This window comes from Nocardia sp. NPDC005745, from assembly GCF_040630775.1.
Classification (GTDB): Bacteria; Actinomycetota; Actinomycetes; order Mycobacteriales; family Mycobacteriaceae; genus Nocardia.
The window spans coordinates 1-228287 of record NZ_JBEXYF010000004.1 but is presented as its reverse complement, the minus strand read 5'-3'; the positions used below and the strand labels follow the sequence as shown (position 1 = coordinate 228287).

At 68.6% G+C, this 228287-nt stretch carries 213 protein-coding genes, 1 tRNA gene and 2 pseudogenes (1 of these 216 running past the window's edge); 120 read left to right on the top strand and 96 right to left on the bottom strand.

Going from position 1 to position 228287, the window contains the following annotated elements; translation table 11 throughout:
• The 9 genes from ABZ420_RS06820 to ABZ420_RS06780 all read left to right on the top strand — a co-directional run.
• Window positions 1-1051, top strand: partial view of an acyl-CoA dehydrogenase gene (locus ABZ420_RS06820; protein WP_357117939.1) — the 3' portion only. 743 nt of this gene lie to the left of the window's left edge; 1051 of the gene's 1794 nt are visible here — the last part of the coding sequence; the start codon falls outside the window, past its left edge; it ends in the stop codon at window positions 1049-1051.
• Between the two features lie 46 nt (window positions 1052-1097).
• Window positions 1098-1709: a QsdR family transcriptional regulator gene (locus ABZ420_RS06815; protein WP_357117936.1), complete on the top strand. Its 612-nt coding sequence runs from the start codon at window positions 1098-1100 to the stop codon at window positions 1707-1709.
• A 229-nt stretch (window positions 1710-1938) separates the two neighbouring features.
• Window positions 1939-2724 carry a GntR family transcriptional regulator gene (locus ABZ420_RS06810; RefSeq protein WP_357117933.1) on the top strand — a complete coding sequence of 262 codons (786 nt, stop codon included), beginning with the start codon at window positions 1939-1941 and terminating at the stop codon, window positions 2722-2724.
• Window positions 2725-2952: a ferredoxin family protein gene (locus ABZ420_RS06805; protein WP_043690033.1), complete on the top strand. Its 228-nt coding sequence runs from the start codon at window positions 2725-2727 to the stop codon at window positions 2950-2952.
• 12 nt (window positions 2953-2964) lie between these two features.
• Window positions 2965-4389 carry an ABC transporter substrate-binding protein gene (locus ABZ420_RS06800; protein WP_357117930.1) on the top strand — a complete coding sequence of 475 codons (1425 nt, stop codon included), beginning with the start codon at window positions 2965-2967 and terminating at the stop codon, window positions 4387-4389.
• Window positions 4386-5243 carry an ABC transporter permease gene (locus ABZ420_RS06795; protein WP_357117927.1) on the top strand — a complete coding sequence of 286 codons (858 nt, stop codon included), beginning with the start codon at window positions 4386-4388 and terminating at the stop codon, window positions 5241-5243. The genes ABZ420_RS06800 and ABZ420_RS06795 overlap by 4 nt, the downstream gene beginning before the upstream one ends.
• Window positions 5240-5980: an ABC transporter ATP-binding protein gene (locus ABZ420_RS06790; protein WP_357117924.1), complete on the top strand. Its 741-nt coding sequence runs from the start codon at window positions 5240-5242 to the stop codon at window positions 5978-5980. The genes ABZ420_RS06795 and ABZ420_RS06790 overlap by 4 nt, the downstream gene beginning before the upstream one ends.
• Window positions 5977-8685: a fumarate reductase/succinate dehydrogenase flavoprotein subunit gene (locus tag ABZ420_RS06785; protein ID WP_357117921.1), complete on the top strand. Its 2709-nt coding sequence runs from the start codon at window positions 5977-5979 to the stop codon at window positions 8683-8685. The genes ABZ420_RS06790 and ABZ420_RS06785 overlap by 4 nt, the downstream gene beginning before the upstream one ends.
• Before the next feature lie 117 nt (window positions 8686-8802).
• Window positions 8803-9972, top strand: a complete 1170-nt coding sequence (locus ABZ420_RS06780; RefSeq protein WP_357117918.1) for a MarP family serine protease — start codon at window positions 8803-8805, stop codon at window positions 9970-9972.
• A 6-nt stretch (window positions 9973-9978) separates the two neighbouring features.
• On the opposite strand, the gene ABZ420_RS06775 is transcribed toward ABZ420_RS06780, so the two are convergent.
• The 3 genes from ABZ420_RS06775 to ABZ420_RS06765 form a co-directional block, all read right to left on the bottom strand.
• On the bottom strand, window positions 9979-10560 hold the full coding sequence (locus tag ABZ420_RS06775) for an NAD-dependent epimerase/dehydratase family protein (protein WP_357117915.1): 582 nt from the start codon (window positions 10558-10560) through the stop codon (window positions 9979-9981).
• A gap of 88 nt (window positions 10561-10648) precedes the next feature.
• Window positions 10649-11137: a GNAT family N-acetyltransferase gene (locus tag ABZ420_RS06770; protein ID WP_357117912.1), complete on the bottom strand. Its 489-nt coding sequence runs from the start codon at window positions 11135-11137 to the stop codon at window positions 10649-10651.
• A 13-nt stretch (window positions 11138-11150) separates the two neighbouring features.
• Window positions 11151-12887, bottom strand: coding sequence for a GMC family oxidoreductase (locus tag ABZ420_RS06765; protein ID WP_357117910.1), 1737 nt, complete (start codon window positions 12885-12887; stop codon window positions 11151-11153).
• Window positions 12888-13027: 140 nt separating this feature from the next.
• On the opposite strand from ABZ420_RS06765, the gene ABZ420_RS06760 reads away from it, so the two are divergent.
• On the top strand, window positions 13028-13552 hold the full coding sequence (locus ABZ420_RS06760; RefSeq protein WP_357118100.1) for a phosphoribosyltransferase: 525 nt from the start codon (window positions 13028-13030) through the stop codon (window positions 13550-13552).
• A gap of 116 nt (window positions 13553-13668) precedes the next feature.
• On the opposite strand, the gene ABZ420_RS06755 is transcribed toward ABZ420_RS06760, so the two are convergent.
• Window positions 13669-14037, bottom strand: coding sequence for a VOC family protein (locus tag ABZ420_RS06755; RefSeq protein WP_357117907.1), 369 nt, complete (start codon window positions 14035-14037; stop codon window positions 13669-13671).
• 62 nt (window positions 14038-14099) lie between these two features.
• On the opposite strand from ABZ420_RS06755, the gene ABZ420_RS06750 reads away from it, so the two are divergent.
• Window positions 14100-14558: a MarR family transcriptional regulator gene (locus ABZ420_RS06750; RefSeq protein WP_357117904.1), complete on the top strand. Its 459-nt coding sequence runs from the start codon at window positions 14100-14102 to the stop codon at window positions 14556-14558.
• A 30-nt stretch (window positions 14559-14588) separates the two neighbouring features.
• Here ABZ420_RS06750 and ABZ420_RS06745 read toward each other — a convergent pair whose 3' ends face one another.
• Complete coding sequence (locus ABZ420_RS06745) at window positions 14589-15491, bottom strand: universal stress protein (protein ID WP_357117901.1); 903 nt, start codon at window positions 15489-15491, stop codon at window positions 14589-14591.
• Between the two features lie 299 nt (window positions 15492-15790).
• On the opposite strand from ABZ420_RS06745, the gene ABZ420_RS06740 reads away from it, so the two are divergent.
• Window positions 15791-16657 carry a universal stress protein gene (locus tag ABZ420_RS06740; protein ID WP_357117898.1) on the top strand — a complete coding sequence of 289 codons (867 nt, stop codon included), beginning with the start codon at window positions 15791-15793 and terminating at the stop codon, window positions 16655-16657.
• A gap of 122 nt (window positions 16658-16779) precedes the next feature.
• Here the strand turns inward: ABZ420_RS06740 and ABZ420_RS06735 are convergent, their stop codons facing one another.
• From ABZ420_RS06735 to ABZ420_RS06720, 4 genes are all read right to left on the bottom strand, one after another.
• Window positions 16780-17175 (bottom strand): DUF302 domain-containing protein, encoded by a 396-nt coding sequence (locus ABZ420_RS06735; RefSeq protein WP_357117896.1) that lies wholly within the window; start codon window positions 17173-17175, stop codon window positions 16780-16782.
• A gap of 103 nt (window positions 17176-17278) precedes the next feature.
• Entirely contained in the window at window positions 17279-17578 is a 300-nt protein-coding gene (locus ABZ420_RS06730) for a DUF3553 domain-containing protein (protein ID WP_357117893.1), read from the bottom strand.
• Between the two features lie 17 nt (window positions 17579-17595).
• Entirely contained in the window at window positions 17596-18918 is a 1323-nt protein-coding gene (locus tag ABZ420_RS06725) for a RecQ family ATP-dependent DNA helicase (protein WP_357117890.1), read from the bottom strand.
• A 49-nt stretch (window positions 18919-18967) separates the two neighbouring features.
• Window positions 18968-20032, bottom strand: a complete 1065-nt coding sequence (locus ABZ420_RS06720) for an acyl-CoA desaturase (protein ID WP_357118098.1) — start codon at window positions 20030-20032, stop codon at window positions 18968-18970.
• A gap of 228 nt (window positions 20033-20260) precedes the next feature.
• On the opposite strand from ABZ420_RS06720, the gene ABZ420_RS06715 reads away from it, so the two are divergent.
• Window positions 20261-21016, top strand: a complete 756-nt coding sequence (locus ABZ420_RS06715; protein ID WP_357117887.1) for a ZIP family zinc transporter — start codon at window positions 20261-20263, stop codon at window positions 21014-21016.
• 63 nt (window positions 21017-21079) lie between these two features.
• Entirely contained in the window at window positions 21080-21790 is a 711-nt protein-coding gene (locus ABZ420_RS06710) for an SDR family NAD(P)-dependent oxidoreductase (protein WP_357117884.1), read from the top strand.
• A gap of 36 nt (window positions 21791-21826) precedes the next feature.
• On the opposite strand, the gene ABZ420_RS06705 is transcribed toward ABZ420_RS06710, so the two are convergent.
• Window positions 21827-22765 carry an AMP-binding protein gene (locus tag ABZ420_RS06705; protein WP_357117881.1) on the bottom strand — a complete coding sequence of 313 codons (939 nt, stop codon included), beginning with the start codon at window positions 22763-22765 and terminating at the stop codon, window positions 21827-21829.
• 158 nt (window positions 22766-22923) lie between these two features.
• Here ABZ420_RS06705 and ABZ420_RS06700 point away from each other — a divergent pair, with 158 nt between their 5' ends.
• The 7 genes from ABZ420_RS06700 to ABZ420_RS06670 all read left to right on the top strand — a co-directional run bounded on the left by ABZ420_RS06700 (window position 22924) and on the right by ABZ420_RS06670 (window position 30470).
• Window positions 22924-24210 (top strand): helix-turn-helix domain-containing protein, encoded by a 1287-nt coding sequence (locus ABZ420_RS06700; RefSeq protein WP_357117878.1) that lies wholly within the window; start codon window positions 22924-22926, stop codon window positions 24208-24210.
• 253 nt (window positions 24211-24463) lie between these two features.
• Entirely contained in the window at window positions 24464-24922 is a 459-nt protein-coding gene (locus ABZ420_RS06695) for a hypothetical protein (protein ID WP_357117875.1), read from the top strand.
• 101 nt (window positions 24923-25023) lie between these two features.
• Window positions 25024-26430, top strand: coding sequence for an MFS transporter (locus ABZ420_RS06690; protein ID WP_357117872.1), 1407 nt, complete (start codon window positions 25024-25026; stop codon window positions 26428-26430).
• A gap of 9 nt (window positions 26431-26439) precedes the next feature.
• Window positions 26440-27405 (top strand): sigma-70 family RNA polymerase sigma factor, encoded by a 966-nt coding sequence (locus ABZ420_RS06685; RefSeq protein WP_357117869.1) that lies wholly within the window; start codon window positions 26440-26442, stop codon window positions 27403-27405.
• Window positions 27406-27488: 83 nt separating this feature from the next.
• Window positions 27489-28124 carry a lipoyl(octanoyl) transferase LipB gene (lipB, locus tag ABZ420_RS06680; protein WP_357117866.1) on the top strand — a complete coding sequence of 212 codons (636 nt, stop codon included), beginning with the start codon at window positions 27489-27491 and terminating at the stop codon, window positions 28122-28124.
• Between the two features lie 771 nt (window positions 28125-28895).
• Window positions 28896-29825, top strand: a complete 930-nt coding sequence (locus tag ABZ420_RS06675; RefSeq protein ID WP_357118095.1) for a DUF5996 family protein — start codon at window positions 28896-28898, stop codon at window positions 29823-29825.
• Window positions 29826-30227: 402 nt separating this feature from the next.
• Window positions 30228-30470, top strand: a complete 243-nt coding sequence (locus ABZ420_RS06670) for a hypothetical protein (RefSeq protein ID WP_157114064.1) — start codon at window positions 30228-30230, stop codon at window positions 30468-30470.
• An 80-nt stretch (window positions 30471-30550) separates the two neighbouring features.
• Here the strand turns inward: ABZ420_RS06670 and ABZ420_RS06665 are convergent, their stop codons facing one another.
• Entirely contained in the window at window positions 30551-31102 is a 552-nt protein-coding gene (locus ABZ420_RS06665; protein WP_357117863.1) for a dihydrofolate reductase family protein, read from the bottom strand.
• A 353-nt stretch (window positions 31103-31455) separates the two neighbouring features.
• Window positions 31456-31737 (bottom strand): hypothetical protein, encoded by a 282-nt coding sequence (locus ABZ420_RS06660; RefSeq protein ID WP_040866379.1) that lies wholly within the window; start codon window positions 31735-31737, stop codon window positions 31456-31458.
• A 378-nt stretch (window positions 31738-32115) separates the two neighbouring features.
• Between ABZ420_RS06660 and ABZ420_RS06655 the strand changes: the two genes are divergently transcribed.
• The 3 genes from ABZ420_RS06655 to ABZ420_RS06645 all read left to right on the top strand — a co-directional run bounded on the left by ABZ420_RS06655 (window position 32116) and on the right by ABZ420_RS06645 (window position 33926).
• Window positions 32116-32271 carry a hypothetical protein gene (locus ABZ420_RS06655; protein ID WP_357117859.1) on the top strand — a complete coding sequence of 52 codons (156 nt, stop codon included), beginning with the start codon at window positions 32116-32118 and terminating at the stop codon, window positions 32269-32271.
• Between the two features lie 401 nt (window positions 32272-32672).
• On the top strand, window positions 32673-33500 hold the full coding sequence (locus ABZ420_RS06650) for an SAM-dependent methyltransferase (protein WP_357117856.1): 828 nt from the start codon (window positions 32673-32675) through the stop codon (window positions 33498-33500).
• A 75-nt stretch (window positions 33501-33575) separates the two neighbouring features.
• Window positions 33576-33926 (top strand): hypothetical protein, encoded by a 351-nt coding sequence (locus ABZ420_RS06645; RefSeq protein ID WP_357117853.1) that lies wholly within the window; start codon window positions 33576-33578, stop codon window positions 33924-33926.
• Here the strand turns inward: ABZ420_RS06645 and ABZ420_RS06640 are convergent, their stop codons facing one another.
• Together ABZ420_RS06640 and ABZ420_RS06635 are read right to left on the bottom strand one after the other, a co-directional pair.
• Window positions 33927-34943, bottom strand: a complete 1017-nt coding sequence (locus ABZ420_RS06640; RefSeq protein WP_357117850.1) for an NADP-dependent oxidoreductase — start codon at window positions 34941-34943, stop codon at window positions 33927-33929.
• Window positions 34944-35002: 59 nt separating this feature from the next.
• Complete coding sequence (locus ABZ420_RS06635; protein ID WP_357117847.1) at window positions 35003-35776, bottom strand: SDR family oxidoreductase; 774 nt, start codon at window positions 35774-35776, stop codon at window positions 35003-35005.
• Between the two features lie 66 nt (window positions 35777-35842).
• On the opposite strand from ABZ420_RS06635, the gene ABZ420_RS06630 reads away from it, so the two are divergent.
• The 4 genes from ABZ420_RS06630 to ABZ420_RS06615 all read left to right on the top strand — a co-directional run bounded on the left by ABZ420_RS06630 (window position 35843) and on the right by ABZ420_RS06615 (window position 38597).
• Window positions 35843-36433 carry a TetR/AcrR family transcriptional regulator gene (locus ABZ420_RS06630; RefSeq protein WP_357117845.1) on the top strand — a complete coding sequence of 197 codons (591 nt, stop codon included), beginning with the start codon at window positions 35843-35845 and terminating at the stop codon, window positions 36431-36433.
• A 69-nt stretch (window positions 36434-36502) separates the two neighbouring features.
• Window positions 36503-37111 (top strand): LLM class flavin-dependent oxidoreductase, encoded by a 609-nt coding sequence (locus tag ABZ420_RS06625; protein WP_357117842.1) that lies wholly within the window; start codon window positions 36503-36505, stop codon window positions 37109-37111.
• Entirely contained in the window at window positions 37108-37311 is a 204-nt protein-coding gene (locus ABZ420_RS06620) for a hypothetical protein (protein WP_357117839.1), read from the top strand. Before ABZ420_RS06625 ends, ABZ420_RS06620 begins: the two co-directional genes overlap by 4 nt.
• A gap of 536 nt (window positions 37312-37847) precedes the next feature.
• Window positions 37848-38597 (top strand): hypothetical protein, encoded by a 750-nt coding sequence (locus tag ABZ420_RS06615; protein ID WP_357117836.1) that lies wholly within the window; start codon window positions 37848-37850, stop codon window positions 38595-38597.
• Between the two features lie 789 nt (window positions 38598-39386).
• Here ABZ420_RS06615 and ABZ420_RS06610 read toward each other — a convergent pair.
• Entirely contained in the window at window positions 39387-40283 is an 897-nt protein-coding gene (locus ABZ420_RS06610) for a helix-turn-helix transcriptional regulator (RefSeq protein ID WP_357117833.1), read from the bottom strand.
• A 254-nt stretch (window positions 40284-40537) separates the two neighbouring features.
• Between ABZ420_RS06610 and ABZ420_RS06605 the strand changes: the two genes are divergently transcribed.
• The 3 genes from ABZ420_RS06605 to ABZ420_RS06595 all read left to right on the top strand — a co-directional run bounded on the left by ABZ420_RS06605 (window position 40538) and on the right by ABZ420_RS06595 (window position 43141).
• Window positions 40538-41401, top strand: a complete 864-nt coding sequence (locus tag ABZ420_RS06605) for an SAM-dependent methyltransferase (RefSeq protein WP_357117830.1) — start codon at window positions 40538-40540, stop codon at window positions 41399-41401.
• Window positions 41402-41500: 99 nt separating this feature from the next.
• Window positions 41501-42421, top strand: a complete 921-nt coding sequence (locus ABZ420_RS06600) for an SAM-dependent methyltransferase (RefSeq protein WP_357117827.1) — start codon at window positions 41501-41503, stop codon at window positions 42419-42421.
• Window positions 42422-42436: 15 nt separating this feature from the next.
• Window positions 42437-43141, top strand: a complete 705-nt coding sequence (locus ABZ420_RS06595) for a DUF6081 family protein (RefSeq protein ID WP_357117824.1) — start codon at window positions 42437-42439, stop codon at window positions 43139-43141.
• 106 nt (window positions 43142-43247) lie between these two features.
• On the opposite strand, the gene ABZ420_RS06590 is transcribed toward ABZ420_RS06595, so the two are convergent.
• On the bottom strand, window positions 43248-43442 hold the full coding sequence (locus ABZ420_RS06590) for a hypothetical protein (RefSeq protein ID WP_357117821.1): 195 nt from the start codon (window positions 43440-43442) through the stop codon (window positions 43248-43250).
• A 410-nt stretch (window positions 43443-43852) separates the two neighbouring features.
• On the opposite strand from ABZ420_RS06590, the gene ABZ420_RS06585 reads away from it, so the two are divergent.
• Together ABZ420_RS06585 and ABZ420_RS06580 are read left to right on the top strand one after the other, a co-directional pair.
• Window positions 43853-44149 (top strand): hypothetical protein, encoded by a 297-nt coding sequence (locus ABZ420_RS06585; protein WP_357117818.1) that lies wholly within the window; start codon window positions 43853-43855, stop codon window positions 44147-44149.
• Between the two features lie 355 nt (window positions 44150-44504).
• On the top strand, window positions 44505-45974 hold the full coding sequence (locus tag ABZ420_RS06580; protein ID WP_357117815.1) for an AIM24 family protein: 1470 nt from the start codon (window positions 44505-44507) through the stop codon (window positions 45972-45974).
• A 15-nt stretch (window positions 45975-45989) separates the two neighbouring features.
• Here ABZ420_RS06580 and ABZ420_RS06575 read toward each other — a convergent pair whose 3' ends face one another.
• Both ABZ420_RS06575 and ABZ420_RS06570 read right to left on the bottom strand, forming a co-directional pair.
• A complete protein-coding gene (locus ABZ420_RS06575) occupies window positions 45990-47249 on the bottom strand; it encodes a metallophosphoesterase (protein ID WP_357117812.1) in 1260 nt (419 codons plus the stop codon).
• Window positions 47250-47339: 90 nt separating this feature from the next.
• Window positions 47340-47852, bottom strand: coding sequence for a DUF664 domain-containing protein (locus ABZ420_RS06570; RefSeq protein ID WP_357117809.1), 513 nt, complete (start codon window positions 47850-47852; stop codon window positions 47340-47342).
• Window positions 47853-48070: 218 nt separating this feature from the next.
• Between ABZ420_RS06570 and ABZ420_RS06565 the strand changes: the two genes are divergently transcribed.
• From ABZ420_RS06565 to ABZ420_RS06535, 7 genes are all read left to right on the top strand, one after another.
• Window positions 48071-48412 carry a hypothetical protein gene (locus tag ABZ420_RS06565; RefSeq protein WP_157114067.1) on the top strand — a complete coding sequence of 114 codons (342 nt, stop codon included), beginning with the start codon at window positions 48071-48073 and terminating at the stop codon, window positions 48410-48412.
• Between the two features lie 599 nt (window positions 48413-49011).
• Window positions 49012-49566 carry a hypothetical protein gene (locus ABZ420_RS06560; RefSeq protein ID WP_062971500.1) on the top strand — a complete coding sequence of 185 codons (555 nt, stop codon included), beginning with the start codon at window positions 49012-49014 and terminating at the stop codon, window positions 49564-49566.
• Between the two features lie 235 nt (window positions 49567-49801).
• Entirely contained in the window at window positions 49802-51004 is a 1203-nt protein-coding gene (locus tag ABZ420_RS06555; RefSeq protein ID WP_357117805.1) for a transcriptional regulator, read from the top strand.
• 106 nt (window positions 51005-51110) lie between these two features.
• On the top strand, window positions 51111-52628 hold the full coding sequence (locus ABZ420_RS06550) for an aldehyde dehydrogenase family protein (protein WP_357117802.1): 1518 nt from the start codon (window positions 51111-51113) through the stop codon (window positions 52626-52628).
• The gene (locus ABZ420_RS06545) at window positions 52628-53029 is read left to right on the top strand and encodes a DUF779 domain-containing protein (RefSeq protein ID WP_357117799.1); all 402 of its coding nucleotides are present in this window, start codon (window positions 52628-52630) and stop codon (window positions 53027-53029) included. The genes ABZ420_RS06550 and ABZ420_RS06545 overlap by 1 nt, the downstream gene beginning before the upstream one ends.
• A 161-nt stretch (window positions 53030-53190) precedes the next feature.
• Entirely contained in the window at window positions 53191-54600 is a 1410-nt protein-coding gene (locus tag ABZ420_RS06540; RefSeq protein ID WP_357117796.1) for an MDR family MFS transporter, read from the top strand.
• Window positions 54601-54721: 121 nt separating this feature from the next.
• Window positions 54722-55087, top strand: a complete 366-nt coding sequence (locus ABZ420_RS06535; RefSeq protein ID WP_357117793.1) for a DUF4345 family protein — start codon at window positions 54722-54724, stop codon at window positions 55085-55087.
• A 13-nt stretch (window positions 55088-55100) separates the two neighbouring features.
• Here ABZ420_RS06535 and ABZ420_RS06530 read toward each other — a convergent pair whose 3' ends face one another.
• Window positions 55101-56537, bottom strand: coding sequence for an amino acid permease (locus tag ABZ420_RS06530; protein ID WP_357117790.1), 1437 nt, complete (start codon window positions 56535-56537; stop codon window positions 55101-55103).
• A 209-nt stretch (window positions 56538-56746) separates the two neighbouring features.
• On the opposite strand from ABZ420_RS06530, the gene ABZ420_RS06525 reads away from it, so the two are divergent.
• Both ABZ420_RS06525 and ABZ420_RS06520 read left to right on the top strand, forming a co-directional pair.
• A complete protein-coding gene (locus tag ABZ420_RS06525; protein ID WP_357117788.1) occupies window positions 56747-57934 on the top strand; it encodes a serine hydrolase in 1188 nt (395 codons plus the stop codon).
• Between the two features lie 69 nt (window positions 57935-58003).
• Window positions 58004-58996: an LLM class flavin-dependent oxidoreductase gene (locus tag ABZ420_RS06520; RefSeq protein WP_357117785.1), complete on the top strand. Its 993-nt coding sequence runs from the start codon at window positions 58004-58006 to the stop codon at window positions 58994-58996.
• 6 nt (window positions 58997-59002) lie between these two features.
• On the opposite strand, the gene ABZ420_RS06515 is transcribed toward ABZ420_RS06520, so the two are convergent.
• Entirely contained in the window at window positions 59003-59830 is an 828-nt protein-coding gene (locus ABZ420_RS06515; RefSeq protein ID WP_357117782.1) for an NADPH-dependent oxidoreductase, read from the bottom strand.
• 110 nt (window positions 59831-59940) lie between these two features.
• Here ABZ420_RS06515 and ABZ420_RS06510 point away from each other — a divergent pair, with 110 nt between their 5' ends.
• Window positions 59941-60696, top strand: coding sequence for a siderophore-interacting protein (locus ABZ420_RS06510; RefSeq protein ID WP_357117779.1), 756 nt, complete (start codon window positions 59941-59943; stop codon window positions 60694-60696).
• 274 nt (window positions 60697-60970) lie between these two features.
• Here ABZ420_RS06510 and ABZ420_RS06505 read toward each other — a convergent pair whose 3' ends face one another.
• The 3 genes from ABZ420_RS06505 to ABZ420_RS06495 form a co-directional block, all read right to left on the bottom strand.
• Window positions 60971-62182: a nucleoside transporter C-terminal domain-containing protein gene (locus ABZ420_RS06505; RefSeq protein WP_357118092.1), complete on the bottom strand. Its 1212-nt coding sequence runs from the start codon at window positions 62180-62182 to the stop codon at window positions 60971-60973.
• A gap of 234 nt (window positions 62183-62416) precedes the next feature.
• Window positions 62417-62725, bottom strand: a complete 309-nt coding sequence (locus tag ABZ420_RS06500) for a hypothetical protein (RefSeq protein ID WP_357117777.1) — start codon at window positions 62723-62725, stop codon at window positions 62417-62419.
• Between the two features lie 88 nt (window positions 62726-62813).
• A complete protein-coding gene (locus ABZ420_RS06495) occupies window positions 62814-63677 on the bottom strand; it encodes an NAD(P)H-binding protein (RefSeq protein ID WP_357117774.1) in 864 nt (287 codons plus the stop codon).
• A 124-nt stretch (window positions 63678-63801) separates the two neighbouring features.
• Between ABZ420_RS06495 and ABZ420_RS06490 the strand changes: the two genes are divergently transcribed.
• Both ABZ420_RS06490 and ABZ420_RS06485 read left to right on the top strand, forming a co-directional pair.
• Window positions 63802-64257 (top strand): MarR family winged helix-turn-helix transcriptional regulator, encoded by a 456-nt coding sequence (locus ABZ420_RS06490; RefSeq protein ID WP_357117771.1) that lies wholly within the window; start codon window positions 63802-63804, stop codon window positions 64255-64257.
• A gap of 325 nt (window positions 64258-64582) precedes the next feature.
• The gene (locus ABZ420_RS06485) at window positions 64583-66049 is read left to right on the top strand and encodes an amino acid permease (RefSeq protein WP_357117769.1); all 1467 of its coding nucleotides are present in this window, start codon (window positions 64583-64585) and stop codon (window positions 66047-66049) included.
• A 57-nt stretch (window positions 66050-66106) separates the two neighbouring features.
• On the opposite strand, the gene ABZ420_RS06480 is transcribed toward ABZ420_RS06485, so the two are convergent.
• The 3 genes from ABZ420_RS06480 to ABZ420_RS06470 are packed head-to-tail and all read right to left on the bottom strand — an operon-like array spanning window position 66107 to window position 68839.
• A complete protein-coding gene (locus tag ABZ420_RS06480) occupies window positions 66107-67156 on the bottom strand; it encodes an ABC transporter substrate-binding protein (RefSeq protein WP_357117766.1) in 1050 nt (349 codons plus the stop codon).
• A 2-nt stretch (window positions 67157-67158) separates the two neighbouring features.
• On the bottom strand, window positions 67159-68043 hold the full coding sequence (locus tag ABZ420_RS06475) for an ABC transporter permease (RefSeq protein ID WP_357117763.1): 885 nt from the start codon (window positions 68041-68043) through the stop codon (window positions 67159-67161).
• The gene (locus ABZ420_RS06470; protein WP_357117761.1) at window positions 68033-68839 is read right to left on the bottom strand and encodes an ABC transporter ATP-binding protein; all 807 of its coding nucleotides are present in this window, start codon (window positions 68837-68839) and stop codon (window positions 68033-68035) included. The genes ABZ420_RS06475 and ABZ420_RS06470 overlap by 11 nt, the downstream gene beginning before the upstream one ends.
• 157 nt (window positions 68840-68996) lie before the next feature.
• Here ABZ420_RS06470 and ABZ420_RS06465 point away from each other — a divergent pair, with 157 nt between their 5' ends.
• From ABZ420_RS06465 to ABZ420_RS06435, 7 genes are all read left to right on the top strand, one after another.
• Window positions 68997-70685, top strand: coding sequence for a sensor histidine kinase (locus tag ABZ420_RS06465; RefSeq protein ID WP_357117758.1), 1689 nt, complete (start codon window positions 68997-68999; stop codon window positions 70683-70685).
• Window positions 70667-71338, top strand: a complete 672-nt coding sequence (locus ABZ420_RS06460; RefSeq protein WP_357117755.1) for a response regulator — start codon at window positions 70667-70669, stop codon at window positions 71336-71338. Before ABZ420_RS06465 ends, ABZ420_RS06460 begins: the two co-directional genes overlap by 19 nt.
• A gap of 35 nt (window positions 71339-71373) precedes the next feature.
• Complete coding sequence (locus ABZ420_RS06455) at window positions 71374-72426, top strand: Gfo/Idh/MocA family oxidoreductase (RefSeq protein WP_357117752.1); 1053 nt, start codon at window positions 71374-71376, stop codon at window positions 72424-72426.
• Window positions 72427-72511: 85 nt separating this feature from the next.
• Entirely contained in the window at window positions 72512-73402 is an 891-nt protein-coding gene (locus ABZ420_RS06450; RefSeq protein WP_357117749.1) for a bile acid:sodium symporter family protein, read from the top strand.
• Between the two features lie 87 nt (window positions 73403-73489).
• Window positions 73490-75160 carry a protein kinase gene (locus ABZ420_RS06445; protein WP_357117747.1) on the top strand — a complete coding sequence of 557 codons (1671 nt, stop codon included), beginning with the start codon at window positions 73490-73492 and terminating at the stop codon, window positions 75158-75160.
• 85 nt (window positions 75161-75245) lie between these two features.
• Window positions 75246-76040: a M50 family metallopeptidase gene (locus ABZ420_RS06440; RefSeq protein WP_357117744.1), complete on the top strand. Its 795-nt coding sequence runs from the start codon at window positions 75246-75248 to the stop codon at window positions 76038-76040.
• Between the two features lie 212 nt (window positions 76041-76252).
• A complete protein-coding gene (locus ABZ420_RS06435; RefSeq protein WP_357118089.1) occupies window positions 76253-77098 on the top strand; it encodes a DUF5995 family protein in 846 nt (281 codons plus the stop codon).
• 21 nt (window positions 77099-77119) lie between these two features.
• On the opposite strand, the gene ABZ420_RS06430 is transcribed toward ABZ420_RS06435, so the two are convergent.
• Window positions 77120-77593 carry a gluconokinase gene (locus tag ABZ420_RS06430; RefSeq protein WP_357118086.1) on the bottom strand — a complete coding sequence of 158 codons (474 nt, stop codon included), beginning with the start codon at window positions 77591-77593 and terminating at the stop codon, window positions 77120-77122.
• Window positions 77594-77834: 241 nt separating this feature from the next.
• Between ABZ420_RS06430 and ABZ420_RS06425 the strand changes: the two genes are divergently transcribed.
• Both ABZ420_RS06425 and ABZ420_RS06420 read left to right on the top strand, forming a co-directional pair.
• A complete protein-coding gene (locus ABZ420_RS06425; RefSeq protein WP_357117741.1) occupies window positions 77835-78470 on the top strand; it encodes a helix-turn-helix domain-containing protein in 636 nt (211 codons plus the stop codon).
• 69 nt (window positions 78471-78539) lie between these two features.
• The gene (locus ABZ420_RS06420) at window positions 78540-79460 is read left to right on the top strand and encodes an LLM class F420-dependent oxidoreductase (RefSeq protein WP_357117738.1); all 921 of its coding nucleotides are present in this window, start codon (window positions 78540-78542) and stop codon (window positions 79458-79460) included.
• A gap of 45 nt (window positions 79461-79505) precedes the next feature.
• On the opposite strand, the gene ABZ420_RS06415 is transcribed toward ABZ420_RS06420, so the two are convergent.
• Window positions 79506-81527, bottom strand: coding sequence for a CocE/NonD family hydrolase (locus tag ABZ420_RS06415; RefSeq protein ID WP_357117735.1), 2022 nt, complete (start codon window positions 81525-81527; stop codon window positions 79506-79508).
• 196 nt (window positions 81528-81723) lie between these two features.
• Between ABZ420_RS06415 and ABZ420_RS06410 the strand changes: the two genes are divergently transcribed.
• From ABZ420_RS06410 to ABZ420_RS06390, 5 genes are all read left to right on the top strand, one after another.
• Window positions 81724-82623 carry a dienelactone hydrolase family protein gene (locus tag ABZ420_RS06410; RefSeq protein ID WP_357117732.1) on the top strand — a complete coding sequence of 300 codons (900 nt, stop codon included), beginning with the start codon at window positions 81724-81726 and terminating at the stop codon, window positions 82621-82623.
• Window positions 82623-83816 (top strand): PQQ-dependent sugar dehydrogenase, encoded by a 1194-nt coding sequence (locus ABZ420_RS06405; RefSeq protein WP_357117729.1) that lies wholly within the window; start codon window positions 82623-82625, stop codon window positions 83814-83816. The genes ABZ420_RS06410 and ABZ420_RS06405 overlap by 1 nt, the downstream gene beginning before the upstream one ends.
• Window positions 83817-83901: 85 nt before the next feature.
• Complete coding sequence (locus tag ABZ420_RS06400; protein WP_357117726.1) at window positions 83902-84348, top strand: MarR family transcriptional regulator; 447 nt, start codon at window positions 83902-83904, stop codon at window positions 84346-84348.
• Between the two features lie 2 nt (window positions 84349-84350).
• A complete protein-coding gene (locus ABZ420_RS06395) occupies window positions 84351-84773 on the top strand; it encodes an organic hydroperoxide resistance protein (protein WP_357117723.1) in 423 nt (140 codons plus the stop codon).
• A gap of 16 nt (window positions 84774-84789) precedes the next feature.
• The gene (locus ABZ420_RS06390; protein ID WP_357117720.1) at window positions 84790-85776 is read left to right on the top strand and encodes a zinc-binding dehydrogenase; all 987 of its coding nucleotides are present in this window, start codon (window positions 84790-84792) and stop codon (window positions 85774-85776) included.
• Here the strand turns inward: ABZ420_RS06390 and ABZ420_RS06385 are convergent.
• Both ABZ420_RS06385 and ABZ420_RS06380 read right to left on the bottom strand, forming a co-directional pair.
• Window positions 85764-87323 (bottom strand): NAD(P)/FAD-dependent oxidoreductase, encoded by a 1560-nt coding sequence (locus ABZ420_RS06385; protein WP_357117717.1) that lies wholly within the window; start codon window positions 87321-87323, stop codon window positions 85764-85766. The two genes, ABZ420_RS06390 and ABZ420_RS06385, sit on opposite strands and share 13 nt — an antisense overlap.
• A gap of 91 nt (window positions 87324-87414) precedes the next feature.
• The gene (locus tag ABZ420_RS06380; protein ID WP_357117714.1) at window positions 87415-87996 is read right to left on the bottom strand and encodes a TetR/AcrR family transcriptional regulator; all 582 of its coding nucleotides are present in this window, start codon (window positions 87994-87996) and stop codon (window positions 87415-87417) included.
• Window positions 87997-88076: 80 nt separating this feature from the next.
• Between ABZ420_RS06380 and ABZ420_RS06375 the strand changes: the two genes are divergently transcribed.
• A complete protein-coding gene (locus ABZ420_RS06375; protein ID WP_357117711.1) occupies window positions 88077-88748 on the top strand; it encodes an alpha/beta hydrolase in 672 nt (223 codons plus the stop codon).
• 34 nt (window positions 88749-88782) lie between these two features.
• Here ABZ420_RS06375 and ABZ420_RS06370 read toward each other — a convergent pair whose 3' ends face one another.
• Window positions 88783-90033, bottom strand: coding sequence for a helix-turn-helix transcriptional regulator (locus ABZ420_RS06370; RefSeq protein WP_357117708.1), 1251 nt, complete (start codon window positions 90031-90033; stop codon window positions 88783-88785).
• A gap of 208 nt (window positions 90034-90241) precedes the next feature.
• Between ABZ420_RS06370 and ABZ420_RS06365 the strand changes: the two genes are divergently transcribed.
• The 4 genes from ABZ420_RS06365 to ABZ420_RS06350 all read left to right on the top strand — a co-directional run bounded on the left by ABZ420_RS06365 (window position 90242) and on the right by ABZ420_RS06350 (window position 92596).
• A complete protein-coding gene (locus ABZ420_RS06365; RefSeq protein ID WP_357117705.1) occupies window positions 90242-90730 on the top strand; it encodes a DNA-directed RNA polymerase subunit beta in 489 nt (162 codons plus the stop codon).
• Between the two features lie 104 nt (window positions 90731-90834).
• A complete protein-coding gene (locus ABZ420_RS06360) occupies window positions 90835-91149 on the top strand; it encodes a hypothetical protein (RefSeq protein ID WP_357117703.1) in 315 nt (104 codons plus the stop codon).
• A gap of 238 nt (window positions 91150-91387) precedes the next feature.
• Entirely contained in the window at window positions 91388-91918 is a 531-nt protein-coding gene (locus ABZ420_RS06355; protein ID WP_357117700.1) for a CYTH domain-containing protein, read from the top strand.
• Between the two features lie 297 nt (window positions 91919-92215).
• On the top strand, window positions 92216-92596 hold the full coding sequence (locus tag ABZ420_RS06350; protein ID WP_357117697.1) for a hypothetical protein: 381 nt from the start codon (window positions 92216-92218) through the stop codon (window positions 92594-92596).
• 148 nt (window positions 92597-92744) lie between these two features.
• On the opposite strand, the gene ABZ420_RS06345 is transcribed toward ABZ420_RS06350, so the two are convergent.
• Window positions 92745-93440, bottom strand: coding sequence for a hypothetical protein (locus ABZ420_RS06345; protein WP_357117694.1), 696 nt, complete (start codon window positions 93438-93440; stop codon window positions 92745-92747).
• 82 nt (window positions 93441-93522) lie between these two features.
• Window positions 93523-94455: a PDR/VanB family oxidoreductase gene (locus tag ABZ420_RS06340; protein ID WP_357117691.1), complete on the bottom strand. Its 933-nt coding sequence runs from the start codon at window positions 94453-94455 to the stop codon at window positions 93523-93525.
• A 146-nt stretch (window positions 94456-94601) separates the two neighbouring features.
• Here ABZ420_RS06340 and ABZ420_RS06335 point away from each other — a divergent pair, with 146 nt between their 5' ends.
• Genes ABZ420_RS06335 through ABZ420_RS06300 form a run of 8 tightly spaced genes read left to right on the top strand, consistent with a single transcriptional unit; the run spans window position 94602 to window position 102343 of the window.
• Window positions 94602-95762, top strand: coding sequence for an acyl-CoA dehydrogenase family protein (locus ABZ420_RS06335; RefSeq protein ID WP_357117688.1), 1161 nt, complete (start codon window positions 94602-94604; stop codon window positions 95760-95762).
• Window positions 95763-95772: 10 nt separating this feature from the next.
• Window positions 95773-96297, top strand: coding sequence for a YiiD C-terminal domain-containing protein (locus tag ABZ420_RS06330; protein ID WP_357117685.1), 525 nt, complete (start codon window positions 95773-95775; stop codon window positions 96295-96297).
• Window positions 96294-97187 (top strand): alpha/beta fold hydrolase, encoded by an 894-nt coding sequence (locus tag ABZ420_RS06325; protein ID WP_357117683.1) that lies wholly within the window; start codon window positions 96294-96296, stop codon window positions 97185-97187. The genes ABZ420_RS06330 and ABZ420_RS06325 overlap by 4 nt, the downstream gene beginning before the upstream one ends.
• 10 nt (window positions 97188-97197) lie before the next feature.
• The gene (locus tag ABZ420_RS06320) at window positions 97198-98331 is read left to right on the top strand and encodes an ABC transporter ATP-binding protein (RefSeq protein WP_357117681.1); all 1134 of its coding nucleotides are present in this window, start codon (window positions 97198-97200) and stop codon (window positions 98329-98331) included.
• Window positions 98332-98364: 33 nt separating this feature from the next.
• Window positions 98365-99738 (top strand): ABC transporter substrate-binding protein, encoded by a 1374-nt coding sequence (locus ABZ420_RS06315; RefSeq protein WP_357117680.1) that lies wholly within the window; start codon window positions 98365-98367, stop codon window positions 99736-99738.
• Window positions 99735-100592, top strand: coding sequence for a metallophosphoesterase (locus ABZ420_RS06310; RefSeq protein WP_357117678.1), 858 nt, complete (start codon window positions 99735-99737; stop codon window positions 100590-100592). Before ABZ420_RS06315 ends, ABZ420_RS06310 begins: the two co-directional genes overlap by 4 nt.
• Before the next feature lie 4 nt (window positions 100593-100596).
• Entirely contained in the window at window positions 100597-101541 is a 945-nt protein-coding gene (locus tag ABZ420_RS06305) for a sugar ABC transporter permease (RefSeq protein WP_357117675.1), read from the top strand.
• Window positions 101531-102343 carry a carbohydrate ABC transporter permease gene (locus ABZ420_RS06300; protein WP_357117673.1) on the top strand — a complete coding sequence of 271 codons (813 nt, stop codon included), beginning with the start codon at window positions 101531-101533 and terminating at the stop codon, window positions 102341-102343. The genes ABZ420_RS06305 and ABZ420_RS06300 overlap by 11 nt, the downstream gene beginning before the upstream one ends.
• 16 nt (window positions 102344-102359) lie before the next feature.
• Here ABZ420_RS06300 and ABZ420_RS06295 read toward each other — a convergent pair whose 3' ends face one another.
• The 14 genes from ABZ420_RS06295 to ABZ420_RS06230 all read right to left on the bottom strand — a co-directional run bounded on the left by ABZ420_RS06295 (window position 102360) and on the right by ABZ420_RS06230 (window position 125569).
• The gene (locus ABZ420_RS06295; protein WP_357117670.1) at window positions 102360-102836 is read right to left on the bottom strand and encodes a DUF3237 domain-containing protein; all 477 of its coding nucleotides are present in this window, start codon (window positions 102834-102836) and stop codon (window positions 102360-102362) included.
• A 2-nt stretch (window positions 102837-102838) separates the two neighbouring features.
• Window positions 102839-103285, bottom strand: a complete 447-nt coding sequence (locus tag ABZ420_RS06290; RefSeq protein ID WP_357117667.1) for a nuclear transport factor 2 family protein — start codon at window positions 103283-103285, stop codon at window positions 102839-102841.
• Window positions 103286-103447: 162 nt separating this feature from the next.
• The gene (locus ABZ420_RS06285) at window positions 103448-104824 is read right to left on the bottom strand and encodes an acetyl-CoA carboxylase biotin carboxylase subunit (RefSeq protein WP_357117663.1); all 1377 of its coding nucleotides are present in this window, start codon (window positions 104822-104824) and stop codon (window positions 103448-103450) included.
• Window positions 104821-105342 (bottom strand): biotin/lipoyl-containing protein, encoded by a 522-nt coding sequence (locus tag ABZ420_RS06280; RefSeq protein WP_357117660.1) that lies wholly within the window; start codon window positions 105340-105342, stop codon window positions 104821-104823. Before ABZ420_RS06280 ends, ABZ420_RS06285 begins: the two co-directional genes overlap by 4 nt.
• Window positions 105342-107024: an acetyl-CoA carboxylase, carboxyltransferase subunit beta gene (gene accD / locus ABZ420_RS06275; protein ID WP_357117657.1), complete on the bottom strand. Its 1683-nt coding sequence runs from the start codon at window positions 107022-107024 to the stop codon at window positions 105342-105344. The genes ABZ420_RS06280 and accD overlap by 1 nt, the downstream gene beginning before the upstream one ends.
• Window positions 107021-108589, bottom strand: coding sequence for a PfaD family polyunsaturated fatty acid/polyketide biosynthesis protein (locus ABZ420_RS06270; protein WP_357117654.1), 1569 nt, complete (start codon window positions 108587-108589; stop codon window positions 107021-107023). The genes accD and ABZ420_RS06270 overlap by 4 nt, the downstream gene beginning before the upstream one ends.
• Window positions 108589-110691: a beta-hydroxydecanoyl-ACP dehydratase gene (locus tag ABZ420_RS06265; protein WP_357117651.1), complete on the bottom strand. Its 2103-nt coding sequence runs from the start codon at window positions 110689-110691 to the stop codon at window positions 108589-108591. Before ABZ420_RS06265 ends, ABZ420_RS06270 begins: the two co-directional genes overlap by 1 nt.
• Window positions 110688-117005: an SDR family NAD(P)-dependent oxidoreductase gene (locus ABZ420_RS06260; RefSeq protein ID WP_357117648.1), complete on the bottom strand. Its 6318-nt coding sequence runs from the start codon at window positions 117003-117005 to the stop codon at window positions 110688-110690. The genes ABZ420_RS06265 and ABZ420_RS06260 overlap by 4 nt, the downstream gene beginning before the upstream one ends.
• A 28-nt stretch (window positions 117006-117033) precedes the next feature.
• The gene (locus ABZ420_RS06255; protein ID WP_357117645.1) at window positions 117034-117639 is read right to left on the bottom strand and encodes an SGNH/GDSL hydrolase family protein; all 606 of its coding nucleotides are present in this window, start codon (window positions 117637-117639) and stop codon (window positions 117034-117036) included.
• Window positions 117636-118886 carry an NAD(P)/FAD-dependent oxidoreductase gene (locus ABZ420_RS06250; protein WP_357117642.1) on the bottom strand — a complete coding sequence of 417 codons (1251 nt, stop codon included), beginning with the start codon at window positions 118884-118886 and terminating at the stop codon, window positions 117636-117638. Before ABZ420_RS06250 ends, ABZ420_RS06255 begins: the two co-directional genes overlap by 4 nt.
• Window positions 118887-118990: 104 nt before the next feature.
• Complete coding sequence (locus tag ABZ420_RS06245; RefSeq protein WP_357117640.1) at window positions 118991-120682, bottom strand: AMP-dependent synthetase/ligase; 1692 nt, start codon at window positions 120680-120682, stop codon at window positions 118991-118993.
• 88 nt (window positions 120683-120770) lie between these two features.
• Window positions 120771-121703: a LysR substrate-binding domain-containing protein gene (locus ABZ420_RS06240; protein WP_357117637.1), complete on the bottom strand. Its 933-nt coding sequence runs from the start codon at window positions 121701-121703 to the stop codon at window positions 120771-120773.
• Between the two features lie 278 nt (window positions 121704-121981).
• Window positions 121982-123985 carry a serine/threonine-protein kinase gene (locus tag ABZ420_RS06235; protein WP_357117634.1) on the bottom strand — a complete coding sequence of 668 codons (2004 nt, stop codon included), beginning with the start codon at window positions 123983-123985 and terminating at the stop codon, window positions 121982-121984.
• A gap of 330 nt (window positions 123986-124315) precedes the next feature.
• Entirely contained in the window at window positions 124316-125569 is a 1254-nt protein-coding gene (locus tag ABZ420_RS06230) for a helix-turn-helix domain-containing protein (RefSeq protein ID WP_357117630.1), read from the bottom strand.
• Between the two features lie 125 nt (window positions 125570-125694).
• Here ABZ420_RS06230 and pruA point away from each other — a divergent pair, with 125 nt between their 5' ends.
• From pruA to ABZ420_RS06200, 6 genes are all read left to right on the top strand, one after another.
• Window positions 125695-127332: an L-glutamate gamma-semialdehyde dehydrogenase gene (gene pruA, locus ABZ420_RS06225; RefSeq protein WP_357117627.1), complete on the top strand. Its 1638-nt coding sequence runs from the start codon at window positions 125695-125697 to the stop codon at window positions 127330-127332.
• Window positions 127332-128291, top strand: a complete 960-nt coding sequence (locus ABZ420_RS06220) for a proline dehydrogenase family protein (protein WP_357117624.1) — start codon at window positions 127332-127334, stop codon at window positions 128289-128291. Before pruA ends, ABZ420_RS06220 begins: the two co-directional genes overlap by 1 nt.
• 91 nt (window positions 128292-128382) lie before the next feature.
• A complete protein-coding gene (locus ABZ420_RS06215; RefSeq protein ID WP_357118083.1) occupies window positions 128383-129828 on the top strand; it encodes an amino acid permease in 1446 nt (481 codons plus the stop codon).
• A 128-nt stretch (window positions 129829-129956) separates the two neighbouring features.
• Complete coding sequence (locus tag ABZ420_RS06210) at window positions 129957-131366, top strand: amidase (RefSeq protein ID WP_357117622.1); 1410 nt, start codon at window positions 129957-129959, stop codon at window positions 131364-131366.
• Window positions 131367-131484: 118 nt separating this feature from the next.
• Window positions 131485-132126, top strand: a complete 642-nt coding sequence (locus ABZ420_RS06205) for a GntR family transcriptional regulator (RefSeq protein WP_357117619.1) — start codon at window positions 131485-131487, stop codon at window positions 132124-132126.
• Entirely contained in the window at window positions 132126-133406 is a 1281-nt protein-coding gene (locus ABZ420_RS06200) for an MFS transporter (RefSeq protein WP_357117616.1), read from the top strand. The genes ABZ420_RS06205 and ABZ420_RS06200 overlap by 1 nt, the downstream gene beginning before the upstream one ends.
• Here the strand turns inward: ABZ420_RS06200 and ABZ420_RS06195 are convergent.
• Window positions 133363-133794, bottom strand: a complete 432-nt coding sequence (locus tag ABZ420_RS06195; protein WP_040866404.1) for a nitroreductase family deazaflavin-dependent oxidoreductase — start codon at window positions 133792-133794, stop codon at window positions 133363-133365. The two genes, ABZ420_RS06200 and ABZ420_RS06195, sit on opposite strands and share 44 nt — an antisense overlap.
• A gap of 93 nt (window positions 133795-133887) precedes the next feature.
• On the bottom strand, window positions 133888-134295 hold the full coding sequence (locus tag ABZ420_RS06190; RefSeq protein ID WP_357118081.1) for a TIGR03668 family PPOX class F420-dependent oxidoreductase: 408 nt from the start codon (window positions 134293-134295) through the stop codon (window positions 133888-133890).
• A 175-nt stretch (window positions 134296-134470) separates the two neighbouring features.
• Between ABZ420_RS06190 and ABZ420_RS06185 the strand changes: the two genes are divergently transcribed.
• The 9 genes from ABZ420_RS06185 to ABZ420_RS06145 all read left to right on the top strand — a co-directional run bounded on the left by ABZ420_RS06185 (window position 134471) and on the right by ABZ420_RS06145 (window position 142394).
• Window positions 134471-134887, top strand: coding sequence for a hypothetical protein (locus ABZ420_RS06185; protein WP_357117613.1), 417 nt, complete (start codon window positions 134471-134473; stop codon window positions 134885-134887).
• A 598-nt stretch (window positions 134888-135485) separates the two neighbouring features.
• Complete coding sequence (locus ABZ420_RS06180; protein WP_357117610.1) at window positions 135486-136778, top strand: ATP-binding protein; 1293 nt, start codon at window positions 135486-135488, stop codon at window positions 136776-136778.
• Window positions 136775-137191, top strand: coding sequence for a roadblock/LC7 domain-containing protein (locus ABZ420_RS06175; RefSeq protein WP_040866307.1), 417 nt, complete (start codon window positions 136775-136777; stop codon window positions 137189-137191). Before ABZ420_RS06180 ends, ABZ420_RS06175 begins: the two co-directional genes overlap by 4 nt.
• Window positions 137188-137553, top strand: coding sequence for a DUF742 domain-containing protein (locus ABZ420_RS06170; RefSeq protein ID WP_357117607.1), 366 nt, complete (start codon window positions 137188-137190; stop codon window positions 137551-137553). Before ABZ420_RS06175 ends, ABZ420_RS06170 begins: the two co-directional genes overlap by 4 nt.
• 52 nt (window positions 137554-137605) lie before the next feature.
• Window positions 137606-138178 carry an ATP/GTP-binding protein gene (locus tag ABZ420_RS06165; RefSeq protein ID WP_357118078.1) on the top strand — a complete coding sequence of 191 codons (573 nt, stop codon included), beginning with the start codon at window positions 137606-137608 and terminating at the stop codon, window positions 138176-138178.
• A complete protein-coding gene (locus ABZ420_RS06160) occupies window positions 138175-139446 on the top strand; it encodes a cytochrome P450 (RefSeq protein ID WP_357117604.1) in 1272 nt (423 codons plus the stop codon). The genes ABZ420_RS06165 and ABZ420_RS06160 overlap by 4 nt, the downstream gene beginning before the upstream one ends.
• A complete protein-coding gene (locus ABZ420_RS06155) occupies window positions 139443-140678 on the top strand; it encodes a cytochrome P450 (protein ID WP_357117601.1) in 1236 nt (411 codons plus the stop codon). The genes ABZ420_RS06160 and ABZ420_RS06155 overlap by 4 nt, the downstream gene beginning before the upstream one ends.
• A 27-nt stretch (window positions 140679-140705) precedes the next feature.
• Window positions 140706-141548, top strand: a complete 843-nt coding sequence (locus tag ABZ420_RS06150) for a helix-turn-helix transcriptional regulator (protein WP_357117598.1) — start codon at window positions 140706-140708, stop codon at window positions 141546-141548.
• Between the two features lie 75 nt (window positions 141549-141623).
• Window positions 141624-142394 (top strand): glucose 1-dehydrogenase, encoded by a 771-nt coding sequence (locus tag ABZ420_RS06145; RefSeq protein ID WP_357117595.1) that lies wholly within the window; start codon window positions 141624-141626, stop codon window positions 142392-142394.
• A 15-nt stretch (window positions 142395-142409) separates the two neighbouring features.
• Here ABZ420_RS06145 and ABZ420_RS06140 read toward each other — a convergent pair whose 3' ends face one another.
• Window positions 142410-143402: an NAD-dependent epimerase/dehydratase family protein gene (locus ABZ420_RS06140; protein WP_357117592.1), complete on the bottom strand. Its 993-nt coding sequence runs from the start codon at window positions 143400-143402 to the stop codon at window positions 142410-142412.
• Window positions 143403-143622: 220 nt separating this feature from the next.
• Here ABZ420_RS06140 and ABZ420_RS06135 point away from each other — a divergent pair, with 220 nt between their 5' ends.
• Together ABZ420_RS06135 and ABZ420_RS06130 are read left to right on the top strand one after the other, a co-directional pair.
• Window positions 143623-144258 (top strand): helix-turn-helix domain-containing protein, encoded by a 636-nt coding sequence (locus ABZ420_RS06135; protein WP_357117589.1) that lies wholly within the window; start codon window positions 143623-143625, stop codon window positions 144256-144258.
• A gap of 62 nt (window positions 144259-144320) precedes the next feature.
• Window positions 144321-144719 carry an NUDIX domain-containing protein gene (locus ABZ420_RS06130; protein ID WP_040866298.1) on the top strand — a complete coding sequence of 133 codons (399 nt, stop codon included), beginning with the start codon at window positions 144321-144323 and terminating at the stop codon, window positions 144717-144719.
• A gap of 162 nt (window positions 144720-144881) precedes the next feature.
• Here ABZ420_RS06130 and ABZ420_RS06125 read toward each other — a convergent pair whose 3' ends face one another.
• Window positions 144882-145298: a hypothetical protein gene (locus ABZ420_RS06125; RefSeq protein ID WP_357117585.1), complete on the bottom strand. Its 417-nt coding sequence runs from the start codon at window positions 145296-145298 to the stop codon at window positions 144882-144884.
• A 402-nt stretch (window positions 145299-145700) separates the two neighbouring features.
• Between ABZ420_RS06125 and ABZ420_RS06120 the strand changes: the two genes are divergently transcribed.
• The 4 genes from ABZ420_RS06120 (at window position 145701) to ABZ420_RS06105 (ending at window position 148846) form a co-directional block, all read left to right on the top strand.
• On the top strand, window positions 145701-146897 hold the full coding sequence (locus ABZ420_RS06120; RefSeq protein ID WP_357117582.1) for a lipase family protein: 1197 nt from the start codon (window positions 145701-145703) through the stop codon (window positions 146895-146897).
• Window positions 146898-147021: 124 nt separating this feature from the next.
• On the top strand, window positions 147022-147348 hold the full coding sequence (locus tag ABZ420_RS06115; protein ID WP_357117579.1) for a plasmid stabilization protein: 327 nt from the start codon (window positions 147022-147024) through the stop codon (window positions 147346-147348).
• A gap of 42 nt (window positions 147349-147390) precedes the next feature.
• Complete coding sequence (locus ABZ420_RS06110; RefSeq protein ID WP_062973520.1) at window positions 147391-147633, top strand: hypothetical protein; 243 nt, start codon at window positions 147391-147393, stop codon at window positions 147631-147633.
• Between the two features lie 151 nt (window positions 147634-147784).
• Window positions 147785-148846: an NAD-dependent epimerase/dehydratase family protein gene (locus tag ABZ420_RS06105; protein ID WP_357117576.1), complete on the top strand. Its 1062-nt coding sequence runs from the start codon at window positions 147785-147787 to the stop codon at window positions 148844-148846.
• A 207-nt stretch (window positions 148847-149053) separates the two neighbouring features.
• On the opposite strand, the gene ABZ420_RS06100 is transcribed toward ABZ420_RS06105, so the two are convergent.
• Window positions 149054-149791 carry an IPT/TIG domain-containing protein gene (locus ABZ420_RS06100; RefSeq protein ID WP_084499084.1) on the bottom strand — a complete coding sequence of 246 codons (738 nt, stop codon included), beginning with the start codon at window positions 149789-149791 and terminating at the stop codon, window positions 149054-149056.
• 551 nt (window positions 149792-150342) lie between these two features.
• Here ABZ420_RS06100 and ABZ420_RS06095 point away from each other — a divergent pair.
• From ABZ420_RS06095 to ABZ420_RS06080, 4 genes are all read left to right on the top strand, one after another.
• Window positions 150343-152133: a choline/carnitine O-acyltransferase gene (locus ABZ420_RS06095; RefSeq protein WP_357117572.1), complete on the top strand. Its 1791-nt coding sequence runs from the start codon at window positions 150343-150345 to the stop codon at window positions 152131-152133.
• Between the two features lie 219 nt (window positions 152134-152352).
• On the top strand, window positions 152353-153768 hold the full coding sequence (locus ABZ420_RS06090; RefSeq protein WP_357117569.1) for an MFS transporter: 1416 nt from the start codon (window positions 152353-152355) through the stop codon (window positions 153766-153768).
• Window positions 153769-153979: 211 nt separating this feature from the next.
• Window positions 153980-155068 carry a pyridoxal phosphate-dependent aminotransferase gene (locus ABZ420_RS06085; protein WP_357117566.1) on the top strand — a complete coding sequence of 363 codons (1089 nt, stop codon included), beginning with the start codon at window positions 153980-153982 and terminating at the stop codon, window positions 155066-155068.
• Window positions 155069-155070: 2 nt separating this feature from the next.
• Window positions 155071-156111 (top strand): D-isomer specific 2-hydroxyacid dehydrogenase family protein, encoded by a 1041-nt coding sequence (locus ABZ420_RS06080; RefSeq protein ID WP_357117563.1) that lies wholly within the window; start codon window positions 155071-155073, stop codon window positions 156109-156111.
• Window positions 156112-156169: 58 nt separating this feature from the next.
• On the opposite strand, the gene ABZ420_RS06075 is transcribed toward ABZ420_RS06080, so the two are convergent.
• Window positions 156170-156766, bottom strand: a complete 597-nt coding sequence (locus ABZ420_RS06075) for a TetR/AcrR family transcriptional regulator (RefSeq protein WP_357117560.1) — start codon at window positions 156764-156766, stop codon at window positions 156170-156172.
• A gap of 52 nt (window positions 156767-156818) precedes the next feature.
• Here ABZ420_RS06075 and ABZ420_RS06070 point away from each other — a divergent pair, with 52 nt between their 5' ends.
• From ABZ420_RS06070 to ABZ420_RS06060, 3 genes are all read left to right on the top strand, one after another.
• Window positions 156819-157688, top strand: coding sequence for an alpha/beta hydrolase (locus ABZ420_RS06070; protein ID WP_357117557.1), 870 nt, complete (start codon window positions 156819-156821; stop codon window positions 157686-157688).
• A 95-nt stretch (window positions 157689-157783) separates the two neighbouring features.
• Window positions 157784-158158, top strand: a complete 375-nt coding sequence (locus ABZ420_RS06065; RefSeq protein WP_357117554.1) for a MerR family transcriptional regulator — start codon at window positions 157784-157786, stop codon at window positions 158156-158158.
• Window positions 158155-159021, top strand: coding sequence for a TIGR03619 family F420-dependent LLM class oxidoreductase (locus tag ABZ420_RS06060; protein WP_357117551.1), 867 nt, complete (start codon window positions 158155-158157; stop codon window positions 159019-159021). Before ABZ420_RS06065 ends, ABZ420_RS06060 begins: the two co-directional genes overlap by 4 nt.
• Window positions 159022-159053: 32 nt before the next feature.
• Here the strand turns inward: ABZ420_RS06060 and ABZ420_RS06055 are convergent, their stop codons facing one another.
• The 11 genes from ABZ420_RS06055 to ABZ420_RS06005 form a co-directional block, all read right to left on the bottom strand.
• Window positions 159054-159554: a flavin reductase family protein gene (locus ABZ420_RS06055; protein ID WP_040866291.1), complete on the bottom strand. Its 501-nt coding sequence runs from the start codon at window positions 159552-159554 to the stop codon at window positions 159054-159056.
• Between the two features lie 341 nt (window positions 159555-159895).
• Complete coding sequence (locus ABZ420_RS06050) at window positions 159896-161224, bottom strand: MFS transporter (protein WP_357117548.1); 1329 nt, start codon at window positions 161222-161224, stop codon at window positions 159896-159898.
• 123 nt (window positions 161225-161347) lie between these two features.
• The gene (locus ABZ420_RS06045; RefSeq protein WP_357117545.1) at window positions 161348-162577 is read right to left on the bottom strand and encodes a cytochrome P450; all 1230 of its coding nucleotides are present in this window, start codon (window positions 162575-162577) and stop codon (window positions 161348-161350) included.
• Window positions 162578-162587: 10 nt separating this feature from the next.
• Window positions 162588-163823 carry a cytochrome P450 gene (locus ABZ420_RS06040; protein WP_357118075.1) on the bottom strand — a complete coding sequence of 412 codons (1236 nt, stop codon included), beginning with the start codon at window positions 163821-163823 and terminating at the stop codon, window positions 162588-162590.
• Between the two features lie 229 nt (window positions 163824-164052).
• Window positions 164053-165324, bottom strand: a complete 1272-nt coding sequence (locus ABZ420_RS06035; protein ID WP_357118072.1) for a cytochrome P450 — start codon at window positions 165322-165324, stop codon at window positions 164053-164055.
• A 279-nt stretch (window positions 165325-165603) separates the two neighbouring features.
• On the bottom strand, window positions 165604-166833 hold the full coding sequence (locus tag ABZ420_RS06030) for a cytochrome P450 (RefSeq protein WP_357117542.1): 1230 nt from the start codon (window positions 166831-166833) through the stop codon (window positions 165604-165606).
• Window positions 166834-166847: 14 nt separating this feature from the next.
• The gene (locus ABZ420_RS06025) at window positions 166848-168119 is read right to left on the bottom strand and encodes a cytochrome P450 (protein WP_357117539.1); all 1272 of its coding nucleotides are present in this window, start codon (window positions 168117-168119) and stop codon (window positions 166848-166850) included.
• The gene (locus ABZ420_RS06020) at window positions 168116-168721 is read right to left on the bottom strand and encodes an ATP/GTP-binding protein (RefSeq protein WP_040866287.1); all 606 of its coding nucleotides are present in this window, start codon (window positions 168719-168721) and stop codon (window positions 168116-168118) included. The genes ABZ420_RS06025 and ABZ420_RS06020 overlap by 4 nt, the downstream gene beginning before the upstream one ends.
• Complete coding sequence (locus ABZ420_RS06015; RefSeq protein WP_039805398.1) at window positions 168696-169046, bottom strand: DUF742 domain-containing protein; 351 nt, start codon at window positions 169044-169046, stop codon at window positions 168696-168698. Before ABZ420_RS06015 ends, ABZ420_RS06020 begins: the two co-directional genes overlap by 26 nt.
• Window positions 169047-169119: 73 nt before the next feature.
• Window positions 169120-169545: a roadblock/LC7 domain-containing protein gene (locus ABZ420_RS06010; RefSeq protein ID WP_357039496.1), complete on the bottom strand. Its 426-nt coding sequence runs from the start codon at window positions 169543-169545 to the stop codon at window positions 169120-169122.
• On the bottom strand, window positions 169545-170915 hold the full coding sequence (locus tag ABZ420_RS06005) for a sensor histidine kinase (RefSeq protein ID WP_357039499.1): 1371 nt from the start codon (window positions 170913-170915) through the stop codon (window positions 169545-169547). The genes ABZ420_RS06010 and ABZ420_RS06005 overlap by 1 nt, the downstream gene beginning before the upstream one ends.
• Window positions 170916-171478: 563 nt before the next feature.
• Here ABZ420_RS06005 and ABZ420_RS06000 point away from each other — a divergent pair.
• Complete coding sequence (locus tag ABZ420_RS06000) at window positions 171479-171910, top strand: SRPBCC family protein (RefSeq protein ID WP_174184301.1); 432 nt, start codon at window positions 171479-171481, stop codon at window positions 171908-171910.
• 9 nt (window positions 171911-171919) lie between these two features.
• Here ABZ420_RS06000 and ABZ420_RS05995 read toward each other — a convergent pair whose 3' ends face one another.
• Window positions 171920-172636: an SDR family NAD(P)-dependent oxidoreductase gene (locus ABZ420_RS05995; RefSeq protein WP_357117536.1), complete on the bottom strand. Its 717-nt coding sequence runs from the start codon at window positions 172634-172636 to the stop codon at window positions 171920-171922.
• Window positions 172637-172720: 84 nt separating this feature from the next.
• Between ABZ420_RS05995 and ABZ420_RS05990 the strand changes: the two genes are divergently transcribed.
• Window positions 172721-173275 (top strand): helix-turn-helix domain-containing protein, encoded by a 555-nt coding sequence (locus tag ABZ420_RS05990; protein WP_357117533.1) that lies wholly within the window; start codon window positions 172721-172723, stop codon window positions 173273-173275.
• Window positions 173276-173363: 88 nt separating this feature from the next.
• On the opposite strand, the gene ABZ420_RS05985 is transcribed toward ABZ420_RS05990, so the two are convergent.
• Together ABZ420_RS05985 and dapA are read right to left on the bottom strand one after the other, a co-directional pair.
• The gene (locus ABZ420_RS05985) at window positions 173364-174902 is read right to left on the bottom strand and encodes a DHA2 family efflux MFS transporter permease subunit (protein WP_357117530.1); all 1539 of its coding nucleotides are present in this window, start codon (window positions 174900-174902) and stop codon (window positions 173364-173366) included.
• A complete protein-coding gene (gene dapA, locus ABZ420_RS05980) occupies window positions 174899-175834 on the bottom strand; it encodes a 4-hydroxy-tetrahydrodipicolinate synthase (RefSeq protein ID WP_357117527.1) in 936 nt (311 codons plus the stop codon). Before dapA ends, ABZ420_RS05985 begins: the two co-directional genes overlap by 4 nt.
• A gap of 71 nt (window positions 175835-175905) precedes the next feature.
• On the opposite strand from dapA, the gene ABZ420_RS05975 reads away from it, so the two are divergent.
• Window positions 175906-176784, top strand: coding sequence for a LysR substrate-binding domain-containing protein (locus ABZ420_RS05975; RefSeq protein WP_357117524.1), 879 nt, complete (start codon window positions 175906-175908; stop codon window positions 176782-176784).
• Window positions 176785-176789: 5 nt separating this feature from the next.
• On the opposite strand, the gene ABZ420_RS05970 is transcribed toward ABZ420_RS05975, so the two are convergent.
• Entirely contained in the window at window positions 176790-177446 is a 657-nt protein-coding gene (locus tag ABZ420_RS05970) for a hypothetical protein (RefSeq protein WP_357117521.1), read from the bottom strand.
• 111 nt (window positions 177447-177557) lie between these two features.
• Between ABZ420_RS05970 and ABZ420_RS05965 the strand changes: the two genes are divergently transcribed.
• The gene (locus tag ABZ420_RS05965; protein ID WP_357117518.1) at window positions 177558-179033 is read left to right on the top strand and encodes an MFS transporter; all 1476 of its coding nucleotides are present in this window, start codon (window positions 177558-177560) and stop codon (window positions 179031-179033) included.
• Here the strand turns inward: ABZ420_RS05965 and ABZ420_RS05960 are convergent.
• The gene (locus ABZ420_RS05960; protein ID WP_357117516.1) at window positions 179012-181732 is read right to left on the bottom strand and encodes a hypothetical protein; all 2721 of its coding nucleotides are present in this window, start codon (window positions 181730-181732) and stop codon (window positions 179012-179014) included. The genes ABZ420_RS05965 and ABZ420_RS05960 overlap by 22 nt on opposite strands.
• 513 nt (window positions 181733-182245) lie before the next feature.
• Entirely contained in the window at window positions 182246-182404 is a 159-nt protein-coding gene (locus ABZ420_RS05955) for a hypothetical protein (RefSeq protein ID WP_157106603.1), read from the bottom strand.
• Between the two features lie 832 nt (window positions 182405-183236).
• Here ABZ420_RS05955 and ABZ420_RS05950 point away from each other — a divergent pair.
• Window positions 183237-184313: a hypothetical protein gene (locus ABZ420_RS05950; RefSeq protein ID WP_357117513.1), complete on the top strand. Its 1077-nt coding sequence runs from the start codon at window positions 183237-183239 to the stop codon at window positions 184311-184313.
• A gap of 13 nt (window positions 184314-184326) precedes the next feature.
• Here ABZ420_RS05950 and ABZ420_RS05945 read toward each other — a convergent pair whose 3' ends face one another.
• From ABZ420_RS05945 to ABZ420_RS05925, 5 genes are all read right to left on the bottom strand, one after another.
• Window positions 184327-185013 carry a PAS and ANTAR domain-containing protein gene (locus ABZ420_RS05945; RefSeq protein WP_357117510.1) on the bottom strand — a complete coding sequence of 229 codons (687 nt, stop codon included), beginning with the start codon at window positions 185011-185013 and terminating at the stop codon, window positions 184327-184329.
• A 331-nt stretch (window positions 185014-185344) separates the two neighbouring features.
• Window positions 185345-186952 (bottom strand): carboxylesterase family protein, encoded by a 1608-nt coding sequence (locus tag ABZ420_RS05940; RefSeq protein ID WP_357117507.1) that lies wholly within the window; start codon window positions 186950-186952, stop codon window positions 185345-185347.
• A gap of 372 nt (window positions 186953-187324) precedes the next feature.
• Entirely contained in the window at window positions 187325-191623 is a 4299-nt protein-coding gene (locus ABZ420_RS05935) for an aminotransferase class I/II-fold pyridoxal phosphate-dependent enzyme (protein ID WP_357117504.1), read from the bottom strand.
• A complete protein-coding gene (locus tag ABZ420_RS05930; RefSeq protein WP_062973413.1) occupies window positions 191620-191886 on the bottom strand; it encodes an acyl carrier protein in 267 nt (88 codons plus the stop codon). The genes ABZ420_RS05935 and ABZ420_RS05930 overlap by 4 nt, the downstream gene beginning before the upstream one ends.
• Window positions 191887-191915: 29 nt before the next feature.
• Entirely contained in the window at window positions 191916-193583 is a 1668-nt protein-coding gene (locus ABZ420_RS05925) for a fatty acyl-AMP ligase (protein ID WP_357117502.1), read from the bottom strand.
• Window positions 193584-193843: 260 nt separating this feature from the next.
• Between ABZ420_RS05925 and ABZ420_RS05920 the strand changes: the two genes are divergently transcribed.
• Both ABZ420_RS05920 and ABZ420_RS05915 read left to right on the top strand, forming a co-directional pair.
• Complete coding sequence (locus ABZ420_RS05920) at window positions 193844-194341, top strand: MarR family transcriptional regulator (RefSeq protein ID WP_357117500.1); 498 nt, start codon at window positions 193844-193846, stop codon at window positions 194339-194341.
• Window positions 194334-195980, top strand: a complete 1647-nt coding sequence (locus tag ABZ420_RS05915) for an MDR family MFS transporter (RefSeq protein WP_357117498.1) — start codon at window positions 194334-194336, stop codon at window positions 195978-195980. Before ABZ420_RS05920 ends, ABZ420_RS05915 begins: the two co-directional genes overlap by 8 nt.
• A 70-nt stretch (window positions 195981-196050) precedes the next feature.
• Here ABZ420_RS05915 and ABZ420_RS05910 read toward each other — a convergent pair whose 3' ends face one another.
• From ABZ420_RS05910 to ABZ420_RS05865, 10 genes are all read right to left on the bottom strand, one after another.
• Window positions 196051-196401, bottom strand: a complete 351-nt coding sequence (locus ABZ420_RS05910) for a hypothetical protein (protein ID WP_040866199.1) — start codon at window positions 196399-196401, stop codon at window positions 196051-196053.
• 90 nt (window positions 196402-196491) lie between these two features.
• Window positions 196492-196902 (bottom strand): NYN domain-containing protein, encoded by a 411-nt coding sequence (locus ABZ420_RS05905; protein WP_357117496.1) that lies wholly within the window; start codon window positions 196900-196902, stop codon window positions 196492-196494.
• A gap of 4 nt (window positions 196903-196906) precedes the next feature.
• Complete coding sequence (locus tag ABZ420_RS05900) at window positions 196907-198586, bottom strand: S8 family serine peptidase (protein ID WP_357117494.1); 1680 nt, start codon at window positions 198584-198586, stop codon at window positions 196907-196909.
• Between the two features lie 190 nt (window positions 198587-198776).
• Window positions 198777-199718 carry a helix-turn-helix domain-containing protein gene (locus ABZ420_RS05895; RefSeq protein ID WP_357117492.1) on the bottom strand — a complete coding sequence of 314 codons (942 nt, stop codon included), beginning with the start codon at window positions 199716-199718 and terminating at the stop codon, window positions 198777-198779.
• Window positions 199719-199727: 9 nt separating this feature from the next.
• Window positions 199728-201524 (bottom strand): NAD(P)/FAD-dependent oxidoreductase, encoded by a 1797-nt coding sequence (locus ABZ420_RS05890; protein ID WP_357117490.1) that lies wholly within the window; start codon window positions 201522-201524, stop codon window positions 199728-199730.
• 27 nt (window positions 201525-201551) lie between these two features.
• Window positions 201552-202355 (bottom strand): TauD/TfdA family dioxygenase, encoded by an 804-nt coding sequence (locus ABZ420_RS05885; RefSeq protein WP_357117488.1) that lies wholly within the window; start codon window positions 202353-202355, stop codon window positions 201552-201554.
• Window positions 202352-203287 carry an isocyanide synthase family protein gene (locus tag ABZ420_RS05880; RefSeq protein ID WP_357117486.1) on the bottom strand — a complete coding sequence of 312 codons (936 nt, stop codon included), beginning with the start codon at window positions 203285-203287 and terminating at the stop codon, window positions 202352-202354. The genes ABZ420_RS05885 and ABZ420_RS05880 overlap by 4 nt, the downstream gene beginning before the upstream one ends.
• Before the next feature lie 500 nt (window positions 203288-203787).
• Window positions 203788-204933: an acyltransferase gene (locus ABZ420_RS05875; protein WP_357117484.1), complete on the bottom strand. Its 1146-nt coding sequence runs from the start codon at window positions 204931-204933 to the stop codon at window positions 203788-203790.
• A gap of 5 nt (window positions 204934-204938) precedes the next feature.
• Window positions 204939-206117 carry an acyl-CoA dehydrogenase family protein gene (locus tag ABZ420_RS05870; protein ID WP_357117482.1) on the bottom strand — a complete coding sequence of 393 codons (1179 nt, stop codon included), beginning with the start codon at window positions 206115-206117 and terminating at the stop codon, window positions 204939-204941.
• Window positions 206118-206127: 10 nt separating this feature from the next.
• Window positions 206128-206934: an SDR family oxidoreductase gene (locus tag ABZ420_RS05865; protein ID WP_357117480.1), complete on the bottom strand. Its 807-nt coding sequence runs from the start codon at window positions 206932-206934 to the stop codon at window positions 206128-206130.
• Window positions 206935-207213: 279 nt separating this feature from the next.
• On the opposite strand from ABZ420_RS05865, the gene ABZ420_RS05860 reads away from it, so the two are divergent.
• A complete protein-coding gene (locus tag ABZ420_RS05860) occupies window positions 207214-208509 on the top strand; it encodes a cation:proton antiporter (RefSeq protein WP_357117478.1) in 1296 nt (431 codons plus the stop codon).
• A gap of 89 nt (window positions 208510-208598) precedes the next feature.
• Window positions 208599-209222, top strand: coding sequence for an HAD-IB family hydrolase (locus tag ABZ420_RS05855; protein ID WP_357117476.1), 624 nt, complete (start codon window positions 208599-208601; stop codon window positions 209220-209222).
• Here ABZ420_RS05855 and ABZ420_RS05850 read toward each other — a convergent pair.
• Window positions 209219-210187 carry a helix-turn-helix domain-containing protein gene (locus ABZ420_RS05850; RefSeq protein WP_357117474.1) on the bottom strand — a complete coding sequence of 323 codons (969 nt, stop codon included), beginning with the start codon at window positions 210185-210187 and terminating at the stop codon, window positions 209219-209221. The two genes, ABZ420_RS05855 and ABZ420_RS05850, sit on opposite strands and share 4 nt — an antisense overlap.
• A gap of 106 nt (window positions 210188-210293) precedes the next feature.
• Here ABZ420_RS05850 and ABZ420_RS05845 point away from each other — a divergent pair, with 106 nt between their 5' ends.
• Window positions 210294-211553, top strand: a complete 1260-nt coding sequence (locus ABZ420_RS05845; protein ID WP_062973381.1) for a KasA/KasB family beta-ketoacyl-ACP synthase — start codon at window positions 210294-210296, stop codon at window positions 211551-211553.
• A gap of 33 nt (window positions 211554-211586) precedes the next feature.
• On the opposite strand, the gene ABZ420_RS05840 is transcribed toward ABZ420_RS05845, so the two are convergent.
• The 3 genes from ABZ420_RS05840 to ABZ420_RS05830 all read right to left on the bottom strand — a co-directional run bounded on the left by ABZ420_RS05840 (window position 211587) and on the right by ABZ420_RS05830 (window position 213305).
• Window positions 211587-211994, bottom strand: coding sequence for a metalloregulator ArsR/SmtB family transcription factor (locus ABZ420_RS05840; RefSeq protein WP_357117472.1), 408 nt, complete (start codon window positions 211992-211994; stop codon window positions 211587-211589).
• Window positions 211994-212650, bottom strand: coding sequence for an SRPBCC family protein (locus tag ABZ420_RS05835; protein ID WP_357117470.1), 657 nt, complete (start codon window positions 212648-212650; stop codon window positions 211994-211996). The genes ABZ420_RS05840 and ABZ420_RS05835 overlap by 1 nt, the downstream gene beginning before the upstream one ends.
• Window positions 212651-212765: 115 nt before the next feature.
• Window positions 212766-213305: a helix-turn-helix domain-containing protein gene (locus ABZ420_RS05830; RefSeq protein ID WP_357117468.1), complete on the bottom strand. Its 540-nt coding sequence runs from the start codon at window positions 213303-213305 to the stop codon at window positions 212766-212768.
• Between the two features lie 191 nt (window positions 213306-213496).
• Between ABZ420_RS05830 and ABZ420_RS05825 the strand changes: the two genes are divergently transcribed.
• Window positions 213497-214798 carry a lipase family protein gene (locus ABZ420_RS05825; RefSeq protein WP_357117466.1) on the top strand — a complete coding sequence of 434 codons (1302 nt, stop codon included), beginning with the start codon at window positions 213497-213499 and terminating at the stop codon, window positions 214796-214798.
• Between the two features lie 603 nt (window positions 214799-215401).
• Entirely contained in the window at window positions 215402-216640 is a 1239-nt protein-coding gene (locus ABZ420_RS05820) for an alkane 1-monooxygenase (protein WP_357117464.1), read from the top strand.
• A 123-nt stretch (window positions 216641-216763) separates the two neighbouring features.
• Here ABZ420_RS05820 and ABZ420_RS05815 read toward each other — a convergent pair whose 3' ends face one another.
• From ABZ420_RS05815 to ABZ420_RS05800, 4 genes are all read right to left on the bottom strand, one after another.
• Window positions 216764-217678, bottom strand: coding sequence for a class I SAM-dependent methyltransferase (locus ABZ420_RS05815; protein ID WP_357117462.1), 915 nt, complete (start codon window positions 217676-217678; stop codon window positions 216764-216766).
• A gap of 667 nt (window positions 217679-218345) precedes the next feature.
• The gene (locus tag ABZ420_RS05810) at window positions 218346-219170 is read right to left on the bottom strand and encodes an MBL fold metallo-hydrolase (RefSeq protein ID WP_357117460.1); all 825 of its coding nucleotides are present in this window, start codon (window positions 219168-219170) and stop codon (window positions 218346-218348) included.
• Between the two features lie 153 nt (window positions 219171-219323).
• The gene (locus ABZ420_RS05805; protein WP_357117458.1) at window positions 219324-220112 is read right to left on the bottom strand and encodes an oxidoreductase; all 789 of its coding nucleotides are present in this window, start codon (window positions 220110-220112) and stop codon (window positions 219324-219326) included.
• 72 nt (window positions 220113-220184) lie between these two features.
• The gene (locus ABZ420_RS05800; protein WP_357117456.1) at window positions 220185-220760 is read right to left on the bottom strand and encodes a TetR/AcrR family transcriptional regulator; all 576 of its coding nucleotides are present in this window, start codon (window positions 220758-220760) and stop codon (window positions 220185-220187) included.
• Window positions 220761-220935: 175 nt separating this feature from the next.
• On the opposite strand from ABZ420_RS05800, the gene ABZ420_RS05795 reads away from it, so the two are divergent.
• The 5 genes from ABZ420_RS05795 (at window position 220936) to ABZ420_RS05775 (ending at window position 225017) form a co-directional block, all read left to right on the top strand.
• The gene (locus tag ABZ420_RS05795; protein ID WP_357117454.1) at window positions 220936-221319 is read left to right on the top strand and encodes a hypothetical protein; all 384 of its coding nucleotides are present in this window, start codon (window positions 220936-220938) and stop codon (window positions 221317-221319) included.
• A gap of 770 nt (window positions 221320-222089) precedes the next feature.
• Entirely contained in the window at window positions 222090-223274 is a 1185-nt protein-coding gene (locus ABZ420_RS05790) for a cytochrome P450 (RefSeq protein WP_357117452.1), read from the top strand.
• Between the two features lie 145 nt (window positions 223275-223419).
• A complete protein-coding gene (locus ABZ420_RS05785; protein WP_357117450.1) occupies window positions 223420-224040 on the top strand; it encodes a TetR family transcriptional regulator in 621 nt (206 codons plus the stop codon).
• A complete protein-coding gene (locus tag ABZ420_RS05780) occupies window positions 224037-224840 on the top strand; it encodes an NAD(P)H-binding protein (RefSeq protein WP_357117448.1) in 804 nt (267 codons plus the stop codon). The genes ABZ420_RS05785 and ABZ420_RS05780 overlap by 4 nt, the downstream gene beginning before the upstream one ends.
• A gap of 103 nt (window positions 224841-224943) precedes the next feature.
• Window positions 224944-225017 (top strand) — tRNA-Pro (locus tag ABZ420_RS05775).
• Between the two features lie 48 nt (window positions 225018-225065).
• Here ABZ420_RS05775 and ABZ420_RS05770 read toward each other — a convergent pair.
• Both ABZ420_RS05770 and ABZ420_RS05765 read right to left on the bottom strand, forming a co-directional pair.
• Window positions 225066-225485: a tyrosine-type recombinase/integrase gene (locus ABZ420_RS05770; RefSeq protein WP_357117446.1), complete on the bottom strand. Its 420-nt coding sequence runs from the start codon at window positions 225483-225485 to the stop codon at window positions 225066-225068.
• Between the two features lie 27 nt (window positions 225486-225512).
• Window positions 225513-226163: a hypothetical protein gene (locus ABZ420_RS05765; protein ID WP_357118109.1), complete on the bottom strand. Its 651-nt coding sequence runs from the start codon at window positions 226161-226163 to the stop codon at window positions 225513-225515.
• Between ABZ420_RS05765 and ABZ420_RS05760 the strand changes: the two are divergent.
• The 3 genes and pseudogenes from ABZ420_RS05760 to ABZ420_RS05750 all read left to right on the top strand — a co-directional run.
• Window positions 226144-226531: pseudogene (locus tag ABZ420_RS05760) on the top strand (DDE-type integrase/transposase/recombinase); the annotation flags it as partial. The gene ABZ420_RS05765 and the pseudogene ABZ420_RS05760 sit on opposite strands and share 20 nt — an antisense overlap.
• A gap of 722 nt (window positions 226532-227253) precedes the next feature.
• Window positions 227254-227544, top strand: a complete 291-nt coding sequence (locus ABZ420_RS05755; RefSeq protein WP_357117444.1) for a hypothetical protein — start codon at window positions 227254-227256, stop codon at window positions 227542-227544.
• Between the two features lie 121 nt (window positions 227545-227665).
• Entirely contained in the window at window positions 227666-228082 is a 417-nt protein-coding gene (locus ABZ420_RS05750; RefSeq protein WP_357117442.1) for a GNAT family N-acetyltransferase, read from the top strand.
• Here ABZ420_RS05750 and ABZ420_RS05745 read toward each other — a convergent pair.
• Window positions 228024-228287, bottom strand: a pseudogene (locus ABZ420_RS05745) (TIGR03086 family protein); the annotation flags it as partial. The gene ABZ420_RS05750 and the pseudogene ABZ420_RS05745 overlap by 59 nt on opposite strands.

Sequence of the window (228287 nt, the reverse complement as noted above, 5' to 3'; positions counted from 1 at the left end):
CCTGGCCGGGCTCAACCACAAGATGGGCTTCCGCGGCACGGTGAACACCGTCCTGAATTTCGGCGAGGGCCGCTGGACGCCGGGTGGCGCGCCGGGCGCGGTCGGCTACCTGGTCGGGGAACCGCATCGCGGCTTGACCTACATGTTCCACATGATGAACGAGGCGCGCATCGGCGTCGGCCTGGTCGCCACCGCGCTCGGCTACACGGGATACCTCGAGTCGCTGGACTACGCCCGCACCCGCACGCAGGGCCGGGCCAAGCTTCCCGCCGACCCGTCCGCGCCGCAGCGGCCGATCATCGAGCACGCCGACGTGAAGCGAATGCTGCTGGCACAGAAGGCATATGCCGAAGGCGCGCTGGCGCTGGTGCTCTACTGCGCGCAGCTGGTCGACGAGCAGCGCACCGCCGAGTCCGACGACGACCGCCGCGCGGTCACCCAACTGCTGGACATTCTGACCCCGATCGCCAAGAGCTGGCCCTCGCAGTGGTGCCTGGAGGCCAACAGCCTCGCCATCCAGGTGCTCGGCGGCTACGGCTACACCCGCGAATACAACGTCGAGCAGCACTATCGGGACAACCGGCTCAACCCGATCCACGAGGGAACGCACGGCATCCAGGGCCTGGACCTGCTCGGGCGCAAGGTGACCCAGCAGGGCGGCGCGAGCCTGCTCGCACTCGGGTCCCGGATCGATGGGACCATCACCGCCGCTCGCGCGACGGGCGGCGAGGCGGCCGAGCTGGCCGCACAACTGGATTCGGCGTGGCGGCGGCTGGTCGAGGTCACCGCGGGGCTGTTCGCCTCCGGCGATTTCGAGGCCGCGCTGGCCAACAGCTCGGTGTACCTGGAAGCCTTCGGGCACACCGTGCTGGCCTGGATCTGGCTCGAGCAGTTTCTCGCCACCGCCGACCGTGCGGGCGATTTCTACGATGGCAAGCGGCACGCGGCCCGGTTCTTCTATCGTTTCGAATTGCCCAAGACCGCACCGGCACTGGATCTGCTCGCCAGCCTGGACACGACTACTCTGCGGATGCGCGACGCCTGGTTCTGAACACCACCCGTTTCGATACACTTCGCAGAAGATGTATCATTCCGCGGTGATCGATTCCAGTCAGCGGACCACCCGCCCTCCCGGCCGACCGGCCTCCGCGACCAGGGAACAGGTCATCGAGCACGCTCGCCGGGCGTTCCTGTCCGGTGAGCGCGTGGACATCCAGGCGATCGCCGGACAGCTCGGGCTCAGCCGCGCGTCGGTCTACCGCTGGTTCGGCTCTCGCGACGGCGTGCTCGGTGCGGTCCTGGCCGGGGAGTTCGAGGCGCTGCTCAGCCGGGCGGACGCCCGCCGTCGCTCCACCGGCGCGCGGCGCATCCTGGACGTGCTGTATCGGGTCAACCGGTGGATGACCGACAACGAACCGTTCCGGCGCTACTTCGAGAACGAGCCGCTGTCCGGGCTGCGCATCCTCACCGCGAGCGACGGGCCGGTACAGCCGCTGGTCGTCGGCACCGTCCAGGAACTGATCCTCCGCGCCACCGAAGAGGACGGATACCAACCGCCGCTGGAACCGGCGCTGCTGGCCTACACGCTGGTCCGCCTCGGCGAGGCGTTCCTCTACAACGACAACGTCGCCGGTATCCGCGGCGACGTGGACCGGTTGCACGAGGTGCAGGCGGCGCTGCTCGGCATCCCCGAGGCGATCGAGCCGTAGATATCTACGGCCCCCGATCGTAGATTCGCCCGGCGGGGGCCACGCGCCCCCGCTTTCGAATCGCTGTGATCGGAATTCGGCAGTCGGCGTCCTATGTGGCGTATTGGCCGGGCCGCCGCGTATATCGCCAGGTCGGGCCGCAGTGCGCCCGGCGCAATAACATCCCCTGATTTCCGTCGGCGTCGACGCGGGCGAATACGCCGCCGCCACCCCGTTATCGTCGCTATTCGTGCAGGTCAGCGATGGAAAGGCGGAAACGGTGGCAGCGGAACCCACGCCGGTGCGGCAGTTGCGCGCCGATCAGGCGCGGCGGGTGGCCGACATCCTGCGCCACCAACTGCACGCGGGCGCGTTCGACGGCGCGCTGCCGAGCGAACAAGAGCTGGCCGCCGAGTACGGCGCCTCGCGCAACACCGTCCGCGACGCCTTGGCGCTGTTGAAGGACGAGGGCTTGATCGACCGGGCGCCCAAGGTGGGCACCCGCGTGGCCACCCGCAAGTACGACCACGGGCTCGACGCCCTGCTCGGATTGCAGGAGACCTTCAAAGGCCACGGCACCGTGCGCAACGAGGTGCGCGCGGCGATGCACGTCGCCGCGCCGCCCGCCGTCGCGCGCAGGCTCGGTCTGGCGCCGGGCGAGCGGGTGGTCTATCTCGAGCGGCTGCGCTACCTCGCGGATCTGCCGTTGAGCCTGGACCTGACCTACCTCGTGCCCGACATCGGCACCGAGGTGCTCGGCCACGATCTCGAGCACACCGACATCTTCGTGCTGCTGGAACGCATCAGCGGCCGCTCGCTCGGCTCGGCCGATCTCGCCCTGGAAGCGGTGCCCGCCGACCCGCACACCGCCTCCACCCTCGACGTCCCCGGCGGCGCGCCGCTGCTGATGCTGGAACGGCTGACCCGGCTGGACGACGGCCGCCCGGTCGATCTGGAGTACATCCGCATGCGCGGCGACCGCATCACCATGCGCGGCAGCCTGACCCGCAGCACCCCCGAATGGAAGGTCCTCTAGATGGCACTCGTGAACCAGCGCGCCGACATCCCCGTCACCATCGACGAGTCGTTGTGTATCCAGGGCTGCACGCTGTGCGTGGAGATCTGCCCGCTCGACTCCCTGGCCATCAACCCCGACAACGGCAAGGCCTTCATGCACGTGGACGAGTGCTGGTACTGCGGTCCCTGCGCGGCCCGCTGCCCCACCGGCGCCGTCACCGTCAACATGCCCTACCTGCTCCGCTGATCTGGAAGACCGATGAAAGCAAAACTCGCCCCCGTCCTGCTCGCCGCCGCGCTCGCGCTGACCGGGTGCTCGCTGGAGCAGACCGACGACACCCCCGCCGGCACCGTGAAAGTGGTCGTCGGCTACCAATCGAAGACCATCAACACCGTCACCGCGGGCACCTTGCTGCGCGCGCAGGGCTACCTCGAGCGGCGGCTACAGAAGATCACCGACAACGGCGGGGCCAAGTATCAGGTCGAGTGGCAGGACTACGACACCGGCGCGCCGATCACCGCGCAGATGGTGGCCGAGAAGATCGACATCGGGTCGATGGGTGATTACCCGTTGCTGATCAACGGCTCCCGCACCCAGGCGGGCGAGCGCTCGCGCACCGAACTGGTGTCGGTCACCGGGTACAACCCCAAGGGCGCGCTGAACATGGTGGTGGTGCCGAACGACTCGGCGGCCACCGGCATCGGCGATCTGGCGGGGCGAAAGATCTCGGCCAGCGTGGGTTCGGCCGGGCACGGCACGCTGGTGCAGGCGCTGACGCGGGCCGGTATCGACCCGGCCAAGGGCGTGGAGGTGCTCAACCAGCAGCCGCAGGTCGGCGCGACCGCCCTGGAATCCCGTCAGGTGGGCGCGCTGTCCCAGTTCGTCGCGTGGCCCGGTCTGGTCGTCTTCCAGAACAAGGCCAAGCTGCTCTACGACGGCGCCGAACTCGGCGTGCCGACCTTCCACGGCGTGGTGGCCCGGCGCGCCTACGCCGCCGATCACCCGGAGGTGCTCCAGGCGTTCCTGGCCGCGCAACTGGACGCCACCCAGTTCCTGCGGGACGAGCCGTTCGAGGCCGCGAAGATCGTCGCCGACGGGTCCGGGCTGCCCCAGGAGGTGGTGTACCTCTACAACGGCCCCGGCGGAACCAGTTTCGACACCACGCTCGAGCCCAGCCTGATCGCGGCGCTCAAAGGCGATGTGGCGTACCTGAAGTCGATCGGCGATTTCGCCGACCTGGACATCGACCGGTTCGTCGACGACGCGCCGCTGCGCAAGGCGTTCGCGGAGACCGGCCGCGACTACGACCGCGAACTCACCGACACCGCCAACCCGACCCGCGTCACCGGCGCCGATCCCGTCTGCGGCAAGGCGGCGGAGAATCCCGCGCTGGCCGGCGAGTTGTGGCTGGACGGCGCGACGAAGCCGCAACCGGCCGCGGATCCGACCTGCCTGCTGCGCGCGGTTCAGGTCGCGAAAGCGCAGGGCAAGACGATCCGCGCCGCCTACATCCCGGATACCGAACTCGGCACCCGCTGGTTCGCAGACAAGTCGATCTGGCTGCGCGACGGGGACGGCTATCTGCCCTTCACCACCGCCGCGGCCGCGCAGCGCTACCGGCAGGCACATCCGTCCGCCACTCCGGTCACCTACGACCGAGCCGTCACGGAAGTACGCGGATGACCAGCGAACTCGCCGCCCCCGCGGTGCGGGCCACCGCGGAAACCACCGCGGTCGGCTCGGAGGCCGCCCCGGCGTGGCGATCGGCTTGGCGCTCGCGGCTGCTGCGCGTGGGCTCCGTCGCCGTCGCGGTCGGCCTGTGGCAGCTGCTCACGGTCAACAACGTGCGGGCGGGCCTGCGTTTCGACACGTTGCCGACCGTCACCGAGATCGTCGCCGAATTCGGCACCCAGTTGCGCGCCGACCAGTACTACCTGGACATCGCGCAGTCGCTGATCCGGATCGTCACCGGCTTCGGGCTGGCCGCGGTGGTCGGCGTGATCGCGGGCATCGGCCTCGGCCGCTCGCGGCTGCTCGCCGACACCTTCGGGCCGCTGGCCGAACTGGTCCGGCCGATCCCGGCCATCGCCCTGGTCCCGGTCGCGATCCTGCTGTTCCCCAGCGACGAATCCGGCATCGTGTTCATCACGTTCACCGCGTCGCTGTTCCCGGTGCTGGTGAGCACCAGGCACGCGGTGCGCGCACTGCCCACGATCTGGGAGGACGCGGTGCGCACCCTCGGCGCGTCCCGCCTGGACGTGCTCGCGCGCGTGGTGTTCCCCGGCATCCTGCCCGGCGTCTTCAGCGGACTGTCGGTCGGCGTCGGCGTGGCATGGATCTGCCTCATCTCCGCGGAGATGATCTCCGGACGTCTCGGCGTCGGCTACCGCACCTGGCAGGCCTACACCATCGTGGACTATCCGGCGGTGTTCGTCGGCATGATCACCATCGGCGTCCTCGGTTTCGCGACATCGGGGCTGGTCGAGCTGGCCGGCCGCCGTATCACCCGCTGGCTGCCCAGAGAGGTCGAAGCATGACCACAGTGATCGACGCACCGGCATCGACCGGAATGCGTCTGAGCCTCACCGGCGTCCGGATCGCCTACGGCGGCGAACCGGTGCTCGACGGACTCGATTTGGCGATCGCGCCCGGCGAGATCCTGGTCGTGGTCGGCAAATCCGGCTGCGGCAAGTCGACCTTGCTGCGCGCGATCGCCGGACTGCGCGCCCCGGAGGGCGGAGCCATCCTGGCCGACGGCGACCGCGTGCGCGGCCCCGCGGCCGACCGCGCCCTGGTGTTCCAGGACGACGCGCTGCTGCCCTGGCGCACCGTGCGGCAGAACATCGAACTCGCCCTGCGCCTGCGCGGCACGCCCCGGGCCGAGCGCAGAGCCACCGCGCTGCACTGGGTGGACGAAGTCGGGCTCACCGGGTACGCCGACTATCTGCCGCGCGACCTGTCCGGCGGCATGCGCCAGCGCGTCCAGCTGGCGCGCAGCCTGGCCGCCGCGCCGCGCGCCGTGCTGATGGACGAGCCGTTCGGCGCGCTGGACACCCAGACCAGGGAAACCATGCAGCGCTTGCTCATCCAGACCTGGCGCGCCCATCCCACCACCATCGTCTTCGTCACCCACGACCTCGACGAGGCCCTCCTGCTCGGCGACCGCATCGCCGTGCTCGGCGGCGCCACGCTGCGGGCGCTGGTACCGGTGCCCGGGCCGCGCGAGGCGATCGACCGGGCCGCGACGAAGGCCGAGATCCTGGAGAAACTGTGAACATTCCGCCGCTGTCGGAACGAATCCGGCTGGACTGCGACGTGCTCGTCATCGGGGGCGGCACGGCGGGCACGATGGCCGCGCTCACCGCCGCCGAGCAGGGTGCGAACGTGCTGCTGCTGGAGAAGGCGCACGTGCGGCACTCCGGTGCGCTGGCCATGGGCATGGACGGCGTGAACAACGCCGTGATCCCAGGCAAGGCCGAACCGGAGGACTACGTCGCCGAGATCACCCGGGCCAACGACGGGATCGTCGACCAGCGCACCATCTATCAGACGGCGACGCGCGGCTTCGCCATGGTGCAGCGGCTGGAGCGCTACGGCGTGAAGTTCGAGAAGGACGAGTACGGCGAGTACGCGGTGCGCCGGGTGCACCGTTCCGGCTCGTACGTCCTGCCGATGCCCGAGGGCAAGGACGTCAAGAAAGCGCTGTATCGCGTTCTGCGTCAACGCAAGATGCGCGAGCGGATCCGCATCGAGAACCGGCTCATGCCGGTGCGTGTGCTCACCGAGGGCGGGCGCGCCGTCGGCGCCGCCGCCCTGCACACCCGCACCGGTGAATTCGTCGCCGTCGCCGCGAAAGCGGTGATCCTGGCCACCGGGCCGTGCGGCAGGCTCGGGCTGCCCTCCAGCGGATACCTGTACGGCACCTACGAGAATCCGACGAACGCGGGCGACGGCTACTCGATGGCCTACCACGCGGGCGCCGAACTCAGCGGCATCGAATGCTTCCAGATCAACCCGCTGATCAAGGACTACAACGGCCCGGCCTGCGCCTACGTCGCCAATCCGTTCGGCGGCTATCAGGTCAACGCCGACGGTGAACGCTTCGTCGACTCCGACTACTGGTCGGGACAGATGATGGCCGAGGTCAAGCGGGAGATCGAATCCGCGCGCGGACCCATCTATCTCAAGGTGTCGCACCTGCCCGACGAGACGCTGAGCACGCTGGAAGGCATCCTGCACACCACCGAGCGCCCCACCCGCGGCACCTTCCACGCCAACCGCGGCCACGACTACCGCACCCACGACATCGAGATGCACATCTCCGAGATCGGCCTGTGCAGCGGGCATTCCGCTTCCGGCGTGTGGGTCGACGAGCACGCGCGCACCACGGTGCCCGGCTTGTACGCGGCGGGCGATCTGGCGTGCGTGCCGCACAATTACATGATCGGCGCGTTCGTCTTCGGCGATCTCGCCGGCGCGCACGCCGCGTCCACCCTGGACGAGGTCGCCGCGCCCACCGAGCTGCCCGAGGACCAGCTGGCCGCGGCCCACGAGTTGATCTACCGGCCGCTGCGTCAACCGGACGGGCCGCCGCAACCGCAGGTCGAATACAAGCTGCGGCGTTTCGTGAACGACTATGTCGCGCCGCCCAAGACCGCGGCCAAGCTGAGCATCGCGGTGGAGACCTTCGACCGGATGCGCGCGGAGGTCGAGGGCATCGGCGCGCGCACCCCGCACGAGCTGATGCGCGCGGTGGAGGTGTCGTTCATCCGCGATTGCGCCGATATGGCCGCCCGCAGCTCGCTGACCAGGACCGAATCCCGTTGGGGCCTCTATCACGAGCGCGCCGACCTACCCGAACGCGACGATGTCGAATGGCGATACCACCTCAACCTGCGCAAGAACCCCGACGGAACCATGGCGTTCCTGAAGCGCCCGGTGGCGCCGTACCTGGTGCCCGTGCCCGGGCTCGACGACCTGCCCTCGGCCGATGCCGAGGCGGTGCCGGTGCACCAGCCGCACCGGATCGCAGGCCGTGCGCCGCATACCGGCGCAGGCGCTGAGCAGGAGCGGACCGGAGCCGCTGCTACGCAGTCCGCCACTCCCCCATCACCCCGGATCGTCGCGTTGCTCGCGCTCGACGAGCCCACCGTGGAGCAATTGTCGGCTTATCTGACCGATCCCGACGCGGGCGTCCGGGCCGCGGCGATCTCGGTGCTGAGCGAGCACACCCCGGAGGGCTTCTCGATCGCCCTCGGCGAGGCCTTGGACGACGAAGCGGCCTCGGTCCGGCGTGCGGCCGCGGCCGGTCTGCGCGAGCTCGTCGAAGTGCTGCCCTCCGCGGAAGGGCTTGCCGACCGGCTCGGTTCGGCCGATCCCGTCGTGCGGTCCACCGTGATCGATCTACTGCGCGCGCTGCGGGCGGGTGAGGCCGCGCAGTATCGCGCCGCCTTGGCGGACGGGGATCATCGCGTCCGCATCGAAGCGGTCCGCGCGCTGGTGTCGCTGAACGATCGTGACGGCGTCGCCACCCTGGCCGCCGACGACAACCGGGAAGTGCGGATCGCCGTCGCCCACGGCCTCGCCGCCATCGGCGACGGCGGACTCGAGGTGATCCGTCGCCTCGGCGACGACCACGACCCGCTGGTGTGTGCCGCGGCGCTCACCGCGTTCGCACAGGTGGGTGGCGAACCCGCGGACGTCACCGCACTGGACGCCGCTCTGCGCCATTCGGCCTGGCAGATCCGTCAAGGTGCGGCGCGCGGGCTCGCGGGCGCCGACCCGGACCTCGCGGTGCCGATTCTGGCCGCCGCCCTGCACGATCCGCATCTCGACGTCCGCAAGGCGGCGGTGCTGTCGCTCTCGGCGTGGCCGCACCTGCCCGCCGCGCACGACGCGCTGCGCGCCGCGATCGACGACACCGATGCCGACGTGCGCGCGTATGCCCGGCGGGCGCTGGCCGCCCAGCCCACGGCCTAGGGCAACATGGTTGCCGCAGCTCGAATCGCTGATTAAATTAGCGGCTCGACCGTTGCCGACGCGCTAACCAGGGTATAGCCGGGTGGTGACGGGGCGGCCGACGACGAGTCCGCGCCGTTGTCCATCAGCAGCGACGGGAGTGTGGCGTTGACCGTGCCGAACTGGCTGGATCTGGCCGTGCTCGGCATCCTCGCGGTCGCGGCGGTGCTCGGCTGGCGCCGTGGCGCCATCGTGGGGCTGCCCGGCTTCGCGGGTGGATTGGCGGGGGCGATCCTCGGCGCGGCGCTGTCGGCGGCGGTGCTCGGTCAGCTCGCTCCGGGCGCCGTGCGGCTCCTCCTGGTGCTGATGCTGATCGTCGGGTTGGTCGCGTTCGGCGCGGTCGCCGGGCACCGGGCCGGACAAGCCGCGCTCGCGGCGGTTTCCGATCCCCGCACGCGGCGCGTCGACGCCCTCTGCGGCTGCCTCGTTCATGTGCTCGCGGTCCCGCTGGTGGTGTGGCTGTTCGCCGCGCCGGTGGAATCCGCAGCCCTGGTGCGTGATTCGACCACCGTGCGGACCGTGGACGACGTCGCGCCGTTCTGGCTGTCCGGGCTGTCGGAGGTGCTCACCGGGCCGATCATGGAGGCCGGGCTCGGCCTCCCGCTAGCGCCGCCCGATCCCGGCATCCTCGACGGGCCGATGCCCGCCGAACTGCGGGCGAGCGTGCTGCGGATCCAGGACCTCGCACCGATCTGCGGTGTGCGCCAATCCGGCTCCGGATTCGTCATCGCGCCGGAGCGGGTGCTGACCAACGCGCACGTCGTCGCAGGCTCCAGCAAGGTCTCCGTCGACGCCCCGACCGGATCGCTCACCGCCGATGTCGTGCAGTTCGATCCGACCATGGACATCGCGGTGCTCGCCGTCCCCGGTCTCGCCGCGCCCGCCCTCACCGTCGCGCCCGAGCCCGCCGGTCCCGGCGCCGACGCCATCGCGCTCGGCTATCCGCGGGGCGGGTCCTACACCGCGTCCGCCACCCGGGTGCGCAGCCGGGCCGCGCGTCAGGTACGCGACATCTACCGCACCGGTCTCGGCGAACGCGAGATCTACACCGTGGACGGGTCGATCCAGCACGGCAATTCGGGCGGACCGCTGGTCGACCGCGCCGGCCGCGTGCTGGGCATCGTGTTCGGTGTCGACGAGAACAACAGCAACGTCGGGTTCGCCACGAGCCTGCCGGAGGTCCTCGATCGGCTCGACCAAGCATGGCGATCCGACCGGCCGGTCGACACCGGCCCCTGCGCCTCCTGACCGGTGTCAGGACGCGTCGGCGACGATCACCACTCCGCTCGAGGCGTCCAGCAGCGGAATCGTGCGCTCCGCGGCGTCGTCGACGTGCACGCGCGGGTGCGTGGGCAGTTCGGTCTCGTAATAGGTGCCCGGACCGTAGAACTGGCCGTACTTCACCACCACACCGTCGAAGTCCAGCACGGCGGCTTCGTGCTCCTGGATCGCCGCACCCCGTCCGGGCGGCAGCTCCCACGCGATACTCTGCGCGAGAAAGCGTTTCGCACCGGCCGCCCGCGCGGCGGCGATCAAGTTGCGGGTGCCCTCGGTGCGGATGCGCGAGTTGGCCTCGGCCCGCTCCGGCAGCAGCGCCACGTCGTCCGGCAGGTCGGTGAGCTGATGCATCACCATGTCGGAGCCGAACCCGACCACGGCGGCGGTCAAAGCATCCACGTCGTAGACGTCGCATACCACCGGCTCGGCGCCGGCCGCCCGCAACCGGTCGGCTTTCGCCGCCGACCGGGTCATCCCCGCCACCTCGTGTCCCGCCGCGAGCAGCGGAAGCAGGCGGACGCCGATCACGCCGGTCGCCCCGGCCAGGAAGATGCGCACGGTGTTCATTTTGCAGCGCCCGCGGTGCTGCGTGTTCGCCGGGATGGGTTTGTTCCGCCACCAGGTCACGCGCGGGCAGAACAGCGGGTCAACCGCAGCTCACCCAAGCGGTGACCGCGTTGTGGTCCACCGCGTAGTCGATTCCGCGGGCGGCCAGCATGCGCAACACGGCCGTGTTGTCCGCCGTCGTGCTCACGAAGACCTTCGCGTACCCCTCTGCTCTCGCCCGCTCGAGCAGTCCGCCGAGCACCGCGGTCCCGATGCCCGCTCCCCTGCGGGAACGGCCGATCCATACGCCGGCTTCGGCGGCTCCCGGCGCGTCGGGCAGCGGACACAGGCGTGCCGCCCCGACCACATCGCCGTCCACTCGGATGCCGTAGGTCGACTCGATCGGCGGACTCGCCAGCGCCCGGCCTCGGTGGAACGCCAGGAAGCCCGCTGTCCGGTCGGCATCCCAGCCGCCACCCGGCTGCTCGACCGGCATCACCTCGCCCGGCTCCGCGTCCGCCACGGCCGCGCGCAGCAGATCGGTGAGGCATCGCTCGTCGAGCGGTTCCAGGGTGACATGGACGGGCACAGCGCCGATCCTGTCACCGGATCCGACCACGCGCGACCGTATTTCCACCCGCTCGGACCGGAGTGATCGGCAGCCGCAGCGCGCCCGGCGCGGCGACGGGGACCACCGGATTCTTCGGTTCGATCGCAGCGAGCCTGCGGTAGGCGGTCCCGAGGGGCGGGCGCGGGTCGTCCTCGCCCTTGTTCGGCCACAGCGCCATGGCGCGTTCGGCTTGGGCGGTGATGGTCAGCGAGGGATTCACGCCCAGGTTCGCCGAAATGGTCGACCCGTCGGTGATGTGCAGGCCGGGATAGCCGTAGACCCGGTGATACGCGTCGACGACGCCGGTCTCGCGCGAGTCGCCGATGGCGCAGCCACCGATGAAGTGGCCGGTGATCGGAATGTTCATCAGCTCGGTCCACGCGCCCTGCGGCAGGCCGCCGATCTTCTCGGCGATCCGCCTGGTCACTTCGTGGCCCTCCGGAATCCAGGTCGGCGGCGCGGTGCCGTCGCCCGGCTTGGTCGTCATCCGCCTGCCGAACAAGCCGCGCTTGGTGTAGGTCACGATCGAGTTGTCCACGTTCTGCATGACGAGCACGCCGATGATGCGCTCCGACCAGCGCCGGGGATTGTGCAGCCGATGCAGGTGACGGCGCTGCGCGATGAGTTCCCGCACCCCAAGCCACCAGCGGGCCCTGCCTTCCTGGCCGTCCACGAGCACGGTGGTCAGCAAACTCATCGCATTGCTGTCCTTGCCGTAGCGGACCGGCTCGATATGGGTGTACTCGTTGGGGTGGATGGACGAGGTGATCGCGACGCCCTTGGTGAAGTCGGAGTCCTTGCGCAGGGAGCGCGCCCCGAGCACCGCTTCGGAGTTGGTGCGGGCCAGATGGCCCAGCCGGGGCGAGACATGCGGCAAACTGCCGTTCTCGCGCAATCGGTGCAGCAGCTTCTGGGTGCCGAGCGCGGCGGCCGCGAAGATCACCTGATCGGCGGTGAAGGTCTGCCTCTCCTTGCGCACCCACCGTCCGGTGCGCACCGTCCGCACTTCGTAACCGCCCTCCGGTCGTGGCCGCACGTCGGTCACGGTGGTGAGCGGATGCACTGTCGCCCCCGCCTTTTCGGCCAGGTAGAGGTAGTTCTTCACCAGGGTGTTCTTCGCGCCGTGCCGGCAGCCGGTCATGCACTCGCCGCAGTGCGTGCAGGTCGAGCGCGCCGGTCCGGCGCCGCCGAAGAACGGGTCGGCGACCTGCTGACCCGGACGGGAATCGTTGTCCGCGAACAACACTCCGACCGGTGTGCGGCGATAGGTGTCGCCGATGCCCATCTCCTCCGCGACTTCGCGCAGAATCCGGTCGGTGGGTGTGGTCGCCGGATTCTGGGTGACGCCGAGCATGCGTTTGGCCTGGTCGTAATACGGCGTCAGCTCGTCGCGCCAATCGGTGATGTGCGCCCACTGTTTGTCGCGGTAGAACTTCTCCGGCGGCTCGTACAGCGTGTTGGCGTACACCAGCGACCCGCCTCCGACTCCCGTTCCGCTCATGATGAAGGTGTCGTTGAGCAAGGTCATCCGCTGGATGCCGTAGCAGCCGAGTTTCGGCGCCCACAGGTACTCGCGCAGATGCCAGGAGTTCTTCGCGTACTCGTCGTCGGCGAACCGCCTGCCCGCCTCGAGCACACCGACCCGGTATCCCTTCTCGGTCGCTCGCAGTGCGGCCACGCTGCCGCCGAAGCCGGAACCGATGACGAGCACGTCGTAGTGGCTGTCCATGCGCTCGAGCGTATGGCGGCAAACACGCAGGCCGGACGAGAGATACGGACGGGATATCGAGATTTCCGGCCATCTTCCCGTTCCGCTTCCCACCGCGGCGAGCAACCCGCCGGGAAACCACGGCGGCCCTCGTATGCTCACTGCGTCGCGTCCAGCGAGAGGGAGAGCCTGCGACGGATCGCGAAGTACTGACCTGGGAATCGTTCGGTTCCGCGAGCCGGGAACTCGCCGCGGCCATCGCGGCGGACGGCTTCGAGCCCGATCTGATCCTGTCGATCGCCCGGGGCGGGCTGTTCGTGGCGGGCGCCCTCGGCTACGCCTTGGACGTGAAGAACCTGCACGTGATGAACGTGGAGTTCTACACCGGTATCGACCAGCGCCTGGAACTGCCGGTGATGCTGCCGCCGGTGCCGCAGACCGTGGATCTGGCCGGCGCCACGGTGCTGGTCGCCGACGACGTCGCCGACACCGGCGCCACCCTGAAACTGGTTCGCGACTTCTGCTCCGGCAAAGTCGCCGAGGTGCGCTGCGCGGTGATCTACCAGAAGCCGTGGTCGAAGGTCGACAGCGAGTACGTGTGGCGGCGCACCGACCGGTGGATCAATTTCCCCTGGTCCACCGAGCCGCCGGTAGTGCAACGCCGGCCACGCGTGCTCGACGCGTAACCCGGTTGTGCGGCGCTGTCGCCGGGACATCGCGGCAGCCGAGCCGGTGCGAAATGTCGCCGGATGGGGCGACTCTCGCGGACATGACATGGATCCGTCCGGTGGCGTCGGGCCGATCAGACGCGGTCGTGGAGCGTGACCTGGTAGCCGTCGGGGTCGGCGAAGGTGAATGTCCGACCGAAGGGGCCGTCGATCGGCGCGGAGACGATGGTGTGACCGTCGGCGACGAGGGCATCGTGAATGGCCTGGACGTTTGTTGCGTGCAGCCAGATCGCGGCACCGATGCCGGGCTGAGCAACAGAGGCGAGATCGGTGCCGGGGACGACGTCGCGGAGTGCGAACGCGATCGGTTTCGTCTCGAAGACGACGGCGTGCGGAGGTCCGGTCTGCGAGCGGACGAGGCCGAGGTACTGCTCGTAGAACGCCTGTGAAGCGGCAAGGTCGCGCGCTTGGAGCGAGATGAAGTCGGGGCCGGTGACGGGCATGATGATGCTCCTCATTCTGTGTCAGTTTTCTGACACCGATGAATCTATGTCAGAATGCTGACATGAGTCAAGACGGTGCGGGCGTCGACCTGGAGACGTCACTGGGCTACCTGCTGAAAGAGGCCTCGAGCACCCTCCGCGTGGCCATGGAGGAGGTGCTGCGGCCACTCGGGATGAGCGTGACGCACTACTCCTGCCTGGAGCTGCTGGCTCAACGACCAGGCCTGTCGAACTCCGAGCTCGCGCGGGGCGCGTTCGTGACACGGCAGTCGATGAACGTGCTACTCCAAGCTCTGGAACGAGACGGCTACGTGACAAGGCCCGCGGAGGCACCCGTCGGAAAGGTACTTCCCACGCGGCTCACGCCTCGCGGACGGCGGAGCCTCGAGAAGGCGACCGTAGCGGTCCGGTCCGTCGAGGTCAGAATGCTGGCCGGCCTGAGCGAAACCGAGCAGTCGAGCGCGTTCCGGATCCTGCGGAGCATGATCCATTCCCTGCGCGATGGCAACGACGCTGCATAGCTCGTTGCCGTCCGAACGTCGGCCGTCACCTCACCGTGAACGAACGACGATCATCGGCACCTCCACCGAGTGCAGCAGCGCGTTGCTGGTCGACCCCAGCACGGTGCTCGCGAATCCACCTCGACCGCGCGTACCCACGATCACCAGTTGCGTATCCGCCGACTGCTCCAGCAGGGACCGCACCGGCCGATCCGCCGTGACGACGCGCCGCACAGTGACGTCCGGATAACGCTCCCCCCACCCCACCAGGCTCTCGGCCAAGACCGCCTCCGCCGATTCGCGGGCCGCGTCCCACCCTCGGGCAGGCATGTCCAGACCGCTGGTATCGCTCCATGCGTGCAGCGCGACGAGGTCGACCTTCCGCCGAGATGCCTCCTCGAAGGCGAGTTCGACCGCGGGCACGCTGTTGCCGGTGCCGTCGACGCCGACGAGCACCGGTTGGCGGGCCGACACCGCGTCGATCGCGGACATTCCATGGATCACCGCGACCGGGCAATGCGCGTGGTGGGTGGTCGCGGTACTCACCGAACCCAGCAGGCCACGCTGGAACGCACCGAGCCCGCGGCTGCCGACCACCAGCATCCGCGCGTGCGCGGACCGTTCGATGAGCAGCGGGATGGCCAGCTCGAAACTCACCTCGGTGGTGATCGCGGGTTCGTCGCCGGGTGCGGCTGTCCGCGCCACCCGCGCGGCCTCGGCGAGGATTCGGTCGCCGTCGCGGCGCAGCCACTCCAGGTCGGCTTCGCCCAGCGAGATACCCGGCCCGAAACCGGTGGGTATGGCCATGGACGTGATGATGTGCAGCGCGCAACGGTGCAGCGCCGCTTCGGCCGCCGCCCAGGCCACCGCTTGATACGAACTGGCCGACCCGTCCACCGCCGCCAGGATCGCAGAGTTCGATTGTGTTGCGCGCGAGACCTTGTCGATGTCCATGCCGTCTTCCTTTCCACTCCGCGTGCACTGCGGCCACTTCGAGCATCGAGCCTCGGGTGGGTCATCGGCAGAGACGAAGGTCCTTCCCCGGAGGGGACCTCGGACACTGGATCACGGTTCTTGCGGTAGGTCGGCAGCGCCGGATACCGCTGCTTCTGCGGCCCGGGCCTGCTGCCGAAAGCCCTTCGCATCCGGGACCAACGCCAGGCGTGGGCGGCCTCGCCGATCCCTACTCTTCGAGTACACGCCATGCCCACTGCCCGGTCATGGCCGCCCATCAGGTTCAGAAAGCGAAAGTCATGTCTGCCGACCCCGAGAATCCCCCCGTCCTCGTCGGCGTCGACGGGTCGGAGTCCGCGCTCGCCGCCGTGCGCTTCGCAGCGGCCGCCGCGGCCCACCGCCACGCACCGCTGCACATCATCGACTCGATTCCCGCGCCGGCCGATTTCGGACCGGGCGTCGCACTCGAGCAGATCGACTTCGACAGTTACCGCGCGCAGGCGACCGCGGCACTCGAGGCCGCGCGGGCAGCCGCCGCGACAGCCGCCGCCCCGCTCGGCGAACTCGACATCACCACCGAATTGGCCGAAGCACCGCCGATCCCGCTCTTACGCGATCGATCCGAGAACGCGCGACTGCTCGTGGTCGGCACCCATGGGCTGGGCGTCTTCAGCCGCAGCATTCTCGGTTCGGTGAGCACCGCGCTGGCCAGGCACGCCGCATGCCCGGTCGCCGTGGTTCCCGTCGATGTCGAGCATGCGGACGGCCCGGTGGTGGTGGGCGTTGACGGCTCGCCGTGCAGTGCGCGCGCCGTCGAGATCGCCTTCGAGGAAGCCGCCCACCGTAGCGCCGAACTGGTCGCGGTCCACACCTGGTCGGAGTTCTTCCGCTACGACTCGCGCGCCGAGATTCGGCAGGAGGGGGAGGTATTGCTCTCCGAGAGCCTGGCCGGGTACGGCGAGCGCTATCCGCAGGTGCCGGTGCGGCGAGTGGTGGTCGAAGACCGCCCCGCCAGACGACTGCTCGAGGTGGGCGCGAACGCGCGGCTGATCGTCGTGGGCAGCCACGGGCGCGGCGGTTTCGCCGGAATGACCCTCGGTTCGGTGAGTCAGGCGGTGCTGCACGGGGCCTCGGTGCCCGTGCTCATCGCCAGATCGCAGAGCTGACCACCTCGTCCAAACGAACGGGTCATCCCGCGCGGGCAGGAATCGAGTTCACCAGCCGAACCGTGTCGCCGCGCGCCGGCCGTGCGGTCCGCTCCGGGCACATCTCGATCGAGGGAATGCGGTCAATCCAGGGAGTCGATGGCAGCCTGTAGCTTGCCGGCCGCTTGCGTGGCTACCGATTGCAGGGCCGGTTCGTTCGTGACCTCGACCAACAGTTGCGGATTCATCGCTTCCACGAGGATCTCGGCGTCCGAGTCGGGGTTCCGGCGCACGACGACATTGCAGGGCAGCAGGAGCCCGATCTGCCGGTCGATACCGACCGCCTCGTGGGCCAGGGATGGATTGCAGGCCCCGAGGATCAGGTAGTCCTCGATGTTCTCGTCGAGTTTGGCTTTCAGAGTGGCTCGGATGTCGATCTCGGTGAGGACGCCGAATCCCTGCTCGCTCAGGGCGGTCCGGGTCCGGGCGACGGCGTCGTCGAAGCTGGTGTGCAACGTGGTGGACAGTCCCAGGTTCATGGTGCGGTCCTTCCGTGAAAGGGATGATTCGGGTTCCCGCCGTCGGCGGCTCGGCCGTTGAGCTATCCGCGCACCCCGCGACCGCCGTCGCCCACCACCTCGCTCAGCCTCGGGTGAGAAGGTCGTGCTTACGCACTTCGGGCAGGGACAGGGTCTTGTATCCGAGTTCCTCGAACAGCACCGTGATGCGATCGGCTTCGGCGGACATGATGCTCCCGGCGCCCCAATCACGGTGCCGCACAGCACTGTGCACCGGGAACTCGTCGGCGTCCGGTGAGCGCCGCGCGGCGGTTCCGGCATCGCAGGTGTCGCAGTTGCCGCACGGGTCGAGCAGTTGCTCACCGAAGTAACCGAGCAAATGCTGTCGCCTGCACCCTGTCGTCTCGGCGTAGCCGCGCATCATCTCGATGCGCGAGCGGGTCAGTTCTTCGTAGGCCCGCGCGGCCTCCGCCGCCTGCTCGACCGCCTGGCCGGGTGTACGCCCGGAATCCGCTGCGAGCAGGCCGGCTTCGGTGGTGGTGATCGCGCCGACCTGTTCGAGCAGGTTGATCGCCCTCGTGCACCGAGCGGGGGCGGCGGCGACCTGGAGCTGGGACGGCCGGACGGGATGGCCGTGCCGTACAGAGCGTGTGCCACTTCGGCGATGGTGTCCTCGGGGGCCGTCGTCGCGGTGAGGAACTTCTGCAGGCTCAGATCCTCGGGACGGTAGAACAACTGGATCTCGGCGGCCTCGCCGTCACGTCCGGCGCGGCCGATCTGCTGATAGTAGGAGTCCAGCGCATCCGGAACCGACGCGTGGAGGACGAAACGGACATCGGGCTTGTCGATGCCCATGCCGAAGGCCGAGGTGGCCACGATCACGTCGATCGCGTCGGCGAGGAAGTCCTGATGCACCTGCTCGCGGGCAGCGGCCCTCATTCCCGCGTGGTAGGCCGCTACCCGGATGCCGGCCGCCGCTGCTTCCGCGGCATAGAACTCGCTGTCTCTGCGGCTGGCCACGTACACGAGGCCGCGGCACGTCGCCGGGTCGGAGGTCAGTGTTCGGATGCGGGCGATCACGGCGTCGCGCTTGTCGGCGCCGTCGATGAATCGGTCGACAGCCAGGCGCAGGTTCGGCCGATCGAAACCGGCTGCCACTTCGCCAGGGTCGCGCATGCCCAGCCGCGCCACGATATCGCGGCGGACCGGCGGTGCGGCGGTCGCCGTCAAGGCGATCACCCTGGGATGCCCGAGGCGATCGATCACCGGAGCGAGCCGCAGGTAGTCCGGCCGGAAGTCGTGTCCCCACGCCGAAACGCAATGCGCCTCGTCCACCACGAACAGGGCAACCCGCAGGGCGGCCAGGTCGTCGACCAGATCTTCGTTGGCCAGTTGCTCCGGCGAGAGGAAGATGTATCCGGCATCGCCACGGCGCAGAGCGTCCCAGGCCGCTCGGCGCTGGCTCTTGCTCTGGGTGGAGTTCAACGCGACGGCATCCGGAGCACGGCTGTCCTCGATGCTGTCGATCTGATCGTTCTGCAACGCGATGAGCGGAGACACCACCACGGTCGGACCGTCCAGCAGCAATGCGGGCACCTGATAGATCGCCGACTTACCGGCGCCGGTCGGCAGCACGACCAGCACGTCCTTACCGGCCATGACCTGCTCCATGGCCCGCAACTGCTCGTCGTGCAGGTGCGCCCAGCCGAACTTCTCGGCGGCCAGACTTCGCAGGCGGCTGTCGTATTCGGACGAGGTCGTCACCGGCTGGGCATACCACCACCGCCACGGCGGAAACGTCGGTGCGGGGGGGTCAACCGACCCGATCTGCCGCCGTGCCTGCCGAGGGCTCGATCGGACCGACAGGGGTGAGCGGCCGAGCGAGTCGACCGACACTGTGCAGGTGGCGCAGCGCGTGGACATAGGAGTCCAGGAGGCCGGTCTGGCAATAGGGCAGCCCGCGCTCGGCGCAGAACTCCGCGACCAGCGGCTGGGCTCGGCGCAGGTTGGGCCGGGGCATGGACGGGAACAGGTGATGCTCGATCTGATAATTCAGGCCACCCAGGGCCGTATCGATGAGCAGGCTGCCGCGGACGTTGCGGGAGGTGAGCACTTGACGTCGCAGAAAGTCCTTCGAGTCGTCGGCCGCCAGCACCTCCATCCCCTTGTGGTTGGGCGCGAAGGTGCAGCCCATGTAGAGCCCGAACAGGCCCTGGTGCACGAGGATGAAAATCACGGCCTCGGCCGGGGACAGGACCAGGAACACCGCGCAGAGGTACCCGGTGGCGTGCGCGGCGAGCAACAGGCCCTCCCAGGCGCGGTGCGGGATGTCCCATCGCAGCACCGCACGGGCGCTCGCGTAGTGCAGGCTCCAGCCCTCCAGTAGCAGCATCGGAAAGAACAGCCAGGCCTGGTTCCGGAAAATCAGCCGCCGCAGGCCCCGGGCCGCGTGTGCTCGATCGCCGGAATGCGCCAGCACACCCATGACGTCGGGGTCGGCGCCCTCGGTGTTCGGGTGTGCGTGGTGCCGGTTGTGATTGCTGGTCCACCAGCCGATGCTCACCCCGATACCGAGGTTGCCGAAGAGCACGCCGTACCAGTAGTCGGCGCGCCGGGTGCCGAAGATCTGCCGGTGTCCGGCATCGTGGCCGAGGAAGGCGATCTGGGCGAACACCGCGGCCAGGAACGCGGCGACGCCCAGCTGCCACCACGAGTCGCCGACCACCACGAACGCCGTCCACCCGGCCGCGAACGCCACGGCGGTGAGCGCGCTCTTCCAGAGGTAATACCGCCGCCGCCGTCCCAGCAGTCCCGCGCCCCGCACTCGGCGCAGCAACACCGCGTACTCGCTGCCACGCGCGGGCGCAGCACTTTCCATCACCACGGGCCGCCTACCGTCCTGCTCTCGTCGTTGTCCGCCGGACCTCATCCGACCATTGGTGTCCGATCGCAAGTCAAGCACAGAACAGCTCAACCCCTCGGGAGAACAGAATGCCGCGCAGCGGCAGCGCCTCGTTTCCGAACCCGACAGTAAGGGTAGCTCGGACAGGGAGTCAGCGATGATCCGCGCTGGTTCCCGCGGTTCGAGCAGTGAGGAGACGGTCGGGTGTCAGGGTTGTGGGCTGCGGGCGGGTGGGGGTTGCTGGCCGGATCCGCCCTGCTGATAGGGGCTTTGGTGGGATTCTTGGCGCACGTCCCGACGAAGATCGTGGCGAGCGTGATGGGGTTCGGCAGCGGCGTCCTGCTGTCGGCGGTGTCGTTCGAGTTGATCACCGACGCGCACGAACGCGCCGGATTGCCGCCCACCGCGCTCGGCGCCGTGTCCGGTGCGGTGATCTATACCCTCGCCAACCTCGCTCTTGCCCGCCGCGGCGCTCGCCACCGCAAGCGTTCGGGAGACCAGCAACCCAGCGAAGCCGAACAGTCCGGCTCCGGCACGGCCATCGCGTTGGGCGCGCTACTGGACGGTGTGCCCGAGTCCATCGTCATCGGGACCAGCTTGCTCGGCGGCAAGGCCGTCAGCGCCGTCACCGTGGCCGCGGTGTTCATCAGCAATATCCCCGAGGGCCTGTCCAGCGCGGCCGGTATGCGCCGCGCCCACCGCCACCCGCGTTACGTTTTCGGCTTGTGGGGCGGGATAGCGGTGATCAGCGGCGTGTCCGCCATGGCGGGTTACGGATTTCTCGGCGACGCCGCGCCCGCCGTGCTCGCGGCGATCACCGCCCTGGCCGCGGGCGCGATCCTGGCCATGATCACCGACACCATGATTCCGGAGGCGTTCGAGGACGCCCACCTGTGGGTCGGGTTGATCACGGTGGCGGGTTTCCTCACCGCCTTCGCGCTGTCCCAGCTCGACCACTAGGGCTGGGTCATGTTCGGGGAGGGCTTGACTTCGAGCGCGCTCCAGCTCTTAGCGTCGGTGATCATGACGACAACACTGATCACCGGAGCGAACAAGGGGCTCGGTTTCGAGGCCGCCCGCAGACTCCTCGCCGCGGGCCACACCGTCTACCTCGGCAGCCGCGACGCCCAGCGGGGGCGCCGGGCCGCCGAACAGTTGGGCGCGCGGCCGGTGCGTCTGGATGTCACCGACGACGCGTCCGTGGCGGCCGCCGTCGCGACCATCGAGGCAGATGGAGGCCTGGACGTATTGGTCAACAACGCCGGCATCGCACCGGAATGGAGCGCCACCGACACCGTGACCGGCGCGGCGGGCCTCACCGCCGAATTGATGCGGCAGACATTCGAGACGAACGTCTTCGGCGCGGTGCGCGTCCTGCACGCGTTCCTGCCGCTGTTGCGGCGTTCCACCGCCCCGGTCGTGGTCAATGTCAGCAGCGGCCTGGCCTCGCTGAGCAGGCTCACCACCCCGGGCACCCCCGCGTATGCCTACCCGGGCATCGCCTATCCGGCATCGAAAACCGCGGTCAACGTCCTCACCGTGCAGTACGCGAAGGCGTTTCCGGAAATGCGGATCAACGCGGTGGAGCCCGGGTTCACCAAGACCGACCTGAACGGCGGAACCGGCCACCAGACCGTGGAGCGCGGCGCGGAGATCATCGTGCGGATGGCGCAGGTGGGTCCCGACGGGCCCACCGGGGGCTATTTCGATGCCGAAGGCACCCTTCCGTGGTGAGTGTCGAATCGGGCGGCGTTCAGGCGTGCGGCCATCTCACGGCGGCGCGGCGTAGGTGCGGCGCGGGCGTCGTCTCGTCGCCACCGGTGACCGGATCGAATCCGCTCGCGCGATGACCTCGCTCAACCCGTATCCGTTGACGATGGGAATGGCATAGCGGTGTTGGAACCTGGTGCGTAGTTCGATGTCGGCCGGTGCCGTGCAGCAGAGGGCGAAGCGCACCGACGAGGTATCGGTCCGCGTCCGGCCGGGCAACTCGGACAGCGCCGCGTACAGGCCCGGGACCGCGGAGGCGTAGGTAGGACGGATTCGCTCGATCCGGTCCAGGAAAGACCTCGGATCGAGGGGTCCCGCCATGGTCGCGCGCCCTCCGGCGGCCAATGGCGACAACGCGCCCAGCACGATGCCGCAGATCTGCCGCATCGGCAGGGTCGACAAGCTGTGGTCGGCATCGGCGAGGGCGAAGACCTTGATCACCAACTGGCACATCGCCCCGAGGTTGCGGTGGTCGAGCACCGCTCGGCTGCTGCCGCCGCCGTAAGTGATCAGCGCCGGTGCCTCCAAGCCCGGCCACGCCGCTTCTGTGACGTCGTGTTCCGCCCCGCCGATCGCCGGGACGGGCGGGACGACCCGGACCGGACCGGAAGTCACCGGAGAGCGGCGGGTGACCAGCACCTTGGGACCCGCGTCCGCAATCCGGGAGCCCGCTTCCGCGTCGGTAGTCGTCGGGTCGATCACGGCGGCCGTGGCGCCCAGGCGCCAGGTCGCGAACAGCGCGACCACGAGGTCGACGGCGCCGGGCAGCATGATCGCGACGACGTCGCCCCTGGTGATGTCCGCGGCGCGCAGGCGGGAGGCCGCGCGCTGCACGGCGGCCAGAAATTCGCTGTTGTCCAGTTCGATGCTGTCATCGGCAAGGGCCGGCGCCTGTGGAGCGGCGATGGCCCGGCGGTCCGGAAGGGTCGAAAGCGTCATGCGATGTCCTCAACCACGGTGTAGGGGATTCGAATAACCACGGTAGAAAGCACGGCCCGGTTCGACACCGTCGTGCAACGATCAAATACCCGGCTTGTTTCGTCCCCGGAAGACAACATCGGCTTCGCGATTCACCACGAAGTAACTACGATCACCTGGTGACGAGTTTTCGGCGGAACGGTGAGGCCGAAGTCGACCGTTGTGTCACGACGATCGCCGCTCGCATGCAGGCGCGGGTGGCGGACATCAGCGCGAGTATTCATCAAGCCCTCGAAGAGGGGATACCCGAACTGCGCGCGGACGCCCATACCGTCGAACTACTGGGGGCCAGTGTGCGGGGCAATGTCGACACGATGCTGCACGCGCTGAACCACGACATTCCCGCCACGCGAATCGACCTGCCCGCGGCAGCCGACGAGTACACCAGGCGTCTGGCCCGGCGCGGCGTCCCGCTCACCGCCCTGGTTCGCGCGTATCACCTCGGCCAGCGGCGAGCAACCGAATTGGTCTTCGCCGAATTACAGGTCGCCGCCATCGCGCCGGTCGATCGGTTTCTGGTCGGACGGGCCATCGCCACCCGGCTGTTCGTATATCTCGATCGAGTCATCCAGCAAGTCGTGGCCGTCTATGAAGGCGAGCGCGAGCAGTGGTTGGAAACCCGCAACAGTGTTCGCGCGCTGCGTGTGCGCGAATTGCTGGCGGGTGAGAAAGCCATCGATATCGACGGCACGAGCGAGCAGATCCGCTATCCACTGCGTTGGCACCACCTGGCGCTCATCGTGTGGTATCCCGAGACCGGCGCCCATGGGAACGAGCTTTCCCAACTGCAACGGTTCGTCCGCGCCTCGGCCGAGAAGGCGGGAACCGCCGCTGGTCCGCTGTTCGTCGCCGACGATCAGCTCAGCGGCTGGGCCTGGCTGCCGTACCGTTCGGCACGGCCCGACGCCGTCGCCGACGTCCGTGGTTTCGCGACCGCCCAACGCGACGCCCCGTGGGTCGCGATCGGCACGATGGCCCCGGGAGTACCGGGGTTTCGCCGGTCTCATCGCCTGGCGCGAGGCGCACGTTCCGTCGCCTTGGCGCGGGGAGAGGCCGAACCTGCCGTCATCGCGGCCGAGGACCCAGGATTGTCGGTGGCGGCCCTACTGGGCAGCGGCATCGCGGAACTCCGGGAATGGGTCGGCGATGTGCTCGGCGGCCTCGCCTCCGACACCGGCAACGACGCGCGGCTTCGCGAGACACTCCAGGTCTTCCTGCGCACCGGATCGAGTTACAAGACCGCCGCCGCAGAGCTCGACCTGCACGCCAACTCGGTGAAATACCGCGTCGGACGGGCGATCTCGCGACGTGGCAGGCCGATCACCGAGGACCGGCTCGACATCGAACTCGCCCTGCTCATCTGCCACTGGTACGGACCGTCGGTACTGCTGGCGGACGGGGCGTGAGCAGCCGCGGTCACTCAACCGGCACAACAGATCCGCACTGCCGATCTCCCCGTACCTCCGGGCGAGCAGCTTCACCAGCAACTCCGTCAACGCTTCTCGCTCGGGGGCGGCTGGCTTCGGAGACCGACAGAAGTTCTGCGAACGATCAGGATTCGAGAAGCGCTGGTCACCGAGCCGGAACTACCGTCATCGGCACGGAGGTCCGCCCGGTGCATCGCCGGGCCGCGGATGGATCGCAGGCAGAGGAGGACGCATGACTTGGAACGAGCGGGTTCGACGGACACACCGGTGGCTTGCCATCGTCTTCACGGCGACGATCGTGGTCACCGTCGTCACCTTGGCGCTGAAGGGTCCGGTCTGGGTGTCCTACGTGCCGCTGGCACCACTCGCCTTGCTGCTCTTGTCCGGTCTCGGCATCTTCGTGTTGTCGTATGCCGCTACGCGACGAAGCCGAGCCGCGACCATCCCGCAGGCCGGGGCTGCCCGCGCCTCCGCACCACGGGTCCGGCAACTGCACCGTGGGTCGGGCATACTCTTCGTCGCGACGGTCCTCGCCACCTTCGTCGCCTTGGCCCAGGAGCAGCCGATCATCTGGGTGTCCTACCTGCCGCTGCTCCCGCTCGCCCTGCTCCTGTTCTCCGGTCTGTACATGCTGGTAAATCCGTATTCCGTCCGGCGGCGCAGCGCCCGCCGGGCCCCGCAGCCGGGCTGAGGATCACGGGACGAGTTCGTGGCGAATTTCCGCACCCGCGATGAATCGCGGCCGTGGCGCCGGTAGGTACTGGCGAACCCATCGGAAAAGGACTTTCGCCCATGAATATGACCACGGGACAGCGCTGGGTACTCGCGCTGACATCGGTGGCCGCGCTGCTGATCTCGCTGGACGCGCTGGTCGTCACCACCGCGCTGCACGCGATCCAGCTCGACCTGCACGCCTCGATCGCCGAACTGGAGTGGACCGTCAACGCCTACACCCTGAGCTTCGCGGTGTTGTTGATGGCGGGTGCGGCGCTGGGCGAGCGATACGGACGGCGCCGCGTGCTGGTCGCCGGGGTGCTGCTGTTCTCGGCGGCCTCGGCCGCGTGCGCGCTGGCGCCGAGCCTGGACTGGCTGATCGCCGCCCGCGCGGTGCAGGGCGCGGGATCGGCGGCCGTCATGCCGGTGGGCATGGCACTGTTGTCGGCTGCCTTCCCGCCCGAACAGCGCACCCGCGCGCTCGGGCTGTTCGCGGCGGTGACCGGACTGGCTACGCTCGGCGGTCCCCTGGTCGGCGGCGCGGTGGTGGAGGGTGCGACATGGCAGTGGATCTTCTGGCTGAATCTGCCGATCGCCGCACTGCTCGTGCCGCTGATGCTGACCCGGTTGCCGGAGAGCCGAGGCGAGGCACGCGGACTGGACTACCCGGGCATCGGGTTGGCCGGCGCCGCCGCGCTGGGATCGGTGTGGGGTCTGCTGCGCGGCAACGAATCGGGCTGGGGCAGTGCGGAAGTCCTCGCGGCGTTCGCGCTCGGGGCGGTCGCGCTGGTCGCGTTGGTGCGCTGGGAGCGGCGGGCCAACGCGCCACTGATCCCGATGCGGCTGTTCGCCGCGCGCGGCTTCTCGATCGGCAACGCGGTGGGGTTCCTGCTGTTCGGTTCCATTTTCAGCGGGGCGTTCTTCTTCGCGCAGTTCCTGCAGACGGTCCAGCACCACGGTCCGCTCGGCGCGGGGGTGCGGCTGGCGCCGTGGACGATCACCTTGTTCCTCGTCGCGCCGATAGCGGGCAGGCAGGTCAACCGCTTCGGTGAACGACCGCTCGTGGTCGCGGGACTGCTGATGCAGGCCGCGGGCTACGGCTGCCTCGCGATCATGTCCGGGCCGCAGCTGTCCTACCCGTCCATGATCGCGCCCTTCGTACTCAGCGGCGTCGGCGTCTCGATGGCCATTCCCGCGGCACAGAGCGCCGTGCTGCGTTCGGTGCCGCTGTCGGCGGTGGGCGCGGCGTCGGGCACGTTCAACACCTTGCGTCAACTCGGGGGCGCGTTCGGAATCGCGCTACCCGCGGCGGTTTTTGCCTCGGTCGGCGGTCTCGGATCCGCGGGTGCCTTCAGCACCGGATTCGCCGCCGCCATCGGCACGGCGGCGCTGCTGGCACTGACCGGCGCCGCGCTCGGCCTGCTGCTACCGGCCGGCGCGCCCGTCGCCGCGCCTACCGACGCGCAGCCGGTCGCGGCTCGGTAGGTTGCGACGATGACCATCGGCGCCGATTTCGCGGCCGAGACCATGACCTACCGGCCGGAGCTGCTCGCACACTGCTACCGCATGCTCGGGTCCGTCCACGACGCCGAGGACCTGGTGCAGGAAACCCTGTTGCGGGCCTGGCGGGCCGCCGACCGGTTCGACGAGCGGCGCGCTTCGCTGCGCACGTGGCTGTACCGCATCGCCACCAACGCCTGCCTGACCGCGCTCGAACAGCGCGGCAGGCGGGCCTTGCCCACCGACCTGAACGGACCGGCCGAGACCGTCTCGCCCCGGCCGGTCCGGCATCCCGAAATCTCCTGGCTGGAACCGATTCCCGACGCCCTGCTCGGCAACTCGGCCGATGACCCGGCGACCGTGGTGGCCGCGCGCAGCGGCATCCGCTTGGCCTTCATCGCCGCGCTGCAACACCTGCCGGCCCGCCAGCGCGCGGTGCTCCTCCTGCGCGACGTGCTCGCCTGGTCCGCCGCGGAGGTCGCCGATCTGCTCGACACCTCCCCCGCCGCGGTCAACAGCGCGCTGCAACGCGCCCGCGCCCAGCTCGACAAGGCCGCCCCCATGATCGATCGGATGTCCGAATCCCTGAGCCCCGGTGAGCGCGCGATGATCGATCGCTACGTCACCGCCTTCGGCAACGGCGACATGGACGAACTCAGCAAGCTCCTGCGCGACGACGTGGTGCTCGAGATGCCGCCCGCCCTGGTCTGGTTCGCCGGCCGCGCCCACGTGGTCGCCTTCTTCGCACACAAGGCGAACCAGGACGGCGACACTTGGCGGGCCGTGCCGACCGCCGCCAACACCCAGCCCGCCGTCGCCTACTACCTGCGCGACGCGGCCGGGACCCACCGCGCGCACTCCATCCACGTTCTCACCACGACCGAGACCGCCATCGAACGCATCACCGTCTTCCTCGGCGAGGAGTTGTTCCGGCCCTTCGGTCTGCCGCCGGCACTGTGACGGAGGTTTCGGTGCGGGGCCACCGAGATGGACATCCGAAGGCGGCGAACTCCCCCTGCGCGGGAGAGCGTTATCGTCGGAGCATGCGATCCCGGCCGCTGACGTTGATCCAGGACGACCTCGTCGACTACGACAAGGCCATGGAGCGTATGGGTGAACTGGTCGACCAACGCCACAGCGGCGCGCGGCCGGATACCTTGTGGCTGCTGAGCCACCCGCCGGTCTACACCATCGGACGCAGAACGCCGCAGGACCACCTGCCCGACCCGGCCCATGACATCCCGGTCGTGCAGACCACACGCGGGGGTCAGCTCACCTATCACGGCCCCGGCCAGCTGGTCGGCTATCTCATCGTCCGGCTCGATACCGGCGAAGGAGTGGTCGATTACATCCGCGAGGTCGAGTTCCGCCTGATCGAGGCACTCGGCCGGCTGGGCATCGCCGCGGAACGCCGCGATACCCCGCCCGGCTCCGAGCTGCTCACGGGTGTGTGGACCAGGCACACCGGCCGCAAGATCGTCTCCATCGGCATGCGCCAGAGCCGCGGGATCACCAGTCACGGCTTCGCGCTCAACGTGAACGGTGACCTCGAACCCTGGCACTGGGCGGTTGCCTGTGGGCTCCCCCACGTCGACATGACCTCCGTGGCACGCGAATCCGGGACGGCCACCATGGAACAGGTGCGCCCGATCGTCGCCACCGCGTTCGAGGCGAAGTGAACCTCGGCGTCGACGAACGACCCCACGGCCCGCATGGCGACGGCGCTCGCTCTGCGCCGCACCAACGCTGAACAGTGCTCCGCGACCGACGCCCGTGACAACACTTGCCTGCTCCGCGCGACCGACCGAGTAGTGCGCCGCTCGCGCTAGCTGTCCGCGACATTATGCGTTACCAGACGTATCCCAAACCTCGGTGATAGTGGTGCTGTCACACCACAGAATCCGCGCGCCGATTCGCGCCGTTCACCCTGGGCGGGAAGAATGCTCCCATTGCGAAATCAATTGTCCGCCTTCGCATAACGTGCCCTATGGAGCGGACGGGGATGACTGGAGAAATAGCGTTGGTACTGCTGTGGGTGGCGATCGTCGCCATCGTCGTGATTCTTCTCGGCGGTGCGGCCGCGGCTATGGTGTGGGATCCGAATTCCCGCCGGCGAGCCCGGGCCACCGGAAAGGGTGCCGCGCTGCCGGTAGCGAGCATGCCAGCACCGCACGACAGTTGGCCCCGCCGACCTTGAGGCGCAGCCGTCGGCCGCGGAGCCGCTCCTCGCTCCGAGTCGTCGAGCTCGGAGTCACACCTCGAACGTTGCCAGACAGTTGCCAATCGCAGCGCATGTCGGCCTTCCCGGTGCGTTACCAGCAGGTACGGTGACGATCAAAACGCTGCGCCGCGCCTGCACGGGCGTCCGCGCACGGCACTGGCACCGAGAATCCCGAAAAGACGGAGGTGTGGCAGTGACAGGCTCCGAGACCACCCCTGGGCCGTGGCCGATGTTGCGCGTCGATGATTGGACGCCCACGCGTGAGACGCTGCACATGTGGACGCAGATCGTCGGCAAGATCAGGCTCTCGCACGCGCCGCTGGTCAACCACTGGTGGCAGGTCACCTTCTACCTCAGCCCGAGGGGGCTGACCACCTCCGCCGTGCCGCACCCGACAGGGTGCTTCGATATCGAATTCGACTTCCTCGATCATCGGCTGCACATCCGGTCCAGTGACGGCCGAACCCGGCAGATCGCGCTCGAACCGAAACCGGTAGCGGCTTTCTACGGCGAAATCGTCACCGCACTCGGCGAACTCGGTATTCCGGTACGAATCCAAGCCAAGCCGAACGAGGTCGAGCCGGCCATCCCGTTCGCCGAGGACTACGAGCATCGCTCCTACGACGCCACGGCCGCCACCTTGTTCTGGCGGCAATTGCTCGCCGCCGATCGCGTCATGCACCAGTTCCGCTCGCGCTTCCTCGGCAAGGTGAGCCCGGTGCACTTCTTCTGGGGCGCGATGGATCTGGCGTGCACCAGATTCTCCGGCCGAGCCGCTCCGCGGCATCCGGGTGGCGCTCCCAACTGCGGCGACTGGGTCATGGTCGAGGGCTACTCGCACGAGCTGAGCAGTTGCGGCTTCTGGCCGGGCGGCGGCGCGGAAGGCGCCTTCTACGCCTACGCGTACCCGGAGCCCGAGGGGTTCGCCGACTACCGGGTCGGTCCACGAGAGGCCTTCTACAGCCAGGATTATCGCCAATTCCTCCTGCCGTACGAGGCAGTGCGCACGGCCGAAGCGCCGGAGCGAGCGCTGCTCGAGTTTCTCGATACGACATATGCGGCCGCCGCCGACCTGGGCCATTGGGACCGCGCCGCCCTCGAGGCCGACCCGGAGCGCTGGCAGCACAAGCGCCAGGCGCACGGCATGGACGGTTCATGACCGTGACCAGCCTGCCGCGCGAGTTGCGCGATCGGACCGTCGCACCCCGCCGATCCGTCGGCAGTGGCGCGCGTTCTGCGCGTCGGTAAGCCTCGCGAGTCGGGCACGGGACTTCGCGCCGTCGGTAGAGCGCGGCAGAAACCTCCGTCGTATGCGCATAGCTTCGGCCGCCTTCCGGCAGGCGCAGTAGTACCCGAAGACCTGATGAACGGCACGATGCTCAGGTCAAGTCGCCTAACCAACTGCCATCACCCCTGGTCACCCCCCGAAACCGCACCTTGCCCGAGGGCAAGACTTCCCAGTCATGGGAAATAATCCACTGGTGGTCCACTGATCAATGTATCGTTATATGACGGCACGTTAATCGACGGGATGTATCTTATGCACAACACGAGCAAGCGCGTGACAGTGCGTCGAGTGGTGGCCTCGGCGCTGATCGGCGGGGCGGTCATCACGGCGGCGGCAGTCGCTTCGCCCGAGTCCTCGGTGACCACCACAGCGGATCGGTATTCGCACAACCCGGCCGACAAGCGCGGTTCCGGGGTGGGTGAGCGCGCCCGCAGCAGCAACCACGGTGGATACCAGGGACGCAACGAGCGCCCGTGCCAGTACACCCCCGAGGGTTACTGCACCGGAGGGCGCTGACATATCCGGCCCCGCTCGCCACACCCGGCGGCGAGCGGGATCGCCCGGGCGGCCCGCAAGGGTCGCCCTTCCGCGTTTCATCAGGCCTCGGCGGGACCGTATCCGAGGTGGACGACGCCGTTGGCGTAGACCTCGTGCTCTCGGAGTGCCAGTTCGGTCGCGTCGACACCGTCGCCCCACAGGCGCTTGCCCTTGCCGAGCGCGACCGGATAGACGAACAGGTGCAGGTCGTCGACCAGGCCGTCCGCGAGCAGGGCCCGCACCAGCGTGCCGCTGCCGCTGACGTAGATGCTGCCGTCGACCTCGTTCTTGAGGTTGCGGATGACCTCGGGGTCGTAGGCGCCGAGGCGAATGCTGTTGGCCCATTCCGCCTGCGGCTCCCGCGCCCCGACGACGTACTTCGTCGTGTCGTTGAAGAACGGGGCGCCCGGATCGTCCTCGACGGTGCGGGTCGACCACGCCGGGGCGAACATCTCGAACGTGGTGCGGCCCAGCAGGATCGCTTCGGATGCCGAGGTGATCGCGCCGAGGGTCTCCCCCATCTTCGGGTCGAACCCGTATTCGAAGGTCCAAGACGGATCCTCGTACACCCCGTCGAGTGCGATGAACTCGTGAACTGCGATGGTGCCCATGGTGTTTCCTTCTCTCCAGTGCGGCCGTCGTCGCCGGGCGCGGCCGGTGCAACTGTCGAGAACGTCACGGCCGGGCTCCGCCTTACGGGTTTGCCTACGGCCGGGCCGTCACCTTCGAGACGGACCCGGTTCGCGGTTGCTTTCTACCGCATCAACGGCGTCTCGGCTCGCGCCGCGCGCACCGCGCATGGTTCCACCACCCCAGCCGGGCCGAGTCGGCATCGACGGCCTCGTCCGCCGAGCGGGCCGCGGTGGTCGCCTTGTAGGACACGTCCGACAATCCTCGCCACCGAAATGCGAGCGCCAGCCCGACTGTCGATGCCGGGCCGGCGCGTCACGAGTCCGGGCCCGCGTCAGCCGATGATCGAGTTCATGATCGTGCCCGCGCTGGTGGCCACCGCGCCCCCGGCCATCGCGCTGGCGACCATCTTCGGCGACTGGAGGCTGCCGCCGTTCCATTTCTCCCACGCGAACCGGCCGCCGCCGTAGGTGATCGCCGTGATCCCGGACAGCTGGACCAGCCAGGTGAAATAGCGGCCCATCTGCATCAGTTTGTCCGCGAGCGGCGGCTCTTCCGCGGTCGGATTTTCGAACTGCTGCGCGATCACGGTGTCGTGCAGCGCGGCCAGAATCATGCTCACGTTCGTGCTCCTTTTCGCATGCCGAGGTGATGCCGGAGACAGATTCGAGAGAAAGAGCTGCGCTACCGAGGAATTCGGCGCGCCACGGGCACTGCGACGCTCACGGCCGCCGGTCCGGCGGTCCCGTGTCGTGGTCGTGTCCTGTTTTCCGGTGGTTCGCCGGGAAACTCGTGACAAGATCGATTAGATCGTATGGCGAAGGTGTATTCCCCGCGACACACCGTCATCCGCATGATTCAACTCACAGCCTCCGGCCGTGCCGGACGACGCTGCGACCTCTACGATTTCAGTGAGTGCAGGGGCTGACATGATGTCGGTGCAGTGCGGCGCCGAACCTTCCGCTGAGATCACCGTGACCGCGGGGAGGGCACAATGCACACCGCTTTCTTGATTCCACTGTTCATCACGCTGTTGATCGTCACCGCGACGGCCGTCGTCGCCGGTTACGCCACCGTTGTCGCAGCCTATTGGTTCGAGCTGCGCTCCACCGAAAGACACGGCGGGCGGCCGAATATCTCGCCGCGCTGACCTTTCCTCGGACACCATGAACGGGCCGGGGGTTTCGACATCCGGCCCGCCGTTGCTCGGTCGCCACCCGAGGAACGCGATACCGGGCCCCGCGCCATCGGCCTGCCCATCCTCGATCCGGCGGGCCACTGCGCGGTTCGCGCTCGGCCTGCACGGGCCGACGTCGCCGAACCCGTACCGCTCTTCGTCGAGTGCGCGAAGGTCACCGCACAGGAGATCTCTGCCCGGTTCGCCACCGCCGACCAGGTTCCCGGAAAATCGGACGATCCGGTCGAAAATCCGCCTGCCGCAGGTGCGCCACCCTATTGTTGACGCGTAATCGATAGCGCGAGGTCGTCGTTCGGGAGGCGACAGCGGTGCCGCGCCGGGCCCGGCCCTGCGTCGCCCGGGAAAGGAGTCGCATGACGAACGGTCATGCGCGGGTGCGCGCCGGGTCGTCGCCCAAGCTCGATACCAGCCTCGCCCACGAGGCGCGGGTCTACGACTACTGGCTCGGCGGCAAGGACAACTACCCCGCCGATCGCGCCCTCGGCGACACGATCGCCATGCACATCCCGGCCATCCGCGACATGGCCCGCGCCAATCGCGCGTTCCTCGGCCGCGCGGTGCGCCATCTGGCCGGCGAGGCGGGCATCGATCAATTCCTCGACATCGGCACCGGCCTGCCCACCGCGGGCAACACGCACGAGGTGGCCCAGCGGATCGATCCGGCCGCACGCGTGGTCTACGTCGACAACGACCCGCTCGTGCTCGCCCACGCCCGAGCCCTGATGGCGAGCACACCGCAGGGCAGGATCGAGTTCCTCGACGCCGATCTGCGCGATCCGAGTGCCGTCCTGGACGCGCCCGTCCTGGCCGACACCTTCGACCCGGACCGGCCCATCGCGATCTTGCTGGTCGCGATCATGATGTTCTTCCGCGACAACGACGATCCGTACGGTGTCGTCGGCCGGCTGCTGGAGGCGGCGCCGTCCGGCAGCTATCTGGTGCTCACCCATTCCACCGGTGATTTCGACCCGCGGGCCATGGCCCGCGCGGCGGCCGCCGCCGAGCAGGCCGGCATCGCCTTCCGCCCGCGCAGCCGCGACGAGGTCGAATCCTTCTTCGCCGGAACCGCGCTCGTCGAGCCGGGCATCGTTGCGGTCGACGCCTGGCGGCCGGACACGGATACCGCTCCGGCCGGGGCACGGTCCGCCTGGTACTGGGCGGGCGTCGGGCGCAAACCCTGAGCGGCGTTTGAGCCGCCGCCGCGCGGCAATCACCTCGGAGGTATCCGGCGGCCGCGGACGGGTGAGGTGGTGGACATGGTCGACGACGTCGAGAAGCGCTGGCACGATCCGCGCGGGTTCCGCCGCGCGGCGACCTACGTCGCCTCGGTGCTCGCCACCGCCGCGCTGGTCTTCCTGCTGAGCCTGCTGTGGGCCGCCCAGCGCGAGTGCGCGGACGCGGACCGGCTGTTGTGTGACAGCACCGCCCAGGTGGCCGTGGTACTCGGGCCCGCGGTGGTCCTGCTGATCGGCGGCATCGGCGCGTTCGTCGAAACCTACGTGCAGTGGCGGCGCGGTCGGACCTGGCCCATCTGGCAGGGCGCGGGCTGGTTCCTGTTCATCCTGATGCTGGTCTATCTCAGCATCGGCGGCGCGGCAGCACGCTGATCAGTCGGCGACCCGCACGACCACCTTGCCGAAGTTGCGGCCCTCCAGCATCCCGATGAACGCCTCGGGAGCGGCGGCCAAGCCGGTCACGACATCCTCGAGGTAGCGCACGCGCCCCTCGGCGACCCACTCACCCATCTCACGCAGGAAATCCGGGTACAGCTCGCGGACGAATTCGGTCTGGATGAATCCCCGCACCGTGAGGCTCTTGGTCAGGATGCGGCCGTAGTAGGCGGGCAGCCGGTCCGGGCCGTCCGGCGCGCCTGCCGCGTTGTAGTTGGCGATCAGCCCGCAGACGGGCACGCGCGCGTAGGTGTTCAGCAGCGGATAGACCGCGTCGGCCACCGCGCCGCCGACGTTCTCGAAGTACACATCGATGCCGTCGGGGACCGCCGCGGCCAGCTGCTCGGCGAAATCGGGCGCGCGGTGGTCGAGCGCGACGTCGAAGCCGAGTTCGTTCAGGTAAGCGACCTTGCGCGGGCCACCCGCGATGCCCACCGTGCGGGCGCCACCGATCTCGGCGATCTGGCCGACGGCCGAGCCCACCGGCCCCGTGGCCGCGGCGACCACGAGCGTCTCACCCGGCTGCGGTTTGCCGATCTTGCGCAGTCCCGCGTAGGCCGTGAATCCCGGCATGCCGAGCACACCGAGGGCGGTCGAGACCGGGGCCTTCGCCGGGTCGAGCCTGCGGACCTCGCGCGCGGGGGCGACATCGTAGGTTTGCCAGCCCGAATAGGCCAGCACCACATCGCCTTTCGCCACCGACGGGTCGCGCGATTCGAGTACTTCGGCCACGGTCGCGCCGACCATCACCGCGCCGATCTCCACCGGCGCGGCATACGACTCGGCCGAACTCATCCGGCCGCGCATGTACGGGTCCAGCGACAGGTACCGGGTGCGCAGCAGGACTTCACCCTCGGCCGGAGCGGGGAGCTGCGCGGTCTCGGTCCGAAAATTCTCCGGGGTGGGCGCACCCACCGGCCGGGAGGCAAGCACGATTCGCGTCGACTCGACCATCCGCCCACCCTAACCGCAAGGGCGGGCGCCCGGCGCCCGCGCGCAACCGTGTCCGGCGATCACCAGGACGGCGCTTTCGGTCCCAGGAACAAGCCGCCGTTGACCTCCAGCGTCTGGCCGGTGACCCAGCGCCCGTCATCGGAGGCGAAGAAGGCCACCGCGTCGGCGATGTCCGCGCCGCTGCCGACGCGCTCCAACGCGGTCATGCCCGCGACGCCCGCGATCGCGCCGTCGTTGGTGTGCAGCCAGGAGTTCATGTCGGTGTCGGTGATGCCGGGCGAGACCGTGTTCACGGTGATCCCGCGCGGTCCGAGGGTGTTGGCCAGCGAGCGGCCGAACACGTTGAGCGCGCCCTTGGTCATCCCGTAGACGACTTCCGGCGTGGCGAACCAGGTGACGCCGGAGGAGATGTTGACGATGCGCCCGCCGTCGCGCAGCAACGGCAACGCCCGCTGCACGATGAACAGCGGCGCCCGCACGTTGACCGCGAACAGCCGGTCGAAGTCCTCGGGCGTCGCCTGCTCGACGGTGGCGTCGTAGGCGATGATCGCGGCGTTGTTCACCAGGATGTCCAACGGCCGGTCGCCGAGCCCCGCGGTGAGTTCGCCGAACAGCTGGTCGATGTCGCCGTCGACACCCAGTTCGGCGCGCACCGGGAACGCCCGGCCGCCCGCGCGCCGGATCGCCGACACCGTCTGCTCCGCCGCCTCCTCGTTGGTGCCGTAATGCACGGCCACCTCGATACCGTCGGCGGCCAGCCGTTCGGCGATGGCCCGGCCTATCCCCCGCGAGGCGCCGGTCACCAGGGCGGTCTTTCCGTTCGGATCAGTCATGATGCACTCCCGCATTGCAGTTAGGTAACGTTCCCTAACATCGCTGACAGCGGCTACTCTATTCCCGTGGAACCGAAACGTCGAGCCGCCGCGGAGACCAGGGAGCACATCCTGGTCGTCGCGCGGGAGTTGTTCTACGGACAAGGGATTCGGGCGACCGGCGTGGATCGCGTCGCGGCCGAGGCGAACGTCGCGCCGCCCACCCTGTACCGGCTGTTCGGTTCCAAGGACGATCTGGTCGCCGCATACCTGGAGCGCGAGGATCGCCACTATCGAGAGTGGTTCAGCACGGCGGCGAGTGGGGACGGCCCGCGCGAGCGCATCCTGGCCCTGTTCGAGGCGCTGGCCGAGCAGGTGCGCCCCGAATCCTGTCGCGGTTGTCCGTTTCTCATCGCGCTCGGTGAATTCCCGGACCGCCACGTGCTCGGCCACAAACACGCCGTCGCGATGAAGAGCTGGGTGCGGGCACAGTTCGGCACGCTGGCCGGCGAACTCGCGGCGACCGCGCCGGTCGCCGACCCGCAGGCGCTGGCCGATCAGCTGATGCTGGTGATGGAAGGCGTCTACGCCACGACACAGGCGTTCGGCGCGACGGGTCCGGCCGCCCGGTCCCGCGCCCTGGTCGAGGCACTGCTTCCGGCCGCGGCATCGAGATGAGCGTCCGGGATATCGACTCGAGCGAGCGGAACATTGGCGCGAGCGCCGCGGCTTCGTAGCGTCGTGACCATGACCTTGGAAATCGGCACGATCCTGCCCACCTCGACGCCCGATCCCGCGCGACCCATCCTGGGCGACGTGCGCGCCGCCGCCCGTCTGGCCGAGCAGATCGGCCTGGACTCGGTGTGGTCCACCGATCATCTCGTGGCAAGCGCGCCGATCCTGGACAGCACCGTGGTGCTGGCCACCGCCGCCGCCGTGACCGATCGGGTCCGCATCGGTTACGGCGTGCTGCTGCTCGCGTTGCGGCCGGTCGCGTGGGCCGCGAAGCAGATCGCCGCGCTCCAGTACGTCTCCGGCGACCGGTTGATCCTCGGCGTCGGCACCGGCAACCCGGCGCACGGGGATACCGGATGGCGGGCGGCAGGCGCGTCTTTCGCCGGGCGCGGCCGCCGCACGGACGAGGCGTTGCGTGTCCTGCCCGATCTGGTCGCCGGGCGGCCCGCGGTACTCCCGGATGGCACCGAGGTCACCTTGGCACCGGGTGCAACCATGCCGCCGGTGCTGATCGCGGGCGACGGAGAACGGGCGCGACGGCGCGCCGCGGCCTACGCCGAAGGCTGGATCGCCATCGGGCTCGAGCCGCGCCTCAGGTCGCCGCGGCCGCGGCCGAATTGACGACGCTGGCGGAGGAATACGGCCGCCCACCGCTCGAAGTGACGATCGTGGCGCCCCCCTTGGCGACCGATCCCGGCCGAGCCGCCGAGCAACTGGCCGCCTACGCCGAGGCGGGCGCCGCGCGCGTCATCCTCGCCCCGTCCGGAAACGAATGGCAGGTCGGCTACGAGTTCGCCGCGAAGATCAAGGCACAGCTCTGATCGCTCTCACCCGGCGCGCGGCGATCCCAGCGTGAGGCCGAAAAGCACCGCATCCACTACCCGCCGGGCGAAACGGGCCGAGCAGCCGTGCGCCGAAGCCCAGCGCGGTGAACCGACGACGCCAGGCGGCATCACCCCCCGGTGATTCGGGCTCAGGCAGGTACTGGCGAGGGAGCAGAGTAGCGCCACGGTGTTCAGCGGAAGCGGCGCGCGCGTTGCGCTGACGGCAACGTATCCCCTTGCCCGGAAACCCGTTCGGGCTGGACACGCCGCCGGGCCAGAGGTGCAGGCCCCCTGCCCCGGCGGCGCCGTATCCGAGAAGGTGCGACCGTGGGCACGGTAGCACCGCCAGTTTGTTCGGAGCCCCGGACGACTTGGATGGGCCGCACGGCAACTATCGGGGCGGCACGACACCAGACCAGTCGACTACCTCGTATTCCTCCGTATCGGGACGCGGCGAGGTAATTTGATCTTCGCTACGCCGACCACAGCTTCAGCTCCATCCCGCACCCACCCGAGATGCACAGGAGTTCACTTTGGCACGGCACCGTCGCCCGAACCGCTCGACCACCCGCGGCGCTCTCGCCATCGCCGCCGCGCTCGGCACTCTGCTCACCGGCATCGGAACCGACGCGGCGGCACGCCCGATCGGCCCCTACGACGTCGGCGGGGCGATCGAGGTCGAATACGACGAGGCCGGTGGGCCCGCGTTCTTCGGCGACCCGGTCACGCCCGACTCGCCCGCCGCAGGCGGTGGCCGCTACCAGGCGTTCGAGCGCGGCTCCTCCATCTACTGGCACCCGGACACCGGAGCCCATCAAGTCGGCGGGGCGATCCGCGACAAATGGGGCAATCTCGGTTACGAAAGCGGAGCGCTCGGCTATCCCGTGGCGCGGGAAGCGGCGACACCGTCGAAACCGGGCAGCTACAGCGTCTTCCAGAACGGATCCATCTACTGGTCCCTCGGCACCGCCGCGCATCAGATCGGCGGCGCGATCCGCGACAAGTGGGGCGCCTACGGGTGGGAGAGCAGCCCGTTGGGGTTTCCCATCACCGACGAATCCCCCGCCCGCTCGGGCAACGGCCGCTACAACCTCTTCGGCGGCGGAGCCATCTATTCGGCCCCGCGCACCGGCACCCACGTCGTCTGGGGGTCCATCCGTGAGTCCTGGGAGGCCGCGGCGGCCGAAGCCGGGCGCTACGGTTATCCCACCAGCGACGAATACGACTTCGAGAACGGCAAAGCCCAGGACTTCGAGGGCGGCCGCATCACCTGGACGCCCTGACCGCGCCGGCGAGTGCCGACGGCACCATCTTCAGCTTCCGCCGACAGCAGCTGTGTGGACACTACGGCTCCGAACCCGATCATGTGTCGAACCGGTGCGCCTGCGCCGCGCCCATCGCCTCGATTTCGCCGAGTGGGTGAGTTCCGTGCTCCCGCTGGCCGAAGCGGACAAAGCGGTACAGGCGTTGGAGAACAAGGAAGGCGATCCGATCCGAATCGTGCTGACACCGTGAACTTCCGGCAATCCGGACGTCGGAGCGATTCGTAACGGCTCCGCCGGCGACCCCAACTCGCGTTGGGGTCGCCGTGGCCGAACCAGCCGCTGCCCGAGCCTATCCTCAGACCCCGACCTCGCCAGGAATCCTGCCACATCACCGCGACCGCGTCGCATCGGTGATCTTCCATCGGTACGTACATGCGCTCGTGCATGTGCATTGGCGCCACCGGTCTCGAAATACTCGAAGATCGAGGTGGACAGGCGCCGATTTATTACGGATGAGCATCGGCAGGGATTCGGCGACGCCGAACTGTTACCTTTCGTGGGCCTCATTTCGACGAGTTATGGCCGACGACAACAGAATTCACACCCCGGTGCGAGGATTCGATTCGGGTGCTGCACGATTGACCGCGCCGCCCCCGAATCGATCCGACCGCCCGGTTTTCAAACGGGCGAGATGGCCCCGCCCCGAATGTGCGCAGTACCACGTGTGCGGAGAAGGTCGATGCGTTGAGCAAACTCCCCGCGCAAGCCGCACGGCGAGTACGGCCCGCTCGGCGGGTCGATCGCGTCCTATTCGCCCGAGCGCATGCCGCCGAGCAACTCGCGTAGGAAACCGATGCTCTCGGCGGGAGACAGCGCTTCCACGCTGATCCGGTTCATGACCGACATGTACAGCTCGACATCACGCTGCTTGTCGAAATACAACGAGCTGGTGAGCTGCTCGGTGTAGACGATGTCGGCCAGCTCGGGTTCCGGGAATCGAAGGATGCTGAACGGGCCGCCCGCAGCGGAGTGCCCGCCCGCCGAGTACGGCAGTACTTGTATTCGGATGCTGGGACGGTCGGCCATCCCGACCAGATGTTCGATCTGCTCGAGCAGAACCTCCACCCCGCCGACCGGCCTGTGCAGCGCGGCCTCGTCGATGACCGCCCAGAGCGTCGGGGCGGCCGCCCGATAGAGGATCTGCTGGCGGCGCATGCGAATGGCGACGCGGCGTTCGGTCTCGTCGGTATTGCCCAGCTGGATCACCGCGCGCGCGTAATCGGCGGTTTGCAGCAGCCCCGGCACGAATTGCGCCTCGTAGGTGCGGATCGTGGTGGCGGCCTGTTCGAGGCCGATGTAGGTCTCGAACCACGCGGGAAGCAGATCGCTGTAGTGCTGCCACCAGCCCGGATCGTTGGCCCGGCGAGCCAGTTCGAGATACGTTTCGCGTTCAGCGGGGTCGACAACGCCGTAGAGGCTCAGCAGGTCGCGCAGGTCGCGTTCTTTGAAACCGGTCCGGCCCAGTTCCAGGCGGCTGATCTTGGCGTGCGATCCGCGGATGGCGTCGCCCGCGGCCTCCCTGCTGATTCCGCAGCCCTCGCGCAGCTGCCGCAACCGGCTGCCCAGCGCGATCCGAAGGACGGTCGGACCACGTTCTGCGGCAGGAAAATCCGCGTTGTCACCGGCATCCTCGTCGTTGCTCATGCATGCCTCCGGCCGATCGGGGGTTAGACCGCGGGGCGTTGTGCCTCCACCATCACAGCTGTCTGAACGTCGGCGCAAATCCTACTAGTCCGTTCCCGGACGGCGGTCCAGGCGCGAGTGCGTGCCCGGAACGCCGGGTCGCAAACATGTATTCGCAAGAGTGCCAACGCAATATCTTGCGCACAAATCCGAGCGAGCCCGCGGCGGTATGCGTAGAGTCGCCCCCGACGGTGGCCACGCGGAGGAGGAGCGCCATGACGTCGGCAGAGGGATCGACCCGCCTAGCGGGTGTGGACCCGGCGGTGCCCAGCATCGCGCGCGTGTACGACTACGCCCTCGGCGGGACGGACTGGTACGAATCCGACCGGCAGGTATACCAGCACCTGAAGCGGGCGGTGCCGCACCAGGACGACGTCGGCGCCGCGAATCGGCGCTGGCTCGAGCGGGTGGTCCGGTATGTCACCCGATCGGCGGGCATCGATCAGATCCTCGACCTGGGCAGCGGACTGCCCACGCAGAAGAACACCCACGAGATCGCCCAGGAACTCGACGCCGCGGTCGCGGTGGTCTACGTGGACAACGACCCGGCCTGCGTCGTCCGGTGGCGGGAGGTACTCGAAGCCGACGAACGCACCCACTTCCTCGACTCGGACCTCACCCGCCCTGCGGATCTGTTCGACAGCCTCGCGGTCGACCGTTACCTCGACCTGTCGCGCCCGATGTTGCTGATGCAATGCGGCACTTTGCACCACGTCGGCGACGACCAGGACCCCGCGGGCATCATGCGGCGGTATATCGATCGTCTCGCACCGGGCTCCTATGTGATGATCAGCCACTTCTTCGATCCGGCCGACGAGAACGAGCATCTGCACGTTCTGGCCAGGCGGGCCGAGCGGGCATTGCACGACGGGGGTCTCGGCACCGGCCGGTGGCGCACCCGCGCGGAGATCCAGGCGTTCTTCGACGGACTGGAAATGGTTCCACCGGGATTGGTGGAGCTGCACGAATGGTGGCCCGGCGGCCCCGCGCTGCGCACGCCGTGGCCCGACGAACGGCTCATCCTCGGCGGCGTCGGCCGCAAGACTCGAACCCCTCCCCCACCACGGAGCCCGATATGACGAAATCAGCGCCCGCCGAACGTATCCGCACGGATTGCCCGCCGATTCGGCGGACCCTAGGCTGGTGAACCAGGCGACGCAAACTACAGAGAGGTCTCCATGTCCGAGCACGCTCCCCAGACCGGTGTTCGCGCGCCGGTAGGCGTGGACACGACACGCGCGAGCATCGCCCGCGTCTACGACGCCACCCTCGGTGGCAAGGACAATTACGAAGTCGACCGCTACGTGCGCGACAAAGTCGCCGAAGTCGCGCCGCGGCAGAGCGATGTGGCCCGCATGAATCGCCGCTGGCTGCACCGCGTGGTGCGCTATCTGGCCGGGACCGTCGGCATCGACCAGTTCCTCGACATCGGCGCGGGGCTGCCGACCGTCGGCAACACCCATGAGATCGCCCAACAGCAGAATCCCCAGGCGCGCGTGGTGTACGTCGACAACGACCCGGTGTGCAACATCCACGGCCGCGTCCTGCTCGAGCGCAACGAGTTCACGCATTTCGTGCCCGCGGATCTCACCGTGCCGAAGACCTTGCTGTCGCACTCGGACGTCACCCGGCACCTCGATCTCACCCGGCCGCTGGCGCTGATCCTGTGCGGCATCCTGCATCACGTCGACGACGACCTCGATCCGGCCGGGATCATGCGTCAGTACATCGAGGCGCTGCCCACGGGCTCCTACGTCGCGATCACGCATTTCTACGATCCGGCCGACGGCGGCGAGGCGCACGAGATGGCCATCGAACTGCAACGGCGTTTCACCGAAATGGGCTTGGGCTCCGGCTGGTACCGCACCCGCGAGCAGATCGCCTCGTACTTCGGTGATCTGGAACTGATCGAGCCCGGCCTGGTCGAACTCGACGACTGGTGGCCGATGGGCCCCGCGATCCGCCCGCGACTGACCGAGGAACGTCTGCTGCTGGGCGGCGTCGGCTACAAGTCCGGATCGTCGAACGGCGTCGTGACCGCACTGCGCCGCCGCGCGACCGAGGACGACCTATCGGATGCCGCCGGACCACACGGCTGAAAGGTAATTGCCGCAATGACTTACGACGACCTGAACGGACCGGACCTCCGCGAGGACCGGTGGCGTCACCTGGAAGTCCCGCTCGGGCCCAGCCAGAGCTGGCGCTACGCCGACCCGGCCGCCCGCACCGAGGTCGGCGAGGGCGTCGTGTCGGTCCGGATCGACGCCTTCACCCGATCCCACGCCGACGTCCAGATCCTGGACAACCCGAAGCATCTGCTGGTGTCGACCGAAACGTTCGATCTCACCGGCGGTCCACGGACTTTCACCGTGGAGATGGCAGCGGAGAACATCGGCGCCACCGGCGAGGACTACCGGGACGGCTTCGCCGCGTTCAACGTCCTCGATATGAGCAGCGCCCAGGTCTTCGACCTGATCGCGACCAGCAAGCACGCCTACGCCATCCACGAGCGGTTGTTCGTGCCGGGCGTCGTCCCCGCGGAAGAAGCGTTCACCCACGTGGTGCACGCACCGCTGGCGGGGATCGACATCAAACCCGGAGAGTTCCACCGCTACAGCGTCACGATCGACCGGGCCGCGGGCACCGCGGGCTGGTACGTCGACGAGGCCCCGGTGTACACCACCCGCGCGCCGCAGCTGCCCGAGACGGTGCAGATCGGTTTCGGCATCATCACCTTGCATCCGATCGAGGACGGACACAGCACGTCGCTGCGCGGACAGGGACTGCACGCCTCGTGGCGCGACTTCACGGTGGAGTGATCGGCGTCGCCGACCGACGCGGACTTGGCTGAAAACAGCTGATGCCCAGCCGCACTCGGCTGGGCATCAGCTACGTCACCGCCTGGCGGGCGGCCCTGACCGCCGGTCAGACACTCTCTTTGCGCGGCCATTCGACGCTGCCCGACCGGGCGTATCCGCCCGGCGCGATACCGTCCTCGTCCATGCCGTACTCGTAGTCGTACTCGTCCGACTCCGTACGACGGCGCGGATCCCACACCATCGCCACGGCCGACACGGCCAGCAACGCGACGACAATGGCCGCGATGACTACGTAGAGCACGTCTTCCAACCTCCTGAAGGAAAAATCGAATAGCACACCGCCGTGCCGGATACTCAACGCGCACAGCTTCTTTGACGCCGCAGGCATAGTAAGCCGCAGCACCGGGAATCGGACATTCCGACGCCGGTTACCGACCGGTCGCCACCGGATCCGGGCCGGGCGGCAACGTCCGCCGATTCCCCGGAAACGCCCCGCGAACGTTCAGCGTCGCTTAGGCTCGGCACAGTCCCGGTGGCTCCGGGACAGCCGGCGCGGCATCGGTATGCCCAAGCCTGCCGCGATCGCTGGTGGTAGCGGTGGGGTTCACCCCATTAGATGAACCTCGCCGTCCCGCCGCTTCCCGTGAAATCGCAGGGACATTCGCGTGGAATCACCCGCATCGGGCATCCTTCGAGCTACCGTCTTCGGTCATGGACGACATCGAACTGCAGCCACCGACCGTCGCCTCCGCCAAGCACACCGGCCTGGTCCTGGACATCGCCACCCTCGACATCCACAACCCGCTCGCCCGGCCCGGCGAGACCACCTATCCGTATGTTCGCTGCACCGACCACCGGGTTCTGCGTCTACCCGAGCCGTTGCACCGGTGGGCCACCGAGACCATCGCGCTCAACCACGCCCAGCACGCCACCGGCGCCCTGCCCCTGTTCCCGGGGCAGGTCGAATTCGGCATCCTCGACGGCACCATGTACGCCGAAGTCCTCTGACCCGAATCCTTGACACAGAGCCCGGTCGACACGGCCGGGCTCTCACGCGTTCCGGGGATTCGCCGCCGCGGGCCGGATGCGCGTGAGCGCACATCGGCGGAGGCGGGCCCGACCATCGGTGTTCCGCCGCCGAAGTAGCCCGGTGCCGGCTCGCGTCCTCCGGCCGACATCGGTCCTCCGATCGGCGAACGCCCCGTGCTCGATGAGGGCGATGGACCGACCCGCGCACCGACTCGAAGCGCCGGGTCGACGCACGACCCGGTGTGCCTGTGGCGCGCTTTCCGCCCGCACGACACACTGGACCCGTGAATCGCATGTCAACCCGACGGCGCCGCCGCGGATCGGACGGCCTGCCGTGACCGACCTCGCCCGCGGTGAGAACCGCCCCGCGCCCGGCGACCGGCTGACGGTGACCGTGACCTGCTCGGCCCCCGTCGACGTCTCGGCGCTGTTGCTGAACTCGGCGGGGCGGGTGCGCTCCGACGCCGATTTCGTGTTCTTCAATCAACCGGTCGCCCCCGGCGTCACCTACCGGCACGGCCGGGGTGCGGGCGATGTGGTGGACATCCAGACCAGCGCGCTGCCCGGCGACGTGGATCGCGTCGTCGTCACCGCGAGCCTGGACGGCAGCGGCCCGCCCACCTTCGCGTCCGCCGGGTCGCTGCGCGCGACCATCGCGTCCCCCTCGGGCACGCTCGCCTTCCCGATGACGGGGCTGAGCACCGAGACCGCCGTGGTGTGTGTGGAGATCTACCGTCGCGGCGGCGCGTGGAAGGTGCGCGCGGTCGGGCAGGGTTACGACAACGGACTGGCCGGAATCGCGACGGCCTTCGGCGTGAGTATCGACGACGAACCGGCCCCGGCGCCCGCCGCGGCTCCCCCACCGGCGAATCGACCGGCCCCGCAGACCCCGGCGCCCGCTCCCCCACCCGCCTATCGACCTCCCCCGCCACCGGCGAATCAACCACCGCCACCGGCATACCAGCCCGCGCCGCCGCCTTCCTACCCACCGCCACCGGCCTATTCCGCGCCGGCCGCCGCGGTGCCGCCACCACCGATGCACTCACCTCAGCAAGGAGCGCTGCCGATGCAGAGCGAACTGTTCGCCCCCAGCCACGCCGAAGTCACCGGCGCGGGCATCCAGAAGCAGGGCGGCAAGATGATCAAGGTGGCCGTCAACGGCGAGGTCATGGCTCGCGCCGGATCGATGGTCGCCTACCAGGGCGATCTGCAATTCCAGGCGCTCGGTGCGGGCGGGATCGGCCGGGCGATCCAGCAGCGGCTGACCGGCGAGGGCGTTCCGCTGATGAAGGTATCCGGGCGCGGCGACCTGTTCGTCGCCAACGGCGCCGCCGACGTGCACACCATCGACCTGGACGGCACCGACGGGCTCACCATCAACGGCGCCAACGTGCTGGCCTTCGATTCCACCCTGCGCTACGACATCCGGATGGTGCAGGGCGCCGCCGGATTCGCCAGCAACGCCGGGTTGTTCAACTGCGTCTTCACCGGCCGTGGCCGCATCGCCATCACCACCCACGGCACGCCGGTGGTACTCAACGTCGACCAGCCGACCTACGCCGACCCGCAGGCGGCGGTGGCCTGGTCGTCGAGTCTGCAGACGGGCATCAAACGCAACGATTCGTTCGGATTGGGCAGGCTGATGGGCCGCAGCACCGGCGAGGGGATGACGCTGTCGTTCTCCGGACACGGTTTCGTCATCGTGCAGCCGTCGGAGCTGCCGCCGGGCGGCTTCGTCGGAGGCACCGGCGGCGGACAGGAGGCCGGCCAGAGCGGCGGTGTGCTGGGCGGCCTGTTCGGCTGACGGCGAGAGTCGCGGTCAAGCCTGGAGCGATACGAGTTCCACGACGGTGATGTCCGACGGCGCGCCCACCCGCACCGGCGGGCCCCACGCCCCGGCTCCCCGGGAGACGTACAGCTGCGTGTCGCCGTATCGCTCCAGCCCGGCGACGGTCGGATTCGCCAGCCCGGCAAGGTAATTGCCGGGCCAGAGCTGGCCGCCGTGGGTATGGCCGGACAGTTGCAGATCGACGCCGTGCGCTACCGCGTCCTCGATCAGCACGGGCTGATGCGCCAGCAGCACCGCGGTGCGCGCCCGGTCGCGGTCGCCGAGCGCCCTGCCGAAATCCGGTCCCTGCCCGATGCGTTCGCCCTGTACGTCGTTCACCCCGGCCAGGTCGAACCCGGGCAGCTCGGTGCGGGCGTTCGCGAGCAGGTGCATGCCGAGTTCCTGAACGTGCTCCACCCATTGCTCGGCGCCGGAGAAGTACTCGTGGTTTCCGGTCACGAAGAACGCGCCGTGGCGGGCACGCAGTCCGGCCAGCGGCTCGACGGCCGATCGCAGGTGCTCGACACTGCCGTCCACCAGGTCGCCGACGACCGCGATGAGGTCGGGTTGGGTGTCGTTGACAGTCCGCACCACTCGCTGGGCGAAGCCGCGCCCCAGGATCGGACCGAGATGCACGTCGCTGACCACCGCGATGCGGAACCCGTCGGCTCGGCGCGGCAACTTCGCCAGCGGCACGGCGACGCGCTTGACGCTCGGTCCGTCCAGGACGCCGTAGGCGCCGATGCCGACGGTGGCCGCCGCGGCGGCGACCGCGGCGCCGCTCACCACCCGCGAGACGAAGACGCGGCGCGGTAGGCGCTGCGGGGACTCGGTGGCAACGGCGGGAGCGGCCGTGTCCGGCAAAGACTCCGGCGCGAGTACATGCGATTCCCCGTTCGGTACCGCCCGGCCCCGATCGAACCGGCGCAGCGCGAGGATCCGGATCGGCTCGCCGACCGCCAGCGCCAGCAGCAGGTACACGAACAACGCGCCCCACAGATAGCCGGGCCAGGCGATGATCCGGACCACCGCGAAGGGGGCGGACGCCAGCTCCGCCACCGTCGCGCCCAACAGCAGCAATGGCGCGGCCAGCACGATGGCGGTGCCGACGCGCCGCGCGCGGGATCCCGCCGCGGTCGTGTCCCGCACGAGCCGCCGCCAGACATACCAGTGGGCGCCGACGACCGTGAGCACGACAACGCCCACGAGAACGAGCACGGCGACACCGACCAGAACACTCTTCACGACCACGACGGCACTCTCTGTGAACATTCGGCTTGCGCGGCATCAACCTACGTCACGACGAGGGCCGCGCACGGGTCGACGACTTCCCGGTGCCGGTTACTCCGTCCGTTCCAGCACGCCGCGCAGAAACGCCGCCTGGCCCGCATGCTGTAGGTCGTCGGAGATCACGCTGACCAGCCGCACACCCAGCGTCACCGGCGGATCCCACCGGACGTCGACGACGCGGTCGAGATCGCTGTCGGTCAATTTCCGGACGAAACGCAGCGTCTGTTCGTGCACCGCGTCGTAGTAGCCCGTGAGCGATTCGGCCGACGCCCGGATGACCGCCACGTCGGCGGGGCGGTCACCGTAGCCGGTCGCTCCCGCGTCGATGGGCAGGTCGAAGCGGTCGTACCAGCCCTGCGCGGTCCAGACCTGCTCGGTGCCTGCCACTTCCGCGAGGTGGTCGTCTTGCACGCGGGTGAGATGCCAGATCAGCCACGCGATCGAGTTGGCGCCCGGATCGACCCGGTGAACGAGGTGGTCGTCCGCCAGCCCGTCCACCGCTTCGTGCACCACCTCCTTGATCCGCTCGTAGGCGTCGGTGAGCACATCGGCACTGGTAGCCATCTATCGACTCCTTCTCGGGTGGTCCGCTGCCACCGACGGTACCCAGCGCGACCACCCGCCACGACCGGCGACGCTCCGCGGGGCGGAAATTCTCGCACGATCGCACCACATTGAATGTGCCGTTATTCAACGGTACGATATGCATTGGTTAGATTGGGTCGATGACCTCCGAATCGGTCACCGACCGGACGAAGACGTACCGAAGTGAGGGAGTACCGATGATTCACGACGTCGAGACCGGACGCGCCCGGCGAGCGGTTGTCCGCGTGGCGATGGTCGCCGCGCTCGCACTGACCCCCGTCGCCGCGGTCGCCGCGCCCGCGATGGCGCAGCAGCCGACCGTCGCGCAGGCGAGCCAGGCTCAGGAGATCCACGGTGGCTGGCACCGCCACGGCGGCTGGGGCCACCACGGCGGGTGGGGCGGTTACGGCGGCTGGGGCGGCTATGGCGGCTGGGGCGGTTACGGCTACGGGGGCAACCCGTTCGGCTTCTACGGCAGCCCGTTCGGCATCTGGCCCGGCATCGCCTGGATGCTGCCCGGCACCGGTAGCGCGTTCTGAGCGGAGCGCTCCCGCAGCAGGCCAGATGATTCCGGCTCCGCGCCGCCGACCCGGCGCCTTGTTCGCGGCCGGGCTCCGCATGGGCACGGCCCCGGAATCATTTGGCACCTGGCGAAATCGACCCCCGAGCCCGGTGGTCACACGTACCGACGCGACCTCCGGATCGAGTGCCGCAACCCCGCAGCGGCCTCGAATCACGGCGGCGCGCCGAGCGACCACCCGAGCGGCGAAGTTCGGCCTCCGATCCCGAACCGGGACGCGGTAAACCCAGCACCCCGGCAGCGCTCGGCCGCGAACTCGTACCGATCCGGTTGCCACGTCCGAATTTTCCGGAGATATCAGCGTCCGTCGCACGAATTTCGCACCGCGCCACACGAATCAGCACACATTCTGCAATTCGGCCGAATCGGACAGCGAAACAGGCGCTGCCCGTGCGTAATTCAGTAGCGCCCCGAGTGCGGCCATGTCCCCGATTTTTCGTGAAATTCGCAGAACGATTGCTTCGCGAAAGCCCTACGGCCAGAATGGGTGGGGCCGAGAACCGGCATCTTGGGGATTCGTCGGCACTCGTGGCCGACACGACTATGTGGGGAAAAACGATGAGAGTCAACAGATTCGCCGCAACCGCCCTGCTGGCGGTCGGAGCCACCGGAATAGCGACGGGTGTCGCGCACGCACAGCCCGCGGCACCGGCACAGGTCAGCGTGCACGGCGTCGAGCAGGGAATCGGTTTCACCTCGGCTCCCGCCGCCGACGGCACGGGGGTGGTCACCACCCTCGACGCGGGCACCTTCGCGTTGACGGCCGACGCGGGCGCCGTCGAACTGCGCAACGGGACGGGACAGGTCGTCGCGACCATGCCCTTGGCGTTCCAGGCCTCCGGCGCGGCGCACGGGCTGGCGCCCACGATCACCGATGCCGGCCGCACCCTCACGGTGACGCCGGTCGACGCGCCCGCGACCACCGAGCGCCTCACCCAGTTCGTCGGTGAGGACGACACACTCGCGCGCAAGCAGTACAACGCCGGTATCGGCGCCCTCATCGGCGCGGGCATCGGCGCCGTGATCGGCTTCTTCCTGGGCGGAGTCGGCGCGCTCGTCACCGTTCCGATCGGGGCGGGCATCGGTGCGCTGATCGGTTTCTCCACGCCATAATCGGCCGAGTCGGTGTGCGGCGGGAAGCCGGCCGCACACCGATCGCCGGTCGCGCCGCCGGGATCGCCTGGGTGTCCGCGCACTTTCGCGCTGGTCGGCCCAGGGGAACGCGGCGGTCCGATCGTCGTTGGTCCAGACCCGTGGACGTCGCGCCGAAACGGAATGCCCGGCCGTGCGCTGGGGCATGATGGGAGGGCACGGAGACGATCGGAGCGAAGACACAGGATCCGCGGAGATGGCACAGCGCAGTTCCCTCTCGCAGCGACGCGCTGCACTGGAACAAGAGTGGTCCCGATGGATACCCGCCGGGACACCGCAGGGTGATTCCGCGCTGCGCAGCGAGGTCGCGCAATCGTGGCTGCGATCGTTGCGCACCGTCGATCCGGCGTGCGAGCACGCACCCCACGCCGACGCCGATGTGGCCGCCCGCTGGGCCGAGTCCCCTCTGCGCACACCGGTATCCGAGCTGACCGACCAATTGCGCGACATCACCGAAGGCGCGGGCTATGTCGCGGCGATCACCGACGAGACCGGCACCATCCTGTGGTCGCACGGCGGTCCGGTGATGCGCCGCCGCGCCGAACAGGTCAACTTCGCGCCGGGCGGTCGATGGGACGAGGCGCACATGGGCACGAACGCGTTGTCGCTGGCGTTGCGCACCGCACGGCCGCACACCGTGTTCTCCGCCGAACACCTGGTGGCCGCCCTGCACGGCTGGGTCTGCTACTGCGCGCCGATCCGCGCCGCGGACGGTCGCCAACTCGGCGTGCTGGACCTGTCCACCACCTGGGATCGCGCGCACCCGCTGGCCTTGTCCACCGCCCGTACCCTGGTCACCGCCATCGAGACCAAGCTGCACCATCGCATGGCCACGCCCGGAGTCCGGCTGACCTGCCTCGGCGGCGCCCGCCTGATCCGTGACGGCGCCCCCGTGCGGCTACGCCCGAGGCACCTGGAGATCCTGACCCTGCTGGCACTCGAACCCGACGGGTTCACCCACGAACGCCTGCACTTCGCGGTGTACGGCGACCGGCCGGTCGGGGCAAGCACGCTCAAATCCGAGATGTCCTACCTGCGGCGCGCCACCGGCGGCGACATCACCAGCCGGGTCTACCGCCTGGTGAGCCCGCTGTCCTGTGACGCCGTGGACGTGCTCGCCGCGCTCGAAGCGGGCGATACCGCCACGGCGGTCGAGCTGTATCGCGGGCCGCTGCTGCCGGACTCGGACACCCCCGGCATCGTGCAGTGGCGCGAGTACCTGGCGGTCGGCGTGCGCACGGCGGTGCTGTCCAGCGGAAACGTCGAGCACGCGTTGCGTTACGGCGAGCGCGCACCGCACGACATCGAGATTCACGAACACGCGCTCCGCCTGCTTCCCGCGGGCGACGGGCGTCGTGCGCTGGCGGCCGCACGGCTGCACGGCGCGTTGCGCGACTGAGCTCGCGCGCCTCAACGTTTCGTCAACCCTCGCGAGGCATAGTGACCCGCATCACGGCCGCCGCGCCGTGTGCATCACGTCCGCAACCAGCGAGGAGTCACCCGCCATGAGCTACGCGAAGCCGGGAACCGAGGGCAGCGTCGTCGAATTCGCCACGCGCTACGACAATTTCATCGGCGGTGCGTGGACCGCCCCGGTGGAAGGCCGTTACTTCGAGAATCCCTCGCCGGTGGACGGCCAGACCTTCTGCGAGGTGGCGCGGTCCTCGGCCGCCGATATCGAACTGGCCTTGGATGCCGCGCACCAGGCGGCCGACGGGTGGGGCACCACGTCGACCACCGAGCGAGCCAACCTGCTCAACAAGATCGCCGACCGGATCGAGGACAACCTCGAGGCGCTGGCAGTGGCCGAGACCTGGGAGAACGGCAAGCCGGTCCGGGAAACGCTGGCCGCCGACCTGCCCTTGGCGGTCGATCACTTCCGCTACTTCGCCGGGGCGGTCCGCGCCCAGGAAGGCGGCATCAGCGAGATCGACGCCGACACCATCGCCTACCACTTCCACGAACCCCTCGGCGTCGTCGGGCAGATCATCCCTTGGAACTTCCCGATCCTCATGGCCACCTGGAAGCTCGCGCCGGCCCTCGCCGCGGGGAACGCCGTGGTGCTCAAGCCCGCCGAGCAGACCCCGGCCTCGATCCTGAAGGTCGTGGAGCTGATCGCCGATCTGCTGCCGCCGGGAGTCCTCAACGTGGTCAACGGTTTCGGCGTCGAGGCGGGCAAGCCGCTGGCGGCCAGCCCGCGCGTGGCCAAGGTGGCCTTCACCGGCGAGACCACCACCGGCAGGCTGATCATGCAGTACGCCAGCGAGAACATCATCCCGGTCACGCTCGAGCTGGGCGGCAAGAGTCCCAACATCTTCCTGCCCGACATCATGGCCGCCGACGACGCCTTCCTCGACAAAGCGGTGGAGGGCTTCGTGATGTTCGCGCTCAACCAGGGCGAGGTGTGCACCTGCCCGTCCCGCGCGCTGATCCACTCCTCGATCTACGACGAGTTCATGGCCCGGTGCATCGAACGCACCAAGGCCATCCGCAGCGGCAACCCGCTCGACGAGGCCACCATGATCGGCGCGCAGGCCAGCAACGACCAGTTCGAGAAGATCCTGTCCTACATCGACATCGGCCGACAGGAGGGCGCCGAGGTGCTCACCGGCGGCGGCCCGCGCAAGGTCGACGAGTTCCCCGGCGGTTTCTACGTCGAGCCGACGATCTTCTCCGGCCGCAACGACATGCGGATCTTCCAGGAGGAGATCTTTGGACCGGTCGTGTCGGTGACCACATTCGACTCCGTCGACGAGGCGCTGAAGATCGCCAACGACACCCTCTACGGACTCGGCGCGGGAGTATGGACCCGCGACATCAACGCCGCCTACCGCCTCGGCCGCCAGATCAAGGCGGGCCGGGTGTGGACCAACTGCTATCACGCCTACCCCGCGCACGCCGCCTTCGGCGGCTACAAGAAGTCCGGAATCGGGCGCGAGAACCACCGCATGATGCTCGACCACTACCAGCAGACCAAGAACCTGCTGGTCAGCTACTCGCCGGACAAGCTCGGATTCTTCTGATGCCGGACCCGGCCGGTCGCGTGGAGTTCACCGGACCGGCGCGAGCGCTGCTGCGCCGACTGATCGGGCAGCACGGCCCGGTGATGTTCCATCAGTCCGGCGGCTGCTGTGACGGCAGCGCACCGATGTGCTATCCGCGCGGCGAGTTCCGGGTCGGCGCGTCGGATGTGCTGCTGGGGTATCCGGCGGCGGACACCCCGTTCTGGATGAGTGCCGACCAGTTCGAGTATTGGCGGCACACCCATCTAACCGTCGACGTGGTGCCGGGCCGGGGCAGCGGGTTCTCCTTGGAAGCGCCCGAAGGAGTGCGCTTCCTGATCCGCTCGCGACTGCTCACCGACGAGGAACTCGCCGTCCTCGAGGAACAGCCGCCCCCGACCGGGGCGGACCTGCCCCAGTGACCCGAGGCGCCGGCCACCGACTATTACGGTCGCGCCGGTGCCTCGCCGGACCGCCGCCGCGGTGGCCAGGCCGCCGAGCACGAAAAATCCGCATGCGGGAATAGCCGGACGGCGGATACGGTCGTTCGAGGTGGTTAGGCAGGCGAACGAGAGGGGCCGCGGTGGCGACCGAGACTGTGACGGCGTCCGTAGGGCTCCGATCCGAGCGCGGGGCCATCCTCGGCTCGCTGATGCTGGCGACCGCGCTGGTCGCGCTCGACTCGACGGTCATCGCCACGGCGGTGCTCACCATCACCGACAGCCTCGGCGGCTTCGCGCAGTTCCCCTGGTTGTTCTCCATCTATCTGCTTGCGCAGGCGGTGACGGTGCCGATCTACGGCAAGCTCGCCGACACCGTGGGGCGTAAACCCGTGATCCTGTTCGGGATCGCGATGTTCGCACTGGGTTCGCTGCTGTGCGGCGTGGCGACCAGCATGCTCGGGCTGATCGTCTTCCGCGCCGTCCAGGGCATCGGCGCCGGAGCGATCCAGCCGATGACGATGACGATCGCGGGCGACTTGTACACGTTGTCGGAGCGCGCCAAGGTCCAGGGATATCTGGCCAGCGTGTGGGCCATGTCGAGCGTGGCGGGCCCGTTGCTGGGCGGCCTGTTCGCCGAGTACGTCAGCTGGCGCTGGATCTTCCTGATCAACCTTCCGCTCTGCGCGCTGGCCGGATGGATGCTGGTGCGCAATTTCGCCGAGGCCGCGCCGCGCCGCAGGCAGAGCGTCGACTATCCGGGTGCGGCGCTGCTTGCGGTGGGGGCGGGCGCGTTGATCCTCGGACTGCTCGAGGGTGGCCAGGCCTGGGCGTGGTCCTCGCCGGTGAGCCTCGCGATCTTCGCGGGCGGCGTGCTCCTGCTCGTGCTGTTCGGGCTGGTGGAACGCAGGGCGCGCAATCCGATCCTGCCGCTGTGGGTGTTCACCCGGCGGGTGGTGATCGCCAGCAGCCTGGTGTCGGTGCTGATCGGCGCCGTCCTGCTCGGAGCGACCTCCTATGTACCGACCTTCACCCAGGGTGTGCTCGGCACGGGAGCGCTGGTCGCGGGCCTGACGGTCGGCGCGCTCACGCTGGGCTGGCCGCTGGCCGCGTCCCAAGCCGGAAAGGTGTACCTGCGCATCGGCTTCCGCGCGACCGCCCTGATCGGCAGCGGCTTGGCGGCGCTCGGCGCCGCGAGCACGCTGCTGATCACCCAGCACTCGGCGCTGTGGCAGGTCGCCGCGTCGTGCTTCGTCATCGGCACCGGCATGGGCCTGGTCGCGACCCCGACCCTGATCGCGGCGCAGACCAGTGCCGAATGGACCGAACGGGGCGTGGTGACCTCCGCCAACATGTTCGCGCGCTCGATCGGCAGCGCGGTGGGCGTCGCGGTGTTCGGCGCGATCGTGAATTCGCGGGTCGGCCACACCGATCACCCGCTGCCCGCCGCGCTGGCCTCGGCGGTGCATCTGGTCTTCGTCACGATCGCGGTGATGGCCGTGGTCATGGTCGTGGCCGCGGCCATGATGCCCCGGCGGGCTGCGACCGACTGACTCGCGAAGCGGGCCCGGCGAGCGCCGACACGACTCGAGGCAGCGGGTTTTCGGAAGCGTCCGGCCCCGACCCTGGCGCAAGCTGGGCTTCCCGAACCGAACCGGAGAGTTGGAGGTCGCAGTGGCACAGGCAGTGTGCGGAGTAGTCGGTGTTTTCTTCCTCGGCATGGGCGTGTACGCACTCGCCGCGCCTGCCGCGCTGATCCGGCCGTTCGGCGTCCGGCTCACCGAGGCCAGCGCCCGATACGAAGTGCGCGCCGTCTACGGCGGCTTCGGCCTCGCGATGGCGGCCGTGCTCGCGGTGGCCGCGGCGGGCCTCGGAACGCTGCGCGGCGGGATCATGGTCGCCGTCGGCGCGGCGCTGGCGGGCATGGCCGTCGGCCGGGTGGCGTCCGCCGTGCTCGATGAGCGGACGGCCTTCTACCCCACCTGGTTCTACGGCGTGGTGGAGACGGCCGGCGCTGTCGCGCTCTTCGCGGCCGCCTAGGGATGACCGCCCGTCAGCTGGTGTGCACGGGGTCGGTCGCGGTGCTGAAGTTACCGATCTTGCGCAGCGCGAGGTACCCGGCCGACACCAGCGCCGCCCACACCACGCCGACGACGATCGCGGTGCGCCCGCTGTCGGTGAACAGCAGCAGCACGACCACCAGCCCGAGGAACGCCAGCGCCAGCACGGTGGTGTAGGGCGCGGCGGGCAGCCGGTAGTCGCTCGCGGGCAACTCGCCGCGGGCGACCTTGGCCCGGTAGAGCAGGTGACAGACCAGGATGACGCCCCAGACGAAGATGATGCCGATGGTCGACACCGAGGTGATGTAGGCGAACGCCTTGTCCGGGGAGATGATGTTGACCACCACGCCGATCACCATCGCCGCCGCGGACGCGATGATCCCGGTGTAGGGCACCGCGTTCGCGCTCAGCTTGCTCAGACCGGCGGGCGCCTCGCCGCGCAGCGACAGGGTGCGCAGCATCCGGCCGGTCGAATAGATCCCCGAATTGCACGACGACAACGCCGCGGTGAGCAGCACGAAGTTGACGATGCCCGCCGCGCCGGGGATGCCGATCTGCTCGAAGACCTCCACGAACGGGCTCTTGCCCGCGTGGAAGGTGCGCCAGCTGGACACCGCCATGATCACCACGAGCGCGCCGACGTAGAACAGGCCGATCCGGAAGGGAAGCGTGTTGATCGCCTTGCGCAGCGTCTTGCGGGGCTCGCGCGCCTCCCCCGCGGTGACGCCGACCAACTCCACACCGACGTAGGCGAACAGCACGATCTGCAACACCAGCAGCGACTGGCCGAGGCCGTTGGGGAACACGCCCCCGTCGGCCCACAAATTGGTGACGGTGGGGTCGGGCGCGTGACCGAAACCGAACAGCAGCACGCCGATGCCGAGCAGGATCATGCCGACGATGGCGGTCACCTTGATGGTGGAGAACCAGAACTCGCCCTCGCCGAACAGCCGCACCGAGATCAAGTTGGCGCAGAACATCACCGCGAGCACGACCAGTGCGGTGACCCACGGCGCGATGTCGAACCAGTACTCCACGTACTTGCCCGCCACGGTGATCTCGGCCATGCAGGTGGCCACCCACACCGCCCAGTACGACCAGCCGGTCACGAAACCGGCGAAGCGGCCGAGGAATTCGTGCGCGTACTCGGCGAAACTACCCGAGATCGGCCGGTAGGTCAGCAATTCCCCGAGCGCCCGCATGATCACGAAGATGGCCAGGCCGGCCGCCAGATAGGCGAGAATGAGACCGGGACCGGCCTGCTCGATCGCGCCGCCCGCGCCGTAGAACAGGCCCGTGCCGATCGCGCCGCCGATGGCGATCATCTGAATGGTGCGCGGGCTCAGGCCCCGCGCGTAGCCCTCCGAGTCCCCGCCGTCCGCCGGATCCAAGGGTCCCGCGTCCTGAAGGTGACGGTCGGAGGCTGTCATACTGCGGTCCTTCCCTCGGTGGGCAGCGGCGCCGGTCGCCTGCCGGTACGCCGGAACACGATGTCGGATCATCGCACGGTCCGGCCCAGGGGGTCACGCTACCGCCCGGCCGGCGCGCGCGTCGTCTCCGGGCCGACCGCCGGCGTGCGGATCTACCGGAGCGGCGTCGGGCGTGCCATCATCGGTTTCCCTACCGATGGGCTTTCGTCATGACCGAAGCATCGCCCCGGCGCGGGCGACCCGGCCGTTTCGCGCTGCGCGCCGTCGTCGTCCTCTCCGTGATCGTCGCCGTCCTGGTCGGCGCGGCGTTCGCGACGACGACCATCCTGCACATCCCGTCGCCGCCGACACTGCTGCGCCTGCTGACCGACCCGCCATCGGCGCAGGGTGCGCTGTTCGAGAGCCGGACGGTGGCCGCCTCCCCCACCCAGCGTCCCCTCCCGAAAGCACCGCGGCCGCTGCCCGAGCAGGTGCCCTGGAGGGGCTCGCAGCTCTCGATGGCCGATTTCCTCGGCACCACGCACACCAATTCGTTCCTCGTCCTGCGCGACGGCGCTGTGACACACGAGTGGTATCGCGACGGCTTCACCGCGACCACCCGCCAGTCCTCGTGGTCGGTGGTGAAGTCCATCGTGTCACTGCTGACCGGCCGGGCCGTCGCGGCGGGGAAACTCACCGAGGACGACCGCTTGGTGCGGATTCTGCCCGAGCTGACCACCGGCGGCGAGTACGACAGCGTCACCATCCGCGACCTGCTGGACATGGCCTCCGGGGTAGACGTATCGGAGAACTACAACAAGTATCTGCCGCTGACGGGCACCGCCCGGATGTACCTCACCGAGGATCTGGCCGGATTCGTCCGCGACCACCAGGGCCTGCGGTTTCCTCCCGGCAGCGCGGGCGAGTACCGCAGCGTGGACACCCAATTGCTGGGCATGGCGCTGGCGCGGGTCGAAGGCCTGCCCTTGGCCGAATTGCTGGAGCGCGACATCTGGGGGCCGATCGGCGCCGAGGACGACGCGCTGTGGAACCTCGATCGCTCCGGGGGCCAGGAGAAAGCGTTCTGCTGCCTGAACGCGACCGCCCGCGACTTCGCCAAAATCGGCCGGCTGGTGCTGGACGGCGGACGGGCAGGCGACGCGCAGATCGTGCCGCCCGCCTGGATCGACCGCATCCGCACGCCGGCGCCGCACCAGGTGGGCGGCTGGCCCTACAGCGCGCAATGGTGGCACCCGACCGGCGGGGACGGCGCCGACCTCACCGCCGTCGGCGTGTACGGCCAGTACGTCTACGTGGACCCGCCCAGCGGCACCGTCATCGTCAAGCTCAGCGACCACGGCACCACCCAGGACGAGCAGGAGACCATCGAGGTCTTCCGTACGATCGCACGCGGCTGAGGCGGCCGGGCGAAATACACCGGGGACGGGCGGCGTTGGCAGTGGAGATCGCCACTGTGGAGGAGACCCATGATCGACGTCCCGCTGTCCGTACTGGATCTGGCGCCGGTGCAGTCCGGCCGCACCGTCCGTGAGGGGCTGGACGCGACCACCGAATTGGCCAGGCGCACCGAGGCTTTGGGCTACCACCGCTTCTGGGTCGCCGAACATCACAACATGCCCGGCATCGCCAGTTCGGCGCCGAGCGTGCTGCTGGCCCACCTGGCCGCCGCCACCTCGACCATCCGGGTCGGCTCCGGCGGGGTGATGCTGCCCAATCACGCGCCGCTCGTGGTCGCCGAGCAGTTCGGCACCTTGCACGCGCTGCATCCCGGCCGGATCGATCTCGGCATCGGACGCGCGCCCGGCACCGACCAGGCGACCGCCCGCGCGCTGCGACGGACCGCGGACGGACTGTCGGCGGAATCGTTCCCTCAGGAACTGGCCGCATTGCTGGGCTACTTCCGCGGCGCCGATCCCGGCGGCATCGCCGCGACGCCGGGTCGCGGCGAGGAACCGGAGATCTGGTTGCTGGGTTCCAGCGGCTACAGCGCCCAGGTCGCCGCGGTGCTCGGGCTCCCGTTCGCCTTCGCGCACCACATCAGCCCCGACAACACCGAGCCCGCGCTCGCGCTCTATCGCGAGCATTTCCGGCCGTCGGAGCAGCTGGAGCGCCCGTACGCGATGGTGGCGGTCGCGGCGATCTGCGCGGATACCGACGAGCGCGCCGATGCCCTCGCCGGGCCGCGCGACCTGGCTTTCCTGAACCTGGTGCGCGGCACGCCGCAGGCGCTGGCCACGCCGGAGGAAGCGGCCGCGTTCCGCCCGTCGGAGCACGAGCGCGCGTTCATCCGGCAGCGCCGGGCCGGGCAGGTGCTCGGCTCGCCGGAGACGGTGCGCGGCCAGCTCGCGGACCTGCTCGAGCGCACGCGGGCCGACGAGCTGATGATCAACACGCTGGTCTACGACATCGACGACCGTGCCCGATCGTTCGAACTGCTCACCGAGAAGGTCGCGGCGTGAGGCGGATCAGTGCAACCGGAAGCCGTGGTTGGTCAGCGATTCGCGCAGCCGGTGCCTGCCGTTGAGCGCCGCCGCCGAGGCCAGCCGGGCCAGCACACGCTCGGTCCAGGAATGCGCGAGCTGTTGCTCGGCATAGAATTCCGCGATCCGGGTCTCGTACTCGGCCACGTGCGCCCGCTGCGCGGACAGATCGTAGGTTTCCCGGTGCAGAACGGCTTCCTGCGGAAGACGCGGTTTCACCCGCGCGTCCTCGGCGGGGTCTGGGTGGCCGACCACCAAGCCGAAGACGGCGAAGACCTGCGGCGGCAGGCCCAGCTCGGCGGCGACTTCTTCCGGCTTGTTGCGCAGCGCGCCGATGTAGACGGTGCCGAGTCCGAGCGATTCCGCCGCCACGACCGCGTTCTGCGCCGCCAGCGCGGCGTCGATGAAGCCGACATAGCTCGACTCGAGGTAGTCCGCGCCCTCCAGCGGCGCGCTCCGGTCTTCGGCGAGCTGGCGCAGGCGGGCGAAGTCGGCCGTCCAGACCAGCAGCACCGGCGCCTGCAGGATGTGGGCCTGGTCGCCCGCGAGCGCGGCCAAGCGTGCCTTGCGCTGCGGGTCGCGCACCGCGATGACGCTCCAGACCTGGAGATTCGACGAGGTCGGCGCGGACTGCGCCGCGGAGATCAGCAGTCGCAGCGTGGCATCGGGCACCGGATCGGACAGGTAGCGGCGCACCGAGCGGTGTTCGTGCAGCACTTGCAGGACCTGATTCCACTGCGCGGGTTCGACCGGTCGAGGATCGCGGTAGCGCTGTTGCACGGCGTGGGTCGGTGTCGGCACGGACTGCGTCATGGGCATCATCCTTTCGCCCGCGCGGCGCGCCGTCAGCGGTTGGCCGCACCGTGAGCCGAACACGAGTAGGGTAAGTAAGGCAATCCTAATAACATTTATCGGAGGTTCCCTTGGCACGTCCCCGCACCACCCTCACGGTGCAACGCACGGAATGGCTGACCCCGCACCTGATCCGGGTGCACCTCGGCGGCCCCGGCTTCGCCGCGTTCCGGCCCAGCGAGTTCACCGACTCGTATGTGAAGTTCATCTTCCCGCAGGACGGGGACGAGGTGGTCCGCACTTACACCGTCCGGTCGGTGGACATCGTCGCCGGGGAGATCGCGGCGGATTTCGTCTACCACGGCGCGGAGGGCATCGCGGGACCGTGGGCAGCCGCGGTCGAGCCCGGCGAAACCATCGACCTCTACGGCCCCGGCGGCGCGTACTCCCCGCGCCCGGACGCCGACTGGCATCTACTGGCCGGTGACGAGGCCGCGCTGCCCGCCATCGCCGCCGCGCTCGAGGCGATGCCCGGCGAAGCGACCGGGCTGGCGTTCGTCGAGGTCGCCGGTCCGGACGACGAACTGCCGTTGAAGAAGCCGGACGGCATCGAGCTGACCTGGCTGCACCGCGGCGTCCGGCCCCCCGGCGAGGTGCTCGCCGAAACCGTCCGCGCGGCGCCGTGGGCGCCGGGACAGGTCCAGGTGTTCATCCACGGTGAAGCGCAGGCGGTCATGCAGGATCTGCGCCGCTATGTCCGCAAGGACCGCGGTGTTCCGGCCGAGTGGGCGTCGTCGATCTCCGGCTACTGGCGCCGCGGCCGCACCGAGGAGGGCTTCCGGCAGTGGAAGGCCGAACTGCGGGCGGCCGAGGAAGCCACCGGCTGAACCGGCCCCACCCGCTCGGCGCACCGTCGACACCGAGCGGCACGGCGATGTCGCACCCGGAACCCGCCGGGCGAGGTGAATCGAATACGGCGCTCGGCCCGGTGCGGCACCTGCACCGGGCCGGGTGAGGTCGAGCATCGGCGCCCGGTCCGATACCCGCGACCGCGACGTCACCGCTCGCGTCCAGGAGCCCGGTCTCGAGCCGGCGCGGACATGTCCTCGAAGACACGGAACCCGCAGATCCGGACGACCGGATCGAAAGGGCGCCGTCGGCTCAACTCAAGAGCCCGACGATGGTGGCGGACAGGCAGCTGACCAAGGTGGCGCCGTAGAGCAGGCGGAGCCCGTTGCGGGCGATGACGCTGCCCTGTTTCTCGCTGAGGCTGCGGACCGCGCCGGTGACGATGGCGATGGTGGAGAAGTTCGCGAACGACACCAGGTAGGTGGACACGATCGCGACGGTGCGGTCGGACAGTCCCCCGTGTTGCCGGTTCAACTCCTGCATGGCGACCACCTCGTTGGACACCAGCTTGGTGCCCATGAATCGGCCCGCGGCCGCCGCCTCGTCCCACGGGATGCCGGTCAGCCAGGCGGCAGGGGCGAAGATGTGCCCCATCAGATCCTGGAACGTGGTGCCGTGGAACAGGGCGGCGAAGATTCCGTTGATCATCGCCAGCAGAGCGATGAATCCGATCAGCATGGCCGCGACGGTGAAGGCCACCTTGAAACCCACCAGGATGTATTCGGTGAGCATCTCGAAGAACGATTGCGCCTTACGGCTGTCGGAGATCTCCTCGCCGAGCAGCCGCGCGTCGTCGGCGGCGGTGACCGTGTAGGGGTTGATCAGCGAGCACACGACGAAAGCGCCCAGCATGTTCAGCACGATGGCCGCGATCACGTACTTCGGGTCGATCAGCTGCATGTAGGCGCCGAGGATTCCCGCCGAGACCGTCGACATCGCCGAGGCCGCCAAGGTGTACATCCGCTGCGACGGGATGTCGTCGAGCATGGCGCGCAGCGAGATGAACACCTCGGACTGACCGAGGATGGCGGAGGCGACCGCGTTGAACGATTCGATCTTGCCGAAGCCGCTCACCCACGCCAGCAGCAGGCCGAGGTACTTGATGACGAACGGCAGCACCCGCAAGTGCTGCAAGATGCCGATCAGCGCGGAGACGAGCACGATCGGCATCAGGACCGCGAAGAGGAAGGCGGGCCCGCTGCCGCCGACGCCGGGCAGGTCGCCGAACACGAACGCCGTACCCTGTGCGGCGTAGCCGAGGATATGGGCGAAAGTGTCGCTGACCGCCCGGATCACGGTCCCCCCGATCCCCGTTCTCAGCAACAGGAAACCGAGCGCGATCTGCAGGAGCAACAGGACCGCGATCCGCGGCAGCCTTCCGGCGGCGGCGCGGCGGTCGGTACTGGGCAACCATGCCAGCAGCAGGAAGCACGCCAGCCCGACGAATCCGATCAGATAATGCACGCGCACCTCGGCCGCCGTGGCGTACACCGGCTTGTGGGACCAACTCTCATGTCGGTCTATGGTGCGGTGTCTCCACGGTTGAGAAGATCAGCAGCTGCTCCGGAACTTAGTGGTCCGTTCCGGAAATCCTTCGGGGGTTGATCACGCGGCGAGACAGGCGAGGATTCTTCCTGCCGATCGGGTGTGTGCCGGTCGAGTCTGGCCAGCAGATCGTCCAGGTCGGAGGTGGTGAACCTAACCTCCACTGGAACGGCTGTGCTGTGGCGTTGTAGCGGTCTTGGAATGCTCGGAGCCGGTCGGAAACGCTGCGGTCAGCCGGTCGATGGCCTTCTTCCCTCGGTGGGAGGAGCCGTTGTCAACGATCCAGAAGACGCGTCCGGCGCTGGCGTAGGGCTCGGTGGTCATGACCTGCTCTACCGGATTCATGAACGGCACGATGCCGGTGCTTGGCTCGCAGCGGCCGAAGACGAGGGAGCGGTGGACGTCGTAGGCCGCCAGGTAGGCCAGGGCGCCGCCGCGCTCGTACTCGTGGTTGACGCGCATGGCCCGGGCCTGCCCGGGTGCCAGGGTCGGGTGGCAGCGGGGGCAGACCGACCAGCAGAATCGGAAGAGGGCGTGGTCGTCTCTCGGCTCAGGCGGTTTCAGGCCGTCGGAACGCGTCGGCGTTACGCGCGCACCAGTCCGCGAAAGTCCGCGGCTTGCGTCCGAGCAGTCGCTCGACGGTGTCCGTCCGGAACCCGACGGTGTCGGCGCGCATAAGGTTGAAGCCCTCGGTGACGGCGTCGGCGAGGGCCTGGGGCGCCCCGTTGGGGAAGCGGAACCGTACGGCCTCGTCCGGTGTGGTCACTTCTCGGACCTCGATGTCGTGGCCGATCGTCTCTGAAATGACCCGGACCTGCTCGGTGACGGTGAACGTCTCGTCGCCGGTGAGGACGTACTCCTTGTCTTGGTGGCCGGCCTCGGTGAGGACGAGGGCGGCGACCGCGGCGATGTCCGCCGGGTCGATCGGCGCGTAGCGGCCCGGGCCGACGGGGTCGAGGACGTGGTTTGCCTCCCGGATGGTGGGCAGCCAGTCGAAGGCGTTGGTCATGAAACCGCCGGGCCGAAGGAATGTAGTGGGTATTCCGGACGCGCGGATGATCGCCTCGCGTTCGTGATGCCAGCGGGCCATGGCGGGCAGCGGGTCGAGGGTGACGTGGAGGGAAGACAGGTGCACGATGTGGCTCACCCCGGCGGCAGCGGCGGCGGCGATGGCAGCGGCGGTGTAGTCGGTGCCGATGCCCTGGGTGAGCAGGAAGAGTTTGTCGACGCCGGCGAATGCCGGCGTCAGTGTCGAGGGTTCCCCCAGGTCGCCGACGGCGCGCTCGGCGCGGTCGGGCAGTCCGGCAGCGCGGGCGCGGTCGCGGACGAGGAGACGTAACTTCGCGCCCTTCGCGTCGAGTTCGCGGGTGAGTTCACGGCCGATGTTCCCGGTGGCTCCGGTAACCAGTATCATCGTGGCTCCCTAAGTCGTTTGCCGTCTAATGAATCGCCATGGACGTTAGCCGGTGAATGATTAGCCGTCAATCGACTTATTTGCGGCTCGGGCACCCGCTTCCGCACATCACCGAAAGGCCCCGATGTCTGAGTTCCTGGACCTGCACGGCAGAACGTCGAAGGTGCTCCGGGCACTGGCCGACGCGGCCATGCGACGCCATGGGCTGCACGTCGGGCAGAACTACCTGCTCGCGGTGCTGTGGGAGCGGGACGGCAGCACGCCCGGCGAAGTCGCCGCCGCGCTGAACGTCACGACGCCCACCGTCGTCAAGATGGCTGACCGGATGACTACGGCCGGGCTGCTCACCCGTCGCCGTGACAACCGGGACAACCGCCTCGTCCGGCTCTGGCTCACTGACGCGGGGCGCGCGCTGCAGAAACCGGTCGAAGCGGAACGGCGGTTGATCGAGGAGAAGGTCACCGCGGATCTCACCGAAACCGAACGCGAATCTCTCTTGAACGCCCTGGCGAAGGTCCACCGGGCGGCGAGCGAGCTACTGAGCGAGCCCATCGATTACGGCGACTCGGCCATCACCTGACACTCCCACGCCCCCTATCTGAACAGATCCGACAAGCACGAAGACGGCCTCCTGCCCACCGACGACTTCCTCGATCCACGAGGATGCCTTGGACTGCGCGACCTGCCACTACCTCGCCACCCCGAGAACCCACACAATCTGGCTCACGTCAACCCTCGAAGGACTTCCGGAGCCGACCACTTAGTTCCGCGAAGGAGCAGTGACATCGCCCAGGTGGGAAGGGATGATCGGTGGCAGACCGGTCGCCACAATCTCTGAACCTGATGACCTTCCCGATCGACCTCCGGGTCGGTACACCACTTCTATCGAAGGTGAGGTGGCGAAGGTGGCGCGAGCTTCGGCGCACTCGCAGGCCGACGAGAATTCCGTCGAGGCCGGCGGCTACCGGCAGGAGCTGGAACGGACCCTCGGCTCCTTCCAGGTGTTCGCGATCTCGTTCGCGTTCATCTCGGTGGCGGTCGGCATCTTCGCGACCTACGACGACGTATTGCGCAACGCCGGTCCGGTGGGTATCTGGCTCTGGATCGTCGCGGCGGTGGGTCAGGCTCTGGTGGCGTTGGTGGTCGCGCAGTTCGCGGCGCGCATCCCGCTCAGCGGCTCCTCCTACCAGTGGGCATCACGACTGGCCAACCCCAAGATCGGCTGGTGGTTCGGGTGGGTGACCTTCTGCTACCTGGCGATCGCCGTGGTGGCCGTCGACAACGCGCTGGCGAGCCAGGCCTTCATGCCGCTCGCGGGCATCGAGCCGGACGAGGACACCGCCCGGCTGATCACGCTCATCGTGCTGTTCATCCAGGCGGTGCTGGCCATCGCCTCGACGCGTCTCGTCAGCATGATCAACACCAGCGCGGTGGGGATCGAACTCGGGCTCGTGGTGGTGCTGGCGATCGCGCTCGTCGTCGCGGTGGCGATCACCGGTAGAGGCGCCCCCGGCAACCTCGCCTCCCGCGGTGTCACCGAGAACGCTCCCGACTACTTCGCCGTCGGCGGCGGGTTGATGCTCGCCATGCTCATGGGCCTCGGCACGCTGGTCGGTTTCGACGCGGCGGCCAACCTCGCCGAAGAGGCCGAGGACCCGCATCGCAGCGTCCCGCGCGCGATCGTGGGATCGGTGGTGGCCGCCGGGGTGCTGGGGCTGCTGTTCCTGATCGCGCTCACCGTCGCGATCGACGACATCCCCCGCATCAGTGCCAGCGGCTCGCCGGTCGCGGCGATCATGCGCGATCAGCTCGGTCCGGTGATGGAGCGGACGCTGCTGGCGGCGATCACGTTCGCGTTCTTCGGCGCCGGGATGGTGGTGCTGGCCGCGTGCTCGCGGCTGGTTTTCGCGATGTCCCGCGACGCGCGCTTCCCCGCCCACCGGCTGATGCGCCGGGTCGACCCTCGCACGCACACGCCGGTCCCGGCGACGATCCTGATCTTTCTCCTGGGTGTGGTCCTGATGATCGCCCTGCCGGGCGACGCGCTATTGGAGCTGATCACGGCGTCGACGATCCTGCCCGCCCTCATCTACGCCTCGACGGTCGTTCTCTACCTGGCGGTGCGCCGCAGGTTGGACCGCAGGAAAGGCGCGTTCGACCTCGGGCGCTTCGAGTTGCCGGTCGCCATCGGCGCGCTGGCGTGGTCGGCCGTCGCATTGTTCGTCCTGGTGACGCCCTCGGACGCCTTCGTCCCGGTCGTGATCGTGGCCGGATTGGTCGTTACGGGCGGGGTGTTCTTCCTCGCCCTGCTGGCGTTCGATCGGCAGGCGCTCGAAACCGAACCCGGTGACGTGAGCGTCTTCGAGCACTGACCGGCCGAGCCGCCCGAGCGCAGCTGGGCTTCGGGCGGCTCGGCGGTGGTCACCGGTCTATTGGCGCGGCGCGCGCAACGCCTCCTCCACGAATTGTGTGGTGTAGGTCTCCGACAGGTCGATGCGATCGCGCACGGGACGCACGTTCTTCGAGTACTCGCCGAGAATGTCCAGCACGTTCTGCGCGCCCTCGGGTTTCATCAGGCCGTCGCCGTTGAACATGCCGATGGAGTCGCGAATCGACTGGACGTAGAGGTCCTTGCCCGCGCTCGCGTACTGCGGCGGCATCTTCGCGGCGATCTCCTCGGGCGTGTGCGTCCGGATCCATTGCAGCGTCTGCACGAACGCGGTGGCGAGCTTGCGCACGATGTCCGGGTGGGCGTCGATCGTGGCGCAGTTCATGTACAGCGACGTCGCCGGGTACAGCCCGCCGAGCGCGGCCCGGGTGCCGGCCTCGGTGCGCATGTCGACCAGAATCCGCGCCTCCCCGGAGTTCACCATCTGCGCCACGGTGGGATCGGTGGTCATGCCCGCGTCGATGCCGTCGTGGTTCATGCCCGCGATGAAGGTCTGTCCGGCGCCGACTTTCACCCGGGTGTACTCGGCGGTCGTCATGCCCTCCTGGCCGGTGAGCGCCTGGGTGAGGAAGTCGGTCGAGGAACCGAGCGAGGTCACGCCCAGCTTCTTGCCGCGCAGGTCGGCGACCGAGGTGATGTCCGCGTCCGCCTTCGACACCAGCTCCACCTCGCCCGGCACATCGGACATCTGCACCACCGAGCGGATGCACTGGTCCTTGGCCTGCAGGTCGATGGTGTGGTCGTAGAACCCGACCACCCCCTGCACATCGCCGGTGAGCAGCGCGGTCTCGGCCGTGGCGCCGGACTGCTCGCCGAGCAATCTCACGTCGATGTCGTTGCGCTCGAAGAAGCCGAGTCGCTGGGTGAGCATGGCGGGCAGATAGATCACCTTCTCCAGGCCACCCACCATGATGGTGATCTGTGGCCGCCCGTCGGCCATCGGAATGGTGCGGGAGTCCCGGCATCCGGTGACGGTGAGCAGTGCCGCGATCGCGACGGCCACGAGCGCCAGCTGCTTGCGATACCTCATGATCAGATCCCGTGGTTCGAGGTCGCTTGCGAGGGCCGCCACTTCAGTAACCGGTTCTCCGCCATGCCGATCCCCCACTCGGCGATCAACGCGATCACGGTGATGACGATCATGCCCGCGTAGATGCCCGCCGAGTCGAACGTGCCTTGCGCGTTGCTGATCAACAGGCCCAAACCCTTACTGGCGCCGGCGTATTCGCCTACCACCGCGCCGATCAGCGCGAAGCCGAAGGCGGTGTGCAGGCTGGACAGGATCCAGGTGGTCGCGCTGGGCAGGACGATCGACACCAGCACTTGCCTGCGGCTCGCGCCGAGAATACGGGCATTGTTGATCACGTTGCCGTCGACCTCGCGCGCACCGGTGAACGCGTTGAAGAACACCGCGAAGAACACCAGCACCACCACCGTGGCGACCTTGGAGCTCAGCCCGAGCCCGAACCAGATGATGAACAGCGAGGCCAGCACGATGCGCGGAACGGCGTTGAGCGCCTTGATGAACGGCGCGAGCACTTCGGCCCAGTACCGGCTGCGGCCGAGCAGCACGCCCAGCACGACGCCGGCCACCGTACCGATCACGAAACCGAGCACGGCTTCCTGCACCGTGGTGTAGATCTGCAGCCAGATCGAGCCGAATTGAGTTCCCTCGGTGAACCATTCCACCAACCGCGCCCAGATCAGCGACGGCTTGGAGTAGAAGAAGGGATCGATCCACACCGTGGCGGTGAGTTCCCACGCGCCCAGCCACAGCGCCACCAGCGCGGCGCGCAGGCCCCAGGTGCGGATCCGTGCGCGCCGCGCGGTGGTGCGGACCCTCGCCAGGATCTGCTCTTCGGTCTCGTTCTCCACCACCGGCGTGGCGGCGTCGGGTGCCAGCACGTCATGCGACACGGGAGGCTCCCTTCGCGCGGGCGGCCTCGACCTGATCGCGCAACGTCTGCCAGATCTCCTGGTAGATGTCGCGGAACTCGGTCGTCAGGCGCACCTCCTCGACACTGCGCGGGCGCGCCAAGCCGACGGGGAAGTCACCGCAGACGGTGGCCGGGCTCGCGGTCATCACGACCACCCGGTCGGCCAGCACGATCGCCTCCTCCAGATCGTGCGTGACGAAGATGACCGCCGCGTTGGTGCCCGCCCAGACCCGCAGCAGTTCGTCCTGCATGAGCTGGCGGGTCTGCACGTCCAGCGCGCTGAACGGCTCGTCCATCAGCAGGATCTCCGGCTCGTTGACCAGCGTCTGCGCCAGCGCCACGCGCTTGCGCATGCCGCCGGACAACTGGTGGGGGTAGTAGTTCTCGAATCCCGCCAGGCCCACCGTGCGCACCCATTCCGACGCCTTCGCGCGCGCCTCGGCTTTCGACGCGCCGCGCAGGCGCGGGCCGAGCGCGACGTTGTCCAGCACACTCTTCCACGGCAGCACCGCGTCCTGCTGGAACATGTAGCCGATGCCGTCCGGGATGCCGTCGACGTCCTCGCCGCGCACCAGCGTCCGGCCGGCCGAGGCCGGTTCCAGCCCGGACACCAGCGACAAAGTGGTTGACTTGCCGCATCCGGTCGGGCCGACGACGGCGACGAATTCGCCGGGCCGCACCGTGAGGTTCAGATTGCGCACGGCGGTGTGGATGCCACCGCCGGTGCCGGGGAAGCGCTTGGTCGCGCTCCGCAGCTCGATGAGTGATTGCGTCATTGCTTCCTACTCCTGCGAGATCGGGTAGGGCGAACGTACGTGGCCCCGGTCACACCTCGGAGCTTGTGCGCACAACCGCCACAAACGCGGGATTCGCAGGTTTTGCGCATTCTGCTCACGCTCCCCGCGCGCGGTAATTCGCGCCTATGCTGCGCCCATGGCCACTGAGGGCGCGCGGGCCGTGCGATTGCGGACCCAGGTTCTGCTGTCGCAGATCCTGGTCGTCGCGCTGACCCTCGGTGTCGCGTTCGCGGTGTTCGGCTACCTGAGCGACCAGCGGCTGCGCGACGCCTACGGCCAGCGCGCGCTGGCCGTCGCGCGCACCGTCGCCGCCGATCCGGTGGTGCGCGCCGAGGTGGGGAGGTACGCGCCGGGGGCGGTCGCCGACGACCCCGCCGTGCGCCGGGAGCTGGCCGCCGGTCCGCTCGAGCGGCTCGCGGTGGACGCGACGCAGCGCAACGGTGCGCTGTTCGTCGTGATCACCGATGACGCGGGCATCCGCCTCGCGCATCCGGACGCCGGACGGCTCGCCGAGCACGTCAGCACCGATCCGTCCGAGGCGCTCGCGGGCCGCGAGTCGATCACCGAGGAACGCGGCACGCTCGGCGACTCGGTGCGCGCGAAGGTCCCGGTGCTCGCACCCGGTTCCGACCGTGTGGTCGGCGCGGTCAGCGTCGGCATCGCCACCGACGCGGTGCACGATCAACTGCTCGGCGACCTGCGCACCGCGGGCGCGCTGGTCGCGGTGGCGCTCGCGGTCGGCATCGCCGGATCGATCCTGCTCGCCCGCCGGTGGCGCGGGCTCACGCTGGGGCTGGAACCGGACGAGCTGGCCGAACTGGTCCGCGGCCAAGCCGCGGTGCTGCACGGTATCGGCGGCGGCGTGCTCGCGGTCGACGCGTCGTGGCGCACCACCTTCGTCAACGACGAGGCCCGCAGGCTGCTCGGCGTCGCGCCGGACATCGGGCGTCCGGTGGACGAACTCGGCCTGACGCCCCGCGTGCTGGAAGTCTTTCGCGACCTCGACGAGCAGCCCGCCTCGGCGACGGTCGGCGCGAACATCGTCATCGTCTCCGCGCGCCGGGTGGTCCGGGACGGGCGCGATCTCGGCGCGGTGCTCACCGTGCGCGACCGCACCGACGTGGAATCGCTGACCCGGCAACTGGACGCGGTGCAGTCGATGAGCACGGTGCTGCGCGCGCAGCGCCACGAGTTCTCCAACAAGATGCACCTGATCAGCGGACTGCTGCACGGCGGGCGGGTCGGGGAGGCGGCGCGGTCGGTCGACGAACTGATCGGTGCGGGCCCGCTGGGCCCGGCGACACCGGGCATCGACGCCATCCACGACGCGTACCTGCAGGCATTCCTGGCCGCCAAGGCCGCGCACGCCAGGGAGAACGGCGTCGAACTCGTACTCGGCCCCAACACCTGGGTCGAGGGCAGTCTCACCGATCCGGTGGATGTGACGACCGTGCTCGGCAACCTGCTGGACAACGCCATGGAGGCCGTCCGCGCCGGGAACCGGGCGGTGCGGCAGGTGGAAGTCGAACTGGTGCAGGAAGATTCGACTTTGCACATCACCGTCGCCGACACCGGCGACGGCGTCGCGCCCGGCTTGGTGGACACGCTGTTCACCGAAGGGGTCTCCACCCGCGACGACCGCGGCGTACCCGGCGGGCGCGGTGTCGGCCTCGCCCTGATCCGCCAGATCGCCCGCGCCCACGGCGGCGACGTGCGCCTGTCGAGCCCCGGCGGCGGCCCGCCGCCGCTCACCGGCGCGGAGTTCATCGCCCGCATCCCTGGTGTGCTCGTGGAAAGCGAGGTGGCATGGCCGCGCCGACCTTGACCGTCCTGGTCGTCGACGACGACTTCCGGGTGGCGAACCTGCATGCCGGAATCGTGCGGTCCATACCGGGTTTCACGGTGTCGGGCACCGCCAACACCCTCGCGTCCGCGCGGGAACTGGTCGCGGCGGAGCCGGTCGACCTGGCGCTGGTGGACGTGTATCTGCCGGACGGATCCGGCATCGATTTCGTCCGCGAGATCCGCTGCGACGCGATGATGCTCACCGCGTCGACGGAGAGCGAGGCCGTGCGAGCCGCCATCGCGGCGGGCGCGCTGGCCTACCTCGTCAAACCGTTTCCGCATACCGACCTGGCCGCCCGGCTGGCCGCCTATGCCCGGTACCGGCGCATTCTCGCGGCGCCCCAGGTCGACAACGCCCGGGTGTCCGCCGCGCTGCACGCACTGCGTCCAGCAGTCGGCGCCGGACCATCCGCGCCGGTGTCATCACCGACCAAAGACGCTGTTCTGCAAGCGATTGCGGACGCGGCATCGCCTCTGTCCGCGGGCGAGGTGGCGAGCGCCATCGGCGTCTCCCGTGCCACCGCCCAGCGCTACCTGGCCGGCCTCGTGGCCGGCGGCACGGTGCGCATGAGCCTGCGCTACGGCACCACGGGACGGCCCGAACAGGAGTACTCCGCCGCACCTCAGCGCTGAGCGGGCGGTACCCCGATCGGCGGTAGCGTCGGGGCATGAGCATCCTCGACGTCGCCGTGCTCGGCTACGGCTTGGCCGGGTCGGTCTTCCACGCTCCGCTGATCGCGGCGGAGCCTCGGATGCGTGTCGCGGCCGTGGTCACCTCCTCGGAAGAGCGCGCCGAACGCGCCCGCGCGGAACACCCGGGCGTGCGCGTGGTGCCGCATGCCGAAGAGCTGTTCACCGCGCCGCGCGGCATAGATCTGGTGGTGATCGCGACGCCCAACCGCACCCACGCGCCGCTGACCCGGCAAGCCATCGAGGCCGGGTTGCCGGTGGTGGTCGACAAGCCGTTCGCGGTCTCGGCAGACGACGCCGAGGACCTCGTCGCGCGCGCGGAACGCTCCGGCCTGGTGCTGTCGGTCTTCCAGAACCGGCGCTGGGACGGCGACTTCCGGACGGTGCGCGAGCTGGTCGAGACCGGGAGGCTGGGCCGGGTGCGGCGGTTCGAGTCGCGGTTCGAGCGGTGGCGTCCGGTGCCGAAGGGCGGCTGGCGGGAGGTCGGCACGGACGAGGAGGGCGCGGGCATCCTGCTCGACCTCGGCAGCCACCTGGTGGACCAAGCCGTGACCTTGTTCGGCCCGGTGGCTTCGGTGTACTGCGAGCTGGACCGGCGGCGGGAGGGGATCACCACCGACGACGACGCGTTCGTCGCGCTGACCCACAACGGCGGTGTCCGCTCCCACCTGTGGATGAGCGCCGTCGCCCCGCACCTCGGACCGCGCTTCCGAGTGCTCGGGTCGGAAGCCGGGTATGTCACCTACGGGCTGGACCCGCAGGAAGACGCGCTGCGGTCCGGACGCCGTCCGGACGACGATTCACCGTGGGGCACAGTCGATGCCGACCATTGGGGCGTACTCGGCGCGGAACCCGATTTCGTCCCGGTGCCGACCGCGCCCGGCGCATACCCGGCGTTCTACTCCGCCATGGCCGCCACGCTCCTCGACGGCGCGCCGGTACCCGTCGACCCGCGCGACGCCGTCACGACGCTGCGCCTGCTGACGAAGGCACGAGAGTCGGCGGCCCGTGGTGTGACGGTCACCGCCTGACCAGGGCTGGCCACCTTCGCCGCGAGTCGATAACGTCGGTCCCCGGGATCGGCCGGCTCGGCCGCTCGGCGGAGAGGAGACCCCCATGGGTGCAACGATTTTCGCGGTGTTGCTGCCGCTGGCACTGGCCCTGGTGATGTTCGGGCTCGGATTGACGCTGACGACCGACGATTTCGCGCGCGTGCTGCGCTATCCGAAAGCGGCGGTGATCGCGCTGGTGTGCCAGATGGTCCTGTTGCCCGCGGTGTGCCTTGGCCTGATCCGCCTGTTCGGACTCGACGGCGCGCTGGCCGCGGGCATGCTGCTGCTGGCCGCGTCGCCGGGCGGTGCGTCGGCGAACCTGTTCAGTCACATCGCCGGGGGCAACGTGGCGCTGAACATCACGCTCACCGCGATCAATTCGGTGCTCGCGGTGTTCACCATGCCGGTGGTGGTGGCGCTGTCCTACGCCTTGTTCCTGGACGGCGAGGGCTCGGTCGGGCTGCGGCCGGACAAATTCGCTCAGGTCTTCGCCATCGTGCTCGTGCCCGTCGCGATCGGCATGGCGGTGCACCGGCGGTTCCCGGAATGGTCGCGCCGGATGCGCGGTGCGGTCAAGATCCTTTCGGTCGTGGTGCTCGCGCTGGTGATCGCGGCCGGGGTGGGCTCGAATCTGGACACATTGTCGGAGCACATCGGAAAGCTGTCCGCGATCTGCCTGTCCTTCGCCGTGATCAGCCTGGCCGTCGGCTACTTCGTGCCCCGGCTCGCGCGAGTGGAAACCGATCAGGCCATCGCCTCGGCCATGGAGATCGGCGTGCACAACGCGGCGCTAGCGATCGCCGTCGCCGCGTCGGTGCTGGACAACGAGACCATGGCCGTGCCCGGCGCGGTCTACGGCGTTCTGATGAACATTCCCGCGGCGCTCGCGGCATATCTGCTGGCCAGGCGGGCGCGGCGGGACCAACCCGCGCCCGCGCCCAGCATGGCCGGTTAGCGGGGGCAGGCGCTGCGCGAACACGAGAGTGCCCGGTGAGTAGCCTCTCGGAGGGTCGTACGCCATGAGAAGGGAACCAGCTGCGCGATGCAACCGCTCGGCATGAACGATCCGGCCAGGATCGGGGACTACCGTCTGCTCGGCGTGCTGGGCGTCGGTGGCATGGGCCGCGTCTACCTCGGCCGGAACGCGGGCGGGCGCACCGTCGCGGTCAAGGTCATCCGCCCCGACATGATCGACGCGGAGTTCCGCATGCGCTTCCGGCGGGAGGTCGCCGCGGCGCGCCGGGTCGGCGGACGGTTCACCGCGCCGGTGCTCGACGCCGACGTGGACGCCGATCCGCCGTGGCTGGCCACCGGTTACGTGGCCGGGTTCTCGCTGGCCGACGCGGTCGACCGGTACGGGCCGTTCACCGAGCACGCGCTGCTCGTACTGGCACACGGGCTGATCGAGGCGTTGATGGCGGTCCACGGCGCCGGGGTGGTGCACCGCGACCTCAAGCCGTCCAATGTCCTCCTGGCTCTCGACGGTCCCAAGGTGATCGATTTCGGCATCGCCCGCGCCGTCGACGACAGTCGGCTGACCACCACCGGAAAGGTCATCGGCTCTCCGGGTTTCATGTGCCCGGAGCAGGTGACCGGCGACCCGGTCGGCCCGCCCGCGGACGTCTTCGCCCTCGGCGGGATCCTGGTGTTCGCGGCGACCGGCCACGGACCGTTCGGCGTCGGCGACACCGTGCAGATGCTGTGGCGGGTGGTGTACGAGGAGCCGCAGCTCGACGACGTCCCGCAGCGACTGCGCCCGCTGGTGTCGGCCTGCCTGATCAAGGACGCCGCGGCCCGCCCGACGCCGGACCAGTTGCTCACCCAGCTCACCGCTCTCGGCATCCCCGAGCGCGGCGGCTGGCTGCCCGCTCCGGTGCTCGAGGAGGTCAGCCACCGCGCCGTGGAGCTGCTGAACCTGGACTCCGGGCCGTTCGATCGCCCGGACCTTCCCGCACCCCCGCATCCCGCGCGCACCGCCGACACCATGATCCATTCGGCCGCACCTGCGCACCCGCACAGCGACCCCGGGCGATCGGCGCCCACGCACCTGCGGCATCCGGGCCCGCCGCAGGCGTCTCCCACGTACACCGGACACCACACGTACCCGCCCGCACACCCGAGTTCGCCCCGGTTCGGCGCGGCCGCCGCCGAACCTCATCCGCGCCGCCCCGGCCGCGCCCTGCTCGTCACGGGCGCGCTCGTCGTCTGCATCGCCGTCGCCGTAGCGGCGTTCGTGGTCGGCGCACAGCTACGGAACGACGATTCGAACGATTCGATCGCGCAGACCACCCAAGCCACCGCCAAACCCGCCACAACTACCGCCACGCAGGCCGGTGACACGAGCCCGACGACCACCAGCAGTCCCTCCGGCACAAGCATTCCCAAGGCCTTTCTCGGCGAGTGGAAAGGGGTCGCCCGTGATGTCATCGCGTCGTTCGACATCGTGCTGACCATCGGAGACGGCGCGGTCGGCGAGGAGGTCGCGCAGTCGTCGAACACCGGCAAGCTGAAGGGTGAGCGGTGCGAGCGCGCGGAGACCCTCACCGGCGCCACCGAGACCGAGCTGTCGTTTGTCGCGCGACTGTCCGGCGGCTCTCCCACCTGCTTCGACAACGGCTCCACCTCGACGGTCAGATTGCAACCGGACGGCTCGGTGGCCTACAGCCTCTCCGGGATTTTCGGCAACATCGAAGGGACCCTACGCAAGAGCTGAGGATAGGACGCCGCCGTCGCCCTGATGTCGCGAAGGGGAACGCATGCCACGAGCGCGGTCGTCCGCGGGCGGTTAAGGTGCGGCGGTGGACAGAGCGGAATTCTTCGAGCGCGGCGCCTCCATCGCCGATCGTCTGACGACGACGCAAGCGCAACCGCCGTGGTGGCTGGTGGTGGCGGCCGCGGTGGCGGCGCTCGTGCTGGTGGGTTACACCCCGATCTGGCGGCTCACCCGCAATATCGTCACCATCGCGCACGAAGGCGGGCACGCCCTGGTCGCGCTGCTCACCGGCCGCAAGCTCAACAGCATCCGATTGCATTCGGACACCTCGGGACTCACGGTGTCGAGCGGAAAACCCTACGGCCTCGGGATGATCCTCACCACGATGGCGGGTTACCCCGCGCCGCCGCTGCTCGGCCTCGGGTTCGCCGCCCTGCTGGGCGCCAGCCGGATCACGCTGATGCTGTGGACCGCCATCGTCCTGCTCGCCGCGCTCCTGATCAAGATCAGGAACATCTACGGCGGTATCACCGTGCTCGGACTCGGTGCGGCGGTCTTCGTCGTCTCCTGGTTCGGCACCGACACGCTGCAAGCGGGTTTCGCGTATCTGGGCGCCTGGTTCCTGCTGTTCGCCGGGGCGCGGCCGGTGCTCGAGCTACAGCGGGGACGTTCCAGGCAGCAGCGCGCCCGCTATCACGAAGTCGACTCCGACGCCGATCAACTCGCCAGGCTCACCCGGCTGCCCGGCCTGCTGTGGGTGTTCGTGTTCGGCACGATAGCCGTGGGTTCGCTGCTGATCGGCGCGTGGCTGCTCGTCTCCGCCATCGCCGAGATCTGCCTGCCGGGCGCGCCTTCCGGCTCCTGCTTCGCGTCGCACTGACGCCGCGCTGCGCGACGCGATCGGCTCGGATAGGCTTCGATCCCGCCCTGCGCCACCCACCGCGTGCCGCATCGCCGAATCATCCACTTCGGCCGTCCCGGCGCGGAATCGCGATCCACGACCCTGGAGCCAGCATGCCGAACATCCTCGCGCGTACGCCGAGTACTGCTGCGCGGCAGTTTTTTTCAGCACTGACCTCGGCCGTGACAGCGCTGCTCCTCACGATCTCGCTCGGTGCGGCGAACGCCTCCGCCGCACCGGCGGCCACGGCCTGCGGCACACCGCTGGCGCCTGCCGAGACGGCCGCTATCGCGGAACTGTCCGACACCGGCACGCTGACCGGTTCCGCGCTGTGGCAATTGGAGGAAGCCGTCGACCGGCACCGGCGGATCACGGAGATCCTGGTCGCCCACCGCGATCTGCGCGGGGTGTTCGCCCTCGGGCTCGACGCGGTCGAACGGGCCGCCGTCCTGCCGCTACAGCGCGACCCCGCGTCGTTCGACGACCCGGAGTGGGCGCATCGGATCAGTCTCGAACTGCTGTCGCGCTTCCTGCGCACAGTGCACGCCGAATTCACCGGCGCACCCGTCGACCCGCACTGGGCGCACTATTTCGCCCTGACCCGCCACTGCGAGCTGTCCCCCGCGCGCGTGGCGATGGCCGGGTACAACGCGCATCTGAGCGTCGACCTGTCCTATTCCGTCGCCGCGGTCGGCAGCACCGCCGCAAACGCGGGCGACTACTTCCGCATCGTCGACGCGATCGCCCAGCACGGTGCGCTGATCGTGGACGCGACCAAAGCGGTCTACGGCGGCGACCTCGGCCCGCTGTGGCGCTTCTACTTCGTCGGCGAGGGCCTGGACCTGGTGCTCGGTCGCGGGGTGGCGACCGGCCCCATGCTCCGTCTGGCCGACGCGGGCGCCAACGTCGTCATTCTCTCGAACGGATTGGCCATGCGGGATCCGGCCGCGGCACCCGTCGTGACCGCAGAGATCGACACGTTGTGGCGCGGCCTCGATCTCGCTTTCGATGTCTTGTCGGATCTCGGCGGCCTCTAGCGGGCGAACCCGGCGCGCGGCTCACCTGTCCAGCGCTGCCACGGCTCGCCGGACCACCTCCTCGGGCGGGCCCCCCGCATCGATGGTGCTGCCGTCCTCGTCGGGACCGAGCGGCTCCAGGGTGGCCAGCTGGGAATCGAGCAGGCTCGGCGGCATGAAATGCCCGCGACGTCCGGTCACACGCCGCTCGAGTTCGGCGCGCGGCACGCTCAGATGCAGGAAGAACGCCTCGGGGGCGGAGGCACGCAGCCGGTCGCGGTAGGTCCGTTTGAGAGCCGAGCACGTGACGACGCCGCCCCGTCCGGATCGCTCGGCCATCCACGCGGCCAGGCCGTCGAGCCATGGTGCGCGATCAGCATCGTCCAACGACGCCCCCGCCGCCATCTTCGCGACGTTCGCGCGGGGGTGGAAGTCGTCGCCCTCGGCGTACTCGACCCCGAGCGCGTCGGCCAGGCGGGTGCCGACCGTCGTCTTTCCCGAACCCGACACCCCCATCACGACGATCACCGGTACATCGTGCACTCGAACTTCCTTCCCCCGTGGCGGCGGATCTGTCGTGCGCGCGGACTTGTCATCGGCAACAACCTAGCGGGCGAGCACTTCGTCGGCCCGTGCAGTGACGATCCGCCCCGCCTGCGGCTAGATTTCGAGGACCGAGACTGCGGCCCGCCGATTTCGTTCTGCGTCAAGAGATTTGAAATCCGCGCGGACCGGATGGGAAGTACGAATGTTCGCGATGACGCAATGCACGGACCTGGTCCGACATCCGGACCGCGACCGCACGCTCGAGCTACGGGCGGACCCCGCCGTGCTCAGCGCGATCGGCGGGACGATCCTGGTACCGGAGTCGCTGATCGCCGCGAACGAACTCGACGCCTTGGTCGCCGCCCTGGCCACGGCGGTACCCGCCCCGCTCACCGCCGCCGCCATGGCCGCCGAGCCCGACCGGATCCCCGGCGCCGCCGACCAGGCACACGAACTGCTCGACATGGTCCGGCGCCTGCGGAACCCGCCGGGTCTGTACCGTTTCGAGGATCTGGCCCTCGAATACCAGCTCACCCGGCCGGGGCCGGGACGCGATCGGCTGGCGGCGCTGCTCGACCCGCTTGAGGGCCATCCCGAGCTGTTCGACACCCTGCGCGAGCACATCCGCAACGACTTCAACCGCAGGCGGACCTCCCGGACGATGTATCTGCACCCGAACACCGTGGACCATCGTCTGAAGCGCATCGGCCGCCTCACCGGCCTGGACACCGCCGTTCCGCACGTGCTGTACCGATTACGCGCCGCGCTCATCGCACGGACTTACACGCGGCCGGAATCGCCGACGCCAGGCGAGCACCGAACCCCCGCCGCCGGTGAATCTCGGTAATCCGGCGGTGCCTCCGCATGGCGCGAGCGGAGCGATTCGCCCATGCTCCGACCGACTAGGGTCATTGACATGGAACTACGCATCTTCACCGAGCCGCAGCAGGGTGCGAGCTACGACACGCTGCTCACCGTTGCCAAGGCCACCGAGGACTTGGGATTCGACGCGTTCTTCCGCTCCGACCACTACCTGAGCATGGGCGGCGCCGACGGCCTGCCCGGCCCCACCGATGCCTGGATCACCCTCGCCGGACTGGCCAGGGAGACCGAACGGATCCGCCTGGGCACCCTGGTCACCGCCGCCACCTTCCGGCTGCCCGGCCCGCTCGCCATCCAGGTGGCCCAGGTGGACCAGATGTCCGGCGGCCGCGTCGAATTCGGTCTGGGCAGCGGCTGGTTCGCCGAGGAGCACGCCGCGTACGGCATCCCGTTCCCCGCCGACAAGTTCGCCAGGTTGGAAGAACAGCTGGCCGTCATCACCGGGCTCTGGGCGACCAAACCCGGCGACACGTTCAGCTACAACGGCAAGCACTACCAGCTCACCGATTCCCCCGCCCTGCCCAAGCCGGTGCAGGACCCGATTCCGGTGCTGATCGGCGGCCAGGGCGCCACCCGCACCCCCCGGCTGGCCGCGCAGTACGCCGCCGAGTTCAATATGCCGTTCTCCTCGCTCGAGGACAGCGCGCGGCAGTTCGAGCGGGTGCGCGCCGCCGCCGAGACCTACGGACGCGCGGCCGACGACCTGGTCTACTCCAACGCGCTGGTGGTCTGCGTCGGCGCGAACGACGCCGAGGTGGCGCGCCGGGCCGCCGCGATCGGACGCGAAGTGGACGAGCTGAAGACCAACGGCCTGGCCGGCTCACCGGCCGAGGTGGTGGACAAGATCGGCCGGTACACCGAGATCGGCACCAGCCGCATCTACCTGCAGGTGCTCGATCTGACCGATCTCGAGCATCTCGAGCTGATCTCCGCGCAGGTGCAGTCGCAATTGTGAGCCCTGGCGCGTGGGGTCGCCCGGCAAGACGACCCCACGCGGCGTTCAGCCCAGCGGACGGTTGGTCGGCACGATGACGAAGCTCGGCGCCGACGGATCCAACTCGAGGTGCTGGGGCTTCAGTTCGGTGTTGTTGAGCATGGGGCGGAAGGCCAGCGCCTTCGGCGAGTTGCCCGCGAAGACGTCGATCCGCAGCCGGTGACCTGGTTGCAGCACCGCTTGGGTGGGGATGACCGCGATGTCCAGCACCACGGGCTCACCGGGAACGACCGGCCGCATACTGTCCAGGGTGAGCGGGTTGAACGGTTCGGTCAGATCGCCGGACGATGTGCGGCTGCTCTTCTGCTCGTCTACGGCGCGCAGGGAGGCGGTCAACTGGCCGGTGGTCAGCACCTTCGAGGATCCGTCGGGCGCTACATCGTTCATCGTGACGCTCCAGTAGCCGTCGGTGGCGTCGTGCACGGTGTTGAGGTGCACGTTCACCGGACCCGAGATGACCGTGCGCTCGGTCATCGGCGCACTGGTGAAGGTCAGCGCGTTGCGCTCGGCGATGCGCGAGTCCTTCGCGCACACGTCCACCACCGCCGCCATGCCTGCCGAGCCCTGCGCGGTGTCGCGGGAACACGCCGCGGCGAGGCCGGGCGCCACCGTCAATGTCCGTTGCTCGTCGGGGACGGTCATCGTCAGCGATCCGTCGTATACCGCTTTTCCGGTGGTGCCGCTCGGCGTGGCCGAGAGATACACGCGGCGATGGTTGAGGTCCTTCTGCGGGAACTGCCCGAGGGTGATCCAGCCGCCTCCCTGTTCCCACACGGTGACCGGCCCGAAATCGCCCAAGCCGTGGTCGACGTCCTTCAACCACTTGTCGAACCACACCCGCTGCAACACGTCCAGCCGCGGCGGCGCTCCGGGAATGCCGGTCCCCGCACCGGGATTCGCGTGATAGGTATCGCCGACGATCAATTGCTTCCTGCCCGCGGGCAGCGGAATGGCGTTGTACAGCTTGGTCGCGCTGTTGGCGAATATGTCGTGCCAGCCGCCGTAGACGAAGGTGGGCACCGTGATGCGCTCCGGGTGGCCCTCGATGCCGCGCCGGAAGTAGCTGTCCTCGTCCAGCGCGTCGGCCAGGGCGGGCGGCACGTGGTCGAGCGAAGGCGTGAGCAGCGCCTGGGCCAGTAGATCGACGTTGCTGGCCGGATCGGACATCCGTTCGTGCAGCCACCCCCAGTCGAAGGTGCCGTTCAACATCGACTGCACGTCGGGAATCAGCTTCAGCTGGTTGACCGTGTTGAGCCACATCGGCAGGAACGTCGTCCCCACCCCACCGCCCGGCGCGACGACGTCACGCATCAGGTCGCTCCCGGGTTCCACGGGGAAGATCGCCTGCAACGGCGCCGGGGCGTCCTCGGCGGCGCGCAGCTGGTTGATCCCCGAATACGAACCGCCGCTCATCCCGATCCGGCCGTTCGACCACGGCTGCGCGGCCGCCCAGTCGATCACCTCGCGGGTGTCGAGTTGTTCCCGCTCGCCGAGGGTGTCCCACGCGCCCTGGGAGAAACCGGTCCCGCGCACGTCGGCGATGACCTGGGTGTATCCGGCGCGGATCAGGTTGCGATCGAGTCCCAGGACCGTCTGCACGGTGCCGCCGTCGACCGCGTGCAGCAGATCGCCGAAACCGCTGACCGGCGTACGGGCCAGATTCACGCGGTTGACCAGCCGGACGGTCAGCGGCTGCAAGCCGGGCACCGCGAGCGCCGTGTCGATCAGATTGGTCATGAGCTTGGTGTAGGGGGTCAGATTCACGATGGTCGGCAGCGGCTGCTGCTCCACCTCGCCGCCCTGCTTCACCGGCCGGTACACGTTGGCCTTCAGCACGACGCCGTCGCTCATCCGGATCGGGACGTCCCAGTCGATGTGCACGTCGGCATACGGCTGGGGACCGTCGTGCAACGCGGTCCATCCCACGGTGTGGGACTCGACGGACGGCTCCGCGACCGCGGGCCCCGACCCGAATCCCACGGCCGCCAGCACCGCGACCGTCGCCACCATCCGAATCGCCCTACTCATCGTTCGTCCCATGTCACGCCCCGCTGCCATCTCGCTCCCTCGACCGGTGTGCGGACCGACCATCGATCGCCCGATAGAGCGACAACGTAGCAATCGCCTGGCGAATGCCGTGGGATGCGCGGTCGGGCCGGTTTGTCGTGGGCGAACAGACGGCGAACGCCGCGCACCCGCCAACGATCCGGCTTATCGTGGGCGCATGACGCCGTTGCAGCGCTACATCGCCGAGGAGATCGCGGCCGATCACGCCGACGGCCTGCTCCCCCGGCGGGAGGCGTTGCGCAGGCTCGGGCTGCTCGGGCTCGGCGTCACCGCCGCAAGCGCCCTGCTGGCCGCCTGCGCGAGCAACGACACCGCGATCACCGATTCCGCGCCCAGCCCCACGGCGCCGTCGACGCCACCCGGTTCCGCCGCCGCCCTCCCGACCGCCGCGGTCACCTTCGCCGGACCCGGCGCGACGCCACTGCGAGCCGCGTGGGCTACGGCGCCGCAGCCGCGGGGCGGGGTGCTGGTCGTCCATGAGAACAAGGGCCTCACCGACCACATCCGTTCGGTGGCAGGACGTTTCGCGGGCGCCGGATACTCCGCGCTCGCGGTCGACCTGCTGTCCGCGCGAGGCGGCACCGCCGCGTTCACCGATCCGGCCGCCGCGACCGCCGAACTGAGCCGCATCCCGCAGGAACAGCTCGTCGCCGATCTGCGCGCCGGGCTCGACGAACTCCAGCGCCGGGTCGAGGGAAAGAAGCTCGGCGTTACTGGTTTCTGCTTCGGCGGTGGCCTGACCTGGCTGTTGCTGACCTCCGGCCCGTCCCCGCTCGCCGCGGCGACACCCTTCTACGGACCGTTCCCAAACAACGGCGATCTCTCCGCGTCGAAAGCCGCGGTGCTCGGTGTCTACGCGGCGGCCGACGCCCGCGTGAACGCCTCCCGGCCCGCTGCGGAGGCCGCACTGGCCCGCTCGGGCGCCCCGCATCAGATCTTCACCGCACCCGACGCCGACCACGCCTTCTTCAACGACACCGGTCAGCGGTACAACGCCACGGCGGCCACCGAAGCATGGCGCCGCGTCCTGGATTGGTACGGCACGTATCTCGGCTGATGGCACTCGAATCGGGCCGCTTCCTCGTCAACCCGGCGCCTTCGGGCGGCGGGGGCGCCGACCGAGCGTGCGCCCCCGGTAGCGACGTCCCGATCCACGCGCCGCGCTTGCTCGCGGTGATCGCCTTGCTCTTTTCCGTAGCGGCGGTAGGCGCCTGCGGCGGCGAGAGCCCGACCACGCCGAGCGGTGCGCCTGCGACAGGCACCATCGCACCGAGCGACCCGGCGGGAAGACCCGACCTCGATGCCGCCGAGGAAGTCGCGAGGGACATCGAGGTCCCGTGGGGCCTGGCCTTCCTGCCCGACGGCGCCGCGCTGGTCGCGGAGCGTGACTCCGGACGGATCGTGCGAGTCGCCGCAGGCCGTGCGCCGGAACAGGTCTACCGGCTGCCCGACGTCGCCGCACGTGGCGAAGGCGGTCTGCTCGGGCTCGCCGTCGCGCCGGACTACGCCGAAAGCCGGTATGTCTACGCCTATTTCACCTCCGAGACGGACAATCGGATCGTCCGGTTCCGGCTCGACGGCCCGCCCGAGGCGATCGTCACCGGCATCGCCGAGGCCGGTAACCACAACGGCGGACGGATCGCGTTCGGGCCCGACGGCATGCTGTACGCCGGGACCGGCGACGCCGGGGAATCCGGACGCTCGCAGGATCCGGCGAGCCCGAACGGAAAGATCCTTCGGACGACTCCTGAAGGCGCTCCCGCGCCGGGCAATCCGTATCCCGGCTCGCCGGTCTACAGTCTCGGCCACCGCAACGTGCAGGGACTGGCGTGGGATCGGGCCGGTCGCCTGTTCGCGGCGGAGTTCGGGCAGAACCGGTTCGACGAGATCAATCTGATCGAGCCCGGCCGCAACTACGGCTGGCCCGACGTCGAGGGCGGGGGCGGCGCCGACCGCGGCTTCACCGATCCGCTGCTGACCTGGACCACCGCGGAAGCCTCGCCCTCGGGCATCGCCATCACCGGCGACACCCTCTATGTCGCGGCGCTACGCGGGCAGCGGCTGTGGACCGTGCCGCTCGAGGACGGCCGCGTGGGCGGGCCCCGGGCCGAACTGCGCGACCGGTACGGCCGGTTGCGCACCGTGGAAACCGCCCCGGATGGAGCGCTGTGGCTCACCACCTCCAACACCGACGGCCGGGGCGACCCCGCGAGCGGCGACGATCGCGTCCTTCGCTTCCCGTCACGCTGAACCGCTGCCCTTCCGCGAGCCGTGTGACGGGCGCCACCGCTCATTTATGTTGCACACAATCTAATTGACCCCTACATTATTGCTCATGACCGATCACCTCACCCTCGACGAGCAGCTCTGCTTCCCGCTCTACGCGGCGTCCCGGGCGATGACGGCGGTCTATCGCCCGAAGCTGGAACGGCTCGGGCTCACCTACCCGCAGTACCTGGTGATGCTGGCGCTGTGGGAACGCGACGAACGCAGCGTCGGAGACGTCTGCCAGGCACTCGACCTCGATTCCGGCACGCTCTCGCCGCTGCTCAAGCGACTCGAGGCGGCCGGCTTGGTCGAGCGGCGGCGGTCGCCGGCCGATGAACGCCGCGTCGACATCCGGCTCACCGAGCGCGGGCGCGCGCTGCGTGCCGAGGCGGGTGACATCCCCGCCCAGATGGCCGAGGCCAGTGGCTTGTCCATGGACGAAGTCATGGCATTGCGCGGCATTTTGCACCGACTGACCGAGGCGCTGAAGTCTCAGTTGAACGAAGGAGAGTAGACATGCGAATCCTCTACACCGCAGAGGCCCTGGCCAGCGGCGACGGTCGCGACGGCCATGCGCGCACCACCGACGGCAAGATCGACGTGAACCTGTCGATTCCCAAGGAGATGGGCGGCAACGGCGAGGGCACCAACCCCGAACAACTGTTCGCGGCGGGCTACGCGGCGTGTTTCCATTCGGCGTTGCGCCTGGTCGGCAAGCAGACCTCGACCAATGTGGACGACTCCGCCGTCGGCGCGAAGGTCGGTATCGGCCCGAACGACGCCGGTGGCTTCGGCCTGGCCGTTACGCTGGAGGTCTCGCTTCCCCATCTGTCCCGCGAGGACGCGCAGGCGCTCGCCGACAAGGCCCATCAGGTGTGCCCGTATTCCAACGCGACCCGCGGCAATATCGACGTCCAGGTCCTCGTTGCCGACGACTGATCCAGAAGGAGCGGTTATGCGTGCCGTAGTCATCGAACGATTCGGCGAACCGAAGGACGTGCTGGCCACCGCCGAACGCCCGGTACCCGAGCCGGGGCCGGGCGAGGTGCGGCTCGCGCTGATCCTGTCGCCGATCCACAATCACGATCTGGCCATCGTGCGCGGCGTTTACGGCTACCGTCCCGAGTTGCCCGCGATTCCCGGCAGCGAGGCGGTCGCGCGGGTCGACGCGGTGGGTCCCGAGGTCGGCGACCTGTCGGTCGGGCAGCGAGTGACGGTGTCCGGCGCGCAGAACGTGTGGGCCGAGTATTTCGTCGTCCCGGCCCGGCAGGTGATTCCGCTGCCCGACACGGTCTCCGACGAGACCGCGGCTCAGCTGCTGGCCATGCCGTTGAGCGCGCTGATGCTGATCGAGGACCTCGAACTGTCCTCCGGCGACTGGCTGACGATCAATGCCGCCAACGGCGCGGTCGGCAGGCTCGTGAACGTCTTCGCCAGGCAGCGCGGTCTGAACGTGCTGAATCTCGTGCGCGGCCCGGCCTCGGTCGCGGCGCTGCGTGAACTCGGCTACGAGCCGGTGCTCGACACCGAGAGCGAGGGCTGGCGCGACCAGGTGGAAGCAGCCACCTCGGGCGCGCCGATCCTGCGGGCCGTCGATCAGGTGGGCGGCCGGGCCGGGGCCGCCGAGTTGGCATTGCTCGCGCCGGGCGGGCAGCTGATCTCCTTCGGTGCGCTCTCGGGGCAGCCGTTGTCGCTCGACCCGGGCCCGCTGATCTTCAAACAGGTGGTGATCAAGGGCTTCTGGGGCGCCAAGCGGATCGAGGAGATCGGCGCCGAGCATCGAGGGCGGCTCATCCGCGAGCTGATCGCCCTCGCGGCCGACGGCGTCCTGCGACTGGATATCGAAGCCGCCTATCCGCTGGAGGAGGCGGCGGACGCGGCGGTCGCCACCGAGACGCCGGGGCGCGCCGCCAAGGTCGCGCTGCGGGGTCAGCCTGCCTGACCGGCGTCGAGCACGGCCATCGCGGCATTGTGCCCAGGGATGCCGCTGACCCCGCCGCCCCGGATGGCGCCCGCACCGCAGAGGAATACATTGAGGTAGCCGGTCGCCACGCCCCACCGGGCCGCGGGGTCGGCGGGATCGGCGTCCTCCGGGAGGTAGGGGAAGGCCAGATCCCGGTGGAAGATGTGTCCACCGGGGAGACCGACCTCGCGCTCCAGTTCGATCGGAGTTTTCGCCTCGAGGCAGGGTGCGCCGTTCTCATCCGTCGCCAAACAGTCCGCGATCGGCTCGGCGAGCACCGAATCCAGTTGCGCGAGAGTCGATCGCACGATCTCGTCTTTGGCTGCGGCGTGGTCGGCGGCGAAGAGTTTTCCGCGAGCGTGCAGTCCGAACAGCGTGAGTGTGTGCGCCCCCTGCGCGGCCAGTTCCGGTCCCAGGATCGTCGGATCCGTCAGCGTGTGGCAATAGATTTCGGCGGGTGGCGCTGAGGGGATCCGGCCGATCGCGGCCTCACCGTAGGCTCGGTCGAGTTGGGCGTACGACTCCCCGATGTGGAAAGTCCCCGCGAACGCCTCCCTGGGATCGGCTTCCGCGTCGCGCAAGCGCGGGAGGCGCCGCAGCAACATGTTCATCTTCAGCTGCGCGCCTTCGGGTTTCGGCGGTAAGGGCGCACCGAGCAACCCCGCGAGCGTATACGGCGCGACGTTCGCCAGAACGTGGCGCGCTCCGATTCTCCCGTCCGGATGCACGACTTCCGCTGTGCTGCCGTCGGTTTCGATGCTCGTCACCACACAGCCGGTGACGATTTCCGCTCCCGACGATCGCGCGGCCTCGGCCAGTGCGTCGGTGAGCGCGCCCATACCCCCGATCGGCACATCCCAGTCGCCGGTTCCCCCGCCGATCACGTGATAGAGCAAGCAGCGATTCTGCCGCAGTGACGGATCGTGCGCGTGGGTGAAGGTGCCGATCAGCGCGTCGGTGAGCACCACACCGCGCACGGTGTCGTCGTCGAACGTGGACTCGATCGTCTCGCCGAGCGGCCGCTCGAACAGAGCCTCCCAGGTGGGCGCGTCGTCGACGATGTGCCGCAGCGCCTCCTTGGACGGAAGCGGCCGGGTCAGCGTCGGGAAAACCCGCCGGGCCAGCTGGTCGGTCGACGCGTAGAACCGCTGCCACGCGCCGAACTCCCGATCGGAGCCGGTCAGCCGCGCGAAACTCGCCGCCGTCCGCGCCCGCTGAGACGAGACGAGCAGACCTCCCTCTCCGACCGGCGTGTACGACGAGACCGCGCGCCGCCGCGTCTCGAACCGCAAGCCCAGGTCCAGGACGATCGATCGTGGCAGCAGGCTCACCAGATAGGAGTACCGCGAAAGCCGCGCGTCGACGCCCGCGAACACCCTCTCGGACACCGCCGCGCCGCCGGTGCGCGGCTGCCGCTCGAGCACCAGCACCGACCGCCCGGCCCGCGCCAGGTACGCGGCGGCCACCAAACCGTTGTGACCGCCGCCGACGATCACGACATCGTAGGAAGAGCGCGTCGGCGTCATGGGTTCTCGATAGCACGAATCGGCACCGGACGACAGCACCCCGGCGGCCCGGTCGCACGACGTCGCGCTGGAAGGCGGGGGTCAAGCCCGTTCAGGTGGCCGCGGCAAGCAGAGCCGCGGCGGCGGCGCGAGCCTGCCCGCCGACACCCGCCGGGCCGTGCATCGTCGCGACGACGGTCGCCCCCTCCACCAGCATGAGCAATTGCCGACCCAGGACAGCTGGATCCTTTGCCCCGGCGCGGGCGGCGATTGCGGTGAAGAGGTCGAGATAGCGATGCAGGTGCCGCGCGGTGACGGCCCGCACCTGCTCGTCGTAGTGCTGGGCTGCCGCGTTCACCATCGCGCAACCGCGAAAGCCCGGTTGCGCGTACCACTCCCCCAAAGCGTCGAAGACCGCGGCCAACTGTTCGGCAGGATCGTCACCGGCCGACTCGACCGCGCAGGCCAGCCAGGCACCCACCTTTTCACTGCGCAGCTCGAGCACCGCTTGAACGAGCCCGTCCTTGGTACCGAAGTGCCGGTACAAGGTCTCCTTGGACACCCCGAGCCGCGCGCACAGTTCGGCCACACCGACCCCGTCGAGCCCACGCTCGTACAGCAGCGGTTCCGCCGCTTCGAGAATGGTGGCGCGGGTGCGCGCCGGGTCGATCGTCGAGCCTTTGGCCACGGGCATACCTAGATGGTAACGACTGGTTCGATCATGCTGCTAGCATTCCAGATCGTAATGATCGGTTCGATCCAAGAGGTGGCCGCGTGGCGACTTTCGTCCTGATTCCCGGCATGTGCCACGGCGGCTGGTGCTTCGAGCAGCTCACCGAGCAGTTGCGGGCGCACGGTCATCGCGTGTATCCGCTGACCCTGAGCGGCGTCGGTGAGCGCGTCCACCTGCGCCACGGAGTAAATCTGGATACCCACATCCAAGACGTCACCGCCCTGCTGTCGGCCGAGAACATCACCGACGCGGTCCTGGTCGGCCACAGTTACGGCGGCATGGTGATCACCGGCGCCGCCGACCGCGCGGCGAGCCGGGTCGCCGCACTGGTCTACATCGATGCCGTGGTTCCGCGATCAGGTGACTCCTGCTTCACACTGGTCTCGGATCAAGAGCGGCGGTGGTACCTGGACGTGGTCGACACCGGCGACGCCGTACGCCCGCTACCCTTCTTCGATCCACGGGCCACACCACACCCGCTCGCGTCGGTCCTCCAACCACTCACGCTCACCGGGGATCTCACCCACATCCGGCGCAGGGACTATGTCTACGCCACCGGGTGGGAAGCCCCCTCGCCGTTCACCGACACCTACCAGCGATTGCGCGACGACGCCGAGTGGACGACCCACGCGGTCGACGGCGGGCACAACCTGATGCGAGACGCTCCGGAAGACTTGCTGCGGATACTGCTGGACGTTCCGGGACCGCGCTGACGCCCCACACAGCGACATCACGCCATGGACCTGCTCACGAACGACTCGAGTCGACTCGGGCCACACCAGCTGTGCCATCGTTGGATCCGGCGATCTCATCCATCAGCATCCGCAGCGTGAGTGAATGCTTCTCCGGCGGTAGCGCATCCATCGCGTTTCGCGCCGCCCTGATCCCTTCAGCTCGATCGCCCGCTCGGACCAGCATCAGGCCGCGGTGCATCTCCAAATGCGTTGTGAAGCGAGGCAACTCGGCGGGAAGTTCCCTTCGTGCCTGCTCTTGCGAGGCGACCGCCGACCTCTCGTCTCCGAGACGTGCCGCCAGTAGGGAGAGGAACACGTTCATGCGCCACCACGGGACCGCGTAGTCGGAGGTCTGCTCGTAGGAGCCGGACTTGTCGAACACTCTGCGGCCCTCTTCCACGAGCGCACGGCCTGTCTCGTGGTCGCCGCGCAGCACGGCCGCGTGCGCCTTGCCCATGATCGCGTTGAGACGCCCCAAGCTCGGTTTGTCCGACAGCGCCAACGCCTGGTCGGCGAAGAGGTCCGCGACTCGCAGCGCCGCACCTTCGTAGCCCAGCGCGATGGCCGCCCTTCCTCGCACCCAGATGCGGGTCTGTTCATCCTCGGAACGATCCGCAGCCTCGGCCGCCATGCGATACCAGGTGACCGCCTTGGTGCCGTCGGAACCCGGAAATGTCTTCGCATACAGCGTCATGAGCCGAGCCGCCGCTGCCCACATCTGCGGACTGTCCAATTGCTGTTGCAGAATCGCCAAGTCGATCGCCAGGCGCCGCTGGATATCCACCGCACCCAGTGACATGTAGTCGGTGCCGTACGCGCCGAGCTTCGCCTGCCACTCCTCGACGCTCGGCCCGGCATGATTCAGCCGCGCCGAGAACCCCGCCGCCAACAGATCGGATGCCACTACCGGCGCGATGCTGGTCGCGGCTATCTGAGCCAAAAACTTCCGTCTGTGCATGCCATCGTCCTCGAAAACAGCCAGAGGCACATCCAGTACCGCCGATAGATGGCGTAGCCAAAACCGGCTGGGCACCGTGTCTCCGTTCTCCCAACGCCTCGAGATGTATTCCCGAGAGATACTCGCCCCCGAATGAGCCGCCAGCTCGTCCGCCAATCGCCCCTGCGACCATCCGCGCGCTTTTCGAAGCTCACGGATCAACTCGCCCACACCCATACGGCGATCATCTCCCGGTTCGACAACGCGCGGAAGGTCGACAACACCCGCGCCTTCATCTGCCGCTACTGATGCCACCCCTGCCCGCATTCTCCAGATAACCAGCGAGTGATCCAGTGCACAATGCCACTCCCTTGTGCCACTGCCAAGGCACATCGCCGTGCGTGACGCTTGATTCAGCCCCGACGCCGGGAGTCGCCGGTTCTCAACCCCGGCCTTGCCGACTGCCCGATGCGCAGCCGACGGTTCGGCCTCGGCGTCGGGTGCACACCAATCGTTCGAGCGAGGGGAGACGCTTGTGGATTCACCGAAACAGTTCGGAGACACCCCGTTGGCGGTGTGCCACTTCTACCGCCAGGTGTGTGATCTGCCCGCCGAAGTAGAGCCGCCACACCTGGGACGCATCACACTGCGAGCAGGCCCTGTCTGCGGGTTGATGATGCCCGCATTCATCGGTTCGGAAGTCAAGGCATGGATGCAGCAGGCAGGTTACCCGGCCGGGCCGGTACTGACGCATCCTCGGTCGCAGCGCTGGACGTTCCTGACCGGACCCGATCTGCCGGAGGACATCAGATTGTTCGCGGAGATGTCGCGGTTGAACGTGTCCATCCTGCGCGCCGGCGTTATCGCCTTGCCTGGCCCAGGTCAGCGTCCCGGCTTGTTCCGGGCATGGGTGCGACCACCCCATGACGACTACCGCCCACCTGGGCGAATCGTCATCGAAGCGGTACGGGGTTGCGCTGCACAGCACGTGCGGCAGCGTCGGCGGGTGATGACGTATGCCTGAACTCAGCACAGCCTCTGTCCTCCCGCTCGGCTGCGAGGGCACCGCTCTTCCACCCTCGCCTCGAGCGTTGTCCCCACATCGGATCGAACGCCGCAGGCCTCGCGATGACCGGTGACCAGGACGCCGAGCGCGCCGCCGCCGAACTCGACGTCCTCACCGAGGTGATCGACACACTGGTGACCACCACTGCGGAGGCCGTACCCGACGGGATGACCGGAGCGGCCCGGGCGCAGGTGATAGCGAAGGTGATCTACGTTCTGATCACCAGCGCCCGCACCGCCGCCGCACCACACACCGGGCGACTGTACGCAGCCGCGGTACTCGATCCGATCATCGAGAATATCCCCACCGCCGACGAGATCACCCTCCTCGACCTGCTGATACCCGCGATCATCGGCCAGCACATGGGCGGCGCGTAGACAACCCGACGGCCCCCGCACGTCGCGTTCCTACCGTTGCTCCGCCGGTGAGGTCATCGGCTCCCACACCGAACAACCCTCAAATATCGGCGTTCATGTCCTCGACAGCAGACGATGTGACCATCGACTTGTACGACACGTGCGCATACCCGCACCTGCCGAACGAGCGCCTTTATGTGCAACCGTGACCGGGCACGCTCAAACGAATTCGCCCGTCCAACCCGAACAGGAGCCAGCAGTGCCCATCGAGCACGAAGCCAAGATTCTCGATATCGACCCCGGTGCTGTCGAACGACTGATCGTGGACAAGGGTGGCCGCAAGCTCGGCGAGCGATTCATGCGCCGCTACGTCTACGACATCACTCCGGGCGATCGGTCGAAGTGGATCAGGCTGCGTGACAACGGGAATGGGGTTACTCTCGCCGTCAAGCAGATCACCAGCGACGCTATCGACGGCACCCACGAAGTCGAGGTGGGCGTCGACGACTTCGGCGGCGCCAACGCACTGCTCGAGCTGTTGGGCTTCACCGCGAAGTCCTACCAGGAAACGAAGCGGATCAGTTTCGTACTCGACGGCGCGCAACTCGACATCGACACCTGGCCGGGGATTCCTCCGTATCTGGAGATCGAAGCCGCGACGGAGGAAGACGTGATCCGGATCGCCGAGCTGCTCGGTTATGCCGAAGCCGATCTCACCGGCGAGAACACGATCAAAATCTACGCTCGGCACGGTATCGACCTCGACACCGTCCGCGAACTACGGTTCTGATCCGCACCTGACAGAGCCGGATTTCCCCTGATGCCCGCACACAGCAAGACACGAGATTCGCTCTCTGTGCTCGAACGACCCCGGTCATCCGAGGACACAACGCAGGTGGCGTCCTAGGCCGAAGACGCTGTCCAGCAACTGGAAAGCAATGCGGCTGGGTACTGCGCCCGGGATGTCATCGCAGGGTTTTAGGCCACTTGTGGCGGCCGAAGGGATCGCCATCCGTTAACTGACGCCGTCGCCTGGTCGATCCACTACTGTGACCGACATCGGATTCTCTACTTTTGGGGGTTTCACATGCTCATCTGGGGCTGGCAGAAGCGTATCCACACGCTCGCCATGATCACCTTGGTCTGCGGCCGCTGCGGCAATCCCGCCGCACACGCGCTGCGCAAACTCGTCACCAAGTTCACGCTCTTCTTCATCCCACTCTTCCCGCTCAGCACCAAGCACTCCCTGGAATGCACTTGGTGCGGCGCATCCTCACCGGTCGCGGGCCCGCAGGTCCCCGATCTTCTCGCCCGCGCCAACGCCGAGACCATGGGCCCTGCCCAGTACCAGCAGCCTGCCGCGCAGTGGCCCCAACAGCCCGCTCCCAACCCTCAGCAGCCCGCGATCGGCGCGCCCGACGCCCACTGGCAGCAACAGCCCGGCCCTGACACCAACTGGCAGCGCTGACCCCGGCGACGTACGCCCGCCGCCACGACAACCGGCTCGGCCCGCGCGCCGACCGTCCGTCCTCGAACAGAGAAGACCCCGCCCGGCGTGCAGCCGGACGGGGTCGGGTGTCCCCCAACGAACGAGACGTCGGGTTCTTCGCCGCTATCTACTTCGCCTGGACAGGAGGCTGGTTGATAGTGGTGAAGTACTGGATGGCGGCGCCGATGGCGACCGGAGCGGTGACCAGGATCTGGCCCGCGACGGTACCCAGGGCGCCGATCGCGATGATGCCGCCCAGGCAGCCGATGGCCGCCGCCGGGATGAACGCCCCGAACAGGCCGACGATCGCGGCCGAGGCGACGGTGGCGCCCGCGATGCCGCCGAGCACGCAACCGACAGCGCCGCCGCCGATGCCGCCGACCAGGGTTCCGATGGTGGCACCCATGGTGATGGTGCTGGTCATGCGGGACCAAGCGGCCTGCTCACGGTCGTACTCGGTCTTCCACGGCGCCTTGTCCTCGAACGGCAGAGCGACCGGTTTGTAGACCGCGTGCGCCATGTCGAACTGCGGAGTCAGCGTCGCGGTGCGACCGGCGATGTCGGCCGCGATCGGGAACTCGAAGTCATCGACGCGGAACCTCAGCGGCATGCCGGTGAGCACGGTGCCGTTGGCGGCCTCGACCTTGAAGACGCCGTCTTCGACGACCATCGAGCCGGCATCGGTCGTGACGATGGACTGGGTATCGGTGGCATAGGCGGTGAAGTCGACGGCGTCGTCGCTGTCGGGCTGCGCGCCGGCCGAGCCGGAAGCGATCCCGACTGCGGCGACCAGCCCCGCGGCCACCGCAACGATTTTCCTCATCCTTGGTTCTTTCCTCTCGGTTTTCTCAGGGAAGCGGCCGCGCCGGGCGCGCCGCACGCCTGCCGCGAGCGCGGCGGGCAGGTCAGAGGTCGAGGACGAGCGGGCCGGACCTGGCCCGCGAGACGCACAGCATCATCGTCTCGCCCCGCGCCCGCTCCTCGTCGGTGAGCAGTTCGTCCCGGTGCTCGATGTCGCCGGACAGGACCGCGGTCTCGCAGCTGCCGCAGGTGCCTTCGCGGCACGAGGTGACGATGCCGATTCCGGCGGATTCCAGGACGTCGGCGATCGATTGGTTCGCCCCGATCCGGAAGGTTTTGCCACTTGCCGCCAAGCGCACCTCGAACGGCTGGTTCGGGGCGAACCGCAGCTGCCGCGGCACGAAACGCTCCACGTGCACCGGTACTCCGCTTCGCGCGCCCTCATCCTCCGCGGCGGCCAGCAGCGGCTCCGGTCCGCAGCAGTACACGGGGGTGCCGTCGAGGTCGGCGAAGATCTCGCGCAACGGCAGCAAACCGTGCTCGTCCTGCGGAAGCAGATTCGCCTGCGGGTAACGCTCGGCGATGGCGTCGGCGAACGCCATGTGCCCCTTCGTGCGGCCGCCGTAATACAGTGACCAGCGCGCACCCGCGGCTTCCGCGGCGGCCACCATGGGCAGAATCGGCGTGATTCCGATCCCACCAGCCAGGAAGACGTACCTGTCGCTGCGGACGAGTTCGAAGTTGTTGCGCGGCAAGGACACTCGAAGCACCGAGCCGGGTTGCGCGGCGCGGTGCAGATAGGACGAGCCACCGCGCCCGTCCGGTTCGTGCAGCACCGCCACCCGCCAGCGCCCCCGGTCGGCCGGGTCGCCGCACAGCGAGTACTGCCGCACGCCCGCCGCGCCCACCGCCACATCGATGTGGGCTCCCGGTGTCCACGACGGCAATTCGCCGCCGTCGACCGCAGCCAGCTCCAGCGAGAACACGCCGGCGGCCTCGTCGCGGCGGCGCCGGACTCGCACCGCTCTGTCAGTCATATCCGTCCCCTCGCCCGGCAACGTTTCCGCGATCACCGTCGCCGAGATACGCCGCCCCCGCAGCGAACGAATGGGCAGTCGATTCGCACAATCGACGTTGACTATCGCCCCCTCCTGCGGACACGCACCGCCCCGAGACTGACGCCATGACCACGGTGGCGCAATTGGTGGACAAGACCACCCAGTTCATTCGAGACCATGTCGTTCCGGTGGAACGCGAGGTCGTCGTGGACGGGCGGGTGATGGACGACGCGCTGCGGCTCGAGCTGCAGAAGAAGGCCAAGGAGGCCGGCGTCTTCGGCCCGCTGTCGGATCCGCGATACGGCGGCCTCGGCCTGGACACCCGAGCCCAGGCGCGGGTGCTCGAAGCCGCGGGCGCCAGCCTGCTCGGCCCGATCGCGGTGAACGCGTGGGCGCCGGACGACGGCAACATCCATCTGCTCGCACACGTCGCGAACGAGGAGCAGAAGCAGCGCTACCTCGCGCCACTGGCCGCGGGCGACGTCCGTTCCGCGATCGCGATGACCGAACCGGCCCCCGGCGCCGGCTCCGATCCGGGGATGCTGCGGACCCTCGCCGAGGAGACCGATTCCGGCTGGATCATCAACGGCGCCAAGCATTTCACCACGGGGGCGCAGGGCGCGGCGTTCACCATCTGCGTGGCGCGCACCGGCGACGGCCCGACGATGTTCCTGGTCGACCAGGACAACCCCGGCATGCGAGTGGGCCGCCGCATGCCGACGCTCGACCACACCAGCGCGCCGGGCGGCCACTGCGAGGTCACGTTCGATCACTGCGAGGTGCCCGATGCCGCGGTGCTGGGCCAGGTCGGCCAGGGTCTGGCGCTCGCGCAGGTGCGGCTGGCGCCCTCGCGGTTGGTGTTCTGCATGAACTGGCTCGGACTGGCGGTGCGGGCGCATCAGCTGACCATCGAGCACATCGGTACGCGCATGTCGTTCGGCGTCCCGATCGCCGAGCACGGCATGGCCCAGGGGCTCGTCGCCGACAACGAGATCGACATCGCCGCCGCGCGCGGGGTGATCCGCACGGCCGCCGAGACCATCGACGAGCACGGCCCGACCTCCTCCCAGGCGCGGCACGACGCGTCGATCGCCAAGACGTTCGTGTCCGAGGCGGTCTGGCGGGTGCTCGACCGCGCGGTCCAGTTGCACGGCGGGCTAGGGGTCTGCGAGGACCACCTGGTCGCTCGATTCCTGGTCGAAGCCAGGGCTTTCCGGATCTACGAGGGCCCTTCGGAAGTCCTGCGCTGGTCCATCGCCCGCCGCGCTCTGCGCACGAAACGCTGAAGGAGACATCATGACCACGCGTGAGATCGCCGGCTTCGCGGCGGCCTACCCCGAACTCGACTGCGATGCCGTCGATTACGAGTACCTGCGGGGCGTATCCCAGGAGATGGTCCCGTTCGGCCGCCACGTCGGCACGCTGATCACCGAGATCAAGCCGGAACGCGCCGTCGTCGAGATTCCCGCCGTCGGCGCGGTCGGCAACCACATGGGCACCGTGCACGCAGGCGCGCTGTTCACCGCCGCCGACATCGGCGGAGCCGCCGCGTTCGTCGGTGCGGCGGCCACCCGCCTGCGCACTGTCGAGCGACTGGTGCTGCGTGGCGGCAGCGCGTCCTATCGCAAACCCGCCATCGGCCGGATCCGCGCCGTCGCGACCGTCGACCAGCGCGAACTCGCCGACGTGCTCGCCGCGACGGCTTCGCAACGCTTCGAGCTGTCCGGCAAGGCCACGTTGCTCGACGACGGCGATGTCGTCGTCGCGAAGTTCACCTTCGACTACGTCTGCGACATCACCATCGCGGAGGACGACCGATGACCACCACCGCACCCCAGAACCGTTCGGCGTTCACCGCCCTGGAATCGACCACGGTCGAGACCGACGACGGTGTCGGCTTCACCGTCCGATTCCTGGCGTCGAGGAAGCCGGGCGCACCCGTCGTGCTCATCCTTCCCGCGATGGCGATGAAGGCCAAGAACTATTTGCCGCTCGTGAAAGAACTTCATTCGCAGGGACTTTCGGTCGCGACCACCGATCTTCGGGCGCACGGTGAAGCCAAGCCCGAGCTGGGTTCACACCGCGACTTCGGCTACCGCGAGATGATCGAGACGGACCTGCCGGCCCTCGTCGCGGCGGTGCGCGCCCGATTCCCCGAGGCGCCGATCCATCTGTTCGGGCACAGCCTGGGTGGGCAGCTCGCACTGCTGTTCGCCGCGGCCGAACCGGAGCGGATCGCGGGTGTCACCGTCATCGGCACCGGCACCGTGTTCTGGTGGGCCTTCGGCGCCCGCCGCTGGTGGGAGGCGCTGAGCCAGATCCAGTGGATCGGTCTGGTCTCCCGCTGGAAGGGCCACTGGCCCGGCGGTGTGCTCATCCCCGCCCCGATGCCGGGCGGTGTCATGCGTGACTGGTCGATGCACTCGCTGACCAGCTACTACCGGCCGAAGGGCAGCAAGCGCCGGTACAACACCCTGCTGCGGAAGCTGACCGCTCCGGTGCTGGCGATCTCGCTGTCCGACGACGTGCTCGGCCCGAAGTCCAACGTCGACTTCCTGGTCTCCCGGATGCCGAACGCCCGGGTGACCCGGTGGCACATCGACGAGGACGCGCCGGTAGCGCATCGCGACCACTTCCTGTGGCTGAAGGACTCACCCGCGATCGCGGCCAGGGTGGCGACCTGGATCGTCGCGGGCGAGCTGCCGGGCTGAGGGGCAAACGGTGGCACGACTGCGAATCGAAGCGGTGTCGAAGCGATTCGGCGCCGCCCACGCGGTGCGCGAGGTGAGCCTCGACATCGCCGACGGCGAATTCATGGTGCTGCTCGGCCCGAGCGGCTGCGGCAAATCCACGCTCCTGCGCATGATCGCCGGCCTGGAGGACCCCTCCGACGGACGAATCATGCTGGACGACGACGACATCACCCACGACGCGCCGCAGCGACGCGACTTGGCCATGGTTTTCCAGAGCTATGCGCTCTACCCGCACCTGACGGTCGCCGCGAACATCGGGTTCCCGCTGCGCGCCCGGCGCACGCCGCGGGCGAAGATCACCGAGCGGGTCTCGGAAGTCGCCGGGGTACTCGGCCTGACCGAACTGCTGCGCCGCAGGCCGTCCGCGCTGTCGGGCGGACAGCGGCAGCGCGTCGCCTTGGCGCGCGCCATGGTGCGTGACCCCGGGGCGTTCCTGATGGACGAACCGCTGTCGAACCTGGACGCGAAGCTGCGCAGCGCGACACGCGCCGAACTGATCGGGCTGCATCAGCGGCTGGGCGCGACGTTCCTGTACGTGACCCACGATCAGGTCGAGGCGATGACCATGGCCGACCGGATCGCGCTGCTCAACGAGGGCCGGGTGGAGCAGGTGGGCACGCCGACCGAGCTCTACGACCATCCCCGGTCGACTTTCGTCGCCGGATTCCTCGGCGCACCGCCGATGAACCTGTTTCCCGGCGTCGTCACCGCGCGGGACGGGTCGCTGCGCGTGGTGGCCGACGGCATCGATACCGAATTGGCCATCGACTCCGCCGATATCGGCGACGACGTGGAGGTGGTCGCCGGCATCCGACCGGAGCAGCTGCGCCTGGATCCGACCGGCGCCGACATTCGCGGCCGGGTCACGATGGTGGAGAACCTCGGCAGCGAGGAACTGATCCACTTCTCCACCGGCGATCGCATCCTGTGCGCCCGAGCGCCGCGGCCCGCGGGCGTCGCGGTCGACGACAACATCGCGCTGCGGGCCGACCCGGCGCACATCCACCTCTTCCATGCCACCTCCGGGTTGCGCTTGGCCTGGCGGGAGACCCCGCAGGACGCCCCCATCGACAGCGCGGGCGAACCCGTGGCCGTCGCCTGAACCCGAACACCCCTACTCGATGAGGAGAACACCGTGAAACGCACCGCGCCCATTCTGGGCCTGGTGTTCGCAACCACCGTCGCGCTCAGCGCCTGCGGCGGACTCGGGAGCACCACCACCGACTCGAACGCCGATAGCGCCCAGATCCCCGAACTGAAGCCGGATCAGCAGGTTTCCATCGTGTTCGAGTCCTACAACTATGGACTGGCCGGCGCCTGGACCGACACCTTCAATTCCTTGATCGCCGACTTCCGCGCGAAGTTCCCGAACATCACGGTGACCGCGCAGAAGCCGCAGGGCAACAGCCCGAACCCGGCCACGGACACCATTTCCAGCATCCAGAACCAGATGGTCGCCGGTTCGCCGCCGGACGTCGCCCAGCTCGGTTTCAGCGACCTGGATTACACGATCCACCAGCTCGGCGCCAAGCCGCTGGACACGCTGGTCGGCAAGCAGGACGTGCAGCGCAACTTCGACGGCGCGAAGCATCCTTTCGCACCGAAGGCACGGACGCTGGCCGACTGGGACGGCCACACCTACGGAGTGCCGTTCGTGTTCTCCACACCGGTGCTGTATTACAACGCCTCGCTGTTCGCCGAGGCGGGTCTGGATCCCGCGCACCCGCCGGCCACCTGGCAGCAGGTCGCCGAGGCCGCGACGGCGATCACCGGGAAGACCGGTAAGGGCGGGGTCTACATCGACTGCCTGACCAAGACCGCCAAGGACTGGTGCTTCCAGTCGATGGTGCGCTCCAACGGCGGCCGGGTGATCTCCGAGGACCGCGCGAAGCTCACCTTCGCCGACGCTCCCGCCGTCGAGGTCGCGTCGATGAGCCAGCAGCTGGTCAACTCCGGCGGCATGCCGAAACTCAACCAGAAACAGGGCTACGAGGCCTTCGCCCGCGGTGAGATCGGCATGATCCTGGAGACCAGCGCGATCCAGGGCACCTTCGTCACCGGCGCCAAGGACAAGTGGGATCTGCGCTCGGCGCCGATGCCGAGCTTCGCGGGCAAGCCGACCGTGCCGACGAATTCCGGCGCTTCGCTGCACATCCTGTCCAACGACCCGGCCAAGCAGCGCGCCGCGTGGGAGCTGATCAAGTTCCTCACCAGCGAATCCGCCTACACGAAGATCTCGCAGGGCATCGGCTACCTGCCGCTGCGCACCGGCCTGATGGACGATCCGGAAGGGTTGCAGGCCTGGTCGAAGCAGAATCCGCTGCTGGCGCCGAACGTCGCCCAGCTGGCGAGCATGGAACCGTGGATCTCCATGCCCGGCACGAATTATCTGCAGATCCGCGACGGCATGATGGACGCGGTCGAGGCGATCGTGTTCCAGGGCAAGGAGCCGCAGTCCACCCTCACCGCCGCCCGCGACCAGGGCGCCGAACTCCTGCCCGCGTCATGAGCGAGGTGACGATCGTCCAGCTCACCGACACCCACATCCGGCCCGCCGGGGAATGGGTGCACGGGATGGTGGACACCTACGCCAACCTCACCCACGCACTGCAGCAGCTGCGGGCTTCGCGGCAGCGCATCGACGCGCTGGTGCTCTCGGGCGACCTGACCGACACCGGGTCGCCCGAGGCCTACCGGCGGCTGCGCGGCGCGGTCGAACCGGTGGCCGAAGAACTCGGCGCGAAGACGGTGTACGTCATGGGCAACCATGATGAGCGCAGCGCCTTCGCCACCGAACTACTCGGCGCCGATCCCGCCGCGGTCGATGGCGACACTACGCACGACCAAGTGGTCGACGTGGCGGGCCTGCGGGTGATCGCGCTGGACAGCACGACGCCGCGACGGCACGACGGACGGCTCGAGGAGCGCCAGCTGGACTGGCTGGCCGAGCAACTGCGCGAACCGGCGCCGCGCGGCACGCTGCTGGTGCTGCACCACCCGCCGATCCCGTCGCCGGTCGCGGCCACCGAATATCTGCGGCTGGAACGGCCGGAGCTGCTGGCCGAGGTGCTGGCCGATTCGGATGTGCGGCTGATCATCTGCGGGCACAACCATCTGACCGGCGCGGCGGCGCTGGCGGGCATCCCGGTCTGGATCGGTCCGGCGCTGGCCTACCGGATCGATACGATCGCACCGGCCGGACGTCATCGGGGGCTGATCGGATTCGGCTACAGCCGCATCGATCTGCTCGGCACGACGATGGTCGCCACCGCGATCGAGGCGACACCCGCCGAGACCCTCTACGACCGGCCCGAGCAGGACGTGCTCGATCAACTCGCCGCGCTGGCCGCGGAGGCCGGGTAACTCGATGTTCGTCGTCGAAACCCCGCTCGCGGAACAGACCGAGACGGTCACCTCGACGCATCGCCCCGCCCGGTTCCGCCGGGCGGGGCGGTTCGCCGTGCCGTACTTGTATCTGGCGCCCGCGCTGGTGCTGCTCGTCGTGTGGATCTACCGCCCGCTGGTCCAGGCGGTGGAGCTGTCCACGTATTCGTGGAACCTGCTGCCGACCTCCCCGATGCGGCCGGTGGGCACCGGCAACTACGAACGGCTGCTGGATCTCCCGGCGTTCTGGGACTCGTTGGGCCGCACCGGGGTGTTGATCGCGGGCATGCTGCCGTTCACCGTGGTGCTTCCGCTGCTGATCGCGCTGGCCAGTCGGCGGGTGCACGGCCGGGCGCGAACCGTCTACCACGCTTTCGTCTTCGTGCCTTTCCTCGTCGCGCCCGTCGCGGCGGCGGCGGTGTGGCGCTGGCTGCTGCACCCGGGTAGCGGCTTCGTCGATCAGGTCCTCGGCTCGGACCGCAACTGGGTCTACGACGTGGACACCGCGCACGGGGTGATCATCGTGATCACCGGATGGCAGTTGCTCGGCTTCGCCGTGCTGGTGATCTGGGCCGGACTGGCGGGCATCAGCGGTGACTACGACGAAGCCGCCCGGGTGGACGGCGCGAGCCCCCGGCAGATCCGCCGGTGGATCACCCTGCCGCTGCTGTCACCTACGCTGTTGTTCCTGGTGCTGACCACGGTGTTGCTCAGTCCCACACTGACTTTCCCGCTCATCGACTCGATGACGCAGGGCGGTCCGGCACAGGCGACCACCAATATCTACTACCTGCTGTGGGACTACGCGTTCCACAGCTTCGACGCGGGGCTCAGCGCCGCCGCCGGTGTGCTGCTGTTCGCCGGCTTCGGCGTGATCGCGGGCATTCTGGTGTGGATTTCGGAAAAGGTTTCCTTCCATGATGATTGATCGATTGCGCGGTGCGGGCAGTCATCTGCTGCTGGCCGTGACCGCCGTGCTGTGCGCTTTCCCGATCTACTGGCTGTTCGCCACGTCGCTGCGGCGGCCCGAGGACGTCACCTCGCTGTCGCCGATTCCTTGGCCGATCTCGTTCGCCAACTATGCCGACGCGGCCGGCAAGGTCGACGTGGTGAGCCTGATCGGCAACACGTTCTTCGTCGCCGCGCTCTCGGCGGCCGGGCAGCTGCTGATCGCGCTGCTGGCCTCGTACGCGTTCGCGATGTACACCTTCCCGTTCCAGAAGCTGCTGTACCTGGCGTTCGTCGGCACCTGGCTGGTGCCGTTCCAGGTGACGATGCTGCCCAACTACGTGCTGCTGACCGAGCTCGGGCTGATCAATTCCCTGATCGGCGTGGTGCTGCCGACGCTGTGCTCGGCGCTGGCGGTGCTACTACTGCGCCAGCACATGGCGAGCTTCCCGAAGGAGCTGGTGGCGGCGGCGAAGATCGACGGCCGGTCCTCCTGGTCCATCCTGTGGACCGTGGTGGTGCCGAATCTGCGCCCCGCCTTGGCGGCGTTGGGGATTCTGCTGTTCATCAACGCGTGGAACGAGTACTTCTGGCCCGCGGTGGTGCTGCGCCGGTCCAACAGCGTGCTGCAGTTGGGCCTGCGCAGTTTCATGGGCACCGAGGGCGACCAGTGGGGCCCGATGATGGCGGTGGCCAGCCTCGCCTGCCTCCCGGTGCTGCTGATGTACCTACTGCTGCAACGGCACATCGTCAACGCGTTCGTGCGGTCGGGGTTGAAGTAGACGGCGGGTCTCGCGGTCAGAGGACCTCGAAGACGCGGTAGGCGATGCCGCCCTCGACCGGATATCCCGATCCGACGCAGACGATGTCGTTGAGCCACAGGTAGTTCCGCGCACCGGTTTCGAACACCGGCGTCGTGCGGAAGTAGTAGGTCTCGGGATCGACGAGATGGCGCGCGGCCGGATCGCCCATCCGATCGCGCACTTCCTCCGGTATGGTCCACCGCCCGCCGTAGGTCAACTGCACCAGGGCGTCGTCGTCGGTCCGCAAGGTGAGCCGCACATCGAGCATCATGCTCCCGTCCTGCCGGAACACCGCCCAGTCTCCGCCGCCCGGCACCACCACGCCGCGCAGCTTCGGCCCTTCGAACGACCCACCGGTCGCGCCGAACAGCACCCGGCCCTTTCCGATCTTCAGCGGCGGCGCCAAATCCACCACGATGTCGAACAACCGCGCGGTCTCGATCCCGGCGATATCCTTGAACCGTGCGTCCATGATCAATTCCCTCCGAACAGCTTCCGCCGGACCGTGTCGGTGGACACGCCCGATTGGGCGCACAGCTCCGACAGATCGAGGTGGAAGTACTCCCCCGCGATCAGCCCGTCCGCGAACGCGAAGCGGAGGAAGACCGGCAGCTCGGCCCGCCTGCCGTTCGGCTCGACCCCGAACCGGTTGCCGGTCAGGGTCATCCGCGCCGTACCCCAGCAGATCAGCGTCTCCGCCTCGGCCGCGTGCCCGTCCAGCTCGACGTCATAGTCCGGAAACGACGCGAAGAAGGCCCGCAGCGCGAGTTCGTTCGCCTCCGATCCGCGGGCCACCGTCCCGAACGCCGGTGCTTCCAAGACCATCCCAGCGTGCATGAGCCGCAACGCCGCAGGCACGTCCTGCCTGCTCTTGACCACGGCGAGTTCCGTCGCCAGGTCCATCATCCAACCACTGTCCACAGGATGACTATACGGTCGGACGTATTTATTGTCGAGCACCCGGCCGAGAATGGTCCCCTCGCCGGAAGCGGTCCTGCGCGCCTCGTGCACTACCGATCCCGAGTGGGACGAGGGTGCGCCGCCATCGGACGCGGGCCGTCACCGCGTCCGATGGCGGCGGCTTCATGAGGCGACGCGCGACACCGTGGTGAGGGTCCCGATGAGGGCGGTGTCGTGATCCGCGGCGCGGAAGCGGGGGTGGTCGAGGATGTCGTGCAGGAACTCGGTCGTGGTGGCGACGCCCCTGCCGCGGATCCTGGTCTCGGCCAGTGCCCGTCGCATCCTCGCGATGGCCGCGGGGCGATCCGGCGCCCAGACGATGATCTTGGCGAGTAACGAGTCGTAGTGCGGCGGGATGGCATAGCCGGGGCCGACATGGGTGTCGATCCGGACGAAGGCCCCGCCCGGTAGCACGCATTCGGTGAGCGTGCCCGGCGCGGGGGCGAATTCGCGTTGCGGGTCCTCTGCGTTGATCCGGCACTCGATGGCCACCCCACGCGGGGTGGCGACGTCCTCCGGCAGCGCCAGCGGCAGCCCGGAGCCGATGCGCAGTTGCTCGGCGACGAGATCGATGCCGGTGACCATCTCGGTGACCGGGTGCTCCACTTGCAGGCGGCAGTTGACCTCCATGAAGTAGAAGCGTCCCTGGTGGTCCAGCAGGAATTCGAAGGTTCCGGCCCCGACGTAGCCGACGGCCTCGGCGCCACGGATGGCCGCCGCGCCGATCCGGGCGACGAGTTCCTCCGGCAACCCCGGGGCGGGCGACTCCTCGACGAGCTTCTGGTGCCGGCGCTGCAACGAGCAGTCCCGAGCGCCGAGATGCCGCACATTGCCGTGCCGATCGGCCAGGATCTGGACTTCGATGTGCCGCGCGGAGTCGAGGTAGCGCTCCAGATAGAGGCGGCCGTCGCCGAACACGGCGGTGGCATTGGCGCGGGTCTCCCGCCAGGCCGCGGCGAAGTCGGCCGTGTCCCGCACGACCCGCATCCCACGGCCGCCGCCGCCCGCCACCGCTTTGATGATCACCGGGTAACCGATGTGGTCCGCGAGGGCGTGTGCCTCCTCCACCGTGTCGAGGGGCTCGCGGCTGCCCGGTAGCAACGGCAGCCCGGCTTCGGCCATCAAGGATCTCGCCGTCGACTTGTCGCCGAGATCGGACATGATCGCGGCGGGTGTGCCGACGAACACGAAGCCCTCCGCCTCGCACACCTCGGCGAAGTCCGGGTCCTCGGACAGGAAGCCGTATCCGGGATGGATGGCGTCGGCGCCGGTGGCCCTGGCGGCCTCGATGATCGCGGGAATGTAGGAGTAGCTGCGCTTCGCGGGCCCGGGACCGATCCGGAACGCCTGATCGGCCAGCCGGACGGCGGCGGAATCCGCGTCGGCCGCGGAATACACCGCGACAGTGGCTATCCCGAGTTCGGCGCAGGTGCGGATGACCCGCACGGCGATCTCGCCGCGATTGGCGACGAGTACCTTGCGGATCGGCCGCACGGTCATCGGACCACCTCGAGCACGAGCAGCGGTGCGCCGTGCTCGACCGCCTCCCCGTCCTCCACGAGGAATTCCACCACCCTTCCCTCGCGGGTCGCGGTCACCGGGATCATCAGCTTCATCGCCTCGACGATGCCGATCTGCTGACCGGCCCGCACCGGGTCGCCTTCGGCGACGAACGGCGCGGCACCGGGCTCGGGGGCGCGATAGAACACGCCGACGGTCTCCGCGGTGAGCGTGAAAGTGTCGGCATCCGAGCGGGTTTCGTCATGCGTGCGCTCGATGACCCGCACGACCGGCGCGGCGGCGGCGGTGGTCGGCGCGACCGCGATCGGCCCGCTCGTCCCGTCGGGCCCGTCCCAGCTGATCCGCAGCACCAGCGGGCCGTTGGCGACGGTCACCGAGGTCGGCGCCGTCTCGGCTCGCACGGAAAGCGCGTGCCGGGACAGCACGGCCAGCGCCTGGTCGGCGTCGACCGGATTCAACGGCCGGCCGGCCGGCTCGGTGGTCACGGACTCGGTCATCACTTCTCCTGATCGTTCGTGGGCAGTCCGAAAACACGGAAGCGGTGGTGGCGGCGGTCGAGCAGTTGCGCGACCTGGAGTCGTGCCAAGTCGGCGACGGCGTGGCGCAGCGCCTGGCGCAAGGCGGCGGCGGCCGCGGCGGGATCGCGGTGCGCGCCGCCCGGCGGCTCGGGCAGGACGGCGTCCGCGACGCCGAGTTCGAGCAAGGAGGTCGAGTCCACCCGCAGTGCGGCCGCCGCGCGGGGCGCGGCGGCGGCGTCCTTCCACAGGATCGAGGCGCACCCTTCCGGGCTGATCACCGAGTAGACCGCGTTCTCGAACACGATCACCCGGTCGGCCACCGCCAGCGCGAGCGCTCCCCCGCTGCCGCCTTCGCCGGTGACCACGGTGACCACCGGAACGGGCAGCCCGGCCAGCAGTTTGAGCGATTCCGCGATGGCGACGGCCTGCCCCTGCTCCTCGGCGGTCACGCCGGGGTAAGCGCCCGCGGTGTCGACGAGGGTGATCACCGGAAGACCCAGCTTGGCGGCCAGCCGCAGCGCACGGGCCGACTTCCGGTAACCGGATGGGGTCGGCATACCGTAGTTGCGCTGCGCCAATTCGCCCGCTGTATGGCCTTTCTGCGTGCCGATCACCATGACGGGCGCGCCGTCGAGACGGGCCAGCGCGGTGATCATGGCCGGGCAGTCGGCCGACAGCCGGTCGCCGTGCAGTTCGACGAATTCGTCGAAGGACGCGGCCAGATAATCCAGCGTGGTCGGCCTGCCGAGCTCGCGTGCCGCCCGCACACTCTGCCAGGCGTCGCGCGGCGCGAGCTGGGTCGCGTCGGCGCGGACCGGGTTCACGTCGTCCGCGAGCTCGATGCGGCGCGAACTGTCGGCGGCCGACGCGAGCAGGCGAGCCAGCCGGTCGCGCAATGCCGAGCGGTGGCAGATCATGTCCACCACGCCGTGGTCCAGCAGGAACTCCGCGGTCTGGAAGCCGGCGGGCAGTGTCTCGCCGATGGTCTGCTGGATCACTCGCGGTCCGGCGAAGCCGAGGCGGGCGCCGGGTTCGGCGATGATGATGTCGGTGGACGTGGCATAGGAGGCCGCCACGCCGCCGTATGTGGGATCGGTGATCACCGAGATGGTCAGCACGCCCGCGTCGTCGAGTTCCCGCAGCGCTTGGCTGGTCTTGGCCATCTGCATCAGCGCGAGGATGCCCTCCTGCATGCGGGCGCCGCCGGACGCGGTGACCAGCACGAGCGGCACGCGCGCCGCCAGCGCCGTTTCGGCCGCGCCGGTGACCGCTTCGCCGACCGCACCGCCGAGACTGCCGCCGAGGAAGCGGAAGTCCATGACCGCCAGCACCACCGGCGCGCCACCGATCGTGCCGCGCACGCACCGGATGGCGTCGGGTAGCCCGGTGCGACGGCTCGCCTCGGCATGGCGCTCGGGATAGGGCCGGGAATCGCTGAAGCCGAGCGGATCGACCGCGGTGGCGGACGGCTCGATGGGCCGGGCCGAGCCCGGGTCGAGCAGCGCCTCGATGCGCTGGTCGGCGGTCAGCATGCCGTGCCCGTCGCAGTCCGGGCACACCCGGCCCGCGCGCTCGTAGCGCTTGGCGTAGAGCATGGCGGCGCAGGACGGGCAGACCGTCCAGGAGGTCCGGGTGTCCGGACCACTCTCCAGTGTGGTCATCGTTCCTCCCTCGGTCGGGGCACGAATCGGGCGCAATCGGCGGGTAGCCGCACGCCCGCGGTACGCAACTGGGCGACGCGCGTGAGGTAGGCGGCGCCCACCATCATCTGGTCGGCGATGTCGGCGACGTGCCGGTTGCGCAGCGCCGCCAGATAGCCTCCGGCCACCCAGTTGTTGAACCCGCCCATCGCGGGCCCGCACCAGATCTGGTAATCGGCGACGCGGTCGGCCTCGCCGCGAATGCTCCACCCCGACGACAGCCCCAGATACCACCGGAACACCAGCGCCATCTTGCGTTTCGGGTCCGCGTCGGCGCCCGCCAGCTGGGCTGGATCGCGCTCGGTGAAGTACGTGACGCAGTCCGCCCACACGGCGTCGAGTGGCCGCCGGAACAACGTGGCCTCGAGGTCGCGGCGCAGGTCGGCCGGGATCGCGTCGATGCCGTCGTACGCGCGGTAGGTGTCGTAGAGCCGCTGCGCGCGGGCGGCGAACATGGTGCCCCTGCGCAGCACCTGCACCTGGACGCCGAGTTCGAACATGTCCGAGGACGGCGCCATGGTGCAGTCGGCGAAATCCGCCTGGGTGAGCAGCTGTTTGGTGGTGTCGCACTGGGCCGCTTCCCGGGTGGCCTGATTCACCGACCCGGTCACCACGTAAGCGGCTCCGAGCGCGAAGGCCGCGGCCGCGGCGGCGGGGGTGCCGATGCCGCCCGCCGCGCCGACCCGGACCGCCGCGGCGGCGGGCACCGTTCGGGCCAGCCGATCCCGCGCCGCGATGAGTTCGGGCAGCAGCACCAGCAGCGGCCTGCGGTCGGTGTGGCCGCCGGAGTCGGCTTCGGCCGTGATGTCGTCGGCCATGGGCACCTGTTCGGCGAGCCGGGCCTGCTCCGGCGTCAGGTCACCGGATTCCACCAGCCCGCGCAGCAACCGCGCGGGCGCCGGGCGCAGGAACGGCTCGGCCACCTCCACCCGGGAGACCTTCGCGATCAGGCGATGGCGCACCTCGACGCGTCCCTGTCGGTCGACGGCCAGCCCCGCCGCCCGGTAGCGCACGACCTCGCCGGTGAGGTCCATGAACGCCGACGCCTCCACGCAGCGCACCTGGTGACGCAGGCAGGCGTCGACGATCGCGCGCTCCAGAGCGGGTTCGGAAGGGCTGTGGATCAAGTTGCACGCGAACGGCTTTCCGTCCAGCGTGCGGCTCAGCTCGGCCAGTGCCGCGTCCACCGCGGCGGGCGGCACGCCCGCCGCGCCGTAGGAGGCGAGATATCCCGCCCGAGCCATCGCGGAAACCAGTGCGGGCGAGGAGATCCCGTTCGCCATGGCGCCCGCCGCGTACGCCGCCCGCACACCATGGGCGGCGGCGAACCGCCGATCACCCAATTGCTCGGGCGGTAGCGCAGCCACCGCCGCGAGGACATGGGCGTGCGCTGCCATCCGCTCGTCGGACGTCGCGCCGACTCGCCCGTCGTGTCGCACGATCCAGCACGGGCGCGTCAGATTAGACAAGACGGCGGTGATGCCGTCGGCGGTGTCCGCGAGGACGCCGGCCCGGGACGTCGTCATCAGCGTTCCTTCCGCTCGACGAGTTCCACCGCGAGGTCGATCAGTTCGTAGATGCGCAGCCCCGGCTTCCACAGCGAGCCGTCGGCGACGACGGTGACGCCGCGCGGGCCGCGATGGATCTCCTTGATGTGGACTTCGAGCTCGACGGTGCCGTCGGTGGGCAGGAACTGCCCGCGGTAGCGCCAGGTGAACGTTCGGTCGGCGGGGATGCGGAAGACCGGATCGCCGATCGTGCCCGCGAATCCGGCGTCGAGCATCCACTCCTGGATCGCGTGGATCACCGATTCCACACCGAGTGATCCCGGGATCACCGGGTCGAGGTGGAAATGCCGGGCGAAGTACCAGTCCGCCGGGTCGATCTCGCGCAGCGAATGCAGATACCCCGCCTCGTACCTGCCGCCGCCGTCGACCACCTCGACCTGATCGATCAGCGCCAAGGTGCGCCTGGCGCAGAGCGGGGCCAGTGGGTCGGCGCGGCGGGCGGCGACGTCGATGGTGCGGACCGGCGCGTCCGGATGCTGTGCCAGCCAGGTCGGCGCCGGGCGGCCCGCGTCGAGGCCGGTCTGGTTGGCCAGAGCCTCGTCGCTGAAGTAACCGAACATGGTCTCGCCGGTGTAGAACGGTTCGCCGTCCACGCTGAGCGTGTAGTCGAAGGTCTGCAGCGACGAGCCGGGCAGAACGGTGGTGGACAGCAGCCGTGAGGACTGGCGAATCGTCTTGTCGCGCAGGTCCATTTGCCGCAGCACGGTGGCGGTGCCGCCGAGGTTGCGCAGGCTCAGGGTGGCGCCGGGCTGGGTGAGCGTGGGGCCGGCGTAGTACCCCATCAGTAGCGCCGCCTGCAGCGAGGTCTCCATGTAGACGAAGTGCGGCATGGACTCGTTCGCGGTGTCGCCGTAGTACCAGGAGTCGGCGGGCGAGTCGTATTCGGTGGTGTAGGACGCACTGTCCAGGTTCCCGCGCCTGCCGTCGAAGCCGAGCACCCGGTCGACCAGGAGCAGACCGCCGGTCGGCAGGCGGGTCGCCCGCACGCCGGTGTATTCGGCGAATTCCGGCCCCATGGCGATCGCCTGGTCACCGCGAGCGAGATGGGCCATATGGAACTCGTTGAGCAGTGAGCCTTCCGAGACCTCACCGGGGCCGACACCGCCGCCCGGACGCTCCACCACCGTGACCGTGACGTCGAGCGCCCCTTCCGCTCCCGCGACGCGCGCGGCGCCGGTCACATGCGGCCGGGGCACCAGGTCGAGAGCGGTCACCGTCAGAGTGATCGTGCCGGAGGTGACACCCGCGACGGTGCCCGCGCATTCGGTGACCAGGGAGCTGCCCGACAGCACCAGCGGCATGCCGAGGTACAGAGCGAACACCTCCGCGGTCTGCATGGCCGCCGCACGCGGGTCGCCGTCGAACCGGGCCGTGACACTGCCGTTGCCCGAGCCGCCGTACAGCTCGATGGCGGTCACCTCGGTGAGCGCGAGCGAGGTCGACCCGGCCGCCCGAGCCGCCGCTTCGATGCCGGAACGCCGGTGCGCGGGCCCGAACACGCCGCTCAGGTCGCCTTCGGTGAGACGCAGCAGGGCCGCTCGATCCAGATGGGTGCGATCGGTGCGGGCCAACGGCTTGAACGCGGACTCCGCCGCGGTGCGTCCGGCCGGGATTCCGGCGGGTTCGTTCGTCGTCTCGGGATCGACGCCGTGCCGGGCGAGACCACCGAACCGAGGATCGGCCGCGGCATCAGCCTCTGGCATTCCGCCCGACCGGCGCAGCGCTCGCTGCCACACCGCCCGCTGCATGACCAGTTGCGCGCTCAACGCCGCCCGGTGCGCCGCGACGACACCCGAGCGGATTTCGGCGAGCGGTCCGGCCGCGCGTGCGGCGGCACCGTCCGTGCGCGGCTCTCCGGATCGTGTTCCGGACAGTGCCGGATCCTCCACCGCACCGCCGGCCGGCGCACCGTCCGAGTACGGGGAGAGCGAACTCGTCTGCGTGCCCGCACTGCCGGGATCCGTCCGGCGTGCCGGCACCCCGTCGACACGCTCCCGGGATTCCCCCGCGAGCGCGGTCACCGGATCGAACGGAATACCGTCGAACTCCAGCGTTGTCATGCCATCCACCGCCTCACCGAGGTCTGGAACTTTTCTGTCAGATCGGGGGTCGTCACCACGGTGACGTCCGAGAACCGTTGCAGCACCGAGCCGTCCGCCGTCGTGGCCGTGGCGTCGATCCGCGCGTCGAATCGACCGGCGCGCGGGTTGTCCACGGTGAGCACGAACGACTCGCCCGCGGGCAGGGGCCGGAAGAAGTCGGCCCGCCCAAGGCCGAGGGGCAGGCAGGCGCTGCCGAGCAGCCGGTGGCCGAGCACCGGTGGGCCTTGCAGGATCAAATCGGCGAGCACCGGATCGTGCAGTCGCCCCGCGTAGGCCCCGCCCGCCACGGTGGCGGGAGGAAGTGCGCAGTCGAAGACGATCGCGTCGTCCGAAGCCGCGCGGACCCGGCGCAATCCTTGCAACGCGGGCGCGTGGAATTGAACGGCGTCACGGTAGATGGTCGCCTCGCCGACCGAACCGTCCGGCACCGGCAGGCGCGAGGGCCGATCGGCCGTTCCGGCGAGTTCGAGGGTCGCACGGAAATGCACCGCCTTCTCCCCGCGCACCGTCGCGTACACCGTGGACGCGTCCTCGTCGCTCGGCGTCACCTCGAGTTCCAGTTCGTCGAGCGGGTGATCGAAGACGATCCCTTTGAGGACCTGGAAGTCCCGGACGCCGACCACCGTGCTGCCCGGCAAGCCGCGTTCGGCGATGTTGATCATCGCGCCGAGGCCGAAGGTGGCGGGCAAGACGACGTGCTCACCGATCCGGTGCGCCGCGATGATCGGGTCCTCGGTGATCCCGGTGATCGTCCGCCGGGCCCGCACCGTCCCGGTCGCGGCCCTTTCGTCCGACAGCGACTTCGCCGGTCCGATGAGCACGACCGTGTCCCCGGAGCGGGCATCGGTGAACTGCTCGGTGAACGCCGCCGCGCCCACCTGCGGATCGAGCAGTTCGACACCGCGGGTCCGGAAGTGCTCCCGCAAGGCGGGGGTCACCATGCCGCCGTCCCATGCACCCCAGTCGATCGCGGTGACATGGCAATTCGGCTGATGGGTTCGCCAACTCACCGCGAATCGCGAGAGCGCTTCGTTCGCCGCCGCGTAGTCGGCCTGACCGGCATTGCCGAACAACCCGGCCACGGAGGTGAACAGCACCAGATGCCGCAGCTCACCGAGCGCGCGGAGCACCGAAGCCAGTCCGGCGATCTTGGGGTCGAGCACCCGGGCGACGGAGCCGGCGGTCTTGTCCGTGATCGTGGAATCGGCCAGCACCCCCGCTCCGTGCACGACGCCGGTGATCGAGTCACGCCACGGTGCGAGCGCGGCGGCGACCGCCTGCTCATCCGTGGCGTCTACCGCGAGGTAGTCGGCGCGGGAGCCGAGGACGGCCAGCGTCTCCCGGATCTCGCGCGTTGCGCGGACGCCGGATACGGCACGCTCGATGTCGCGCGGTTTGGCGCCGGACGCGGCCAGCGCACGCACCGCGGCGGCCTTCAGATCCGCGGCGGGCACCCCGGCCGCCCAATCGGGCTCGTCGGCCGGCTCGGAGCGTCCGAGCAGGACGAAACGCGCCTCGCTGCGCGCGGCCAGGGCCAGCACGCAGGTGGCCGTGACGCCGCGCGCGCCGCCGGTGACCAGCAGGACGTCCTCGGCGCTGAGCGTCGTGGGGTCCTGCTCCGCACCCGTCCGGACCGGGAGGACGGTGCGCGCGGGGGCGTGCCCGCTCGGCACCGGGGTCCATCGCCGCCCTGTCGCGTCGATGCCGACCTCGAGGGTGTCGCGGGCCGGATCGAACAGTTCGGCCGTCACGAACTCCGCCAGTTGCCGCGCGGAGCAAGCGGGATCGATGTCCAGCGCCCGGCAGAACAGTTCGGGCCGTTCGGCGGCGAGGGTTTTCACCACACCGCCGATGCCGCCGAGCAGCGCGTGTTCCGGCTGCGCGCTGCCGAGGAAGCCGAGCCCGCCGTCGAGCCGCGTCACCGTCACGAAGGCCGCTCGCTCCTGACCGCCGTGTAGCAGCGGCACGGTGCGGCCGGCCACGAGGATGCCGTCGGTCAGATACCGTTGCGCCGACGCCCAGTCGGCGGTGCCGCCGAGCAGGACCAGGCAGAGGTCGAGGGGCTCGCCGTCGAGTTCGTGCACCGAATTCGCCCGGTGCACCGTCCAATCGAGGCCGGTCAGTGCGGCGGCGAGCGCGTCTGCGCCTGCGTCCGGGTCACCGGACAGGTCGACGAGCACAGCCCGCGCCCCGTCCCGGTACGGCGCTACCGCCCGATCCAGCGCAGGCAGCGAGACCAGTTCGACGGCGTGCCGCGACGTTCCCGTCGCGGCCTCAGCTTTTGGGTGGACATCACCCCCCGCCGCCCCGGCGAGTTCGGCCACGATCTGATCCAATGTTCGAAGCGTGCCCAGCTGTTCCGGGCCGAGACTCGGTAGCTCCGGAAATCGTTCCTGCAACGCGCCGATCACCTGGACCCGCTTGATCGAGTCCACGCCCAGATCGGCTTCCAGATCCATCGACGGATCCACCATCTCGACCGGATAGCCCGTCTTCTCCGCGACCACCTCACGCAGCGCACGCCGCAACTGGTCATCCGGCACCGGGGCGGCGCTTTCGCTCCCCACCGCGGACGGCCCGGCCGTGGTCTGCGCGCCATCGGTGCCGCCGAGCAGCTCGGCGATCTGATCCAGCGTCCGCAACGTGCCCAACTGCTCCGGGCCCAAGCTCGGCAGCTGCGGAAAGCGCTCCTGCAACGCGCCGATCACTTGCACCCGCTTGATCGAGTCCACCCCGAGATCGGCCTCCAGATCCATCGACGGATCCACCATCTCGACCGGGTAACCCGTCTTCTCCGCGACCACCTCACGCAGCGCACGCCGCAACGTCTCGCCGGTCACCTGGCCGCCGGTCGCCGGAGCCACGGACGGTGCGTGACCGTTCGGGGTCGGAGCCTCGGCGGGTGCGTGCCCGTTGGGTGCCGGAGGTGTTTGTGCGGCAATCGTTTCCGTCGCGGAAGCGGCCCGATGATCGTCCACGACCATCGCGGTGGCCAGCGGGCGGCGTACCGGCGCGGGCTCGATCGCCGCACGCTGCGCGGGCGCCGGACGGGTGACCTGGGTCGAGGGCCGCGCGACCGGCGCGAAGCCGCTTTCCAGTTCGACCAGCTGCGCGAGCACCTCGCTGGCTCGCGCATGGCTGTGGCTGATCGCGACGCCGTGCTCCTTGACCGCCTCGATGGCGCGCAGCGTGGCGGCGTCGAGCCTGCCGTCGCCGAGTGCGCCGGCCAGGCCGCGGGCCATGTCCAGTTGACCGTCCAGGAACTGACGGTGGGTGTCCAGGTGCTGTACGAGCGCGCTCTCCAGCGCGTCCGAGCCGGCGTCGCCCGGCTGCGGTGTGGGGTACACGGTGGTCTCCGTTGCTGCGGTGGAAGCGGTGGGCACGGCCCGCTGCTCGGCGGGCTGGTGATCGACCACGCTGTCGACCGGAGCGGGGGCATCCGCGAGAACGCTGAGCCGGTAGTCGGCGGCGAGCGCGGCGGCATAACTGCTGCGCCGGGTTTCGGGCACGTACTCCGGCGCCGACATCGTCACCGTCATCGCGCGAGCGGAGACCGCTGCCTCCGGCGCGGGCGCGGCGTGCCGATTGATGCCGTGCAGACCGAATCCGAGCACGGCCAAGCGCACGGCCGCACGGGTCAGCGCGAGATCGCTGTTGCCGATCGGGCCCGCATCGGTCGCGATGACGACCTCGTCGTCGCCGAGCGTGCGCCGCACCAGCGAGGTCAGCACCTGCTTCGGCCCGAACTCCACGAACACGGTGCAGCCCGCGTCGCGCATCGCGGTGAGCGCGGCTACGAATTCGACTGGCTTGCCGAGCTGTTCGGTCAGCACGGCCCGGTTGGCCGCCACGTCGCCGCCGTAGTGGGCATCGGGCGTATCGGCGAAGACCGGTGCGTCCGGCGCGCCGATGTGCACCTGGGCGACGGCGGTCGCGAACGCCGCGGTGGCGTGGGCGACGTAGGGCGTGTGGAACGCCCCGGACACCGGCAGCGCCCGGGTGGCCACGTCACGCTCGCCACAGCGCGCGACGACGGCCGCGATGCCCTCGGCGCCACCGCCGACGACAACCTGGTCGGGCGCGTTGTGATTGCAGATCCAGACGTCCTCGACACCGTCGAGCAGTTCCTCGGCGGTCTGCCGGGACGCGCCGAGCGCCACCATGGCGCCCGCCTCGACACCCGGCTCGGGCGTCATGGCCACGCCGCGCGCGCGAGCAAGCGCGTAGAAATCCGCGGTGGCCAGCGCCCCCGATGCCCACAGCGCGGTCAGCTCACCGAAGCTGTGGCCGAGGTAGGCGTCGGCGCGGAAGCCGTAGTCCGACAGGGCGGTGAACTGTCCTGCCGACAGCGCACCGATCGCCGGCTGCGCGAATTCGGTTCGGCGCAAGGCGGTTTCCTGATCAGCCGCCACGTCGTCGTCGAAAGCGGGCGGCGGGAAGACCACCGAAGACAACCGGACCGGCGCACCCGCGAACGCCTCGTTGGCCGCGTCGAACGCCGCGCCGACGGCCGGGTTGTTCAGCGCCGCGTCCAGTCCCATGTCGACGTACTGGCTGCCCTGCCCGGCGAACAGCGCGCCCACCTTGCGTTCCGGCAGGGCGGTGGCGCGGAAGTACACGCCCTCGGGATGTTCCCAGGCCGTGGCGTCGGGGTGGCGGACCAGTTCGTCCACCGCGAGTGACCGCAGGTGCGCGGCGTTGTCCTCGTCGACCGACACGAACCCGATGCGCGCGTGATCCTCTGGGATCTCGCCACCGTCCGCCGGTGCGACGCTGCGCACCGCGTCGATCAGCCCGGCCACGTCCGGCGCGTGCCACAGATGCGCGCGAGCGGTGCGATGCAGCATCGGATACTCGGTGCGGTCGGCGTCAGCCTCCTCCAGCACGACATGGAAGTTGGTGCCGCCGAAACCGAATGCCGAGGCCGCCGCCCGGCGCACCGGGCGTTGCGGGTCACGGATCCACGGGCGCGTGCGCGTGTTCACGTAGTACGGCGCGTCGGCGGCGGCGATCTCGGCGTTGGGCGACGACACGTTGATGGTGCCGGGCAGTACCTTCTGGTGCAGCGCCAGCGCCAATTTCATCACGCTCGCGGTGCCTGCGGCGCCTTTGGTGTGCCCGATCTGGGACTTCACGCTGCCGAGGGCGGCGAAGGCCCGCTCCGAAGTCGCGTCGGTCAGCAGCTCTTTCAGCGCGGTGAGTTCGGTCTTGTCACCGACGGGCGTGCCGGTGGCATGCGCTTCGATGAGCGCCACGTCGGCGGGTGAGACCTCCGCGTCGGCGTAGGCCCGATCCAGCGCGAACCGCTGGCCGCTCGCGCGCGGAGCGTAGATGCTCTTGGCGCGACCGTCGCTGGAGGAACCCAGGCCGCGGATGACGGCGTAGATCCGGTTGCCGTCGCGCCGGGCGTCCTGCAGCCTGCGCAGCGCGAGCATGGTGATGCCCTCGCCGAGCAGCGTGCCGTCGGCGTCGGCGGAGAAGGGGCTGATCCGCCCACCGGCCGACAGCGCGCCGACCTTGCTGAAGCACATGTAGATGAAGATGGTGTTCTCGGTGTCCACACCACCGGTGATCATCATGTCCGCGCGGCCGTCCTGGAGTTCGGCGATGGCGGTGCGCAAGGCGGCCAGCGAGGCCGCGCAGGCCGCGTCGACGGTGCAGTTGATGCCGCCGAGGCCGAGCCGGTTGGCCACCCGGCCCGCGGTGATGTTGGCCAGCAGGCCCGGGAAGGAATTGGCCTCCCACGGCGCGAACGCCGCGACGAACCGGTCGGCGATGGCGTCGGCATCGGCGTCGGACAGGCCGACCGAACGCGCCGCCTTCTTCAGCACCGGCGTGGACAGCCGCGCGGCCAACGGATGCATGAGCGGCACCGGGCCGGTGGTGCCGAGGACGACGCCGGTGCGGCTCGCGTCGTACCAGTCGGAGTCCACCGCGCCCGCGTCGCGCAGCAGGTCCCGGGCGACGCCCAGGCTGAGCGTCTGCATGGTGCTGGTCACTTCCAGCTGATTGGGCGGCAGCCCGAATTCCAGTGGATCGAACTCGACGTCGGGCAGGAACGCGCCCCGGCGCGAGTAGGTCTTGTCCGGCGCCGCCGGGTCCGCGTCGAAGTAGTCGTCCAGGCTCCACCGCGACGCGGGGACCTCGGTGGTGCAGTCCACGCCGTCGACGATGTTCTGCCAGTACTCTCGGTGGTTGCGGGCGTCGGGCAGCAGCCCGGACATCCCGACGATGGCGATCGGGTTGCGCGCCAGGCGTCTGTCGTCGGTCACGGATCTTCCTCTCGAACCGGGTGGATGGTCAGGCGGCCACGATGGTCGCGGTGCGCGACGCGACGAGGTCGGCGACGCCCGCCGCGAACAGGTGGTGGCCCAGCGAACTGGGGTGCAGACCGTCGGCGGTCCACATCTCCGGCCGCTCCCATTCGGGCTGGGCGGCGATGTCCAGCAGCAACGTGCCGGTCTCGGCGACGACGTCGCCGAGGACCGCGTTGGCGAAGGCGAACCGCTCGCGCAGCAGCGCGCGGAATTTGTCCGGCACCGGCAGCCGGGCCGGGATGTCGGGGTAGCTGGCCGTGAACACCGTCGCGCCGCCCGCCCGCAGTGCGCCGAAGAGTTCCGCGAGGTTGCGGTCGAACCGGTTCTCGTCGAAGTCGCTCACCAGATCGTTCACCCCGACCACAACACCGAAGAGGCTGGAGCGTCCCGAGAGAGCCACTCGCAGTTGACGTTCCACTACGACGCCGGTCGTGGCGCCGTGCTCGCCGAGGTTGCGCACCGCCGCGGGCCGCAGGCCGAGCTGGCCGCCGAGGCGGGGCACCCAGCCGCGGTACCCGCCACCGGTCGCCGCGTCGCCGCGACCCTCGACGAAGCTGTCTCCCAGCGCGGTCAGCACGGGCGCGCTCATGCGATCACTCCGTCCTTGCTGACGTGCCGGGCCGCCGCGGGGAAGTTCACCTTTTCGTACAGCGCGGCCAACTCCTCCTCGCCGAAGTACTTGTCCGGCGGGTAGATCCCGGCGATCAGCCCGAAGAAGTGCTTGGTGTAATCGGCGTCCAGCGAGGTCGCGCGGAACACCGAGTCGTAGTACGGGGTCAGCGACAGCTCGGAAATGCTCAGAGTGAGTTCGTAGGTGCTGGCGCTCTGGACGTCGCGCTCGCGCTGGTATTCGGCCAGCGCCTCGTCCATCGGGCGGGCGCCGGACAGGCCCTCATCCACCCGGTCGGCGAGCAACTGCGCGTACTTGAACGCGTCGGTGATGCCCCAGCCGGTGAACGGGTCCTTGTGGTAGGCGGCGTCGCCGACGAGCGCCCATCCGGGACCGTAGGACCGGCGGCGGTAGTTGTCGGGGTACAGCATCGGGCGGAACTGCTCCACCCGCTTGCCCGTGTCGCGCAGGCGCGCGCCGATCTCCGGGTCGATCTGATCGACGATCTCCTGCACGCCGGCGTCCGGGTCGGCGCGGAACTCGCGGAACCGATCGCGCTTGCGCATGACCGCGACCAAGGCGAGATCGTCGTTGGTCGGCCAGGACGCGAACTGCTGCTCGCCGAATCCGGTGCGGTGCTGCATGCCCCAGTCGACGCCCTCGTAGTAGGAGTAGTAGACGAAGCACGCCGCGGGCGAGCCCTCGTACTCCTGCGCGCCGACCGCCCTGGCCACCATGGAGTTCGAGCCGTCGGCGCCGATCACCAGCTTCGCGCGGAACTCCTGTTCGGCGCCGTCGCCGATCGCCCCGCGGATGCCTGCCACGCGGTCACCGTCGAAGACCAGCTCGGAGACGGTGAAGCCCTGGATCACCTCGACGCCGGAGTTCCCCGCCGCCTCCACCAGGATCTTGTCCAGCACCGTGCGGCGCGGGCAGTAGACGACATCGAGGCCGTCGGCGGCGGGATCGGCGAAGCCCTTGATGACGATGTCGGTGTAGGAGAAGTCGAGGTGCCGGATCGGCGGCACACCGGAGGCGACGACCTCGTCCAGCAGGCCCCAGGACTTCAGGAAGCCCAGCCCGGCCTGGTGGATGTAGTGGGTCGAGGGGGTGTCGCTGGGGAAGCTCGCGCGGTCGACGGCGAGCACCCGATAGCCCTTCCTGGCGAGCAGCATGGCCAGCGGTGAGCCCGCCACCCGGGTTCCGACAACGATGACGTCGTACATATTCGCATCACTTTCCGGTAGTCGAATTCCGATTTCGAGTCTGTGGCCGCGACGGGCGCTCGACCACCGCGACGGGCCCTGATTCATCGGGCGATCGGCCGCGGCTATCGTGCGGGCCGAGGAGCGGAATACAGCAGTTCGATATCGGCGGCGTATACGTCGGCGATCGCGGCGCGGCGCAATTTCCGTGACGACGTCGACAATCCGTCTTCGACGGTGAAATCTCCGTCCACGATCCGGAATGTCCGGATCGATTCCGCACGGGAGACGAGAGAATTCGCGTCGTCGATCGCCGACTGAACGGCCGCGGTGAGGTCGCCGCCCGGCTCGGCGGCGCGCCAGCGCCGCACCTGCGCCTGATCCAGTGTCACCAGGGCGGCGACGAAATCGCGGCCGTCGCCGAGCACCATGCAGTTGGACACCAAGGGGTGCAACCGGATCCGATCCTCCAGCGGCGTGGGCGCCACGTTCTTGCCACCGGAGGTCACCAGGATCTCCTTCTTGCGTCCGGTGATCCGCAGAAATCCGTCCTCGTCGATCTCTCCGAGGTCACCGGTGTGCAGCCAGCCCTGCGCGTCCACCGGCGACTGGTCCGCGGCCGCGCCCCAGTACCCCGGCGACACGTGCGGGCCGCCCACCAGCACCTCGCCGTCCTCCTCGGCGATGGCCACCGAGGTTCCCGGGATCGGCCTGCCGACCGTGCCGAGCCGGTTGGTCTCCGGGGCGCTCACGGTCACGGCGGTCGCGGCCTCGGTGAGGCCGTAGCAGTTCAACAGCAGCACACCGAAGCTCGCGTAGAACCCGGCCGTCGAATCGTCCAGCGAGGCACCGCCGGAGATGACATAGCGCAGTTCACCGCCGAGCGCGGCCGCCACCGGGTGCGCCGACGGCTCCGGCGCGGCCTGCGCCCGCATCAGGTCCAGACCGCGCTCCACCGCCTCCCGCTCCTCGGCCTCGGTGAGCAGGGTGCGGCAATACTTGCGGATCTTCTCCAAGCCGTAGGGGATCATCGCGAGGAAGCTCGGCCGCACGGTCGGCAACACCGGCACCAGGTCGGGAATGCCGGGCAGCAAGTAGGTGCGACTGCCGCCGAACAGGCAGGCGAACAGGATGGTCTGGCCGAAGACGTGCGACAGCGGCAGGGCCAGCACGGTGGTCCCGCCGAACATGTCACCGGTGCGGCGCACCGTGTTGGACGAGGACACGAACATGTTGCGATGGGTGATCACGCATCCCTTGGCCACGCCGGTGGTGCCGCTGGTGTACACGATCATCGCCGGGTCGTCGGGCCGCACGGCGGCCACGCGCGCGGCCAGCGCCGGATCGATCGCGCCGGTGGCCCAGTCCGCGATTCGCTCGAAGGTCCAGACCTCGCCCGCGCCTGCCGCGCGCAGGCGCTCGGCGTCCTCGGCGCTCTCGGCAGCGAAATGCGCACTGCCACTGTCGCCGAGGATGTGCTCGATCTGGCTCGGCGACGAGGTGGGGTAGACCGGTACCACCACCGCGCCGAGGGCCAGCAGCGCGCAATCCAGCAGCACCCACGCCAGGCTCGTGCGGCCGAGCACCGCAACGCGGTCACCCGCCGCCACGCCGCGCGCGGCCAGCGCCGAAGCCAGGGCGCGGGCCCTGCGGTCCACTTCGGCGCTGGTGAGCCGCGTTCCGTCGGCGTCGCACAGCGAGAGCCGGTCCGGATGCTCGGCGGCCGCACCGGAAATCACCGAGTACAAACTCGCCGTGTCCGGAAGATCGAAACCATTCTCACCGACCGACACCGCGATGACAGAAATCGTGTTCACAATGTCGAATTCTGATCGGCGCCACCGAATTACCGCGCCGCTGTCATCGCGGTTCCTACCGCGCGAATGTCATCACCTATCGACGTGGTCAGGCAGATACCGCGCGGGCAATATCGATTCGGGCCGGTTCCGGTGAATCAATGCAATCCAGGAAAAAGCGGACCGCCGGATTCGACTCGTCCGCACGCCACACCGCGTACAAATCGAGCGTCGGCACCGGATCGAACAGTTTTACCGCGACCGAAGCACTGCCCGGCCCACCCATGCCCATCGACACAGCCCGCGGCAGCGAGGCGAACCCCACCAGCGGGCGCACCGAGACCATGTGCGCCGTCGCACCGGGGTCGTCGGCGGTGTGCGCCACCGCGAGCGAGATCCTGGAATCCGCGGCCGCACGGAAGATCGAGTCGTACATGGCCGGACACTGTTCGCGGGCGAACAGCACGCAATCCTGGCCCTCCAGTTCGGCGAAGGGCACGCCGGGCCGATCGGCCCACCGGTGCCTGCGCCCGACCACGGCGACCAGCGGCACCCGGTGCAGCAGCCGCCGGTACCGGAAATCGGTCGTGCTCGGATGCCCGTACACGAGGGCGAGGTCCAGCGACCCGTCGCCGAGCGCCGCCAACTGCGGGCCGGTGCGCTTCTCCCACAGTGACACCACGATGTCCGGATGCTGCTCGGTCATCCTGGCGAGCGCCTCCGGCAGCACATGTCTGCTGGCCGGAAGGTTGTAGCCGATGTTGAGGGTGCCCGCCCGCCCTTCGGCGGTCGCCTTCGCGGCCTGCGCCGCGCGGTCCATCTGCGCCACGATGAGCCGGGCCTGACTCTCGAACTCCCGGCCCGCCGGGGTCAGTTTGACCTCGTGCGAGTTGCGTGCAACCAGTTGCACGCCGAGCGATTTCTCCAGCTTCTGCAGCTGGGCACTGAGACTGGGCTGCGTGAGATGCAAGCGCTGCGCTGCGCGGCCGAAATGCAGCTCTTCGGCGATTGTGATGAATGAAACCAGATGTCGGAACTCCATGCCGCCGGCTCCTTCCGCGTACCGGAAACGTTAGCGGCATCAGGTAACCGAGGATGAACCACAGCCGGACGAACAGCGCCGAGACCGTAGCGGATGGGTGAACTGGCCCCGCAGCGGGGACAGGGTGTGCTACCCGCGCCCGTGACCATCCAGCATTCCCGAAACCCCGCGCGGCGGCAACTCGAAGCGGGCCGAAATCCTTGCCCGCCAACGACTCGGTGCTCGCGCCCACATCACACGGCGATCATCCGGCGCTACCGGCGCAGGTGGCCGAGGCGCTAGCCGAAGTACCGGTGGAACCACGCCGTCAGCTCGGCTTCGTTCTTCGGTCCCTGGTCCGGGTGATCGGCGCGCAGCGCGCAGAAATGCCCGGCGATGCCGAACTTCTGGTGGATCAGGAACAGGCAGCTCGGGCCGAGCGCGGGATCGGTGTTCGGATAGCAGAAATAGCGGCCCAGGACATTGCCGTTCTGTCGCCAGACGTCGTCTCCCGGGTCGCCGCGACCGCACACATGTCCCGAGAACTGCCCGCGGTTCGCCTCGTACAGGTACATCGCGGACTCCTGGTCGGGGAACCCGTAGAACTCCGCGGACGGGAATCCGATCTTGGTGCCGCAGGCCAGCACCGCGTCCACCGGACCGGGCGGCGGGTCGGAGTGGCGGCAGTTGGCCGGGCCGAAATCACCGGCCAGATGGTTGAGCACCGCGCGATCGGCCTGCGTGAAGTAGTCCGGATCGCGGGCGAGATCGGCGGTGCGGAACGAGAAACCGTTGCGCGCGGCCACATAGTCGCGGTACTGCTGCTCGGCAGGCTCCCAGATGTACACCGCGGCCGCCAGCGCCCGCTCGTCCGTGACCAGCAGCGCGGGCCGTGGCGCGGTGGGATCGTCCACCTTGCTCAGGAAACACGACTTGCGGCCGACTTCCGCGCCGTCGCGCAGCATCGGTCCGTCCGTCCCCGGCGGGTCGCCGGGGCAGTTACGTCCTTGCAGGCCCGCCAGCAACGCCGAGGTGTAGCCGCGCAGTTGGTCGACGTTGCGGAATCGCAGGAATCGCGCCGCGGGATCGCTGGCGGCCGGATTCGCGGTGCAGAAGACGACGGCGGCGGTGGGCGGGTCGGGGTCTTCGTGCACGCAGTTGGCGCGTTTGTAGCCCGACGGGCCAACCAGCGACAGCAATTCGACGTCCGGGCCGTTCGGAGCGCTCGCGTCGGGAACGGCGGTGCCGGTGTTCGGCCGGGTCGCCTCCCAGCCGAAGAAGCCGAGGGTGGCGGCGAGCAGGACGACGCACAGCAGGGCGAGCACGCGGAGTACGCCGCGGCGGCGCGGTCGCTCGCCGTTGTCGCCGCCCGGCCCCGTTGGCACGGCCGTCGCACCCGACCGGTCCGGTGGTGGGCCTGCATCGGTCACCGCGTCACCCGCCGCGGAAGTCGCCTGCGTAGGGGCTTCGGCCACCGCCGCCTGCGCGGCCGCCCCGAGTTCACCCGCCGTGGTGTACCTCGCCTGCGGGTCCTTGGCCATCCCGCGCGCGACCACCTCGTCCAGCCGGTCGGGCAGTCCCGGACGGCACGAGTGCGGCCGCGGCGGCGGTTCGAACAGGTGCGCCGAGATGATCTGCGCGTCGGTGTCCTTCGGGTACGGCCGTGAACCGGTCAGGCACTCGTAGAGCACGCAGGTCAGGGCATAGATGTCGGCGGCGGGAGTGACCACGCGGGAGTGGAACCGTTCCGGCGCCATGTAGTGGAACGATCCGATCGCCGAGCCGTCGCTGGTGAGGCTCTCCCCGGTGGCCGACTGGGCGATCCCGAAATCCACCAGGTAGGCGAAGCCATCCGGGGTGAGCAGGATGTTGTCCGGCTTGATGTCCCGGTGCACCAAGCCGTCGGCGTGCGCGGCGTCCAGCGCCGCGGCGACCTGCCGGACGATCGCCACCGCCCGCTCCGGATCCAGCGGCGCCCGCTCGGTCAGCAGCGCGCGCAGGCTGTCGCCGCCGACCAGGCGCATGTCGATGTAGAGCCTGCCGTCGATCTCGCCGTAGTCGTGGATCGGGATGATGTGCGGTTCCTGCAACCGCGCCGCGACGTGCGATTCGCGCCGGAACCGTTCCCGGAACACCGGGTCGTCGTGCAGCCGCTCGGGCAGTACCTTCAGGGCGATGGTGCGGTCCTTGACGGTGTCGTAGGCCTCGAATACCTCCCCCATGCCGCCACGACCGATCAGGCGATCCAGGCGATACGGCCCGAACCGCGTACCCACCTCGAGCGTCTGACGTCGCGTCGTCATCTCGTCCTCCGTGACGGGGACCCGGAGGGTGTCCGGCGCGATCCGAGCCGGACGCCTCCCCGGGGCCGTGACCCGGGTTCCCGCGCTCAACTGTAGGCCGCGCGGACCCCTTCGGCAGGCGTATCGCGCAGCGGGCCGGTCAGCCGCCGGTTCGCCTTCCCGGGCACGTCTACGCAGGTCCGAAGCCCGGGCGAGCAGTCGAACTCGTGGACGAGGCAGTCCTCTGCCGCTCCCACCCACGCCGCAGCGCGAAAACAGCCCGCCGAGATCACTCGGCAGCCTGCAACGCGTCCTGTACCTGTCCGGCAGTGGTGACGCGGGCCGCCGTCGTCAATCCCGCCCCTCGGGCGGGCGAGGGCGGCGATGCAGGGCGAGCTGGATCTGCAACAGCAGGCGGTCGGCCGGGTCGTCGAGGTTCATCCCGAGAATGTCCTCGACCCGGCGGAGCCGGTAGCGCAGCGTGTTCGGATGCACGCGCAGCGCCGCGGCGGCGTCGCGCACGTCGCCGTGTTCGCGCAGATAGGTCTCGACACTGTCGCGCAGGCTCGCGGAATGCTTGCGGTCGTAGTCCAACAGCGCGCGCAGCCGCGGATCGTGCAGCTCCGTCCGTGCACCGACGAGATCGAGGGTCTCGCCGAGCAGCACCGCCGTCCGCGCCTCGGCGAGGGTGGTCACCCGCCTTCCCGGCGATGCCGCGAAGGTGCGGTCCAGGACCCGGTCGACCTCCGCGCGCGCGTCGGCCACCCGGCCGAGATCAGGGACCGGACAGGCGATCGCGGCCCGCAGCGAGAGCGCGCGCTTGGCTTCGAGCTGCTCGATCAACTGCCGTGTCCAAGCCGTCACCGCCTGCGCGGAACGGTAGGCGGGCAGCAGTACGTAGACGCGGTCACCGATCGTGGTGGTCACCGAGTCACCGCGGAAAGAGGAGGCGCGCAGGCGCAGAACGCCGCCCACCGCAGCCGGCTCGGCGCCCGTCGCCCGCTCCCTCGCCATGAGCGCGAACCCGATCACCGCCGCAGGGCCGGTGGTCGGCAGGTGCAGCGCGTTCACCACGGCCGCGGCGTCGGTCACGGGCCCGCTCGCACCGAACAGCCGCCGGATCAGCAGCGCCTCGGTGGTGGGTGCGTCGAGACTGCGGGAGATCAGTCGTCCCGCGATGGCCGCCGCGCCGCGCAGGATCTCGGCCGCGTCCGGCTTGAACGGCCGGCCGCCCTCTTGCAGCCAGATCGCGCCGAGCACCCGAGCACCGCGCGTGTGCGCGTCCGTGGGACGGCGGATGCCGATCACCAATCGGCGCTTGATGTTCAGCTCGTCGTGCGCGGGCACGTCGACGACCTCGTCGGTGTCGCGCAGACGATCGAACACCCCCCAGCGCCGCAGCAGGGTCAGATACTCCCGCGGCCCCTCGCGGCCGAGGATCGATCGCACCCGCAATTCGTCGGCGTTCTCGTCGGAGGCCGAGTACGCGAGCACATGCGATCGCGGGTCCTCGATCGACACCATTCCGCCCGCGTTGTCCGCGATCATCTGCGCCAGCGCGAAGAGGTCGATATCCGCGGCGACCTGATCACCTTCCCCGGCCACGTTCCCGTCCTTCGGCCAACTCGACAACGCACTTGCCCCATCTTTGTCTGATTGGCTCATTCTCCGGGCAGTTTTCCGGTGTTGACTTCTGATTGCCGGAAATCCACCTGATAGTAGGAGGTCTCATGGATGCCGTCGTGTCCCCGCCCCCGCCGGTCAACGAGCCGGTGGGCAGCTTCGCGCCGGGCACGGCAGAACGCGAGCGCCTACGAGTGAAGCTGGCCGAACTCGCCGCGACCCCGACCGACGTCGCCCACGTCATCGGCGGTGCGCACCGCCGGGGTTCGGGTGAGCGCGTCACGGTGGTGCAGCCGCACCGGCACGCCGCCGTCCTGGGCACACTCACCACGGCCGGACCGGGCGAGGTCCGCGACGCCATCGCCGCGGCCGGCGCGGCGGCGCCGGGATGGCGCGCGCTGCCCTTCGCCGAGCGCGCCGCGATCTTCCTGCGCGCGGCCGACCTACTGGCCGGACCGTGGCGCGAAACCATCTCCGCCGCAACGATGTTGGGTCAGTCCAAGACGGCCTACCAGGCCGAGATCGACACCCCCTGCGAATTGGTCGACTTCTGGCGGTTCAACGTGCACTTCGCGAGCCGGATCCTGGCGGACCAGCCGATCTCGGCGCCGGGGGTGTGGAATCGGGTGGACTACCGGCCGCTCGAGGGCTTCGTCTACGCGATCACGCCGTTCAACTTCTCCGCCATCGCGGGCAACCTGCCCACCGCGCCCGCGCTGATGGGCAACACCGTGGTGTGGAAGCCTGCCGTCACCCAATCGGTGGCCGCGTACTGGACGATGCGGCTGCTGGAGGCGGCGGGACTGCCGCCCGGCGTGATCAATATGGTGCACGGCGCGGGACCCGAGGTCTCGGAGGTGGCGCTGGCCGATCACCGGCTCGCGGGCATCCACTTCACCGGGTCCACCGCTACCTTCCGGCACCTCTGGCGCACCGTCGCGGCGAATCTCGATCGCTACGATTCCTATCCGCGCCTGGTCGGTGAGACCGGCGGCAAGGACTTCGTGGTGGCGCACAGCTCCGCCGATCCCGAGGTGCTGAGCACCGCCCTGATCCGCGGCGCGTTCGACTACCAAGGCCAGAAGTGCTCGGCCGCCTCACGCGCTTTTCTCCCGCGATCGCTGTGGGACCGGATGGGCCACGAGTTCATCGACCGAGTTGCCGCGCTCAGCTACGGCGACGTCACCGACTTCGGCCACTTCGGCGGAGCGCTCATCGATCGGCGCGCCTTCGACCGGAACACCGACGCCCTGGCGCGCGCCAAGGCCACCCCCGGCCTGACCATCGCCACGGGCGGCCACGCCGACGACAGCGTCGGCTACTTCGTCGAGCCGACCGTCCTGCTCGGCGACGACCCGGCCGACGAGGCGTTCCGCACCGAGTACTTCGGCCCGATCCTGGCCGTGCATGTCTACGACGATTCGGTCCGCGGATCGTTCGAGTCCACGCTCGACCGGATCGATCGCGGCTCGCCCTACGGCTTGACCGGCGCGATCATCGCCCAGGATCGCGCGGCGATCGGCACCGCGCTCGACCGGTTGCGCTTCGCGGCGGGCAACTTCTACATCAACGACAAACCCACCGGCGCGGTCGTCGGCCAGCAGCCGTTCGGCGGGTCGCGCGCGTCCGGCACCAACGACAAGGCAGGCTCGGCACAGAACCTGCTGCGCTGGACTTCCGCTCGCACGATCAAGGAAACCTTCGTCCCCGCGACCGACCACCGCTACCCGCACCAGGAGTTGTGATGGCCTTCTCCGGACTGCTGCGGCCCGCCGTGCTGGCGGCCTCCCGTTCCCCGCGCGTCGAGCGCGCGATCACCCGCATGCCTGCCACCAAGAAGATGGTCGACCGTTTCGTCGCGGGCGAGACCGAGCGCGACGCGGTCGCCGTGTCCTCGGCGCTGCTCGGCTCCGGCCGGTTCGTGAGCGTCGATTACCTCGGCGAGGACACCACCGATCTCGACAGCGCCCGCGGAACCGTCGCGCACTACCTGCGGCTGCTGTCGACGCTGGCCGACCTGAGGGCCGTGGACGAGGCGCCGGTGCCCCGGCTGGAGGTGTCGCTCAAACTCTCTGCGCTCGGCCAGCGGCTTCCGCAGAACGGATACGCCATCGCGCGCGAGCACGCCTACGAGATCTGCACGGCGGCGAAGGCCGCCGGGGTCTGGGTGACCGTGGACGCCGAAGACCACACCACCACCGAATCGACGCTGGCGATCGTGCGCGAGCTGCGGCTGGACTTTCCCTGGCTCGGCACGGTCTTGCAGGCCTATCTCAAACGCACCGAGGAGGACTGCCGGACCTTCGCTGGTCCGGGCGCACGGATCCGGCTGTGCAAGGGCGCCTATCGCGAACCCGCGGCGGTGGCCTACCAGAGCCGCTCCGCGGTGGACGAGTCCTACCTGCGTTGCCTGCGGATCCTGATGGAGGGCAAGGGCTATCCGATGGTGGCCACGCACGACCCGGCGCTGATCGGCGCGGCGCTGGGCCACGTGCGCGAAAGCGGCCGGAAATCCGGCGATTTCGAGTTCCAGATGCTGCACGGCATCCGCGACGCCGAACAGCGACGCTTGGTGGGAGCGGGCTACTCGCTGCGCGTCTACGTGCCCTACGGTGACCAGTGGTACGGCTACTTCATGCGCAGGCTGGCCGAGCGCCCGGCCAACATCGCCTTCTTCTTGCGTTCCTTCGGCCGCGACCGCTGAGCGGGAGAGCGAACTTTATTTTCTTCCGCTGACCGATCCCACCTCCCTGTGGTCGTATTGAGGTGAGCACGCAGTGGACGAAAGGACCGATATGTCCCTCGCGCGGTTACGCACCCAGATGACGCGCCGGAAGCCGCTCGGTGCGGTCGAGGACGAAGGCGCTCCCGCGGACGAGCAGCTGTCCCGATCGCTGGGCCTGTGGCAGCTCACCGCGATCGGCGTCGGCGGCATCATCGGCGCGGGCATCTTCACCTTGGCGGGCGCGGTCGCGCACTCGGTCACCGGACCTTCGGTGTTGATCTCGTTCCTCATCGCGGGTGTGGCCAGCGCCGCCGCCGCGCTGTGCTACGCCGAATTCGCCGGGATGGTGCCCAAAGCCGGATCCGCCTACACCTACGGATACGTGTCGCTCGGCGAGATCGCGGGCTGGTTCATCGGCTGGGACCTGCTGCTGGAGTACGTCGCGGTCGCGGCGGTGGTGGCCATCGGCGTGTCCGGGTATTTCAAATTCCTGCTGGAGCAGGTCGACATCACGCTGCCGGATTGGATGATGGGCGCCGCGGGCACCGGCGACGGCCATGTCGTCGACGTGTTCGCCATGCTGTTCTGCCTCGGCACCGCCTGGCTGCTCTCGCGCGGCATCCGCAGCGTCGGCCGGTTCGAGACCGTAGCCGTCGGCATCAAGGTCGCCCTCGTCGTGCTGATCATCGTGCTCGGCGTGTTCCATATCGACAGCTCGAACTACACGCCCTACTTCCCGTTCGGCACCGGCGCGGTGTGGACGGGCGCGGCCACCGTGTTCTTCGCCGTGTTCGGCTACGACGCGATGAGCACCGCCGCCGAGGAGTCCACCGACGGCAAGAAGCACCTGCCGAAGGCGATCATCTATTCGCTGGCCATCGCCATGGCGCTCTACGTGCTGGCCACCCTGGTGCTGACCGGCATGCAGAAATACACCGAGATCAGTCCGACCAGCGGATTCTCCACCGCCTTCGAGTCGGTCGGGCAACCGGGCGTCGCGAACATCATCGCGGTCGGCGCCATCGTCGGCATCGTCACCGTGGTGCTCACCTTCATGCTCGGAGTCACCCGGGTCTGGTTCGCCATGAGCCGCGACGGCCTGTTGCCGGAGTGGTTCGCCAAGACCCATCCGGTCCGGAAGGTGCCCACCCGGGTGACCTGGATCGTCGGCATCGGAGCGGCGCTGATGGCCGGGTTGCTGGACATCACCGTGGTCGCCGAACTGACCAATATCGGCATCCTGATGGCGTTCATCGTGGTGTCCGTCGCCGTGATCGTGCTGCGGCGCACCCGCCCCGACGAGCCGCGCGAGTTCCGCCTGCCGTTCATGCCGGTCGTGCCGCTGATCGGCATCGGGTTCTCGGTGTACCTGATCTGGTCGCTGCCCTGGGAGACCTGGGCACGTTTCGTGATCTGGCTATTCGTCGGCCTGATCGTCTACTTCGCCTACTCACGCAACCACGCCGAACTCGAGCGCACCCGCCCCACCGCGGTGGAAGGTCCGGCGACCTCCTGACACGCCGCATGGAACCGAACGGGCTCACCAGGCGATATCCATTGCAGAATGGTCGTTCGACTGCATGAGTCGGGAAAGTCGGCATCGGCGACGGCCGCGCGGCGCGAGCCCGGAAGGAGCGGTAGCGGATGGATCTCCAGGAGGTCGTCTCGTCGGGGGTGCTCGAACAACGCGAACTGCTGGCGCAGCGCGCGCTCACCGCGGAACAGTTGGTCGAGGCGACGCTCGACGGTATCGATGCCGCCGCCGACCTCGGCGCCTTCACCCACGTCCTGCGGGACGAGGCCAGGGCCGAGGCCGTCGAGCGAGATCGCGAGCGCGCCGCGGGCGCCACGGTCGGCCCCTTGCACGGGGTGCCGGTCGCGGTGAAGGACGAATTCGACGTCGCGGGCGTGGTGACCACCTTCGGTACCAGAGCCAACTCGACGCCCGCCGTGGCCGACGCCGAAGCGGTGCGCAGGCTGCGCGCGGCCGGGGCGATCATCGTCGGCAAGACCGCGATGCCGGAATTCGGGCAGTGGCCGTTCACCGAGTCCAGCACCTTCGGCGTGGTCCACAACCCGTGGGACCCGCGCCGTTCGGCCGGGGGTTCGAGCGGCGGGTCCGCCGCCGCGGTGGCGGCCGGTCTGGTGCCGGTCGCGCTCGGCGGCGACGGCGGCGGTTCGATCCGGATCCCGGCGGCGTGCTGCGGATTGTTCGGCCTCAAACCGCAACGCGGGCGCGTGCCGATCGCCCCGAACGAGCATCTGTGGTGGGCGCTGGGGGTCGCCGGGCCGCTGACCCGAGGCGTGCTGGACTCCGCCGTGGTCTACGACGTCATCCGCGGCAGCAGCCCCACCGACCGATTCCGGGCGCCGGATCCGGCGACCTCGTTCGAGGCGGCGGCGCGCGGACCGGCCCGGCCGTTGCGCATCGGCTACAGCACGAAATCACCCATCCCTTTGGTCAAACTCGATCCCCAGCATGTCCGCGCCGTCCGCGACACCGCGAAGCTGCTCGCCGAGCTGGGCCATACCGTGATGGAGATCGACCCCGCCTACCCGGATTCCACGCACGCCTTCTACCCGCAGTTCTTCGGCGGCGTGCGCGCCGAATTGCCGGAGGTGGATCACCCGGAACTGCTCGAACACCGCACCAGGCAGACCCTCACGCTGGGCGCCTGGGCGCGCAGGCCGGTCGTCGAATGGGCGATCCGGCGCGGCGAGGCGGTGGCGCGTAAGGCCGATCGCATCTTCACCGAGTGCGATCTGCTGCTGACCCCCACCATCGCGATCCGCCCACCCCTGCTCGGTGTGCTCGACGGGGCGAACACGGTGCGCGCTCAGCTCGCCTCCGTTCCGATGGTCGCCTACACCGCCATCTGGAACGTCACCGGCCACCCCGCCGCCTCCGTGCCCGCCGGTGTCGGCGACGACGGGCTTCCCCTGTCGGTTCAGTTGGTCGGCCCTACCAACGGCGAGACGACGATCCTCCCGATCGCCGCGCAGCTCGAGCAGGCGCGCCCGCATCCGCGTCCGGGGCTCCGATCTGCCGGATGACAGACGCCGATTCACTCGGCGCCTCGTAGCCGGGCACGGCCGCAGCGCCTGCCGCGGAATGCCGGTCGTCCCACACCCCCGCAAACCCGCCGCGAAGCCCGTCCGTAGGATACAACTTGTGTCTAAGACGTATTCATCGGCTGAGCAGGCCTATCGTGCCGTGAAGGAGCGGATCCTCTCCGGCGCGCTGGCCGGGGGCGAGCTGATCAGCGAGGGCGAGATCGCCGCCGATCTGGGCACCTCCCGCACGCCGGTGCGCGAGGCGTTCCTGCGGCTGGAGACCGAGGGCTGGATGAAGCTTTACCCCAAACGCGGCGCGCTCGTGGTGCCGATCCCGCCCGACGAGGCCGAGCATGTGGCGCACGCCAGATACGTGGTGGAGGTCGCGGCGGTGCGCAGCGCGACGGCGAACGACACCGGCATGCTGGTCGAGGCGCTGCGTTCCTCGATCGAGCGGCAGCGCGGCTTGGCCGCCGGGGGCGACCTCGACGCCTTCGCTCTGGCGGATACGGACTTCCACCGCACCTACGTCCTGGCCGGTGGCAATCCACTGCTGTCGGGGTTCTACGACTCGCTGCGCGAACGTCAGCGCCGCATGAACAGCGTCGCCCTGCGCCGCGGCCCGGTCGACATCACCCGGATCATCGAGCAGCACGTCCAGCTGGCCGACCTGGTCGCCGCGTCGGACGCCGACGGGTTCGCCGACGCGCTGGTCGAGCATCTGTCCGGCGTGCACCAACTGCAACTCCGCGGCCGGTGATGGCCACACTCACCGTCACAGCGCCCCGCGCATCGGTCGTCTCCGGACGGTGGCGCGGCGTCGCGGCCGCGATGTTCGCGATCGCCTGGGGCGGAAACGAATTCACGCCGTTGCTGGTGATGTACAAGAACAACGGCCTGGCGGCCACGACCGCCGATCTGCTGCTGTTCTACTACGTGCTCGGCATCGTGCCCGCGCTGCTGATCGGCGGTCCGCTGTCGGATCGCCACGGCCGCCGCGCCCTGCTACGGCCCGCGCCGCTGATCGCCGCGACCGGATCGCTGCTGCTCGCGTTCGGGTCGGGGTCGGTACCGGTGCTGTCGGCGGGGCGGGTGCTGTGCGGCGTCGCGCTGGGGCTGGCGATGGCGGTCGGCGGCAGCTGGCTCAAAGAGCTGGCGCAACCGCCCCACGGTCCGCGGCTGCCCGCGGGCACGGGCGCGCGCCGCTCCGCGATGAGCCTCACCGGCGGCTTCGCCCTGGGCGCTTGCTGCGCCGGCGTGCTGGCGCAATGGGCACCGTGGCCGAACTCCTCGGCGTACCTGATCAACGTGGGCCTGTGCCTGATCGCCGCCGTGTGGGTCAGGCGTGCGCCGGAAACCGTCCCGTACCGCCGCGATCCGCGTCGGCTCCGTGATGACCTGCGGATTCCCACGACCGGGCACCGACGCTTCCGCATGGTGGCGATCCCGGTCGCCTTGTGGCTGTTCACTTCCGGCGCGACCGCGTACGCGGTGCTGCCCGCGCTGATGGCACCGCGAGTCGGCGCGGCGCCGATCGCGTTCTCCGCCCTGCTGTGTGTCACCACACTGGGCTGCGGATTCGCGATCCAGTCCGTCGCGCGGCGGATCGACCGGCCCGGAACCGCGCGGACGGCCGTAGTGGCGCTGAGCTCGGTCACGGTCGGGATGGCCCTCGCGGCGGCGGCTTCTGGCCTGCTGACCCTGTGGGCGACTCTGGCCGCCGCCGTGGCGCTCGGGGCCGGCTACGGCATCGGTCTGGTGGCCGGGCTGCAAGAGATCGAGCGCATCGCCCGCCCCGACGATCTCGCCGGGCTGACCGCAGTGTTCTATTCGGTCAGTTACCTCGGTTTCGGCACTCCGGCACTGTTGTCGTTCCTGCACGACGCCTGCGGCCTCGGCTATCCGGCGATGCTCGGCACGGGCGCGCTGGCGGCGGCCGGATGTCTGGGCCTTGTGCTGCGCGACTACCGCGACCGACCGTCACCCGGCGGCGGGCTCACCCCTTCGGCGTCAGCAGGACCAGCGGAATCTCGCGGGTAGTCTTCGTCTGATAGTCGGCGTAGTTCTTCGCCGCGGAGGTGACGCGGGGCCACAGCGCCGCCCGTTCCTCGGCCGTGGCCACCCGAGCCGTCATGGGCACCTTCGGCCCGCTGCGCACCGATACGACGACGTCCGGATTGTCGCGCAAGTTCAAGAACCACGCCGGGTGCACGGGGTCGCCGCCGCGGGAGGCGACGACGACGTAGGTGTCGCCGTCGACGACCGGGGCCGTGAGCATCACCGCGTGCGGCCGACCGGATTTGCGGCCGGTAGTCGTGAGCTCGAGCGACGGCATGCCACCGAACTCGTTGCCCAGCTTCCCGAAACTCACCTTCAGCAGGGCGCGATGCACTGTATTCATAGTCTTCAGCGCGAAATTCGGGGGCATGCGATCCTCACGATCGGCTCGACAGGTGGTCCGGCTCACCGCCTCGCAGCGGAAAGCGGTGAATCGGACTCTACTCGAATCGGCGCGGCCCACTCAGCGCGCGGACCATCCCGACCAGCGCGCCACATCGATGGCGATCACCGGCCCCGGGGGCGGCTGTCGTTCGTACTGGGGATAGCGCGCGGTCAATCGGCGGATCGCCGCTTCCGCCTCGGCGCCCTCCGCGATGCGGGCGTCTCCGTCGGCGCGGGCCCACCACAGCTGGGTCCAGTCGTCACCGTAGCGGTCGACGAGCACGGTGACCGCCGGGTTCGCCGCGATATTCGCCAGCCTGCGCAGCGCGGTGGTCGTCTTCGGCTTCGCGTCCACACTGGTGTAGATCACCTCGCCCGCCACGACGAACACGATGGGCACCAAATGCGGTCGCGCCCGCGCCGAAATGGTCGCCAACCGCGCGACCGGACTGGTCGCGAATCGTTTGCGCGCCTCCTCGGAATTCAGTCGCACACCCATCTCCTCGAGGCCGTAGTCCCCGTAAATCGGGGATCGAGTCGGTTCCCTCCCCTATGCAACCGGACATTTGCCGTGAAATCACGGCGATCGACTGCTCCCACGCTACGGTCGAGTGAATGTTTGACCCGTCAGAGGCAAAAGTCCCCAGAAGGTGGAGGCGGTCGTGAACATCGATATCACTGCCCGGCTGAACCTAGCGTTCGAGATGTGGGAGCGCGCGCACGGACGCCCGCTCGCCGACGATACGGTCGAGATGTGGGTGACCGCAGCCGGGTACGACCTGGAGCCAGGTTACCTCGCGCGCGTCCGGCGCGGACAGCTCACCACGCTGCCCGAGCAGGCTCGCGCCGGGCTGGCCCATGTGTTCGGGCTCGACCCCAACTACTTCGTCTTCGACCCAGGGCCCGATCGGGACGACGACGCCGAAGTGATCGCGCACCTGGACAATTCGGCCCTGCGCCGCCTCGGGCAGGCCGTGAACGGCGTGTCGCTACGCACGCTGCTGTACCTCGAGTCCGTCGCCGAAGTACTGCGCGAGGCCGACGGCCTGCCTCCGTGCGAGCAAACCGCACAACTCTGATCGAACGACAGCGGCTCGGTTTCGGCCCCCGGCTCGGCAAGCCCGGCGGGCCGGCCACACCGCGGATTCCTCGGCGCACTCGCGCCGTACGCCACTCGCCGATGCGGCCGCCGAGCGCGCCGATGATCTGATTTCCGATATCACGTCGGTATTACGGCTGCCCGCACGAGCGCAGGCCGCCGTCGGTGAATTCCAGGCAAACGAGAATTCGGCAATTCCGCACTGACCGCACTGCCGCGACGCGCTTTTCGGCCGTCGCCAGCGCAATCCGAGCATCGCCACGGCAGCGCGAATTTCCGCCCTTACCGCGTGCTCCCGGAAACCATCCGAGTGGCGCCGCACCGCCCCTCCCGCTATGCTCGGGCCGCGAAGTTTCGAAAATGCTTGTCGGTCTGCGTATTTGGGGGATGGGGCACGCAGAAGGGGGCAACGATGCCATTTCCCGGCGGTGAGCGCGAGTGCGGAAGTACTGAACTTGTCAGAGTTGTTGAATGCGGCGGCGAATGAGTCCGGCGAAGACCCTGTTCGCCGACCGAAACCGCCGTACGCGACATTGTCGGTCTGCGTTATCGCGACCGGGGCCCTCCTGGCGGCGGCGGTGTACTACGCACCCGTCGAATTCCGTATTCCACTCGCCGCGGGCGCCACCGCCGCGGCCGTCGCCCTGTGCGCCGCGGTGACGGCAGCGGTCCACTTCCGCGGGCAAGCCCGGCACGCCCGGCGGGATGCCCGCCGCGCCCGCGACGGGCGCGCGTTCGCCGCCGCGGGCGCGCAAGCCGAGGTCACCGCCGCGACCGAGGCGGTCGCCGCATCCGAAGCCCGGGCCGACAGCAGCGAGAACCGCCGCGCCGCGGCCATGGCGGCGTTCGCGGGCGCGGCCGGCCGCATGCAGGCGATGACCACCAGCATGCTCGCGGAGCTGCGCGAGATGGAGCACCGGCACGGCGATCCCACCGTGCTCGCCGATCTGCTGCAACTGGATCACCACACCGCCCAGGCGGGCAGGCTGGCCGACAGCATCGCCGTGCTCAGCGGCGCGCGATCCGGCCGCCGGTGGGCCAAACCGATTGCCATGGAATCGATTCTGCGCGGCGCGATGGGGCGCGTCGCGGGTTATCAACGGGTACGGCTGCGCGCCGTCGCCGACATCGCGATCTCCGGCCACGCCGCGGAAGGCGTCATGCACGCGCTGGCGGAGCTGCTCGACAACGCCTGCAACTTCTCCCCGCCCACCACCGAGGTGCACGTCTACGCCGCCGAGGTCCCTGCGGGCGTCATCATCACCATCGAGGACAGCGGATTGGTCATGAGCGAGTCGGCGCTGCGCCGCGCCGAGGCGGCGGTGGCGGCCACCGGGCCGAACGCACGCGGCGCCGGCGTCGACCTGTCGTCGCTGACCGGGACCCGGCTCGGCCTCGCCGTGGTGGGCAATCTCGCGCGCAAGCACGGGCTCACCGTCTCCTACCGGCCCTCCGCCATCGGCGGCACCGCCGTGGTCGTGGTCATCCCGCGGGATCTCACCACCCGCGCGGAGCGGCCGCAGGCGTCCACCGTCACCGGCACGCTGCCCGTCGTACGCGCCCACAACACCGCGCCGCCGGAGCGCACGCACGCCGATCCGGAGCCCGTGCGATCCGCCTCGGCGCGGCCGTCCACCGCCGAGAACGCGCCAGCCGACGCGAGCCCCGCGCTGCCCAAGCGCCGCCGTGGCAGCACGCTGGCCGCCGTCCATCCCGGCGGGCTCGCCGCACCGGAGCCCGCCGCGCCGACTCCCCCCGCGGCACGCCCCGACTCGCTCGGCGCGTTCCAGCGCGCGGTGAGCGGGCCCGCGACCGGCCGTGCCGCCACCCCTACCCCCGCCCCTTCCGGCTCCGTGGAGAACGAACTATGACGACCTCCGAGACCGCTCGGCTGAGCTGGCTGTTGGAACAGCTGCTCACTCGCACCCCGCGCACCAGGCATGCCTTGCTGCTGTCCAGCGACGGGTTGAAGATCTGCCACACGCCCGAACTCACCGTGGACGGGGCCGACCAGCTCGCCGCCATCGCGGCGGGCATCCAGAGCCTCTCGCACGGTGCGTCGGTGGAGTTCGGCGACGGCCGGGCCGGGGTGCGCCAGTCGATGACGGAGTTCTACGGCGGCATCCTGTTCATCGTCGAAGCCGGGCTCGGCGCGCACATCGCAGTCGTCGCCGCCGAGGACGCGGACGCGGGACTGGTCGGCCACAACATGCGCGAACTGGTGGAGCAGCTGGGTGAGTACTTGGCGGCCGCGCCGCGCTTCCCGGGAGCGGGCGTGTCGTGACCAGGCCAGTCCGCGACGACGACCCCGATCGGCTCTACACGCTGACCGGTGGCCGCAGCATGCCGGACTCCGACACCTTCGATCTGGTCACCCTGGTGGTCAGCGAGTGCGCGCCGACCGCGGGCATGCAGTCCGAGCACGTGGCGATCCTCGATCTGTGCCGCGCCCCGACCGCCGTCGTGGAAATCGCCGCCCAGCTGCGGATTCCGGTCGGCATCGCCACCATCCTGCTGTCGGACCTGCTGCACGCGGGCAAGATCACCGTGCGTCCGCCGCTGGCCGGCCCGCCCGGCTCGCCCTGGCACTCCCTGCCCGACACCACGACGCTGGAGAAGGTGCTCGTTGGACTTCGCAAACTCTGATCCGCGCCCGGCCCGCGCGGACGCGCCCCTGCATCGTGCGACCACGCGGGGACTGAAGATCGTCATCGTCGGCGGTTTCGGCGTGGGCAAGACGACGATGGTCCGGGCGGTCAGCGAGATCCGGCCGCTGGACACCGAGGCGATCATGACCGACGAGGGGCTGGGCATCGACGATCCCAGTGGCGCGCCGGGCAAGTCGACGACGACCGTCGCCTTCGACTTCGGCCGGATCACCATCGATGACGAACACGTGCTCTACCTCTTCGGCGCACCGGGGCAGGAGCGGTTCCGGTTCCTCTGGGACCGGCTGTTCACCGGCGCGCTCGGCGCGATCGTGCTGGTCGACCCGCACCGGATCGCCGACTCCTGGTACGCCGTCGACCGGCTGGAACACCAGAAGACACCGTTCGTCGTCGCCTGCAACGACTTCGGCGGCGGCCACCGCCCCGACGAGGTGCGCGACGCGCTCGACCTGGATCCGCACGTGCCGGTGATCGGCTGCGACGCCCGCTCCCGCGAGTCCGGCAAGGGCGTCCTCATCACCCTCGTCGAGCACCTCTACTCCCTCGCCCCGCCCCCGGCGGCCCGGCGCCCCCTGCTCCCGACTCCGGAGGCCGCGTCATGACCACGCCCGCGCCGAGTTCCACCGACAGCTGCCCCGTTCACGCCGCCCCGGTGACGTTGAGCGGCCCGCGTTTCCATACCGATCCGCACCAGCTCTATCACGAGATGCGCCGCGAGCACGGCCCGGTGGTCGCCGTCGAGTTGCCCGGCGGCGTCCCCGCGTGGCTGGTCATCGGCTACCGGGAAGTGCACCAGGTGACCAGCGATCCCGAATTGTTCCCGCGCGATGTCGGCCGATGGAACCAGTGGCCGAACATCCCGCCGGACTGGCCGCTGCTGCCGATGGTCGGGCAGCCGATGCCATCCATCTATTTCACCGCGGGCGCGGAGCACCGCAGGCACGTGGCGATGGTGGAGCCGGCGCTGGAGGCGGTCGACACCTTCGGATTGCGCCGCGCCTGTGAGGATCTGGCCGACCGCTTGATCGACGCGTTCTGCGGCCGGGGTGAAGCGGAACTGGTCGCCGATTTCGCCGAGCCGCTACCGGTGCTGGCGCTCGCGCGGATCCTCGGTTTCCCCGACGAGGACGGACCTCAGGTGGCGTGGACGATGAAGACCCTCGCCGACGGCGGGTCCGATGCCCAGGCCGCGCATCAGCAGTTCGCGGAGCACATGCAGCGCCTGCTGGCGAGCAAGAAGGCCACGCGGGGCGCCGATCTGGTGTCCTGGATGCTCGCGCATCCCGGTCCGTTCACCGATCAGGAATACGTCCTCGATCTGATGGCGATCACCGCCGCGGGGTATCTGCCCACGGCCGACTGGATCGGGAACTCGGTGCGGCTGATGCTCACCGACGACCGGTTCGCCGCCGCCCTCGGCGGCGGGCGCCACAGCGTCGGCCAGGCGATGAACGAAGTCCTGTGGGAGGACACGCCGACTCAGATCCTCGCCGGGCGCTGGGCCGCCCGCGATACGCGTCTGGGCGACAAGGTGATCCGCGCCGGGGACATGCTGTTGCTCGGCTTGGCCGCGGCCAATGCCGATCCGCATGTGCGCCAGCACGTCTCCGACGGCGCCGAGCCCGCGCACACCGGCAACAGCGCGCATTTCGCGTTCAGCTACGGCGAATACCGCTGCCCCTTTCCCGCGCAGGAGATCGCCGAGGTCATCGCGCGCACCGGCATCGAGGTCCTGCTCGACCGGCTGCCCGACCTCGATCTGGCGGTACCCGCCCGGAATCTGGTCCGGCGACCGTCGGCCTTCCTGCGCGGCATGACATCCCTGCCCGTCCGCTTCACACCCGTTCGCGCCGTCGGAGGTACCCCGTGAGCACCGAATGCCCGCACGCAGCCACCCTTGTCATCGATCCGATGGTCGGCGACCTGGGCGCGGAGACCAGCCGGCTACGCGCCGAAGGCCCGCTCGCCCGGATCGAACTGCTCGGCGTGCCCGCCTGGACCGTCACCCAGCACACGCTCGCCAGGCAGCTGCTCGTCGACACCAGGCTGGTCAAGGACATCAACGCGTGGTCGCTGTGGCAGTCCGGCGCGGTGACCAGGCAGTGGCCGCTGATCGGCATGATCGACGCGGGCCGCTCCATGTTCACCGTCGACGGCGCCGAGCACCGCAGGCTGCGGATCAAGACCACCCAGGCGCTGACCAAGCGCAGGCTCGACGCGCTGCGGCCGACGATCGAGCGGATGACCGCCGAACTGCTGGACGATCTCGCCGAGGCCGGCCGCGAGGGCGCGGTGGCCGACCTCAAGACGGTGTTCGCCTATCCGCTGCCCATGCGGGTCATCAGCGAGCTGATGGGCGTGGACCGTGCCGATCATCCGATGCTGCTCGACCGGTACAAAGCGTTCTTCTCCCTGCTGACCCCGCAGGAGGAGCGACTGCGGGTGATCGACGAGCTGGACCTCTATTTCACCGACCTGGTGCGCAAGCGGACCGCCGACCCGGCCGACGACCTGACCAGCGCTTTCATCGTCGGCGGCGACGGCACCGAGGCGCTGACCGAAGAAGAGGTGGTGGGCAACCTGAAGGCACTGGTGGCCGCCGGGCACGAGACCACCATCGGCCTCATCCTCAACGCCGTGCGCGCCCTGCTGGGGCGGCCGGAACAGCTGAACGCCATCCGCGCCGGTGATCTCACCTGGGAGGCCGCGGTGGAGGAGACCCTGCGCTGGGACAGCCCGGTGACGCACCTGCTGATGCGTTTCGCCACCGAGGACATCGCCGTGGGCGACACCGTCATCGCGCAGGGCGAGGGCGTGGTCATGTCCTACCGTGCGATCGGCCGGGATTTCGCCGTGCACGGTCCGGACGCCGACGACTTCGACGCCTCCCGAGCGACCGCCAACCGCCATTTGGCTTTCGGATACGGTCCGCACATCTGCCCCGGCGCGGCCCTTGCCCGCCTGGAAGCAGGGATCGCGCTGCCTGCCTTGTTCGCCCGCTTCCCCGGCCTGCGCTTCGCCGTGCCGGTCGAACAGATCCGCAATCTCCCCGTGCTCACCCAGAACGACCTCGAAGCGTTCCCGGTGTACCTCGGGAACTGATCCGAAGCGCCGGTTGTTGCCGTGCCTATGACCGGCGAAACTACGGCGGCGCCGCACCGGCGCGCCCAGCTCCGTGACTTCCTCCGCACCCGCAGAGCACGGCTCACCCCGCACGACGTCGGTCTGGCGGCGGTGGGCCGGCGGCGGACACCCGGCCTGCGCCGCGAGGAGGTCGCGATACTCGCCGGGGTGGGCGTGTCCTGGTACACGTGGCTGGAGCAGGGACGCGATATCACCGTGTCGGCGGAGGTCCTCGACGCGGTCGGTGCTGCACTGCGCCTTTCCGGACCGGAACGGTCGCACCTGTATCTGCTCGCCGGTCTCAATCCGCCGCCGCCCGGCCCGTCCCGCGACACCGAGGTCACCCCTGAGCTGCACCGGCTGCTCGACGCGTGGGGATCGCGCCCGGCGGTACTGCGTGACCGCTACTGGAATCTGCTCGCGGTCAACGACGCGGCACGAACTGTCTTCGGATTCACCGACGCCGACCACAACTGCCTGATCAGCTTTTTCACCAACGCCGGGTATCGAGCCATGCACGTGGCGTGGACCGCGATCGCGCCCGCGGTCGTGGCCGCCTTCCGCGCCGACGCGGCGCACGCCCCCGGCGATCCCGAGTTCGCCAGGGTGGTAGGCGAACTCACCGCCGCGAGCCCCGAGTTCGCCCGGCTGTGGGCCCGCCACGACGTGGACGCCGCCGTCCAAGCCGTGAAGGCGGTGCGCCATCCCGAAGCCGGTGACCTGCTGTTCGACACGACCACCCTCGCGGTGGCCGACCATCCGGACTGGTTCCTGGTGCTCTACAACCCGCAACCCGGCACCCCCAAGCGGGTCGACGGGCTGATGCGCAGCCGACTCGCCCCGGCGTGACCGCAACCTGGTGGTGCCACACCTAGGTCAACTGGACACTGTTCGCTCCCGGGACGCTTCGGCACGCTGATTCCCATGACGCACAACATCTCCCGATTCGACGGCAAGGTCGCGCTCATCACCGGCGGCTCGAGCGGCATGGGACTGGCCACCGCACGACGGCTGCTCGCCGAAGGCGCGCAGGTGGTCATCACCGGCCGGGACCGGACCCGGCTGGACGCCGCGGGCCGCGCATTGCACGGCGGCGACCGCGTGCTCGCGATCCGAGCCGACGCGGCGCGTCTGGCCGACCTCGACGCGCTCACCGCCGCCATCCGCGACCGGCACGGCCGCCTCGATGTCGTGTTCGCCAACGCGGGGGTCGCGTCCTTCCAGCCGAACGCCGAGATCAGTGAGGACGAGTTCGACCGCGTCGTGGACACGAACTTCAAAGGCGTGTTCTTCACCGTCCAGAAAGCCCTGCCGCTGCTGTCCGCGCACGCCGCGGTCGTCATCAACGCGTCGTGGACGCTGCACCGCGGCCTGCCCGGCGCCTCGCTGTACGCGGCAACCAAGGCGGCCGTGCACAACCTGGCCCGCACCCTCGCGGCGGAGCTGGGACCCAGCGGAATCCGGGTCAATTCCGTGAGCCCCGGGTACATCGAGACTCCGATGTTCCACGACAACGTCAGCCCCGACGCGCACACCGCCGTGCTGGCCGAAGTGGCGAGCCGCCGGTTGGGTACCGCCGAGGACGTGGCCGACGCCGTGGCATTCCTCGCGTCCGCCGAGGCGTCCTACGTCAACGGCCAGGATCTGATCATCGACGGCGGTCTCGTCGCGGCCGTATCCCGCGAGCTGATCTGACCGGCTCGCGGATCCTCACGTGCGCGAACCGTTCTCGCGCCGCACGGATTCGATGATGGCGTCTCGGATGGGCCGCCATCGCAGATCGAGCTCGGCCAGGGTCCGGGAATCGTCGGTCGGTGTGGCGGTGGTGAGCAACCACGCGGCCTCGTAGCCGAGCCCGGCGCTGATCGGCAGGAAGCGGGCGGCGGCGTCGGTGAGCCGCCCGAGTCCCAGCAGCGCGGCCTTCGGCACCGGGACCCGCCGGATCCGCTGTCCGGCAGCGCTTTCCAGGATGTCCACGATCTCGTCGAACGCCACCAGGTGACCGCCGCACAGATAGCGTCGCGGTCCGAGACCGGGACGCATGACGGCGGCGTGCACGGCGGCCACGTCCCGGACGTCGATCATCTGCATCCCGCCGCGAATCCGCGGCGCGATCCGGGCCCGCAGAATCGCGCCCCAGCCGTCGGAGGTGATCCCGGCCTGCGCGCCGAGGCCAGGGCCGACGACGCTGGAAGGGTAGGTGATGACGATCGGCGCCCCCGCGGCCTGCAACGCCCGCGCGATCCGATCGGCGGCCGACTTGGTGCGGCCGTAGGCGCTGCGGCCGGGGGCGGTCGGGCTGTCGGGCGTGATGACCGGATCGGGGCTGGGGAAAAGCGCGCTGTAGCTGGCGACGTGGACGATCGGGTCCAGTCCGAGCGCTGTCGCGCGGGCCAGCACGGTGGCCGTCGCGTCGGCGTTGACCTCCCACATCAACTGCTCGCGCCGGTTGTCGGTGCCGACCACGCCCGCCGCGTGCAGGACGGCGTCGCATCCGTCGAGCAAAGCCTCGACCACCTTCGGATCCCGGATGTCGCCCGGCAGCACCGAAAGCGCTTCGGGCCCGGCATCGAACATGCCGACCGCCGCCGGGACCGATTCGCTCGGATGGACCAGCAGGACGACGCTGTGCCCCGCGCGCAGCAGTGCGGAAACGGTATGCGCACCCAGGTAGCCGGTACCGCCGGTGACCGCGATTCGCATCCGGCTAACCCTTGTCGTTTCCGGTCGACCGCTCCCGCGTTTCCGTTCCCCGCGCCGCCGTCCACGGTCGACCGTTTCGTCCGCCCATCTCATTCCTCCGTCACCCTGAACTCACCTGTCCGGGCCGCCCACGGGGCGCCTTGGGCGCGCCGCGACAATTGCCCGGGGCATCGGCATAAATTCGATGCCAGTGGCATCGTAATAGAAGGCGGGAAGCGGCATGGGCGAAACGGCACAGGACCCGCGGTCGGGGCCCCGGAGCGTCGGCCGGCCTCGGGACGAGTCGGTCGAGCAGCGCGTGCTGGCGACCGTCCGGGAGATGCTGACCGAAGTCGGATGGGACGAGTTGAGCGTCCGGGCGGTGGCGGCACGCGCCGGAGTCGGCCGGGCTTCCATCGGTCGCCGCTGGCAGTCGAAGGCGGAGTTGGTGCTGCACGCCGTTCTCGGTGAGACACCCGACCTGGGCCCGTTCGAGGGCACCGACCAGTACGGGTGGATCGAGTGGGTGCTGCGCGGCAGCCGGGAGTTATTCGCGCGCGCCGATGTTCGCGCCGCCGTCCCGGGGCTGTTGACCGCGCTCGATCACGACCCGCACTTGCGCCACCGGCTGTGGGCCGGGTTCAGTACACCGGCGGCTGCGCTCTTCGCCGCGGGAGACCCAGCCGGACGCCGTGGCGGGACCGCCCGGCCGGGTGCCACCGAACCCCGCGGGCAGGCCGAACTCGACGCCAGGGCCGTCATCGCACTGGCGGCGGGGGCGGCGCTGTTCCTGGAGTTCGTCGCAGACGGGGACGACACCGCGCTGATCCACCGGCGCATCGGCGAATTGCTGCACCGCGCCGTCCTCGAGCGCTGAGCCGGCGGATCCGCGCGAAATCCGGTTGGCGTCCCGTCCGGGCCGCTCAGTACAGTGGGCCGGTGATTCGCACGTCCGCGCTCGCCCATATCCGGGATCGCCGTCTGCTGCAGGCGCGCTCGGCAGGCAAAGACGTCTTCTACATGGCCGGCGGCAAGATCGACCCCGGCGAAACGCCCGAGGCGGCACTGCACCGCGAAGTGCGCGAGGAACTCGGTGTCGGCGTCGTCTCCTGCGACGAACTCGGGGTATTCCACGCGGAGGCGTACGGCCACTCCCCCGGCACCCGCCTGCACATGACCTGCTTCACCGCGGAACTCGACGGCGACCCGCGCCCCACCAGCGAGATCGCCGAACTGCGCTACTTCACCGTGAGCGAGTACGCCGCCATGGACCACGTGGCGCCGGGCTCGATGCTGGTCTTCCGCAAGCTCCACGAACTCGGCGTGGTCGACTGGTAACCTCGCGAACTCCGCCCGAGGCAGTGTCCTTGCAGCCTGCCGCCGGGGTGCTCGTGGTGAACGCCGGTGACGCCGGACGGCTGCGTTCATGACGCAGAACGGACGGCTTGTGGCGGAACCGGATTGGGGTTCGGAGCCGCGGCGGGCGATGCCGGCGTCAGATCACCCTTCGCTCCCACTCCGCACGGTGTCCGGAGCACGACGGGCATGCTCGGCCACCCAGACGCCGACGCCGATCGCCCCGGCGACCGGCCACGACACCAGCCCGGTGACCGCCGCCGCCCCGAGCCCGCCGAAATAGAGCAACGACTCCCGATCCGGTACCCGATTGCGCACCGCCATGGTCGCCGACGAGACTCCGGTCGCCACGGTGCGCGGCCCGGGCGGAAGCGGAATGCGGGCCATCCGCATGCCGACCGTGGGAACCGGCACGCGCAACCTGGCGCGCGCCGTGGGTGCGGGGCGCGACCCGGACTTCGATTCGGCCTTCGATTCGGTCTCGGTGCCGGGCACCGGCGGTGCCGTCTCCCGCGCCTCGGAGCCGGATGCGCGGACCTTCTCGGTTGCTGTCTTGGACATGACCGCTCCTTCCTTCGTCCTGCACCTCGTCACTGTGTATGTGATCCAGCCAAGCCGTGCTCGCCCCTCGTCGCAACCCCCGGGCGTTCGCCGGGGCCGCTCGACCGCGCGCAGGGCGCGCCGCAGTCGAACGGATGTCGCCGGCGGCTTCGAATCGACGCGACGAACCAGAATGGCCAACAGATTGCTGGCCATCACGATACCCGCGTGGATTCGAAGGATTCGGAGTTCTACCGCCCGTAAAACGGCCTTTCTGACCAATTCCGGTTTCACCCCCTTGTGTCGCTGGTAATTTGCTGGCGGTACATCAACCCAGCCGGCTGATCGACGAATGCGGCGAACTACCCTTGGAGGTCAACGGTCGTGACTCGTCCACTTCTTCGTATCCTGGGCAGCGGGTGCATGGGTTCGGTCCGTGTCCTCGGTGCGGTCGGCGGCATGGCGGTCACCCTGCTGCTGTCGACGACGGCAACCGCGGAGCCGATCTATCCGCTGCCCGATCCGGACCCGTTCTACGCCGCGCCGGCCGATCTGGCGGCGCACCGACCAGGCGACGTGCTCGCGGTGCGGCCCTTGCCGCCGCTGGCTTCCTTCCCGGGCGCCGCCGTCCGGCTGGTCGAGTTCCGTTCCACCAATTCGCACGGCGCGCCGATCGCGGCCACCACCACGATCGTCACCCCCGCCTTCCAGCGGCCCGGCATGCCACTGTTGTCGTACCAGCACTTCATCAATTCGCTCGGTACCGGCTGCGCGGTATCGCACCTGCTCTACGAGAACGATCTGAATCTCTCGGCGACGACGCCGATGTTGGGTGTGATGCTCCAAGAAGGCTGGAGTCTGGCGCTGCCGGACCACCTCGGACCGCAGTTCGCCCTTGGAGCGGGACGTTTGGGCGGCCAGATCACGCTGGACGGGATCCGGGCGGCGAAACAACTACCCGAACTCGGTGTTCAGCAGAGCCCGGTGGCGCTGGCCGGGTACTCCGGCGGCGGTCTCGCCACGGCCTGGGCGGCCGCGCTGCAGCCCTCCTACGCCCCTGACGTGCGGCTGGTGGGCGCGGCATTCGGTGGCGCGCCGATGAACCTGAAGGCGATGGCGGACGGGCTGGGTTTGAATCCGCACCCGGCCTTCGGCTTGGCGATGGCGGCGGCCATCGGTTTGGAGCGGGAATATCCGGACCAGGTGCGGATCAGCTCGAATCTCAACGCGCGCGGCCGCGCGCTGCGTGACGCCATGGCCAACAGCTGCACCAACGAGATCCTCACCATCGGCGCCGGTGGCAGCGCGCGCGAGATGACCGACAGCACCTCGGTCTTCGACATGCCCGAGGCATGGTCGGTGGTGGAGGAGAACAGCGTCGAGCTCTACAACGGCGCCCCGGAAACTCCGATCTTCGAGTGGCATTCGCCGAGCGACCCACTGATTCCGATCGACGCCATCGACAACACCGGCCACCGTTGGTGCGCGGCCGGGGTGCGGTGGCAGATGGTGCACGTGCCCGCCTTCGACCATCTGTCCGCGGCGGTCTCCGGCGCCCCTGCGGTGCTGGCCTGGCTCGAAGGCCGGGTTCGCGGAGAGCCCGCGCCGTCCAATTGCTGATGAACCGAGCCCCCGGGCGGCTCTCGGCCGAGACGAGCCCTCGGGGCCGATCCAGCAGGCGGACGGCCCGGACCGGATTGCGTCCGGACATGCGGGGTAAACCGCAATCACAGGAGGTGATCACATGCCGAAGGCTTGGTCGGACAAGCAGGAACGCCAATACGAGCACATCAAGGACTCCGCGAAAACCCGCGGCGCGAGCACCGATCGCGCGAAGGAGATCGCCGCTCGTACGGTCAACAAGAACCGCGCCCAGTCCGGGCAGTCCAAGACCGCGAGCAAGACGTCGACCGACGACAAGTCGCCGCAACAGCGCGGCGGACAGCGTTCGCACAGCGGCGCACAAGGGCCGACGCGCGACCAGCTGTACAACGAGGCCAAGAAACGCAATGTCGAAGGCCGCTCGAAGATGACGAAGAAGGAGCTGGCGCACGCGCTCGGACGGGACTGAGCGGGCGCGCCGCTCGACGACGAAGAAGCGAGAGGAGTGGAGATGGCCGAGCAGCAGGAAACGGGCACCGTTACCGGCACCAGGGACAAGGATTACAACCTGATCTGGTTCGTCGAAGCGTCCCTGGAGAATGCTCTGCGTCTGGATACGTTCATCCGGGACGCGGAACGCGACGGAGACAGCGAGCTGGTGGAATTCTTCCGCAAGGCGCAGGCCGACAGCCGTAAAGGCGGGCGGATGGGTAAAGAGCTTCTGTCCCAGCGCCTCGCCAAATCCGATATCTGAGCTTTTCCCGACGACAGGCGGGGAGGGCGGCCGCGCGGCCGCCCTCCCCGCCTGCTTCCATCTTTATCCAGCTGGAACGGATGGCCGGGTGTCGTCGCCCGGAGGCTGGGTACATCGCTCTCGAATCTCGCCGCCGAGCCGAGGAGCAGATATGCGCGTAGTCGTGGTCGGTGCCACCGGAAACGTGGGGACGAGCTTGCTGGAGACCCTGACGGCCGAAGCGGGGGTCGGTTCGATCGTGGGAATCGCGCGACGTGTCCCGAGCAAGTCCTGGGATGGCGTCGAATGGGTCCAGGCGGACGTGCGAACCGACGACCTGGAATCCCATTTCCACGGCGCCGACGCGGTGGTGCATTTGGCATGGCTGTTCCAGCCCAGCCATCAGCCCATGGTCACTTGGCGCGCGAATGTGGGCGGCACGGAGCGCGTACTGCGTGCTGTGGCCGCCGCGCAGGTCCCGGCTTTCATATACGCCTCGTCGGTCGGCGCCTACTCCCCGTGCCACGACGACGAGCCGGTGCCGGAGAGCTGGCCGACCGATGGCTGGCCGCCTGCCGCGTACACCCGCGAGAAGGCCTATGTCGAACGGCTGCTGGATCGGTTCGAGGCCGAGAATCCGGACCGCCGCGTGGTCCGGATGCGCCCGGGGTTCATCTTCCGCCGGGAGACCGCCAGCCAGCAGCGGCGCTTGTTCGCCGGGCCGCTGCTACCGAATCGCCTGATCCGGCCGGGCCTCCCGCCGATCTTGCCGCTTCCGCGTGGCCTGCGCTTCCAAGCGGTACACAGTGACGACGTGGGTCGCGCCTACGCCCTCGCTCTCGCGACCGACGCCCGCGGACCGTTCAATCTGGCCGCGGAACCGGTGATCGACCGCGACCGGCTGGCCGAGTTGTTCGGCGCCCGGGTGGTGTCCGTGCCGCCCGGACTCGTCCGCGCCGCGCTCGCCATGGGGTGGCACGCGCGGACCCTGCCCGCGGCGCCGGACCTGTTCGACGCGGTGATGCGCCTGCCGATCCTGGATACCGGCCGCGCGCGGGCGGAGCTGGGCTGGACGCCGCGGTTCACCGCCGTGGACGCCCTCCGGCATCTGCTCTCCGGTTTGCGCGCCGGTGCGGGGGAAGACACCCCACCTCTGGCTCGCGACGCGGGCGGGGCTTGGCGCTGGCGGGAATTCGCGTCCGGAGTGGGTGGCCGAGAGCTGGGTGTCGGCTAGCTCGCCTGCCGCTCCGCGCCGCCGCAGCGGTCGCCGTACCGGTGTCGGTTCCTGGCGCGCCGATGATCGAGTCGTTCGACGGCCCGAGTCGACGTCACCACGACCGGAGGGGCCGACCCGTGCATCGGGGTCGACCCCTCCGGCCTTCGGATGCCGCCACCTGCGCAGTGCTACTGCCTCAGACTCGGGCACATGCGGGCGCCGGCGTCAGCTGTAGATGAAGAACACGCCGCCGGCGATACCGCCCGGACCGGTGACCGTGACCGGCGCCGGACCGAAGCCCACCGGGGTGATCGCGGTGATCTGCGTGTCGGAATTCACCGTGAACGACACTGCCGGAAGGAAACCGAAGAACACGCCGGTGGCGCCGGTGAATCCGGTGCCGGTGATCGTGACCGCGGTACCGCCGGTCACCGGCCCGGTATTCGGTGTGACCGAAATCAGCGTCGGCACCGAAACATACGTGTACGGCACCCCCGGACTTGTACCGACCGGAGTGGTGACGGTGACGGGCACGGTACCCGTTCCCGGCGGAGCGATCGCGATGATCAGCGTGCTGGAAATCCCGAAGAAGAACGTGGCCGGGGTGGCACCGAACTTGACCGAAGTAACTCCGGTGAAGCCGGTTCCGACGATCAAAACCACGGTCCCACCGGTCGACGGCCCGGAATTCGGAATGACCGAGGCCACCACAGGAGGCTGCACGACGTAGGTGTAAGGAAAGCCATTGCTGGTTCCGCCCGCATTGGCAACGGTGACCTGTACGGTGCCTGCGCCGGGCGGAGCGATCGCCGTGATCTGCGTATCGGAATCCAGTGTGAAAGTTGTTGCGGTCCCGCCGAATCGCACCGTGGTCGGACCGGTGAATCCGGTTCCGGTGATAACCACGCTGTTACCCCCCGAAGTCGGGCCCGTGGTCGGCGATACCGAAGTGATAGTAGGCATGGCATTGCCCCTTTTCAGAGTTGATTACCTGCACCGGGGGTGCTCGACCTTTTGGTTGCCCGGCTGTAACCATTAAGGCCCTGAAAGGCGCACTGCGGCAATGCATATTGCGATCCGTTTTCGTCTGTTTTTGTCCGATTTCGTCTGGTTTATGGTCCGTTGCGCTCCCCACTCTCGGGGAGCGCATGGCTCGAGTCATCCGATAGCGTGCATCTGCCGGTCGGACAGACCGCTTCGGCGTACGCGACCAGGAGGTGGCTCTCTCGGCCTCCGACATTGGTTCCGGTCCGCGAGTCGCTACAACGGGATCTGTTGTGCTGCAGCATGTTTCGTAGCGGTCGTCAAGTCGTCTCCAGCGGTGGGAACTGGCGCGTCGCGGGCTCCGGTCGAGCCTCTGCCACCGCGGGTTCGCTCCCCGCTCGCGAGGCGGCACCGCCCGGCCGACCGCGGTGAGTCCAGCCCGAAGATCCACGTACTGTCCGCGGAAAAGGCTCATCCGGCATTCCCACCGTTGGAGTCAGTCGCTACGGTAGCGATGAGACACTCTCACGGTGACCGAGAAACTCGCCACCGAGATGCCCGTCAGCACATACGATTACGACGAGCAATTGCCACGGCTTCCCATCCCGACATTGGAGGAAACGTGCGAGCGATTTCTCGAGAGGTGCTCGCCGTTGCTGACCGACGAGGAACTCGCTGCCACGAAACGGGCCGTGGAGCAGTTCCTCGCGCCGGACGGTCCGGCGCGGACTCGGCAAAGCGAGATCGAGCGATTCGATCGGACACCCGGCGTCCATAGCTGGCTCGACGCATTCTGGAACTCTCGCCATCTCGGCTATCGGGACAGTATCGCGTACAACGCGAATTCCTTCTTCCTGTTAGCGGACTCGGAGCATGGGCAACTCGAACGTGCCGCCGAACTGATCTTCCGCACCGCCGCGTACAAATTCGAACTCGACGCCGAGATGGTAGCGCCTGTGATGCTGCGCGGCCGTCCACTGTCCATGCATCAGAACAGGCGCCTGTTCTCCACCACCAGGATCCCCGGCATCGAGTGCGACACCGTGCGCTCCGCCTACAGTGCCGTCGAGCCCGGTCCGTCGACGGCCCGGCACATCGTCGTCTTCTTCCGAAGTCATGCGTTCCGAATGGACGTCGTCGCGGCGGACGGCGCCCCGCATTCCATCGAGGACCTGATCGCCGGGTTGGACGCGATCAGAAGAACCGATCCGGCCGGGGAGGCGTCGCCGGGTGCGCTGACAACTGGACCACGCGCCACTTGGGCGAGGGCTCGCCAGGCCCTCATGGAAGATCCCGACAACGTCGCCGCGTTCGAGACGATCGAAACGGCGCTGTTCTGCCTCGCGCTCGACGACTTCGCGCCCCGAGACGAACTCGCTGCCTGTAATCAGCTCATGCACGGCGACGGCGGGAACCGCTGGTACGACAAAGCGTTGACATTCATCGTGTTCGCCGATGGTCGCGCGGGCATCAACATCGAGGAGTCCGGCCTGGACGGAACCACCGTGGCCGGCTTGTGCGACGCGGTTCTGGCGAGTGCGACAGCCATCTCGGCGGACAAGCCGGGACGGGTGCCCGCGATTTCACCGGTCGAATTCCGTCTCGACGAGGCTATCCGGCAGGCGGTTCGGCAAGCCTCAGCCGACTTCGCCGAGCAAGCGGGCGCGACCGCCACGGAGGTCGTCACGCTCGACGGCTTCGGCTCGGACACCGCCAAACGGCTCGGAATATCACCGGATGCGTTGGTACAGATGGCTTACCAACTCGCTCATCAGCGGTCCAGGGGATTGCTGGGCACCACCTATGAATCCGTTGCCGTGCGGCATTACCGCCACGGCCGCACAGAAGCCCTCCGCGTGGTCACCCCCGAAGTCGTTCGCTTCGTCGCGTTGATGAACGACGAGACGGCCACGGCCACCGCTCGGGCCGAAGCGCTGCGCACCGCCGCGGCGGTACACGTCGCTCACACCAGAGACTGCCAGGCGGGGCGTGCTCCCGAACGGCACCTCGCGGAGCTACTGCGAATCCAGCGACACCACGGCGGTGAGCCGCTGGCGCTGCACGAATCTCCCGGTTGGCGAATTCTGCGCGACGACTATCTCAGCACGAGTGCCGTGTCATCGGTCAATGTTCGATTCTTCGGTTTCGGGCCGACAGCCGACCGATGCATCGGGATCGGCTACCTCGTGCAGCCCGGCGGTGTCAACATCCACCTCAGCGCAGCCCAGGGCATCGCACAGTCCTTGCGCGGATTCGCGCACGCTGTCTCTGTCGCCATCCCGGAGTTGTGCGATCTGCTCGAGACGACATCCGTCGCCTAGCATTGCGTGTCGATGAATGACTTGTCGAATATGGCAGTTCTCGCACGACAATCGAAGACATGGTGCGCGTAGGTCACGAAGGCATGGTGGCGAACAAGGGAAGAGAGTTCGCCTGAGCGAAACCGCGCCGATCACCTCCAGGAGCAGGATTCCCGCCCCGAGAGGTGAGTGGGGGTGAAAGCCTACCGAGAGCTTCTGGCAAATCGAACAGTATGCAATATGATTTTGCTCAGTCTGCTGTTCCGGACTGTTCTCAACTCCCAATCGCTGCTGCTGGTCATGCATGTGCGGCACACGTTGGACCTCTCCTACGGCGCTGCGGGCCTCTTGAGCACCGTGGTCTACCTGTGCATGGCGGGCACCGAGCTACAACGCGGCCCGCGGCTGGATCGCTCGGGCCTGCGGCCCACACTGGCGCCGGCGATCGTGGTGAACGGGATCTGTTGGCTGGTCGCACCATTCGCGCCGTTTCCGCTGTTGCTGCTGCTCGCGGCGTTGGCGGCGTGGTTCGAGATACCGATCATCAATGTCGCGAAACAGGCCATTACGGTCGCCACGACCGAACGCGAGCGGCGACCGGCGCTCGCCGCGTACGAGGTGACCGCGGATATCTCGCTACTGGTCGGGCCGCCGCTGGGTGTCGCGGCGATGAGTATCTGGGACACGGGGGTAGTGCTGCTCGTGGTCCGATTGGTGGCCGTGGGTTGCGGGGTCGTGTTGTTGCGACAGAATCCACCGCTGCGAACAGGTCCGAGCCGAGTGTCACGGCGTACCCCACAGCGATTCTGGTTGCAGATCGGGTTCGTGGCGCCGAATGTCGGATACGCCGCGGCCGCCGCCGTCCTGTGCGCGGAGGAACTGAGTGTCATCACGGCCATGCACGATTTCCACGCCAAGAAGTCGATCGGGCTGGTACTGGCCATCGGCGCGGCCGGAGCGGTGGTCGGTGGGTACGGTTACGGCGCGATCTCCAGAACCATCTCGCCGTATGTCCTGCTGGTGGGCCTCGGAATCGGTGTGGTGCCTTGCGCCCTGGCAACCGGGCCGGTTTCGCTGGCCATAGCCGTTTTCATCGTCGGTGTGCTGGCCGGTGCCGTGTTCCCGGCCAGCACCGATCGGATGAATGCCGTTGTCTCCCAGGATGCACTCGGTGAAGCCCTCGGCTTTCATTTCAGCCTGATGTGGGTGGGCGTGGCCATGGGAAGCATTCTGGCGAGCCAGTCCGTCGACTTCGCCGGTTCGTCAGGCGGCTTCCTCTCCGCGACCGCGATCGGTATCGGTGCGGGAATCGGGCTGGGCAGGATCGCGGCGCGTGCCGCGCCCACGCCCGGGGCGCCCGACGAAGTGAGTCGAGAACTCATCGTCACCACGACAAGGCGGATAGTGGACGCCGTCCTCGGCGACGATCTCTATGGCTCCCTCGACGCCCGGCCCGACGGAAATGACACCTCCGAGAAGAATGCGGACCCTCCCGTTCCCGGAGACCGAAACCGATCGGAGATCGCGGCCGTACCATCCATGGATTCCGAAGCCGTCGACGCCGTCCCGACCGGGCAACGCTTCCCGACACCTTGGACCGAAACTCCGTCGCCGCACGAGCGAAATGAATCGCCATGGAGCGGGCGCCCGGTTTAACTCCGGGCCTTGCCAACTGCCGGCTGTCCGAATTTCTCCTTCAGCCGAGTGAGCATCCGATACGGCCACAAAACTACACGCCCCCGCATGCAACTACCATCTCGAAGGTTTATCAACCGTGACATCTATTCGTACGCACTGTTCGAATCTTCCGAACCCGCTCGGGCACACTACCAGCACTACATATGAGCGGCGCAGTCTCGATCGAGCCGTGAATCTTTCGGATGCCCATTGCCGCCAACCGCTGACGGCCTCACAGAACGACATCGTCGAGCGGTTCCCAGAGCTGTTCCACGAGGCGCGCGAGCAATCGCAATCCGATCTGGAAGAAACGTTCCTCGCCGCTTTCCTGCGTCTGGCCGGCGAGCCGATGCACGGAGATGTGTCCAGATATATGCTGTCGTATTCCGCTTCATCCGCGATAACGATGGTGGTAAGTCATTGCGCTCGCGCGGGCAAGCGAGTCGCCCTGATCGAGCCGGTCTTCGACAATATTTCATCGATCTTGCGCCGAGAGGATGTCGAGCTCGTACCGCTACAGGAACAAGATTGCACCGTCGAACGCCTGCCCGCGGCGATAGCCCGGCTCGAACCTGCGGTGATCTGGTTGGTCTCCCCCAACAATCCCACCGGTTGGACGCTGCCGGAAGCGGAGTTCAGAGCGTTGGTCCAGTGTTGCGCCGACCGTCGTTGCACCCTGGTCCTCGACGCCTCCTTCCGCTTCTTCTCGCCTCAACCCATCGGTTGGTCGCAGTACGAGATCCTGGAGGAATCGGGAGTCTCTTATATCGTGCTCGAAGACACGGGCAAGACCTGGCCGACCAGTGAGATCAAAGTCGGATTGACGGTATGCAGTCCGGATATGTACAAAGACATGTACCGGCTGCACGACGACCTGTTGCAGAGCGTCTCACCTTTCCATCTCCGGGTGCTGACAGAATTCATCGAGGACAGCTGCAAGAATGGCGTCGAGCGAACCATCTTTCCTTCCGTACTCCAGAACCGGGATATCCTCCGGTCGATTCTTCCGGACGGTGAATTGGAATTCCTCACCGATTTGCGGTCGCCTGTGTCGGTGGACTGGCTGCGCCTGCGGGAGGGATGCGATTGCGAGCGCTTCGTCCACGAGGCGATTCGGGAGGGAGTCCACGTTCTACCCGGGACGAACTTCTTCTGGAATCAGCCGGAGCGTGGGCGAGAGTTCGTCCGGGTCGCCTTGGCCCGCGACCCGCGGCTGGTGCTGGAGGGCGCGCGGCTGCTGCGAGACACCGCAATTCGGCTCACCCCGAAAGAAGCGTGACGATGAGCGCTCGATCGAGCCGCTATCGCACCTTGCTGACCGGGGCCGACCCGACACCGGCCGATATCGAATGGCTGCGTCGGCGGAATATCGAAGTCGATGTTCGTCGCTACGACCTGCCCGAAGCCGAATTGGCGCGCGCGCTGGCCGGCAAGGACGCATACATTCTCGGTGGTGTGGAGCGTGCGACCGCCGCAGCGTTGTCCTCTGCCGACGACCTCGAAGTCATAGCGTTCATGGGTGTCGGGTATCAGCCATACGTCGATATCGCGGCAGCGACCGCGGCGGGAATCGCGGTGACCAACGCGCCGGGAGCCAACGCACGTGCGGTCGCGGAGTTCACGATCGGTCTCATGCTCGACGCGTGGCGCCGGATCACGGACCTGGCGAGGGAAACGAAGGCCGGTCGATGGCCCGAGAGCAAGGGACGCAACCTTCATGCGAAGACGCTCGGCATCGTCGGAATGGGGACCATCGGCGCTATCGTCGCCCGGATGGCGGCCGATGGGTTCGGGATGCGCGTGGTCTACGTGAGCCGAACAGCGAAGCCGGAACTGGAACAGCACATCCCCGCTCGCCGGGTCGAGCTGGCCGAACTGCTCGCCGAGTCCGATGTCATCAGTCTCCATGCTTCATACGGCCCGCAGACGGCCCGGATGATCGGTGAAGCGCAACTGGCTGCCGTCAAGCCCGGTGCGATTCTGCTCAACACTTCCGAAGCGGAACTCGTGGATCCAGCGCCGTTGCGGGCCGCGCTGCTCGACGGCCGCCTCGCGGCCGCTGCCATGGACGGCTATTACATCGTGCCCGCGCCTTCCGCGAAAGACGATCCCCTCGGGTTGATGGCACTGGGCGACAACAGGTTTCTCGTCACGCCGCACGCTGCGGGCGCTACCGAGGAGTCCTTCCGTGCGATGCTCACGGCTAATGTCGAGTCCATCGGGAATATTCTCGAGACTGGAGAAGACCCGCGAGTCGTCAACCCCGGCTTCCGTGATCACGCCCGGTGGTCGCCTGCGCGCCGCAGCCCCTCGCGTCGATGATGTCAGTTCGCACCGGATTCGCCGCGAGGGACTCGGATGATGGCGTGCTGTTGATCTGCTATTCGCCCACCCCGTTCAGCATCTGCTCGATGCGGGCGCGCAACGACCGGCCGGCCGCGTGCAAGGGTTCGGTCGAGCGAAGGGTGCGGCTGAGCACGAAAGCGCCCTCGAGCGCCGCGAGGACGGCGAGGATGAGCTCGCGGGCGTCCGGTGCGGGCAAGCCGCGGCGGACGAAGTAGTCGGCGCCCTCGTCGATCCAAGAGATGATGACCTCGGCGGCGACTTCGCGCAGCCCGGGTTCGCTGTCGGCGACCTCACCCGCGACGGTGCCGACCGGGCACATGTTCATCCAGCCGGTCTGTTCGATCTGCTCGGCCGCCGACGCGAACGCGGCGGGGATCGCCTCGCGCAGGTCGTCGTCGGCGTCGAACAGCAGAGGGAGCAACTGCAGATACGCGGCTCCGGACGTGCGCAGCGCCGCGGCGGCGATCTGCGGTTTCCCCTCGGGGAAGTGGTGATAGAGCGACCCCATCGGCGCGCTCGCGGCGACGGTGAGCTGCTTGACGCTGGTGCCCGCGTAGCCCTGCGTCCGCATCAGCTCGGCCATCGCGGTGACGAGGCGTTCCCGGGTGCTGGTTGACATCTTCTCGGTCACCGTTCCAGACTAGAGCAACTACTCTAGAGTGATCGCTCGAACGGAGGCGGACATGCCCGTTATCGAACTACCGGTGGGCCGGGTGCACTACGTCGAGCGCGGCGAAGGACCGCCGGTCGTTCTGCTGCACGGTCTGCTGATGAACCACACGGTGTGGGACGAGGTCATCGACGCCCTGCCCGACGGCTTCCGGTACGTGCTGCCGGACCTGCCGCTCGGCGCCCATCCCCTACCGCTGCGCTCGGGTGTGGACCTGAGCTTGCGCGGCCTGAATCAACTCGTCGCCGATCTTCTCGCCGCATTGGATCTGCGGGATGTCACGCTCGTGCACAGCGATTGGGGTGGTGCGCTGTTCCTCACCGCCTACGGGCTCGACGAACGCGTCGGCAGGCTCATCGTGCTGCCGTGTGAGGCGTTCGACAATTTCCCGCCCGGCCTGCCGGGCAAGATGGCCACCGTCGCCACCTACCTGCCGGGCGGCGTTTCACTGGCGCTGCGGCAATTACGCGTTCGGTGGCTGCGTCGCTCGCCGCTGCTGTTCGGTTGGATGGCGCGGCGCCCGCTGTCCGACGCGCTGGTGCGCGGCTGGACCGAACCGGGGCTGCGGGATGCCGGGATTCGGCGCGACCTGCTCGCCTACACCAAGTCGGGGTTCCGCAAGCCGGAATTGATCGCGAATACCGAGGCACTGCGCGACTTCCAGGGCGACGCGCTGATCTTGTGGTCGTCGGCGGGCAAGGTGATGCCGCGCGAGCACGGCCGCAGGCTCGCCGAACTCATCCCCGGCGCGAGACTTGTCGAAATCGATGACGCCTACGTCCTTTCGATGCTCGACCAGCCCGCCGCGGTCGCCGAGGCGATGTCGGCGTTCTTGGTCGAGCGCCACACCACGCCGGAGCGGAACACTCCCGGACCGCGGTAGCGCTCGGGCGACCACGCCAGGCAGCGCTCTCTTCCACTTGCCTTGACGTCGACGAGAAGGTTTAGCGTGGCGGTGACGGCGGCGAAGGAGGACGGATGCGCATCGGCGAACTGGCGCAGCAGGCGGGCACGAGCACCAGGGCCCTGCGGTACTACGAGGAACACGGTCTGGTGCGGCCGCGCCGCGCGGCCAACGGGTACCGCTCCTACGACGACGCGGAGGTGCGGATCGTGGCGAAGATCCGAGAACTGCTCGGCGCCGGGTTCGACCTCGACGACATCCGCCCGTTCGTCACCTGCCTGCGCGCGGGCAACGGCTCCGGAGACGTCTGTCCGGACTCGGTCTCCACGTTGCGGCGCAAGCTGGCCGAGGTCGATTCGTATATGGAACGGCTGGCGGAGGTCCGTGGTCATCTGAACGACCGGCTCGCGGCGGCCTGCGAGTTCGACCGGATCGAGCAGCCGAGGTGAGATTCGCGGTCAGCTACAGCACCCCCTTCTTCGGCGTCGACCCGGAACGGCTGATCGCCTACGCCCAGCACGCCGAACGCTGCGGATTCGAGGCCATGTACCTGCCCGAGCACGTCGCGCTGTACCCGGGTGCGACGATCGGGCCGATGGAGCTCACGCCGACGGTGCCGTTCGCCGACCCGCTCGACGCGCTGAGTTTCGTGGCCGCCGCAACGGATCGGATTCTGCTCGGCACCGCGGTGCTGCTGCTGCCCTATCACCATCCGGTGGTGCTCGCCAAACGCCTGGCGACGATCGACGTTCTGTCCAAGGGTCGGATGCGCCTCCTCACGGTGGGCCTGGGCACGCTCCCCGGCGAGGCGCGGGCCGTTGGCGTCGATTTCGCCACCCGGGGCCGCCGTGCCGACGAGGCCATCGACGTGCTCCGGCTCCTGTGGTCCGGCGGCGGGGAGGGGGTGAGCTTCGAAGGCGAGTTCTTCCGGTTCGAGAACCTGTGCAGTTACCCGAAACCCACCGGGGGCGGAACGTTGCCGATCCACGTCGGCGGATCGAGCCGCGCCGCCGCGCGCCGGGCCGGATCCCGCGGCGACGGCTACTTCCCGGGCGGGGTGCTCGGGCCGGTCGAACGCGCCACCCAGCTGGAGATCGCCCATGCCGCGGCCGATACGGCGGGCCGGGACCCCGGCGCGTTCGAATACACGCGCTGGGGCTCGATCGACATGCCCGCCGAACGGGTCGAGGGAATGGCCGAACAGGGCGTCACGCGCATCGTCGTGAGCGCGAGTACGGGCGACCCGGAGCGCGCCCGCGACGAGTTGTCCGCCTTCGCAGCGCGCTTCGATCTTGCGAACGCACGGAGGTAGCGACCGCGCACTCACCGGCGCCGGAAACCTCCTCAGACGGCGTGGCCCGCAACCAGATCCGCCACCGAGTGATAATGCAGGGTCTCGGCGGCGGGTCGCCGCACGTCGCCGTCCTCGGGTTCCAGCAGCATTCCGACGTGATCGCCGAAGTCGTAGCGCTCGCGGATGCGGGCGCTGAACCAACTGGGCACCGTGCTGAGCACCGGAATGCCATCGGGACCCGCGTGCCAGTCGCAGTGCACGAACTTGTCGATGTCGTCGCCGGTCTCACCGCCGAAAAGCCGCGCCAGCGACAGCTGTTCGCTGCCGAGCAAATGTACCGCGAGCCGCTCGGCGCGCTGCGCGACCCGGTAGGTGTGGTTCTTCTTGGACAGGCCGATCAAGAACCGGCGCGGCTCGATGCTGACCTGCGTCGCGAATCCGACGAGACAACCGGCGCGCCGGCCATCCGCCTGCGCGGTGACCAGCAGCACGGGATAGTCTGCCGCCGCGACCACCGCGTCGAACACTGCGGTCCGGTCTTCGGTAGCCATCGGTCCTCCCAGCGTGATGCAACGTCTTCCCCGGATGCCCGCGCGACCGTCGCGCAAACATGCCGGACCGGGCAGCGCTCACCCTACAACCGCAGCGGCCGGTCGTCTGAGACGGCGAAGCCGGAAGGGTGGGAAGCCCGGGTGACGGCCCATGTAGATCGGCTCATTCCGGTCTACATCCCGTGGATGATAGTCCACCACAACGCCTTACGCGCCGACACTGAAAACGCATGGTGGCGGTCGCCACATTGCGAGCGCACCGGTGCACTCAGCGGTCGACATGCCCCGTCGCCCCCGGTTCAGCCGTGCCGGACCCGGCAGTGAGCACCGCTGTCGGCAGATCATGGCTCCGGCTTCCTGCGCACCGGAACGTCGCCTGCGCGCCCTCGCAGTGTCAGTACGCCTGCGGCGGCGCCGATCATGCACAGCCCCACCACCCAGAGCCCGGCGCGCTGGCTTCCCGTCGCGTCCCTCAGCCCACCGGTGACGTACGGCGCCACGAAACCGCTGATGTTACCGATCGAGTTGATCAGCGCGATGCCGCCCGCCGCGGCGGCACCGGTCAGGAAGGTGCCGGGCAAAGCCCAGAACGTCGGCAGCGCCGCGAGCACGCCCACCGCGCAGACGGTCACCGCGATCATCGCGGCGAATGGATCGCCGAGATAGAGGGCCACCGGAATGGCCAGGCCGCCGAGCAGCGCGGGCAGCGCGACGTGCCAGACGCGCTCGCCCGTCCGGTCGGCGTGCCGGCCCCACCACACCATCACCATCGCCCCGATCAGGTAGGGCACCGCGTTGATCAGCCCGCGTTGCACCACCGAATACCGCGTGCCGTACTGCTGCTGGAAGCCGTCGATGATCGTCGGCAGGAAGAAGCCCAGCGCGTAGAGGCCGTAGACGATGCCGCCGTAGACCAAGGCGAGCCCGAGCACCCGCGGATGGGTCAGCGCACGACGCAGAGTCCAGTGCTCGGCGCTCCGCAGCGCGGCCTGCTCGGCGGCTAGTTCGTCCGCGAGCCATTCCCTTTCCGCGGGGGCCAACCAGGTCGCCCGCTCGGGACGGTCGGTGAGGTAGAACCACGTCACCACCGCCAGCGCGATGGCGGGCAGACCCTCGACCAAGAACATGAACCGCCAACCGATGAGCCCGAAGACCCCGTCGCCGTACTGGATGATCAGGCTCGACACCGTCGCGCCCAGCGCGGTGGAGATGGGCACCGCGGTCATGAACAACGCCACGATCCGCGCCCGTTGCGCCTGCGGGAACCAGTAGGTCAGATAGAGCAGAATGCCGGGAAAGAAGCCCGCCTCCACCACACCCAGCAGGAACCGCAGGATGTACAGCACGGTGGCGTCGGGTACGAACGCCATCGCCGTGGCCACCAGACCCCAGGTGACCATGATCCGGGCGATCCAGCGCCGGGCGCCGAACCGGTGCAGCGCCAAGTTGCTCGGCACCTCGAGCAGGAGGTATCCGACGAAGAAGATGCCAGAGGCGAATCCGAAGGCGGTTTCGGTGAGACCGAGGTCGGTCTTCATACCGCTGGGCCCGGCGAACCCGATGTTGACCCGGTCCAGGTAGTTGACGAAGTACAGCAGCCCGAGAAAGGGCACCAGGCGAATCGTGACCTTGCGCAGCGTAGCGCCGGCCACCTCGGTGGTGGAAACCATCAGCGCACTCTCGGCCCCGGACCACCGCTTCGTCAAGTGCGCCGCAGCAGAACCGCTCTCGCGCGAGCACGAGAGACCGGCCGCCTCGCGCCCCCGGCCGCGACCGGGGGCGCGTGTCCACCGCTAGTCGGCCGGCTCCAGATACACCGGAAGCCTGGCATGTCCGTTGGAGATGAAGCTGGACACGGTGCCGAGTTCATCGGGTCCGGCCGCCAAGCGCATGTTCGGGAAGCGCTGGAAGAGCGCGGGCAGGGCGATTTCGGCTTCCAACCGGGCCAGCGGCGCACCCAGGCAGTGATGCGCCCCGTACCCGAAGGACATGTGCTCCTTGGTCGCTCGCCGCACGTCGAACTCGCCCGCGGTGGCGCCGTGCAGCTTCGGATCGCGGTTGGCCCCGGCGTAGGACGCGAGAATCGGCTCTCCCTTGGCGATACGCAGTCCGTCGATCTCGATGTCGTCGGCGGCGTAGCGCAGCGGAAGATGCGCCACGGGCGCCTCGTAGCGCAACGCCTCCTCGATCAGGTCGGTCCAGGTCGCCCGCCCGTCGGTCACCTCGGCGAGCTGGTCGGGGTGGGTCAGCAAGGCGAAAACGGCCTGGTCCAACAGGTTCACCGTGGTCTCGTGCCCGGCGCTGATGACGAGCAGCAGCGTGTCGATCAACTCCTGCTCGGTCAGCTGCGAGCCGTCGTCCTCGTCCCGGTGCGAGATCAGCAGGCTGGTCATGTCGTCACCGGGCGTTTCACGCCGGTAGGCGACGAGCTCACCGAGGATCCGGTACATCTCCAGATAGTTCGCCTGCGACTGTTCAGGGGTCAGCGAAGTATCGAAGATGCCGTCGACGCAGGTACGCAGACCGGCGTTCAGGGACTCGGGAACGCCCATCAGCGCGCTGATCACCTGGATCGGCAGCGGATAGGCGAAGCCTTCCCTGAGGTCCACCGCTTCGTCCGCGGGAGTGGCCGCCAGTTCGCTCAGCAGGTCCGCGGTGATCTGCTCGATCATGGCGCGCATCGCCTGGGTGCGGCGGTGGGTGAACGCGGGCGCGACGAGTTTGCGCAGTCTGCGGTGGTTCGCGCCGTACGCGGTGAACATGTTGTTCACCGCGACCCACGGCAACAGTGGCCAGTCCTGGGGTATCTCGCCGTTGATGAGCGCGGGCCAGTGCTGTTTGGCGTCTTTCGACACCCTGGGATCGGCCAGCAACCGCTTGAGCAGATCAGCGTCGGTGACCGACCAAGCCCGCACCCCGCCCGGCAATTCGACGAGGGCCACCGGCCCGCGCTCGCGGATCCGCGCGGATTCACCCTGGATGTCGGCGCCCGTCGGGTCGAGAACTAGAGGCTGTGTGTCCATCGAGGACTCCTTAGAAAACGGTCAGCGGAGGGGATTTCGGAAAGACCACGGGCAGCGACACCAGCGCGCGGTGGAACGGGCCCGGCCGCCAGTTCAATTGGCTGGGCGCCACGGCCAAGCGCAGCTCGGGCAGCGCGTCGAGGATCTGATCGATCGCGTCCTGGACCACCAGGTACGCGGCCGATCGGGCGGGGCAGGCATGCGGCCCCACGCTCCACGCCAGATGCGCGCGACTGTCGGTGCGCTGACCGACACCGATCGCGGGATCGTTGTTGCAGCCCGCCATGCTGATCACGACCGGCTGGTGCGCCGGCAGCCAGACATCATCGATGAGGATCGGCTGCTTGGGATAGCTGACACAGTAGTTCGCCATCGGCGGGTCGTTGAACAACACCTCGTCGAGGGCGTCGCGGGTCGAAAGGCTCCCGCCGAGAAAGTCTCCCGCGAACCGTTCGTCGGTGAGCATCAGCAGCAGCGTGTTGACGATCAGGTTCTGCATCGGTTCGATACCGGCGCCGTAGAGCGTGATCAGCTGGTGGATCATCTCCACGTCGTCCAGGGCCGCCTCGTGCCGCAACAGCCGCGAGGTGATGTCGTCACCGGGGTCTTTGCGCTTCAGCTGCACCAGTTCGAACAGCGCGTCGGTGAGCATCGCGTTGCCCTTGTCCGCGTTCACGCCCTCGAAGATGGCGGCCATACCGGTCGCGACCTGCTGGCCGATGTCCGCCGGGCAGCCGATCATGGCGTTGAGCACCGCGAAGCTGAGCGGGAACGCGTACTGGCTGATCAGATCGGCCGCACCGTCCTCGCAGAACGCGTTGATCAGCTGGATGGCGATCTGCTCGATGGTTCCGTGCAGCGCGTGCAGATCGACCCCGGCGATGCTCGCGACGTTCGCCTGCCGGTAGCGCAGATGTTCCAGGCCGGAACTGCGCAGCGCGTTCTGCCGCCACTCCAGCATCGGCAGGACCGGGCACTCGCCAGGAACGCCCTTCTGCCAGGTGCGCGGATCGGCCGGGAAGTGGTCGGGATCGTTCAAGATACGCAGCGCGGTGTGGTAGCCGATCACCAGCGTGGCCGGCAGGTTCGGCGACAGTTCGACCGGGACGAGCGGACCGTACTGCCTGCGCATCTCGCGATAGGCCTGGTGCGGATCCTCGGCGTATTCCTGCGAATACAACGGGTAGCGAGGGCCGCTGCTATCGATCGGCGAGCTGTGCGTGACGGGGCACCCGTTCGCGGACATGGACGGCGGGAAATGTGGCGTGGTCAAAGACGAAACTCCAGAGGAACGAACGTTTCGACGAACGCGATCACCCGGCGCGTGCGCGCCGCGACGGCGTAGGTCGACGTGATGCGGGGGGATCGGTAACAGGCCGGCGCACACCCTCATCAGCTGTGTGCACGACGACCTCTGAGCGGCAACCTCCTTCGGGGTCGGATGCGACGGCGTCGGCACGCCGGGCGGAGCGAGACTATGACACCGAACTCCCCTCCGGCTGGTCCCAGAAGACGGGCAGCGGCGGCGATTCGGGGAAGAGGACGGGCAGGGCGGTCAGCGATCGATGGAACGGACCCGGCCGCCAGGTCAGCTGCTCGGCGGGGACGGCCAGCCGCATCTCGGGCAGCGCGTCCAGCAGCTGATCGATGGCGTCCTGCGCGATCATGTAGGCCACCGAACGGGCCGGGCAGGTGTGCGGCCCGACACTCCAGGCCAGATGAGCCCGGTTGTCGGTGTACTTCCCGGTGTTGATCGCCGGATCGTCGTTGCATCCGGCCATGCTGATGACCACCGGCTGGTGAGCGGGTAGCCAGACGCCGTCGATCAGCATCGGCTGCCGCGGGAAGGTGACACAGTAATTCGACAGCGGCGGGTCGGTGAACAACACCTCGTCCAGGGCGTCCCTGGTCGACAGGCTGCCGCCGAGAATGCCGCCGGCGAACCGCGGGTCGGTGAGCATCAGCCGGAGGGTGTTGACGATCAGGTTCTGCTCCGGCTCGATGCCCGCGCCGTACAGCATCAGTACCTGCTGGGTCATCTCCGCGTCGCTGAAATCGACGGGATGGCCCAATATCCGGGAGACGATGTCGTCGCCGGGATGGGAGCGCTTCAGCGCCACCAACTCCGCCATCGCGTCGTTCAACATCGCGTTGCCCCGCTCGGCGTCCACGCCTTCGAACATCGCCGCCATCCCCATCGCCGCCCGCTGCCCGATCTCCAGCGGGCATCCGAGCATGGCATTGATCACCGCGAACGACAGCGGAAAGGCGTATTGCGCGATCAGATCGGCCGAGCCATCGCCGCAGAAGGTGTTGATCAGCGGAACGGCGATCTGCTCCACCGTGTTGTGCAGCGCGAACTGGTCGATCTCGTCGATGGCCGCGACCGTGGCCTGCCGGTACCGGGCGTGTTCCAGGCCGGTGCTGCGGATCGCGGCCGGACGCCACTCGAGCAGTGGCAGGACCGGGCAGTCCCTGGGCACGGTCTGCTGCCAGGTCCGCGAATCGGCGGGAAAATGGTCGGGGTCGTTCAGGATGCGCAGCGCGGTGTGGTAGCCGATCACCAATGTCGCCGGCACACCCGGCGACAGTTCCACGGGCACCAACGAACCGTATCGCCCGCGCGCCTCTCGATAGACGCGGTGCGGGTCCGATGCGAAATCGTCCGAATACAGCGCGACGCGAGGGCCTTCGGAGCCGACCGGTGAGCCGTGCCGGACCGGGCAGCCGCTGGAAGCGGACGATATCGAGGACTGGGGGTGGGTCAAACCGTGACTCCAAAGTCGGAACGTTCGACGAGCAGGGTAGGCACACGACCCGCGTCCCGTCGTCTCGGGACCCGATTGCCATGTGGGCTTCGCTGATTCGACTTTACGCCGAATTACACTGCGGCAGAGCATATCTCGTGCGCCGAACCGGCGCGATGGGCTGGTTCCCCGTGCGCGCGCCCGCGGTGGAACACCTCTGCCCGGCACGGGCCGTCCGAGCGCCCGTGCCGGGTGATCGAGATGTTCGTCCGGACCGGATTACCGCGCTGCCTCCAGGAACACCGGCAGCTCGGAATGGCCGTTGGAGATGAAGCTGAGCACGGTGCCCAGCTCGGACGGATCGGTCGCGAGGCGCATGTCGGGGAAGCGCCGGAAGATGGCAGGAAGGGCGATCTCGGCTTCCAGCCGGGCCAGCGGCGCGCCCAGGCAGTGATGGGCGCCGTAACCGAATGCCAGATGATCCTTGGCCGATCGCCGCAGGTCGAACTCACCCGCGGTGGCGCCGTGCAGTTTCGGATCGCGGTTGGCCGCCACATAGGAGGCCAGGATCGCCTCCCCCTTGGGGATGCGGACACCGGCGATATCGATGTCCTCGACGGCGTAGCGCAGCGGCAGGTGCGCCACCGGCGCCTCGAATCGAAGCGACTCCTCCACCACGTCCGACCACGGAATCCGCCCCGCCATCACGTCGGCGCGCTGGTCGGCGTGGGTGAGCAACGCGAAGATGGCCTGATCGAGCAGGTTCACCGTCGTCTCGTGCCCGGCGTTGATGACCAGCATCAGGGTGTCGACGAGTTCCTTCTCGGTCAGCTGTGAGCCGTCCTCCTCGTCCCGGCTGGCGATCAGCACGCTGGTGATGTCGTCGCCAGGCGTCTCCCGCCGGTAGGCCACGAGTTCGCTGATCAGCCGGTACATCTCGAGATAGTTGGCCTGGGCCTCCTCCGGCCCGAAGGAGGTGTCGAAGAATCCGTCGACACATTTCCGCACGCCGGGGCCCAAATGGTCGGGCACACCCATCAGTTCGGTGATGACCTGGATCGGCACCGGATAGGCGTAGCCCTCGCGCAGGTCGACGGCCGCACCGCGCGGGGTCGCCGCCAGCCCGTCGAGCAGGTCCGCGGTGATCGCTTCGATGCGCGGTCGAAGCGCCACGGTGCGGCGGTGCGTAAACGCCGGTGCGACCAGCCTGCGCAGCCGCCGATGTTCGGTGCCGTAGGCGGTGAACATGTTGTCGACCGCCACCCACGGGTGCAGCGGCCACTCCTGGGTGATCTCGCCGTTCATGAACGCCGCCCAGTGCTGCCGGGGATCCTTCGACACGCGTGCGTCGGCCAGCAGGGTCTTGAGCACGACGGCATCGGTGATCGACCACGCGGGCACCCCGCCGGGCAATTCCACCAGGGCCACCGGCCCACGCTCGCGCAGCCGCGCGGCCTCGCCTTGGATATCGGAACCGGTCAGATCCAAGACTATCGGCTCTTGCGACATCGGGACGCTTCTCCTTACACCATGTTCAAGGGAGGGGACTTCGGGAAGACGACCGGCAAAGCCGCCAACGCCCGGTGGAACGGGCCGGGCCGCCAGACCACTTGATCCGCGGGCACGGCCAACTGCATTTCGGGAAGCGCGTCGAGCAGCTGATCGATGGCTTCTTGGACTACCACCGACGCCACCGACTTCGCGGGGCAGGCGTGCGGTCCGACGGCCCACGCCAGGTGCGAACGGTTGCCGGTGCGGTCGCCGCCGCGGATCGCCGGGTCGTTGTTGCAGGCGGCCAGGCTGACCATGACCGGCTGATGCGCGGGCAACCAGGTGTTGTCGATCAGGATGGGCTGGCGCGGATAGGTGATGCAGAAGTTCGCCATCGGCGGGTCGTTGAACAACACCTCGTCCAGCGCGTCGCGCGTCGACAGGCTGCCGCCGAGGACGTCGCCGCCGAAACGGTCGTCGGTGAGCATCAGCAGCAGCGTGTTGGTGATCAGGTTCTGCTGCGGCTCGATTCCGGCGCCGTAGAGGCTGATCAGGTTGGAGAGCATCTCCTCGTCGTTCAGATTGGCCGGGTGATGCGCCAGCCGGGACGTGACGTCGTCGCCCGGCTCCGCGCGGCGCTGGTGGATCAACTCCATCAAGGCCTCGGAGAGCATCTGCATCCCCTTGGCCGCCTCCACGGTGTCGAAGAGCATCGCCATGCCGGTGGCGACCCGCTGACCCAGTTCGGTCGAGCAGCCGACGATCCGGTTCAGCACTTCGAAGACGAGCGGGAACGCGTACTGCGTCACCAGATCAGCGGATCCGACCTCGATGAAGGAATTGATCAGCGGAATCGCGATGCGCTCGACCATCGAGTGCACCTCGTGCAGGTCGATGGCATCGATGCTCGTGGTGTAGGCGCCCCGGTAGCGGGCATGCGCGGCGCCGCTGTTGCGCAGGGCGTTCGGATACCACTCCATCATCGGACGGATGGGCGAGTCCTCGGGGATGTTCTTCTGCCAGACGCGGGGATCGGCGGGAAAGTGCTCGGGATCGTTGAGGATCCGCACGGCTTCCTGATAGCCGATCACCAGCGTGGCGGGCACACCGGGCGACAGCTCGATCGGGACCAGCGATCCGTGGCGCCTGCGCATCTCCCGGTAGATCCCGTGCGGGTCGGCCGCGAAATCCTCCGCGTAGAGCGGGAACCTGGGACCGTCGGCGTCGATCGGCGATCCGTGCGCGACCGGGCAGGCGCCGGCGGCTAGGTGCTGGGGGAAGGTCGAGGACTGTGGCGTAGTCAAATGCGAGACTCCAAACGGTGGAACAAGAATTCGACAAGCGTGATCAGTGAACGCAGGCAGGTGCCTCGATCACGCGCGTCCAGTAACGTCAGCGGTGTGCCTGGTTCCAGGTCGAGGGCATCGCGCACCTCTTCCAACGGGTAGGGCCGCGCGCCTTCGAACTGATTGACCGCCACGGAATAGGGAACGCCACGTTCCTCGAGCACCGAGAGGACCTCGTCGGACTTCTCGATGCGGCGGGTGTCCACCAGCACGAGCGCGCCGAGGGCACCGCGGGCCAGCTCCTCCCACAAGGGGACGAAACGCTGCTGACCCGGAGTGCCGAACAGGTAGAGCGCGAGTTTGGGACTGAGGGTGATGCGGCCGAAGTCCATCGCGACCGTGGTCTGCGATTTGCCGGGCAGTCCGGCCATGTCGTCCACGCCGACGCTGGCTTCGGTGATGGTCTCCTCGGTGCGCAGCGGCTTGATCTCCGAGACGCTGCTCACGAACGTGGTCTTGCCGACGCCGAAATTGCCGGCCACCAGCAGTTTCACCGAGCGGGTCACGGTCTCCGGCACGTAGTCGACGGCGCGATCAGACGGCGAGAGCACGGAGCCCATTGAGTACCTCCTCCAGCAGAGCGATCTCCGGCAGGGACTCGGCCGGGGTGGGAGTGACCAGGTGCCCGCCGTCCATGAGATCGGACGCGACGATCTTCACGACGGACGGCGGGAGGTCGAGATACGCCGCGATCTCGGCGATCGACAGCGCACCCCGACGGCTGCACAGGGCCATGACCCGGCGCGCATCGGGCGACGCCCCGGGGAGTGGATCTTTGGCGGTCAGGACCAAAGTAACCAGGTCCAGCTCGCGAGTAGGACGCGTACGCCCTCCGGTGCGCACATAGGCCCGGACCAGGTCCGGATCGCGCCGCGGCTTGCTCATGACGTCGCCTCGCTTTCGCTCGGCTCCGCGATGCGCAGCGGCGCAGTACCTTTGACTCGCTCGCTGCGCTCGATCATGGCATTTCGCTGCCGTCTACGCGCCTACGCGGCTGGCTGCCGAGCTCGCGTCCGACCCGGCCTGCCAACTCGTTCATCCGGTGGGCGACGAGGCCCACATCGATCTCGTTGGTGGTCGCGACGCCGAGTAACGCCCCCTCGCCCGCCGCGGTGATGAGGATCATCCCCTGGTCGTACTCGGTCATGTTCTGCCGGACGCCGTTCGCGGAATCGCCACAGAACTCGCCGAGCGCCTTGCCGAGCGAGCGCAGGCCGGAGGCCGCAGCGGCGAAGCGCTCAGCCTCGTCGCGCGCGATCCCCGTGGAGTGCGCGATCCGCAGGCCGTCGTCGGACAGCAACACCGCGAACCGCACACCCGTGATGCTGAGATCTTCGAGTAGCCAGCCCAGTTTGTTGCTGCTGTCGGTCACGGGTGTGGCCATCAGGATGTCATCCCTTCCGTGTCATCAGATGCGGCGGCGCGGCCGCTCTTGGAGCCGGTATGCCAAGCTGCTGCGACCTCGGGGCGAGCGAGGCCCGGTTCGGTGCGCGGCCCGACCGGGGCGAGCGCGACCGTCCTGCGTCGTCGCTTGGGTAACCCGCCGCTGGTGATCTCGCTCACCGTCAGCGAGTGCTCGTCCTCGCCGGGCTGCTCGCTCGGCGCGTCCTGCGCGGGAACCGTCACCGGCTCCGGTTTGGCCTCGGCCACGGGCGCGACCTCCTGGACGTTCTGCGGGGTGACCAGCAGCGACTCCGGGATGTAGACCATCGCGCGCATGCCGCCGTAGACGTTCGGGCCGTCGATGTAGACGGTGAAACCGTAGCGACGGGCCAGCGCGGCGATACCCGGGAAGCCGACCTTCGGCGAAGGGCCGAGCTGGTGGATGTCGACGGGCCGCTCGTGCGCGAGCACCTGGCGGGCCTCTTCCATCTGCTCGGCGTTCATCCGCACGCCCGCGTCATCGATGATGACGGTGACGCCGTGATGGCCCTCTTGGAAGTTGACGTCCACGTAGGAAGTCGGCGGGGAGTACCGCAACGCGTTGTCCAGCAGGGTCGCCAGCGTGTGCACGAGCGGTTCCACCGCGCGGCTGATCACGACGCGATCGAGCTGGTTGGGCCGCACCCGCAGGTATTCGCGGACGCGGCCGATGGCGCCGCCGACCACGTCGGTCAGCGTCTGCGCCGGCCAGCGACGGCCGGGCAGACCACCGCAGACGATCACATAGGACTGCGCCTGACGGATCATCTGCTGCACGGTGTGGTCGATGCGGGTGAGGGTTTCGTACACCGCGTCGTCGCGATGCTCACGCAGCGCGGCGCTCACCACCTGGCTGACATCCGCGCCGAGGCTGACCACGGAGGTACCGAACGAGCGCACCGCGGCGCTGGTCGCCTGGCGCGACGCCGAGGCGACCTCCGTGCGCGCGGACTCCTCGGCGGCCTTGATCGCCTGCTGCGCCTCGTTGTTGGTCAGGTCCCTGGTCTCCGAGCGCATCAGGCTCAGATCGTCGGCGTACCGCTCGGAGATCCACCGCAGGATCTGCGCGAGCCGTGAATTCTCCATGCCCGCCTGGACTTCGACCGGGGGCACCTGCGACTCGAACCGGCGGATCGACTCGGCCACCGCGGGCAGCGTGGTGGCGGCGAACCGCTCGAGCGTGTCCTCCGTCGCGCGCTGTTCCCTGCTCACAGCCTCGAGCTTGGCCCGTTGAGCCCTGGCATACTGCACTGCGTACAACGCCCCCGCTACGGCGATCACCAAAGCGGCGGCGAGGATCCATGAAAGCACCACGGCGATATCTTGATTCATCAGTTCTTTCGTCGTTGACTGGTCTCGAGGAATCGGCCCACTGCCATCCTGCTTCGCTCGCCTTCCCTCGCCTGCCGACCATGAACGGACCGGTCGGTGGGGTCCGCGTCGGAGTACCGGAACCCCGCGACGGCACCGGCACTCACCGAGAGTGCCTACCGCACAGTGCCCGCAGGACAGGCGATTACACGTCAATCGCCGACCGCCCGGATCGTATCCGAACGGTAACCAGAACCCGACCAAACGCACATTAGCAGCATTCCAACGAAGTCTCTGCCGATCCCATCGACACTTTCCGTTTTCCCGGAGCTGGGACGATACGTGCCGGGGATCGCGACATAGCTGCGCAATAATGTTGGGCTGCGGTGCAACCCGCGGACGTTCGCCCCGCGTACGGGCCCGCACCCGGGATGAGCACCGGAAACGGCACCGGCGGCGCAGCGGCTGTGCAGGCCGGGCGCCGGAACCAGCAGGCGGAATGAGTGTTCACGGGCCTGTTCACAAACGTATTGGCGGGTGTTCGAATTCGACCGGGTGGGCCACCGGCCGGATACCATGCGCCCATGGCAAAGCTGAAGGTCTCGGTCGACGTCCCGATCTCGCCCGAGGAGGCCTGGACGCACACCTCCAACCTCGCCGAACTCGACAAATGGCTGACCATGCACGAAGCCTGGCGCGGTGAGGTTCCCGCCGAGTTGACCGTCGGCACCCGACTGGTCGGCATCGCCTCGGTGAAGGGCCTGCGCAACCGGGTCACCTGGACGGTGCGCGCCGCCGAGCCCCCGCGCCGCCTGCAACTGACCGGTGCGGGCAAGGGCGGCACCAAACTGGGCCTGCAGCTGCTCGTCGCGCCGAAAGGCTCCGGTTCGGAGGTTACCGTCGACATCGAACTCGGCGGCGCGCCGCTGTTCGGTCCGATCGGATCCGGCGTGGCCCGCGCGGTCAAAGGCGATATCGAGCGCTCCCTGGACCGCTTCATCGCGCTCTACGGCTGAGCCCGACCGTCATCCGCCGAGGGCGTCGAAGATCTCCTCGGCCCGGTCGCGGCTGCGATACATGTTCCACGCGGTCTCGGCCAAGTCGTCCGGATCGAGAGTATGGCCTTCCGCGCTGCCGAAGCGCGCGGGGTCGGCGGTGACCATGGCGTGGATGTCCCCGCGCTCGACGAGACCGCCGATGGTGAGGGTGCCCGCGTAGAGGTTGCGCCCGGCCAGGGCCGCGTTGAGGGTCAGCGCGTAGTTGCGCAGCGCGGCGGTCGCGAGGGCGAGGTGACCGAGCATGGGCATGGGGCGGACGCTGGAAAGGCCACCGGCGAAGAGCAACGCACCGTTCCCGCGGTCGAGCATGCCGGGCAGCACGTCGCTCACCACGTCCACCGCAGGCCATACCCACTCGAAGGCCGATCGCGCCGTCTCGGCGTCGATATCGGTGATCGGCACCGGCTGCTGCGTCGGCGCCGGCCCGTAATAGACCATTCCGATCGGGCCGTCGCGGCGGATGTCGGCGAGTACCGCGCCGAGCCGCGGGCGATCGGTGACATCCGCGACGTGGGCGGTGGCGTCGATACCGCGCGCCGCCAGGTCGGCCAGGTAGGCCACGTGCCTTGCGTCGCTGCGCGAGACCAGCGCGACGCGAAATCCTTCCCGGCCGAAACGGCGGGCCATCGACATCCCGAGGCCGGGCCCGACGCCGACGATCACTGCGGTCGCTTGCTGCGCCATACGCTCTCCTTGAACCTGAGGCCCCCCTCGATTTATCACCGTAGCATGAAATCGAGGCTTCCCTCAGTTTTGTAGAATGGCCGCGTGACCAAACCGCTGCGCCGGGACGCCGCCCGCAATCGCGAGAAATTGCTGCGGCACGCGGCCGATGTGTTCACGGAACAGGGCCTCGAGGGCTCTCTGGAGGAGATCGCGCGGCGGGCGGGCGTCAGCATCGGAACGCTGTACAACCATTTCCCGACCCGCGACACGTTGATCGACGCCCTCCTGCCGCCACGCCTGGCGGCCGTGGACGAGATCGCCGCCCGCGCCGCGGCCGAGCCGGACGCGTGGACGGCGTTCACCGGATTCGTGGAAGACCTGCTCATCCGGCTGACCGCCGATCGCGGGTTGCTCGAGGCGTTCACCGGGGATCATCCGGCGGCGGCTCGGCTGGCGGAAGCCTGCCATCGCGGAATGGCGCAGCTGTCCGCCGTTCTCGCGCGCGTCCGGGAAGAGGGGGCGCTGCGCGCCGACGCGACCGACGAGGACGTCGTCAACTTGGTGTGGGCGCTGTCGCTACTCGGGGAGACCACCGGCTCGCCGTCGTGGCGGCGTGCCGCGGAGATCGTGTTCGACGGCCTTCGAAGCCGTCGGTGACCAGGTCACCCGCCGAGCGGCGCGGCACGGGCCCCCGGCGGTGGTGTCCCGGGATCACCTGAGGGACAGGCGATCCCGGGACGTACAGCTACGCGTGTATGACCGTCGCGGCGTCGACCGCCTCCGGGTTCTTCGGCTTCGTGCGTGGCAGGAAGGATGCCGGGATCAAGGTGAGCACGATCAGTACCAGCGCCACCACATAGGTGTGGCTGAACGCTTCCGCGGCCTGCTGGAGACCGGTGTCGACGGCCCCCGGCGGAAGCTGACTCGCCAGGCCGGGATCGAAGTTCGACGCGATCGCCGGACGCGCGAGCGGCTGGTTGTTCAGCAGGTTGGTCAGCACCACCGACATCGTCGCCGTGCCGATCGAACCGGCGGTCTGGTTGACGATGTTCATCAGCGTCGACCCGCGAGCCACCTGCTGGTGGGTCAGGGTCTGGATCGCCGCGGTCATGATCGGCATCATGGTGCAGCCCATGCCGAGGCCCATCACGAACAGGGCGCCGATCATGGGGAGGTACGAGCTGTCGGCGTCGAGCTGGATGAAGTACGCCGTCCCGATCGAGATCAGCGCGATACCGACGAGCACGATCTTGCCCGGACCGATCTTGTCCACGAAACGGCCCGCGATCGGCATGCTGAGCATCGCACCGATGCCCTGCGGCGCGATCAGCAGACCGGCTTGCAGCGCCGACTCGCCGCGCACCTGTTGCAGGTAGGTCGGCAGCAGCAGGCCCGCTCCGAAGAACGCGATGGCGAACAGCACCATCGTGAGCACCGCGAAGGTCAGCGACCGGTTGCGGAACAGGTGCAGGTCGATCAGCGGGTGCTCAGTGCGCAGCGCGTGGAACACGAACGCGGCCATCAGCAGCGCGCCGACGGCGGCCGGAATCAGCACCTTCGCCGCCAGCACGGTCCCCTCCCCCGGGATCGAGGAGACGCCGAACAGGAACAGCGCGAGGCCGGGCGAGGCCAGCAGCATGCCGATGAAGTCGAACGACTCCGACGGCTCCGGCTTGTCGCCGGGCAGCAAGATGATCGCGAGCGTCAACGCGACCACGCCGATCGGCAGGTTGATCAGGAAGATCCAGTGCCAGCTGAAGTTCTCGATCAGCCAGCCGCCCAGGATCGGGCCGCCGATCGGGCCGAGCAGCATCGGCACGCCGAGCACCGCCATCACCCTGCCGACCCGCTGCGGACCGGCGGCATGGGTCATGATCGTCATGCCCAGCGGCATCAGCATGCCGCCGCCCAAGCCCTGGATCACGCGGAAGGCGATCAGCGATTCGATGTTCCACGCCGTGCTGCACAGCAGTGAGCCGAGCACGAAGAAGGTGAGAGCCATGATGTACAGCCGCTTGGTGCCGAAGCGGTCGGCCGCCCACCCGGTCAGCGGGATCACGGTGGCCAGCGCGAGCGTGTAGCCGGTCATCGTCCACGCCGCGATGGCGTAGCTCGTGTCGAACTCGCGCTGGAAGGTCGGGATCGCGACGCTGACGACGGTGATGTCGAGAATCGACATGATCGCGCCGAGCACGACCACGCCCGCGACCTTGAAGACGGCCGCGTCCAGTTTGTCGGCCGACGGGTCGGGCCCAGCCGCCTGGGTATCCGGAGGTTGTGTCACCGTTTAAGCGTTGCACCTTCGCGTCCGCAACACCAGTCATTGCCCGTTCCTGATGTCGGGAATTCCGCGAGCGCGGACAAGGCGGCCCGGGTCGCGGCCTCGCTCGCGGGCAGCAACGGCAGCCGTACCGCCGCGCTCGGTATACGACCCTGCGCCGCGAGCACGGCTTTGATCACGACGGGATTGGGTTCGGCGAACAGCGCCGCCGACAGTACCGCCAGCCGGTGACCGAGCGACCGCGCCAGGTCGACCGGACCGGTGCGCCACGCGGCGACCAGGGCCGCGAACGAGGAGGTGTGCACGGCGGCCGAGGCCGCGATCGCGCCGGAGGCGCCGAGAGCCAGCAGCGGCGCGGCGAACAGATCGTCGCCCGCCAGCACGGCGAAATCGGCGGGTCGCGCGCTCATCAGCGCGATGGTTGCCTCGTCGATGGCACCGACGGCATGCTTCAGGCCGATGACCTCGGGCATATCCGCGAGCGCGAGCAAGGTGTCGGTGCCGAGGGAAAGCCCGGTCCGATACGGGATGTGGTAGACGACCAGCGGCACCGGGGACGCCGCGGCGAGCTCCCGGAAGTGCGCGAGCACACCCGCCTCGGACGGTCGCGTGTAGTACGGGACCACGGTGAGCGCCGCGGTGCTGCCCGGATCGAGACCGGCGAGTGCCTCGACGGAAGCCGCCGTCGAGTTCGATCCCACGCCGACCAGCAACGGCGCGTCGCGTTCCCGGCAGACGCCCGCGCACACGTCGACCACCCGCGCCCGCTCCCGCGCTGTCAGCGTCGCGGGCTCCCCGGTGGTGCCGAGCGCGACGATGCCGGTCGCTCCGTCGTCGAGCACCTCGTGCGCGAGCCGCTCCAGCGCGCCTGCGGCGAGCCCGCCATCAGCCGTGAACGGCGTGACCAAGGGGACGAGAAGACCTGCGAGTGTCATGACGACCAGCCTGACCGCGCCGAATCATCAGATCCAGTTCACGTTTCTGTCGCAGACCATAAGCTCGACTTATGCTCGATGTCCGGAAACTGCGTCTGCTGCGGGAACTGTCGCATCGCGAGACCATCGCCGGGGTGGCGGAAGCCCTCGCCTACACGCCGTCGGCGGTCTCGCAGCAGCTCGCCGCCCTGGAACGGGAGGCGGGCGTGGCGCTGCTGACGCGAACCGGCCGGCGGGTGACGCTGACCCCGGCTGCCGTGGCCCTCGTCCAGCACACCGAGCGGATTCTCGCGGTGCTCGAACAGGCCGGCGCCGAGCTGGCCACGACCCGCGCCGAACTCACCGGAACGCTGCGCATCGGAGCGTTCCCCACCGCGGTGCGGACCATCCTCTCCCCCGCGCTCGTCGCACTGAGCAGCGCGCACCCGCGGCTGGAACTGCGTGTGACCGAACTGGATCCGGCGCTGGCGCCCGACGCACTGCGGGCCGAGACCCTCGATGTCGCGCTGATCCAGGAGTACGACTACGTGCCGGTCCCCGCCGATCCCGCGTTGCACAGCGAGCCGCTGTTCGAGGAGATCGTCTATCTCGCGGCGCCATCGGCCGAACCGCTCGCCGCGCACCGCGAAAGTGCCTGGATCGCGAGCACTCCCGGCACGCTGTGCCACACGATGACCGTGCGCGCGTGCGAGGCCGCGGGCTTCACGCCCCGGATCCGGCATCACGCCGACGACTTCGGCACGGTCCTCGCACTCGTCGCCGCCGGTCAAGGAGTCGCCCTCGTCCCGGAATTCGGGACGCGGGATTGCCCTCCGGACGTCACGCTCGGCGCGCTGCCGACGCGACGGCGAACCCGCCTCGCCTATCGGCGCGGCGCGGGCGACCATCCCGCCGTGCGCGCCGCCCGAATCGCATTGCGGGAATCGGCAGAACGTTCCCCCGGCCGCTGAACCGCTCAGCGCAGCCGATACCGGCTGGTGGGTACGACATCCAGGTTCCGGTCGCCGCCGAAGGTCGCGACGCTGGTCATCAGCCGCTCGATGCGGCGCGCCAGCTCCGCCGCGTCGCCGCCGCTGCCGTAGAACGCGTGCGGATCGGTGAGGGCCTCGATCGGGAACAGCTCCTCCACGATTCCGGCGATGTCCGGCGCGCCGGCCGTGGCGGGACAGGTCACGACGTTCTGGACGTAGCCGAACGTCGCCTGGGTCTCGATGGCGATCGCGGTGTGCTGGTTGCGCCAGCGGTCCAGCCAGTCGGTCTGCGACAGGTCATCCGGTTTGCGCAGGAAGGCGATGTTCGACAGGCCCGGCGCCCGCTCGCGCACGGCGGTGACCGGCGGCGGAATCGGAGTCGCCTCCTCGACGTGCCAGCCCGCCACCCGCTCGGCCACGGCGCTCAGCGCTCGTTGCGCCGCGTCCGGGCGCGGCGTCCCGTCCCACCAGACGCTGACGACGGCCTGTACCGGCGCGTCGAAGGTCGTGATGCGCAACATCGCCGCCTCGACCGCCGCGTCCGCGATGTTCGCCTGCACCGCCGCGGCCCCCGTCAGTCGCGGCGCCGGATCCGCCGCGAGCAGGTCGCGCACGCCCCACAGCGCGTAGATCGTCTTCATCGCGGACCACTTTCTAGAACACGTTTCACTCAGGATCAGAGCCTAGCCCACGGCGCGGTTGGCCGGGGCGGCTCGGGGTATCCGACCGTCAGTCTTCCGAAGGGGTGATCCGTGCGGACCATATCGACCGACATCCCGGCCAGGCTGGATCGTCTGCCTTGGTCGCGATGGCACTGGATGATCGTGATCGGGCTCGGCTCCGTCTGGATCCTCGACGGGCTCGAAGTGACCGTCGTCGGCAGCGTGGCCGCCCGGCTGTCGGAACCGGGCAGTGGCCTGAACATCACGGCGGCACAGGTTTCCGGTCTCGCCGCGGCCATGTACGTCGCGGGGGCGGGCGCCGGCGCGCTCTTCTTCGGTTGGCTGACCGACAGATTCGGCCGGAAGAAGCTCTTCTTGGTCACCCTGGCGGTGTACCTGTTCGCGACCGCGATGACGGCACTGTCGTTCTCGATGTGGTGGTTCGTCTTCTTCCGGTTCCTCACCGGATTCGGCATCGGCGGCGAATACGCGGCGATCAATTCCGCCATCGACGAGCTGATTCCGAAGAAGTACCGCGGGCGCATCGACATCGTCATCAACGGCACCTACTGGCTCGGCGCCGTCGGCGGGGCGCTGCTGTCCATCGTCGCGCTCGACACCGACCTCTTCGCACCGAATATCGGCTGGCGCTTGACCTTCGCGCTCGGTGCCGTGTTCGGACTGGTCATCCTGCTGGTGCGCAGGCATGTCCCGGAGAGTCCGCGCTGGCAGTTCATCCACGGTCAGGAAGACGACGCGGAGCGCACCGTCACCGCGATCGAGGAGCGCGTCCGAGCGGACGCGGGCGCCGCGCTGACAGACGTCTCCGATCAGCGGATCCGGATCCGGCAGCGGCGGACCATCTCCTTCCGCGAGATCGCGGAGGTGATCGTGCGGCGCTATCCCCGGCGCGGCGTGCTCGGTTTGTCGCTGTTCATCGGGCAGGCATTCCTCTACAACGCCATCACGTTCAACTACGCGCTCATCTTGTCCAAGTCCTTCGACATCCCCGACGACCGGGTCGGCTACTACTTCGCGGTCCTCTGCTTCGGCAACTTCCTCGGCCCGCTGCTGCTGGGCAAGCTGTTCGACACGGTCGGTCGCAAGCCGATGATCGCGGGCAGTTATCTCGGTTCGGCCGTGCTGTTGCTCGGCACCGCATGGCTTTTCGCGGGCGGTCAGCTGACCGCGACGACCCTCACCGCCTGCTGGACCGCCGTGCTGTTCGTCGCGTCGTGCGGTGCCAGCGCCGCCTACCTGACGGTCAGCGAGATCTTCCCGATGGAGACCCGCGCCATGGCCATCGCCTTCTTCTACGCGATCGGAACCGTCGCGGGCGGCGTCGCGGGGCCGTTGGTGTTCGCCGAACTGACCGCGGATGGCGAGCCCGGGAAGACCGCCTTGGCGTTCGTCATCGGCGCGCTCGCCATGTTCGCGGCAGGGTTGGTCGAACTGGCCTACGGCGTGCGGGCCGAGGGCCGTTCGCTGGAGGAACTGGCCGAGCCACTCAGCGCGACGTCGGAGCCGAGCCGTGTCGAGGCCGGTCAGCCGCCGGCGAGCGGGTAGGGACGGCACTGCGCGGTGTCGTCGGCGGTGGCCCGGCCACAGCCGTAGATCATCACGGGCTCGGCGGTGCCCGAGGGATCCCAGATCTGCTCCACACTGAGCATGCCGACCCACTTGTCGTGCGCCACCCGCCCCGCGTGGGCGCCCTGGCTGACCGAGAAGTCCAGCACGCCGCTGCTGGATTCGATGGCCGGTTGCCGCGGTAGGTCACGCAGCGCGGCCCACACCGCGGCCGCGCTGATCGGGATCGGCTCGGTCCACACGCCCGACACGGCCGGGGCCAGCGCCTGCACGGCGCGCACGAACAATCCGACCGCGTCGTAGGTCAGCGCGACCCGCTCCCCCAGCGGATGCAACTGGACGCGCTCGCCGAGCGGTTTGTCGGCTTCGGCGCACGCGTTCCAGCTCGGGATGTCCGGATCCACGGTGGTGGCGAGATGGTAGAACTCGACCCGGCTGCGTCGGCCCTGGCCTTTGTTCCGGCAGGTCACCAGGCTCGCTTTGGCCACGTAGATCAGCGGGCGGGCACTGTTGGCCGCCCTGCGCCGGTCCGCGCTGGCCATGAACCGGTTGACCGAATCGTCCGCGATCAACAGCACCCGCTGGTCGCCGCAGGCTCGGTTGAGGCTCTGCAGGAAGTCGGGGAATTCCGAATCCCGGCCTGCGAAGAACAGCACCTCGTCGCACGCGTCGGTGTTGTCCGGCCCGGTGAAGGCATCATGCACGTCCCAGGAGTCGTCCCAGATCGTTCGCCCGCCTCTGGCGAGGATGTGCAGGTCGGCGGCCATATTCGTGGTGTAGAGATCGGTCGGGTCGGGCCGGTGGTAGATCCGAACGCCGCGCCCGGCCGCCCCGGGAAGCGAGTTCAGATACTGCTCGATCATCTCGGCGATCGCATGGTTGGGCGGGGCGATCTGGAAGTACAGCGGCGAGGACAGCACCATCTCGTCGGCCGACAGGCTGGGCGCCACCATCGGAATGCCGAGGCCGGTGAGTGAATTGATCATGCTCAGCGTCGCCGTCCGGCTCTGATCGAGTCCGATCGCCCCGACGATGCCCGGCTCGTCGCGGATCAGCGGCCTCAGCAGCTCGACGACCTGCGGACCCTGCAGATTGGCCGGACCGGTGTTCGCGAGCAGCAGTCGGATCAGCGGGACGGTGTCGGGAGTGAGGGTGTCGGAGGCGGCGACCGATTCCAGCGCGCCGTACTGCGCCAACGCCAAGCCCTCGATGTCCTCGCTCTGCGCCGGGTAGTCGCCCGGAACGCCGGCGAGCTGGCCGAAGTACACCAGGGTGAACAGCGGCCGCGCGGGCTGCTCCCTGGCCAGCTGCTCGGCCAGCAGATTCTGCTTGTACACCCGCCGCTGCACCTCCACCAGACGGCGGCTGCCGGGCTCGTCGCTCGCGAACAGGAAGCCCCGTCCGCCTGCCGCGGGATCATCCGGATCGTAGGCGCTGAAACCGACGCAACTGCCGTCCGCACCGGGAACGACGCGCACCCACCGGTCTGCCGCGACGGTCACGCACGCGGGCGTACTCGCACGCCACGGGCGCCATGTCGCGAATCCGGCCGCCGCCACGGCCAGCACCACCACCAGGAACATCGCGGTCGCCGACACCGCCCGCCGCGCCCACCACGGTGGATCGGGGGGCTGGATGCGCCGGAACGGGTCGGGCTCGTCGTCGTTCGGGCCGGTCGCGGGCACCTCGAACCACAGCTGCCAGGCCCGGGGGCGCTGCCGCTGCCGCTCGACGGGCAACTCATCCACCCAGATCTCGTACAGTCGCCGCACCCGGTACGCCGGGCGCGCGGTGACGCCGGGTGGTGGCGTCCGTGTACCCGCCACCACCAGCAGCGGATCGTCCTTGCCTGTCTCGTTGCGCACGTCGTTGATCAGGTCGAGCAGCCGGGGACCGGCTTCGCTGTCGAGTGCGCGCAGGATCGCGACCGGATAGGTCGTGCGCCGTGCAGCGCCGAGACTCCACCAGCGTCGGCGGTAGGCGACGCGCAGGTCTTCGAGGAACGCGTGCACCAGCAGCTTGGCCAGATGCTCGGCGTGTTCGTGGCGCCGGGCGCCCTCGGTGAGGCGGTGCGCGAATCCGACGAACTGGCTGGACTGTTCCGGGGCCAGGTATTGCTGGCGCATGAACCACCGGAACTCCCGTCCCACACCGGGAATCCGGCCGCCGGTGCGCGCCCGGAACACCGCCGTGGGCAGCACGATGCGCAACAACCCCAGCACGATTCGCTGCACCGGGCCCACCGTGGCCTCGGCTTCGCCGAGCAATTCCTCGCCCCACCGGCCGAAGTCCCTGCGCAGCAACGTCGCCAGCTCGTCCAGTTCGTTGTCGGAACTCAACTTGCGAGCCATCAACCACTCGGCCAACCGGTAGCGCCGGAAAGGCAACGGGCGCAAGCGCCCGAAGCGGTCCGCCGACAAACCCTTGCAGAGGTTGTAGAGCAGTCGGCGCAGTGCGGTCAGCCCCGGCGTGGTGTCCTCGACCAGGGAGCTGCCGTCGGGCAAGGGGTCGAGAGCGTCGACGTTCGCGGCCACGTGCACCGCGCCGCCGAGCGCCGCGTCGAACATGTCCAGGCATGCTTCGACATTGGTGAGATCGCCGCACAGACCCACCATCGGCAGCATCCGCTCGCCGCGCGGCGGCCGCCGCACCAACGAACGCAGCAGATCTTCGAGCACATCGACTCCCCGAAAGGAGACAGCTCTGGTGCCGGACATCACGCCCCCGTGTCCTCCGCCGAATGTGACCACCCATTGAAGCAGACGCCAAACCCATTGGCACTCAGAGAGTCTTGGCGGGAACAGGCAGCGAGAAGGGACGCAACCGTGCGACAGACACGCCGAACGAGCCCGGAATTCGCGGGCGATCAGGTCGGGGCGAGGAGTTCCATCCCGGCGGTACAGCGGAACTCGGGTCGAACCTTCGATTTCGCGCGGTTCGAAGTGCTTGCAGCAAAAGCTCGGCGAATTTCCGCGGCGCGCGAGTCACCCACCGCAACAAGCTATTTACACCGCCGACACGTTCGCCGCGCCGGGAAAACACTTTCCACAGACGTGATTCGAACGAAGGCGCCGTAAATCGGCGCACGGCCCGCAATTACGGCGCGCTTGCCGACGGCGGGGTCGCCTACGGGATCGCGGAGGTCCGGCCGTCCGCACGTCGCGGAAGGCCGGGCGACCCCGTCGGTCCGGTCAGTTGTGCCGCGGGTCGGCGGTGGAGGTGTGGGGCCGGGTGATCCGGCGATGAGCCATGACTTCGGCCCACCAGCCGCTCAGTGGGCTGGGGTCGGGCCATACGATCCGATCTCGTTCTTCGTCGTCCGCGACGGGCGCTTCGGGTTTCTCGATCACGATGACGTTCCTCTGCGCTGGTGCACGTTGCCGCACACATACTTGCGGAGAGCCCTCGTGTTCGTGCGCGCCGGTGGTTTCGCGCGAGAGCGCGTCGAATCGGCTGAACATCGAGCAGCGCGGGTTCCTCGCCCCTTTATCGGAACGACCGCGCTGTCGAACCGATACCTCCAACATTTACCACAGCACACCTGAAACAAACCGATCTTTACGGTTCACGATTCGGACACCAAGCGGTCGCTTGGTTACAATTCAACCCGCTGATCAGTGAAAACATGCGTTCGACCGGCTTTCTTACACGAAACCGAAAAAGTGCAGCGAGCGAAAAATCACCTATCCCTCTCACCGACGGCCGTGGCCGTGCACGCGCGCCCGCGGGCGCCGGTGTGGCGGCGCCTCCGCACCTGCGGGCGCTCGGATCGGCGGATCGCTCTGGTCGACAGCGCGTAACGCGCAAACACGCCTGCTGCGCGATTCCGAACGGTTGCCGAGCGGACCGGCGAGGTCGATATCGTGCGGTGACCATCGACATCCGGCGACGATCCGGCACGGACCGGTGGGGCCCGAGCCTGTCAACGGCCTCGGAAAGGGCGGAAATCCCTCGCGTGCAATGAGTGTGGCCGATGCGGGGGAAGTGGCCGCGCAAGGATCTGTGGTGGCTGATTCGGCCCGAGGCGCCCGGGTACCCGCCGACTATGGTTCGCCGAACCGAAGCTGTGGGCACACACGACTTGGTCACCCGGGCACAGACGCCCTCCGACCGGGTGGATGCCCCATTCTCGGCACCCGTCTCGGCGCAGGCGTCCACAGCCAGGGAAACCAGGTGATACCGATGGCCGATCTCCGCCGGATAATTCGAAAACACGGCCCCTTCGCCTCGGTCTGTTTCGATAGCTCATACGACACCGAAGACGCGGCGCGTGGCACCGAGTTGCGCTGGCGCTCGATCGACGCCGAATTGGACCGCAGTGGAGCCCGCCCGCGGATCCGGCGGCTGCTTGCCCAGGCGATCGAACTGCATCCGCCGCCGCGCGGGCGCTGCGGCAGGCTGCTCATCGCGGACGAGACCGAGGTGCTCGCCGACGAGCGCTTGCCTAGCCCGCCGCACGCCCAGATCGTCCGGGTATCACCCCTGCCCTACCTGCTGCCGCTGATCGAAGTGCAGGCCGAGAAGATACCGCACGTCGTGGCGCTCGTGGACCGGGTGAGTTCGGAACTCTACGCGCTCGACGGCCACGGCGGCGAAGCGGAGGAGACCCTCCGCGACGTCGGTCATCCGGCGTCGGAGATCCGGCGCGACGACTGGACCCATCGCACGATCCGGGAGCGGGTCGAGAACACCACGCGACGCGACATCCACGAGTTCGCCGGGGAACTGGACCGGCTGGCCGACACCGTGCACGCGGAAGTCGTCGTGCTCGCCGGAGAAGCACGGGCCCGGACGGAGCTGCGGGCGGTGTTCGACGCGAAGGGCCGGGATGTGGTCGAGGCCGAAGCGGGCACGCTGATGCCGGGGTCGGACCCGAAGGCGCTCGACGCGGAAGTCCGCGACATCCTGCACCGGGTCGCGGCACTGCGCCACCGCCGGGTGCTCGACCGCTTCGCCGCCGAGATCGACCGTCCGGACGGCCTGGCGGTGGCCGGGCTGGCCGCGACCACAACGGCGTTGCGCGCCGCCACCGTGGAGCGCCTACTGCTCGACCGTGCGGCGCTGGGCGACCGCTTGGTGCTGGCCGGGACCGCTCCGAACCCGTTGCTCGGCCCGGCGGCGAACGCCGCGGCCGGTGAGATGCGCCGTGCCGACGAAGCCCTTCCGGTGGCCGCGTTGGCGATCGGCGCCCAGATCGTCCTGGTCGACGCCGTGGCCGCGCTGCGCGACGGAGCCGGCGCCCTGCTCCGGGGGCGCTAGGACGCGGCGGAGCTCACGATTTCGGGATGCGCTCGTGCAGTGTGAGCAGCATGTGGTCGAAGGCGGTCTGCACCGCGGGGGGAGCCGGGGGCAGGTGGTCGATCTCGGCGATGAGCTGGGCGGCCAGGTCGCGCAGCTTGACGTTGGTCTCCTGCGAACGCCACTGCAAGACGTGGAACGCCTGCTCGGCGTTGATCCGGTAGACCCGCATCAGCACGCCTTTGGCCTGCTCGATCAGCGCGCGCGCCCGGAACAGTTTCGGCAACGTGCCGTCGAGCAGATCCTGACGTTCCTCGGCGATCGTGCTGGTCAGGTCGACGTAGTAGCCCGCGGTGCCGACGACGGTGCCGTCCTTGTCGGTCATGGTGTCGCCCAGCACGAGGACATGGTGCAGCGCTCCCGCGGTGTCGACGATGCGGTGGCGGCTACAGAACGGTTCGGCGTTGCGGACCGACTTCTCGATCGCCTCCGCGACATGATCCCGGTCCTCGGGGTGCTTGTGCGCGAGCAGCAACTCGGTCGTCGGCGTCACCGAATCGGGCGCGTAACCGTGCATCGCGGCGACCTCGTCCGACCACTCCCACCGCTGATCGGCGAACCAGAATCGGAAGCTCCCCGTGGTCTGCGGTGTGCCTGCGCCGACCACTCGGGCTACCGTTCCCTCGGCCGTGTCCACGATTCGGTCGCCCGATTCGTTCATCGCGTCAGTATGCTCCTACCTGCGGCGTTTCACCGTGGATCCTGCGGATCGAAGCAGACGTCCCGACCGCGCACCCCCCGCGGTGACATCATCATCCTAATCCTGGAGAGCCGGGTTCCCTGCCTCACCGATCGCCCCCTACCCTTCGCGCTCCGCGCCCATCCGGCGAACGCGCCGATAGGAAAGCGACCCGACGGCGAGGTCCGGCCACCGCAGGAGGCGGACCCGGCTGTCATTCACCGAAGCGCAGGGTCACTTCGCCCGAGAGCGGGGCGGCGCGGCGGTCCGGAAGGGCCTGATCAGCAGCGACGGCGACACGCGTACGACACGTTCAGCGGTCGCGTTCCGCCCAGAACGCACAGTCGTGCGTGGCGGCGAAATTTTCCGTCACGACGCTGCCGGTCGCCCGCATGATCAGAGCAGGTCCATCGGAGCTGTGCCCGGTCGACTCCGGCCAGGCGGGCCATTCGGGTGGACCGGGATCGTTCGGGTCACCGGTGTGGGCGAAGGTGGTCCACCAGCGTTGCATTCGCGCGGCGAAAGCGGCGGACGCACCCGTCCAGGGAATCGGCACGCCCATGAATCTGGTGAACAGATAGAACAGCTCGGAGGAGTGAAAGGCCCCGGGCAGAACAGGATTGGCGGCACCGAGCGGCGCCTGATCGACTTCGTACTGCCACAGTGGATGTCCGGCGTCACGCGCCGTTCGGCTGGTGAACAGCGCGGGACAGGCGAACCGGCTGTCGGTGATCACCGCGATCTGGGCGGCTGCCGGTGAGGGGTATCGGTCGAGCGGATAGCGGGCCAGGACTCGCTCGGCGTCGGCGCCGAAGGATTGGCGCACGTACCGTTCATAGCTAGCCGCGTCCGGAACATGCCCACGGGCGTAGTCGGTCTCGGCGATGCTCAGCGCGCCTTCCGCGCTGGTGGTCCCGACGATGAGCGGCGTCTTCCTCGCGTCCCCCACCAAGGCCGCGTCGAGTGTCCGCGTGATGACGACGCCGTCGATGCTGGGCACCCAGACGGGAGTCTGTCCGTCGGCTTCGACGTTCGGCGCGTCCAGAAGTGCCGCTACGGGCAGGGCGCGCAGGCAGGCCAGCCGGGTCGCGGGATCCCCGCATCCGACGCGTTCGGCGTAGCGCTGCGAGCGTGCGAAGGCGTCGCCGGGATCGACGGGGGCCAGGGGCGCTTGTGCGCAGGCGCCGCTCTGGATGATCGCTTTGGCGAACAAGGCCTCGGAGCCGGGTGCGGCGAAGTGGGTGCAGACACTCACGCCGCCTGCCGACTCACCGAAGATCGTGACATTGCTCGGATCACCACCGAAAGCGGGCGCGTTGTCGCGCACCCACCGCAGAGCGGCCTGCTGGTCCTGGATGCCGACCGTTCCGGTGGCGCCGCCGGATTCGGCGGTCAGTTCGGGCAGCGACATGAAGCCGAACGGACCGAGGCGGTAATTGGGAACGGCCACGATGACGTCGCCGTCGGCGACCATCCGGGTGGGCCCGTCGTATTCGCTGTTGGAGCCGTTGATATAGCCGCCACCGTAGAAGAACACCATGACGGGCAGCGGGCGATCGCGGGCGCGGTCCGGCGCGTATATGTCGATGGTCAGGCAATCTTCGCTGATCTGTCCGATCGACGGCACGCCGGGCAGGTATCCGTTCTGTGCGCACTGCGGCCCGTGCTCGCGCGCGGGGCGCACACCGGGCCACGGCGGAACGGGGCGCGGCGGCCCGAACCGCGCTGCGCCCCCGGTGGGCGCGGCGAACGGGATGCCCAGGTATTCGACGACTCCGTCGGCGGCGCGGCCGGAGACCTCACCACCGGTCACGAGGACGCCGAGCGGCGCCGAGGCCGTCACGGGCGGCGGAGTACCCGCGAAGCACACACCGGCGGCGACCGTCAGGGCGAGCGCGGTTCGCACGATCGAGCGAATCATGGCTGTCAATACCTCCGATGCGTCGCTACGGTCGGCGGCGAGGCAGGCGGCCTCGTCCACCGCGGTAGCCGGCATCGATCGGCTCGGCGGCACGGTGCACGATCGGATCGGGAGCCGACCGGCCGCACGCGACTGGAGCCGAAACGCCGCTGGAACCTTCATCCGGCAGATCACACGCCCGCGCGGCACCCGTCGACGACGTTCGAACTCCCACCCCCGGCAGCGGACACCGCACTCCGCCCTCATCGTCCGCCCTGCCCCGCCGAGTCGCCGCTGCGACCCGCAGCGATGGCACCTCGGGCTGATGCTACAGCGGTACGGTGCGCGTGGCGTTGCACGACGCAGCCTGCTGCGAAGGCCCCGCGCTGGTCGCTACCGCTCGGTGAGCAAGGCCATTTCCTCGGCGAGGATCTTGATCGTCTCGCGGATCTGATCTTCGGTATGGCAGGCGGTGACGAAGAACCGCAGGCGCGCCAGATTCTCCGGCACCGCCGGGTACAGGATCGGGTTGACATTGATGCCGCGGCGCAGCAGTGCGTTCGACAGTCGCAGCGTCTTCGGCGAGTCGCCGACGATGCACGGGACGATCGGAGTGTCGTGGCTGTCGCCGGTGTCGATCCCCGCCTCCCGGGCCAGTCGCAGGAACAGCCGGGAGTTGCGGCGTAGACGTTCCAGCGGTTCGCTCTCGGACCGCAACTGCCGGATCGCCGCGGCCGAGGCGGCCGCGTTCATCGGCGTCATACCGACGCTGTAGACGAATCCGGGCGTCGTGTACTTCAGGAAGCGGATCAGCTCCGCGCTGCCCGCGACGTACCCGCCACACCCGGCGAGCGCCTTCGATGTCGTCCCGGACCACAGCTCGACATCGGCGCGATCCACGCCGAAGTATTCGCCGATCCCACCGCCGCCCGCGCCGAGCACGCCGACGCTGTGCGCCTCGTCGATCATCAACAGCGCCTTGTGCTTCTGCTTCACCGCGATGATCGCGGGCAGGTCCGGGATGTCACCGTCCTGGCTGTAGATGCCCTCGATCAGGATCAGCACCCGCCGGTACTGGTGGCGGATCTCGGTGAGCAGCGCGTCGAGTGCGGCGTGGTCGTTGTGTGGGAACGGACGGCGGGTCGCGCCCGACAGCTTGCAGCCCTGCATGATGCTGTCGTGGGCGAGACTGTCGTGGATCACCAGGTCCTCCGGTCCGACCAGGTGTCCGATGATCGTGACGTTCGTGGAGTGGCCGCCGACCAGCGCGATGGCGTCCTCGGTGCCGAGCAGGGCCGCGAGTTCGGCCTCGAGTTCGCGGTGCACCGGCTTCTCACCGGACAGGATCCGGCTGGCCGAGCAGGAGCTGCCGTAGCGGGCCACCGCGTCCTGCACGGCGGCGACTACCGCCGGATGACCGGACAGCCCCAGGTAGTTGTAGCTGGAGAAGTTGATCACCGGCGCACCGTCGATGACGGAGGTATCCCGCGTGACACCGTCGTTGATCAAGAAATAGGGATTGGACAACCCGAGCGCTTCCAGACCGGAGACCCGGTCGGAAATCGCCTTGACCTCAGCGAAATCCGAGATCCGATACTCCGGCTCGACGACCGCGCGCCGTGGTTCGGGCGCCTCGGCCATCATGGGCACGGCGGCTTGCCGGGAGACGGGCGCGCCCCCCTGATTCGAGACCTGAGCAATCACATCACCGATCGTCGTGGCGGGGGTGAAACGGCTCGGGTCGATGGCCGCGCCGGGCAGCTTGCGCACGAGCGCGGCGATCAGATCGGTGAGCATGAGCGAGTCGAATCCCAAGTCGTCGCCGATAGTTTGGGTATCGCGGAGCCGATCGGCCGGGAAACCGCTCACCCTGGCGAACTCCGCGCGTACGACACCGGCGACGGCTTCCGGGGCGATCGGCAGGTCCGTGGTCGTCCGCGTCGCGAACGGCTGCGGCGTGACCGTCTGCGCGCCCGTCGCCGCGGCGCCCGCCTGTTGCGGAGCGCGCCCGGCGGACGGAACGCCCGCGAGACTCGCCAGCACGGCGTTCTGTTCACGGAAGAGGGCGATCAACTGGTCCATGGAGGTTTCCTCGGCTGGTGCGGAAGGCGTGGGGGTAGCGCAGGGTTCGAGCCAGAACCGCTGGTCGGTGCAGAACTCGTAACCGGGCAGCCGACGGCGGACGCGCTGCGCGGGTTCGTAGAGCCGGTCCCAGTCGGGATCGAATCCGTCGCGATACAGCGCGGCGACGGTGCCGGCCAGTTCGCCCCCGGTCGCGCCGGGCCCCGGGCTGGGCGTCAGGCAGCGCGCCGCCAGGTCCGGGCGGATCCGGCCGGCCTGCGCGGCGAGGACGCGGCGCGGCCCGAGCTCGACGACATGACTCGGCTCGGTGCCGAGGGCGGCGTCGATGGCCTCGCCGAAGCGGACGGTGGCGCGGACGTGCTCGGTCCAGTACGCGGCGTCCATCGTCTCGGTCGCGTCGAGCAGGCGACCGCGCACGGTCGAGTACAGCGGCAGAGCCGGTGTCCGGTAGGTGCATTCGCGGGCGACGGACGCGAACCCCTCGAGCATGGGTTCCATCAGCGGACTGTGGAAGGCATGGGACACGGTGAGCGCTTTCGCGCCCACCCCGCGCGCCGCGAGCGCCTCGTGTATCCGGGTGATCGCCGCGGCGGCGCCGGACAGCACGATCTCCTTCGGTCCGTTGACGGCGGCGATCGCGATCTCCGTCCGGTCGGCGAGCAGGTCCGCGACGTCGCCCACGTCCGCCCGCACGGCGAGCATCGCTCCGCCCGCGGGCAACCGCTGCATCAGCTCGCCTCGTGCGACGACGAGACGGCACGCGTCGTCCAGATCGAACACTCCGGCCACCGCAGCGGCCGCGAACTCGCCGATGCTGTGCCCGATCACCCAGGCCGGACGGACGCCGAGGTCGGCGAGCGACTTCGCCAAGGCGTACTCCATCGCGAAGATCGCCGGTTGCGCCAGATCGGTGCGGTCGATCCCGGTGTGCTCGTCGAGCATCAGCTCGCGCACCGAGCGACCGAGATGGGTGGCCATGACCTGGTCGACCGCCGCCAAGGCGCGCCGGAACAGCGGACCGGCCGCGTCCAGCATGCGAGCCATTCCCGGGAATTGCGAACCCTGCCCGGTGAACATCCAGCCGACGCTCAGCGGTCGCACCACTCCGGTATCCGCCCCCTCGCGCAGCCGCGCGATCGCGGTGTCGCGATCCGCCGCGACGATCGCGAGCCGAGCACGGCCGGACGATTTGACCTGGTTGCTCGTCCAGCACATTTGCGCGAATTGATCCGGCGGGCTGGAAGCCAAGGCATCGGCGAGCCGACGAGCGTTGCGCCGCAACCCTTCCGCGTCGTTCGCCGACACGGTGAGCACTCCCCCGCCGGACGCCGTCGACGTTTCGGCCGCGGGCGCGCTGCCCAGCACGACATGGGCGTTAGTGCCGCCGATGCCGAAACTGCTGACTCCGCCGTAGCCGGGGCCTTCCAGCGGCATCGGGTCGGTGAGCAGACGCAGACCCTGCTGTGCCATCCGCAGCCGCGGGTTCTCCTGGTCGGCGAACCGTGACGGCGGAACCACGCCGTGCCGCAAGCTGAGGGCGGCCTTGATCAAGCCCGCGACGCCCGCGGCGCCCTCGGTGTGGCCGAGATTGCCCTTGATCGACCCGATCCCGCAAGGGCGAAGCCTGTTTCGCCCGTGCAGTTGGCCCAGCGCTTTGACCTCGATCATGTCGCCGAGCACAGTTCCGGTGCCGTGTGCCTCGAGAAAATCCACCTGCTCGGGCCGCACGCCCGCGCGCTCGCACGCCGCGCCGATCACCTGCTGCTGCGCCCACCGGTTCGGCGCAGTGATGCCGTTGCTGCGCCCGTCGGAATTGACGGCACTGCCCTTGATCACCGCGTAGATCGGCAGACCCGCCGCCTGGGCGTCGGCGAGGCGGCGCAGCACCAGTACCGCGACGCCCTCGCCGCGCACGATGCCGTCGGCGTCGGCGCTGAACGGCTTGCACCGAGCGTCCGGCGCGGAGAGACCGGCCTGGGTGTAGAACACCCCGACGGCGGGCGTGAGCACCAGGTTGACGCCACCGGCCACCGCCTGATCGCATTCGCCGGAAGCCAGTGCGCCGCAGGCGAGGTGCACCGCGACCAGCGACGACGAGCAGGCCGTGTCGACCGCGGCACTCGGTCCTTTCAGGTCGAACTGGTAGGACAGCCGGTTCGCGGTCATGAAGTACCCGTTGCCGGAGCCGTGCTGCGGCGTGATCGCGGCGTAGTCGCTCATCTGCAAGTTGGCCCATTCGTTGGCCATCACCCCGACGAAGACGCCGGTCCGCGAACCGGCCTCGCCGCGCGGGTCGAGCGTGGCGTCTTCGAAGGCCCGCCAGGTGGCTTGCAGCAGCAACCGCTGTTGCGGATCCATCGCCTCGGCTTCGCGCGGGGCGATGCCGAAGAAGTCGGCGTCGAACGCATCCGCGTCGTCCAGGAACCCGCCGCTGCGGGTGTTGATCGTGCCGGGCGCACCGGCCGGGTCGTGGAAGTCGGCGGCGTTCCAGCGGCTCGACGGCACCTCGGAGATCGCGTCGCGTCCCTCGATCAGCAGCCGCCACAGCGCGGCCGGATCGGGTGCTTGGGGAAATCGGCAGTCGATGCCGACGATGGCGATATCGGTCATGCGGCGAGGGTGAATTCGGCGGCCAGGTAGGCGGCGATGTCGGCGATGGTGGGGTACTCGAAGACCAGCACCGGGTCCACCTCGAGCGACCAGCGGTCCTCGATCTCACCGCACAGGCTCACCGCAGAGACGGAGTCCATGCCCAGCTCGGCGAGCGGGACGACGGGATCCACCTCGTGGGGCGCGCGTTCGGTGTAGTCCGCCACGCGCTCCACGAGCCAATCCTGGATGGTGGTCGGACGAGTGATCGTGCTGGTGAACATGTTTCGGCTCCTCGGCGGGTTTCGATCGATCAGGCGGTCACGGACCGGCGCAGCGCCGGTTCGAGATCCTCGTGCAGGACACCCACGACGCGATCCTGGACAAACGCCTCCCGCATCGAGCTGCGTTGGACCTTGCCGCTGGTGGTGCGGTGCACCGACCTGGGTGGAATGAGAACGACGTTCGGCGCGGGCACGTCGAACCCGCGGGACACCGCGACCTTGATCGCCGAGGTGAGTTCGGCGAGCGTGGTGTCGCCTTGCAGCGCCGTCTTGACCCCTTGCAGCACCACGAGTCGTTCCCGGCCGCCCGCGTCGACGGACACGGCTACGCCGGCACTGTCGGCGAACGCCGGATGCAGCCGGCGCACCAACTCCTCGACGTCCTGGGGATAGACGTTGCGGCCGTTGATGATCAACAGATCCTTGAGGCGACCCGCGACGAACAGCTCGTTGTCACGAAGCAGTCCGAGATCACCGGTACGCAGGAACGGCCCCACGGTGCCGAGGTGTGCACCGAAGGTTTCGCGGGTCTCGTCGGGACGATTCCAATAGCCGGCGGCGACGCTTTCGCCACGAATCCAGATCTCCCCGACGGTGTTGTCCGCCAGTTGTTGCAGCGTGTGCGGGCAGACGATGCGAATGTCGAGCCCACGGGCCGCGGGTCCGCAGCCGACGAGCCGAGCATCGCGACCCACGTCGAGATAGACGGGTACCGAGGGCGTCGATGCCGCACTGGCGAGCAGTGTCACCTCGGCCAGGCCGTAGGCGGGCCGAAACGTCGTCGGCCGCCAACCCGCGAGTGCGAAACGTTCCAGCACCGCCGTCATGGTCTGCTCGCGGACCGGCTCCGCGCCGCTCAGCGCGATCTCGAGCGTGCTGAGATCGAGATCGGCCAACTGCTCGTCGGTCACCCGGCGCGCGATGAGATCGTAGGCGAAATTCGGCGCGCCGGTGAATGTCGCGCGGTACTCGTCGATGGCCCGCAGCCAGCGCACCGGACGCTTGAGAAACGTCGTCGGTGCCATGAGCACCAGGTTCGCACCGGCGTATACCGCCCCGAGCAGCATGCCGATCAGGCCCATGTCGTGGAAGTGCGGGATCCAACTGACGCCGGTACCGGCATCAGTCATTCCGCCCTCGGCGATGGCGGCCTCGTTGTGCAGGAGATTGCCGTGCGTCACGACGACCCCTTTCGGGGTGCCGGTCGATCCCGACGTGTACTGCAGGAACGCGATCGTCCCCGAGTCGATGTCGGGCATCTGCCACGCGTCGGGGTCACCGAGGTGACCGTCGGTGGTGACCACGGCCACGGGCGTAGCCGCCGCTACAAGCGGCTGGAAATGCGCTGTTGTGAGCACCAATCGGGCGCCGGAATCCGCGATCACATTCGCCACGCGCCGGGCGCTGCCCGCATCATGCGGCACAGGCGCGGGAACGGCCACGACCCCGGCGTACAGGCAACCGAGGAACGCCCGCAGGAACGCCAGCCCGTCCTGATAGAGCAGCACGACCGGCTCGGTCGATTCCGGACGCGCCGCCAGCCAGGCCGCGACAGCCCTGGCGTCGCGGTCGAGTTCGCGGTAGGTGACGACTTCCTCGCTGAGCCCTCGTCCGGCCTCACGCAGATAGGTATAGGACCGGGTCTCCCCGTATTCGAAAATTTGCTGCCTTACGTGGTGAACGAAAGTCGGCTGCATCTCGTAGTTCCTCGATAGGGATCGGTATCGGGCGTCGGCTACTACTCTCCGGCGTCCGCAACCGCAGGAAAAGAGACCTCAGGGACCGTCCAGCAAACCCCGGGGTGGGCCCGGACCCACCCTGGGGTCGGTGGTCGGCCGTCGTTCCGCATTTCACCAGCCCGGCTCGGCGGGAGCAGACCGACGGAGACTATTTGCTTAGCGCAAGCAATTACTATATAGTTGCATAGCGCAAGCAACTTATCTCGTCTGGAGCGGACATGGCAGTCTCACCCGATACGGCTCAGAGCCTGATCAAAGAGCTCTATCTGATGGGCCGGGCGATCCGTACCGTGCTCGCACAACCGGAGGAAGGGCACTTGCTTCCGGGCGGCATCGGGGTACTCGGCATCCTCGAGTCCAAAGGCCCGTGCAGGCAGGTGGACCTCGCCGTGGATTTGTGCATCAGCCCGAGCGCCCTGAGCAGGCACGTCACCGAACTCGTCGGCACGGGCTACATCAGCAGGCACGCCGATCCCACCGATGGGCGGGCCACCCTCATCCGGGTGACGGACGAGGGCCGGGATCTGTTGTACCGCGTCCGCGCTTCGCGGGCGCGGGGCTTGCAGAACGTCCTCGCGGACTGGAGCGAAGACGACGCCGAGGGCGCGTGCGTCGCCGTCCAGAAGCTCCGCAACGCACTGACCGCGCACGCACAAAGCAGTGCGGTGCACGCGCATCAGCCGGTTTCGAAAGAGAGTCAGGAAGTAGATGTCTAGTTCAGTCGAGTCGGTGACACGACGCGACCCGTACGCGATGACCCACCGCGAAGTGCTGGAAGCGATGACCGGGCTGCTCGCGGCGCTGTTCACCGCCCTGCTCAGCACGACGATCGTCGCCACGGCGCTGCCCACCATCATCGGCGACCTACAGGGATCGCAGACCGCCTACGCCTGGGTCATCACCTCGGCGCTGCTGGCGAACGCGGCCTCCACGCCTATCTGGGGCAAGTTCGCCGACCTGTTCAACAAGAAGGCGCTGGTCCAATCGGCCATCGTCATCTTCGTCGTCGGCTCCGTGATCGCCGGATTCGCCGGCAACGTCCCCGTGCTGCTGGTCGCGCGCGTCGTCCAGGGCATCGGCATGGGCGGACTGACCGCGCTCGTCGTCGCGATCATCGGCTCCATCGTCGCGCCGCGCGAACGCGGGCGCTACTCCGGTTACATGGGCGCCGTGATGGCGGTCTCGATGTCCGGCGGCCCCGTCCTCGGCGGTGTCATCGTCGACAGCCCGCTGGGCTGGCGCTGGTGCTTCTTCGTGTGCGTGCCGCTGGCCGTGATCGCGCTGGCGCTCTTGCAGCGGACCCTGCGACTGCCCACCGAGCGCAAAGAGGGGGTGTCGATCGACTGGCTCGGCGCCGCATTGCTGACCGGCGGTGTCTCGGTGCTGCTCATCTGGGTGTCGTTCGCCGGAAAGGCCGGGTACTACGACTGGATCTCGCGGGAATCGGCGATCTATGTCGCTTCCGGCGTGTTGCTGCTGCTCGCGACCGTGTGGGTCGAGTCCCGCGCCAAGTCGCCGATCATCCCGCTGCCGATCGTCACCGAACGCACCACGGGCCTGGCGATCATCGCCTCCATCGCCGTCGGCGTCGGCATGTTCGGCGCGACCACCTTCCTGGGCCAGTACTTCCAGACCGCGCGCGGCTACTCCCCCACCGTGGCGGGCGTGCTGACCATCCCGCTCGTCGCGGGCATGCTGATCGCCTCCGTCGGCTCCGGCCAGTTGATCACCCGGCGCGGCAAGTGGAAGGGTTTCGTGGTCGCGGGCGCCGCACTACTGGTGGTCGGATTCGCGCTGCTGTCGACGATCGACCACGCGACGAACCTGTGGCTGGTCGGCGGGTACATCACCGTCGTCGGGTTCGGCGTCGGCATGATGATGCAGAACCTGGTCCTGGCAGTGCAGAACACGGTGAGCGTGCACAACATCGGCGCAGCGTCGAGCAGTGTCGCCTTCTTCCGCACCTTCGGTGGCGCCATCGGGGTCTCGGTGCTCGGTTCGGTCCTGGCCACCCGGGTCGGCGAGCTGTCCGCGGAGGGCTTCGCCCGGCTCGGCATCCAGCCCAAGTCCTCCGGTGGCAGCAATCTGGATTTCGGCGCCCTGCCCGCGCCCATCGCGACCATCGTCCGCGCCGCCTACGGCGACGCGACCGGGCGGATCTTCCTCATCGCCGCGGGCGCCACGGTCGTCGCGCTCATCGCGGCGGCGCTGCTGCCCAACCGCCCGCTGCGCCGCACGATCGACATCGATCCCGCACTCGACCCGATGCAAGCCGACGCGCACCCGGCGCCCCGGCCCGAGTCCGAGGGTCCCGCGAAGCAGGACGGCGCCAGACAACCGGCTCTGCTCGACTGAGCCACCGATTCACCCGCAGAGCCCCGAAGCCATCGGGGCTCTGCTCGTCTGCCGGGGTGCGACGGCGTGATCAGTACGGCGGACGCTCGGCAGAGCGCAGATCCACGGTCGTCGCCGAGGTCAAGGCCACGGCCAGGCAGCGCAACTCGCCGGGAATCAACACCGATCGGATCGCCCCCTGGAAACACTCGAGCACGGCGCCGTCGGGCCACCGCACGTCGTAGCGGTACCAGCACCGGCCCCCGCCTCCGGCGCGCTGGATGTCGCGCTCGACCCGGACGGCCAGTTCGCTGAGCGCGGCACGAACCTGCCCCGGCGCGCCGGTGCTCGCGATCTTCCACCACGGCCGATTGAAGTAACCTGGCTCGGAGATCTCGACCAGGTAGAGCAACGGCATCCCCACGACGTCGGAGGCGGTCATACCGCTCAGAGTGCCGCAAAACGGACTGGACGGATGGGTGAAACGCCGGAGGTGTATCAATGCGAGACCGACTTCCGCGCGCCGACCGCATCACGGCCCCAGGCGGTCCAGCAGCCAGTTCGGCCCCACCGTCTCCGCCCCCGCGGCGGCCACGCGGGCACGCAGTCCGCGGTCGGCCGTCACCACCGTGATCGAACGGCTGCTATCTTCCGCCCGAGCCGCTGCGACCACGCCGACGATCGCGTCGTCGCCCGAGCCCTCCGCACGCACCACGCGCACGCCGCCGAATCCCGGCTCCGCCGCCGCGTCGACCGCGCCCTTCGCCGCTCCCTCGAGCACCACGATCACCTCGGCGGGCTCGGTCGGCTGCGCCCACGATCCGGTCATCCGCTCGAGCAATCGCCGGGCTGCGCCTGCCCGATCGCGCCACCACCCGTCGGGCCGTGCACCGACGACGTTCGCGGCGTCCACCACGATCAGCTGAACACCGTCGGCCGCCACCGCCTCAGTCTCCCGCGACGGTGGCCACCGCACCGGCAGCGGACTCGGTCTCGGCGGGCCGAGCCGCCCGCACGGCGGCGAGCGCGTTCAGCCTGCCGTATCCGTACTTGTCGCTGTGCCCGTCCGCCCCGTACCCGCCGCCCTGCGGATCGATCTTGTCGCAGGCGTCTTTCAGCAGGTTCTTCACCTCGTCCGAAGTCAGGTCCGGATTCACCGACAACATCAATGCCACTGTTCCCGCGGCGCCCGGGCACGCGCTGGAGGTTCCGCCGAAGTCGTTGGTGTAGTCACCCGCCGCGTCGCCGGCCGCCACCGTGCCGGGGTTGTAGCCGTTCGCCCCGTGCCGATCCACCGTCCAGATCCCGGGCGTGAGTGGGTCGGGATGCCCGAAGGGTCGGTGCCCGAAGTCGCTGCTGGGGAACGCGCACCACACCGCTTTGCCGAAATCGCTGTAGACACTGCGTTTGCCGGTGTCGTTGCATGCCGCGACCGCGATCACCTTCGCGAAACCGGCGTAGCCGTCGTTGTCGACGGATTCGTTGCCGTTGCCCGCCGCGAACAGCACTACACAGCCCTTGCCGCCGCGTCCGCTGGTGACGGCGTATTCGATCGCCAGCCTGGTACTCGCCGGCAGCGCAACCACCCGGTTGTGCGCCGGATCGTTCGGCTGGAACCACCTGCCGTCGGCCGGGCCCCAGCTGCACGAGATGACGTCGGCCCCGTGATCGGCGGCCCACCCGAACGCTTCGGCCTCCGCCTGCGATCCGAGGCCCGAGGCGAGCCGGATCGGCATCAGCGCGGCCTCCGGCGCCACTCCGGAGGCTCCGGCCGTGCCGTTGGCGCACGCCACGCCCGCACACGCGGTGCCATGGTTGTCACCGTTGTCGGGGCCGGTGCCGAAGGAGTCTTTCGGGCGCGGATCATCGGTCTTCGCCGTGACATCCCGTGGCGCGACGATCTTCGCGGCGCCGGCGAACTCGGGATGGTCGATGTCGACACCGTCATCGATCACGGCGATCGTCACCCCCGCCCCGCGGGTGAGGGCATGCGCGGCTTCCACCGCCGCGTGCGCGTCGATCGTGACACCGCCGATGGTGGTCTTCTTCAGATGCCACTGCTGCGGGAAGATCGTCTTCCTGGCCCGGTGCCGGATCAGCTCCGGATGGCAGTACTCGACGTCGTCGCGATTCAGCAGGGCGGTGGCGATGTCGAAGACCCGCTGGCCGGTGCCCTCCGGCGCCGCCGTGAAGTAGGCGTTGGTGGCGTACGAAACCACCTGCTTCACAGTAAGATTCGCCGCGGCCAGGACGGCGAGGCAATGTTCGCGGTCGACGTGGTCGACGAACTTCACGAAGATGTTCTCGGTATAGAGCACCGGCTCCCCGGTCACCGGGTCCACCAGCACATGTCCGGCGAACCGCACCTCCGGCGCGGCCTCCAGCGCAGGCGTGCGTTCCTCCACCGATCTCGACCCCGCGGGCAGGCGATAGACCTCGACTCCTGCCTCCGGGTAGGCCTGCACCAGTGTCGCGTCGTCGAGTTCACCGCTCAGCGGTGTGCGCACCGACCCCGATTGCCGCCGGATCCCACGACCGCTGTGCGTGCGCACCACGATCAGATCGGGACTCTGCTCCAGCTCGAAACCAGGATCGTCCTTCGTACCGAAATTGGCGGTTGGCACCATGATCTCCTTAGCCGTGGGGACCCGAGCACCAACTATGAACTACATTCCGGCAACGAGGAAATATGAGCCGCCGACCCGGCGAGTGTACGACCGGGGTTGCGAGCCACCTCAACGGGATGACCGGCGACCAGGGGTCTCGCCGTGGATTCGGATTCGCGAATCCACGGCGAGAGAGCGGCCCGCGAGGTGATCAGCGGAAGGCCCGCCGGTACGCCTGCGGCGTGATCCCCACGGTCTTGCGGAAGACCTTCCGGAACGCGGCCACCGAGGCGAATCCCGTTTGGTCGGTGATGCACTCCATCGTGAGGATGGTCGTCTCGAGCAGCACCTGGGCCTTGCGCACCCGAACGGTCTGGAGCCACTCGTTCGGCGTCATCCGGACCTGCTCGTGGAAGCGCCGGATCAGCGTGCGCTTGCTGACGCCGGCTCGCTCCGCGAGGTCCAGCACGGTGATCTTCTTTCCGAGCATCGTTTCCGCCCATTCCAAGGTGGGATTGAGCGACATGCTGTCCGCCTCCGAGCGCGGACGTTCCGCGATGAACTGCGCCTGTCCCCCGTCGCGGGTCAGTGGCATCACCGAGAGCCGGGCGGTATCGGCCGCCACGGCGGTCCCGTAATCCATCCGGACCATATGGAGGCACAGATCCAGCCCTGCCGCGGCCCCCGCCGAAGTCAGGATGCTCCCGTTGTCGACATACAGCACCGTGGGATCCACGCGCACCCGCGGGTAGCTCCTCGACAATTCGGTGGCGGCCATCCAATGCGTCGTCGCCCGCCTTCCGTCGAGCAACCCGACCGAGGCGAGGGTGAACGCGCCGAGACAGATCGATGCCACCCGCGCGCCCCGCTCGTGCGCCCGCACCAATGCCTTTCGCAACCGCTCCGAAGGCCAGGACCGGTAGCTCATCGCTCCCGGAACGATGATGGTTCCGGCCTCCTCCTCGAGATATTCGATGTCACCGAGACACGAGATTTCGAAGAACTTCGACGGGACGTCGGAGTTCACCCCGCAGACATGGACCTCGTACGCAGCAGTTCCGTCCTCCTGCTGGGCCCGCCCGAAGATTTCCAGCGGCACCGAGAGATCGAACGGAATCACGTCGTCTACGGCCAGAACAGCCAGTGATCTCATGCCTTCGACCTAGTCGGCCTGCTGTAGCGCTTCCGGCCCGGCCACCACCAACCCGGCGCGGAGCAAGCGCTTCAAGGCGCGTCCCTGCAGCACCGTCAACCGTGGCGCCAGCTCCGACCACCGTGCCGGACCGCGGTTCAGCGTTTCCCACAGCTCCTTGCCCCCGTCTCGATCCAGGCACCGCACCTCGTTGCCCGGATCGGACGCGGAGTAGATCCGGTGGCAGTCCACGGTATCGGCGAGCGGCGACGGCGCCGCCTCGCTGTTGGCGATGGGGTCTCGCCAGTACGCGGCCAGTCCTTCGCGAGCTGCCTGCGGAATCTCGAACGGCGGCGACATCCCTTTGAAGCCTGGGATATCGGCCGCCACACCGGTGCGGATGCGTGCGTCCGGGGACAGCGTCACGATGTCCTCCGGTGCCAGCTCGACCGCGTCGGCGGCGGTGTAGGCCCGCAGATAGGGCCCCTCGGTGGCCAGGTCACGCGGGTCGCGGGTGCCCTTCGTCATGATGTTCAGCAGGTCGGGCACCAGGGCGGTGTTCAGCAGCGCCTGGAAGGTGCCCTCGGTGGCGTTGTCGACCTCCACCCGCCGGCCTTCCGCGCTCCAGTACGGGCTGTCCGGATGCGAGCGCGAGATCTCGTGATACCACTGGTCGATGCTCAGCGCCCATGTCTCCGCCATCCCGCGCCACTCGACGTCGTAGTCACGCCAGAGGTCTTCCTTCGATTGCTCGTCCAAGTCCTTGTCGAAGGTCTTGCGCAGCACCAATGCGGCCGCCCACGCCTGCGTGACGGCGAAGGACATCCCGGAGGAGAACAGCGGATCGACGAAGTACGACGCGTCCCCGACCGCCATCCAGCGATCCGCGTACGAACCGAAACAATCGCTGACCCGGGAATAGTTGGTGGCGGTGAGCATTTCCCGACGAATCGGTTCCGCGTTCGCCACCAGGTCCTGCAGCACCGGGATCGACTTGATCGTCTTCAGGAAGATGTCCGGATCTCGCAGATCCACGCGCGCGATCGACTCCGGGTTGGTCACGATGCCGATCGACCACACGGTTTCCCGAGTGCCGTCGACCAGCCGAGGCGTCGGGATGTACCACACCCATCCGTGCTCGAAGGCCACCGCGTAGATCGGCGACAAGTTCTCGGCCCGGAAGACATTCCAGTCACCGGCAGCGCGTTGCGCGGGCACGCAGTTGCGGTAATGCGACCAGACGGCCACGTTGCGGTAGTCCGAGAGCCATTGCTTGTCGCGCTGCGACCCGCGGGCGGCCACTTGATTCGCCCGCCCGGACGCATCGACGAAATAGCCTGCCTTGACTTCGGTTCCGTCTTCCAGGACCACCGTGGCCGCACCCCCGTCGAGGAGGAAGCGCGTCACCCGCACGCCCTGGAAGACATGGGCGCCGCAGGACTCGGCGTGCTCGAGCAGCACGGTGTCGAATTCCGCGCGATTGACGTGGACGGACCAGCGGTACACGCCGTCGGCCAGGTAGTCCGCGTGCTCGAAGAAGCCGACGAACGGCCGGTCGGTGTCCCACTGGTAGATGCCGCCGTACTTCTGGATCCAGCACTCGCTCGCGAGCACCTTCTCCAGCGCCCCGCTCGCTTGCAGGACGGGGACGAGGGGATGCGCACCCGATTCGCCGATGTGCTCACGCGGGAACACCTCGCGATCGAAGATCGCCACGCGCAGATCGGTTTCGCGGCAGAGCATCGCGGCGAGCGTGGAGCCCGCGGGACCACCGCCCATGATGACGACGTCGTACTCGGTTGCTGGTCGAGAGATCGGTGCAGCCATTGATATTCCTCTCTGATGGCCCATTGCTCAGATGATCTGAATGCGCTGGAGGTGCCGGGAAACCGATTCGGTGAACGCATTCCGGCCGTGCAGCAGAGCGTGGTTCTCGGCCACGACGATGTCGCCGGTCCGCCACTCGTGGGCGTAGCAGTAGCGCGCGTCGTGCAGCCGCTCGCGCAGGTCCTCCAGCACTCGGACGCCGTCCTCGGCCGATATGCCGTCGACCGTCAAGAACAGCGGATTGGCGTAACGCGCGGGATCCAAGGGCTCGGCATATCTGATCGTCGTCTCGCCCGTGGCCGGATGAGTGCCCAGCAGTGGCCATTCGGCCAGGCCGCCGTAGTGCGCGAGTTTGTCGGTCCGGTAGGTGATCGTGGTGCGGGCCCACAGCTCTTTCAGGTCTTCCGGCGCGTCCCGATAGACCTGGACGCTGTCACAGAACACGGTCTCGCCACCCGCGCCCTCGCCCTGCACGCATTGGAACAGGAAGAACCGCGGCACGTGCTCGGCGAACGCGCCATCCCAGTGGAACGGAACATCGCCTTTGTCGAAGAGGTAGTTCTCGGCGGTGTCGCGAACCACCAGATCGAGGATCGACCCGAAGTTCCATTGCAGGATCTCTCCGGCCGCGCGGCAATAGTTTTCGAGTTCCGCCTTGCCGAGGAGGCCGAACCCGCGCAGTACCGACACTTTCGCGCCGAGCGTCAACGCGAGCAGTTCCTCGATCGGCACGTCGGCGAGCGTCCGCCCCGGTACATCGGAGGCCACCAGACGGCCGAACGGCCGCAGCGGCTCGCCTTCGAGCAGTACCTCGTTCAAGCTTTTCGTCATGAGTTTCCTAGGTCTTGCCGTGATTCGGTCTCTGCTGTTCGCCCGAGGACGAAATGACTGGGGCGACTGTTGCGCCACACCAGGCGAGCGCCCAGTTCCTCGGCATGCATCCGCTTGACCAGCGTGTAATTCGTTCCGTCGTCGAGCACCACGCCATGCCACGGAGTCAGCCAGCTGTCCTGGGTCCGCAAGAGATGGAATCCGATCTTCTCGGAGTGATTCGTCTGCGGATGGATCGACAGCCGCACCGCGTCCGGGAAGATCTCCGCCATCAGACGGCTCCACGCCTGACTGCGCTGCACCACTTCGTAAGCCGTCTCCTTCGATCGGTTCCGCCGCTGTGTGGCCGACAGCCCGGGCAGCAGCACGGAATTGTCCTCGACCATGAACCGATGGATTCCGTTGAACATCCGCCGGGCCGCCGCCTCGGTCCGGACCGCCTCGCGCAGCACGTCGATGCCGTCGGAGTACTCCTTCAGCAGGCGCAGCCTGCGTTCGTCCCAGGTCATTTCCGGCATGGCGTCGCGCAGCCCGTACAGCCCGATGGAACCGCCGCCGGTCGACCGGATGATGCGGCGCAGCTCGTCACCGTAATGGTCGACGTGCAGGTCCGGGATGCCCAACGTGTCACTGAAGACATGCCCGTCGGAACAGATCGTGACGATGGCGCCCGGCCGGTAGACGGCCGAGATCTGGTCGCAGAATCCTTGCAGGGACTCGATCGCCAGCGTCTCCGCCATATCGGGCAGGCGCCCCAGCGTCTTGCGGCGGTTGCGCGACTTCGCCGGGAACGCGGGGATGATGAAATGGACCGGCACACCGGCTTCGATGTACCGGCTCACCTTGCTCAGGTGCGGTGCGAAGCAGTCCGCGCACGGGGCCGAGTCGCACAGCGACTTCGGTTCGGCACTGCGCCGGCGCGCGAAGACCATGCGAAGTATCTGAGTGGCAACCGATCCGACATCATCGGCGGGATTCGGCTTCAGCTGTGGTTGTCCGAGCTCCTGAACATGCTCGGAGCCATTGTCGACAGTCGTACTCATCACTACCTTCCGGGCACACCAAACGAGCGCACGCAACCGGACCGCACGGCAAAAGTTCCGCTATCAGCGCGGATCGAGCCGTCGATGGTTGCCTGCGATCAGAACGTCGTAGTAGGACACGGATTCAGGCGTCGGATTCCATACGATATCCGGTATCGGCGAGCCCCGATGCTCACAGCCAGATCTGAATCACGTAGTCCATTCGATCGAACACCCCCCACGTTCACAACCGATTCTGTGGTTTATAACACTCCCAGGATACCTCCGAACAGACTGCCGGGCAACCACATTCCGGCACACCGCGACAAAAAAGAATCCGGAGGCCCGTGGCGACGCCACGAGCCTCCGAACAGGCATTTCGGAATTTGTCGGTCGTGCAGCTGGATCGCCTAGCCGGCCACCCTTTCTCCGACCACCGTCGATCGTTTCGGCCGAGCAAAGCGGCGCATCGCCGGAGATTCCACGAAAGTGAACAACAACCATGCGGCGAAGAGATTCAGGCAGAACAACAGGACGATCAGCAGCACCGCGACCGGAGCACCGAACGTAGCGGCGTTCATCAATCGACGGACGTAGAACACCGTCACGCCTTGACAGATGTAGAAGGCGAACGAGATCTCGCCGAGCCGGATCGCGAGCCTGCTCGACAGGAACTTCGACGCGCCCTCGATGTCGGACTGGGCCGCGGCCCCGATCAGCAGCGCGAGCGGAACCGCGGTCGCCAGGACGAAACCGACGTAGAACGGCGTGTACATCGCCACCACGTATCCCGCCCCGACCGCCGCCACCGCCGTCCAGAGCGGAATGCGCGGCCAGCGCCCCTCCGCCACTATCCGGGCGATGAACACGCCGAGGAAGAATTCGAAGAGACGCGTGGGCGGGAAGAGATATCCGAACCACAGTTGCAGCACCGGTATGGGCGTGAGTTCCGATTTTTCGGAACTCGGTATGACGAACGCGGTCAGCAGGACGATCACGCCCATGCCGGCCACCATGGCCGCGGCGCCGTACCACAGATATTTCGCGTCGATGCGCAGGACCGCCGGAATCAGAAATGGAAAGAGTACGTAGAAGAGAAGCTCACAGGACAATGTCCACGACGGTGTGTTGACGCCCGCATTGATATAATTCTGCGGAAACCAGGCGTGCAGCAGAAAAAGATTCGGCAGCCACGCCTTCCACGGTGTTATCGCCGCCGCGAACAACACCATCGATGCCACCCAGAGCGTCAGATGGTTGGGAAAAATCTTGACCACTCGCCGCCGGATGAACTGAAGCTTGCTCGCTCCCGGTTTCCACGACCAGGTCAGCACGAAGCCGCTCAGGATGAAGAAGAACGACACCCCGAGGAATCCGGCTTTGCCGACCACCCACGCCGCGTCGTACGCGATATCCGGATCGGAGAAGAGGTTCACCGGCTTGTACGGAGGTATCGGCGAGTTGGGCAGCATCACATGGAAGACGAAGACCGAGAATGCCGCGAAGAACCGCAGTCCGGTCAGCGACGGTAGCCGTTTGCGCTTGTCGAGATCCATCGCGATCAGCCCAGTCCGACAACGAAGGGGAATTCCGGTCTGCCGCCGAGCACGAAGGCGCCCGTGGACTGGATCACCTGGTCGTGCGCGATGATGTGCCGTGCCATCGTGTTCGTGTCACGCAACCAGATGTCGAGCGGATTCGGCCGGTAGATCGACTCGGTGCCGACGAGTTCGCACAGACGGGTGACGATGCGCTGCGCCGCGCGGAACGCGTTGGTCCTCGCCAACGCGCTCGCGATCCTGAGGTCGGCGGGCAGCTCCGCGAAACGTTTGCCGTCCAGCGCGTCCCACAGTTCCGTCAGCGTGTTGACCACCGCGCCGCGGGCGACGATGTACTCCATCTCGCACTCACCGAGCAGGTACTGGGCACGGTAGTTGTCGGCCCACTTCTGACCGGTGGCGGTCACCGTCTTCCCGTCCGCGATGCCACGGACGTAGTCCAGGGCCGCACGAGCCGTTCCCAGCGGTACACCCGGCATGATCCGGGCCAGAGCCTCCGGTTCGGACAGCTTTCCGCTACAGCTCTTCCTTTCGCCGAACGCGAAGGAATGATGCTCGGGCACGAAGAGATCCTCGACCGCGTAATCATTGCTCCCGCTGCCACGCAGACCCGTGGTGTCCCAGGTGTCGAAGACCGCGACCTGATCGCGGCGCATGTAGAACAGCCGCACCAGCGGGCCGCCTTCCGCGGTCTCCTCCATCCGGCCGCCCGAGGTCACGAAAGCGCCGCCCATAACCAGGTCCGCGTGCGTGATCGCGCTGCCGAACTTCCACCGGCCCGTCAACCGGTAGCCGTCGGCCACCCGCTCGGCGCGACCGGCCGGGAAGATCAGTCCCGCCGTGATCAGATCCTGCGTCGGCATCAGCTCCGCGATGGCCCGCTCGTCGAGATAGCCGGCGTAGATCCCGGTCGCCGCGCCGATCATGGCACACCAGCCGGTGGCCGTATCCCCGTAGGACAGCGCCTCGACGACCTCGAACTGCTCGAGCGAGGTCAGACCAGGGCCGCCGATCTCCGCGCTGAAACACATTCGGTAGACGCCGATCTCACGAAGCCGCTCGACGATGTCCATCGGAAGCTTGCGCTCGGCATCGATCTCACTGCGACGTGCCGCGAGGTCGGGCGCCAGCGAACGTACCGCCGACAGCAGGGAGGTGGCCGAAATTGTTGCTGCAGTCATGTCCTGATTCCTAAGCCGGAGAATTTGCCTGCGACTCGCGCAGGAGGAGTTCGATCGCCGAAGTGGTCTGCTCGGGCCCCAGCGCCGAGTAGCCGCCGTCCACGGTCCACTCGGCGCCGGTGACGAAGCTCGCCTTGGACGATGCGAGAAACGCTGCCACCTCGCCGATTTCGCGCGCGTCACCCGCCCTGCCGAGCATGTGGAACCGGGATGCGACCGCGTCGGTGCGGGCCCGGTCTCCCTCGGTGATCTCGTCCATCACCCGGGACCAGGTCCAGCCCGGCGAAACGCTGTTCACCCGGATTCCGTCGCCCGCGTACTCCAGGGCGAGACTGCGGGTCAGCTGCAACAACCCGGCCTTGCTGACGGGGTATCGAAGTCGCCCGGCTTGAGCGATACGTCCACTGGGAGAGGTGAAATTCACGATGGACCCCGACGTGTCCCGCAATGCGGGTCGCGCCGCTTCACACAGCATCGCCGTACCGACCACATTCGTGTTCAGCACCTCGAGCCACGCTGCCCGCGCATCCCCGCCCGGCCCATCGTCACCGTAGACGCAGGCGATGTTGATCAGCGCGTCGATCCGTCCGTGCCGGTCGACCGCTTCCGCGACGAAGGACTCGACCGACGAATCGCTGCGCAGGTCGACGGGCACGAAGACAGCTCGGTCGCCGATCTCGGCGGCCGCCCCCTTCCCCCCGTCCGTATCGATGTCACCCAGTACGACATTCGCGGAATATTCGGCGAAGACCCGAGCGACTTCAGCGCCGATGATGGTTGCCGCACCGGTTACGAGTACCGTCTTATCTTCGAACAACGTCGACTCCCCTCGGCTGCGCCCTCGACCGGCGCACGCCACGGCTCGAAGTATTCCGAACGGAAAGAGCGACCAGCCAGTACCATTCGCGACAGAGATGCACAACTTTGCGCCAGTGGGCCCGGCGCCATGACGGTTGTGGCGTAGATCACTCCGCACGCTCGGCCGCCGGGCGGATGCGATATCGTCTCAGTGCAGGCAGTCCATGTTTCGGGGGTTCCGCGCTGCGGTCGATGCGTGACGGCGATGTCCCGTGCGAACATCGAATCCGGTCCCGCGATGTCCTCAATGTCGAACGGAGTCGAGGCGTTGCCGAGCGACCAAATGATCTTCTTGTTACTGGATCTCGTATTGATCGTGGGCGCGGCACGCCTGCTGGGCTGGCTGGCCGAGAAGGTGGGGCAGCCCGCGGTGATCGGCGAGATCGTGGCGGGCATACTCGCGGGGCCGACGGTTCTCGGGGCACACTTGTCCGAGACGGTCTTTCCGCACGACACTCGTTCGTATCTCACGGCATTCGCGAACGTCGGCGTGATGATCTTCATGTTCTCGGCGGGTCTCGAGATGGATCTGCGATCGGTCGCCGGACGGCGGCGTTCGGTCGCGGGGATCGCGCTCTCGGCCTACCTCGTACCCTTCGCGCTCGGTTCCGTCGTCGCGCTGTGGGCGCTGGCCCGGCACGACGGCGGCAACCGGCTGAACTTCGCGCTGTTCATCGGTTGCGCCTTGGCGGTCACGGCCTTTCCGGTGCTGGCCCGGATCCTGCACGACCGCAAGCTGCTCGGCACCCGCCTGGGCCAGTCGGCGATGACCTGCGCCGCGCTGGACGACGTTCTCGCCTGGTGCGTCCTGGCGGTGGTCATCGGCATCGCCCGGCCCGGTCTCGATCACCACTGGCGGCTGCTGCTGTTCGTCCCGCTGGTCGTGGTGTTGTGGTGGGCGGTGCGTCCGGCTCTCGACCGGCTCGCGGGCGCCGGTTCCGAGAAGAACACGAGCAACATGGTCTTCCTCGGCGTCGCGGGCGCACTGTTGCTGGGAGCCGCCACCGAATGGCTCGGACTGCATCTGATCTTCGGCGCGTTCCTGTTCGGTGTCGTGTTCCCCCGGCGGCTGCGCGCGGCCGTCGACAGCGGCGCGCAACTGCTGAGCAGCATCTTCCTGCCCGCCTTCTTCGTGGTGGCCGGCCTGCAGGTCGATCTCGGCGCCATCGATCGCGCTGGTATCGCCGAATTCGCCGCGATCATGTTCGCCGCCCTCGTGGGCAAACTCGGCGGCACCTATCTGGCCGCCCGGCTCGGCCGCAGCGACAGGGCGGAAGCGGCGGCCCTCGCGGCGCTGATGAACACCAGAGGCCTGACGGAACTGGTGATCCTCAACATCGGGCTGACGATCGGCGTCATCGACGAGCGGCTCTACTCGTTGCTGGTCATGATGGCATTGATCACCACCGCGATGACAGCGCCGTTGCTGAAACTCTGCGGTATCACCGCCCCTCGCGATGACCGGCCGCCGGGGACGAGGAAACAACAGCGGCGCAGCGATTCCGCCGTCGAGGCCGAGGCCACGGCCCCATGAGGCAACGGGGAGAAACCACGGGCCGCACCCACACGGATCGGCCGGCGAGGCCACGTGGCGGCGAGGAACGCACTGTCCCGGCGGCTTTCGTGGATGTCGACGAAACATTGGTCCGTTGCGTCACTTTCCTGTCCTTGTTCGTGTTCGACGCGCGGCGCCGTGGGCGCGGCGCGCAGGCCGATGGCGTGGTCGAGGAGTTCCGGGCGCTGCGGGCGGCGGGGATGAGCCGTGCCGAATCCCATCGGTGGTTCTACCGGCAATGGGCCGGCCGCGACCTCGCCGACGTGCGACGCGCCGGCGACGACTGGTTCGCGAGCTGCGTCGCGGACCCGGCGTTCTTCAATCTCGCGGTCCGGCGCAGGCTGGACGAACTGTCCCGCACCGGGACTCGCATCATCCTGGTATCGGGCTCGTTCAACCCGGCGCTGCGCCCGATCGCCGAAGCCGTCGGCGCCACCTCGGTGCTGTGCACGACGATGGAGACGGCGGCCGGTAAGTACACCGGCGAGGTCCTGGCGACGATGGTCGGTGCCGACAAGTCCGCGGCACTGCTGCGCTACGCCGAGCGGGCGGCCATCGACCTGTCGTCCTGCACGGCGTTCGGCGATCACCACTCCGACACCGCGATGTTCGAGCTGGTCGGTCATCCGGTCGTCGTCGGCGACTCCGATCCGCGACTGCACGGTTATCGCGCGGAGCGGCTGCCCGGCTAGGTCCCCGGCACCCGCCGGTTTCCGATCGTGAACGTGCGCCGGTACTGCGCCGGACTGACCCCGAGGTGACGCTTGAACACCGCGCGGGTGTTGGCCGGATTTCCGAGGCCGACGCGATAGCCGATCTGGTCGACGGGGAGTTCGGTCGTCTCGAGCAGTTCCCGCGCCTGGTTCAGGCGCGCGCTGGTGATCCAGACGTGCGTGGAGGTACCGGTCTCCTCCCGGAATCGCCGGATGAAGCTGCGGCGCGAAAGATTCGATCGCTTGGCGAGATCGTCGAGCGAATGCCGGTGGTCGAGGTTGGCGAGAATCCACGCCCGTGTGTCGGAGAGCAGGCCGGTGGACGTCTGCTCCAGGAACTGCCGGGTGTACTGGGCTTGACCGCCCTCGCGCACCGGGGGCGCCACCAGGTCGCGGGCGCGTTCGTTGGCGGCCGCGGCGCCGATGTCCTTGCGCACCACGTGCAGGCAGAGGTCGATCCCGCTGGTCACGCCCGCGGAGGTCAGCACGTCACCGTCGTCCACGAACAGGCGATCGGCATGAACCTCGACGTTCGGATACCTGCTCTGCAACAGCGGTGCGGCCCGCCAATGCGTCGTAGCGGGACGGCCGTCCAGCAGTCCCGCGGCGGCCAGAGCGAAAGCACCGGTACAGATCGACAGCATTCGCGCGCCTCGTGCGTGGGCGTCGCGCAGCGCTCGCAGCACCGGTTCCGGCGGCGGCTCCCCGTACGACGCGTAACCGGGCACCACCACCGTGCCCGCGTGCCGCAGAGCCTCCAGCCCCGCCGTCGCCACGCAGGACAACCCCGGCACCGAGGTCGTCGCCATCGGCGAGACCGCGCACACCTCGAGCCGGTAGTTGGGGTCGGAGCCGAACACGTCGATCGGAATCGCGGCATCCAGAACAACCACTTCGTCGGGTATGACGACGGTGACTCGACGCGCTCCCCCATCCGCTTCCATGGCCCGATCGTAGCGGTGATCGGCACTCGGGCTACTACCCCAGCCTTCCGGCGCGCACATAGCCTCGCTTGAGCGTCCGAGCCGACAAGCCGAAAGAAGGGGTTTGATGTCCGATATCACGGACTTCTCCACCACCAACGGAGGGTTCCGGAGTGTGGTCGTGACTGCTATCGAGATGTCGACCGCTGTCGGCGCCGACACCGATGCGACCTGGAAAGGACTGCTCGCCGGGGAAACCGGGATCGCGAAGGTGCAAGACCCCGACTTCGAGCGCTTCCAGGTTCCCGTCGACATCGGCGGCCAGTTCAAACTGGATCCGACCGACGAACTCAGCCGCGTCCAGAAGCGCCGCATGTCCTACGTCCAGCAGATCGCCTATGTCATGGGCAATCGGATCTGGGACACCGCGGGCAGGCCGGAAGTCGATCTGGATCGTCTCGGCGTCTGCATCGGCACCGGTCTCGGCGGCGCCGACACGATCATCGAGTCCAACGACCTGATGCGCGAGGCGGGCTACCGCAAGGTGTCTCCCTTCGCGGTGCCCATGGCCATGCCGAACGGCGCCGCCGCGGTGGTCGGGTTGGAACTCGGCGCGCGAGCCAGCGTGATCACGCCCGTCTCGGCCTGCGCTTCGGGATGCGAGGCGCTGGTGCACGCGTGGCGTTCGATCATCCTCGGCGAGGCCGACATCGTCGTCGCGGGCGGCGTGGAGGGCCGCATCAATCCGCTGGCGGTGGCCGGATTCTCGATGATGCGGGCGTTGAGCACACGGATCGACGAACCCGAAGCCGCGTCGCGCCCGTTCGACCGGGATCGCGACGGTTTCGTGTTCGGCGAAGCCGCCGCGTTGTTCGTGCTGGAGTCGGAGGACCACGCGAGGGCGCGCGGGGCGAAGCCCCTGGCTCGCCTGATGGGCGCGGGCCTGACCGCCGACGGCTACCACATGGTGTTGCCTCACCCGGACGGCGCGGGGAACATTCGAGCGATGCGCCGCGCGATCGAAACGGCCGGCGTGAGCGCCACCGATATCGACCACGTCAACGCGCACGCCACGGCCACTCCGTTCGGGGACCTGGCGGAAGCGAGGGGGATCCGAGCGGCGGTAGGCGACCACGCCTCGGTCTACGCGCCGAAATCCGCGTTGGGACACTCGGTCGGCGCGGTGGGCGCGGTGGAAGCCGCCCTGACCGTGCTCAGCGTCCGGGACGGGGTGGTGCCGCCCACGCTGAACCTCGACAATCAGGACCCCGAGATCGATCTCGACATCGTGCACGGCAGCGCGCGCACCCAGAACATCGAATACGCGCTGAACAACTCCTACGGTTTCGGCGGCCACAACGCGGCCGTCGTCTTCGGCCGCTGCTGACCGCGGCCATGCGTGGCCTGCCATCCGTGCGGGTCACGCATGGCGGGCGCGACTACCGGAATCCTCTTCGCCGGGCCGGCCGTTCCCGGCACCGCGGCGAGCGCGTTTCCCGCGGGCGATCTCCGTCGCGAGCGCGTCCAGCGGTTGAGCGAACTGGTGCAGCGGGTCGACCAGTCCGGTGAGCCAAGCCCTGGCGGCATCGATACCCTCCGAATCGAGGGCGTACAGCCGTCGCGTGCCTTCGGCGCGGACCCGCACCAGCCCGGCGTCGCGAAGCACCTTGAGGTGCTGGGAGACGCCGGGCTGAGAGATCGGCGTGTGCTGCCGCACGGCGGCGACCAGCGCGCCCGCAGGCTGTTCGTCGGCCGCCACCGTTTCGAGGATGAACCGGCGGACCGGGTCGCCGAGCGCCTCGAAGATCTTCGCCGGAGAACGGTCCATCAGGCCTCGGAGCCGTGTGCGGGGTCGATGGTGTAGAAGTCGACGGTCCGCAGCGCCGCCGCGTTCGCGGCGGCGGGGTCGTCACCGTCGCCGACCGCAGCCTCCGCCCAGCCGAGCGCCGCCGTCCGCACGAACGTCACGCCCTCGGGCGTCGTCGGGAATGCCATGCCCTCGGCGGGGTCGACCGGATCTCCGCTCGCCAAGTGCAGCCCCAGGCCCATCAGGGCGAGATCCCAGCCGACGCCCACCGCCCCCGGGCCGAATTGCGTCCAGAACCCCGGATCGACCGGCGCCTCGTGCGCCAACTCCAGTTCGGTGCCGTCCCCGGCGGGGGTGAGACGGACCGTCAGCCAGGAGATCTGCGGCCCCATCTCCCAGGTCACGGCGAACCGTTCCGGCGCATCGCACTCTTCGACGACACCGCTGGCATTGCCCTCCAGTTGGTAGCGCCCACCGACGCGCAGGTCACCGCTGACGGGCAGGAACCAGCGCGGAATCCGCTCGATATCGGTGAGCGCGTCCCACAGATCCGCCTGATCCGTCGGGTAGCGGCGGCGCGCGACGGCGATCCTCGTCGGCGCGCCGTCGCGGGATCCGGTGCGGACTTCGCGGGTAACGAGCCCGGCGATGGCTGCGGGATCGGTCAACAGTGGCATGAAACCTCCTTGAATAAGTTTTGACTTATATTAGCACCCTCAGGTGAACCGCGACACCACTCCCGCGTTTCCACCCACTCCCCGCTCAGACGGGTGGCGGCCGACCGCCGCCTTGTCAGCCGTTCGGGGACAATCCCGCGATGGCACGCAGTGCGGAGATCATCCCCGCGACGGGGATGCCGGGATCGATCGAGCGGAACAAACCCAGCCCCACGCCGAGCGCCAGCACCGCGACAGCGGCTTCGGCCCGCGGCATCGGGGTGTCGAGATCCTCCGTCGCCCGCAAGGCCGCGCCGACCATGCCCGCGATGTCGGCGAGCCTGCTCGCCAATTCGGCGCGGAGGTGCTCGTCGCGTCGCGCGTGAACGCTGAACTCGAGTTCGAGTTGCGTCCAGTCGGGATCGCCGACCACCCGCTCGGCCCACTCCGTCATCCGCTTCAGGCGCGCGGCAGCCGTGGGCGCGGCGATGATCTCGGCGACCTCCGCCGCCCGTTCGGCGTGGATTTCATCGAGCACGGCCAGACACAAGTCGTCTTTGGTGCGGAAGTTCGAATACACCGCCCCTTTGGTGAAACCCGCGGCTTTCGCGACCTTGTCCAGAGTTGTCGCCTGATAGCCGTCCTCCAGGAAAAGCCGTTTGGCGGTCGTGATCAATACAGTGCGCGTCCGCGCTTGGCTCTGCGCTCGAGTCGGCCGCGAACGCCCTTCGCCCCGAAGCCGCCGACACTCATCGCTATTCCCGGACAATCTCTACCCCTTACAGATACTCTCAGTATCCGATTCTAGATGCCATGGGTATCCCAAATCGCAGGAAGGATCGCATCGTGAGGAGCCGAATACTCAGATTGGCCACAGCTTTGACGGGAACCCTCATCGTCGTCGGAGCCGGGGCGGTCGCCGCCCCCCACGCATGGACGGAACCGGCCGCGGAAGCCGTGGCCGGCGACGATTTCTACATTCCACCCGCGTCGGCGGAGGGCGCGCCGGGCTCCATCATCCGCACCGAATCGTCGCGACTGGCGCTTTCGGTCCCCGGACAGCCGGGACAGGTCCCCGCCACGTCCACGCGCATCATGTACACCAGCAGCGATACCCACGGCGACCGCGCGGCCGTGGTGGGGACGTACCTCGAACCCGCCCAGCCGTGGACGGGCCCGGGTGAGCGCCCGCTGATCGCCTACGCGGTCGGCACGAAGGGACAAGGCGATCAGTGCGCGCCTTCGAAACTGCTGGCGCAATTCATCCAATACCAGCCTCCGTTCGACGTAATCGTCGAATACGACGTGCTGGCGTTGTACACGCTGCTGGCCCGCGGCATGGCGGTCATGGTGACCGATTACCACGGCCTGGGCACGCCGGCGGTGCACGACTATCTGAACCGGAAATCTCAGGCCTACGCGCTGCTCGACTCGGCGCGAGCGGCGCTGCAATTGCCGGGCACCAGCCTGCATCCCGGCTCGCCCGTCATTCTGTACGGATACTCCCAGGGCGGCATGGCCTCCGCCGGCGCGGCCGAACTGCAGCCGAGCTACGCCCCCGAGTTGAACGTGCGGGGCGCCTACGCCGGCGGCCCGGTCGTGGACGACGAATACTTCATCGGCTTCAACGACGGCCGTCCCGCGCTCGGACCCGCCTTCGCGTGGATTCTCAACGGCATCGCCGCCAACTATCCCGAAACCCGCCCGGTGCTCGACGCCGAACTCAACGACACCGGCAAGGCGATCCTGCGCGAGTCGCTGGAAAAGTGCGCCGTACCGCTCGGACTGGCCCAGCAGTTCCCGAACACCTCGCAGTGGACCACCAGCGGGCAACCGCTCACCGCGGTGATCGATCAGTCCCCGGTCCTGAAGGCGGCGTTCAACGATCAGCGCGTCGGGACGCTCACTCCGGGAGTGCCCGTGCTCATCGCCTCCAGCCCGATCGACGAGGGCGCGCCGTATGTGCCCGTTCGTGAACTGGCGGCCGGGTGGTGCGGCGGCGGCGCTCCTGTCCAGCTGAACGCGAACGGCGAGCTGCCCAGCGTCATCAGCGGATTGCGGGCCACCCACGTGCTGGCGTTCTTCCCGTCACTGGTGGCCTCCCAGCAGTGGATGACCGAGCGGCTCGCGGACCAGCCGGCGCCGACCAACTGCGGGGCGCTGCCCTGATTTGCGAAAGCGCGAACCACTCGGATACCGTCGGTATCTCGATCGGAGACTGGGCACGGCGCCTCGCGCAGCGATTCGGCTCGTAGTGCCATGATCTCCATGCACGGTGGTCGGCCGCGGTTCGGTCCCACGACCGAACCGCGGCCGACCTGCCTGCCCGGCACAGCACAGATCTCCCGTGCGGCGGGCGAGTTCCACCCCCACGATCGTCCCGTGGCTCCCGGACCCAGGGTCGGCGAGTCTACTTGCACCGAATTTGCTGTCTCACCGTTCGTCAGCTAGGTCGATTTCGGTACAGAAAGGTTCGAATGTCGGAGTTGGCTCATCCCCGCCTGCCCGAGCCGCTCAGGTGCGCGCAGCGGTGATACTCGCAGATCCGGCACGGATCATTTCGTACCCGACGCGGCGGCGCCCGCCCCGAAGGCGCCGACCGATCCGGTCAGCGGTGCGCCATCGCCGGGCGGAGGTCGCCGGCTCGGACAACGGTTTCGACGGTTCGGCCCTACACAGCGAACTTCTAGCTATTCTGGAGAGGCGTGCACGTTGTAGGTGTTGTCCGCAGTCGGAACTGTCGGTTGAGTGTCGTCCTGACGGATCGGCGAGATGACTATGACAATCTTCGAGCACACGCGAGCCCGCGACCCCAAGCGCTACCTCTGGATTCTGGGCTTGATCGCCCCTGGTTGCGCGCTACTGCCCTCACAGCTGGTGTTGTACACCGGGCTGGAGTTGTTCTGGTGGATCGGCCCGATCATCATCCTCGGGGTGATCCCGCTGCTGGATTTCGCCATCGGCGACGATGGAAGCAATCCCCGCGACGAGGACTACGAGGCGCTGTCCAACGATCGCTATTACCGCTGGTGCACTTTTCTCTTCCTGCCGATGCAGTTCATCGGCCTGCTGATCGCCAGCTACCTGTGGGCACGCCATGAGCTGAGCCTGGTCGACAAACTCGGCTTGGCCGTCACGCTCGGCTTCGTCTCCGGGATCGGCATCAACGCCGCGCACGAACTCGGCCACCGCGCCGAACGTCTCGAACGCTGGCTGGCCAAGATCGCGCTCGCGCAGTCCGGTTACGGGCACTTCTTCGTCGAGCACAATCGCGGTCACCACGTTCGCGTCGCCACCCCCGAGGACCCGGCCAGCGCCCGTTACGGCGAATCGCTGTGGCAGTTCCTCCCCCGCACCATAACGGGCGGGTTCCGCTCCGCCCTAACGTTGGAGCGCCAGCGTCTTGCCCGCAACGGCAAACGTTGGCTGAGCCCCAGCAACCATCTCCTGCAAGCCTGGGCGATGAGCGTGGCGTTGTTCAGCACCTTGATCGTGGTGTTCGGTCCCGCCGTCATCCCCTACCTCGCCCTGCAAGCGCTCATCGGCGCGGGCCTGCTGGAGACCGTCAATTACGTCGAACACTACGGATTGCTGCGCGCCCGCCGCCCGGACGGCCGTTATGCCCGCTGCTCGCCTCGCGACAGCTGGAACAGCGACCACCTGGTCACCAACATCTTCCTGTTCCACCTCCAGCGCCACAGCGATCACCACGCCAATCCGGGCCGCCGCTATCAGACCCTGCGCAGCTGCGACGTGGCGCCCCAGCTCCCCGCCGGTTACGCCACCATGGTCCTGCTGGCCATCATCCCGCCGCTGTGGCGCGCGGTCATGGATCCCCGGGTCCTCGCCCACTACAACGGCGACATGACGCTCATCAACACCAAGCCCCGTAGACGCAGGCTCACCCTGCCGATCCGCAATCCACGCCCGCGCGAGAACGTACGGCGGGCCGCGCAGCGCCGCACCCCGAGCATGAGCCCGTCGACCGGCGCGACGGAGGTCCGGTTCTGATCACAGCGGATCGCTGAGGCGTCGGTCCGCGACTCGCCGAAGGCCACAGCAGGGTGCGCGGTTCGCACTCGGCGTGCGGGCAGCCAGACGCCGTGGCCATGCGCCACCGCGGAGCGGGCGGACTCAGCGCAGCAGCGGGGACCGGTACCGGGCGTCGGGTTTGAGACAGGTGAACTGCCTGACGTCGATATGCCCACGGCGGAAGTACTCGGCCGAGCCGGTGAGATAACGGATGTAGGCGTTGTAGGTGTCGCGCCCGGCGAGCTCGATCGCCCGGTCTCGGTGTTCGTGCAGGGCGTCGGCCCAGCAGTCCAATGTGGTGGTGTAATGCGGTCCCAGCGATTGGACGTCGGCGACGGTGAATCCGGCGTCCTGCGCGTATTCGGTGATCCCTTTGGGGTAGTGGCCGAACGACAGCGGGAGCTGGCCACCGGGGAAGATGGTCTCGCGCAGGAACCGCAAGAAGGCGAAGTCGTCGCTGGTGATCCTGGTGCCGTGCGCCCGCAGATGATCGCGGCTGTGGCTGACCACCGTCTGCAACAGCAGCACTCCGTCCGAGGGCATGATCCGGTAGGCGAACTCGAAGAACTCCCCATAGCGGTCCACCGGCAGATGTTCCATCGCCCCGACGCACACGATCCGGTCGGCACGCCGATCGAAATCCTCCCAGCCCTGCACTCGTACCCCGCCGTAGGGGCGGCCACGGATCAGCCGGTCGACGAGCATGTCCCGCACGAACCGGTACTGGTTGCGGCTGCGGGTCAACCCGATCGTGTTCACCCCATAGGTGTCCATGGCGCGCAGCATGGTCGATCCCCAGCCGCAACCCACGTCCAGCAGGGTCATCCCCGGTTGGAGATCGCATTTGGCCAAGGCGAGATCGATCTTCGCCGTCTGGGCTTTCTCCAGGGTGTCGTCGGGGTGGGTCCACAACGCGCAGCTGTAGGTGCGGGTCGGGTCGAGGAAGAGTCCGAAGAACTCGTCCGGCAGTTCCTCCCGCGACAGGACCTCGTGGTATAGGGGGGCGTACACACTCATGACGGCGGATCTTTCTCGCGAACCAGCACTGCTGTTCAGCGGAAGCCTCCGGGCCCTGACGGCTTCCGGCCGGATACGACCACGAGGTCCGCAGACGCACCGACTACGCGCTGCCGCCGCGGCCGCCACGCCGTCGATCACGTAGCCGACCCCGGCCGACACCTTCACGTTACCTCGCCCACTCTGCGCAGACCTCGCTAACCGGCCATCCAGCAAACGCGAGGACAGCAGCAGCTCGATTCCCCGCTGCGCGGACGCCAAGCCTTAACCAGCGCGGCCGAGCGGCGCGCAGCGGCAAGACCTGCGCGAGTACGCGCGACCGGGCACACTCACGCCTGACCGACGACCCGCCCAGGTCGGGTAGCGCACTACTCGGGTCACGATGCCCACAGATAGCTAGATTTGGCCGTACAACACGAAATCCGCAGCGCCTGTCACCCGGCCTCGGACGGGTAGGTCAGCACTCGGCGCGGAGTTCGGCACGCCACCGCGACAACGTCGTCACGGCGTGCGCGCGCGACCATCCGGCAGGCGTTCGGCACGAATTCGACCGCAGACAGAGGTAGCCGAAGAAGTCTGCATCAATGGGGCGCTGCCGACGCTGCTCGCGTTCGCCGAACGCGGGCACGTGCTCTACGGCAGCGACTGGCCCCGGTATCCACAGCGGTCAGCTGCTCAGCCGCTCGAACTCCGTCGCGCAATGCGCGGAGAACACCGTAACCGCGTCGCCGTGGTCGCTGACGAGTTCGCGGAGCCGCTGCTGGTTCTCGATGCGGGCCCGCCGCCCAGTGTCCACATACCACTGGAAAACCCGCGCTCCCAGGGGCATCGACGGATTCGCACGCATTTGGCCGTGGAAGGTGTAGGCGTCCCCGGCGTGCAACAGCCAGCCGGGCCCGGTGTCGACGGCGACGCCGACGTGACCGCGCGTGTGGCCCGCCAGCGGCACCATGAGTATCTCCGGGGGCAGGCCCCGCGATTCGCGCACCGCCTGGAAATCGAACCAGCGCTCCGCGCGACTGTCGGACTCCTCGTAGACCGACCACTTGGGTCCGTGCTCGAACTGCACCCGTCGATACCGCAACTTCTCGCGATGACCGAAGGGCCCTTCGACGGCGTCCAGCTCCGCTCGGTGCACGTGCACGGTGGCCCGGGGGAAGTCGGCGAGGCCACCCGCGTGATCGAGATCGAGGTGCGTCACGACGATGTCCCGGACGTCATCGCGGGAGAAGCCCAGCGCCTCGACCTGCCGGGCGATCGGCAGGTCGAGAACCGGGTGCGATTGCCGGATGAGTTGCCGCCCCACCCACACATCCGGCCGGACCAGCGCCTGCTCGCCGTAACCTGTGTCGACCAGAATCAATCCGGCGGAGTGCTCGATCAACAAGCAATGACACGCCCCGGCCGCTTTGCGCCGAAGCCCCGGCCTGCCGTCGAACAAACGGCCTCCGAAAGGACGGGTCCCCCCGGCATCCAGATGATGGACACGCACCAGTCCGCTCCTATCCGTGGCGTCCGGCCACCCTACCCGTCTACGCTTCCGGCAGCGACTCACTCCTACCACGTTCGCCACTCGAACACTAAGGGCACGAACGTATTCCACGGCGCCGCAGCCGGAACGCGAAGCGCCCCAGGGCAGCCGAAATCAGGCGATCTTCAATGTGCCACCGTCGATGACGTAGTCCGCACCGACGATATTGGCGGCTTTCGGTGACGCGAGGAAGGCGACGAGGGCGGCGACCTCCTCCGGTTCGCTGATCCGGCCGGAGGCGATGCCGAACTGCTCCGGCACGGCCGCGAGCAGTTCCTCCTGCGAAAGACCCTGAGCGGCGGCGAACTTGGCGCCCACGCCGTGCGGTCCGCGCCACATCGGCGTGCCGACCACGCCGGGTGAGACGGTGTTGACCCGCACCCCGCGCGGCCCGAACTCCTCGCTGAGCCGCTTGGTCAGCGCGGTCAGCGCGGCCTTGGCCTCGCTGTAACCGACCGGCCCCGCCGCCGGAAGATGTTTGTTGATCGACGAGATGGTGACCACCGCGCCGCGCCGCTCCAGCAGGCTGGGCAATGCCGCGCGGGTTACCCAGATCGCGCTGAACAGATTCAGGTCGAACAGCTCCCGCCATTGCTCGTCCTCGACATCGAGGAAGCCGCCCAGTTCCAGACGCGCGGCATTCACGGCGCCGACGTTGTTGATCAGGATGTCGATGCCGCCCAGTTCGTCGAGTGCCGCGCCGATCAGCCGGGCCGCTCCCTCCGAGGTGGAGAGGTCGACGGGAACCGCTGCGACGCTTGCCTTTTCGAGCTCGGACGTAACGGTGCGCGCGGCCCCGACCACCCGGACGCCCTCGGCGGACAATGCTTCGGCGACGGCCAAGCCGATGCCTCGGCTGGCACCGGTGACGACGGCGGTCTTGCCGGACAGTTCTAGATCCATGATGGAACCTTTCTTCTTGAACTACAGGTCAAAAATATGGGCAGCGAACGAGCCCACGGCGGGCAGTTCGATTCAGAGGGTGGTCAGAGCGGTGTCGATGATGCGATGCAGGGTGGGCGCATCGTATGTCTTGGCCATCACCCGCAGGCCGACGACGGTGTTCATCAAGAATTCGGCCATCGATCGCGGATCGGCATCGGCGCGCACGTCACCATCGCGTTTCCCCTGATCGATCCGGGCCTCCAACGCCGCGATCATATGATCCTGTGTCGCGCGGACCGCCCGGGCGATCTCCGCGTCGTGCCCCGCCATTTCCATGGCGGTGTTCACCGCCAGGCAGCCGCGCCGAACGGGCTGCGCGAGATCGGAGTCCGCCAGTCCGCACAGGAAGGCGGCCAGGCAATCGCGGGTGGCGCCCGGTCGGGTCAGGATATCCGCGGCCAACTCGACACCCAGCCGGTCGTAACGGTCGAGAGCCAGGTCGAACAACGCACGCTTGCTGCCGAAAGCGTTGTAGAGACTGCCTTTTCCGATGCCGGTGGCTTCGGCCAGCTGCGCGGGCGAGGTGTTGGCGTACCCGTGGGTCCAGAACGTCTCCATCGCCCGGTCCACCACCGTGTCCGGATCGAAGTTGCGCGGCCTGCCCATGACTCGAACCGTAATCGTTTTAGACCGGGAGGTCAAGAAGACCTGCGACCGCGAGCCGTATTTCCGACGCCCCGGAAGGCCACCGTGCCGGAATCTCGTTGAGCGCAACCCGTGCTGGTCGGTCGTGCGTCTCGCTAACGTTCTCGGGCCGGACGCTGTTGTGGAGGAGTGCGCGGTGACCACTGAGTCGACCATCGACGTCGATACCTCGCTGCACCCGCTGGACGACCCGGTGCGGGCGTCGTTGCGCGGCGAGCACCGCCGATTCGCCGGCTGGGTGGGACGGATCGGCCGCTACGACCCGGAGGTCGCCCGGTTCGTCGGCCACCCGCCGGTGCTGGACGAACAGGACTGGGCCGACCTGGCCACCCTCCTCGGACCGGGCGGCAGCACCGCGTTGCGCGGCCGCGGCCACGTGCCCCCAGCCGGCAGCGCGGCACCCGAAGCGGGTAGTTCACTACGCGCGCCCCTCTATCGCGGAAATGGTCGGCTCGGCGAGGCGCATCGACTTTCGTCGCGCCTCGCCGGTAACCGGTATGTCGCGTCGACAGCGCGGTGACGCCCGCTGATCGATCGGCGAGAAAGTCACGTCGGTGACCACCCGACTCGAATATTCGAACGAGCCGATCCGCGCGCGTTCGATCGGCGATAAGTTCACCTACATTTCACGGCCCGGAAAGGAAAAGGTCGTGTCGGATCGTACTCTGTTCTACCGCGCGTCCACCGGGCACGGAGTCGGCGACCCGAGGACGGATTCGCCCGGGATCGACCACCGGGCTCTCCACCGAGCAGATGCCGATACGGCGATAGCAGGGCACGCGAATGTGCCTCGTTACCGCCGTGACCGGTTGTGCGAGATCAGTTGTGCAGCTGCCCCTGCCGGATGGTCACCAAGCCCTTGCCGTCTCGGAAAGTTCGCGCTGCGAACGCTGACGGAGCTGAGTATGCTTTCCCAACGTTAGTCGAATTACGCTGCGATCGAACAATTTTGGCGGACCGGTCGGTTCGAGGGCCGAGTCGGATCGCGGCGCCAATTGCCGGCGACGTACGCAGGGGAGATCGAACGTGTCGATGTGGCATAGGGCACATGAATCGCCAGGATTCACAGCCTGGCCGGCGGGCCCGCGACTATTTTCGCCCCCCGCGTGTCACCGGCCGCTCCCCCTCACATTCCTTCGGTAGCCGACCCGGCTATTCGCCCACAGCCGATCCGCCTACGCCAGAGCTGCCGTGCGGATCCCGGCGTCGATTTCGGATCTCTTTCCAGGAGCCTGTTTTGACTATCTCCCCAAGTCCCGTCTTGCCCTTCGATCGCTACGGTGCGCGCGGGTGAAGCTGTATTCCGACGAGTTCGCGGCCGACCCCCACGCGGCATACCGGCGGATGCGCAGCGATCACGGCCCGCTCGTCCCAGTGGAGGTAGCGCCGGAAGTGTCCGCGACATTGATCATCGATTACCGCACGGCGTTGGACGTTCTCACCGACTCCGCGCATTTCTCGGCCGATCCGAGCGAGTGGGAACAAAGCGTGCCGACGCGGTGTCCGGTGCCGTGGGCGATGCGGTGGCGGCCGGACGCGTCGCGGACGGCGGGAGACGAGCATGCCCGCTACCGGAACGCCGTCACCGCCTGCCTCGATCGGATCGATCTGCACACACTGCGCGACACGGTGGAACGCACCGCCGTGGCGCTGATCAACGGTTTCTGCGCGACCGGATCGGCGGATCTGCTCGACGAGTACGCGATCCCGCTCACCGTCCGGGTACTGGAGCAGGTGCTGGGGTTCCCGCCCGAGGTCCGAGAGGACGCGTACACCGCGATGATGAGCCTGCGCGACGCCGTCGACGCGGCGTCGGCGGAAGCGGCGCATCGAACGCTCAGCGCGGCGATGCTCGAGGTGATCTCGGCCAAACGGGCAGCACCGGCGGGAGATGTGGCCTCCTGGCTGGTACAGCATCCGGCGCGGCTGAGCGAGACCGAACTCGTCCATCAGATGGCCATGCTGTATACGACGGGCGCCGAACCGACATGGAATCTGATCGCGGTCACTGTGCTGCTGCTGGTGACCGATGAGCGGTTCGGCGGTGAGCTGCTCGGCGGAGCACTGTCCACTCGCGACGCGATCGACGAGGTGCTGTTCAGCGATCCCCCCGCGACCAATTCCTGTGTCAGATATCCGATTCAGCCGCAAATCGTCGGGAATGTGTGGCTGCCGCAGCATCAACCGGTGCTGATCGGCTTGGCGGCGTGCAACAACGACCCCGCAGCGGTGGCCGGTGACCGCCAGGGCAACCGTTCCCACTTGGCCTGGGGCGCCGGCCCGCACACCTGCCCCGCGCAGTCGGTCGGCATGGTCATCGTCCAAGAGGCGCTCGATCAACTGCTCGATGCGCTGCCGGAAATCCGGCTGGCGATCCCAGCTGCGGATATGAAGTGGCTCCCGAGCCCCTTCCACCGCGCACCGGCGGGGGTCCCGGTCACCTTCCCGGAGTCCCCGCCCCTAGCTCTTCTTTGAGTCGGGCGCGAGGGTGGTCGCGAATGTACACGGCACATGCGCCCCGCCCTCCGCACGGTCGACTGTCGCACTGCGGACGACCCCGCTATTTTTCATCTGTCTAAAATAATTAGCCATCTGTAAAATCGGGACTACTCTAGGGCGGGTGCCGACTCATCGCACCCCGGATCCCGCCCATCGTGTCCGCGACGCCGGACGCACCAAACGCTGCCTGCTCGAGGCGGCCTTGGACGAGTTCGCCGCGAAAGGTTATGCGGGGGCCCGAGTCGGCGACATCGCCGAGCGGGCCGGCGTCAACAAGCAGTTGATCACCTACTACTTCGGCGGGAAGGAAGGGTTGTACCGAGCGCTCCAGCAGAGCTGGCTGGAGCGCGAGGCCACCTTCAGCGATCCGGCGCTGCCGCTGGCGGAGGTGGTCGCGAACTATCTGCGCGACGGGCTGCGCGATCCGCGCGGCATCCGGCTGCTCATGTGGCGAGGATTATCCGATGCCGCGCCGTCGGGTGAGCAGCCGATCTCGGACAACGATCTCGCCGAGACCAGACGCCGTCAGGAGCGCGGTGAAATCGCCGCCGACCTCGACCCGGCCGCCTTCCAGCTCGCCGTGATGGGCATGGTCATCGCTCCTCTGCTACTACCGGTCCAAGTTCGCGAACTGTTCGGCGTGGAAGCCCAGACCGCTGAATTCGAGCGGCGCTACGGCGAACAGCTGCGTCGCATCCTGACCCATCTCACCGATTCCCGTTCCGAAGGAGAGACCCCATGACCTACCTCGTCACCGGCGTTCGCGGCATCGTCGGCCGAGCTGTCGTCGATCAGCTGCGCGCGGCCGGAAAACCGGTGCGGGCAGCCAGTTCTCGCCCCGCGGACACCACCGTGCCGGACGGTGTCGAACTCGTCGGGCTCGACCCGACCGACCCCGGATCGGTCACCACCGCCCTCGCGGGTATCGAGAAAGTCTTCTGCTACGCCGCCGCCGAGGGCATCGACAACTTCATCGACGCCGCGAAGGCCGCCGGAGTCGCCCACATCGTGCTGCTGTCCTCCATCGCGGCGGCGAGCGAGCACAATCCCATCGGCGCAGGCCATCTCGCGGTGGAGAACCCGCTGCGCGCATCCGGCCTGCCGTTGACCGTCCTGCGGCCGGGCGCCTTCGCCGCCAACGCCCGCACCTGGTTTCCCACCATCAGAGCCGACCGCGTCGTCCGCGTCCCATTCCCGGGCCTGCAACTGACGCCGATCCACGAAGACGATATCGCCGCCGCAGCCGTCACCGCCCTCGACGACCCGTCCCACGCCGGCAAGATCTACCCGCTCACCGGCCCCGAATCGCTGTCGCATCGCCAGCAGGTCGCCGCCATCTCCGCCGCCCTGGGCGAGCCGATCGAACTGATCGAGCTGAATTACGAGGAAGCAGCCGACGTCTACTACCGCCCAGTCCTCGATATGTGGGCAGAAGCCGGAACGCAGCCGAGCCCGGTCGGCCCCACTTCGCAGTCGATCACCGGCACACCCGCCCGCACCTTCGCGCAGTGGGCGGTCGACCATGTGAACGACTACCGCTGAGAACACACCCTCCCTCCTCTGCCCGCACCCCCTCTGACTAGGCGATTAGCACCGCTCCGGCCTCGTGCGGTAATCTCTTCGAGCGCCCGCACAGCGGGCGCAACGGGCTGTGGCGCAGTTTGGTAGCGCACTTGACTGGGGGTCAAGTGGTCGCAGGTTCAAATCCTGTCAGCCCGACAGAACAGAAAGCCCCTCTGACCAGCGTCGGAGGGGCTTTTCTCATGATCAGACCACGCGGAGTTGGGGACCACGTGGGGACCGTAGATGCTGCGAGAGCAGGTTGCTGTCATCCTGCAAGGACTTGATGTCTGGGTGTAGGTAGCGCTCGGTGATCCGGGGATCGCGGTGTCCGGCGATCTTCTGGAGCCGGTGCACCGGCACGCCGGCATCGGCGAACCACGTCAGGCCGGTGTGCCGAAGGCCGTGCCGACGTAGATGCTCGTAGCCCAGTGCGGCGACCACGTCGTCCCAGTGCGTCGCCCGCCGCAGGACACCGGTCGAGATGCGTCCGCCGCGGGGACCGCCGAACAACCGCGCATCCGGCTTGTCCCCTATCGCGGCGATCCGACGAGACACGAGCGGGCGAAGTTCCACGATGATCGGAATCTTCCGTGCCCGTTTACCTTTCGTGCCCTTGTCCTGCATCCCACCCGGGCCGGGAGTGGTCTGCCGTCACAGCGTCCACACCCAGTCATCCACATCGATATCCGTAACCCGGCAGCCGGAGACCTCGCCGATACGGCTGGCGGTGCACGCTGCGAAGATCACTACCTCACCCCACCCGCAGTAGTTGTCCGCCGATGCCGCAACCAGGGCATCCGCCAGCGCCGTGAGCGTCTGCCAATCGGGCAGGGCGAGCGCACGCGGATCTTCCAACTCGTCCTCGACCTGGGCGAACTGCCGTTGCCAGCCGGTCACCTGTACCGGATTGCGGTCAATCAGCTCGTCACGGACCGCCTGTTCCATTACGCGGCCCCACACCGCCAGGGTGTTCTTCACCGTCGATATGCTGCACCCGTCGGCGATCCAAGCGCCCACCGCACGATCGGCCACACCAGCCGTGATCATCGTGACGGGCAGATACCCCACCGTGGGCAGCACCCGCCGGCGCCAGCCCGCCAGGTACGGGTCGCGGGTTTTCGGCTCGATGCCACGCAACGCCAGCTCCAGGCTAACCTTTCCGTATCCGGCCAGCGTCGCCGTGGCCATCTTCGGGTCGACGCCCCGAGCCGCAGCCTGCCGAATGCGCTCGATCCACTCGTCAGCTTCCTCCCGGGTCTCGAACGCTTCCGAGACCGAGAACCGGGCACCGCGCCGCATCATCGCCCACCGTCCCGGCCACATGGTGCATATCGACGTCAAGAAGGTCGGAAGGATCCCCGACGGCGGCGGCTGGCGGGTGCACGGCAACGGCTCCGGCCAGGACAAGGCCGTCGCCCGAGCCAAAGCGCGGCACCCGCACCGGCTACGTGTTCTTGCACACCGCGGTCGACGGCTATTCGCGGCTTGCCTACACCGAAGCGCTGCCGGACGAGAAAGCCGCCACCGCGATCGGTTTCATGTTCCGGGCGCGAGCATTCTTCGCTGCTCACGGCATCAGCCACATCCAGCGGATCGTCACCGACAACGGCGCCTGCTACCGGGCGACCGATTTCTCGAAGGTACTGCTCGGAGCCCGCCACCCGCGCATCACCGCTGACATCGATGCCGCTTTCAGTGCGTTGGAGACGGGAAATCCCGACGACCGAGGTCGACGAGAAATGCTGATCGTGCATCCCCAGGCCCCTCAGGGAGTACGTGGACTGGCGCCTGCAACACAGGTCAGCCTCGGTACACTCTTGCCTGGCGAATCCACAACGCCAGTTCGTGCCAACACCACCGGTCTGTCGATGTGCATCGCCGGCGCCGGCACTATCGACATCGGAAACCGCACGATGCACGTCGTCCAGCAAGACGTATGGACAAAACCATCGGTGGCGATGGAAACGCTGTCCAACAACGGGTCCACCGCGTTTCGATATCTTCGATACACCAATGCGGCACTGCTGGAGTCCATTTCGGCCTTCTATGAAGACCTCGGATCCACGGTCGAGCGCTCGGATGCCGCACCAACGTCCGACAAGCGCCGTGCGAAAGATCTTGCGCCCGCGATCGAATTGGGCTACGGCAGCCAACTTTTGCCCTACGAACACATCATCGACCCGGATCGGGTCACCGATGCACCACTGCTGTTCGCCTGGGCCGACGTAAGTAAGCATCTCAGTGGCGTGCTCGGTCTCAAGACCGGATACACCGGCCGGCCCTTGTTCTGCCTGTACAACCCTCGACCGGGCGGCTCAACGGCACCACATCCTCGTTCTTTGCGACGATCACCGCAATCGGTGGCGATTTCGCCGGCGGAACCCACCGGCACATGAGTTCGGCAATCAACTATCACTTCGCCGGCAGCGGGTACAGCATCGTCGAAGGTCAACGTTTCGACTGGACCGCTGGCGATCTCATGCTGTCCGCCCCCGGATGGGCAGCCCACGCTCACACCATCAGCGGCGAAGGTGCACGCATCCTCACGGTGCAGGACCACCCGTTGCACACCTCGACGGGCTCACTCGTCTGGCAGGAGGACATAGAGAACGGCGAAGTTCTCGCACTCGGAACGCAGACCGGGTGCGAGACCAATCTCGCAGAATATGCAGATCAAACATAGAACCCATCGGTGCGGCCGACCCACCCGGGGCGGCCGCACCCTTGGTGGCGGCGTTGTCGTCTACGACTGACACCACGAGTCGAAGGACCGATCATGAACGTACGGATGAAATGGAGAGACCATGACCCCCACCGTGCGCCGCAACGACAGCGAGAGCCGGTACGAGATCACAGTGGACGGTGGGCTGGCCGGGCTCGTCGCCTACGCCGACCACGAAGGCCGACGGATCATGGATCACACCGAGGTCTTCGACGCCTTCGCTGGCCGCGGCCTGAGCAGCACCTTGGTCGCTGGAGCCCTCGCCGACATCTGCCACACGGGCAGCCGGGTCGTCCCGGTCTGCCCGGTCGCCGCCGCCTACCTGCGCCGACACCCCGACCATCGTCGGAGCGATCGTCCGAGTCCGGCATGTGAGCGGCCACTGAAACGTCAGCAATGCCGGGCTGCTGCGCCTGCCATCACCGCGAACCCGGCCCAGGTCAGTCGAGTCGTTGTCGGCCGAGGAAGGCCAGCAGTTGCTGGTGGGCGGGTGCGCTGAGGGGTGCGGGTTGTTCGTCGGCGAACATGCCGGGTCTGCGGAAGGTGCTGAAGTCCATCGCTTGCATGGTGGTCAGCAGGTGTCGGCAGAGGTTCTGGTCGAGGTGGTCTTGTTGGGTTGTGCTCACGGCGAGATCCACGCCGTGGACGACTAGTTCGCCGAGGTGGATCAGGGCTGCCATCGGGCCGGGGACCGGGCCGAAGCC

What these genes read in the sequence shown, in the direction of transcription:
- ABZ420_RS05875 (WP_357117484.1), bottom strand. Translation starts at nt 204,933, where the DNA reads ATGGATCTCGACAAGCGCAAACGGCTACCGTCGCTGACCGGACTGCGG.
- ABZ420_RS06500 (WP_357117777.1), bottom strand. Translation starts at nt 62,725, where the DNA reads ATGCGCGTCAACCACGAGTACGAGCGCGGCGGCGCCCTGGCCTACCTG.
- ABZ420_RS06455 (WP_357117752.1), top strand. Translation starts at nt 71,374, where the DNA reads ATGAGCATCCTCGACGTCGCCGTGCTCGGCTACGGCTTGGCCGGGTCG.
- ABZ420_RS06070 (WP_357117557.1), top strand. Translation starts at nt 156,819, where the DNA reads ATGCCCGTTATCGAACTACCGGTGGGCCGGGTGCACTACGTCGAGCGC.
- ABZ420_RS06020 (WP_040866287.1), bottom strand. Translation starts at nt 168,721, where the DNA reads ATGGGCTCCGTGCTCTCGCCGTCTGATCGCGCCGTCGACTACGTGCCG.
- ABZ420_RS05940 (WP_357117507.1), bottom strand. Translation starts at nt 186,952, where the DNA reads ATGATTCGCTCGATCGTGCGAACCGCGCTCGCCCTGACGGTCGCCGCC.
- ABZ420_RS06135 (WP_357117589.1), top strand. Translation starts at nt 143,623, where the DNA reads ATGGGCGAAACGGCACAGGACCCGCGGTCGGGGCCCCGGAGCGTCGGC.
- ABZ420_RS06090 (WP_357117569.1), top strand. Translation starts at nt 152,353, where the DNA reads ATGATTTTGCTCAGTCTGCTGTTCCGGACTGTTCTCAACTCCCAATCG.
- ABZ420_RS05930 (WP_062973413.1), bottom strand. Translation starts at nt 191,886, where the DNA reads ATGTTCACCAGCACGATCACTCGTCCGACCACCATCCAGGATTGGCTC.
- ABZ420_RS06150 (WP_357117598.1), top strand. Translation starts at nt 140,706, where the DNA reads ATGACCGGCGAAACTACGGCGGCGCCGCACCGGCGCGCCCAGCTCCGT.
- ABZ420_RS06340 (WP_357117691.1), bottom strand. Translation starts at nt 94,455, where the DNA reads ATGACTGACAGAGCGGTGCGAGTCCGGCGCCGCCGCGACGAGGCCGCC.
- ABZ420_RS06730 (WP_357117893.1), bottom strand. Translation starts at nt 17,578, where the DNA reads ATGATGCGCGGCTACGCCGAGACGACAGGGTGCAGGCGACAGCATTTG.
- ABZ420_RS06695 (WP_357117875.1), top strand. Translation starts at nt 24,464, where the DNA reads ATGACTTGGAACGAGCGGGTTCGACGGACACACCGGTGGCTTGCCATC.
- ABZ420_RS05820 (WP_357117464.1), top strand. Translation starts at nt 215,402, where the DNA reads ATGACTATGACAATCTTCGAGCACACGCGAGCCCGCGACCCCAAGCGC.
- ABZ420_RS06405 (WP_357117729.1), top strand. Translation starts at nt 82,623, where the DNA reads ATGGCACTCGAATCGGGCCGCTTCCTCGTCAACCCGGCGCCTTCGGGC.
- ABZ420_RS05925 (WP_357117502.1), bottom strand. Translation starts at nt 193,583, where the DNA reads ATGCAGCCGACTTTCGTTCACCACGTAAGGCAGCAAATTTTCGAATAC.
- ABZ420_RS06050 (WP_357117548.1), bottom strand. Translation starts at nt 161,224, where the DNA reads ATGGTTTCCACCACCGAGGTGGCCGGCGCTACGCTGCGCAAGGTCACG.
- ABZ420_RS06195 (WP_040866404.1), bottom strand. Translation starts at nt 133,794, where the DNA reads ATGCCCCCGAATTTCGCGCTGAAGACTATGAATACAGTGCATCGCGCC.
- ABZ420_RS06660 (WP_040866379.1), bottom strand. Translation starts at nt 31,737, where the DNA reads ATGATTCTGGCCGCGCTGCACGACACCGTGATCGCGCAGCAGTTCGAA.
- ABZ420_RS06385 (WP_357117717.1), bottom strand. Translation starts at nt 87,323, where the DNA reads ATGACGCCGACGCGCTCTTCCTACGATGTCGTGATCGTCGGCGGCGGT.
- ABZ420_RS06545 (WP_357117799.1), top strand. Translation starts at nt 52,628, where the DNA reads ATGCCGGACCCGGCCGGTCGCGTGGAGTTCACCGGACCGGCGCGAGCG.
- ABZ420_RS06420 (WP_357117738.1), top strand. Translation starts at nt 78,540, where the DNA reads ATGGAACTACGCATCTTCACCGAGCCGCAGCAGGGTGCGAGCTACGAC.
- ABZ420_RS06345 (WP_357117694.1), bottom strand. Translation starts at nt 93,440, where the DNA reads ATGAGGAAAATCGTTGCGGTGGCCGCGGGGCTGGTCGCCGCAGTCGGG.
- ABZ420_RS06705 (WP_357117881.1), bottom strand. Translation starts at nt 22,765, where the DNA reads ATGACGCTTTCGACCCTTCCGGACCGCCGGGCCATCGCCGCTCCACAG.
- ABZ420_RS06395 (WP_357117723.1), top strand. Translation starts at nt 84,351, where the DNA reads ATGCGAATCCTCTACACCGCAGAGGCCCTGGCCAGCGGCGACGGTCGC.
- ABZ420_RS06210 (WP_357117622.1), top strand. Translation starts at nt 129,957, where the DNA reads ATGGATCTCCAGGAGGTCGTCTCGTCGGGGGTGCTCGAACAACGCGAA.
- ABZ420_RS06710 (WP_357117884.1), top strand. Translation starts at nt 21,080, where the DNA reads ATGACGACAACACTGATCACCGGAGCGAACAAGGGGCTCGGTTTCGAG.
- ABZ420_RS05770 (WP_357117446.1), bottom strand. Translation starts at nt 225,485, where the DNA reads ATGCAGGACAAGGGCACGAAAGGTAAACGGGCACGGAAGATTCCGATC.
- ABZ420_RS06805 (WP_043690033.1), top strand. Translation starts at nt 2,725, where the DNA reads ATGGCACTCGTGAACCAGCGCGCCGACATCCCCGTCACCATCGACGAG.
- ABZ420_RS06200 (WP_357117616.1), top strand. Translation starts at nt 132,126, where the DNA reads ATGGCCACACTCACCGTCACAGCGCCCCGCGCATCGGTCGTCTCCGGA.
- ABZ420_RS06220 (WP_357117624.1), top strand. Translation starts at nt 127,332, where the DNA reads ATGGCCTTCTCCGGACTGCTGCGGCCCGCCGTGCTGGCGGCCTCCCGT.
- ABZ420_RS06765 (WP_357117910.1), bottom strand. Translation starts at nt 12,887, where the DNA reads ATGGACAGCCACTACGACGTGCTCGTCATCGGTTCCGGCTTCGGCGGC.
- ABZ420_RS06800 (WP_357117930.1), top strand. Translation starts at nt 2,965, where the DNA reads ATGAAAGCAAAACTCGCCCCCGTCCTGCTCGCCGCCGCGCTCGCGCTG.
- ABZ420_RS06665 (WP_357117863.1), bottom strand. Translation starts at nt 31,102, where the DNA reads ATGGGCACCATCGCAGTTCACGAGTTCATCGCACTCGACGGGGTGTAC.
- ABZ420_RS06685 (WP_357117869.1), top strand. Translation starts at nt 26,440, where the DNA reads ATGACCATCGGCGCCGATTTCGCGGCCGAGACCATGACCTACCGGCCG.
- ABZ420_RS06525 (WP_357117788.1), top strand. Translation starts at nt 56,747, where the DNA reads ATGACCGAAGCATCGCCCCGGCGCGGGCGACCCGGCCGTTTCGCGCTG.
- ABZ420_RS05915 (WP_357117498.1), top strand. Translation starts at nt 194,334, where the DNA reads ATGTCTAGTTCAGTCGAGTCGGTGACACGACGCGACCCGTACGCGATG.
- ABZ420_RS06595 (WP_357117824.1), top strand. Translation starts at nt 42,437, where the DNA reads ATGACTTACGACGACCTGAACGGACCGGACCTCCGCGAGGACCGGTGG.
- ABZ420_RS06300 (WP_357117673.1), top strand. Translation starts at nt 101,531, where the DNA reads ATGATGATTGATCGATTGCGCGGTGCGGGCAGTCATCTGCTGCTGGCC.
- ABZ420_RS06415 (WP_357117735.1), bottom strand. Translation starts at nt 81,527, where the DNA reads ATGAGTAGGGCGATTCGGATGGTGGCGACGGTCGCGGTGCTGGCGGCC.
- ABZ420_RS05755 (WP_357117444.1), top strand. Translation starts at nt 227,254, where the DNA reads ATGAGTTCGGCAATCAACTATCACTTCGCCGGCAGCGGGTACAGCATC.
- ABZ420_RS05895 (WP_357117492.1), bottom strand. Translation starts at nt 199,718, where the DNA reads ATGAGATCACTGGCTGTTCTGGCCGTAGACGACGTGATTCCGTTCGAT.
- ABZ420_RS06565 (WP_157114067.1), top strand. Translation starts at nt 48,071, where the DNA reads ATGATTCACGACGTCGAGACCGGACGCGCCCGGCGAGCGGTTGTCCGC.
- ABZ420_RS05900 (WP_357117494.1), bottom strand. Translation starts at nt 198,586, where the DNA reads ATGGTGCCAACCGCCAATTTCGGTACGAAGGACGATCCTGGTTTCGAG.
- ABZ420_RS06005 (WP_357039499.1), bottom strand. Translation starts at nt 170,915, where the DNA reads ATGAATCAAGATATCGCCGTGGTGCTTTCATGGATCCTCGCCGCCGCT.
- ABZ420_RS05995 (WP_357117536.1), bottom strand. Translation starts at nt 172,636, where the DNA reads ATGGCGCAGCAAGCGACCGCAGTGATCGTCGGCGTCGGGCCCGGCCTC.
- ABZ420_RS05765 (WP_357118109.1), bottom strand. Translation starts at nt 226,163, where the DNA reads ATGATGCGGCGCGGTGCCCGGTTCTCGGTCTCGGAAGCGTTCGAGACC.
- ABZ420_RS06515 (WP_357117782.1), bottom strand. Translation starts at nt 59,830, where the DNA reads ATGACGCAGTCCGTGCCGACACCGACCCACGCCGTGCAACAGCGCTAC.
- ABZ420_RS06055 (WP_040866291.1), bottom strand. Translation starts at nt 159,554, where the DNA reads ATGGCTACCGAAGACCGGACCGCAGTGTTCGACGCGGTGGTCGCGGCG.
- ABZ420_RS05860 (WP_357117478.1), top strand. Translation starts at nt 207,214, where the DNA reads ATGTCCTCAATGTCGAACGGAGTCGAGGCGTTGCCGAGCGACCAAATG.
- ABZ420_RS06610 (WP_357117833.1), bottom strand. Translation starts at nt 40,283, where the DNA reads ATGAGCAACGACGAGGATGCCGGTGACAACGCGGATTTTCCTGCCGCA.
- ABZ420_RS06000 (WP_174184301.1), top strand. Translation starts at nt 171,479, where the DNA reads ATGGCAAAGCTGAAGGTCTCGGTCGACGTCCCGATCTCGCCCGAGGAG.
- ABZ420_RS06650 (WP_357117856.1), top strand. Translation starts at nt 32,673, where the DNA reads ATGACGAACGGTCATGCGCGGGTGCGCGCCGGGTCGTCGCCCAAGCTC.
- ABZ420_RS06755 (WP_357117907.1), bottom strand. Translation starts at nt 14,037, where the DNA reads ATGCCCGTCACCGGCCCCGACTTCATCTCGCTCCAAGCGCGCGACCTT.
- ABZ420_RS05910 (WP_040866199.1), bottom strand. Translation starts at nt 196,401, where the DNA reads ATGACCGCCTCCGACGTCGTGGGGATGCCGTTGCTCTACCTGGTCGAG.
- ABZ420_RS06655 (WP_357117859.1), top strand. Translation starts at nt 32,116, where the DNA reads ATGCACACCGCTTTCTTGATTCCACTGTTCATCACGCTGTTGATCGTC.
- ABZ420_RS06400 (WP_357117726.1), top strand. Translation starts at nt 83,902, where the DNA reads ATGACCGATCACCTCACCCTCGACGAGCAGCTCTGCTTCCCGCTCTAC.
- ABZ420_RS06145 (WP_357117595.1), top strand. Translation starts at nt 141,624, where the DNA reads ATGACGCACAACATCTCCCGATTCGACGGCAAGGTCGCGCTCATCACC.
- ABZ420_RS06460 (WP_357117755.1), top strand. Translation starts at nt 70,667, where the DNA reads ATGGCCGCGCCGACCTTGACCGTCCTGGTCGTCGACGACGACTTCCGG.
- ABZ420_RS06740 (WP_357117898.1), top strand. Translation starts at nt 15,791, where the DNA reads ATGTCTGCCGACCCCGAGAATCCCCCCGTCCTCGTCGGCGTCGACGGG.
- pruA (WP_357117627.1), top strand. Translation starts at nt 125,695, where the DNA reads ATGGATGCCGTCGTGTCCCCGCCCCCGCCGGTCAACGAGCCGGTGGGC.
- ABZ420_RS06140 (WP_357117592.1), bottom strand. Translation starts at nt 143,402, where the DNA reads ATGCGAATCGCGGTCACCGGCGGTACCGGCTACCTGGGTGCGCATACC.
- ABZ420_RS06255 (WP_357117645.1), bottom strand. Translation starts at nt 117,639, where the DNA reads ATGAGCGCGCCCGTGCTGACCGCGCTGGGAGACAGCTTCGTCGAGGGT.
- ABZ420_RS06625 (WP_357117842.1), top strand. Translation starts at nt 36,503, where the DNA reads ATGACCTTGGAAATCGGCACGATCCTGCCCACCTCGACGCCCGATCCC.
- ABZ420_RS06410 (WP_357117732.1), top strand. Translation starts at nt 81,724, where the DNA reads ATGACGCCGTTGCAGCGCTACATCGCCGAGGAGATCGCGGCCGATCAC.
- ABZ420_RS06380 (WP_357117714.1), bottom strand. Translation starts at nt 87,996, where the DNA reads ATGCCCGTGGCCAAAGGCTCGACGATCGACCCGGCGCGCACCCGCGCC.
- ABZ420_RS06080 (WP_357117563.1), top strand. Translation starts at nt 155,071, where the DNA reads ATGAGCGCTCGATCGAGCCGCTATCGCACCTTGCTGACCGGGGCCGAC.
- ABZ420_RS05800 (WP_357117456.1), bottom strand. Translation starts at nt 220,760, where the DNA reads ATGGGCAGGCCGCGCAACTTCGATCCGGACACGGTGGTGGACCGGGCG.
- ABZ420_RS05845 (WP_062973381.1), top strand. Translation starts at nt 210,294, where the DNA reads ATGTCCGATATCACGGACTTCTCCACCACCAACGGAGGGTTCCGGAGT.
- ABZ420_RS05840 (WP_357117472.1), bottom strand. Translation starts at nt 211,994, where the DNA reads ATGGACCGTTCTCCGGCGAAGATCTTCGAGGCGCTCGGCGACCCGGTC.
- ABZ420_RS05880 (WP_357117486.1), bottom strand. Translation starts at nt 203,287, where the DNA reads ATGGTCTTCGCGCGCCGGCGCAGTGCCGAACCGAAGTCGCTGTGCGAC.
- ABZ420_RS06790 (WP_357117924.1), top strand. Translation starts at nt 5,240, where the DNA reads ATGACCACAGTGATCGACGCACCGGCATCGACCGGAATGCGTCTGAGC.
- ABZ420_RS05970 (WP_357117521.1), bottom strand. Translation starts at nt 177,446, where the DNA reads ATGAAGACGATCTACGCGCTGTGGGGCGTGCGCGACCTGCTCGCGGCG.
- ABZ420_RS06010 (WP_357039496.1), bottom strand. Translation starts at nt 169,545, where the DNA reads ATGGCCACACCCGTGACCGACAGCAGCAACAAACTGGGCTGGCTACTC.
- ABZ420_RS06250 (WP_357117642.1), bottom strand. Translation starts at nt 118,886, where the DNA reads ATGTACGACGTCATCGTTGTCGGAACCCGGGTGGCGGGCTCACCGCTG.
- ABZ420_RS06100 (WP_084499084.1), bottom strand. Translation starts at nt 149,791, where the DNA reads ATGCCTACTATCACTTCGGTATCGCCGACCACGGGCCCGACTTCGGGG.
- ABZ420_RS06720 (WP_357118098.1), bottom strand. Translation starts at nt 20,032, where the DNA reads ATGGAAAGTGCTGCGCCCGCGCGTGGCAGCGAGTACGCGGTGTTGCTG.
- ABZ420_RS05945 (WP_357117510.1), bottom strand. Translation starts at nt 185,013, where the DNA reads ATGAACGAATCGGGCGACCGAATCGTGGACACGGCCGAGGGAACGGTA.
- ABZ420_RS06675 (WP_357118095.1), top strand. Translation starts at nt 28,896, where the DNA reads ATGTTGCGCGTCGATGATTGGACGCCCACGCGTGAGACGCTGCACATG.
- ABZ420_RS06750 (WP_357117904.1), top strand. Translation starts at nt 14,100, where the DNA reads ATGAGTCAAGACGGTGCGGGCGTCGACCTGGAGACGTCACTGGGCTAC.
- ABZ420_RS06690 (WP_357117872.1), top strand. Translation starts at nt 25,024, where the DNA reads ATGAATATGACCACGGGACAGCGCTGGGTACTCGCGCTGACATCGGTG.
- ABZ420_RS06550 (WP_357117802.1), top strand. Translation starts at nt 51,111, where the DNA reads ATGAGCTACGCGAAGCCGGGAACCGAGGGCAGCGTCGTCGAATTCGCC.
- ABZ420_RS06450 (WP_357117749.1), top strand. Translation starts at nt 72,512, where the DNA reads ATGGGTGCAACGATTTTCGCGGTGTTGCTGCCGCTGGCACTGGCCCTG.
- ABZ420_RS06175 (WP_040866307.1), top strand. Translation starts at nt 136,775, where the DNA reads ATGACGACCTCCGAGACCGCTCGGCTGAGCTGGCTGTTGGAACAGCTG.
- ABZ420_RS06470 (WP_357117761.1), bottom strand. Translation starts at nt 68,839, where the DNA reads ATGACGCAATCACTCATCGAGCTGCGGAGCGCGACCAAGCGCTTCCCC.
- ABZ420_RS05950 (WP_357117513.1), top strand. Translation starts at nt 183,237, where the DNA reads ATGGCCGATCTCCGCCGGATAATTCGAAAACACGGCCCCTTCGCCTCG.
- ABZ420_RS06235 (WP_357117634.1), bottom strand. Translation starts at nt 123,985, where the DNA reads ATGACGACGCGACGTCAGACGCTCGAGGTGGGTACGCGGTTCGGGCCG.
- ABZ420_RS06600 (WP_357117827.1), top strand. Translation starts at nt 41,501, where the DNA reads ATGTCCGAGCACGCTCCCCAGACCGGTGTTCGCGCGCCGGTAGGCGTG.
- ABZ420_RS06465 (WP_357117758.1), top strand. Translation starts at nt 68,997, where the DNA reads ATGGCCACTGAGGGCGCGCGGGCCGTGCGATTGCGGACCCAGGTTCTG.
- ABZ420_RS06570 (WP_357117809.1), bottom strand. Translation starts at nt 47,852, where the DNA reads ATGGCTACCAGTGCCGATGTGCTCACCGACGCCTACGAGCGGATCAAG.
- ABZ420_RS06030 (WP_357117542.1), bottom strand. Translation starts at nt 166,833, where the DNA reads ATGTCGCAAGAGCCGATAGTCTTGGATCTGACCGGTTCCGATATCCAA.
- ABZ420_RS06425 (WP_357117741.1), top strand. Translation starts at nt 77,835, where the DNA reads ATGACGCAATGCACGGACCTGGTCCGACATCCGGACCGCGACCGCACG.
- ABZ420_RS06160 (WP_357117604.1), top strand. Translation starts at nt 138,175, where the DNA reads ATGACCACGCCCGCGCCGAGTTCCACCGACAGCTGCCCCGTTCACGCC.
- ABZ420_RS06295 (WP_357117670.1), bottom strand. Translation starts at nt 102,836, where the DNA reads ATGGACGCACGGTTCAAGGATATCGCCGGGATCGAGACCGCGCGGTTG.
- ABZ420_RS06015 (WP_039805398.1), bottom strand. Translation starts at nt 169,046, where the DNA reads ATGAGCAAGCCGCGGCGCGATCCGGACCTGGTCCGGGCCTATGTGCGC.
- ABZ420_RS06105 (WP_357117576.1), top strand. Translation starts at nt 147,785, where the DNA reads ATGCGCGTAGTCGTGGTCGGTGCCACCGGAAACGTGGGGACGAGCTTG.
- accD (WP_357117657.1), bottom strand. Translation starts at nt 107,024, where the DNA reads ATGACCACACTGGAGAGTGGTCCGGACACCCGGACCTCCTGGACGGTC.
- ABZ420_RS05885 (WP_357117488.1), bottom strand. Translation starts at nt 202,355, where the DNA reads ATGACGAAAAGCTTGAACGAGGTACTGCTCGAAGGCGAGCCGCTGCGG.
- ABZ420_RS06370 (WP_357117708.1), bottom strand. Translation starts at nt 90,033, where the DNA reads ATGCGGGCAGGGGTGGCATCAGTAGCGGCAGATGAAGGCGCGGGTGTT.
- ABZ420_RS06445 (WP_357117747.1), top strand. Translation starts at nt 73,490, where the DNA reads ATGCAACCGCTCGGCATGAACGATCCGGCCAGGATCGGGGACTACCGT.
- ABZ420_RS05975 (WP_357117524.1), top strand. Translation starts at nt 175,906, where the DNA reads ATGCTCGATGTCCGGAAACTGCGTCTGCTGCGGGAACTGTCGCATCGC.
- ABZ420_RS06430 (WP_357118086.1), bottom strand. Translation starts at nt 77,593, where the DNA reads ATGGGGGTGTCGGGTTCGGGAAAGACGACGGTCGGCACCCGCCTGGCC.
- ABZ420_RS06745 (WP_357117901.1), bottom strand. Translation starts at nt 15,491, where the DNA reads ATGGACATCGACAAGGTCTCGCGCGCAACACAATCGAACTCTGCGATC.
- ABZ420_RS06635 (WP_357117847.1), bottom strand. Translation starts at nt 35,776, where the DNA reads ATGACTGATCCGAACGGAAAGACCGCCCTGGTGACCGGCGCCTCGCGG.
- ABZ420_RS05780 (WP_357117448.1), top strand. Translation starts at nt 224,037, where the DNA reads ATGACCTACCTCGTCACCGGCGTTCGCGGCATCGTCGGCCGAGCTGTC.
- ABZ420_RS06605 (WP_357117830.1), top strand. Translation starts at nt 40,538, where the DNA reads ATGACGTCGGCAGAGGGATCGACCCGCCTAGCGGGTGTGGACCCGGCG.
- ABZ420_RS05815 (WP_357117462.1), bottom strand. Translation starts at nt 217,678, where the DNA reads ATGAGTGTGTACGCCCCCCTATACCACGAGGTCCTGTCGCGGGAGGAA.
- ABZ420_RS06265 (WP_357117651.1), bottom strand. Translation starts at nt 110,691, where the DNA reads ATGACAACGCTGGAGTTCGACGGTATTCCGTTCGATCCGGTGACCGCG.
- ABZ420_RS05805 (WP_357117458.1), bottom strand. Translation starts at nt 220,112, where the DNA reads ATGGATCTAGAACTGTCCGGCAAGACCGCCGTCGTCACCGGTGCCAGC.
- ABZ420_RS06280 (WP_357117660.1), bottom strand. Translation starts at nt 105,342, where the DNA reads ATGACCGAGTCCGTGACCACCGAGCCGGCCGGCCGGCCGTTGAATCCG.
- ABZ420_RS05835 (WP_357117470.1), bottom strand. Translation starts at nt 212,650, where the DNA reads ATGCCACTGTTGACCGATCCCGCAGCCATCGCCGGGCTCGTTACCCGC.
- ABZ420_RS06490 (WP_357117771.1), top strand. Translation starts at nt 63,802, where the DNA reads ATGTCTGAGTTCCTGGACCTGCACGGCAGAACGTCGAAGGTGCTCCGG.
- ABZ420_RS06360 (WP_357117703.1), top strand. Translation starts at nt 90,835, where the DNA reads ATGACCGGTGACCAGGACGCCGAGCGCGCCGCCGCCGAACTCGACGTC.
- ABZ420_RS05870 (WP_357117482.1), bottom strand. Translation starts at nt 206,117, where the DNA reads ATGACTGCAGCAACAATTTCGGCCACCTCCCTGCTGTCGGCGGTACGT.
- ABZ420_RS05920 (WP_357117500.1), top strand. Translation starts at nt 193,844, where the DNA reads ATGGCAGTCTCACCCGATACGGCTCAGAGCCTGATCAAAGAGCTCTAT.
- ABZ420_RS06795 (WP_357117927.1), top strand. Translation starts at nt 4,386, where the DNA reads ATGACCAGCGAACTCGCCGCCCCCGCGGTGCGGGCCACCGCGGAAACC.
- ABZ420_RS06310 (WP_357117678.1), top strand. Translation starts at nt 99,735, where the DNA reads ATGAGCGAGGTGACGATCGTCCAGCTCACCGACACCCACATCCGGCCC.
- ABZ420_RS06585 (WP_357117818.1), top strand. Translation starts at nt 43,853, where the DNA reads ATGGACGACATCGAACTGCAGCCACCGACCGTCGCCTCCGCCAAGCAC.
- lipB (WP_357117866.1), top strand. Translation starts at nt 27,489, where the DNA reads ATGCGATCCCGGCCGCTGACGTTGATCCAGGACGACCTCGTCGACTAC.
- ABZ420_RS06305 (WP_357117675.1), top strand. Translation starts at nt 100,597, where the DNA reads ATGTTCGTCGTCGAAACCCCGCTCGCGGAACAGACCGAGACGGTCACC.
- ABZ420_RS05750 (WP_357117442.1), top strand. Translation starts at nt 227,666, where the DNA reads ATGACCCCCACCGTGCGCCGCAACGACAGCGAGAGCCGGTACGAGATC.
- ABZ420_RS06240 (WP_357117637.1), bottom strand. Translation starts at nt 121,703, where the DNA reads ATGGAGTTCCGACATCTGGTTTCATTCATCACAATCGCCGAAGAGCTG.
- ABZ420_RS06065 (WP_357117554.1), top strand. Translation starts at nt 157,784, where the DNA reads ATGCGCATCGGCGAACTGGCGCAGCAGGCGGGCACGAGCACCAGGGCC.
- ABZ420_RS06040 (WP_357118075.1), bottom strand. Translation starts at nt 163,823, where the DNA reads ATGTCCGCGAACGGGTGCCCCGTCACGCACAGCTCGCCGATCGATAGC.
- dapA (WP_357117527.1), bottom strand. Translation starts at nt 175,834, where the DNA reads ATGACACTCGCAGGTCTTCTCGTCCCCTTGGTCACGCCGTTCACGGCT.
- ABZ420_RS06530 (WP_357117790.1), bottom strand. Translation starts at nt 56,537, where the DNA reads ATGACAGCCTCCGACCGTCACCTTCAGGACGCGGGACCCTTGGATCCG.
- ABZ420_RS06215 (WP_357118083.1), top strand. Translation starts at nt 128,383, where the DNA reads ATGTCCCTCGCGCGGTTACGCACCCAGATGACGCGCCGGAAGCCGCTC.
- ABZ420_RS06520 (WP_357117785.1), top strand. Translation starts at nt 58,004, where the DNA reads ATGATCGACGTCCCGCTGTCCGTACTGGATCTGGCGCCGGTGCAGTCC.
- ABZ420_RS06325 (WP_357117683.1), top strand. Translation starts at nt 96,294, where the DNA reads ATGACCACCACCGCACCCCAGAACCGTTCGGCGTTCACCGCCCTGGAA.
- ABZ420_RS06335 (WP_357117688.1), top strand. Translation starts at nt 94,602, where the DNA reads ATGACCACGGTGGCGCAATTGGTGGACAAGACCACCCAGTTCATTCGA.
- ABZ420_RS06735 (WP_357117896.1), bottom strand. Translation starts at nt 17,175, where the DNA reads ATGAACCTGGGACTGTCCACCACGTTGCACACCAGCTTCGACGACGCC.
- ABZ420_RS05935 (WP_357117504.1), bottom strand. Translation starts at nt 191,623, where the DNA reads ATGACCGATATCGCCATCGTCGGCATCGACTGCCGATTTCCCCAAGCA.
- ABZ420_RS06560 (WP_062971500.1), top strand. Translation starts at nt 49,012, where the DNA reads ATGAGAGTCAACAGATTCGCCGCAACCGCCCTGCTGGCGGTCGGAGCC.
- ABZ420_RS06390 (WP_357117720.1), top strand. Translation starts at nt 84,790, where the DNA reads ATGCGTGCCGTAGTCATCGAACGATTCGGCGAACCGAAGGACGTGCTG.
- ABZ420_RS06125 (WP_357117585.1), bottom strand. Translation starts at nt 145,298, where the DNA reads ATGTCCAAGACAGCAACCGAGAAGGTCCGCGCATCCGGCTCCGAGGCG.
- ABZ420_RS06270 (WP_357117654.1), bottom strand. Translation starts at nt 108,589, where the DNA reads ATGACGACGTCCCGGGCCGGCGTCCTCGCGGACACCGCCGACGGCATC.
- ABZ420_RS06045 (WP_357117545.1), bottom strand. Translation starts at nt 162,577, where the DNA reads ATGGACACACAGCCTCTAGTTCTCGACCCGACGGGCGCCGACATCCAG.
- ABZ420_RS06495 (WP_357117774.1), bottom strand. Translation starts at nt 63,677, where the DNA reads ATGATACTGGTTACCGGAGCCACCGGGAACATCGGCCGTGAACTCACC.
- ABZ420_RS06350 (WP_357117697.1), top strand. Translation starts at nt 92,216, where the DNA reads ATGCTCATCTGGGGCTGGCAGAAGCGTATCCACACGCTCGCCATGATC.
- ABZ420_RS06120 (WP_357117582.1), top strand. Translation starts at nt 145,701, where the DNA reads ATGGGTTCGGTCCGTGTCCTCGGTGCGGTCGGCGGCATGGCGGTCACC.
- ABZ420_RS05850 (WP_357117474.1), bottom strand. Translation starts at nt 210,187, where the DNA reads ATGGAAGCGGATGGGGGAGCGCGTCGAGTCACCGTCGTCATACCCGAC.
- ABZ420_RS06330 (WP_357117685.1), top strand. Translation starts at nt 95,773, where the DNA reads ATGACCACGCGTGAGATCGCCGGCTTCGCGGCGGCCTACCCCGAACTC.
- ABZ420_RS06555 (WP_357117805.1), top strand. Translation starts at nt 49,802, where the DNA reads ATGGCACAGCGCAGTTCCCTCTCGCAGCGACGCGCTGCACTGGAACAA.
- ABZ420_RS05890 (WP_357117490.1), bottom strand. Translation starts at nt 201,524, where the DNA reads ATGGCTGCACCGATCTCTCGACCAGCAACCGAGTACGACGTCGTCATC.
- ABZ420_RS06645 (WP_357117853.1), top strand. Translation starts at nt 33,576, where the DNA reads ATGGTCGACGACGTCGAGAAGCGCTGGCACGATCCGCGCGGGTTCCGC.
- ABZ420_RS06115 (WP_357117579.1), top strand. Translation starts at nt 147,022, where the DNA reads ATGCCGAAGGCTTGGTCGGACAAGCAGGAACGCCAATACGAGCACATC.
- ABZ420_RS06285 (WP_357117663.1), bottom strand. Translation starts at nt 104,824, where the DNA reads ATGACCGTGCGGCCGATCCGCAAGGTACTCGTCGCCAATCGCGGCGAG.
- ABZ420_RS06110 (WP_062973520.1), top strand. Translation starts at nt 147,391, where the DNA reads ATGGCCGAGCAGCAGGAAACGGGCACCGTTACCGGCACCAGGGACAAG.
- ABZ420_RS06480 (WP_357117766.1), bottom strand. Translation starts at nt 67,156, where the DNA reads ATGAGGTATCGCAAGCAGCTGGCGCTCGTGGCCGTCGCGATCGCGGCA.
- ABZ420_RS06640 (WP_357117850.1), bottom strand. Translation starts at nt 34,943, where the DNA reads ATGGTCGAGTCGACGCGAATCGTGCTTGCCTCCCGGCCGGTGGGTGCG.